Below are 230686 nucleotides of genomic sequence, written 5' to 3' on the forward strand. Positions count from 1 at the left end.
AATTGTTTTACATATTGTGATTCCAACAATTGATACGATTATTGGGAAAGATGCCAATAATCCAACCGATGAAGATATTAAGCTGTTAGAAAAAGACCCATATTATTCTCGATTGGTAAAAAGCTTTATCCCACTACAATATGCAGCCAATGTTTATGCATGTTATTTATCAAGCCGTAAAGAAACCTCTTTCATTGATAAGATTTTTCTTGGTATTTCAATGGGCGCAATTAATGGGATTGCCATTAATACTGCACATGAGCTAAGTCATAAATCTGATCGTATTGACCATATTCTTTCACATTTGGCGTTGGTACCAACAGGGTATAACCATTTCCGTGTTGAACATCCTTATGGTCACCATAAACGTGCTGCGACACCTGAAGATCCAGCATCTTCACAAATGGGTGAAACGTTCTATGAGTTTTGGCCACGTACGGTCATTGGCTCTTTCAAATCAGCAATTGAAATCGAAACGACACGTTTAAAACGTAAAGGCAAAGAGTTCTGGTCAAGGGACAATGAATTGCTACAAGGTTGGGGCATGAGTGCCGCGTTTCATGGTTCAATGGTTGGTCTGTTTGGTAAGGGCGTAATTCCTTATTTAGCAACTCAAGCGTTCTACGGCATTAGTTTATTTGAAATTATTAACTATATTGAACACTACGGCCTAAAACGTCAAAAGGACAAAAATGGCAAATATGAGCGCACAATGCCTGAGCATAGCTGGAACAATAATAATATTGTGACCAACTTGTTCTTATATCAATTACAGCGTCATTCAGACCATCACGCTTATCCAACCCGTCCATTCCAGGCGTTGCGTCATTTTGATGAAGCACCAGAGCTACCGAGTGGTTATGCAAGTATGTTATTACCTGCTTTGATTCCGCCACTATGGTCAAAAATGATGGATAAGCGCGTCTTTGATCACTATAAAGGTGACTTGAATAGAGCCAATATTTATCCAAAACGTCGTGCCAAACTATTTAAGAAATTTGGTGTAGTTGACCAATCATTAAATGAAGTTTCTACAGAACAGGTAGCAACTGCATAATCCAAAAAACACTCTAAAAGCAGGGCACTGGTGAATCATCATCAGTGCCTTTTTATTTTCTTGTATTAAAACTTTAACCAAGTACAGATTTTGCATCTTCTTGCTGTATATCTATGTATAACTTAAGAATAATTTTATAAGCGATTTATGAGGCAAAGATGACAAAACATTATGATTATATTGCGATTGGTGCTGGCAGTGGCGGCATTGCATCAGTGAATCGTGCTGCCATGTACGGGAAAAAATGTGCCTTAATTGAAAAAGCCGAGCTAGGTGGAACCTGTGTCAACGTAGGTTGCGTGCCTAAAAAGGTGATGTGGTATGCGGCTCATGTGGCTGAGGCTATCCATAAATATGGCCCAGATTATGGCTTTAACAGTAAAGTTGAGTCTTTCGATTGGCAGACTTTAATTAAGAATAGACAGGCTTATATCGATCGTATTCATCAGTCCTATCAAAATAGCCTAAGCAAGAATCAGGTTGATCTTATTCATGGCGCGGCTCATTTCATTGATAAAAATACTATCGAAGTCAACGGTGAGAAATTCACAGCTGATCATATCCTGATTGCAACCGGGACACAGCCGTCATTACCAGATATTGAAGGGGTTGAATATGGTATTGATTCGAACGGTTTTTTTGAGTTAACAGCTTTACCTAAAAAAACAGCAGTGATTGGTTCAGGCTATATTGCGGTTGAGTTAGCGGGTGTACTCAATGCTTTGAGTTCGCAAGTCGGATTGTTTATTCGTAAAGATTTACCCGTAAGACGCTTTGATTCATTTGTTAGTGAAACCTTGGTGGAGATCATGCAAATTGATGGTATCAGCGTCCATACCCAAGCTGTACCAAAGAAAATCACAAAAAATGACGATGATTCCGTTACTTTACATTTAGAAAATGGCGAAACCTATACGGTTGATTGCTTAATCTGGGCAACGGGGCGAGGGCCAAATACTGCGAGTTTGAATCTGGATAAAGCCAATGTCCAATTGGATGAGCGAGGCTATATTCAAGTTGATAAATTCCAGAATACTTCACAGCAAGGCGTGTATGCGGTGGGTGATATTACTGGGAAAATGGAACTGACGCCGGTTGCTGTGGCTGCTGGACGGAGACTCTCTGAGCGATTATTTAATCATAAACCAGATGAACATCTGGACTATGACAATATTCCAACCGTGGTATTTAGTCATCCGCCCATTGGCACAGTGGGGATTACTGAAAAAGAAGCCATTCAGCAATACGGGCAACAAGCGGTTAAAGTATATAACTCATCCTTTACTGCGATGTACAGCGCCATTACGCAACATCGTCAGCCGACCAAAATGAAATTGGTTTGTGTGGGTGAAAATGAAAAAATTGTCGGTATCCACGGTATCGGTTTTGGCATGGATGAGATTCTGCAAGGTTTTGCGGTGGCTTTGAAAATGGGTGCAACCAAGAAAGATTTTGATAATACCGTTGCCATTCATCCAACCTCAGCTGAAGAGTTTGTGACGATGAGATAACACATAATTTATTAAAATAGAAAGGACGTGCTGAACACGTCCTTTTTCTTTGCATTGAATAAGTAAAGCAACAATTATTTCAATTCACTGGATGATTTACCTAATTCACGACGGGCAATGATTAATTGCTGGATCTGTTGTGTACCTTCAAAAATATCCAGAATTTTTGAGTCACGTGCCCATTTTTCCAGTAATTCATCTTCGCCATAACCGACACTGGCAGCCAACTCGACGCATTTTAGTGTAATTTCATTGCCAACCCGTCCAGCTTTCGCTTTGGCAATCGATGCTTCTTTTGAATTCGGCTTTTTATTGTCGGCCATCCACGTTGCTTTAATCATTAACAAACGGGCGGCTTCCCATTCGGCTTCCATTCGATAGATTTGCGCAGCTAAATTTGAAGTTTGTAAGTAGGGTGTTTTGTAGTCTGGATCAAGCTGATCTTTAAAGATTTCTTTAATTCGCTCTAACGAGGCTTTGGCACAACCAATTGCCATTGCTGCAACCAGTGGACGGGTATTGTCAAAGGTTTCCATGACGCCAGCAAAGCCTTTTGCCACGTCAATCTCAGGATTACCTAACAGATTGGCAGCAGGCACACGACAGTCAATAAAGCTAATCACCGCGGTATCTGAAGCTTTAATTCCGAGTTTATGTTCTAGACGCTCAACCTTCATTCCAGGTGTGCCTTTGGGTACCACGAATGATTTAATCGCAGCGCGACCTAGCTTTTTATCCAGTGTTGCCCACACCACCACCGAGTCAGCACGTTCACCTGATGTGACAAAGATTTTTTCACCATTCAGGATATAGTCATCACCATCTTTGGTTGCTGTAGTGCGAATTGCTGCCGAGTCAGAACCACAACCGGGTTCTGTGATCGCCATCGCTGCCCAAGTGCCTTTGAAGCGTTCTAACTGTTCATCATTGGCAACTGCTGCAATGGCAGAGTTACCTAAACCTTGACGGGGCATACTCAGTAATAGGCCTGTATCACCGTAACACATTTCAATAATGCCCAGCGCTGCTGACATATTGCCGCCATTTACAACTGTATCTGGGTTTACCGTGCCGCGTTTACTGGCATTGGCTGCACCGACACCTTCGCCACTTTCATTCATGCCATCCAGTAAGGCAGCAAGCATGTCTAGTTCTTTCGGGTAAGCATGTTCGGCTTTGTCATATTTACGGGAAATAGGTCGTAAAACATTCAGCGCAGTTTCGTGTGCCTGATCCACCAGCATTTTGAATTTTTTCGGATTTTGTAAGTTCATTATTGTTCTCCAAAATTAAGCGTGTAAGCCAGAATGTAGGATTGCAGTTGCACGAAGGTCGCGATACCAGCGTTCAACAGGATGCTCCTTAGTAAAGCCATGACCACCCAGAATTTGTACGCCATCAGTACCTATTTTCATTGATTTTTCAGCACAGAGCAGTCGAGCAAGATAAGCTTCACGATGGAACGGTTGTCCAGCTTCTGCCAAGCTTGCAGCATTGAGTACCAGCATACGCATGGCATCGATTTCAATCGCCATGTCCGCAATCATGAAGGCTACACTTTGACGATGTGAAATAGGTTCACCAAAAGCTGTACGCTCATTGGCATATTTAATACAGTAGGCTTTGATGGCTTCACAGGTTCCAACAGCCATGGCACACCACATCAGGTTGCCTAGATCGACAAAAGCGGTGTAATCAAAATCGCTGTCGCCTAAACGTAAAGCTGGGGTCTGGTTGAATTGCAGTGTTGCGGTTTCAGCAGCTTTTAAACCCATCGCTGGATTGGCTTTGATGGCAATACTTTCATTGGATTGTACCACGAAAATATCAGGCTGACCGTTAAATTCTGCACTAACCAGAAAGACATCCGCGGTATCGCCTAAAATTACTAAGGTTTTTTCACCAGTAATATAGAATTGTCCATTGGCTTCTGTGGCTTTGGTCTTTAACTGAAATGGGTTAAATGCGGGTGTTGCTTCTTGGAAGGCAAAACTTGCGGTGACATCGGTATCTTCAGCAAATACAGGTAAATACATGGACTGAACTTGAGTAGATCCCCAACGGGTTATGGCATTGATCACGCTGAAAGTACTCAATAGACCCGCAGTCAGGCTGAAATCACCTTTTGCCAGATTTTCTGCAATCAGGATATTGCTAACAATATTTTTTTCTGCTGCAACGCCACCCAAGGCTTCTGGAAGCGCGTAGTAGTTTAAACCCAGATCGACCAGATGTTGCCAGAGTTGTTCTGGAAACTGCGCGTGGTGATCTGCATCGTGTGCCAGCGCATATAAAACTTCTTCTGCAAATTGTGACATCGCGTCAACGGTCATTTGCTGTTCTTCGGTCAGGCTGAGATCAAACAGATTTTTGTTGGTCTGATTCGGAAGACGTTGTTTATCGATGGGTTGAGGCTTAAATGCTTTTTGAGTTTTATTAAGTACCTTAAAGCCTGTTTTTGAACCTTGATATAATGATTTTTCTACAAATTTTCTTAATTTGAGTTGATCAAGCACTTCGCTTCCTGCGATTTTGGTGATCAAAGATAGCCCAAACCCTTGAGCCTTATTCATCATATTCGACATGGTTATATCCTGAAGGATGGTTGTAAAATTATGCTGACATGCTCCTGATCAAAAGACTATGTCTTGTTTGACATGCGGACTGGAGAAAGATAAAGGGTAAAATGCCTATTTAAAGTTTTATAGGCTTTTGTTTTTTATGTATTTTAAAAAATATCAGAAAAATAATTTTTAAAAAAATTGACCAAAATGACAAAGTTTAAGTTTAGCTGATTGAAGGTTGGCAAAAGTTTTGGTCTAGAATAATTTAGTTAGATGGATTCGCCAGTCAAATTTTTTATTCAGATTTAGAAATACGTTATTTCAGATAGCGTTTTTATTTGAGCACTTAGATTCAAGCCTTCCTTAAACTACAAATAAGAAAGGCCTGAACTAGACTGTTTTAATTTAGTTTTTCAAGCAGGATGCTTTCCCGATAATATTTGCATCCTTTAAACAGCAAGAAAACACCAATTATTCCTGCAATCGCATTCACAATCGAAATGGAGTTTCCAACCATCAGTGTATTTTCAAAATATTTATCAGTTAATAACGCGACTGCTGTTGTGCCCACACCTAATGCAATTAGATTAGAGATAAGCAAAAATTTGGCTGAAACCTGAGCGCGTAATTGATTTGGAGTGAGCATTTGGGTGGCCGCTGCCGAGGCGGGAATTGGAAAAGTTGAGAAGAACATGGCGATAAAAATTAGGCCAAAGGATAGATACATATTGTCAACTTGAGTGAATAAAACACTTGGTAGTACAAGCGCAGCACAGCCGATCATACCTGCCCGAATGGCAGCATCGCTATACCCTTTTTTAGAAAAATAATCGATTAGCCATCCACAAAATAATGCACCTGCGGTATTGGCAATTAAAATGATACTCCCGAGGATATAACCTGTTTGGCTGGCATCTAAACCAAAGTGACGCATATAGAATGCAGGTGCCCAGCCGAGTAGTGAATAAAGCATCATGGTATAGAAAGAAAAACCAATAAAATGACAAAAGAAGGTTTTTTTGTGGGTTTTGATAAATGCAATGGAGTTTTTAAACGATGCCTGTATGACCTGTCCATTCTGATCCAGCTTTAAACCTTTACGTTTAGGTTCTTTCACCGTCAGAATCATGACTAGAGCCAGCAAAACACCTGGTAATCCTACGATAAAGAAGGTGAGTTGCCATGTTTTTAATTGTCCGATCACAGGTAAAATGACCATATCTACATTTTTTAACAGGCTAATCACATAACCGCCAATCAGAAAGGCCAGACCTGAGCCAATGAATGCCCCAATCGCATATAAACCTAAAGCACGTCCCAGTTTTTCCTTGGGGAATAGGTCTGTAACGATCGAATAAAATGCTGGTGATAAAGCGGCTTCGCCCGCACCGACACTTAATCGGGCAATAAACATCTGGATAAAGTTTTTACTCAAGCCACATGCTGCTGTAGCAAGACTCCAGAAGGCGATGCCAATAGAAATAATTTTGATTCGTGATTTTTTGTCTGCAAGCGCAGCAATTGGGATACCCATAAATGCATAGAACAACGAAAAAGCTAATCCTTGTAATAAGCTGAACTGTGTGTCAGTTAACATGAGATCTTGTTTAATCGGTTCGATCATCAAGGACAGAATCTGGCGATCTACAAAAGAAAGAATATACGCCACCATACAGATCACAACGACATACCATTGATAGCCGAAGCTTTCTTGGGTATGAGGTTCTTGCTCTTTCTGTACCGTATGCTCGGGTGAGTGATTGGTTTCGTGCTCATTCCTGCCGAGCACATGTTCTAGGTTGTTATCATTCATTGTGCATCTTCCTGTGATGACTGGGATTTTAAATTGATACTTTTTTATTAAATTATTTATTTTTTGGTATCGTGTGTTTATTTATATAAAGTTTTAATTGATCAAGCAATACACAATTAAAATAAAAGTGAAAATTACTCGAGAGAATAAAGAAAATGGATAAATATTTTATAAATAGGAAGGTTGAGGAAATAGTTTTATACAAAATAGAGATTATTTATTAAAGGTTTATTGTGAGATTGATTGGTTTGATACTTTGTTATTATTATGAGTTTTATAATAAAAGTATTATGAATTGCGCTATATTTTTATTATGATGCATACAATCTAACTCCTCCCGTCTATAATAAAAGAAGGATAATTGAAAATATGATTCAACTTCTAAGTTTTAGATAATTTTTAGTTTGATAATTAAATCAGCTTAAACCTTCTGTCAAAATCACAATATATTCACCAGCCAAATCACGATGTTTTTTGGCCTGTTGATAGGCATCACTGTGATACCAGTTTTGTGCTTCCTGCATCGTGCTAAATTTGATAATTGCAACGCCATCAGTTTCAATATTTTCCAAAGCAATAGATTGCCCATAAAAAACGATAGGTTCAGCATTGAAGCCTTGGCTGGCTTGGCGTGCCAACGTGGTATAGGTCTTCATTTCATCTTGGTTTTTTAATTTTTTACGAATAAGAATAATGTATGCACTCATGGATTTTCCTGAATTGAACTTATTTTTAAGATTCTGAATTTTTAAATGATTGATGGACACCTGATTGTATCCATCAATCTGTATAATTTAAGCTGCGCGGGCAACCAAAGTTAAAATATCATAAGTCGCCACCAGTTCGTCACGCTGATTTTTCACCTTGATATCCCAAACCACTACACCATGTTCGGGTTGAGATGGATCTTTTTGCGGTTTTGGTGTTTTCTGTTTGCAGGTCAGTTCTACCCGAATCGAATCGCCAATTTTGACTGGTTCGACAAAACGTAAATTATCCATACCATAATTGGCAATCACCGGACCTTGAGCGGCATCGACAAATAAGCCTGCTGCTGCTGAAACAATGAAGTAGCCATGCGCAACACGCTCACCAAAGAAAGAATCTGCCGCAGCGATTTTGTCGGTATGCGCATAGAAATAGTCACCACTGAGGCAAGCAAAATTGACAATATCTGCTTCAGTCACGGTACGGCGTGCAGTCAGTAAACGTTCACCAATCACCAGTTCATCAAATGATTTTTTAAATGGATGAACTCGGTCTTCATTAATATTTGAACCCGCCGTCCATGAATGGGTGACTTGCGTCAGGCTATTCGGTGAACCTTGAATCGCTGTGCGTTGCATATAGTGTTTAACTGCACGAATGCCGCCAAGTTCTTCACCGCCACCAGCACGGCCTGGGCCGCCGTGAACGAGGTGAGGTAGTGGAGAACCATGTCCCGTACTTTCTTTGGCTGACTCTTCATCCAGAATATGAACACGACCGTGCCACGGTGCAATTTTCTGGATGATCTGCTCAATATTTTCATCCGTATTTTTTACTACTGAGGCCACCAGACTGCCTTCACCACGAGCCACCAGATCGGCAAGTTCGTCGATTGATTGATAAGGCATCAAGGTACATACCGGGCCGAATGCTTCAGTGGTATGCACTGAGATGGCTTCTAATGGTTTTTCGCAGCGCAAGAGGGTCGGTGGAAAGAAGGCGCCTTTGTCTGGATGATCTGCATTAAATTTAAATGCGCTATCGCCACCAAACACAATTTGGGCTTCTTTTGCCAGTTCAGCAACTTTGGCTGCTACATCCAGTTTTTGTTTAGGGCTGGCTAGGGCGCCCATCGTTGTGTCAGGTTTTTGTGGATCTCCAACCACGACTTTTGCCAGTTTGGCGCTCAGCTTTTGCTGGACTTGTTCAAGCAGAGTATGAGGAACAAAAGCACGGCGAATGGCAGTACATTTTTGTCCAGCTTTGGTGGTCATTTCACGAAACACTTCGCGTACAAACAGATCTAGCGTTGCTTCATTCGCTTCTGGACTGAGAATCGCGCTATTGACTGAATCTGCTTCCATACTGAATGGAATGGAGTATTTATTTAAGTGCGGATGATTGCGAAGCTTTTGTCCTGTATAGGCTGAACCTGTAAAGGTGACGCAGTCTTGAGGGGCTAAATAATCAAAAAGATCATAAATTTGACCACAGATCAGTTGTAGTGAACCTTTGGGTAAAATTCCCGTTGCAACAATCGCCTCGACCACTGCTTGAGTCAATTGAGCGCCTTCAGTTGCAGGTTTAACAATACAAGGCACACCTGCCAAGAGTGTCGGCGCAATTTTTTCCAGCATGCCCCAGATCGGGAAGTTAAAGGCATCGATATGCACGGCAACGCCGGCTTTAGGACTTAAAATGTGTTTCGCGCCAAAGGTGCCGTTTTTAGAGAGCTGAATCCAGCTATCTTCAGTGATAATTTTTTCATCATTCAGTTCACGGCGTACCAGACTTGAATAGGCGAATAAGGTCTGAATCCCGCCTTCGATATCAATCCAGGCATCTTTACGTGTCGCACCAGTGGCATGAGCCAAGCTATAGAACTGTTCTTTTTGTTCAAGTAAATGTTGGGCAATTTGCTTTAAGGCATTGGCACGTTGATGAAAAGTCCAGTTTGCGAGTTCAGAACCATTTTGCTTGGCATATTGCACGACCTGTTGCATATCGATGCCATGACTACTGACGCTATAGATTGGTGCACCCGTAATTGCATGTACAACGGTACGTGTCTCTTCATGACTTGAATGCCAGATTCCATAGACATAAGACGCCAGTTTGGTTAACTGCTGGCTTAAGCTTTGTTCTGTAATATCCGTGGTCGCTTCTTCTAGATGTGCTTGTTCAAGCATGATCAAACTCCATTTTTATGTGATACATCAATTATAGAAATACTTAAAATATGATTCATAATTTCATATTGATTGCGCTAAAAGTCAACCTTATTTTGTTTTCAAGCTTGAATAAGATTTTTATTAATTTAATTAATATTATATAAATCAATTATTTGAATTTGATTTTGTGGTTGAATTTAATTTGATACGAAAATATCGGTTGACTTTGTTTTGTGTGTATCGAAAAATAGATTCATGGATGAAATCCTCAAGGAATTGACACATGGAAAATAATTATCAGAAATTTGAGCACAACATTGCCAATGACATCACCATTGAAGCCAAAGATGAAATGCCTGAGGCCTATCGTAAAACCTTGATTCGTCAGATTGGACAGCATGGTCATTCGGAAATTGTCGGGATGCTGCCAGAAGGCAACTGGATTACCCGTGCACCGACATTGAAACGTAAAGCTGTATTACTGGCAAAAGTTCAGGATGAGGCAGGGCATGGTCTTTACCTTTACAGTGCGGCTGAAACCTTGGGTGCAGACCGTGATGAGATGATGGAAAAATTGATTGATGGAAAAATGAAATATTCATCGATCTTTAATTATCCAACGGTGAGCTGGGCCGATGTGGCGGCGATTGGCTGGCTAGTGGATGGTGCTGCGATTGTCAATCAGGTGGCTTTATGCCGGACCTCTTATGGCCCTTATGCGCGTGCCATGGTGCGAATCTGTAAAGAAGAAAGTTTCCATCAGCGTCAGGGTTTTGAAGCCATGATGGCATTGGCTGCTGGATCTCCTGAACAAAAACAGATGGCGCAAGATGCGGTGAACCGTTTCTGGTGGCCTGCATTGATGATGTTTGGCCCAAGTGATGAGCATTCTCCAAATAGCGCACAAAGTATGGCATGGGGAATCAAGCGTTTTAGTAATGATGAATTGCGCCAGAAGTTTGTCGATAACACCGTACCGCAAATCTTACAGCTTGGCTTGACCGTGCCTGATGCGGATTTGAAATGGGATGAAGAAACTGGTCATTACAGCTATGGCGAAATTGACTGGCAAGAATTTAATGAGGTGATCGCAGGTCGTGGGCCTTGCAATCATGAACGGATCGACGCACGCCGCAAGGCTTGGGAAAATGGCAAGTGGGTGCGTGATGCAGCCGTTGTCTACGCCAAAAAACAGCAAAACCAAGTCGGTAAAGTCGCTTAAAACAGAATTGATGGAAAAATTTAAGGATATCGTAATGGAAAATAAGAACAATTGGTCGCTTTATGAAGTGTTCGTGCGGAGTAAGCAGGGTTTAAGTCACCGTCATGTTGGTAGTTTACGCGCACCTGATGATGAGATCGCCCTACAAAATGCACGTGATGTGTATACCCGCCGCAATGAAGGTATCAGTATCTGGGTGGTACGTTCGGAACTGATTAAATCTTCGCAGCCAGATGAAAAAGCCGAGTTTTTTGAACCTGCATTGGACAAAGTCTATCGTCATCCGACTTTCTATCATATCCCTGATGGCATTGAGCACATGTAAGGGAGTATGAAAATGAATAACACTGTTTTATCGAAGTTTTTATTACATATCGGCGACAGTCAACTGGTGTTGGCACAACGTCTAGCCGAGTGGTGTGGTCATGCGCCTGAACTGGAAATTGATATTGCGTTAGCCAATATCGGTCTGGATTTACTGGGTCAATCCCGAAATTTTCTGACTTTGGCAGGACAATACGAAGCTGAAAAACGTGATGAAGACCAATTGGCTTATTTCCGTAATGAACGTGAGTTTTTCAACCTATTGTTGTGTGAACAACCGAATGGTGATTTTGCGCAAACCATTGTACGTCAATGGCTGATGGATCATTACCATGTGTTGTTATTAACGGCGTTAACCCAATCCGCAACGCCAGAAGTCGCGGCATTGGCGGTGAAATCTTTAAAAGAAGCCAAGTATCACATTCGTTTCTCAACCAGCTGGATGGAACGTTTAAGCCTCAGCACAGCAGAAGCACATCAACGTGTACAACAGGCATTAGACAATTTGTGGCGTTTTAGTGCTGAACTGTTCGAGTTGACTGCGGAAGAAAAAACACTGGTTGAGCAAGGCATTATTCCTGATTTCTCCAGCGAAAAAGCACAATGGGATCAGGTCGTAGCTGCCGAACTGAAGCGTTTTGAATTGAGTATTCCTGTAAATGGTGCCTACCGTCGTGGTGCCAAACAAGGTTTGCATACCGAGCATCTGGGTTATCTGCTGGCTGAAATGCAATCCATTCAACGCAGTTATCCTGAGATGACTTGGTAAGGCAAGGAGTGTCGCCATGCAAATGATTCGTCATTGTATTGATCAATGTTGGGATGTTTTACAAAAGGTCAGCGATCCAGAGATTCCAGTGCTGTCGGTGGTAGATTTGGGCATGATCCGTGGTGTGGAGTTGAATGAACAGCAAGAAATTATTGTTCGATTGACGCCCACTTATAGCGGTTGTCCAGCCACGGACTTGTTAAAAGCACAGATTGTCGAAGCACTGGCAGCAGAGGATTTGATTCCCGCAAAAGTCATCATTGATCTATCAGAAGCATGGACCACGGACTGGATGTCGGACGCAGGTAAACAGAAACTGCAAGCCTATGGCATTGCGCCACCAGAAGGTACGGCACAGCAATGCGGAACGCATGTGCATTTGAGAGATGGTGTGGTATGTCCCCATTGCAAAAGTCGTAAAACCCGACTGTTAACCGAGTTCAGCTCCACCGCTTGCAAAGCCTTGTACAAATGTCAGGACTGCCTTGAACCCTTTGATTATTTTAAATGTATTTAAAGTCTTGGATAAGGAAATCAGCCATGAGCCAATTTATTCCATTAAAAGTAAAAACAATTACCCCCCAGACTGATCAGGCGATTTGCATTGCCTTTGATCTGGGCGCAGAACAACAGCAACAGTTTCAATTTCAGCCAGGGCAGCATCTCACTATTCGCCATTTAACCGAAGCTGGGGAAATTCGCCGTTGCTATTCAATCTGTAGTTATGCGCCAAAAGAAGACATCAGTATTGCAGTCAAAAAGATTGAGCAGGGCCAATTTTCCAATTGGGCCAATGAGCATTTAAAAGTGGGGGATGTACTGGAAGTCATGCCGCCCCAAGGTGTGTTTTTTCAGAAAGCGGCACGTACTGGCGGTCAAGCCTATTTAGGCATTGCTGCGGGCAGTGGAATTACCCCAATTCTTTCCATCATTAAACAAGTGTTATTTGAGCAAGAGTCAGCAAATTTTACTTTGTTATATGGCAATCGTTCGTGGAAACAGACCATGTTTTCCGAGCAGATTATGGATTTGAAAGACCAGTTTAAAGAGCGTTTTCAGCTCATCAATATCTTTTCGCGGGAGTTTAACGACAGTGAGCTGCTGAACGGTCGTATTGATGAAAAGAAGCTCAAGCAGTTATTTGAACATGACGTATTAGAGTCAGACTTTGACCATGTGTTTGCCTGTGGCCCTGATGAAATGATGGATACCGTCGAAAGCCTGTTACCTGATTTGGGGATTACGAAAGAGCGCATTCATACCGAACGTTTTAACACAGGTCATATCCGTAAACGTCCAGCGGAAGCCGATGCCTATCGTCAGGAAGAAAAAGTCAACATCGTGCTCGACGGACGAGAGTTAATTGTTGCCGTTGGACAAGAGGACGAAAGTATTCTCGATGCTGCATTACGTGCAGGTGCAGATTTGCCTTATGCCTGTAAAGGTGGCGTATGTGCCACCTGTCGCTGCAAGGTACTTTCAGGTGAAGTGGATATGTTCCTGAATTATAGCCTTGAAGATGATGAGGTGGAAAAAGGCTATGTACTGAGCTGTCAGACTTTACCGAAAGGCGCGAATGTGCGTTTGAGCTTTGATGAGTAGAGAAACAGCGATGCAAACATTGATTCAGGTAGAAACACCACTTGAGGGTGTCATGCTGCTGAGCCTAAACCGTCCAGAAAAACGCAATGCCTTGAACAACGCCACCTTACAGTGTTTATGTGATTTGCTGGAACAGGCTGAACACGATCCTCAAGTAAAAGTGGTTGTGTTAACGGGCAATAGCAATTGCTTTGCTGCGGGTGCAGATCTGAGCGAATTGGCGGCAATGGATGCGGTGTCCTTACAACTCGATATTCGTCCAAAGTTATGGCAGAAGATCGATGCGTTTACTAAACCAATCATTGCAGCGGTCAATGGTTATGCCTTGGGTGCTGGATTTGAACTGGTTCTGCATTCGGATATCGTGATTTGTGGTGACAATACCAAATTTGCTCTGCCTGAGATTGGTTTAGGGATGTTACCGGGTGCAGGTGGCACACAACGTTTAGCACGTTTGGTCGGCCAGCAGCTGACTATGCGCTGGGCAATGACGGGTGAAATGATCTCCGCCAAGCAAGCACAGCAGCATGGCATCTGTAGCGAGGTGGTGCCCGTCGCACTCACGGTGGAATATGCCATTCAATTGGCAAGTAAGATTGCCAAACAAGCGCCTTTAGCGATTCGGGCGATCAAGCAATCGATCAAAAGTATTCATGAGACAACATTAAGTCAGGGACTGAAATCCGAACGACAAAACTTTGTCTGGTTGGCAGCAACCAAGGATCGGAATGAAGGCATTAGCGCATTTTTTGAAAAAAGAAAACCAATCTTTAGAGGTGAGTGATGGACTATAAAAATATTATTGTTGAAGAAAAAAATGGTGTGGGTTATTTAACCTTCAATCGTCCACAAGCATTGAATAGCTTTAACGTGGACATGCACCGTGAGGTGGCTGAGGTTTTGAATCTTTGGGCAAAAAAACAGGACGTTCGCTGTATCGTAATCAGTGGTGAAGGTCGTGGTTTTTGTGCAGGACAAGATTTAGGTGACCGTGTGGTTGATCCGAATGCCGCTGCACCAGATTTAGGGTATTCGATTGAAACTTACTATAACCCGTTGATTAGAACCATTGTGAATATGCCAAAACCCGTGATCTGTGCGGTGAATGGCGTGGCGGCAGGTGCAGGTGCAAATATCGCTTTGGCGTGTGATCTGGTGATTGCAGCTAAATCTGCCAATTTTGTACAGGCGTTCTGTCGTTTAGGTCTGGTACCTGATTCAGGTGGAACATGGTTCCTGCCACGCGCAGTCGGTCACGCACGTGCCATGGGCCTGACTTTACTCGGTGATAAATTACCAGCTGAAACTGCCAAAGAATGGGGCATGATCTGGGATGTTGCTGAAGATGCAGAATTAAAAACAAAAGTCACTGAGCTTGCTGAACGTCTCGCGAAACAGCCGACTTTTGGTCTTTCATTGATTAAAAAAGCCATTCATCAATCCCCTAATCATAGCTTTGATGAGCAAATGCACTTGGAACGAGACCTACAGCGTATTGCAGGTCGTTCAGAAGATTATCGTGAAGGCGTACAAGCTTTTATGAATAAGCGTGAGCCAAACTTTCAGGGGCTTTAAGCATGACTCATCTGGATTTATCTGATGCCCGCATTGCCGTTATTGGCTCTGGAACTATGGGCATCGGTATCGCCCAATTAGCGATTATGAATGGTCATTTAACTGTTCTCTACGATCTTGATCGTGAAAAGACCCAGCAGGCGGTTGAGGGATTGCATCAGACTTTTGCCAAACTGGTTGAAAAAGGCAAGATAACGGACGAACAGGCTCAACAGGCATGTTCACGTTTAAGCATTGCTGATGGTATAGAAGATTTAGCTGATGTGAATTTGGTGATCGAGGCGGTGGTTGAAAAACTGCAAGTAAAGCAATCTTTGTTTCAACAGCTTGCGGCTATTTGTAACGAACACACTATTTTTGCCACCAATACCTCATCTATTTCAGTGACTGAGATTGCGGCTGGGATTCCACAACCTGAACGTGTAGTGGGCCTGCATTTTTTCAATCCTGCGCCAGTGATGAAACTGGTCGAGATTGTGCAAGGTTTAAAAACACCAGCAGGATTATGTCACGCGTTAAAAACTTTGATGCTGAACTGGAAGAAAATTCCAGTGCTGACCAAGTCAACACCGGGTTTTATCGTGAATCGTATCGCCCGTCCATTCTACGCAGAAGCATTTCGTGCCTTACAAGAACAGGTCACAACGTATGAGCAGCTGGATTATGCCTTAAAGCAGTGTGGTGGTTTTGCGATGGGGCCGTGTGAACTCACCGATTTGATTGGGCAGGATGTGAATTTTTCTGTGACTCAAAGTGTGTATGAAGCCTTCTTTTATGAGCCGCGTTATCGTCCGAGTCTAGTACAAAAGGAACTCGTCGATGCTGGTGCATGGGGAAGGAAGTCAAAGCAAGGTTTCTATCACTATGATGAAAAAAATCAGTATTCGACTTTTCAACCTGAAGTCATTACAGCGACAGCCTTTCAGGCACGTCTTCAGGTCAAAGGCGCATGGTCTCAACTACCCGAACTATTAACACGTCTAGCGCTGAATGGTGGGACTGAAAATGAAGAAAATATCATTCAGATGGATGATATTGATCTACGGTTAAGTCAGGGGGAATCTGCCAATCTGAACTATCTAAGCCGTAAAACGGTATTGATGGATTGGCATCATGATTTTTCTAAGGCGCAAGCCGTAGTGCTGAGCCACAATCAATTGTGTCAAGCCGATGATCTGGCAAAAGTTGAGGCATTTTTTGCTCAATATCAGATTCATGTGATCTGGATTACAGACCATCCTGCATTATTAACTTTACGTACCCTTGTCTTGCTGATCAATGAAGCCTGTGAAGCCAGTCTTCACGGTATTGCCAGTATGGAAGATATTGATAATGCCATGAGATATGGTGTCAATTATCCTAAGGGGCCGTATCAATGGATGATGCAATTGGGCGCGCAGTATGTGCTGCAAACGCTCAATAATTTATATGCCATTTATGGCGAAGAAAAATATCGTGCAAGTCTTTATCTCAAACAATACGTGGCACAGCAGCAAAGCGTAACGGCCAACGATTCAAAAGATTTAACCGCATTTGCATAAGCAGGAGTGATCATGGAAGACGTTTTTATTTGTGATTTTATTCGTACCCCGATTGGACGCTATGCGGGTTCATTGAGTTCAGTACGTACCGATGATCTTGCTGCATTGCCTATCAAGCATTTAAAAGAAAAACACGCACATTTACCGTGGCAGGATTTAGATGAAGTATTTTTAGGTTGTGCCAATCAGGCGGGCGAAGACAATCGCAATGTTGCACGTATGGCAACCTTATTGGCTGGATTACCAGAAGCAGTTCCTGCTATGACAGTGAATCGACTCTGTGCTTCAGGACTGGATGCAGTGGGTTTGGCAGCACGTTCGATTAAATCGGGTGAATCACAGTTTGTATTGGCAGGTGGTGTCGAGTCCATGAGCCGTGCACCTTTTGTACAAGCCAAGCAAACTGAAGCTTTTGGGCGTAGTCCTGAAATATTTGATACGACCATTGGCTGGCGTTTCATCAATAAAAAGATGAAAACACAATATGGTACAGATAGCATGCCGGAAACGGCTGAACATGTGGCTGAAAAATATCAAATCAGCCGACAGGATCAAGATGCTTTTGCAATTCGTAGTCAACAAAAAGTGGCTACGGCACAGCAAGCAGGTTTCTTTGATGAGGAAATTTTGCCAGTTGAATTGGTGGATCGTAAAAAGAACATCACAATGTTTGCCCAAGATGAGCATCCTCGTGCAGATACCAGTCTGGACAGTTTGGCGAAATTGAAAGCACCATTCCGTAAAGAGGGTGGTTCAGTTACAGCAGGCAATGCATCAGGTGTAAACGATGGCTCGGCGTGTGTTTTACTCACTAACCGCCAATTTGCAGATACGCATGGTTTAAAACCTTTAGCTCGTGTGGTGGCGATTGCCAGTGCAGGGGTTGAACCGAAATATATGGGTATTGGCCCAGTCCCAGCGGTACAAAAATTATTGAAACAAACGGGTCTGAGTCTGGATCAAATGGATGTGATTGAGCTAAACGAAGCTTTTGCTGCCCAGTCGCTAGCTTGTATGCGTGAGTTAGGCCTGAAGGATGATGATATACGTGTTAACCCCAATGGTGGCGCAATTGCACTGGGTCATCCTCTCGGCATGAGTGGCACGCGTTTGGTAATTACTGCCACCAGAGAATTGAAAAGACGCAAAGGGAAGTACGCACTTTGCACCATGTGTGTCGGTGTAGGCCAAGGTGTCGCCCTGATTTTAGAAAATGTAGCTTAATTTAATTGAAACGAAACGGTTCGAATAATATAACGAAATAGGAGAGACGGCAGTGGATAGCCTCATTACAGAAGACGTAGAAAAAATGACGCTTGTGGAGTTACGAGCGCTTCAAACCAAACGGTTAAAAGAAACATTGAGTAATGTTTACGCCAATAGTCCTGTGTATAAGAAAAAGTTTGATGATGCTGGTGTGCATCCAGATGATTTCGTCACACTGGATGATTTGGCCAAATTTCCATTTACCACCAAACAGGATTTACGCGACAACTATCCATTTGGCATGTTTGCCGTTCCGCAAGAGCAGATTGTACGTTTACATGCCTCGTCAGGCACAACAGGTAAACCAACCGTCGTTGGCTATACCCAAAAAGACATCAATACTTGGTCTGATATTGTTGCGCGTTGCTTGCGTATGGCGGGTTTGAGTGCCAAAGATATGATTCAGGTGGCGTATGGTTATGGCCTGTTTACTGGCGGTTTAGGTGCGCATTATGGTGCTGAACGCCTAGGTGCCACCGTGATTCCGATGTCAGGCGGTCAGACTGAGAAACAGGTGCAACTGATTCAGGACTTTAAACCCACGGCAATTATGGTAACGCCATCGTATTGCATCAGCATTATTGAAAAGCTCGAGCAACAGTTGGGCAGTGCGCGTAATACCTCATTAAAAGTTGGTATTTTTGGCGCAGAGCCGTGGTCGAAAGAATTACGCCGTGAGATCGAAGAGCGCCTGAATATCAAGGCACTGGATATTTATGGTTTATCTGAAATTATGGGCCCTGGTGTTGCCATGCAATGCCTCAATGAAGGTGATGGGCTGACCATTTGGGAAGATCATTTCTATCCTGAAATTATTAATCCTGAAACTGGTGAAGTGTGCAAGGACGGTGAGCTGGGCGAACTGGTATTCACCACCATCACCAAAGAAGGTTTGCCAATCATCCGTTATCGTACCCGTGATTTAACCCGTTTATTGGCGGGCCAGAATCTCGTTATGCGCCGTATGGACAAGATCGTGGGGCGTAGTGATGATATGCTGATTATTCGTGGTGTGAATGTTTTCCCAACCCAGATCGAAGAACAGATTTTACAGGTTCCAAGTCTGGTACCAAATTATGAAATTCTGGTGGCGAAAAAAGGGCACATGGACACTTTGCATATCCGTACCGAAATGTGCCATAACTGTGACATGCAAGCGCAGCAACTGGCTCAGCAGTTAATGCAACGGATTAAAACCATGATCGGGATTTCAGTAACGGTAGAAGTGGTGAATGAACTGACTTTGCCGCGCTCTGAGGGGAAAGCAAAACGCGTTATCGATATGCGCCAGATTGCTTAACATTATGATCATTCAGGGTATAGAATCTATATCCTGAATCTTAAACGCCAAGATAAAAGTATGAGTGCAAAGCTACAGCAAATTATTGATTCGATTATTCAGAATGAAACCTTAAGCGGTACATCGCTCATTTCAACCATTTTTGGTGATTCGGTGCTGCATCGTGGCGGTAATATTAGTCTTGCCAGCTTGATTCAGTTGCTGGAGCTGTTTGATTTTAATGATCGTGCTGTACGGACTTCAGTGTTTCGCTTGGTGAAAAATAACTGGCTAGATTCAGACAAGATTGGCAGAACCAGTTTTTATCGTATTACCGATGCCAGCAGATCAAAATATTTGCAAGCAGAGCAACGGATTTATAATGATCAGATGAAGGAATGGGATCATTCTTGGGATCTGATCCTGATGTCGAGTCTGGATACAGACAATAAAGCATTTTTGAAGAAAGAACTGGAATGGCTAGGTTTTGCCAATATTTCGACCAATCTGATGGCTTATCCGGGATCTAACCGCTTGCAATTGCAAAAGTTGCTGGTTGATCTCAATATGAGTGAGCAGGTGGTGGTGTTTAAGGCGGAGACTTTACAGCTGTTTAATAACTCCACCGATACCATTAGCCGTATGTTAGAGACCAACTGGCCGATTGATGAGTTGCGTCAACGTTACCTGCAATTTCTGGATATGTTTCGGGAAATCGGAGCAATCTTGATGCAGGACGATGAGCGCATTGAACCTGTTCAAGCCTTTCAGATTCGGACTTTACTGATTCATTATTACCGACGGATTTTGCTTAAAGATCCTGCCTTGCCTTTAGAGCTGCTATCGGCAGACTGGCCCGCAGTCAAGGCGCGTACTTTATCCATGAATATCTATAAAAAAGTCTTTGAAGCCGCGGATGACTATTTCTTGTCGGTTGCTGCTACATCGGAAGGGCCTATGCCCAATGCAACTGCACATTTCTGGCGTCGCTTTGGCGGTTTGAGCCAAAATAATGAGAGAGTGAGTGATGCCTTGTTACAGTATTGATGGTGTGATTCCCGTTGTCCATCCCAGCGCATTTGTGCATCCCACAGCTGTATTAATTGGCGATGTGATTATTGAGGCAGGGGTTTATATTGGCCCTTTTGCTTCATTACGGGCTGATTTTGGCCGTATTCATATCAAGGAAAATGCCAATGTACAGGACAACTGTATCATTCATGGTTTTCTGCAAAGTGTTACGCTGGTTGAGGAAATGGGACATATCGGTCATGCTGCGACGTTGCATGGTTGTCGTATTGGTAAAAATGTCTTGATTGGCATGAACAGTGTCATTCTGGATTATGCGGAAATTGGTGAAAATAGCATTATTGGTGCAAATAGTTTAGTCAAAACTAAAGATCAAATCCCTGCCAATGTTCTGGCTTTAGGCAGTCCAGCAAAAGTGGCCAGAGAACTTTCTGAAAAAGAACGACACTGGAAAATTCAAGGTACGCAGGAATATATTCAGTTGGCGCAGCGTTGTTTAAGCACAATGAGGGAAGTTGTACCTTTGACAGAAGGATCTGCTGAACGTAAGACCTATCAGGATTTTCAGTCAGAGCACCAAATTAAACCTAGCACATAAATAATCTGCCTCTTTTTCTATAATGGGGTATTTTATTTTAGATTTAATAAAACTAAAAATTAAAATCTATCCCACTGTATGTAAAATGTTGAATAATAAAAGATCAAATATCGAAGATATGCCCTAAATACAAAAAACACTGTCCTATTTTAATGGTTTATAAAGAGTTTTTTTGAATTAGAATCATAGACTGAAAGTTCTGTTTATATAGTGCTTAATTTACATGTATTAAGTCTAGAAGATATTGAACTTATTTTTAACGGTATGATTCATGATTTTATAGGAGCGTGTTTATAGATAAATTTTGTGCATATATTAATGGGATCTAAGCAAAAAAGTTACTGGGGTTACTCAGTAACTTTTTTAAGTCATCAATATAATTTAAAGAGTTGGAACGAAATAGAAATAGATGTATTTGAAATTCCTGCTCAATATGCATTGGTTAAGTGAATCTTTTGTTTTCTGAGAACCTTGTAAATAAACAGAAGTACGCCAATTGCTAACCAGAAACTGCCAAATTTTAAAGCAGATGAATCAAGATTAATCCAGAGACAAGCAATACTAATGACCGAAAGTAGCGGTAAGAAAAGGTTAAAAAATTTATTTCTAAATCCTGAACGCTGTTTTTCCTTGATATAAAACCTGACAAATACTGAAAAATTAACAGCGGTAAATGCAACCAGAGCACCAAAGCTAATCAGGCTAATCACTTGAGCCAGATTCAAAAACATGGCACTTAAAGAAATAAATCCAACAAATAACACCGAAAAAAATGGAGTGCCAAGTGAGGCATGTAGCGTGCCAAAATACTTTTTAGGGAAAATATTATCTTTGCCCATGATGTAGAGTAAACGAGAGGCGCTGGCATGTGAGGCAAGACCAGAAGCCACTGTATTCATAATCTGTCCGCACAGGAAAATTGACTGAAATAAAGCACCACCAACATATAGAACGATTTCTGGCAATGCTTCTGACGGATGTTGGAAACGCGCATTGGTAGGATAATACAGTTGTATGAACCACGATGCGGTAAAAAAGATCAAGCCACCAAAAAGTGTGGTCAGGAGAACCGCATAAGGAATCGTTTTGGTCGGATTCTTGGTTTCATTTGATAGCGTGGTAACCGCATCAAAACCGAGAAAAGAAAAACACAGTACTGATGCGCCTGCAACCAGCGGCAATAACTCCTGTGGGCCTGTCCATAAAGGATTTAAAGTGAGCACATATTCATAACCTTGTGTGCTTCCAATGCCTTGAATCACCAGATACACAAAAATGATCATCAGGATAATGGGTGCAAACACAAAAATCAGACTTAGGTTCGCGAGTAGACGAATCCTGAAGCAATTGACTAACGTGACCAGTCCAGCCGAGACAATGACCCAACACCAGTACGGAACACTGGGAATGAGGGCTGTTAAATAAATAGCTGCCAGCAAAACATTAATTAAAGGCAATAATAAATAGTCGAGTAAGGTACACCAGCCCACAAATAAACCACTTTTAGGCCCAATGCTTTCTGCGGTGTAGGTATAGGCAGAACCTGCTTTTTCAGAATGTTTGCTAAATCGTGCATAACTAAAAGCCGTCAGCAGCATTGTGGTGAGAGCTAATAAATAAGCCAAGGGCACATGCCCATGAGTAATGCCTGACACAATGCCAAAGGTATCAAATACTGTCATCGGGGTCATATAAGCAATACCGATCACAGTCACTTGCCATAATGAGAGTTTTTTAAATGAAGCAGATTGTTGTTCCATAATGTTGCAACCTGATCTATTGTTGTTTTCTATCCAGAAAAGCACATGTAATTTTTAGGCAAAAAAATCCCTTGGCTCGTTTTTGCAAGCCAAAAAATTAGAGATTTAGAGGAGCGTAGGCGTTAAACGTTGAATTGAGGTCTGATTAACGCTAAATCATGACTAACTGGAGCGACTGACTCGGTAAGCTATTCAAAGACTTATGAGTCAGGTTTTTGAGAAGTGTTCCAGTTCGGATGCTAATGTCATTTGAGGTGATGACGCGGGCAATATTATTGGTAATGACGGCTTTTTGTTTGATATTTTTGAGTTTTGGAAGCAGCACTTTCTCCAGTGCAGAGACCAGTACATCAATAGCAATAACACCAACGAATTGATCCTGTATCATCACAGGATGGGCCATAGTAATGGTATAAGCGCCATTGCAGATATAGTCGACATAAGGCCCATAAGTACAGGGTTGTTTATTTTTCGCAGGTTGCTGGAACCATTCAAAAGTACGGAAATCCAGAAAACGTTGAGCATTCTGGTAGTTTTCAAGCTGTGCTTGCTGTAATTGATTTTCTTTTTTATACCACCATTCCAGTGTCCAGTATTCCTGCTCGGTGCTTGTTGCGGGACTATAGCTGGCAAAACCCATACCTTGACTATACTGGCTTTGATGCAAAGCAAGCTTGATTTCCTGCTGCAGTTGTTTACGTTCACTGGTAGACAGTTTGATGTCTTTAAGCTTTCCTGTTTTATCTTTGGCTAGAATCTGACTCGCTTTGTTGGCAAGAAGTTCTGCCAGAGTAGAAGTCTCTTGAGTGACTTGCTCAAGCAGCTTTTGAAGCTCTTCTATTGGTGTCTGTTGGGTCATTCCGATAACTCCTAAAATTCCATATTTTTGAGATCTATGCTTTTTAGATATCTCTTTTTTTATTGTTTTTAATTGATTGATAACTTGTATTGGAGCATTTGATCCGTTTGCATAGTGATGATTTTTCTCGCCTGGAGAACTGCTTCATCCTCATTTCCCTGAGTAAATGATGACAAAATTTTATGGTATTGATCTACAACTGCTTGGTGAAAGACATCATCTTGGTACAAAACAGCAATAAGTGGGGCCCATTCTGCCTGTATCGAGAGTTCCTGATTGGCCAGTCGCGCTGATTGGGCAAATGAGGTCAAGGTGAGCAGACAGCGTAAATCCAGTTGCGCTCGTATGTCGGCTTCGCTGGCCTGATGAAATTGTTCAACCATTTCCTTGATTTTACCTAGCTCATCATCGGTGGTTCTTTGTGAGGCCAAATAAGCACTATGACTTAAAATTGCACTATGAAGCTCACCAAGATCAGCCAGATATTCACTGGATGCCTGACGTAAAGGATGCAGGCTTAGGCGTAAATCTGCAGGTAATTCACACACAAAACTTCCGCCATTTCGGCCACGTCGTGTATCAATTAAGCCTTTCACCCGCAAGGTTGTGAGCGCTTCACGCACCGTGATAGGTGAAACACCCATTAAACGAGCTAGGTCAGCTTCATTCGGAAGCTGTTCCTGACTTTTGAGCAGTCCTGAGATAATCGCATTCTCCAAACGTTCAACCACCTGTTCAGAACGGGTCGATTGTGTGATCGGTGCAAAGATTATCGTATATGCTGACATAGCTAGTTCTCTAAAAGCGAAGCTGAATGACTTCACTTAATGATACGGATCATGGATTAAAACACGCCAAAGCTGTGTATTGCCTTTTCATCTTCTGGAACAGCAGGGATTGCATCCCAAAGTTCCGCAATTTTGCCATTTTCGAGACGCCACAATTCAAAATAGGCATGTCTGTTTCCAGCAATACTTCCTTCTGAATGGGTCAGCACAAACTGACCATCGGCAATGCTTCGGTGCGTTTTGGAGTATACCAAACCTTCACCTTGATTACGGATTTTGTTCAGGAAATCAATGACGGAATTTACCCCGTCACCAATATCAGGACTATGTTGCAGGAAATGATCGCCGTCCGTATAGGTTCTGAACGCTTCATAGTCCCCATCAATTAAGGCCTTTTGAAAAAAATCTCGGATGATTTTACAGTTTGCTTCTCGATCGGCATAGTTATCAATCTGGGTCGGGCCATCCAGTTGGGTACGTCCACTGATATTCGGTTGTGCTTCAGGCACCAAACCATCCCAATGCTCAACGATCTTGCCATCTTTAATGCGGTAAATATCAAAACCGACCAAAGGCGTTTCATCTAAACCATGAAAACGACCGTGAATTGCCACTAAATCACCATCACCCAGTACACGAATCGGTTCATGGCGAATGTCTGGACAATCCTGAATCAGCTGACGAAGACCGGAAAGACCATCTGCAACCAGTGGTGAATGCTCGATAAAGTCTTTAGAAAAATAACGGTCTAAAGCACGAGGATCATGTAAATTAAACAAGACATGATGAGCCTGACTAACAAAGCGTTTGGCTTCCTGAATATCCATTCTATGCTCCTATCTGTATCTTGTGCCTTAGTCATTTGAACTCATAACATGTTTGATACGCGTGTATTCTTCAAACCCATAACCTGATAAGTCTTTGCCATAGCCAGATTTCTTGAAACCACCGTGTGGCATTTCAGCCGTTAATGGAATATGAGTATTGATCCAGACTGTACCAAAATCTAACTCGCGTGATAGACGGGTTGCGCGGGCATGGTTGGTGGTCCAGACACTTGAAGCAAGGCCATAGTCAATATCATTGGCTTTTTCAATGGCATCCGCTTCATCTTTAAATTTTTGAACCGTGATGACAGGGCCAAAGATTTCATTTTGAATGGCTTCATCGTGTTGTTGTAAACCGCTAATCACGGTGGCTTCGAAATAGAAACCTGGACGATTGGCATGTTTACCGCCAGTTTCGACTTTTGCGTGTGCTGGTAGGTTTTCAATAAACGACTGCACATTTTTAAGTTGATTGGCGTTATTTAATGGGCCATAAAGTGCATCTTGGTCATCAGGCTCACCAAAACGTGTATTTTTTGCTGCTTCCACCAGTTTTGCTAAAAACTCATCATGCACAGACTCTTCCACGATCACACGCGTCGCTGCGGTGCAGTCTTGACCCGCATTAAAGAAACCTGTCATGGCAATCATTTCTACTGCTTTATCAATATCTGCATCGGCAAATACAACGACTGGCGCTTTCCCGCCCAGTTCAAGATGTGCTTTGGCTAAGTTGGCAGCGGCAGAAGCGGCGACTTGTAAACCAGCGCGTACCGAACCTGTAATTGAAACGAGTGCAGGGGTTTTGTGTGAAACCACTTTAGAGCCAACATTGGCTTGACCTAAGAGTACATTGAATGCGCCTTTAGGGAAAAATGGTGCTGCAATTTCTGCCAGAAGCAGGGTACTTTCAGGTGTAGTATCGCTTGGTTTCAAAACCACAGTATTACCAGCTGCCAAAGCAGGCGCGATTTTCCAGACCGCCATCATTAATGGATAATTCCAAGGTGTTACCTGACCAACCACACCGACAGGTTCACGACGGATACTTGAGGTCAAACCTTCTAAATATTCACCTGTTGCTGAACCATTGAGTAGGCGAGCCGCACCCGCAAAGAAACGAATTTGATTTGCACAAATTGCCACTTCTTCAGAGGCAATCAAATGCTTCAATTGTCCCGTATTACGACTTTGTGCTTCGATTAAACGTTCTGCATTTGCTTCCACTGTATCTGCTAAATCAAGTAAAGCCTTTTGACGAACAGCGGGAGTACTGCGACCCCAGATTTTAAAAGCCTGTTTTGCTGCTGCATAAGCGGCATCTACTTCTGCGTCAGTTGCATTGGGTGATGCAGCATAAACTTGACCTGTTACTGGACTGACCAGATCGAAATAATCCGTTCCTTGTGCTACTACATATTCGCCGTTAATAAAATGTTTTAGTTGAATTTTAGACATCTGTCGTTCCTTGTCTCTAGGTTTTAAAATATAACATATAAAACTATATGTATTATGTTTTAAAATTTCTGTCAATTTTTTTTATGCATGGAATTTGAGCAAAGATTTAGATTTTAAAAAATGAGAATGCTAAGCAGCTGATATTTATTTAAATCTAGCTTGGGGATTTTTTTTACTAAAAATGGACGCTTTCCCATTTTGCTTAAAAAGGCTTTATTTGATGTATGAGTAATATTTAGACAAGATTGATGATTCCCAAAAAACTTGATTGGGATTTTTATGAGTAAAGAAAGAAGGGGCCTAAGGATTTGATTTTTATATTACATTGCGTAGCTCATTAGCAGTATTACGCAGCAAAGGCAAAATTTGCTGGACTAAATAATCTTCTTGTACACGATTGGTTTGCGACATACAGTTAAGCGCCGCAATGGCTTTACCTTGTGCATTCAGCACAGGAACTGCAATCGCAATCACGCCCAGCTCATGTTCTTCTTTTGATAGACAATAGTCCGAAAATGAGATGCTTTTTAGCACGTCTATAAACGTAGCTTCATCGATAATTGTAAAAGGGGTTAAGCGCTTTAAGCCATAACTTTTGACCCAATCGTGTTGAGCCTGTTCAGGTAGCGCTGCCAATAAAACCTTTCCTGTCGAGGTGGCATGTGCAGGTAGGCGATTACCTAAATGCATGCCATAAGGACTGACCCGCAAATTGTCGTGTTGAGGAAGATAGCTACGGGCAATCGGGACTACTTCATTGTCATCCAAGACCACCAGAGAAAAGGTTAAAGAGGTTTGGGCACACAAAAGATTCAGAAAAGATTGGGCGATTTTAGGTAGATGGGCAGAACTTAGATAAGAGCTAGAAAGACGTAACACTCGATGGGTTAGCCAGAAATAATGCTCATCTGTTTCCAAATAGCCTAAGTATTTTAAAGTTTTTAAATGTCTACGTGCTGCTGTTCGGCTAATGCCAGTACGTTCAGCGACTTGAGTAACGTTCAAACGTTGGCGATCAATTCCAAAAGCTTCAAGTAGAGCCAGACCTTTGGCTAAACCTGCAATATAGTCTTCCTGACGAATACGTTCGTGTGAACTTGGGTGCTCTAAAAAAGCATCGGTAGAGGACATCCTTCCTTCCTTGTTATTTTGCATGTTTTGTCCGATATTCGGACACATGGAATGATAAACGGTTATTTTCGATTTGAATACATCGTATACAAAACTTAAAAGCAGTAGTTTAAAAGTCAGGACATATAACAAGGATGACGTGATGGATATTTTAAAGACACAAGTTGCAATTATCGGTTCTGGCCCAGCGGGTTTATTACTAGGTCAATTGCTATATAAAGCTGGCATTGAACACATCATTATTGAGCAACGCAGTGCTGATTATGTGGCTTCACGTATCCGTGCAGGAATACTAGAGCAGGTATCGGTTGATTTACTCAAACAGGCTGGTGTAGATCAACATTTAAAAGAGAAAGGATTACCGCATTCAGGGATTGAAATATTAACCAATGGGCGGAAACATCGTGTTGATTTGTCTGCACTCACAGGCGGTAAACAAGTCACTGTATATGGACAGACCGAAGTCACCAAAGATTTAATGGCTGCTCGTGAAGCTGCACAATTGACATCGTTCTATGAAGCGGAAAATGTACAGGTCAAAGATTTTTATGACGCACCGCAAGTACATTTTGACTATCAGGGCAAAGCCTTTCAAATTCAGTGTGATTTTATTGCAGGTTGCGATGGCTATCACGGTATCTGTCGAGCCAGTGTGCCTGAGGACAAAATTAAAACCTTTGAGAAAATCTATCCATTTGGCTGGTTAGGCGTATTGGCTGATGTACCACCCGTTGCGGATGAGTTGATCTATGTACAGTCAGAACGTGGTTTTGCATTGTGTAGTATGCGTTCAGAAACCCGTAGCCGTTATTATTTACAGGTGCCATTGACGGATCATGTTGAAGATTGGTCAGATGATAGATTCTGGGAAGAATTGAAATGTCGTCTAGATCCAGAAAGCCGTGAACATTTAGTCACTGGTGCATCCATCGAAAAGAGTATTGCACCGTTACGTAGTTTTGTGACTGAACCAATGCGTTTTGGAAATATGTTTTTAGCTGGAGATGCGGCGCATATTGTTCCACCAACAGGTGCGAAAGGTCTTAATCTGGCGGCTTCGGATATTGCTTATCTATCGAGTGCATTGATCGAGTATTACACTGAGGGTTCGCGTCAGGGTATTGAGGAATATTCTGAAAAATGTTTACAACGTGTCTGGAAAGCTGAACGTTTTTCATGGTGGATGACCCACTTGCTTCATCGTTTCGAAACGGAAAGCGAGTTTGACCATAAAATTAAGCAGGCAGAATTAAGTTATATTTTAGGCTCAACAGCCGGTAGAACGACTTTGGCAGAAAACTATGTTGGACTGCCATATGAAATTAAAAAAATGCCAGAAACCTGTGCTTAACAGCATAACTTTTTGATCAATAGAGATTAAAAAAGCCTGTGCATATGAATGGACAGGCTTTTTCTCATTTCACAGGAAATGATTGATTAAGCAAATTGACGAATCATTTTGCGGACATTAGTTTTTGCATCAATTACGGTCATAAAGGTGTAGGCACCAATAAATTTACGGCTAATAAACATAAATTCTTTTGGTGGGACCGAGAAATAACGGGAAGCCATCGATTGTCCAGCCTGTTGCATCACACGGCTATGGAGCTGGCTTTTTTTCCAGTCATAACGGTCTTGATCATCCATAATTCCCGCAGGCATATCTGGATTGTTTTCTGGACAGCTAAAGGCTTCCGTTGCAATCAGGAACACATCTGCCATACCCGGTTTGACGCTTTCTGGCATACCATCAAAGAATTCATAACCTTTCATGGCTTTGACCATCGCGGTTTTGTCATGATCATAGCCAGCTTGAATCAGGTTACGTGCGACTGTCAGCAAGTTGTTATCGAACTGTCGAATTGCACCGAAGTCGAGTAAAACGATTTTATCGTTGACTTCACTGCCATCACCCAAACGAACCAGATAATTACCAAAGTTTGGATCGGTCTGCATTTCGCCCCATTCAAACAACTCACGCACTGCAATTTCTAAAGAAGCTTCGCCCAACTGGTTGCGGCGTTCTTGCGGCAGAGAAAGCATCACTGGGCTATTCACAGGGACGCCACGTTCAAACGTCATACACAGTACTTTTTCAGCGCAGAACTCATCCACAATCTGAGGGACGATATAACGCGGATCATCTTTCAAACGTTCAGCGAAACGACGTGTAGTCGCTGCTTCAATTGCATAATCCACTTCGCGATGCATCATGTCACGAACTTCGTCAAACCATTGATCAAATTCACGGGTTTGCGGCACCATCCGAGTCAGTTTCAGCATATTCTTGAACAGATTCATGTCTGAGTCGATCGCTTCGGCCACACCCGGGTACTGGATTTTAAGTACCAGTTCCTGACCATCAGATTTACGGGTCGCGCGATGAACCTGAGCAAGTGAAGCTGTGCCAATCGGCTCATGATCGATGGTTAAATCATCAAGTTTTGAACCTAACTGATCTTGTAAATGTGCTTTTATTGCAGGCCAGGCGAGGGCCACGGTTTGATTGTTCAGGGTATTTAATGCTTGTGTAATTTCTTCAGGCAAAAAATGTTCGCCGTATAGAGCCATCATCTGACCAATTTTGACGATTGAACCTTTAAGTTTGCCAATTTCAGAAACTAAATAATGCGCCTGTTCAGCCATGGCTTTTTTACGTTTCTTCTCTTTTTCTTCTTCACTTGAGAAAAGAGAAGTTGCACTTGCAGTTGCCCAACGTGTTCCAGCAAGTAAAGACGCTTTTGCGATAGATAAGCGACGATCCACCGAGGAGGTTTTTAGATTCTTAAGCTTATCGTTCTGATCTGACATGAAAGAAAAATCCTATGCTGAAATCGGAGGGTTGAAAGCCGAGAGATGAATTGTAGCGGATATTACCGCTTTTGAACGTATTAAAATAGTTCAATCTCTTGAATTATCAGTCTAAATTTGTGCAATAGGGGAATTGTCCACAAATAGCCTAAGTAGAATTTAGATCTATCTTTTGGCTTTTGTATACATATGTCCTAAATTTTAAACTGAATTTTTAATGCTGCCCGTTTCATGAGTGCGGCTCGATGGGTATGAATATGTTTAATCAACATGCGCTTGACCTGACTATGATGAAAGCCGAGCGCATAAGCTTTCACGATAATAATACTGGGCAGTGTAAAGAAAAAATACTTGGTGTCGTCTAAAGTCGCATCTTTAAAAACATCTTCTTCAACGAGGAGGTCTTTTAAAAACTGTTTTTCCGCTTGGACAGTAGAAGAGCTTTCATCGTCCCAATAATTCTGGCGCATTGCCATCAAATTATTATGTTTATAACTCATGAATTGTTTGAGCCTGTGCATTTCATCTTTAGCAAATATATGAGGTTGTTTGATGATTTATCAAGAATAGATTTATGATCAAAATAGCCTAAGCAAATTTAATCTTTCATTTTTAAAGTGCTACACTTATCTCACTTTATCCTTAAAGCAAAAATACTGAATAGATATGACACCCGCTTGTAAGTTGTTAGAAAAAAATAAAATACCTTTTTCAATTCATGAATATGAACATGATGCCAATGCAAAAAATTTTGGGCTGGAAGCCGCAGAAAAGTTAAATCTAAAGGTTGAAGAAGTATTTAAAACCTTAATGGTCACAGATGAAAAAAATTACTTTATTGCAATTTTACCCGTGAATCATCAACTCAATCTGAAAAAGGTTGCCGCAGCAGTGGCCTGCAAGAAATTACAAATGGCCAATCCAAAAGATGCTGAACGCTTAACTGGCTATCTGGTTGGGGGGATTAGCCCTCTCGGACAAAAGAAACGACTGAAAACCGTGATTGATGCTACGGCGCAAAATTTTGCCAAAATTTATGTCAGTGGGGGCAAAAGAGGACTAGATATTGGATTGAACCCTCAGGATCTGGCTAAGTTATTGGGTGCTCAATTTGTTGATGTACTTGATTTATAAAAATATTGATATTGAGTGTTAAAGTTCTTCTTAATTCAACTGTGATAATTAAAAGCTAAAGATTGGAACAACGATAGATATCAGAAGATATCTATCGTATTTGAGCTTCTGAATTACCATTTATGTGTATAAGACACTTTAGCGGTTACGCCACTCGCGAGTAAGTGACTGGTATTATTACTATTTCGCATCAGCTGGCTATAAAGCGGATAGTATTCACGATTGAACATATTTTCGATTCCAATCGTCACCGTATCCTGTTTATTGATGGCAAAACTGCTGATTAAATCCGCTGTGGTATAGGATTTGACATCATAGCGACCGAAGCCATTGTTACCATTGAGACGGTAATCTTCTGCACCGAAATATGTCGCCTGAATACGGTTGGTCCACGTATCGGTCGGGCTATAGGAAATGTAGGCGGTAATTTTTAACGGCGGGATACGGAAACCGGTCATATCCTGTTCGGTATGACTATTTTGTGGGGTTTCACGACCTTTCATCCAGCTAACGCTACCGCCAGCGCCCCAGACTTTGGCATCTTCAAGATAATCTAGAGTAGCTTCTACACCGGTCACTTTTTCCTTGGTTCGGGTCAAAATTAATCCATTGCCAAAGGATTGCACGCCACCCAGATCGGACGTGGAATGGAATACGGCTAAACTTGAGCTAAAGTTATTGAAATGGCCATTCCAGCCGAGTTCATAATTATCTACTTTGACAGGTTCTAAGAATGAAGAACCTAAGTCAAAATCTTTTCCTGCATTACGAATAACAACACCGACATCGGGTAACTGGAAACCTTGATTAAATGAGGCATAAATCGAATGTTCGTCATTTGGTGAGAAAGTAAGATTGGCATTGTACAACCATGCATCAGCCTTTACTTTACCGCCCTGAACGGTATAGGGATTAGGTTCTTTGAGCTGCGACAAAGGCACAAAACTATCAATTTTTGCATAGCTGTCTTCATAGCGCGTGCCGACTTCAGCTGACCATTGATCGTTAAATCGGTGTTTTAATTGAGCGAATGCGCCCATGCTTTGAGTGGTGAGCTCAGGTAAATAAATCAGCTTTCCATTTTTCACGAATTCGAGGCCACCAGATTGGTCATAGATATTCTGATCGAAAGTATCCAGCGGCATTTCGCTCTTTTCACGGCTAAAGTCGCCACCCCACACGAGAGAGCTATCTCCAAGAAACTCAAGCGGAGTACTTACAGTCAAGCGGCTGCCCAATACATTATTTTCTTGATAAACCTGATCGACTTGTCCACCTCGGGTAGGGACTTTACGGGCATCAAATGGCGAAAAGCGGGTGAAAAAGTCTCGATAATAAATTTGAGCATCTACCTTATTGCCGAACAAATCTTTATGACTATAAGTCAGATTATAAATCTGGTTTTCATTTTTATTTTGTTCTTTTAATTTCAATCCTTTGATTGCCTTCGCAGGGACACTTCCTGGCGGTAATTGGGCAACGCTTGGATCAGAAGCATAGTCAGAATCTTGTTCCGCATTATAATAATTCGCGGCAAGTTGCAGGTACTGGTTGTCATCAATGTGATATCCAAGTTTAGTGCCAATGCTATAGGCATCCGCATCAAAAAGATCACCCTGACTTGGTTCCGGTGCAACCCGTTTGCCTCGCGCATCGTAAGGGCTGCCAATGCGTTGATAGCCAAAATCCAGTGCATAGTCGAAATCGTTCAAACTACCCGAAAAATATTGATGAATGTCTCCACTTAAGGCATCCGAACGAGGATTGGTCAGTGAACTTTGTAATCCAACTACGGTCTTGGCGCTTGGTTCACCGCCTGCCGCTTTTGTCGTAATAGAAATGGTTCCGCCCGCAGCTCCACTACCATAGATCGCATTACTTCCACGTATCACTTCAATATTGCTGATACTCTCAGGATCTATTGCAGAAAGCCCTCTTGAAGTATCACGGGTGAGATTCATCGGGACGCCATCGACCAGAATCAGTGCATTACGGCCGCGTAAGGTTTGCCCATAATCGGTAATGGTGCGACTGGAATCGGATAAGCCAGGCACGACTTTGGCGAGTACAGTGGCAATGTTGCCCGATGAGGCATTTTTCAAAATTTCAATTTGCTGTTCATCGAGTCGAGTAACCTGCTTGGCAGAAGAGGAGAGTTCATCTGAGCGTGATGCGGAAATGGTAATTGTTGGTAGTTGCTCAGTCTTATTGTCTGAAAGTGTTGCTTCGGTTGAAGCTGCGGCAAAAGAAGCGTTTGAAAATAAAATAAATCCACTCATGGATAAAAGTGGAATAATATTTTTTGTATCTGATGTGTGATGCCGTCTTTTATTGCTTTTCATCATTGTTCCTGTGATCTCACCCTGAGAATGATTTTTAAATTTTCGGCATTATAGTGGAGAAAATAGGGAACAGTGCAACGGCGAAAAGTGATCATTTTTATAAAGTGATGCAAGAGAAGGGCAATAAGTCAGATGAAGCATTCTAGAAAGGCATAACTGAGCTATTTTTTGATGTTTTGTGCAATTAAAGTCATCATTTTGGGCTGTTTTTGTTTTAGTGCACTGTTATTTATAGGATTTTAAAATCACAAAAAACTATTGCCGATGAGTAAATTATCATTTTATCAAATAAGAACTATTATTATCTTTTTGTATCTCATTTTGCTTAAAGCATCTCTAAAGTAAGTTAATTCAATCGATTAGATTGTAATTTTTGCGGGCAGTGCTGAATTGAAAATATAAATGATAATAATTATCATTAGCTTCGTCTTAAACGTAACGTAGTTCCGCTTAGGATATGTTTATGGCCTAAAACATTTCGAAAAATAAATCAGATCTCTGAATAGAGGATATAATCGGATGCAATCACTTGCCAATCGGTTGGCGATACAACACTTCGTCAACGCCTATACGCAAGAAACAGGCAAAGGTCACTTGCTTAATAAAAATCAGCAAAGTCCACAACAACACGCGTTTAGCCAAGGTTTGACGCTGTTAACCATTCCGATCCATTCCATTCAAGCACAGTGCTATTTCCCGTTAGTGTACGTCAGCCGAGTCGGGCGACATCGCTTAGCCGACCTGCCGCAAATTATTATTCAAGGACAAGTAAGAACATTCAGTCCCGTTGCAATCGTTGGTCTTTTGCTGGAAGAACTGGTTTTTGAATCTGATATTCCTTTAGATGCTGCTTCTTTGGTCGAAAAATGGATTCAAAGCCGTGATGCTTTACAGCAGTTTTTAGTACAACGTGAACATGATTTTGATGATCTGGTCAAAGCAGGTCAGAATTTTATTGAATCTGAACAGGCTTTGGTGCTCGGGCACAGTATGCACCCTGCACCAAAGAGTAGAACAGGTTTTGTGCATGAGGACTGGCTCAAGTTTTCTCCTGAACATAAAGGCCAGACTCAACTACATTACTGGTTTGTGCATCAGGATTATATTGCTGAGGGCAGTGCGACCGATGAAGCGATTTCAGCCCAGCTTAAAAGCGCATTGCAATGGTATTTATCTGAAAATGATCTCAAGCTGCTCAACACGCATAGCGAGTATAAATTGCTGCCTTTACATCCTTGGCAGGCACGTTATTTACAAAGCAAGCCGTGGTTTGAGCGTTTAAAACAAACTGGACAACTGATTGATCTGGGCTTACGTGGCTGGCAATTTTCACCGACGACTTCGATTCGTACGCTGGCAAGTTTTAATGCGCCGTGGATGGTAAAACCCTCACTTTCTGTGATGATTACCAATTCAATTCGTGTCAATCTGGCGAAAGAGTGTCATCGTGGTGAACTGACCCATCGTTTGTGGCACAGTGAATTTGGTCAGAATATTTTAAAACATTGTCCAAGTTTAAAAGCCGTTAATGATCCTGCATGGATGGCTTTGCAAATTGATGGTGAAGTGGTCAATGAAAGTATCTGTATTTTCCGTGATCAACCCTTTAGTCCACAACAGCAAGTCACTTGTATTGCCTCATTATGTCAGGATCATCCAAGCAAGGATTTAAATCGTTTTAATGCGCTTTTCGCAAAAATTGCCAAAGCACATCCTGAAATGGATCATTCCGAGATTGCACTGGACTGGTTTAACCGCTTCCTTGAAGTGAGTCTGCAACCATTAATGTATCTCTATCATCGTTATGGGATGGCATTCGAATCTCATCAGCAAAATGTGTTGCTGGAAATGGATAATCATTTTCCAAAGACCTTGTGGCTACGTGACAATCAAGGCTTCTACTATATTGAAGAATTTGCCACTGAGATTTTAAAGGCTTTACCTGAGCTGAAAGAAAAGGCATTTGCAGTCGGGCCGAAAGACTTCGTTGATGAACGTTTCAGTTATTATTTCTTTGGAAATACCTTGTTCGGCATTATCAATGCGATTGGTGCAACGGGCTACATGAGTGAAGATGTTCTGCTTGAGCATTTAAAAGTCTTCTTGCAGGATTTATTGCAGCAGTATCCTGACAGTACCTTGTTACAGGGTTTATTGTTTAACGAAACCTTGCCATATAAAGGTAACTTGCTGACACGCTTGCATGAGCTGGATGAATTGATTGCTCCAGTTGAGCATCAGTCGGTCTATGTGCAATTGCAAAATCCTCTGTTTATTGAACAGAAGGATGTGAGCTATGCTTGATTTTATTGGCATTGGGTTAGGGCCTTTTAATTTAAGTCTAGCCAGTTTGCTGCAAAATAAAAGTGATCTTAACTATCAGTTCTTTGAACAAAAAGATGGTTTTGACTGGCATGCGGGCATGCAATTGCCCAATGCCTTGCTGCAAGTTCCGTTTATGGCGGATCTGGTCAGTCTGGTTGAGCCGACTAGTCCTTATAGCTTTCTCAATTATTTAAAGCATCAGCAGCGTTTATATAAGTTTTACTTCCGTGAAAATTTATATATTCCACGTCAGGAATATAACCACTATTGTCAGTGGGTGGTGCAGCAGTTAGAGCATATTCAATTCAATAGCCGAGTTCTGGATGTTCAGCCGATTAAAGGCGGTTTTGAGGTTGAAGTTCTAGAAAATGGTGCGAAGCAGCACTATCAAACGCGTCAGCTGGTCTTGGGGATTGGTACAGTTCCGCATTTACCTGAAAGTTTGCAGCAGGCATATCCGAAAACAAAGCAATGCTTACATTCGGCTGAATATTTAAAGCAATGTCCTGCGCAGTTAACAGGGAATGTAGTGTTGATTGGTTCAGGCCAATCAGCCGCGGAAATTTTTATCGATTTATTTGACCGTCAATATACGCAAGGAAAAACAACGCCTGATTTTCATTTGCATTGGCTGACACGCTCTGCGGGTTTTTTCCCGATGGAGAATACACCGTTGGGACTAGAACATTTCAGTCCTGACTATATGCAGTATTTCTATCATTTGCCAGCTGGATTAAAGGCTGAATTACCAGCCCAACAGGCCAATCTCTATAAGGGAATCAGTAGCAAGACCATTCGTGATATTTACGAGCGACTGTATCACCGTAGTATCGCTGGACATAACACCGAGGTCACACTCGCAGGCCATCATCAATTACAGCATGCCGAAGTGCTGGAAAATCAGAAAATTCGTTTGCGTTTCGAGCACCAGCAGCAAGGTGAACGTTATGTGCTGGATGCAGATAGTGTAATTGCGGCTACTGGCTATCGTTATCCAAAACCCGCTTTCTTGGAAAATCTGCAAACTTTGATTCCGCTTGATCAGACACAACGCTGGCAAGTGAGTGCAGATTTTGAAGTGAACTATCAAGGCGATGGGCGAATTTTCCTGCAAAATATGGAAGTTTTCCATCATGGTGTTGGCACGCCAGATCTGGGGTTAGGCGCTCATCGGGCAGCCACCATTGCCAATCAGTTATTAGGCAAAGAACTGTTTAAGCTGGATCAGGCCCAGTCCTATCAACAATTTGGCGTGGCACCCTCTGTATCGTCAAAACAACCTGCGCGAAACCATGTGCAACTGGCTGATTCAGGATTATCCCGTGTGACGCATAAATCTGGACAGGTTCGGCATACTTCTCCCGCTTTTTATGCACAAGTAAAGTTGTCAGAGCACATTGACTAAGGTCAACAGAGGAATCGCACGTATGGAACGGTCTTCTGTACCCATCAATCAAGCGGCACAAGTCGGTTTGCAGCGTTATGTTTTACTCACGGTCATGTTAGGTACAGGAACCGTAAGTTTAAACAACAGTAGTTTTAATCCTGCCATCCCCCAGCTGATGCAATATTTCCAGATTGGTGAAATATGGGCAAGTTGGGTGGTGGTCGCGTTTTTACTGGCAATGAGTATCAGCTTGCCATTGGCAGGTTATTTCAGCCAGCGTTTTGGCAAACGACAAACTTATTTAACCGCATTATTGTGTTTTGCTTTGGCTTCGACAGTGGGTGGTTTATTCAATCAGTTTGAATCCGTCCTGATTGCAAGAGCCTTGCAAGGTTTTTGTAGTGGCTTGATGATTCCATTATCACTCGGTCTGATTTTTTCAGTCACGCCGAGCGAACAACGGGGCAGTACCACAGGTTTGTGGGGCGCGATGATTATGCTGACTTTGGCTGTTGGGCCGATGTTAGGTGCGCTGGTCTTGGTGTGGCTTGATTGGCAGGCTTTATTCTTCATTAACTTGCCAATTGCCTGTATCGCTCTGGTGTTGGGATATCTCTATCTGCCTAAAGAACAAGGCGATAGTAATCAATCCTTTGACTGGATCGGTTTTAGTTGCCTAAGCCTGAGCATTATTTTGCTATTAGGCACCTTGAGTCAGATTCATCAACTTGAAGATATCGCACAGCCTGTCTATTGGCTATTGCTTACATTAAGTGCTTTCACATTCTGGCAGTTTGCCAGAAGACAAAAAAATCAGACCAGCCCATTGATTGAGCCAGCCTTGTTTGCTGCAAAAGGTTTTCGATTCAGTTTGATGATCTGTGTGGCACAAACGGTAGGCTTATTTATTGGCATGTTGCTGGTGCCGTTGTGGATTCAACATAGTTTGCATCTCAGCCCACTCTGGACGGGTTTTGCTTTGATGAGCAGTGCCTTAGTCACTGGTTTATGCAGTCAACCTGCCGGCAGATATCTTGATCGTTACGGCGCCGCAAAAATTATGAGTCTAGGGTTACTGATTACTGCATTGTCTTTTGCTTTGCTGGCATGGGCGCCTGTGAAAAATGTCTGGTTCATCATCTTCTGCATGATGTTGCATGGTCTGGGCATGGGATTGTCCTATATGCCATCGACCACAGCAGGGCTTAACAGCTTACGTCAGCAACAACAACATTTGGTCACTCAGGCGGCTGCATTGAACAATCTGTTTCGTCGGCTGTTTGCCGCAGTTGCCGTGGTGCTTGCTGCGCTATATCTGCAATTACGTCAGGATCTTTTTCAGACCAATCCTCATACAACACTGGATTCATTTAAAGGCATTCAGGAAATCTTTATTTTTTGTACAGCTCTTATCTTGTGCGCTTTGCCTTATGCGTGGCGCTTTCCAGATCAACACAAAACGAATGAATTAAATAATTAGGAAGAGCAACATGGGACAATTACATCCAGTTTTAGCAAATACACATGTGATTCAAAATACTTTTCAAGCCTGGCAACAACCACAGTCTGAGCAGGCCAAACACGTTGAACAACGTGTCATCAAGCAATTATTACAAGCCCTGATTTTTGAAGAAATTATTGCGGCTGATCATGATGGTGAAAATTTTATTGTTCAGGTGCAGGATCGCCAACAGCAAGCGGTTCAGTATATTGCCAAAGGGCAACGCCAATACAGTTATAAGTTGGTGCGTCTGGCACGTAATCAGGATGTGCTACGTCAGGATGCTGAAGGTAATCTGCAACCGGCTCGTCTGAATCAGGTTATTGATGAAATCCTGCGCTCGATTGCCGACGCGGCCAAAGTGGAAGATTTTATTTTTGAATTAAAGCGGACTTATATTCACGACCTGCAATCACAAGTTTGTTTTGAAAACTACGCCTTGCCTGCAATTCAATATCCATACGATATTCTGGAATCTTATTTGATGGATGGGCATCCATATCATCCTTGTTATAAATCGCGTGTTGGCTTTAGTCTGCAAGACAATGTCCGTTATGGGGTGGAGTTTGCCCAGCCGATGGCTTTGGTCTGGTTGGCTGTACATCAGAAGCTTGTTGCAGAAAACCATTCGAGTCACATTGAAACAGAAGCATTTTTTAAAGAACAACTCAATGCACAGGATTTAATCCAGTTTCAGCAACAACTGGACAAGCAAACTCAAAACGCCGCTGAATATGTCTGGATTCCCGTCCATCCTTGGCAATGGGAAAACCACTTGATTTCGATTTTTGCAGAAGAAATTGCAGATCAGGACATTATTTATTTAGGTCATAGCCAAGACCGTTATCTGGCACAGCAGTCTTTGCGTACAGTCACCAATTTACAGCATCCAGAAAAACCTTATATCAAGCTTTCAATGAGTTTGACCAATACTTCTAGTTCTCGAGTACTGGCAAAACATACGGTCATGAACGGGCCGATTATTACCGACTGGTTGCAACGCCTGATTGATCAAAGTGAAACTGCCCAACAGCTCGATTTTGCGGTGTTGCGTGAAGTCTATGGTTTGAGCGTTGATTTTACCCGTTTACCTGCTTCGCATGCGCAACAGGCCTATGGCACGATCGGATGCTTATGGCGTGAAAGTGTCCATCAATATTTACGTGAAGGTGAAGATGCGATTCCACTGAATGGGGTGAGTCATATTCAAAAAGATGGTCAAGCCCTGATTGCACCGTGGTTACAACACTATGGAGTTGAGCAATGGACACGTCAATTGTTGAAAGTGGTCATTACACCATTGATTCATTTGCTGTTTGCCGAAGGGATCGCGACTGAATCGCATGGGCAGAATATTATTCTGGTGCATCAACAAGGTTGGCCAACCCGTGTATTGCTTAAAGATTTCCATGACGGCGTACGTTACAGTCCAGCACATCTGGCTCATCCAGAGCTGGCGCCTGAACTGGATCAGTTGCCGCCTGAACATGCTAAAACCAATAGCATGTCCTTTATCTTGACTGATGATCTGGATGGGATTCGAGACTTTAGCTGTGCCTGCCTGTTCTTTGTGGCTTTGACTGATATTGCCATTTTCCTTAATCAGACTTATTCAGTTGCAGAACAAGATTTCTGGCAATGGGCCGCAGAAGTCATTCAGGAATATCAACAACAACATCCTGAACATCATCAGCGCTATCAAATTTTTGATGTCTTTGCGGAAAAGTTGCGTATTGAGTCATTAACCAAACGTCGTTTGTTTGGTGATGGTCGTATTCAGATCAAGTTTGTTGATAACCCATTGGCGCCGTTTAAAGCGCAGGGGAAGTGAGATTATTTATGAATGCACTTCAACCTGTCTATCAACTGACGGACAGAACCATTTTACAAGACTTTGTCAATGCCTTACTGGTTGAGGCACTGATTCCTGAGCACTCTGTTGTGAATTCTTCAACAGCACAGGCCAAGCTGGATGGATTCGGTTTTGACTTGAAACAGCAATTTAACAACACGCTTGAGCAGCAGTACTTTGTACTGTTGCCTGAGCAACATTCACAATATGTTGTTATTTTTCCAGTACAGCAAGGCATTACACAACCGTGGTCTTTTGCGGCCGAGTCGGAAATTTTGCGAGTTGAAACAGGCAATCAGCAAACTCAAGTCCACTCGATTGAATTATTTGAACTGTTTGAATGTCTGCAACAGATCGGGTTGTTTCAACACTGTCAGACCGACAAACTTCAAATTTTTTCAGCGCAAATCCAGAAATGTTTGCAGCAATATCGTCTGCTACAACAGCATCAAGTCAATGCTCATGATCTGATTCATCAAAGCTCAGTACAGGTATTCCGTATTTTAGAGCAATATGCGGGTTATCGAGATCGTCCTTATCATCCGTTATCCAAGTTAAAGGAAGGATTGAGTCAGCAGGAATATTTGCAATATTGTCCTGAATTTGCCCAAGAACTGAATATTCACTGGGTTGCGGTGCATAAAGATAAAATGATGTTTGGTGCAGGTGTTGAGGATATTTTTACCCAACAACCTAGCCAGATTTTTATTAATCGTGCTGAACGCTATCAACTGAAACAGGAAATGTTCCAGCGCGGATTGAGTGAAACGCATATCGCCATGCCTATACATCCGTGGCAATTTCAGCATTTATTTCAGCAATTCTTTGCGGAAGATATCGCGGCGGGAATTTGTCAGCCCTTGAACTTTGTTTCAAAAGGCATGTATGCCAGTGCCTCGATGCGCAGTCTTTTGTCTAAGGAAATTCCACAAGAAAGCCTGAAATTGCCGATAGGCATTAAAGCGCTGGGTTCATTGCGTTTTCTTCCGATCGTGAAAATGATCAATGGAGAAAAAAACCAGAAGTTGCTACGCCAAGCTCAGCAAAAAGATCCGATTTTGCAGCAAAAATTATGGTTATGTGAGGAAACGCAATGGTGGTCTTATTTACCTGAAAAACAACAGGATCGAAGTGCGGACAATGAATGGCTCTTTGTAGAGAAGCCAACCCATCTGGCAGCCCAACGCCGCCATATTCCAGTTGAATTATTGCAGCAGCCTTATCAACTGATTCCGATGGCCAGTCTGGGACATACCATTTCAGGTCAACCTGCGGTTTTTGACTATATTTTACAGCTTCAACAGCTACAGAATGATGCTGCACAGGTTTTGGAGCAGTTTGCCAAATTATGTGCATGCTTCTTTGAGGTGAATTTACGTCTGTTCCGCTTGGGGCTGATGGGAGAAATTCATGGACAAAATCTATGTCTGGTACTTAAGAATGGTCAATTTGATGGCCTGATGTTTAGAGATCATGATTCACTGCGTATTTATCTGCCGTGGGTGCTGCAAAATGGTCTGGATGATCCAGATTATTTAAGCCCGCATGATTTCAGAAATACGCTTTATCATGATTCAGCCGAGGCCTTGCTGTTTTATATCCAGACGCTAGGAATTCAGGTCAATTTAGGTTGTATTGTCGAGACGCTGGCAAAGTATTATCAGATACCAGCAGATCAACTGTGGCAAGTACTGGCTGAACAATTGCAACAAGTTCTGGAAAAACTGGACTTCCAGCCTGAGATTCATAGTCAGTTGCAGGCCTTACTGTTTGAGTCACCCAACTGGCCTTATAAACAGTTGATTCGGCCTTTGCTTGAACAGGATACCCGTATTGGTAGCATGCCATCAGGAATCGGGGAAACCCGAAATCCACTTTGGCATGTTTTAGCTCAATCCGCGTAAATTGCAATGAATATGTGTCGCCATTTTCAAGCAGAGTTGGAAAGCTCTTTTTCAGTGCTGCAACAGCATCTGAAACTGGAAATACATTGTTCCAACCAGCAGGCAATCATGCTGGCAGACCTATTCGATGACTCGATTTGTCGGCAGGTGCTACAGGGTTTTGCGACACGTATTCATGCGAAGAATCAGAGATGTGCCACTTCACTTTTTATTAAATATTGGGCCACGCTGTGGATACTGCCTTTTTTGTACTGTCAGGCGGCATCGCTTCCTTTTGTAAAATGGCAGCCTTCGATCTTTATCGTAGAGCTACCTGAAACATGGAACTGGGAAAGACGACTGCAACTAGCTGATTCGGCAATGTATTCGTTTCAGGTGATGTCTCTACAAGAAATTGACGTCATATTGCTACAGTTCAATGATTTATTGCAGCAGATTGCCCGCGTTGGGCGCGTTTCTTATGCATTACTTTGGGAAAATGTCGCTGTGCGTGTGGTGCAGTTTTATCATGCTTTGGCTCAGCAGAATCTAAGCAAAGACATGCATACCCAGCTCCAACAGCAACGACAGTTGCTAAAAGCAAAATCGGCAAAAAGTTTTAACTTGCAGGAAAACCCTTTTTTAAAGCTGTGGAATAACTGGCATCCCGAATTCAATACCTATATGCGACAAAAGTGCTGCTTCTATTTTCAACTAGAGGAAGCAGGACAGGAGCTGTGTCGAAATTGCCCATTACAGCTAAAAAAATCAACCGAGATAAAATCATGAGTCAAGTTATCCAGCCAGAATTGCTGGTCGAAGCCTATAAAAAAATTGCAACCTCGACCATTGGTCATTTATTGGATTTAGGGCATGTCCCACAGATTTTCCCCATGTCACCTGAGCAACAATTGGTCGGTCTGGTTAGAACTGTTCGGCTGCAATCAAAGAATGCCAGTCAGTTACGACAGGTGTTGCTCAGTTGCCAACCCAATGAAGTATTGCTCATCGACGCTAGATATGATTTGCAACGTGCATGTTGGGGAGAGCAGAGAAGTGTGGCCGCGATTCATTGCGGATTAGCGGGAGTAGTAGTGCTAGGAGCTATCACCGACCGACAGGCTTTACTTAGACTCAAATTGCCTATTTTTGCTCAGTCAGTCAGTTGTTTAACCACACGAAATGAAGGCGATAGTCTCGTCGAAATGGATATTGGTATTGAATTGAACCAGTTTACGGTGCAATCAGGTGATCTGCTGATTGGTGATGCAGATGGTGTTTTTATCTTAAAACCAGAGACTGCCCATGACTATTTGGAACAGTTCCAGCAGCTCGAACAAGCAGAAAAATTGAAAAAAGACCATTTTTTTAAACAGCAGTGTCGAGATGAATACTATTTTTAATAAAAATCATTCTCATTAAAATTTAAATTTAGTATGATGGCCTGCCTTTTGGATATTTTTTGAGTGATATAAGGGCTCTGGAGAAAGAGAAAATGAAAGTCAATAATGAGTTTAGGGCAAAACAAGTACTGTTTAAAATGACGCCATGCTGCCTTGCGGTACTGGCAATGTTCGCTCAACATGTTTATGCAGAAGAAACTGTTTCAGCAAATGCGGCTGTAACGGCAGAGCCTACGCAGAAACCTGTTGCACAATTAGAGAAAATTGTGGTGACAGCGACGCGTACACCAAAAAATATTGCAGAAATTGCAGGGACTGTGCAGACCATTGACCGTAATCAAATTGCACAGCAAGCAACTGCGGGGCGTAAGGTTGCGGATGTTTTGGCGCAACTGGTTCCGTCGTTGGCACCAAGTAGTGGAACCACCAGTAACTATGGTCAGACCATGCGTGGCAGAAATGTGCTAGTTATGATTGATGGAGTATCTCAAACGGGTTCGCGTGATGTGTCACGTCAGCTCAATAGCATTAGCCCAAGCATGATTGAGCGTATTGAGATTATTTCTGGCGCAACCAGTATTTATGGTTCTGGTGCGACAGGCGGCATTATCAATATCATTACCAAACGTGCTGATACCTCAAAACCACTCAGCTTTGAAAGTAAAGTCGGTATCACATCTTCAGACACCTTCCGTGGGGATGGATTGGCTTATGAAGTTGGACAATCGGTTTCATTTAGTCAGGGAAATGTCGATGGTTTCCTTGGGGCGAACTTTACCAGTCGTGGTTCGCAGTTTGATGGTGACGGCGATCGTATTTCTCTAAGTCCTTGGCAAGGTAGTACCATGGACAGCGATACGATTGATGTCAATGGTCGTTTGAACTTCAATCTCACAGATCAACAAAGTCTGAGCTTTGGTGCGCAATACTATAAAGATAAACAAGATACAGATTACGGCCCAGATTATTCATATTTGCCGACTACAGCAACGAGTAATGATATGGGGACGCCAAGCTATAAAGCCATTAAAGGTTTGAAGCTGAGCAATCCATTATTTACTGAACGCTATGCAGTGAATTCGCAATACCAAAATCAAGATTTCTTAGGCCAGATATTGAATGTAGAAGCCTATTATCGTAATGAAAAATCAAGATTTTTCCCTTATGGTTTAACTACTAAAACAGTCAAAACTGTAAACCAGTCGCAATCTGAAATCGAAGTTGCAGGTTTACGTTCAACCATGCAATCTGACTTTAATATTGCAGACCGAGATCTGAAATTAACCTATGGTCTTGATTATGATTGGGAAAAAGACAAGCAATATATTGATATTCTCGCAACTGAATACCCTTATTTAGTCTACACCCCAACAGGTCAGCGTAAGGGCTATGGTCCAAATACTGAAATCCAAAATATTGGTGCTTTTGCTCAGGGTGATTATGCCATTAATGATCAGTTGAATATTCAGGCGGGTGTTCGCTACCAATATATCCAAGCGGATACTGATGCCTATATTCCGAGTCGTGAATCAACCATGGTTCCAGCGGGTTCAACCCATGATGATAAACCCCTGTTTAATTTAGGGGCTGTATATAAGCTAAATGATGCACAGCAAGTCTATGCGAACTTTTCACAAGGTTTCAGTTTCCCAGATGTGCAGCGCATGCTGCGTGATGTATCGACCTTTACCGTTTCAACCTCGAACTTGCAACCGATTACTGTAAATAGTTATGAATTGGGCTGGCGTTTAAATCAGGATGATGGTTTGAACCTTGGTTTAACAGGTTTCTATAATACTTCTGATAAAACTGTTCAGTTTAATAACCGAGCAGCTCAGATTGTAGATACCGACCAACGTGTCTATGGTGCGGAAGCAACGGCCAGTTATCCATTTATGGATCATTACAAGGTTGGTGGTACTTTAGGCTATACCCGTGGTCAATATAAAGACGCTGCAAACCAATGGCATGAGCTCAATTCACTTGCTGTCGCACCAGTAAAAGGTACCTTATTTGCTGAGTGGGAAAATGATGAAGGCTATGGTATTCGCGTACAGATGCAGGCAATTAAAGGGACCAATAAAGCCTATAATGATGATCGTGACTTAGCTGCGCGTGCCAACGCTAGTCAGGATGCTGAATTTAAAGCGGCTGTGAAAGCAGATGCCAATACCGCTGCAAAAATTAAAGGCTATGCAACTATGGATGTGTTAGGGCATGTTCCAGCTTGGAAAGGTCGTGTAGACTTTGGTGTATATAATGTTTGGGGACTTCAATACGAGACAGTATTTGCCCAGCAAGCAGCTGTTTCAAACGGGAATCCATTATTGGCGATCCCTGCTGAAGGTCGTACCTATGGCTTAAGTTATACCATCAGCTATTAATTAAAACAGAGGAAGAAATATCTGTGAAGATGCAGATATTTCTTCCTTTTTATTCTGTATTTTACAGGCTAAGGCAATACGGATGAGCCCCTCAGAAAAACAAGAGATCTTTCAGTTAAGCTATCGCAGAGTATTTTTTATCTGCTTGGCGGCTTATTGTTATAGTTCGTGGCTCAGTCTGGTTTTGGCGGATTGGTTGCCTTTTGCTAAAGCTGAAAATGTCTATTTCGCCGTCTTTCTCAGTTTTATCTTTTTTATCTTTTACGTGATATTGACCAGTGCAATTATGTCTAAATGCTGGTTCTGGATCATCCATGGCTTAGGTGTGTTATTACTGGCTGGCTACGGACTCATGCATAAGTGGGGATGAGTTAAGATGAACTTTCGTCAAATTCAGGCCATTCTGCATAGCTGGTTTGGCATTATTGTCTTATGGATCATCTTCTTTATTTTCTTAACCGGATCGATTGCGTATTTCCGTACTGAAATTAATGTCTGGGCGCAACCTGAGGCGATGAGTCAGATTCAAACGCTACCGACTACCCAAACCTCAGCTCAAACTGCGTTTAATTATTTAAACCAGCATGCCGCAGATGCAAAAAGATGGCGTGTGACCGTTGCAAATGAACACATGCCAGTCAATTTGCTACAATGGCAGGATCAGATAGGGAAACACCAACAATTACAGAATCCCATGACAGGGGAATTGCTTAATCCTGCACGACAGACTCTGGCAGGTGATTTCTTTTTTAAATTGCATTACACCCTCTATCCACTCCCTGGCAAGATTGGTAGTTTCATCGTTGCCATTGTTGCCCTGATCTTATTAATCAGTTTGATTACAGGCGTGATCACGCATAAAAAGATCATTAAAGAATTTTTTGTATTTCGTTCCTTTAAAGGCCAGCGTTCCTTGCTCGATCTGCATCATATAACGGGAGTGATTACATTTCCTTTTTATCTGGTGATGGCATTTACAGGGCTACTGATTTTATTTTATCTGGTGTTGCCGTGGGGACTATCCAAGCATTATGCCCAAGACGGTATACCCCAATTTTATAATGAGATGCAGTTTCTAAAGATGGCAAAACCGCAACCATCCTCATCTCAGAGCAATATGCAGCCATTGGAACGCTTTATTCAACAATTACCAGCGCAGGCACAAACAGGCGCAATACTCGATAAATTTGAAGTACAAAAACCGAATACACCAGATGCGATGATCACCTTTGACTATAATTATAAAAATATTATTACCTTAAATACCCCACAATATATTTTTGCTGCCAATACCGCCGAGCAGCTGGATCAACCTCGAAATTTAAGCGCAATAGCCCAGTTGGCTTCATCTTCTTATGGTATTCATCTGGGCTATTTTGCCTCTTACTGGATGCGTTTGATCTTGTCTGTTATGGGCATTATTGGATGTGTGATGTTGGCTGCAGGGGCATTGCTCTGGCAGAAAAAACGTATTAAAGCGCAGCATCGTTTCAGCTATAAACTGGTACAGCATCTCAACTTTTTTACTTTTCTCGGGTTGCCTTTTGCTTGTACGAGTTATTTATTGGCAGGACGACTGTTACCTGCAGTGTCCGAGCCAAGAAGTAGTTATGAAGTTTCGGCCTTTTACTTCACTTGGCTATTAAGTTTACTGATCAGTTTGATCCTGAATATCCGAGCGGCCATATTGTTATTACTGATAAGTACAGCTTTGATTCTTTTTCTCATTCCATTGAGTAGTTTCGTTGTGGTACCTGAGGCATCTTTGTGGCAGAGCATCATCCATTCGCGTTGGTCGCTGGCGGGGGTAGATTTGGCATTACTAACGATTGGAATACTTTATCTCGGCGCAATTTATTTTTATCTGAATAAGTTCAAGCTTGCAGGAGCTTTAAAATGAGTCTTGCAGCATTATTCTGGGCCTTGGCCGCATTTATACAAGCTTGCATCCTCAGCCAATACGGGCAGAAACAACTGCAATATACTTGGCTAAATGCCTCTCGGAAAAAGCTTTTATCTTTTTCTGGCCTAATATTTTTAGCATTCTCTTTTGTGTTGAATTATCTGTATGAAGGCAGCTCAGTTGGTCCACTGAGTTGGTTGTTTGTCATCTTGCCAGCAGCATTCTTTTTACAAGTGCTTGGTTTTTATCTGTTTAGAAAATATTTTATACAGATCTGGTGGGGCGCAATGTTAGCCGCACTTATCTTTACTTTGGTTGGTGGATTAAATTCATAAGGCATTTTACGGCTATTTGCTGTTTAGTGATCTTCGCCAGATGCAGTTCATTAACAAAAAACAAGAAAAAGAACGCTTTTTGTGTTAATAAAATTGATTATCATTATCATCTAATATTAAAGGCAAGGAATATCTTAATGCTTACACTGTCACAAAAACTTCCTGATTATTTTGAGTATTATGAAGATGGGACACAATATTATGTCCGCCAAGTCCAATATCCTCAGGATATTCCTTTATTACATCAATGGATGCATGAGCCACACGTAATTCCTCAATGGCAACTGAACAAGTCTGAACTTGAACTACAAGTTTATTTCGACAAAATGCTGGCCGATGACCATCAACGTTTAATGATTGTGGGTGTAGATGGCAAGGATGTGGGATATACCGAAATTTATGAAGGGAAACGTGATCGCTTAGGGCGTTATTACGACGGTGATGAGCACGATCTTGGCTGGCATTTGCTTTTTGGAGATAAATCCGTTTTTGGTAAAGGCTTTTTAAGACCGACCATCCGTTTATTGAGTTTTTATATTTTTGAGAATTCTGAAGCGAAAAAAATTGTAGGCGAACCAGACCATACCGTAAAACCTTATGCAGCCGTGGTGGCGGATCTGTGCTATGAGAGCCAGCGTTTAATTCCAATGCCCGAAAAAACGGCGATGTTGTATTACTGTTTTAGAGAAACATTTTACGACAAATTTGGCGAATATTATGCTGCTTCACAACAGCAATCTACCCAGCAGCAGTCTCAAGATTTAAGCCTGACTTAAACTGAATTTAAGATTTAGATTGAAGATAAGCCTCAACTTGTGTTGAGGTTTTTTTATATAGAAAACATCATTTTAAAAATAAATAATATATTGATATGTAAAATTAAAAAAAGGTTTTTGATTAACAAAATAACATATTGTTATTTACTGAATTTACGAATATCATAAATCGATTACGAATAAAGTAATTATAGATTGCAAAATTATATGTAAAGCAACATGGAGAAGGAATCACCATGAAAGAAGTTGCATTAAATGATTTAATCGACCAGCAGCGCGTTGGGCGTTATCAAAAATTTATTCTATTTACCTGCTTATTGCTGATGATCATGGATGGCTATGATATTCAGGCAATGGCTTATGCCGCGCCGATGATTATAGAAGCGTGGGGTGTCGAAAAAACCATGTTAGGCGTGGTGTTTAGCGCCAGTTTATTTGGATTGTTTGTTGGTTCATTTGTTTTAAGTTCACTGTCAGATCGGTTTGGTCGTCGTCCAATCTTATTGATCTCAACGTTAATATTTTCTGTACTGATGTTGTGGACACCGCATGTCGCTAATATTGAACAGCTCGCTGTTATACGTTTTATCACGGGCATTTTCTTAGGCGGTATCATGCCGAATGCCATGGCCTATAGCTCTGAAATTGTACCTAACAAATATCGTATTTTGACCATGATGGTGATTTCTTGTGGTTATACAGTCGGTGCCATGCTGGGGGGAGGAATTTCTGCATTACTTACGCCCATAGGCGGATGGCAGGCAATATTTTATTTTGGTGGCATTATTCCTCTGATCATTTTCTTTATTATGCTGTTTAAGCTACCAGAGTCATTGTATTTCTTAGGCGAAAACAAAAAGAATGAGAAAACGATTCTATTCTGGCTGAAGAAATTTTATCCAGCATTGGAACTCAACACATCAACTCAAATCATTGGCAATGTCGGCCCTAAAATCAAAAAGTCACCATTGGAGTTATTTAAAAATAAGCGGGCTTTTTTTACCTACTCGATCTGGGTGATCAGTATCTTAAATATGATCAGTCTGTATTTTCTCGCCAACTGGTTACCAACCTTATCGAAAGAGTCTGGCCTTTCTTTGAATCAGGCGCTGATGATTGGTTCAACGCTACAGTTGGGCGGTACCATTGGTAGTATCGTGATGGGGTTAAAAATTGACAAGATTGGTTTTTATAAGGTTTTAGTTCCAGTGTTTATAGTGGCTGCTGTTAGTGTTGCCTTGATTGGATATTCGGTCAGTCATATTGCCTTACTGTTTGTGGTTATCTTTATTGCGGGCTTTGCGATTGTTGGTGGGCAACCTGCCATTAATGCATTATCTGCAAGTTATTATCCAGTTTCATTGCGTACAACGGGCGTGGGCTGGAGTATTGGGATTGCCCGTTTAGGTTCAGTGATCGGGCCATTATTCGGTGGATATCTGGCTAAATCTTTGGTCATTACCCATTTATTTGTGATTGCAGCCATTCCATCTCTATGTGTGATTTTCATGTTGCTGGTGCAGGCCAAATATAGAGTAGATCTTTGAATTTCAAGGCCGCGTTCTGCGGCTTTTTTTTGCTATTTCATTCTATTACCGAAATGGGTACTCGATTTGATATCCATAAATAGTTAAAAATATTCTATTTTTCCACTTTATTTGTCTATTTCCTATTTAATTATAAGTCGGGTTTATTCTATATCATCAAAGTTGCTGATTAAAAATCAATCATTGTTTTGTTGGGGATGCAAGTAATCTTTACAAATTTAGTCAACTATAAGCTGAAAAAAACAACTTAAGGTTGTTTTTTAATCAAATTTATTTCATTTATTTACAGTCTAAATTTTGTCATGTTTTTTTAGTTAATCTAATAAGCGCAATAACAAAACAAAGGAGTAAAGATGCTGATTTTTCATGATTATCCTGTTCAGGGAGCGCTTTTTGATATGGATGGCACAATGTTTGATACTGAGCGGTTACGCTTTCAAACATTAAAACAGGCGTCCCAAGAACTCATTGGACAGGAATTTTCAGATGAATATTTAATGCAGTGTCTTGGACTCAGTGCAAAAACTGCTGAACAGCTTGCCCAAACTTTTTATGGTGAAGATGTTCCTTATCAAGCAATCCGAAAACGTGCTGATGAACTTGAACTGGAATCAGTTCGTCATAATGGTGTTCCGATCAAAAAGGGCCTGATTCAGGTGCTGGAACGTTTACGCAAGTCTGGTTTAAGAATGGCTGTCGCGACATCAAGCCGTCGGGCAATTGCCGAAGAATACCTGATCAATGCCAATGTCTATAAATTTTTTGATCTTCTGGTATGTGGTGACGAAGTCGAAAAAGGTAAACCACATCCTGAAATTTTTATTAAAGCGGCACAAAAATTAAATTTGCAGCCTCAACAATGTTTAATGTTTGAAGATTCTGAAAACGGGATCTGCTCAGCCTGTGATGCGGGCGGGATCACCATTTTATTTAAAGATATAAAAGAACCCAATGACAGTATGCTTACCAAAGCAAATTTCTATTATCAGGATATGTATGAGTGCTTGAATGCACTGGATCAATATATTCCTGAAATGGGAATGCCGCAGTTACAAGAACCATTTCCGCAAAGTATCAATCAACTGACCGTCGGGATTCATGGTTTTGGTGCCATAGGTGGTGGCTATATCGCACAGGTATTGTCACATTGGGATGGTTTTACCAGACCGAAGCGCATTCTCGCTTCAACCCGGAATCGCCTGTACTTGGAATCAGTCAATAGTTTTGGCAGCTACAGTATCCGTTATGGACAATCCTCGTATGATGAGCGGATTGAGAATCTGACCGTAATCGATGCAGACAATGAACAGCAGATGCTCGAGATGTATATGCATTCAAGTCTGATCGCGCTGTGTTTGCCTGAACAGGCCATTGCATCGGAAGCAAAAACAATTGCAAGAGGACTATTGGCGCGTTTTATGTCTCAAGATACGGAACAGCATGAGCCGATTACCTTTTTAATTATTCTCAATAAAGTCTGTGCAAAATATCTGGTACTGAAAAATATCCGTGAAGCCTTGCTTGAGATCACCGATGAGGATATTGCAGAGCATATTCTAAGTGAACACTATTTTTGCGATACCGTCGTTAACCGAATGGTGGCAAAGCTGACCGATCAAGCCTTATATCGCCAGTTAAATATCAAGCACCGCTTATTCAAACAATATCAATCCGATCTGAATGATGAAGCAATTGAGCTGTCAGATGAAACAGCGTTGACCGAGAAACAAGAACAGCAGATCACCAACTGTTTGGCGGATATGCGTGGTCAATTTCAGGCGGGTCAGTTTTTGCAGAATATGGATTTGATCTTGTTCCATAGTGAAACTGATATGCCGATTTATGTGGAAAATCGGAGCCCAATCCTCAATAAAATGCGCCAAATGATTCTGGTTGAGCAGATTTCTGATATTCAGATCATTAAAAACCGTTTGTGGAATGGCTGCCATGCCATGACCGCCTGGTATGCCAGTATGCATGGCCATGACATGATCGGGATTGCGTTAGCGGATGCCAAGATCAAGAAATATGTGGAGCAGGTGGTTGAGGAAGTAAAACTAGGTTTAGCGAATATTGTACCGAATCAGGCCAAAGAGCTAGATCGAATGGCGGAGAGTTTTCTACATTCTTGCCGCTCGGCCTATAAAGACACTTGTGAACGGGTGGCTCGCGATCCGCTGAGAAAACTAGGCTTCAATGAGCGCGTATTTGGCAGTCTGGAAAATCATATTCAGCAGCAATTGCCTTATCAAAAGATCCTGCAAGGCGCGATTTATGGCTATGTCTATGCATTAAGACAGCTTGAAATTGAGGAGCTGGAGATTGTTCAGCATATCCGTAAGAACGTGGAAATGATGGATCTCACCTCAACTCAAAAGAAAGCTTTATTAGATATGCTTTATCTGGGGATCCAGTCGGAAATGCAGGGAGAAACCTTCACTTACCATTTCGATGGATTTAAAGCCCCATCTGAGATGGTGTAGATCTTATCAGCATTGAATAACACAGCTTTAAATCGATAAAGTTGTGTTATCTCTGATATAGATTTTAGGCTTGAATGATGTGCTGGATACGCTGAGTTCGCGGCATAGTTATGATCTGAGATTACTATCGAATCAGCTTGTGTCTAGAAGATTTTAGTGTTGATCAAGCCACAATTTAATAAAGCTATTTGCTCATATCATTTGATATTTCCTAATTTTATATTCGAAAGATTGACAAGGCTCAGAGGTAAACAATTATTTTAATTCAGTCTATGCTTATGTTTTAATGGCATATTCCATATTTTATTGAATCTATATTTTGTGTTATTGAAATCATCAACCCAACTGTGTCCGACCGTCGTTCGGGACTATTCTGAGTGGCATCGTGGCCGTTCAGACTATGGGTTATGGTATCTTGAAATTGATCAGCCTGAACTAATTGAATACTTAGACCAGATTCAGGCAGATTTTTCGGATTTGCTGATTCCTGCCAATCAACGTCAATATCATATTACCTTGTTTGTATGTGGGTTCCTGACATCCGCAGAGAAGCAATACAATGATGATTTTCAGATTCAACAATTACAACAACAGATGAAGCAACTGCAAAATCTGGAGCTATCTTCGTTCGAGTTAGAGATTGCCCAACTGGATAGCTTTAGCAGTGCCTTATTTTTGCAAGTGAAAGATACGGATCAAATTCTGGAAAAAATTCGTCGGCAACTGGCTTCAGTGTCAGATGAAATTGCTGCGCTTGAGTATTGTCCGCATATTACTTTAGGTCTGTATCGCGAAGCATGGCAGAGTGATCAGGTGCTAGAGCGAATTCAGCAATTGCCCGTTAAAAAGTGGAAAGTTCAAGTGAAGCAACTCACTTTCGGCTATTATAAGGCACAGATTTTACAAGGATTACTGTATCCTTATCAGCAAATTGAATTGGGTTAGATATGTTGCAACTGATTTTAGGCGGCGCACGTTCTGGGAAAAGTCGTTTGGCAGAACAAATCGCCAAGGATTCTGGCTTGTCGGTTGTATATATTGCCACAGCGCAGGCGCTGGATGACGAAATGCAGCAGCGTATTGAGCATCATCGGCAGCAACGTCCTGAACATTGGCAAGTGTGTGAAGAACCAATTTATCTGGCTGATCGACTGTTGCAATGTGACCAACCCAATCAACTGATTCTGGTGGATTGCCTGACTTTATGGTTGACCAATTTATTATTGGCTGAAGATACGACATTACAACAGCAACAAACCGAAAAATTCTTGGCAGTCTTAGCTCAACTGCAAGCTCAGATCATTCTGGTCAGTAACGAAACTGGGCTTGGTGTGGTTCCAATGGGAGAAATCAGCCGCCGTTTTGTGGATGAAGCGGGGCGTTTGCATCAGGCACTGGGTCAACTCGCCCATAAGGTCACGTTTTGTGTCGCAGGCCTTCCAATGATTTTAAAAGATGAGAAATAATATGACTGAACATGAGCAATGGTTTTTAGCGGCGATTCAACAACCTGATCTGGATGCAAAACAGCAAGCTGAACAACGTCAGCTTCAACTGACCAAGCCTACAGGAGCGTTAGGTGATCTGGAACGAATCGCAATTGATCTGGCTGCTTTGCAAGGAACAGTTCACCCTCAGATTCAGCAACCCTGGATCACGATTTTTGCGGGTGATCACGGCGTAGTTGCTGAAAATATCTCGGCTTACCCGCAAGCCGTGACCCGCCAAATGCTACAAAACTTTGCGACTGGTGGTGCAGCGATTAGCGTCATTGCCAAACATCATCAAGCACATTTACTAGTCATTGATTGTGGTACGGTCGGTGATGCTTATGAATATGCAGGTGTGGAGCGTCATTATATTCGTGCAGGCACCGCCAATTTTGCTGAACAAGCTGCAATGACAGAGCAGGAATGTTTAGCGGCTTTACAGTTGGGTAAGGCCAGCGTGGAGCGCGCCAAAGCACAAGCTGCTGATATTTTTATTGCAGGTGAGATGGGAATTGGCAATACCTGTTCTGCTTCAGCCTTGGCCGGTTTATTGTTAAATGAAGATGCTGCACAACTCACAGGTGTTGGAACTGGCATTACCAATCAGCAACTACAACATAAAATCAATGTGATTGATCAAGCGATAAAGCTTCACCAAACAGAAGTTAAAAATGATGCCTTAAACACTCTGTCAGCGGTCGGCGGTCTGGAAATTGCCGCGATGACAGGTGCCTATATCCGTTGTGCGCAAATTGGCTTACCAGTCGTGGTGGATGGTTTTATCAGTTCGGTTGCTGCTTTATGCGCAGTCCGTATTCAACCCCAGAGTCGGGCATGGATGCTATTCGGACACCAGTCAGCTGAGTACGGGCATCAACGTGTTTTACAAGAACTGAATGCGCAGCCTATTTTGAAAATGAACTTGCGTTTGGGGGAAGGCAGTGGTGCTGGTGCTGCATTATCCATGATCCAGCTAGCTTGTGTTTTACATAGTCAAATGGCGACTTTTGCTGAAGCAGCTGTGACAGGTGACAAAGTTGCGCCTTGATTTACTGCGCCATGGTGAAACGACATTTAGTCATACATTGCGTGGTCATCTGGATGATGAGCTGACAGAACAGGGTTGGTTGCAGATGCAATCGACCATTCAGCAAGCTCTGAATGCGCAGATGCAGTGGGATGTGATTATCAGTTCACCTTTACAGCGTTGCCAAAAGTTTGCGGTTGCATTGGCCCAGCAATTAGAAAAACCACTTTTGCTTCATACCGAAATGAAGGAAATGTTCTTTGGTGATTGGGAAGGTGTTTCAACCCAAACCATTTATGAAACAGAGCCTGAGTTATTGGCAAATTTCTGGCAATTTCCCACGCAATATCATGCACCGAATGGGGAAAGCTTTGCTCAGTTCCAGCAGCGAGTCATGCATGGGGTGAATCGTATTTATACCAAAATGCAGCAGAATCATTGGCATAGGGCCTTGGTTGTAACACATGGCGGGGTAATTAAATTATTGACCTGCTTAGTACGTCAACAGGCGCTAGATGATTTATTAAAAATGCCAGCCGAGCTTGGAAAGCTATACTCACTCGAATTGAGCCATCACGACAATGAGATTCATTTTGTAGAAAATAAATAAATGGGAAAATGACCTTGTCGCTTATTCTATAACTGAGTAGAAAGCTGTAATCGAACTGTCATTGCCACTGCCTATGATACAGGTCAATTTCTTGACCTATAATCAAATCTTTCATGAATATATTATTTAAAAGCAGTATGTTATGCGTAAGCATTTTATTGGTAGCTTGTAATAACGATGATCATCAACAAAGTCAGCCATCACCTGAAACCACGCCACAATCAAAATATTATCAAACCAAAACACCGTATCAACCGCAGCAAGATCTGAAAAAATACGAAGCTATTCCACAAGGTTTTCAGCCCGTTTTTACAGAGCTGGTTGCACGTCATGGCTCTAGAGGTTTGTCGAGTATCAAATATGATTTGGCACTTTATAACTTGTGGAAACAGGCCAAAGCAGAAAACGCCTTAACGCCGTTAGGGGAGCAATTGGGGGCTGATCTGGAAAGTATGATGAAGGCCAATATCCTGCTGGGCTATGGCGTGGAAGGGATTCGTCAGTTCGGATATGGCAATGAAAGCATGCAAGGTATTCAGGAACACCGAGGTATTGCAGATCGTCTATTACAGCGCTTACCAGATCTGTTTAAAACCGCTTCGACACAGCCTGCCTCAATTTTAGTGCAAAGTTCAGGTGTTGATCGTGCTGTGGATAGTGCGAAATTCTTTACCGCTGAACTGATTCAGCAGCAACCTCAACTGAAAAACCAGATTACGCCAATGACCTATACCAGTCTGGACAGCAGCAGTGTGCCATCAGTTGAAGATGGAGGCGTAGATCGTTTTAAACTGTATTTTCACAGCTTGAATAAGGACAGTGATTTAACTGAACCCTTATCTACACAGCAACAGGCAATCTATGATGCAAGTCAGGCTTATCAGCAGTTTGAGGAAGATGATGCTGATTTGGCAAATAAATTAAGTGAACTTGCTAAAAATAGCAAAGCTGAACAGATTGCCATGAGTGTGCTTACTCCTATTTTCAAGCCAGAATTTATTCAAAAATTAGGCTCGGCAGGATATCTTTTTAGCAATACGGGTTCCTATACGGTGACAGCGCCAAATGGTGAAAGCATTACCGAAAAAGGTAAAGGCAAGAATACCATTGCCAGTGCTGTGGATGCGGCTGCGTATATGTATGAGTTGTATTCAATTGCAGGCGGCATGCAAACAGAGCTAAAAAATATTGATTTTGATAAATATATGCCGCTAGAAGCCGCAAAATTTTATGCTGAATTTAACGATGCCAATGATTTTTATAGCAAAGGGCCAAGCTTTACTGAATCGAAGAATGTCACCAGTGCAATTGCCCAAGGCTTAAAACAGGATTTATTTAAACAGGTCGATGCGATAGTTGATCAGCAGCAAACGCATCGTGCGGTATTACGTTTTGCGCATGCAGAAATCATCATTCCTTTGGCAACCAGTCTGGAATTGCATGACATGATGCAGCCGCTACCTTTACGTCAAACTTATAATTATACCAATAGTAAATGGCGTGGTGAGTTTGTGTCGCCGATGGCTGCAAACTTACAATGGGATATCTACCAAAATACACAAGGAACAACTTTGGTGAAGATGTTCTATAACGAAAAAGAGACCTTGTTTAAACCAGATTGTAACTATGCGCGTTATAACAATAACAGCTTCTATTATGACTATTTAAAGTTGAAACAATGTTATCAAATTCAATAAGCTGACTTATTTTATATTTCATTTGGGAATCACTTGCTATTCCCAATTTTATTTCTTCATAATCATTTTATGATAAATCTTTTGAATTGAGCTGTTTCGCATGACACCTTTCTGGATTGCCTTGCAATTTTTGACGGTTTTGCCGATCGAACTAAAAAATATGCCAAGTGCAAAGCAAAATAGTCAGGCCTTGCTGTTTTATCCTGTAGTTGGCTTATTGATTGGACTGATGTTATTTGCGTTCGCGCTTATATTAGCAAAACTTCCTATTTTGTTCAGTGCAGCGCTCATTCTGGTGTTATGGATCTGGTTGACTGGTGGCCTACATCTTGATGGACTCGCGGATACCGCAGATGCATGGGTGGGTGGTTATGGTGATCCAGAACGAACCCTGAAAATTATGAAGGATCCAGCATGCGGCCCGATCGGAGTATTGAGCCTGATTGCGGTATGTTTGCTTAAATTTGTCGCACTCTATGTGTTGCTTGAGCAAAAGCTTGAAGCATTTCTTATTGTATTGCCCATGCTTGGACGTAGTGTGCCACTATTTTTATTTCTCACGACACGCTATGTACGTGCGCAAGGACTGGCAAGTTCAATGCTTGAGAATATGCCACGACTAGCAATATGGATGGTTTTTGTCATTACAATAGCATTGCTTTGTATGTTTAAGTGGAAAGGTTTAGTCGCCTTATTCAGTTTTTTGATCATTATCTTTTATTTGCGTGGGCTTTTTATCAAGCGTATTGGCGGGATTACGGGTGATACGGTGGGTGCTGCAATTGAATTGAGTGAGACGGGTTTGATGCTGAGCTTTGTTATTGCCTCATTTTATATTTAAGCCTAAAGATATGGCCTCAGTTGAAGCCATATCTTTTATTCAGTCGTTTTATTTTCCAAAATGATAGCGCAAACCTAATAAATAGGTCCGCGGCGCAGCCGGTGTGTAGCTTGCCTGATTATTGCTAAAAGATGTACTTTCAGCGTAATGCACATCGGTGACATTGATGACTTGACCAAACACTTCATAAGCATTTTTACGATAGTTAGCGCGTAAGTTCAGCAAGGTATGGCCATCATATTTTTCTGTATTGGCATCATTGATCCAGTAAGATCCAACATAGACACCTTCTACAGCAAGTAATAATTCAGGAACCGGTTTGATCTGATATTCAACTGTGCCAAAGCTTTTGGGTGCGCTTGGCATGGTATTGCCGCTGTAATCGAGTGAACTTGAGGGTTGAAACGCTTTATATTCATGTTTTGCAAAGCTACCCGAAACTTTTAAACGCTGATCATAAAGCGCATTGATCTTCCATGTGCCGCCAATTTCTATCCCTTGATGCAGGGTTTTACCAGCATTGCGTGGTTCGCGAGTATTATCTGGCTTGGTGTAATTGATGACTTCATCTTTGCCTTGTAAACGGTATAAGGTAATCTCCCCATCGACACGGTCATCCAGCAGTTTAAAGCGTAAACCGGCATCAATATTATCAAACGTCGCTTCTCTCAGATTTGGCGTGACCAGATTTGCGCCGTACAGGCTGCTTACTTCTGGCGGAACAAAACCTTGCGACCAGTTACTGTAAATGTCCATGGCAGGCGTGATATTCCAGACAAAACCGACTTGTGGGCTGGCTTTATGGAAATTACGTTTTTCATCAGGCGCACCTGTTACTTTTGATGGGGTTAATTTATTGCTGTAGTCATAACTGATCCAGTCATAACGAGCACCACCGACCAGATTTAAGGTCGGAATAACCTGCCAGTTTGCTTGTGCATAAAGGGCCTGATTATTAACGTCAACATTAAAATCGCGTAGCAACTGGCGTTGTTTATAACCCGTATAAATCAGGCTGTCTGGATCACGAAAAACCTCGATATCATTGGTTTTGGCCTGATTCGGTGAGTAATCTGTCATTGCCCCAACGATCAGTTTGACCTGATCCAATGTGGCAGAATGCTGCATATTCAAGCCATAAGACTGAAATGCGTTATATGTGGTCTGTCCACTATATGTGCCAGTCGGTTTACCATTTTTAACATCGGTACGGATACTATAACTTGGATTTTGTTCCGTGGTATTGTCACGATAATACAAGGTGAACTGGCTTTGTTGCTGATCATTCCATTGGTGATTCAGCTGTGAAGAAATACGAGTGGCCTCAACCTCACGATCAGTAAAGGTCTGATAGCTATATCCAGGACGATTACGGTAATCTTCCAGACTTAAATTGCCCGTCATGTCTGCTTTTAGGTGATTGTAGCTCACAATATTCTTGATTTGTGTCGCATCAGAAATACGCCAGTCATGTCGTAAGGTAACACTTTGCTTGTTACTTTCGGCATGGTCTTGCCAGCTGTCACCACGATCACTGGCATAGGCAGATAATCGCAAACCCTGTTCACCATACTCAGTTGCGAAGGTATTAGAAGCATCAATATCCAGACGGCGATAACCTTCTGAACTTGCACTGATTCCTATATTTGCTGTTGGTGTTGCACTCGGTGCTTTGGTCAGGAAGTTGATGGTTCCGCCAATGGCATTGCTTCCGTACAAGCTGCTGGCTGGACCACGCAAGATCTCGATACTGTCAATTCCGGCAAGGTTCACTTCATACAAGGCATTGTGGTTAAACACGCCCACAGGTCGAATTGAAATACCATCTTCAAGATACTGATAAACTGCTGCTGTGGTAATTGGCTGACGAATCGACATCATATGCTGTTCATTGCCCAGATCATTCATCAAAACACCTGGGGTTTGATTGACCAGTTGGCCGATGAATGTTGCATGTTTATCTTCGATATCCTTAATGCCGATTTTACTGATCGCGGCAGGGGTATTATTAATTGATTCGCCTTCACGACTGGCGGTCACAACGATGGTGGCTAAGGTTTTGGTCGTATCAGACGGCACAGTTTCAGCAAAAGCAACGGAGTTATAGCTGACAGAAAGGCAAGCAGCCGCTAATACAGACAAACGGAATTGAGTATTCATTTTGAACTCTATAAAAAGCAATACATAAGGACGTGCCGTAGTTGTAAGTGGGCACGAAGTAAAATTTGCGATTTATAAAGTGAGTGGCGGGGCTTGTTTAGTTGGGAAAATATAAAAGATGCGGGGTATATGCAGATCTTCTGTCCACGAATAACAGAGGTAGCGTACACGACTAAACCAAGCCAGTAGAAAGATAAAAATAAATGCAATCAATGGGATGAGAACAGCAGCATCAAGGCCATGTGTACACAAAGGGCAATGTTTCATGATCTGGCTGGCAAGCGCAAAAACTTCCTGTGCATGATCACTAAGATGTGCATGTTTAGAGCTTTGCAGTTGCTGGGTATGGTGCATGTCATGCATTGCAAGTGGGTGATGGCCTGCGTGAGTCTGAGTCATCAATGATGCATTTTGAATCACTGTCACCTGACAATGACTTGGCATTGCATAAAGTGCAGGTACGATACCTGTATGGACCATCGTTGGTAAGAAGATATGCCAGAGTAAACACAGCAAAGTCACCGCGCCAAGAGAGGCACGCCACTTAAGCAAATGTTGACGAAAACTGGACTTCATATCAGCGATACGTCGTAGGGGGAAATGTGGCAGCAGTATAATGAAAAAAAGAGGCTTATTCAAAAGATATCAGTGTAATTCAAAACAAAAAACAGGCCCATAAGAGCCTGTTTTACATCTATTTAAAGATTAACGATTTGGTAAAACGTCTTTTAACGCTTCATGCATTTCTAGCAATGCTTTTTCAGTTGTTTCCCAGTCGATACAGCCATCAGTCACTGACTTGCCGTATTCAAGATCACACAGATTTTCTGGAATATCTTGACGACCACCTTTTAAGTGACTTTCCACCATGATCCCAACGATTGATTTATTACCATCCAGAATTTGTTCTGTAATATTTTTCAAAACCAAAGGCTGTAAGTACGGGTCTTTGTTTGAGTTGGCATGACTGGTATCAATCATGATCTTGTTGCTCACTTTCGCTTTTGCTAGAGCTGCTTCTGCTTCTGCAACAGATGTTGCATCATAGTTTGGCTTGCCATTACCACCACGTAATACTACGTGTGCATATGGGTTACCTTTGGTATTGATAATCGCAACCTGACCATTTTCATTTAGGCCCAAGAAGCTGTGACCATGTTTAACCGATTGCATCGCATTGGTTGCAACGGTTAAGCCGCCATCCGTACCATTTTTAAAGCCAACAGGTGATGAAAGACCAGAAGACATTTCACGGTGAGTCTGACTTTCAGTAGTACGTGCGCCAATTGCAGACCATGAAATTAAATCTTGATAATATTGCGGTGAGTTCGGATCAAGTGCTTCAGTCGCACAAGGTAATCCTTTTTCATTCAAATCAATCAATAAGCCACGACCAATGTGCAAGCCTTTTTCAATATTAAATGAGTCGTTCATGTCTGGATCGTTGATTAAACCTTTCCAGCCCACAGTGGTACGCGGTTTTTCAAAATAAACACGCATCACCAGATATAAAGTATCTTTTACTTTTTCACTCAGGACTTTCAGGCGATCAGCATATTCATGTGCAGCTTTAGGATCATGGATTGAGCACGGACCAATCACGACAAACAAACGTTTGTCATTGCCATCTAAAATATTACGTACAGTAGCACGTCCTTGTAACACAGTTTGAGACGCAGCCTCAGATAATGGAAGATCAGCTTTCAATTCTGCTGGTGTAATCAGCGTTTGAATGCTTTTAATGTTTACATCATCGATATCGGGCTGAGAAACTGGATTTGACTGTAGAGTATTCATTGCTGTCACAAATTCAATCGAAAAAAGAGGTTATTTTGTCTGCGAATATAGCATGAAATGCCGACTGATTAACTAGCAATAACGATAATTTATGCAGAAAGCAGCGGCATTTGTTGGCTTAAACAATTGTTGTTGAATGACTTGTCTGTTGTACAACGACAGCCTGATGAGTCTCAACTGGCTTCGGTTTGGCTTTCACAGGGTTCACAATAAAGTTCACGCCCAAAGCAAATAAGGTAATCCCTAAAATTTTACGAATCAGTCTTTCTGGCATACGTGAACTAATTAAAGTCCCGACAATAATCGCAGGGATAGAACCGACCAATAACCACATCAACAGACTAAAGTCGACGTTACCTGAAGACATATGACTAAGGCCTGCAACTGCTGTAAGTAAAACGGCATGCACCACGTCTGAACCAATAATACGGATCATCGGCAAGTTAGGAAACATTAGAACTAAAGCCATGATACCAAAGGCACCCGCACCGACAGATGAAAGGGTAACAAAGATACCTAATACGATTCCCATGATGACAATGTAATGACGTTTGTGTTGCAAAGCATGTTGTTCGCTTTCCATATTCGCTTGTTCACGGTTACGGAAACGGTCAAAGAATTTTTCAATCTGTGCACGAAAGACAATTGAAATACCCGTCAAGGTCAACATAAAGCCTAAAACCATAGTCAGCACAGCTTTATAATGCGTGGATTGACTGAGGTAATGTTCGAGTGCCCAAGAGGTCGCAAATGATGCTGGAATACTGCCTAATGCTAGCCAGAGTACGATCGGCCAGACAATATTGAGTTTTTTAGCATGGACAATAGAGCCGCAAAATTTAGAGATTGAGGCATATAACAAGTCTGTACCAATCGCGATATGAGGTTCGATTTTAAATAGACTGATCAGGATTGGGGTCATTAAAGAACCACCGCCGACACCTGTGATACCAACACAGAAGCCAACCAATACCCCAGCCATAATAAATTCAATAGGACCAAACATCGACAATATGCCTAAATATGCAAAAATCAGCATATCTTATGCTTTTTTTAGATAACTCGTTGTGATGAATAATGATTTACTTATGCAAAAAAACGCTAAAGAAAAAGATAGGTTTTCTTAGAATTTATTTTTGGATTAAGAGATAAGGGTGCAATGATAGCATGAAAACACCAAAAGCTTTATTCAGATAAAGCAGGCTGGAATGTCTTTGGACGTCGCCAGCAAAGGAATAATGATATTTATAAATAAAATATATCAATGAGTTATGTTTTTTAGGCAACTTTTTATAAGTGGAGTTAAAAAGTTGCCTGACAGATTCATTTTATTTTTTTACGGGTTTAAGCTCATTAACCCAGAGTACCAATAAGAAAGTCACGGGCGTTGCGAAAATCCACCAGCTTACGAACCCAATCGAACTGCCATATTCTAAACAAAGCAGGCTACCTGCAAGCAAAAAGCATAGATAAGCCAGTACCTTGAGCTGTATTTGATAGCGAATGACAAACTGTTGTTTTGATTTACTAATCTGCTTAGAACTACATTTATAGAGCAGCATCATTCCAACAAGTATCAATATGAGGCTCAAAAGAATCATGCTTTCACCTCATTTTTGGCTAACTTCGCTTTGATTTTTTGAGCGGATTTTTCTTGAATCGGTTGGATATTTCTAAAAATAAATACAGCAAACAGGGCACAGGCCAGTAGGAATAAATCAATCCGTAAAAATAGCCAATAACTTTGCAGATCTATGATGAACTGATGATTGATGAGATAGAGCAAGTTATAAAGAGGGAGAATCAAAGCCACTAATCCAAAAATTAGTACCTGTGTTTTCCATAAATATTGCTTTTTCGTCACTAAGGCGACAATGAAACTTAAACCCCAGACGCTGAAAAATGTATAGATTTCATAATTGGGCATGGTTTCAGTCACATGTACAAATCGATTGGCAAATAAATAGCTGAGCATTGCAGTGGGCAGACCAATAAATGCAGCGACATTCAAACGATCAACCAGATAGTAACCGAAATGAAATTGATCAGATTTGTTTTGGATCTGACGTTTTAAGCTCCACAGCAATAGGCCTGAAGCAATCATTAAACAACCCAAAATACCTGAACAAAAGAATGCGAAGCGCAGTAAAGGTTGGGCGAAGGTCGCCATATGTAAGCCATAAACACCCGAATGTAAGGTTGCGACAGCACTATTATTACGGGTATTGCCGATAATTTTGCCTGTGCCGTCAAAGGTGATTTGTGCCTGATTTAAGGTGATTGATCGATCTTCTAACTGCTTAAAGGTAATCACTGCTTGGTCAGTATTGGGATTTTTAACTTCAATTGATGCCAGCGCTTGTTCGCCCCATTGTTGCTTTACTTTTTCCAGCAGTGTGCTGATCGGTAGCATCTCAGCTTTATGAGGCTCGGTTTGATCTGTGGCGCTCTTTTCAGTCGTTCTAATTTCAGTGAAAAACTGATAAGGATTCTCTGGATAAAGTTTTTGCATTCCCCATGGCAAATAGAGATAGAAGAAAATCGCCAAGCCTGTAAAGGTAATGGTCAGGAAAAAGGGAAGTGCGAGTACCGAAGAAACATTATGAAAATCCAGCCAGGAACGCTGCGATTTAAAGGTTCTCAGAGTAAAGAAATCGGTAAAAATCTTTTTATGGGTAATGATGCCTGAGACTAAGGCCACCAACATAATGAAAGCGGCAAGGCAGGCAATCAAACGCCCGATCATGATCGGGAATCCATACAACTGAAAATGGAAGTTATAAAAGAATTCTCCACCTTGAGTTGCCGACAATTTTAATTCCTGACCAGTATTGGCATCCAGACTACGGCTTTCATAACTGCCGCTGGCTTGTTGCCAATACATTTTATTGACAGGTTCTTCGTGATTTGCCACTTTGAGATACCATGACTTGGCATCGCCAGCATGCTTTTGTAGATAATCAGCAGCAGTTGTGATGGCTGTATCCTGATTCACTTGAACCTGAGCCAGTTGCGGCTGCATCCACAAATTAATCTGATGTCGATAATATGAACTTGTGCCCATTAAGAAAATAGCAAACAAAAGCCAGCCAAAAATCAGACCCGTCCACGCATGTAACCATGCCATTGATTGGCGAACACCTTTATTTTGCATTTTTAATTTAAACCTACAGATATGCCAAACAATACGCCTGTTAAGCCCAGACTGATCAACGTGAGTTTCAATAATGAATGTGAGCAGAAACTAATAATGATGAAAATGAGATAAAAGAGAAGCGCGATAAAAGCTGCCAGATAAATCGCCTCTGCTTTATCAAGTACACGGACAAATAATGAGGTCAGGCTAAGGCTTAAATACATCATACAGAGGTAGCCCAGTACAAAGGTCAACGCAAAGCGATAGAAAATACTCAGTCGATAGACAAGGGTAAGCGAGGTTGATTTAGCCATAACAGGTCTTGAAACGGAGGAAGGGAGAAATAAATCACATATGGGAATGATTCTTGTTCATATTAGCTATTCCTGCCATCTCAATCAATTGCCATTTCATCGTAAATCTAGATAGGTTTTCTAGAAAACAATGACATCTTAGATGAGAAATGATGTTCACCAATCGTGAACAAATTGCCAGATCATGTTTGATTCAGTGTAAAATCATTTTGTTAGAATCATTTAAATCTTTCTGTGGGGCGTGGGTCTTGTCAAAGCAAAAACTAAGAATTGGCATCGTGGTGGGAGAAGTTTCTGGAGATACGCTAGGGGTGAAACTCATGCGCAGTTTTCGTGAACAAGGCATCGATGTCGAATTTGAAGGTATTGGTGGGCCACAAATGATTGCGGAAGGTTTCCATAGTTATTATCCAATGGAAATCTTATCCGTCATGGGAATCGTGGAAGTTTTAAAAGACCTGAAAAAGTTATTTGCCGTCCGTGATGGCTTAGTTGAGCGCTGGACCGAGCATCCAGTGGATATATTTATTGGTATTGATGCGCCAGATTTTAATTTGCGTTTGTCCAAAATCATTAAAGAAAAGAATTTACCAATAAAAACCGTGCAATATGTCAGTCCATCGGTATGGGCATGGCGTCAAGGCCGTGTGCATGGCATTAAACGCAGTATCGATCTAGTCCTATGTTTATTTCCATTTGAAAAAACGTTCTATGAAAATTATGACGTTGCTGCGGCATTCGTCGGGCATCCTTTGGCAAAGCAGTTACCATTAAAAAATCCAATTGCCGAAGCAAAGCATCAACTGGGTCTATCCGCATACAAGACTCACATCGCTTTATTACCTGGCAGTCGCCGTGGTGAAATCGAACGTTTACTGCCGTTGTTGACTGGTGCTGCTGACATCCTGCATCGCAAGCATCCTGAAGTCGAGTTTTTAATTCCTGCGATCAATGATGCACGTAAACATCAGATTGAACAGGGCATTCAACACTTGGATGCTGGTTTAAAGTCGAAAATTCATGTGTTGGAAAATACCGATGCGGAATCGAAGATTGGCCGTATGGTCATGAATGCCAGTGATATTGTGGCTTTGGCTTCTGGTACCGCGACACTTGAGGCAATGTTATTGCATCGTCCAATGGTAACGTTCTATAAGTTGAATTGGCTGACCTACATCATTGCCAAATTCTTGGTCAAGATTCCGTATTATTCTTTACCTAATATTATTGCAGGTAAAAAAGTCATTGAGGAACTGATTCAGGCCGATGCAACACCACAGCATTTAGCCACTGAAATTGAGCGTTTGATGGATCATGAAACGGCGCATATTCAAATGATGCAACATCTAAGCATGCATAAACAACTGATCTCAGGCAATACCGAGGATCCAGTACAGGCAATTTTGAACTGTTTAAAAACGGGATAAATAAAAAAGGTGGCATTGAAAGCCACCTTTTTTATGATGCGGATTAGGCGCGAAGGATCAGTTCATAACCCGTATACTTACGGATATTGATCACACCAATATCCATTAATAAATACTGGCCTTTAATGCCTTGCAACACACCACGAATTTTAGGTGTTTTATCCAGATTCAGTGATTTAATTTTTTCAGGATAATGTTCAACAGGGTAGATAAACTCTCTTGGTTTTTCGTCCTCTAGAAATTCCAGATTCTCATTAAATTCAAGGTTTTGATTAAATTCTTCGCGAATACTTTGAATCTTAGGCGCAAATTCTTCCAGAATCTGATCACGTTTTTCAATCAGATCTAATGGCTCAGCTTCGCCTTTAAGAAGTTTACGCCAATCAGTTTTATCTGCGATTTGTGTCCCAATTAAAGTTTCCAAATGGCCTGACAAACGACGTGAGCCTACTTTCATAATTGGTAAAGCCTGAGTTGCACCTTGATCCAGCCAACGGGTTGGCATATTCACGATACGGGTAATCCCGATTTTCAAGGCACTTGAATTGGCTAAATAAACAATATGCGGCTGAAAGCAGACATCATGAGCGAACTGGTCTTCACGGCAAGTGCCCAAGTGATAATGGCAGGTTTCAGGCTTCATAATACACAGATCACATTCTGCTTTTGTTTTAAAGCATTTGAAACAATGACCTTGTGAATAAGACTTCGGTGTTTTTGAGCCGCAAGAGGTACAAAAAATATTACCAGTCCATTCGATCTCGATTTCCTGCCCTAAAACAAAAGGTAGGTCAGTTTCTGTACGATCTAATATAAATTTATATTCAACATTTGCCTTGCTTGTTGATTGATCAGTTACACTATGCGTTTTGAGCGCTGCATGCATTTTATGACAAATGCCTTGTAGTTCCATTAATAAACTCTCATCTTTCTCAATCAAGGGTTGCAGTTATGGCTGAACAAAATGTCATCACTTCTATGCTAGACGATTTATCTCAAGAACAGCCCATTCATACTGCACTTTGTATAGGTCAGCAGATTGACCAAAATGCTTCAATTCAATGGCATTATTTTAACGTAACTGACTTTTTAAGTCTGCCATTTACGCAGCGTTATGATTTAGGTTTTGTATTATTTGATACCGAAGAAATGCAAAATATTACCGAAACACAAAAAGCACAGCTTTTGGTGAAGTTGCGTGACCTGATGGCGAAGCGAATTGTGGTGGTGAGTAAGCGTGAAGATGAAAAGCTATTGCGTTCACTGGGTTTCACTCAACTGATTGATAAAACCACACATGACAGCAATTTTGCATTATGGCAATTTAATATTTTAACCTATAAACATGTGCCAGACTGGTTTAACTCCAAGTTCTGGGCCAATCCAGAAAACTGGGATAAATTCCGCTGGTAAGCAGTTGATGCTGCGATTTAAATTTGATTGAGATTTCGGTCGGAGATTCTCAGCAAAGCCTTGCAAAATTTAACAATTTATCTTTGTGCTGTATTTTCAAAGCAGCGTATGCTTTTGGAATAAATAATTCCAAAAGGAAAGTTTAGGTTATGACAGATTTAACCAATATTGTTGAAATTTTAGCGAAGCAAGCTTTAGGCGGCGGTCAACAACAGTCAGGTCAAGCTGGCGGTTTAGGTGGGATTTTAGGTTCGGTTCTTGGTCAGTTGGGTGGACAACAGCAAAATACTCAAAACCAGCAAGGTGGTCTAGGCGGAATCTTAGGTTCTGTATTGGGTCAATTAGGCGGTGGTGCAGGTTCAACTCAAAGTAATGCAACAGGTGGAAACACAGCACAAACGTTGTTGATCGCAGTTTTACCTTTAGTTTTGGCATGGATTCAAAAACAAGGCGGCTTACAAGGTGCTTTGGATAAATTGAAAAATGCTGGTCTAAGCAATCAGGTACAAAGCTGGGTTGATCCACAACAGCAAAATGCTGAAGATGTACCTGCACAAAATATTCAAAGCTTATTTGATGATCAGGACGTAGAACAGGTTGCTCAGCAAACCCAAGCGCCTAAACAGGCAATTTACGGTGCCATTGCTTCGGTTTTACCACAAGTGATTGATTCATTGACGCCTCAAGGCAGCAGTACCAATCCTCAAGAAGCCAATCAGGATATTCAGCAAGTGTTGAATCTTGTGAGTGGTTTTTTAAAGAAATAAATTAATCTCAATAAAAAGCCTGTTCACATGAGCAGGCTTTTTTATTTAAGCGATTTGCATGGTTAGATTTTCTGAATTAAAAATTTCAGGGTGAGTCTAAACATATCTAAAAGCATGATTCTAAAGATGCTAAAAACATGTTGTAAAATAAATTATTTCTAGGTATTTATCATTAATATTAGGCGATTGCGCACCATTTTCTCTTATTTTAGGCGTGGCAGAACAAGGGAACTAGTAATTCGAAATTTTCGTAAAGAGGTAAAAAGTTTTTTTACTGAAAAATAATAAATGCAAAAAATAAAAGGGCAGATTGCCCTTTTATTTTTTGTTTAAGAAGCTAACTTCAAATTAGAAGTTATATTCCATACCCAAACCGATAACAGTTTTCTTGTTATCATCTTTTTGCCAGTCAATTTTTTGTTGAGCAACAACACCGTAGAAGCGAGCTTGTTTGTTGATGTTGTAGTCTGCACCGATACCATACAAGTCATTTTTACGATCTTCACGACCATCAACTTCTGTTTTTGCAGAGATGTATTCTGCTTTTAATTTCACAGGTGTAGAAGGGATCGCATATGCAGCTGTTACGCCAAATGCATCTTCTTTTAAGCCTTTGTATGAAACAGCTGGTGTACCAGCAACAACAACTGTATCGTCAGTTGGTTGAGCAGTTTGCCATAAAGCACCCAATACTAAACCGTTAACACCAGCTGGAGCCAAGTCTAAAGAACCTGTTACACGGATTGCATCAGAATAGATTTTGCCACCAAGTTCTTTGTTATAAGCATTATAAGTTGATGCTACACCAAAGTTACCTGCAACAGCTGCTGCTAGGCCATAGTCTTTATTTTCATAGGTAAGAGATGTTGAAACACCGTCACCAAAACCATCACGGCTGCCTTTTTGGCCTTTCGCATCATTTTTAACAGCTGAAGATTCTTCACCTTGCTGGAACATGATGTTGAATGCTAGACCACCTAGTAATTTCTTGTCTGTTTCAAAACCAACTACGTTGCTTAAACGATCTTCACCAGCAAGAACTTTGGTCATATCTAGTTCAGTGTGATCGTTAAAAATATCTTGGTTATTACCTGCAGCAGTTTTAAGGTAAGAGTCGAATTGACCTACTTTTAAAGTACCAATACCGTCAGACTTAAGACCAACAAAACGGTTACGCATACCCCAGTCAGTATCTGAACCAGAACCGTCAGCTGAAACACCCCATTCTGCTAAATAAACTGCTGATAATTTCTCAGTCAGTTTTTCTTCACCTTTTACACCGATACGAGAAGCGTTTGAGTTTACTTTAGTTACGCTTTCGTCTTTAAAGCCATTTTTATCAATTTGATCCAAAGTCACATTGAGCTTACCATACAATGTTGGTGCTGCTTGCGCTGCATTCATGGCTAAAGTTGCTACAGTAGCAGCAAGAAGCAATTTTTTCATTGAGATTTCTCCAAAACACTTTTTTGTAAATGGCCGATGCCTTAGTTACTGTTATAAGCTTGCTTGTGTACATAAAGTTACACAGCTCACTGACTTGTATGCAGTATCGGTAAACTTTGTGACAGAGAAGTGAAAGAAAAATGACAGTTTGATGACGATTCATATTTGGTAATAATTATATTTCTTATTTATTTTTAATGGTTTATAAAATAAAAAAACGGAGTAACAACTCCGTTTTTGACAAAGCTGACGTTTAAAGAGCAGCTTTGATCTTTTCAGCAAATGCTTTAATTTTTTCCTGATCACCCATTTGTGCAGCATGGCGACCAAGCTCATGTATTGAACTTGGAATCAGGTGAAAGTGGACGTGTGGTACGGTTTGGCCCGCCGCAGCACCAGAAAGTTGCATCAGGACAATGCCTTTAACATCCAGCGCTTTTTCCATCGCTTGAGCAACTTTTTGTACGATTTGAATCGTGTAAGCGGCTGCATCTGCAGGCAAATCAAGTAAAGTTACCGCTGGTGTTTTTGGGATAACTAAAGCATGACCATCAGCTTGAGGCATGATATCCATGAAAGCGAGTACCTGATCATCTTCATAGATTTTGATTGCAGGTAATTCACCACGCAAGATACGTGCGAAAATATTTTGGTCATCGTATGCCATGATTCATCCTTAAAATAGGGAGTATGTGCTTTAACATTGAAAACTTGGGCATTAAATAAAATAGCCTAAAGCGGAGCGCTGAACACTCCGCAAAGATTTGCTTATTTGCAGTTTAGCTCTTTTTGGCGAGCTTTAATGTCATCAAGGCGTTGTTGCTCTTTGTCAGAGAACTTCGGCTTAGTGGTGTGGCAGTTTTCATTACCAAATTTTGCTTTAGCATCAGCATCTTTAAAACAGAATCCTTTAGATGCATAGATGAGGTTATAGTCATCCTGTAACTTTTTACATTCTTGTTCTGGGGTTGCCGCTTGTACGCTAAAACCAGTTAGGGTCATTAAGCCTGCAAAAACTGCAACTGTTAATTTATTCATGAGGTGTTCCTCTAATCAAAAAGGTATAAACCGACGCTTTATGAAGATAGATCCATATGGCTGTTGGTCGCTACGTATATACCAATATAAGGTTTCTTAATAAAATTTCAATAAAACTCTATTATTTGAGTGTAATTTTACTCCACAATTTATCCTTATAGTTATAAAAATCCTTTTATATCAATATGTTTTAATAAATTTTAAATAAAACATATAATTATAAGGCAGTTCATTGTACACCATTTTACTTGATTAACTTCTAAGTCACTCTTTTTATAAAACTTTTTAGAGATTAGTCTAATCATTATTGTATTAACAAATTTCATTGTAAATATTCGATGACTGATTTATTTCGATCAATGTAAAAGGCCAAAAACAGAGCATAATAGATTTATCTTGAATGAAAATTTAAATTATAAAGCGTCAAAAAGAATAATAAATTTTAGAAAAAAGCCTGAGATGTCAATCAGATATTGAGAGAGTGATATTGATTAATATTGAATAGCGCAGGGAAATATCTACTGTGATTTTTTGATCGCTATTTATCTTCCGTTTATTTCTATTCATCAAAAGGCTGTAGCTTTACAGCCTTCTGATGTGCTTGATAAATGTGGTATTTCTTCTGCTTAAGCACCATTGTATTGCGCATTACGAAAGTCGATACATTGTTCTTTGCTATAGCGCATCGTTTGGCTATTGGCATTTCGCTTTATGGCACGTTGATAATTAATAATTTTCTTCAAATTACCTTTAAGCCATTTGATTGCTAGTTCATCGGGAGTAATCGGACGAGGTTGACTGACAGATGTATCCTTGACCAGAACGGAATGCCAATCAAAAGGAGCAGCCTGAACGCCACCAAAAAATTCAGTATCAAATTCAGGTGTGTAATTTAATGAAACTTTAAGTAGATAGATTTTCGGGCCTAAACGCACATGGTAGAAGCCATCGATATCTTTGCCCATGTACTGTGTGAATGGGGTTGTATAGTGTTGCTTTTGCATCACATGCTCCATAAATGAATTTTCAGAGATGTGAGTTGGCGAAGTTGTACCTTGTCGAAGATTAAATCATGGGAGAGAGAAATGTATTTTCGGAACTCACCTTATTGATATGGTATCGAAGTGTTCATATTTACAGCATTTAAAAGCAATGATGCGTCATAACTTGTCGGTGAATTTTTGTCCTATTTTGAAAGGATTTTCAGAACGAGGCGATAAGTTAAAAGTTCTAAAAATGACTAGGTTTATTTATTCGCTAAAGAAGGATTTGTTGTGACTGTTTATCCGTTACAATTATCGGGCGATCATTAAAATTAACGCTTAACAACACATTTACTTTTATCAAGAATTTAAAAAATGCTGAAATATATTAGAAATAACTTTCCTATTTTTATACTCATTAGTATTGTAATTATTGGATTTGCTTATCCTTTTTACACAGGTCAATGGATTATGGCACCAAGATTGGGTGAGGTGGATCTTCAATGTTATGGTGTAGATGTTCCTGAAGCTATACCTCACGCGAGGGTACTTCATTTTTGTTCATGTATTCATACGGTTGGGATTGAAAACAAAGCAGAAAAGTATCAATACTGCACCAAACAAATAAGCAAGTAATTTAATCGCTCTGTTAAGAGATGAACTTTTTTTCTTGATGCTTTATCATAAGCTAAGTATTTATTTTAATTAGACTTCTTATATGTATATTGTATTTATTATTTTATTGATATTTTTGGTACTTGCATGGATGGCTAAGATAGGACGAAAGAAATAAAACGGCTTAACATCTGACTCATTGGTCAAATGTTATATTGTGTAGTTGAACTTTAAAGTCACTCTGTAAATTACATATTTTTGTTGATGTATGTCACACTTTGCTCTATATTTGCTTTGTTGTTTCATTATAACTAAACAACAATAACCCTCATTCAGCGCAAAAGAATATAAGGGTAAGCCCACTCTATGGAGTGGGCTTTTTTATTGATCAAAATAGATTAGAATATAGGCATGAAAAGATCCCGCCTTAAGCCTGAATTTTCTGCTCCAGACTGGAGTACAGAACAAGATTGTTTTTTGATTGAGAACAGCGCTTTGCCTATTGAACAATTAATTTTAAATTTGCCTTTTTCGGAAGAAGAAATTCGGGCACGTAAAACTGTGCTTGGACTGGTTCGGAGACAAAGGCAGATAAATCGAATGTGAAATAAATATTTAATTTATCAGTAATTTTTAGGCTAATGTGATATAAAAGGTCTTTATCAGGGGATTGATATGGCAATTATCACATTAAGAGATATCGAAGCGAATAAAAACATCAGGGTTAAGGCTATTGTTGATCCAAGTGTAAAGTTTGATGCTGATGGTAAATTTGAAATTATTAAAAATATCAAATGGATATTTGAAGAAACAGAGCGTGAAGTGCCAATAGAGTTTCATGATACTTTGAACCATGCCAAACTTGATCAATATGTCGGTTTGCAATATGTGATAATCAGGATTGAATAATTGCAAGTTTCTTAACTCAAAGGGAACTTGTGCTATTTATGATATTCTTATGCGGCGAGCAAAGTTTAATCTTGTGAAAGTGAATATCTATGAAATTTTTTTGGATTATTACTCCATTACTCCTCCTACAAGGCTGCGCACAGATGTTTCCAGCGCAAGCGACGAAACTTGATTCTGGTGCTTATAGGATTCAGACCACAGCCAATATCTTTGCATCAGATGAGTCGATGAAGAAAAAGGTAGATAAAAAAGCCGAAGGTATTTGTCAGGGCAAAGGTTTTACTGAACTTGAAAGCAAAGCTCAGGCTCATAGTGAGCAGATTTATATGCCTGGTATGGTCACAACAGGGTCATATAAAACTTTCAATAAAACGATTCAATGTAACCAGTCACAATAGCTTTCGATTAATCAAATTAGGCGCTCAGGCGCCTTTTTTATTACTCATCCATACATTTTGAAGCATTGGTTACACAAAAGGTGTTTGTTCACTGTTGAATATCTCTATCAATTATTTAAGCATGAAATGGTATGTTTAAATAAAGGATGTAGATCATGATCGATGAAAATAAGCCTTTAAATTTTGATGATGATAATGAAGCGCTAGATTTCGAAGATGAGGAATTCATTGATGATAAAAAAGAGGATGAGTTATACAACAGTATTACCAAAGATGGTTCGAGTGTAGATCCTGCTGATGATGGGGGAAGACATATTCGACCTGAAGATGGTGATCCGATCGAAATTGAAGAATAAACAAGCCCGCTTCGGCGGGTTTTTCATTGAGCAAATAACATAAATAAAGCAGGTTTTTTATTGAATGAATGATAGGGTGAGTTTTTAGTAGATCATTGAAATGGGTTGAAGGATCAGTAAAGAGAGCGAAAATGCATCATGAAGACGTTTTTTGATTATTTACACAGGATTATTGGTTCTAAGTCATTTTCATATCAGGATCGTAGCGCAAATAAAGATTCAAATATCGCAACTGCTGTTGATGTAGATGACGCCATTGGTGTAGCAGTTGATTCAGATGATTATGAAAGGTCTATAAGTAAGGCTGGGATTAATCTGATTACGAGCTTCGAAGATTTGAAGTTAGATGCCTATGATGATGGTACCGGTACATGGACGATTGGTTTTGGTACGACGATTTATCCTGATGGTATTCGGGTGCAACAAGGTGATCACTGCACCATAGAGCAGGCAAAATTCTTTTTTCAGCATGACTTAAGGCATTTTCAGAAGGCTGTCAATAAAGCAGTGTTAGTAACACTATCTCAAAATCAATTTGATGCATTGGTTTCCCTGAGCTATAACATTGGCCAGAATGCGTTTAAGAATTCAACACTGCTCAAGTATTTAAATGCTGGAGACTATCAAGCCGCGGCAGATCAGTTTCTGGTATGGAATAAAGGTGGTGGGCAAATTCTAAAGGGATTGGTGCGCCGTCGTGAAGTAGAAAGAACACTTTTCTTAAAACGATAAAATCAATGTTTATAGCAACGAAACGTTGATGTAGATTCTACGATTTCTCCCAAAGCATGACATATTCTTTTGCATTGTTGGCTGTATCGAGGCCTTCATTTATAATTCTAAAGCCACTAGCCAGATAAAATTTTACACTGTTTTTATTTTCTTGATAGACATTTAACTCTAGACGGCTTCTCATATCCTGTGCGTATGAGATCAGTTGTTTGCCTATGCCTTTTGCTTGGTGTTCAGGAGATACGAAGAGAGCTGCAACAGTGTCTTCTACCAAGGCAATAAACCCATAAATATTGATTGCATCTTCCGCAATATAAACTTCAGACATGGGTAAATAGATCTCTTGCATCTTGGTTGTATTGCTTTCCCAATAGCTTGCAGGAATAAAATGATGTGCTTTGATTGAGGCTTGCAGCCATATTTTTGTTAATTCATTAAAATCATTTGATGTTGCTTTTCGTATTTCGTACAACGTATTGCTCCTTATCAAAGGCTTAAAGACTTCTTAGCCTAGCATAGCTTGAAAAGATGCAATTTAATAACATTAAAAAAAGCCCTGAAAAGGGCTTTATGAAATAAACGTTACTCGGTGGTCAGTTTCATCAATACAACACCAAAAACGATTGAGGCTGCTGCCAAAAGACGCAATAAACCCATCGGTTCATTTAAAAAGAATATTCCAATCAGAAATGCACCTACTGCACCAATTCCAACCCATACTGTATAGGCTGTGCCTAAAGGCAGTGTTTTCATTGCCACAGCGAGTAAGCCAAAACTCAGGATCATAAAAATAATGGTAATGATGCTAGGGGTTAATTTAGTAAAACCTTCGGACATTTTCATGGAATATGCCCAGATAATTTCAAAAATACCAGCTAAAATTAGATAAGCCCAAGCCATTGCGGACACCTCTTTAATAATATTTTTAGGTCGTCCTAAAGCTTGAAAAAATAAAAAAGAGGTCGTCCTCTCTGCTGTATATATAAGCACTTCTCACCGAATGCTTCAATCTATTTTGAATAAAAAATTGTTTTTATAAGTTAAATGGCATTCTTGAGGAAGAATGCCATAGAGGGGAAATTAAGTTTTTTTAAGACACATAAGCCTGAACATCATACTCAGGTTCACCTGCTAGAACAGCAACAAACTTCTCGACAGTTTCTGCTGTTAACAAGTACGGGTTAAACTCTTCTAAATGATATTTCATGAAAAAATCAGTAATATTTTGATTGATTGGTGAAAATTTCATAGACCATTGCGAGAAGAATTTATCTTTACATTCAATGTAATAGAGGATTTCGCAATTGATATGGCGCTCATCTTTCACAATTTTATTGTAAAATAGATCATCAATGAGACTCTTTGGGCCTTCTAGACATTGTACAAAATAGCCATGACCATAATATAAAACACCAGTAATATCATGACGATAATTAAAATCTACAGCCTCATCAAGGATTTCAATCAAATTTGTTTTTAAGTTCGAGTCAATGTTCTTAATTTTACTCACGTATAAAAGTCTGACAGACTCCATGATTGATATGCTCATTTTTTAAGGGATGAATATCTCTTATATAGAAAAAACAAGGGTTTGTATACTTCGATATGTAAGAGTGAGTAGTCTTTTTTAGGAATAGAATGATAATAAAAAATCACAAGAAAACTGCTTTTAAAAATTGCTTGGTTTGCAATATTTCGGTCTTTTAGGTAAAGCGCTTCATAAATATTAGTCATGAGACATGATTTAAACGATTTGCTAAATTATGTGATTTTTATAGTAATTGGTGGGATTCATGACAAAATTATTGCTTGCAGGAATATTGGGACTAGGATTAGCTGGTTGTTCCTCAATAAATTATGACGCCAATACCAAACCACCGATTGTGCCTAAAAATGAGGCACACAACACTTTCAAAGTGCCTGAGCATGGAATAATGACAGATCAGGACATACACAATGTACCAGAGCATGCGGAATATAAGAGCAAGTACAGCATTAGTTTCTAAATCAAGGTAACTCAAGATCGAAATCTACCATCTCCTTAAATCATAGAGTTTGAGGAGAGGCTGAGGTGGCCTTTGGATTAACGGATTATGAGTCCGCTGCTCTAAGCAACCGTTAAATAGTTTGCTAATGACTTTATTTTAACCATTTGATAAATTATATCGATTAATAAGAAAGGCTTATAACAATGAAATATATCATACTTGCAGTGCTTTCAATTCTAATATCAACATCGGTTTCTGCTAGAGAAACGAACTCAATGCGCTCCTCTGGTGAGCTGGTTAATGTGGGGGATCGAGAAAGCGACTTGCTGAGAAAAATGGGAAAATCTTACCCGAGATATTTTATTCACAGAGAAGGACGTCGCTCATGTGAGGCAACAGAGTATGTATATGAAATTGATATGCAAATTTATACAGTTCTGGTCTGTAACGGGAAGATTTTTAGAATTGATGTGAATAATAAATAAGATAAACTCAAAGCCTAAACCGAGTTCCATTCACAGGTGATTGCTATTTCAAATCCACAGAGCTCTATAGACGCTTTAATTATCGTTGATATGCAAAAAGCTTTTGTATCAGGTGCAGATGCCGTACCTGCATCCGAGCAATTGATTGTTTCAATTGGTACTTTAATTACTAAGGCGAGGGCTGTGCACGCACCAATAATTTTTCTGCAAAATGACGGAGAAGTTGGGACGGCAGATGAGCCTTATCAAGTGGGTTGGGAGTTATTCTTTGCTCCTGAGCCTCATGAGTTCGTGGTACGAAAAAGTGAGGACAATGGTTTTGAGGGAACATCACTCCAGCACATTTTAGATGATCTTAGAGTTCAGTCTTTAGTCATCTGTGGTGTTTTATCAGAAATGTGTGTGGCTGCAACAGCACGTGCTGCCTTAACACGAGGTTATGCAGTGTTGTTACCACATGATGCCCATGCCACATATGATGTTCCCGCAGGACCAGGATCGGAAGCTGTACCAGCTGCTATGGCGGCTAGAGCAGCCGAGTGGTCGCTGGGTGATGAGATTATGATTTGTGCATCAGTGGATGAGGTGGGTTTTATCAAAAGCAACGATTATTAAACATAAGCAGATGAAAAAATTAAAATTAACAGATTATCATTCGTCCATTTATTGACTCTTTAAAGTTAATATCACTCAATAGCTTACAAATTCTTATTTTGCATATGCTTTTTTTATGACTACTGTACCTGCCATAAAGTCATGAATAGCCCGTTTTCTTTTATTAAAAAGTAAAACAATAAATTCACTCCACCACCAAATTTGGCTTAGGGTACTCACCAAGCTATACCAAGCTGGATATAAAAGAAGAATGTATTTAGCTCGATCAGTAAAACCTGCATTTAAGTATATTTCTGGATCAGCATATTTCAATGCAATAAGTTGAGCTGTAACTGCGATCAAAGAAAGACAGATCTCGACGGAAGATCTTAATAAAGCTTGTTTAAGGTTAATCTGAGTTCCATCAGGACATGTGATTTTTATACCAACCGCCATTTTTCCGAGAGTAGCTCCAAATCGGTAATGGAAGTAAATGACATAAGCAGAAAATAATAAGCTTGAAACAACTAATGTGATCATTGAGCTGGTTATCGATATACTTTGAGTAATATGGACGATAAACATTAGAGGAATCATTAATAGTGAGTCCATAATAGCAGCGGCTAGACGTTTCCAAAATCCTGCATAGACTTTGTGATTATCTATTTCAATTGGTAAGAAATCCATTTTCCCCTCAAAATAATATTATAAGTTAATATGGAAAATTATAATTAAATCAATATTTTTTAATAGACTTGCTTTGATATTAAGCAATACGTTTATCTAAAAAAACCGCTCTTTCGAGCGGTTCTAAATATTCTCTTATTTCAGCGTAATTTTACTCCATGATTAATATCTATAATACGTAAAATCTTTATATATCAATGGTTTTTATAAATTAGCATAAAAAACATATAATTATGATAATTTTTATTTAGCTTTATTGCACTTGGTTTTGCTCTTTATTGCTTTTTTTATAAGTTTTTTTACGCCTTGATTTACGCCACAATTGTTTTGACAGTTTAAGGTGTAAAAAATGGGTACAGTTACATTAAGAGAAAGCGCCAATGGTACGGTTAAATACCGAGCCGAAATTCGCATCAATCGTAAGGGCTTGCCATCATATAAGGAAAGCAAAACCTTTACATCTAAAAAGATAGCAAAAAACTGGCTCATCAAAAGAGAAGCTGAGATTGAGCAAAATCCAGAAATATTATTGAATAAAGGTATTGCTACAGCTGACTATACGTTAAAGCAAGCAATAGATAAATATCTTGAAGAGGTTGAAAATGTCTATTGCAGATCAAAAATAATTTCCTTGAAACGGCTTAAAAAATTTCCACTTGCGAAGTGCAAAATTCAAAATCTTACCTCAGAGCAAATATCCAATCATGTTAAATTGCGTAGGAGAGGATGTGAAGAATTGGGTTATCTACCAAACAAGCCTATTTCAGTTCAAACAGAAATGCTTGTGATTAGAAGTGTGTTGGTACACGCATCGGTTATGTGGAATATACCAGTTGACCTTAATACATTCGACCGTGTCACTGCTCAGATGAGAAAAACAAGACAGTTGGTTATAAGTTCATCGCGAGATAGACTTCCTACAGCTAAGGAACTACTAAAATTAACTAAGTATTTTTATGAGAAATGGAAAAAGAAAACTATAGCTAATACTTACCCAATGCACTTGCTAATGTGGTTTGCTATTTTTTCTTGCAGACGTATTTCCGAAATTTGTAGATTGGATTTGGATGACGATGATAGCTATAACCAATCATGGCTTGTTAAGGACTTAAAAAACCCGAGAGGTTCAAGAGGTAATAATAAAGAGTTTAATGTCCTTGATCCATGCAGGACTATTATAGAAATCGCAAAACGTCCTGAGTATAGAAATCGCATGTTAGAATTAGGGTATAGCGACAAGCTACTTTTCCCAGTGAATGTAAATACTTTGGCAGCAGAATTTAGAAAGGCATGTAAATTTCTAGGGATCGATGATTTAAAATTTCACGACCTGCGTCATGAGGGATGCACACGACTTGCTGAACAGGGTTTCACAATACCTCAGTTGCAGCAAGTCAGTTTACATGAATCATGGAAATGTCTACAAATATATGTATCTGTAAAAAAACGGAAAGATACGCCTCAGATTGAAGATGTGCTACATCTTATCGGTGAAACGTAGCGTAGTCTTTTAATGCCATTTCATGGCGTTTATTAATCATCACAGCCAATTCACTAATATGTACAAAGTAGGGAGATTTTTGGCTTCCATCTAATCTAAAACAAGGGAAAGGGAATTCCTGTTTATTAGCACGCTCATAAACTACTTTTTTAGTGAGGTGAGGATAGTAGTCTTGACAAACATCATCAAGCTGAACAACTAGGGCTCTATACTTCATAAATAAGTAATCTTCAGTTGATAGCTGCATACCCATATCTATCCTCCAAAACACACATCTTCAGCAAGATCACAATAGTGCTCATACTGACGCTCTACATCACCTATAAAGTCAATCATAATTTCCACCCCTTGCTGCTTCTACATCATCATTCTCCAAAAACGTTGTGTCATTCCACCAATTTTTATTGTCTTGAAGATACTTAGTGTGATCTTCTTGAGATCCGTTCCATTCTTCCAAAGTGATCGCATCTGCAATTGATTGCCCTACAGTATGGAATACCTGCAAAGCTTCTTTCTTAAGTCGATGGACCAACTGCTTACCAATCTTTTTGGTAGGAACTGGGTGCAAAAGCTCTGAATCTGGTTCTTCTGGAATATTTACTGCCCATAGGTTTTCAATTTTCATGTATTCAGCTCCAACAATGGCCGCAATTACGACATTCTGCTTGGAGGCCAGGGCCTGCATGGTTTGCTCCAAATGAAATCAGACTACTTCCACATTTAGGACATTGAATATTTGAATTAAATTCAATACTGGTGATTTTCACTTTATTTTTCTCCAGGTGGCTTCTTTTAACTTTGCATTGGCTACGTGGGCCAGAATTTCAGATTCATTCACATTATCGAAAATGTGCGCCATGTTGCCCCCGAACACTGTTAGTGTTCGGGTGATGGTGGAATAGTTGAATTTCAAGATGCCTGGCCCTCATCGTTGGCTGCACTTTCAAGCTGTAGGCGGCGGGTATTAACGATGCGCATCATGTCTGGCTGTGCAATCGGATCTAGTCCGCCAACATCTATTTCAAGTGCATCCAAAGTTGTAAGATCTGGGGCAGTCTGGATCTTCACCATTAATGATGGTTCAGCTTTAGATTGAGTATTTTGGAACTCTTGCAAGCGGCGGCTGATAGCGCGTAACAATGGTTGACGTTGGTCTTCTGTCCATGACTTTGTATAGCGGACGAGGGCATTAGCTTCCTCAGGTGTTTTAGTCTCAGGAAGTCTTGCGAGCAATTCTTGCAATTGGCCATTCCATGCTGCAGTCTCTGCTTTTACCTTGTCAAAGTAATGTCCACCTTCATTCGGGATGATGATTTCTGGTGATTCTGGCTCTAATTCTGTTAGAGCGGGAATGCATGCAGCTAATAATTCCAATTTTGCAGACTTGGCAGTATTGATAGCTTGAATTTGATCATCATTAAAACCGAACTGTTCGATACCAGAACAAACTGTTTCAACCTCATCGGCATCAACACAAGTAGCGATGGCATCAAGAATTACATCTTTATGCGCTTCGATTTCCTTTGCAGTAGGGCGTTTACTTGTCTGTTTTTTCTTGGTGTCAGGTACTTCATTAACTGGCAATGCTAGATCCAAACCTAAAAAGGTGTGATAGGCCTGCATCTGAAGTTTTGCATTTTCCTCGTCACGCTGGACTACACCACAACGAATGAAATTCATCACATCAGAGCTATTATTAAATTTAGTCTTGTGGATTTCAGCACATGGGAAAATACAGACATAGATCTCTTGACCTTTTTCTAGTTCATCGATTGTGCATGGCTTGGTGAATTTAATCCCAGCCAATTCCAACATTTCTAATTGAATGCAAAATTCATAATTAGGCAGACCAAAAACGGTCGCTGGCATTTGGTCCAGAGTACTGAAATCTTTATCTGCATGAAGAACACCATCACCAGCGTAACGACATAATACTGTTTTACCTTTTTGTAGAGCTGCAAAAGCCTCTTGGGCATTTAAAATATTATTCATAGCCGTGTCCTAGTGATGCATCTGGTTGTTTTGTTGATTTTGAACTTGCGAAGGCATTGGTAATTCCCAGCCTTGTTGGTCGGCACGTGCTTGGCATGCCTTTCTGATACCGGCATAAAAATTAGTGCCGTTAAACGTACTCAATGCCTTTTCTAAAGTAGCGGGCTTATTCGCTTTGCTGATAGATACCAAGGCATCTTGAAAACGCTGGCCCATAGACTTTTGAACAAGCTGATTCTGTTGCTGAGATGTGTTTTGGTTTTGTTGGTAATTCCCGCGCTGGTTATTCTGGCCATTCGCATTTTGTTGATTTTGGCCTCTGCTTTGCTGGTTATTTTGACCTTGTGCACCAGTTTGTTGCTGGTAGGCATCAGTATCAGCATCTTGGGTATCATCAATTAGGAATAAGCCATTTAATGCATATTTACGAGCATAAGAACTTGATGCACCAAAAGTTTGAGCAACATCCATTCCTTTTTTATTGATGTCTACACCAGCATGGGCAGTTACAACTATTTGTTTACCAGTAGCATCTGTAAATACAGCTTTGGCAGTAAGGACCACAACAGATCCGATCTCTTGAACTTCATCTGTAAGGACCAGACTTGCACCGTGTTGTGCTAAGTATGGTTTAACGCCCTCAAGAATGTCCTCAAGGCTGCGGTAATGAAAGTTACCAAATTTGTTGAATTTGCTCTTTGGTGCTTTTAATTCTTGCTGAATGGTGCTTAACACATCCAATTCAGCAGACTGATTTTGTTGTTGTGACATGACAATCCCCTTAATTAGATCGTGCGTTGTGGTAAGCGGTGCGCTGGTTTGCGCTATAACGTGATGTTTGGCTGTTACGTGCATTACGTTCCTTAGAACGTTGTTCATTAATGGCACGTTTTAATTCACGCTTAACCCAAGGAATAGACAGTTCATCCGTGGTAATTTGACGAGGTTCAGAATCTTTATCGTCCTTCACTCGAACTGTGTACCAGTCGAATGCCAATTCCTGTGCACCGCCAAAAAAGTCATTATCGAAATCAGGCGTATAGTTCAAAGAAACTTTGGCCATGAAGATTTTTTTCATACCAAGGCGAACGTGGTAAAAGCCTTGCGCATCTTTAAATAAGAACTCGCGGAATGGGGTGGTATATTTAGTAATGTTCATGATCACCCCCGAACCATACGGTTTTTTTCGATATGGGCCGTGATCACTGAGATCATGTTGCGGATGTCGTCAGCATTGGTGAAATCGTTATAACTGCCGCCACTTGGAGTTAAGACACGGTCAACAGCCAAGTTATAGATAAATACAGCTTCGTCATTGCTACCAAGTTGACCGTTATCATCTGGTACCAACTTAAAATCAAAGCTTGTGTACACACGGAAGCCATCAAGATTTACTACGGCTTGGCCAGTGCTATCAGAAGTAATTTGAACTGCTAATACGCCATATGTAGATTGCGTATTTGCATAGTTGTAAGCAGGGGCTAGATCAACTGGCTTGGTTACAAGAGCATAAGCGCCCGATAAAGTACCAGCTGTAATTGCCGCCAAAGCACATCCTTTAAGCAAAGACTTGCCAGAGACGTAGCTACGGTTGTGATTTAAAACATTTTGTTCCATAATGAACCTCATGTAAGTGAAGAGCCCCGTCCAGTCCGCCAAGATTTTTCGGGGCTTTTTGCCGTCTACGAGAAGAATTATGCATATTTGCATTATTTAATGCAATATTTAATTATGCATATTTGCATTATTTTTTTTAAAATGCATAAAAAAACCCACTATAAAAGTGGGCTAGTACTATTTTTTTCTTAACTATGTCGTGTTTTCGATCTGCGTCTTGATTTATACATATAGCGTATTGAATCCACCACCTCCCCAATAAAGACACAATGTTCATCCAATGGAATAATGTTAGGTTTAAAGTCTGGGTTTAATGCTTGTAAGTAACGAGAATTATCAGATTCAATGACTAACTTTTTAAAGGTAGCATCATCAAATCTTCTAACAACGATGATATCTCCTGACTGCATATCTCCATAATACACATCAGGATCCACCAAAATATAATCTCCCTCAATGAATGTCGGACTATTACTAACCCCTTGAACTTTAAGATAGAAGCAATTTGTGCATTCATCTGGAAGTGGTAACCATTCTTCTATTTGGGATAAATCAACTGCAGCAACATTCGTAAACTCACCAGCTTGCACCCACGATAATACAGGCGCTAATTTTGCGTAACCTGGTTGTAAGTTACTGGAAAAATTAATTTCTTTGGTTTTTCTACTTGTATCTTCTTTACTTAAGTCTTTTTCAAACAAGTCACCAACATCAACACCTGCCCATTTAGCAAAGGGTGCCAGAGTTGAATATCTTGGATTTTTAGTTATTCCATTCTGAATCCGAAAAAGTGTTGATTGTTCAATTTCAGGATGGCTTTTCTCAAGTTTAGTCGGGTTGGTGTCAAATTTAGTTAACAAGTATTCGATGTTCGATTTTAAAAGACTCATAAATAAGTACCAATCGGAATGCATTACTATTTTATGCAAATAATCATAATTTTTTTAAAATAACTCACATTTGCATTGACAGTTATGCAAGTTTGCATAAAATGTAAATGTGCATATAACTGGAGATTCTTAATGGTGCAATTGACCTTGCAAGAAAAAATTAACTATTTGCTTTCTAGAAACTACACCCAGCAGTTCATTAGTGAAAAAAGTGGAATTGAACAGAGTTCAGTTTCCAGAATTAGTAAAGGGATACAGCGAAGTGTGAAATATGAAAAAGGTTGTGCCCTTGATGCTCTAGTCCAGCAAGAGCAACACAAAGAGGTACATCTATGCAGAACTTAAATGCACAAATTAAACCTAGTGAAAAATTACTTGAGCCGATGACAACACGTGTTCCTGTTGAAGTGAAATTGATAGTTGACGATTTGGCAGAAGGTAATCGGGCGAAATGGATTAGAGAGGCCATTGAATTAAAGATTGAAGTTGATTTGGGTCAATCTTTAAGCGAAGCGAAGAAAAAATCAAAGAATACAATGAATTCAAGCGAATACATGAATGTATTCAAAAATCTATTTTCTGTATTCCAAATAAGCAAAAAGCCCGATGTGCGAGATCGAGCTTTGAGCAGTGTTCATTAATTTTTGGAACCAAAGAACATGACCAATATATCAAACAGCACATTATCAAACAAGCAGCAGCTTGCAGAACAGAAACAAATCCAAGCTACACAGTCTTGGTATGCGCCATCTCTCGAAGTACTTGAAAAGATGCTGGATAAGCGCCGTGCAAATTTACGTAAGCGCAATGGTGACGAAAAACAGGCAGCAGTAACCCGTGATGAGTTTATTGAACATCTGCATGACTTGAAAGGTATGAATTTATGGCAGGCATCGGAAGTGGTGGCAAGCCTTAAACGTGCTGGGAAGATTAAATGCTTTGGGCGATTTATCCAGATGGGTGATCAGGACGGTGAACAATGACAGTAATCCCATTACCCAAAAAAATAGAAACTGAGCTCGGAACAGAAAAGCTCTGTATCGAATGCCAAGATTATTACCCATTGGACGATGAATTCTTTTGGTTTCAATGGTCCAACCGCAACGGAAAAAAAGTGAAGCAATATTCTGCAACTTGCAAAGCTTGTTATGACGTTCGCTATAGACGTAGAAAGTATAAACAAGGTGGTGCAGCATGAGTTTAGATGCATCAATTTGGGCGTGGAAAACACGTCAGAAACAGAAAAGGGGTGGAGCACTAAAGCCTCTTAAAAAGCTAGTTTTACTCTCACTGGCAGATCGCGCTGGTGAAGATCATGTTTGCTATCCAAGTATTGCCCGTCTTGTTGAAGATACTGAGATGGATCGTAAAACTGTACTCAAAATTATAGATGAGTTAATTGAGGACGGTTTGATTGTTGATACAGGTGAGCGAAAAGGCCGTACAAAACAGGTAAAAGTTTATAATTTGATCGGTGTTAAAGGCCGAGAAACAGTACCAACAACGGTACTCTTTGATGATGAAAATGAGGATTTAAAGAGTACCAACAATGGAACAGTTCCATCAGTGGAACAGTTCCAACAATTCCATGAAAGAGTCCCAACAATTCCGTTAAAGAGTCCCAACGTTGGGACACGGAATCTACCAAAGAACCTCCCATTAGAATCTAAAAATAAAAACCAATGGCTTTGTTCAAAAAAATTGAGTTTGGAAATTGCTCAAGCAAATCCTGAGATCGATACAAACGAGATCATCTCATCGACTTGGTTCAACCGTGAGCTAAGAGCGTTTGAATTATTCAATGCTGAAAAGAGCATGTGTGATGAACTCATGATTTACCACTTTGCAAACTGGTTACTTGAAGCGAAAGCAAAACAGGATCGTTTGAAAAACTCATCTCAACCAACCCAGAAGCAACCAGCTAAATCCAAGAATACTTTGACTGACAAACAAAGATATTTCTTTGCAAGTAAGTTATCCCGTTTACCTGAGTTCGGTAAATATTCGGAAGGCAACGAAAGCTATGAGCAACTGGCTAAGCGTTTGGAGTCAATGCTTAAAGAACCTGAAAACCTCAAAAAGTGGGCTGAGTACCTGATCAACATCAGCAACGAACACAAGGGGAATGCAGCGTGAAGAAAGTTATCAGCTTTAGCGGTGGACGTACTTCAGCTTACTTAGTTCATCTTTTTAAATCAGATCCAGATGCTCACTTTGTATTTATGGATACTGGAGCTGAACATCCTGCTACATATCAATTTATCAAAGACATCGTAAAGCATTGGGGAATTAATCTTGTTTGCCTTCGTGTTGTTGTAAATCCGCAGATGAAGAAGGGTGTTAGCTACAAAATCATTTCTCTTGATGACTTAAAACAGGACTTAGAACCTTGGAAAGACATGCTTAAGAAGTATGGTAGTCCGTATTACAACACTCCTTTCTGCACCGCAAGAATGAAAACTGAACCATTTGAAAAATATTGCGCAGAAACCTTCGGGAAAAACTTTGAGCGTTGGATTGGGATGCGAATTGATGAACCAACACGATTACCAATTGAGGTATTAGAAAAATTAAATTTGCCAATACATAAAGATGCGAAACACCAGAAAGAAGGGTTTCGTTATTTAGCAGAAATTTGTGAATTTGAGAAAGATGATGTTCTGGATTGGTGGGAGCAACAACCTTTTGATTTAGCAATCACTGAGCATCTTGGTAACTGCGTTTTCTGTATTAAAAAAACATTAAACAAAGTAGCGCTTGCTGCAAAAGATGAACCCGAAATGGCGATGAAATGGATCGGTGTAACCGAAGGTCCAGACGTTAGATCCGAAGGTCGTAAATACAATCACCATCGCATGTATCGAAAACGCTTACATATGAGCGATGTGGTTGAAGCATTTAAAGACCGTGATCGTGATGAAATGTACAAAGCATTACGAAGCAGCAAACGATATGAATCGGGATCTTGTTCTGAATCATGTGAAGCATTGGTGTAATTAGTTTATGACCTCAATGACCATCGCCCAGTACCGTGAAGAAATCCTTAAGCTGTCTCGTCAGCCTAAGTCTGCTAAACGCAACAAGTTCAATGCCAGTAAGGTCGAATGCGATGGTATGACCTTTGACAGCAAAAAAGAGTACAAGAGGTACATCGAGCTCAAGGCTATGCAGCAACGCGGAGAGATTCACGGCCTAGATCATCACACTAAGTTTGAACTGGCACCAAAAACAAAACTAGAGAGGGAGAAGCGGGCAAAGCCAGCAGTTAGATATTTTGCTGATTTCACATACTACATAGCGGATAAATACATAGTTGAAGATGTGAAGTCAGCAGCAACTAGAAAGTTACCAAGTTATCGCACTAAAAAGCACTTTATGAAAACGGTTCACGGCATTGATATTAAAGAGGTATGAACAGATGAATGCAATCACAACAAACAAAACTATGGACTGGTCTAAGTACACAATTGATGGATGGTTAGAACAGTTCGGTGCTTGGTGTGAAACTGTGCGCATGAAAAGTGGGGATTTACCCGATGGTTTGCATATCAATCAAATTTACTGGTTGATGCGTGAGGCAGGAAAGAAAATTCCAAAAGGCAAGTCTTACATTCGTTGTGAGATCAATGATTATGAAGCTGATCAGATACAGTCTTTGCTACGTAGTTTATTAAATTCAGAAAATACAGACTTCACTACAAAGTTTGCTCTTATGTGTTTGATCAAGAACAAGGTAGAGAATAAAGGTTTAGGGAAAGTTGCTCAAGAAACAAACCAATCTAAAGCTCAGGCTGCAATTATGGTAAGTTGTGCTAGATTCTATATTGCAGGACATGATAAAAGGTTGAAAAACTGAGTTGGAATTATGAAATCAATAGAGTTACCATTCAAAGGTCTTGATAAAGAGCATAAAAAAGACATTAAAAACTGGTTAGAAACTCTAGGAAATGCATCATATTTTAATAGTGATGGAGATGTGACAGTATTTCTTTTATATCCAAGCAAATTAAATCAAGAGGACTGTTTACATCTTGAGGAAACACTGAAAAATCATTATAAAATAACCATTTATTCAGAGTTTGCTATGTGGGATTGACTGTCTAGACGGATTGTGGCATATTTCTGTTATAGTGGACGAAGTTATGGTAATCCACTAAGTACTTAAAAGCTCATCGAAAGGTGGGCTTTTTTGATTAATAGAGATATGATAATACAAATATAATTAATCCTGAATTTGCATATGAGTTTTTTTAAAAAAATTTATCTGGCTATTTTTAATAAAATTGTCTTAAAAAATATATTTTTGATTTTTACATTTTCATTATTATGCATGTTGTCATATTTTGTTCTAGATAAGGGAAAAATAAACGGTACTGAATTTGTTGCATTAGTAATTGCATCAATGTTTGTTTGTCTAATTATCAATTTCTTAAGTGAGATTCAAGAACTATCTATTGGTGGGAACCTAATTAAGTTAAAACAAGCAAAAGATGAAGTTAATGAAGCAATAGAGACATTGCGTGAATCTAGGATTCAAACTTTTGGGCTAATGTTAGGAAAGTCTTTAGATTTTTCGGGTGGATGGGGAACCATTTGCTTAAAGGATGAAAGAGCAAAGAATTTTATTGATCTGTATGCTCAAATTGAAAAATCAAACGCAATAGATATTTTAAAAGATAGGATTAGGCATGTTGTTCATATATTGATTGAGAATCACTACCAACAAATCATGGGGTTAGATTCTAAATTACGGACATGTCTAACTAATGAGCTCTCACAAGGATACCCAACTCCAAGTAAGGTACTTCTCTTAATAGATGACCAAATGATTCAGAATTACATGGCTTATGTTAATCGTAGTCGCGAAGACGTCGAAAAAGAAATAGACGAGGCGATTAAACTTTATGGGGACCTACTGAAAATTAAAAGTAAGATTGAATCATAATTAGTAAACGCTAACCTCCTTCGAGAGGTTTTCTTTTATGCCCTGCACGTGGTTGGGCTTTTAAAACTCTACCCTCACTCGTATTAGCGCAGTGCGAGTCAACTGGCCGAGCGTATTTCGGCACAAGAAGCCCCGCTGACACACATGTTATTAGCGGGGCTTTTTACTTTATGTGTTAAGCTGTGAATCATAATTTAACGGATAATTATGATAAATATTTGTATTGGTGGTGATCTGGACGGTGTGGTTGTGACTAACCGAGAAGGGACCTATTTTGAAGCAAGCGAAATTGATGCTACCAAGAAATCATCATATAACTGCCAGACATACATTGTTGAAGGTAAGCCATACAGGTTTTGGCTATGTGCTGAAATGCCATATGCCGAAACAACAGTAATCGCCAATAAACATTTGGCTCAAAATATCCATATCTTTCATAAATTTTAATAATGAAGCTCACAGAAATGTGAGTTTTTTTTCTCAAATGCTATAATAACCCTATATATTGGGGGGTTAAATGAATATTCTAGATTACGTGGTTATAACGCTTGCACCTTCCCTGACTTTGGGAGGAATTCTATATTTAGCTAAAAATTGGTTTCTTGAGCGTTTAAAAAATAGCATAAAGCACGAATATGACATTTCGCTGGAAAAGTTAAAGGGTGTAATAAAATCAACCCATGATAAAGAATTAGAAGATCTGAAAGCATTCTTAAAAAAACAGACAGATATTAATTTAGAAGATTATAGATTTCAGATAGAGATTAGAAAAAAATGGCTTGATGACTTTAAAAACCTGTGTTCCATCTATTTAGGCGCAGTAAAAGAGAACGTTGATCGAACGAATAAATATATAGTAGATCACGACTTTGCGCTTGGTAATGTTGATGAGGAATTCAATATTTTAAAAGAGGCAATGAAAGATGTTGGTCAGTTATATGCACAGTTAAAACTGATACAGTTTAAAATTGAATTATTAATAAATGATTGTGGAAAGTATGGTGAGGAAATAAATAGAAATATGTGTTTTATAGAAAATTGGATAAGAACTGAATTAGATGACAATTTTGCAAAGAGAATTCCTCTAGATTTTGGGTCTGAAAAGGTTCTGTTACTTTCAGCTCAAACCGATTCATTTAAAGCTAACGTAAAAAAATTATTAGAAGAAAAATCAACAAAACTTTAATCTAAATTTAGGAGAGGCCACCTATGGGTGGTTTTTTTATGAGTGAAATTGATGGATATTTCAAAATATTTTGCTCTCACCAGAAAACAACCACCCAAAACTAAACCTAAAAGCAAGCCGCTACCGAAAGCCAAACAAGCTTATTTAGATACCTTTGGAGATTTGGAACGTGCTTTACAGATATTAGAGATAAAGTTTGAAAAATTATTCCAATTCAAATCAACAAAACACTGGCGTTACGACTTTCACCTTATTGAGGATAGGATCTTAATTGAGATTTCTGGTGGTCCTTGGTCTGGTGGCCGTAAAGGTAAATTGGCAAATAAAGCTTGGAGTCTTGATAAATATGATCAAGCTTGGGAGAAGGGTTATACGGTTGTAAGGATTGAATCATCTACTCGATACAAGATTGATGAATCAGGACTAACGCAGATTGAAGCAAGCTACGCTGACCAGTGGCTTAAAAGTATAAAAAGGCAGAGATTTAATGAGCCAGATTCGACCATTTCCACCAATGGAATTGATGGATAAAGCAGACGAGGAAGAAGCAATACGCCTTGCACCTGCACCAGATCTTATGGATTGGGTGGTAAAGAACTTTTTAACCATTGGTGGACCACTACATAATCCAGACCATGACCATATTGCTGAGCTTATCCATGACAGTGAAGAATTTTTGGCATTTGCATGGGCATCATCCGCTTGTGTAGCCAAAAAGCGTATGGTCCTTGGCCAGTGCGAAAAGGTGATGTTTAACCAGGGTGGTTGGCGTAAAGCCCGACAAGAGCAACAGATGCGAGACTGGTTCGGTTATGTGCCTGTTTACCTCATCACTATTGACGCCAGTTTTTGTGAACAGGCCAGTGATAGTGAATTTTGCGCATTGATAGAGCATGAGCTTTACCACATAGGCGTAGAACAGGATGAGTACGGCGAGCCTCTCTACAGTGATATGACAGGCTTACCAAAGCATTATCTTGCTGGCCACGATGTAGAGGAGTTTATAGGCGTGGTCAAACGTTGGGGAGCGAGCGATAACGTTAAGCGACTTGTAGAAGTGGCGAAGCAAACGCCGTTTGTATCAGAAGTAAATATTTCCAAGTGCTGTGGGACATGCATTATTGGTTGAGCTGGTTGGCTCATTTTTTTGCCTGTCTTGTTGTACGTAGCTGTACGGAGGTGCGTTTATGGCGGCACTAAAAGAGCCTGTAAAAATCTTTATAGTTCAGTCTCTTGCTTGCCGTGATACCCCTCAAGAGGTAGTGGAGAGCGTCAAACAAGAATTTGGAGTTGATGTTACCCGTAGTCAATGTCAATCCTACGATCCGACCAAATATTCTGGTCGTAATCTAAGTGTGAAATATGTCGACCTGTTCAATGAGACCAGGAAGAAATTTGATGACGGCTTAATAGATATCCCTATCGCTAACAAACATTACCGCTTGCGCCAGTATCAAAAATACTTGGATATATCACGTAACGTTAAAACCAAAATGAAGTTACTTGAACAGGCGGCAAAAGATAGCGGTGGTCAGTACACCAATAAGATTGAAAGCTCAGTCAAAAATGAAACTTCATATCCATCTGGTTTAGGGCATTTTTATGGCAGAAAATCTACCGACACTGAATCCAGCTCTTGAGGATTTTTGGTTAGAACCAGCACGTAATAAAGTTTTATACGGCGGACGGTTTTCATCAAAGTCTTGGGATGCAGCAGGATTCTCTATTTTTCTTTCAGACAACTATAAATTGCGGGTTCTTTGCGCACGACAGTTCCAAAATAAGATTGAAGAATCAGTTTATTCTTTGCTGAAGGTGCAAATTGAACGTTTCGGCTTAAAGGACCGCTTCCGAATTCTAAATAATAAGATTGAAAATATTTATACCGGTTCTGAATATTTATTCTATGGTTTATGGCGAAATATTGATGAGATTAAGTCATTAGAAGGTGTGGATATTTGTTGGCTTGAAGAGGCGCACAATATTACTAAGGAGCAGTGGGAAATATTAGAGCCAACAATTCGAAAAGAGCATTCACAATTTTGGATTGTTTTTAATCCTAAGCTCACTACCGATTTTGTATATCGTCGTTTCGTGACTAATCCACCACCTAATACAGTGGTCCGTAAAATTAACTACCCAGATAATCCTTTCCTTTCTCAAACAGCTCTTGCTATTGCTGCAGCGGCAAAAGAAGAGGATGAGGATAACTATAACCATGTTTATATGGGATATGCCAAGGAAGATGATGATTCAGTCATTATTAAGCGAAGTTGGATCCTTGCGGCCATTGATGCTCATCTTATTTTAGGATTTGAAGGGCTGGGGACCAAAAGGGTAGGTTTTGACGTTGCTGATGATGGTGATGATAAATGTGCAAACGCTTTAAGTCATGGATCAATTCTGCATGATGTAGATGAGTGGAAAGGTCAAGAGGATGAACTCTTGGAGAGCTGTACACGGACTTATACATTGGCAGAAAGATATCAAGCTCGAATCATTTATGACTCTATTGGAGTGGGTGCTTCAGCTGGTTCAAAATTCAAAGAGTTAAATAAATTGCGCCGTCTGCACATTAAGTATTTAAAGTTTAATGCAGCCGACGCAGTGCATAATCCTGAGGGTATCTATGACGGCACACAGGTGAAGAACAAAGATATGTTCTACAACTTAAAAGCTCAAGCATGGTGGTTGTTGGCAGATCGGTTCAGAAATACCTATAACGCTGTTAAGAAAGGGCATAAATATCCAATTGATAAGTTGATCAGCATTTCCAGTGAATGCTCACACTTGGAACAATTAATGGATGAGCTATCTGCCCCAAGACGTCAAACTGCGGCCGATGGTCGTGTAGTGGTAGAGAGTAAAAAGGATTTAAAAAAACGTGGTGTTGAAAGCCCCAACGTTGCAGATGCTGTTGTTATGACGTTTGCACCTATTGCACATGCATCCACTGTATTTGATTAGGAAAAATTATGGCTGAGAATAAAAAGCCCGATGCTATTGGCGATGCAGGGGCTTATACAAATTTTGTCTCCAACATTGGTACTGAGCGTGACAAGGCATCACATGGACATTTCGTAAAGAAGACTATTCCAGATGATCAACTTGAAGCGGTCTATCAACATTGGTTAGCTAAACGGATTGTGAATCGCCCTGCCAGTGACATGTTACGGGCAGGCTGGTTCTATGAAGGCATTCAGGATAATGACCTGGCTAAGCTTGAGGAGGCATGTAAGCGCTTTAATCTGGATGGTGTCTTATTGTCTAGTTTGGTGCTATCTCGCTTGTACGGCGTTACTTATGTGCTGCTAGGCACGGTTGATGGTGGTAATTTGGACCAGCCATTTGAGTTGAATAAATTAGGCATTGGCCGTTTGGAGTTTTTCACTGTACTGAAGAAAAAGTACATTGAGGCAGATACCACCAAGTATTTGCCACCAAGTCAATGTGGTGGCCTTATCAAACAGCCAGAGTTCTACAAGCTCAACATCGATGGTAAATCCAATCAGCGCATTCATCACAGTCGTCTTATTAAATTTAGTCATGCCGATGTAGTGAATGAAGATCCGCAAAGCGTGTTGCAGGAAGTTTATGAGGAACTGCTAGACCACGCATCAGTTAAAAAGGCATCGGCAAGTTTGGTCCATGAATCTAAAATCGATGTGATTAGTACGCCAGGACTGGTGGATAAGATCAAAGAGGATATGAAGGCAGTAGCTGAACGTTTCTTGAGTGTCGGTCTGTTAAAGAGCCTGAACGGCATGATCGTTTTAGATAAGGAAGAGGAATATAACTCTAAGACTTATAACTTTGCCGGCCTGCCCGACATGATGCGCGAGTTCTCAATTCAAGCATCTGGTGCTGCAGAAATGCCATACACGATTCTGTTTGGTCAATCACCTGCAGGCATGAATGCCACGGGTGAGCATGATACACGCAACTATTATGATAGTATCGCGACAAAGCAGACTTGGACGCTTAAACCCTTCATGTTGCGACTATTGGCAGTGATCTGTCAGACATCATTTGGCCGTCAGATACCTGGTCTTGGCATTGTGTTTAATCCATTGTGGCAGCTTGATGCCAAAGTTCGCGCTGAGGTAGAAAAGGCCAATGCGGAACGAGATGCTAAATATCTGGAAATGGGCATTATCACGGAACCACAGATTGCACGGCAGCTAGTTATTGATGAGGTCTACTCTGTGATCGATGAGAAGCATATCAAACAGCTTGAATTAATGGTGAATGTTGATGACGACGATAATCCAGATATTGAAACCCCACCTGCAGGAAGCCAAAAAGCGTAAGAAGGGACGAAAGGCAACCAAGCCAAGACCAGTAAAGGTGAATCGCCGTATTGAGTTTTACTACATGCGGCAATTACTGGCCATTTCCCAATATTGCCAGGAACAGACCAAGGATCTAGTTATCCCTACTGTTGGTCAGAATATTGGTGATGCTTGGTTTTCAGACATGATTACGGCGTTCCGGGAAAAACTGACAAAATACGTTGTAGAGGTCTCAAGGCCCGTAGCTACGAAAGTTGTCAACGATACCCGGAAGGAAGTTGATAAGCAGATAGCAGAGCACACCAAGTCAATTATTGGGGTGGATCTTACGCCGTTCTATCGTGCCTCAGATATTCAGGATGTTGTTGATACCAATATCGAGGCGAACGTTTCTTTAATTAGATCGATACCAAGCCAATACGCCGACAAGGTAGAAGCTCTGGTTTTAAATGCGCTACAGACGGGACAGACTAATGAGGAACTGGCAAAGGCAATTGCCAAGCTCGGTCAAACTACCGATTACCGTGCACGTTTAATTGCTGCAGATCAGATGGGCAAGATTAATGGTCAAATTAATAAAGCGAGGCAGTTGTCGATGGGTGTTGAGACTTATACCTGGCAAACGGCCAAAGATGAGCGTGTTCGGTTAGACCATCGACATAAGCAGGGTGAGACGTTTAGATGGGATGACCCGCCAGCTGGTGGCCATCCTGGTGAGCCTATCCGATGCCGTTGTACGGCGTTGCCTAATTATGAGGATATACTTATTGATTAAAGGCCTCATTTTTTTGTTTGAGCTCTTCAATTTGTCTTAAGTATCCATTATGAGCATTATATATACTTCCTTTTGATGTAATTAGGTGTTTTAAATATCTTTCTAGTTCTTGTAATGATGGATTTTGTTTTTCATTACTTAACTCTTTTATTAGAGTATTGACTACATCTTCTGGTGCATTTAATTGATTTAATTGCATATCAAAATATTCATGATAGTCGTAATCAAAACCAATAACATTACTTTCAAGGGATAAGTTACGTGCCTGAAGTAATTTTGAAAATTCAGATTTAAGAGCGTTATGTTTGTGTTTGATTTCATAAATTAAATCTTTGCATTCATAGGCGGCACTAAGTATTGCTAATTTTAATTCAAATAGTCTTTGATCTTGAGATAGTTTTATTTGTTTTTTTGCATACAATGCTGCAATCACAGCAAGTACCAATCCTATTATTGCAAGAATCGTTTGTATTTGATCCGAATTATTACCGATCACTAACCAAGTATTTATTAGAGGATTCATTTATCTACCTTTATGTTTTTTTAATAGTTTAATTTTTATCAGATTAAAGAGCCACCTTTTAAGGTGGTTTTTTATTGGGCGCAATTCATGAAAATAATTTATCAACTCAAAGTTGGTGACTTTGCGCCAAGCGAATCCTCTCGTTCATTTACCAAAGAAGGGTATCTGAAATGCGTGAATGTGCGCTTGGCCAAAGCACCTCAGGTAAGGCAGTACTACGCATACGAGTTTCCTAATCTGGAAGGATTTACCCCCGATCAGAACATTAATGTCTACACACCAGCTGAAGAACTCTTTAAGCCCGAGACTATTAAGAGTTTCAATGGCGTAGATGTTACTGACTACCATCCTCCCAAAAATGAGATTAATGCCTCTAACTGGAAGGATTACCACATTGGCTACTGTGAGAACGTGCGCCAAGAGGGTGATTATCTGGTTGGGGATTTGCTCATCAAGGACAAGATCAGTATCGATCTTATCCAAAGCAATGAGCGTATCGAGATGTCACTCGGTTATGCAGCAATTTTAGTTCTTGAGCAAGGTACGGCGCCAGATGGTACGCCGTATCAAGCCAAGTTTATCAATTTTAACGGCGATCACATGGCGCTGGTGAAATACGGCCGTTGCGGGGGCGATTGCCGCATCGGTGACCAAAACCAAACTCTAAAAGGGGCAACAACAATGGAAGTAAATGTAAACGGTATGCGTTTTGAAATTGGCGATAACAAAGCCTTGGCAGATGCATTGAAGATTCAAGAAGAGCAACTGAAGAACCTGAAGGCTGCAAAATTGAAAGTAGGTGATCAACAGTTTTCGATCGGAGATGAGTTAACAGCCGTTCAAGCTGTTGTAGATAAACTCCATACCGATAAAGCCACCCTTGAACAGAAAGTGGGGGATCTGGAACGCAATCAGATTACGCCTGAGAAACTGGAGCAGGCGGCAACTGAACGAGCAACTGTTATTGCGGATGCTAAAGCGTTGGTACCAACGATTAAAACGGAAGGTTGCAGTTGTGAGCAGATCAAGCGTGATGTGATTGCAGCTAAAGCTGGTGATGCTTTGGTCGGTGCACTGTTGGGATCTGTTTCAGTAGGTGATGCCAAGCCTGAGCAGATCGATACCGCATTCCGCGCATTATCTGCAGTTAAAGGTACGGTACCAACCAATTCAGTAGGTGATGCATTAAATGACCAACAACACAATAAAGTTGGTGATGGCAAGCCTGCAGGCGGTGGGGATGAAAAGACCTACAGTAAAGAAGATGCATACAAAACAATCTAAGGGGATGTAAATCATGGTTAAGCAATACGATGCCGTACCAGGCATGAAATTTCACCTCATTGGGCCTGAGGATATTTTATCCCTACCAGTATCTGGTTCAGTTTTGGTAAATGACGGTGATGTTGTGGTACGTACTGCAGACGGTAAAACGGTTACTGCAGTAACGGGGGCAACCAATACCAAGTTTGGGATTATTCTGCGCCACGGCGTAGGTAAGTCAGGCAAAACAGCTGATGGCAAAGAAGCCTATAAGGCAACCGATGTTGCGCCAGTCATGACGATTGGTTCAATTTGGGTGAAAACCACAGCTCCTGTTACTGACATTAACACAAAGGTTTATGTCAAAACGGCTAATGGCACTACAGCAGCGCCGTTGGGTTCTTTATCTCCAACTGCAACAGATGGTACCGAGTTACCGAACGCATCTTGGGAAACAATTTCAAATGAGCAGGGCTTAGCTGCTGTTCGATTACGTGGGGCATAATAATTATGAGTAAATTGGCGGCAATGAAGCTACGTTTAACGCCTGTAGCTCAAATGGTTCAAGCAAATATTGGTGATGCATTTAACATTGATGCATTGGCCCAACTATTCGTTAAACTGGAAGAATTTAACGAAATGGACCCACAGCTACAGCAGGTCATGGATTACGCCAAGTACATCCCTGTTAAACCTGTAAGCGGTGTGTTCGGTGGTGGTGAAGTCTTAACCCGTAAAAAGGGTGTTGGTATTGGTAAAGAATATTCTGGTACCGGGAATGATATTCCTGTGGCAGAAGTCGATTACGACACTGTATCGCTACCAATTAAGGTAGGTACCATCAGTTACTGGTATTCTGTACTTGAGCTAGAAACTGCTCAGAAAATGAATATTGCACTTGAACCGGACAAGGTTCAGTCAGCGCGTTTAGCCGCTGAACGTCACCTAAGTAACATTGCCTGGTATGGCAATGCAAATATTGGTGTCATGGGCTTCTTAAATCAAACTGGTGTGACGGTTGTAACCGCTCAGCATGACTGGGCTATGGCAACCATTGAAGAGATCTTAGGTGACTTTAACTCAAGCCTTGCGGATGCTGAAGATCAGATCGATGGTGATGTTTCTGTACAGCCCGATACTTACTTAATGGCATCCAATCAATATAAGCACCTTTCAACCCGAATCGTTCCTGATTCTGGTGGTAAAACTTTCTTGAAGTTCATTGAAGAAAATAACATTTTTGCCACCCAGAATAAGCCATTAACCATCCGTGGATTAGGCCGTTCCAATGGCAAGGGTACAGCAGGCGCCGACCGTTCTATCATTTACCGCCGTGATCCTTCATGTATTCAAATGAAATGCAATGACGTCACGTTTTTGGCGGCTCAGCCGGTTGGACTGGATATTAAGGTACCAGGTCACTACAAATACCAAGGCGTATGGTTGAAGCGCGTTGATTCACTTCGTTATCTGGACCACGCATAAGGATTAAAACCACATGAAATATTCATATACCTATAGCGGCTCTCAAGCCGCTTTTGTTTTTTCTGGTGTTGCTGTTTTACCTGTAGGTGTTCCAACGCTTATTGATGAAGAATCGCATAAGAAACTCTCCAAAAATAAGTTTGCAAAACACTTGATTGAGGTGGGTGAGATTGATGTTCAGGAAATTGATGAGCCAAGCGAGCCTAAATCATCTGGTAAAACTAGTGGCCGTGGCGCTGGTGGTGGCAAAGGCAAGCAAAATGACGCCGCTGCCGATGCTGCCAAGGCTGCAGATGATGCGCAGAAAGCCGCCTTAGATGCGGTCAAAGCTGAATTAAAAGAGCTTGGAGTTGCATTCAGTGATGATGAATCACTTGAGCAGCTGGAAGCCAAGTTGGCTCAAGCTAAGGAATAAGGTGTGCTATGGACATACAAACGTTTCGCCAGAAGTTTGCCAATGATACGGCTTTAATTAATCTTCCAGATCCAGTCATTCAGGATGCACTTGAAGAGGCTGAGTTGGTCGTGTCACAGCTTGAGTTTGGTGCATTAAAGGAGCGTGCTGTAGGTCTGTATGCAGCACATATCCTTAAAGTTGAAACAAATAGCAAGGCTGGTAGTGCGTTCTCCAACGCATCCAGCATGACCATTGCTGGTCAGAGTGTGAGTTATTCACGATCGCAAAAAGAGAATTTCTTTGATCAGAGCATTTATGGCCAGCGTTACCTTGCCTTAAAAAATTCCATTCCAATTGATGATAAAGGCACTAACCCGAACCGTTTGGGCGTTGGTGCTTTTGTTGTGTAGGAGAAAATACATGCGTTTTAAATATCAAGCGCCATCAGGTTATAAACCAACTACTTTGATTGTTGCCGACCAGATGCTGGAAGTAAAAAACGGCGTTGTTCAGTCGGATGATGACATCATCAATCTTTTAAAGCCTTTAGGTTTTGAGCGCTATGTTGATGTGGTTGAAACTAAAAAGTCCACAGCAGCTGCAAAAGAGTAAATAAGTCATGAGCGATACCCGTGTTGATGTCCAAGTCAATTTTGACGATATGAACGATCGCATCAGATTTGAAATAAGACGCACGATTAACGCTCTTACTTTAAGACTGCAGCGAACAATTCAGGAAGATATGCTGAGTGGCCAAAGGTTGAAAGTTCAATCTGGCCGCTTACGTGGATCTGTTTCATCTAAGGTTGAAGAGGATAAGGACTGGATCGAGGGAACGGTTGGGGCTGGTGGTGCATTGGTCCCTTATGCTTTTACCCATGAGTTTGGTTTAAATGGTTCTATGGGGGTGAAAGCTCATTTAAGGACCATTAAGCAAGCTTTTGGCCGTCCCATTTCACCGACTCAGGTCAATGTTAGGGCGCATTCACGAAATGTTCGGTTCAGAGAGTTGCGTTTTATGCGTGATTCGCTGGATATGATTGCACGTATCGTGCCCAAAAATATTGATGCAGCAATTCAAAGAGGTGTGGCGGGTGGATAGTGAAGCAATATATCAAGCGCTGTTTGATCGATTGAGTACTAAAGTCGAGGGATTAATAACGGTCAGCCGCCGTTTACGTCATTTTAATCATGTGTTGCCAGTTGAACGGCCAGCAATGTTCATTACCCAAGGCAATCAGCAAGAAGGACCAGTAAAGGGCTTAAACGCGAAGATAGAGCTTGCTGCAGAGGTTTATCTTTATATCCATGAAGCGGATAAGGATAAGCCGCCATCAGCGCAATTAAATATCTTTGTTGATCGTATTCGTGCAGCGATTAAACCAGACTTTCCAGAAATGTGTGAATACCAGACCTTAGGTGGAACGGTTGAGCATTGTTGGATTGATGGAACAATTGAGGTCTACGAAGCGGTCGAGAATATGCTTGATGACCAGGCTATTGCGATTGTCCCTATCCGGATCCTTACAACCAATTAAACATAAATCATTCAATGACCGCCATTTGGCGGTTTCGTCATTTTTGAGAGGTCAAAATAATGGCTCAGTATTTATTTGGTGCGGGCAAGATCTTTGCCACACCTATTCAGGATGTCTATGGTCAGCCAATCAGTAATCCTACGCCTGTTGAGGTAGGTGTTCTGCAATCGGTGTCCGTAGACATCAGTTATGACTTAAAAGAACTGTTTGGCCGTGGCCAGTTTGCTGTTGATGCTGCACGTGGTAAAGGCTCTATTAAGTGCAAGGCCAGCTTTGGTCGTATTAATGGTGCATTGCTCAACTCGATTTTCTTTGGTGGCATTATTGCTGAAGGTGGGATTGAGACCATTGCGCAAACAATTAACGGCGAAATTATTCCTGCAGGTGGATTGGTTACACCAGTCGTTCCGAATGCGGGTACCTATGTAAAGGATCTGGGGGTTACGGATTCTAAAGCTGTACCAATGAAGCGGGTGGCAACTGCACCAACCACTGGCCAATACAGTGTAGATGCTGCAACTGGTGCTTATACTTTTGCTACTGCAGACGTAGGTAAGACGGTATTTATTAGCTTTAAATACTCGGCAACAGTGGCAGGTGCAAAGCAAATCACCGTATCCAATCTGGACATGGGATATACGCCAGAGTTCGCCGTCAACCTGCAACGAGACTACAAAGGTAAGTTTATGGGCATGGAGTTTTTCCGTAATGTCAGCAACAAACTGGCCTTTAGTTCAAAACAGGATGATTACGATATTCCTGAATTTGAATTTCAACCAATGGCTGATGATTTAGGCCGTGTCTTCAAAACAACTATGTCGGAGTAATAGCAGATGCAATTCAAACAAGTTGATAACCCGCGTGGAAAAGAGATTGTCATTGATGGCAAGGCATTAATGTTTGCACCGCTATCCTTGGGTGCCATTGAAAAGCTTTTACCTGCCTTGCAAAGCTTTCAGCCTTCTGATGTTGGTCTGGTGATCGATGTGGCGCATAAATCACTTAAACGAAACTATCCCAACATTACCCGTGATGATGTAGCAGATCTCATCTATATGGACCAATTAGAAGAGGTGATGGGTGCAGTAATGTCAGTATCTGGCTTGCAAGATAAGCAAAACCATGAGGGTCAGTCGGGGGAATAGATTGGGAGGAGTTGTATACCCATTTAGTGCTTACATTAGGGCGTGATTATAATTATGTCCGAGATGAGATCGATTTAATTAGGCTCAAAGCACTAAATGCGTATCAACGAGAATACCCTCCCACAAATATTGGTGTTCAAAGACTTTGTCGTATTTTAGAAGCATTTGCAGGAATTGAAGATAATCCAAAAAAATATCTTACTTCAGAGGATGATGAAGAGGATTTATTAGATGTATTAGCGAATTTCCCACAGGGCGGTTAAATGACTGTCCTTTTTATTTCTTTATATGTAATCTATTAAGTTTTTAAGACTAGTTAATAAAAGGTTTTTAAAATGGCTTTAATTAATTGTAAGGAATGTGGGGTACAGGTTAGTACACAAGCAAAGGCTTGTCCAAATTGTGGAGCAAAAGTTAAAAAACCAACTTCTATTTTTACATGGATTATTTTAGTAATTGTAGTGTTTGGTATTTTTGCTGCTATTGGAGGGGGTGATAAAAGCGGTGGAACTTCATCTGGATCAAGTGAGGTTCAATTATCACCTAAAGAACAAGCGCTTAATGATGTTCAGTTTGATTTTAGTTGGAGTAAAGACGGGTTCGGAAACATTATGATGATTGATATGACAGTCAAAAATAATGGAATTCATGACATAAAAGATTTTACTGTTGAATGCGAACATACTTCAAATAGTGGAACAAAGATTGATAGCAATAAAAGAGAAGTTTTCGAAATTATTAAAGCAGGTGAAACTAAAAAGTTTAAGCAATTTAATATGGGCTTTATCCATAGCCAAGCTGCTTCATCTAGCTGTGGTATTACCGATTTAGTAGTAATTTAATTTATTTAATAGTTTTAAAAGAACCCGCGAAAGCGGGTTTTTTATTATCTAAGGAAAAGTAAAATGGCTGACAATCGTGTTGAGGTTCATGTTGGTGCCCGAACTTCAGAGCTTGAACGTGGGATGAATGACGCCGAGAAAACTGTTGAAAAAACAGCGGAGCAAATTGAAGATTTGGGAAAAAAAATAGATTTTAAACCAGATTTTTCAAATTTTCGGAGCAGTATTGAATCTGTTTCACAAATGGTAAAAAGTCGATTTTCAGATTTAGGAGCATCTATTTCTGGAGGGATAGCAAAAAATGTAGCTTTAGTTGGTATTGGTGTATCCGCTGCAATTGGAACTGCATTAATTGGGCTTGGAAATCTGACAAATAAAATCGGCGAAACATCAAAGCAACTGGAAATTCAAGCAAGGCTAGCCAATTCAACAACAACTGAATTTCAGGAATGGTCTTTTGCGGCAAATAAAGTAAGTGTAGAGCAAGACAAACTATCAGACATCATGAAAGATGTGAACGATAAGTTTGGCGATTTTATGCAAACTGGTGGCGGCGAAATGGCCGATTTCTTTGAAAAGATTGCGCCTAAAGTTGGAGTGACTGCTAAAGAGTTTCAAGGTTTAACTGGACCACAGATCTTAGAAAAGTATTACCAGACTTTAAAAAAAGCCAACGTTTCTCAAGCAGAAATGACTTTTTATATGGAATCAATTGCCAATGATGCAACTTTATTGGCCCCACTATTAGAAAATAATTCTGCCAAATTAAAGGAATATTCAAAACAAGCTCACGACCTTGGTTTGATTATGGACGAGCAGGCAATTCGTGCTACTAAAGAGTTTAGTTCGGCTTTAAGTACAATTGAAACTACTATGCAGGGTGTTCTAACAAGAATGGCTGCACAAGCTGCTCCAGCACTAACGCAGATAGCAAATAATTTTATTGATTTTGCTGTTCAAGCTAGAAATGCAGTTGATGATTCAATGAGAACAATTATCACCATAGTTGAAGAGTTGCTAGGTGTTGTTCAGTCTGTATTTAGCCTTATCTCAAACATTTGGAGTGATCTAACAGCAGATATTGGAGACGGTAGTCAGCAGCAGATTGGGTTCTTAGATTTGATCTCGGGTGCATTAAAAGGCTTTGGGGCCGTAGCAATCGGTTTGAGAACAGGGATAGAAATTGCGTTTGCGGGTATAAGAGCTATTGTTGTAACTGTTTGTCAGGCAATCAATATTGCTATAAACACTGTTATTAACGTATTTGCAGGGTTTAGAGAAACAATACAATATGGACTAGATGTACTCTCTGTAAAGTTTCAATCATTTGGAAATGTTGTTAGAGATGTGCTCAGTTTTAATTTTTCTGCAGCTAAGGCATCTTGGGAGAGCGGTCTATCGCAAATTGGATCTATCACAGACCGATATAGCAGCCAGATGAAAAATCGTATAACAAATATAAAAGATGCATGGAACACTGGTGTAATGACCACAGGAAATTCTTGGGGAGCATTTAAGGATAATGCAATCCAGTCAGCTACAAGTGGTGGGCAAAAACTTTTTAGTATGTTTATGGGTCCACCTAAAACAGTAAATTCTGTTCAATCAAAACCGCCTATTAGTTCCACTTTTAATCCCACCCATTCTCTAGGAACTGGGACAAAAGATTCCAGTGGAGCTGCAGCTAAAGCCAAGGCGGATGCTGAAGCCAAAGCCAGACAACGGGCAGCAGAGCAGGCGGCTAAAGCACTTGGTGAGATTCGATACAAGTACGCTACCGCAGAGGAAAAAATTTCTTTGGATTTGCAAAAGGCACTTAGTGAAATTGAAAAATCAAAAGTCACTGATGCTGAAAAAGCAAAGTTCCGGATTGTAGCCGAAAAAGATGCCAGTGATAAAACCAAAGCATTACGGGTTAAGGAATTTGAAGAGTACAAAAATCTTCAAGAGGAACGAATTGAAAATGAACTATTAGCTGCACAGCGGATTTTTGAAATCAATAAGGCTGAGATACAGGCTGCATTTGATGCCAAGAAAATTTCCAATGTACAAAAGTATCAACTGGAAAAGGATCTGGAAGATAAGTTGCGTGAATTAAAACGCCGTGGCTTAGAAGAGCGATTAGAGTTGGAAAACCAGATGAGTGAAAAATCTGGGAAGCAGGGCAATCAGGGGCAGATCCTCAATAATATTTCTAGTCTGGATACTGAGCAAACAGTTTCTACACTGCAGACACCGAATTTACTTAACGATGCCCAGATCAAGGATTTCGAGGATAAGTTTGGCGGTCTTACATCCCGCATGTCTAACCTATGGGATCAAGGCATTCAAGCCATGATGAACGGGACTTTAACCTGGCGTAACGCTACCAATGCTGTTTTAACTGATATGGCAGGCTTCTTTATTCAGAAAATGGTTACTGAGCCAATCAAACTGTATGCCGCTGGTCTTGCACGGAGGTTAATGGTTCGTCTGGGTTTTATTAAAACTGAGACTGCAGCAGAGGTAGCTGGTCAAGCATCACAGACAACCGCCGTTGTTGCTGGTGAGATGAGTAAGACATCAGCAACGGGAATGGGTGTGGTTGCACGATTAGGCCTAAAAGCTGGTGAGGCAATCAAGTCAATCATGATGTATGCATGGGAAGCGATGGCAGGGGCATTTAAGGCCATGGTGTCGATTCCGTATGTTGGACCTGTACTGGCTGTTGCTGCAGGTGCATCGGCTTTGGCTTTGGTAGGTGGACTGGCTGGCAAGATTAAATCTGCTCGAGGAGGTTATGACATTCCATCAGGGGTGAATCCAGTAACTCAGCTTCATGAAGAGGAAATGGTCTTACCCAAACAGCATGCCAATACGATTCGAGCCTTAGGTAAATCAATGGTAGGTGGTGGTCAGGATCCATCAATGGTTGCCGCAGATGTTGGTGCGCCGTCATCAATCAATATTCAAGCATGGGATTCAAGAGACTTAAAACGTTTCATGAAAAAACATGGGCGTGAATTGGCTGGTGGCTTGAAAGGTTATAACCGTAATTTTGGTAAATAAGGAGTATGTATGTCGAATGAATTATTTCCTGAATTACCCGGTTTAGAGTGGGACTTGACCAAGACTCCCACTTTTAATACAAAAATCATGACATCGGTCAATGGACGGGAGTTGCGGGCCAGCTATCAGGCGGTGCCAAAGTACGAAATAACGATGTCATATGCTTTCCTCAGGGAAAATAAAAACAGAAAGGAATTCCAGATCCTTGAAAGTTTTTTTCTGGCTCGCCGTGGGGCTTTCGATTCCTTCCTATTCAAGATGCCTGATGATTTTGAGTTCACATGTACATTTGAAGGGGATGGGACTAATACTACGTTCCAGCTTTATAAGCAAATGCATAACTTGCAACTCCCCGTTGGCAATACATTAGGGTCTTCTCAATCTGCTAATCCTTATATGTGGAATAAGTTGCAGACCAAAGATATGTGGGATGCCAATGACCAAAAGCTGATGTGGAATACAGCCACAGCCATGATAACGCAAGATGGCAAATTAGTGCTTTCAGAACCACTGGCAAATGGTACGAGTATTACCGTAACTGGAACATATTATTATCGTTGCCGATTTAAGGAGCACGAGCAGCAATATGTAAACTTTATGAGAAAACTTTGGAAAGCCAGCAAGGTTGAATTTGTTGGATCCCTGGGGAATAAGATATGAGACAGGCCTCACCGAAACTGATTGCATTACTTGATGCAGATCAGTTCCTCATGGCTGATTTATACACCATTACTACCATTCAAGGTGATGTGTATCGATACACCAATTATGATTTTGATTTAACGATCGCTGGACATTTGTTTCGTTCAGATGGACCAATTATAGAGCGTGAAGGTATTTCCCAAAACCTAGGTATTGAAGTAGACAGTTTATCGATCACCATCTTTGTGAGTGACGATACGCTATTTAGTGATGTTTCTATAGTTCAGGCATTTCATAACGGTATTCTGGATGGCGCTCGGTTTAAGTTAGAGCGTGTATTTATGGATATGAATACACCTACAGATACCAGTGCTGGAGCAATCATATTATTTGAAGGTAGCTTGATTGAACCAGAAATGGATCGCAATCAGATCCGTGTCAATGCAGCATCAGATACCGATATCCTGAATGTCAAAATGCCACGTAACCTATATCAGCCGAGTTGTTTAAATACACTATTTGATAGTGGCTGTGGTTTATTGAGCTCTGCCTATGTGGTTAATACTGTAATAGAAGCTAACAGTACACCCAGCCGTATTATTTGTACTCTAAATCAGCCTCAGGGCTGGTTTACACAGGGTGTTGTCGAGTTTACACAAGGTGTTAATCGGGGGATTAAAAGAACAGTACGGTTGCATGAATCTGGGGCACTGCTACTCACCTTGCCACTTTTAGAAATGCCAGCCATAGGTGAAGCAATTAAGGTTTATCCAGGATGTGATAAGCGTCTGGAGACTTGCCAAAATCGATTTAATAACCGTGCTCGCTTTCGAGGTGCACCTTTCGTACCTATTCCAGAGACCTCAATTTAAGTTTGATTTTCTATTCATTAATACCCAGCAGCACCTGGGTTTTTTTATGGAATTAAGTAAATGGCATTACCAAATATTAATGATTTAATCGGTTCAGATGTTACTGAAGCTGGTTTTAAGGCTGCATTACAGCAGTTTTTAGAGAATACAGCAGATATCGATCTTTTGAATTCAAGTGCAACTTTCAAAGTACATAGAATTTTAAGTGGTGAATTTGACTCAATCGACAAAATTACTGCACCAGGTCTGTATGTGTGTAATTCAGATGCAATTGCAGCAACGATTTCAGGTATTCCTGTCAATAAATCATTTCATCTTGCAGTTAGTACAGAAAGTAATTCGGTTTCCCAAGAGTTTAAACCATTTTTCTCAAGTGACGTTTATGTGAGGACTTCAAACGCTTCACTTAATTTTCCAGCATTTAAAAAACTCGCTTTAAGTGAGGAGGTCGCAGCTTCTACGAATGCTGCAATGTCTGCTATTTCTTATAAAGTATCCAAGAATATGTTTAACACAGGGACTGTTGTAAATAATTCTCGCTTGTCTGCTACAGGCGCTATAGCCGCGGTGACTAATGCAAAACGTTCAGCGCATATTCCAGTTGGTGCGGGTCGTAAATATACGATTTCATGGACAAACGCTGCAACGATTGCGCCGGCAATTGCTTTTTTTAAAAATACTACCGATGTGCAGGGGCAGAATTATCAGGCTCTTGGGCTTGTTTCACCAGTAACAATTACTGTGCCAGCAAATGTGGGCTATATGGTGATTAACACTAAACATGAAAGTAGTGTTGAGTTGACCAATCTTCAAGTTGAGCTCGGTGAAGAGGCAACCAGTTATACGCCTTATTCTGAAACAGGGACGGTTATTAAAGATAGTTCTTTGTTGCCTGCTTTGGCTAAAGATTATGAAAAAGTATTTGAATCAGTAAACTTGTTCGATGAAAGCAAAATTTTACGCAACTATTTTTTATCGACTGGCACTGGTGGATTGAGTCCAGCAACTGGATGGACTGTATCGGGATTTATGCCAGTCATCGCAGGTAAGCAATATACACTTGATGGCCAGCGTGGAAGACAAGGAATTTCATTCTTTCCTACAAATTCAATAACAACAAATCCAGCTCTACTTTATATCAATGATAACAGCTTGCCGATAACGGTTACAGCGCCACCAGGTGCAAACTATGCCGTAATTGCACTTGAATCAGCAAGCATTAAAGGCTGGTCAAAGATCCAGTTTGAGGATGGAAGCGTTGCTACTCAATATATTCCATTCGGGCAAACACTTACCTTGGTGGATTCTGAATACCTGACAACGGATGTTGCTACGGTTAGAAATAAGCTTTCATTAATTGAAGGCGTTGGTTATATCCAAAACTATGTTTCTGATCTAAAAGCGAAATTGAATATCAGTGTTTATACGCCAATTAGTAGCTTAGTTTCTTCTGTATTTAATTTTGTCTCTGATGATTTTGATGGACAGAATATGCGGGTATGCGGTGATGATTCAGCGCCAGTACGAATGATGGGTGCAACGATTGGTGCAAATCATGGCTATGGAAAAGCTATTTTAACTGCAAATGGCCACGGCAAAACAGATTCAGACATTGGGTCTGTGTGGAGTGATGGGACATATCAATGGGTCATTATTCAGGTTATTAGTGTGAACAGTCTTGCTGTGACGTGTCGGTCTGAGAATCGTTCTTACAGCAGCGCATTACCAGCTCTAACGCATGTAAGTGGTGCAACTAGTACAGCGAACATTACCCCGACTGCGGTTACAGATAATCAATGGCGGCCAATGCTCAAGAATCACTCTATACAGCATATGGTTGATGGGGAATTAATCATAGATAAAACTGGAGATTGGTCTTACGAGAAATCAGTTTCGATCCTAGAAAGCTATGATTTGATGGAAAAGAATGCAATTACCGAATGGGTAATTGCTAATAAGGGATCATATAAAGTTCCTTACGACGCTGAATCAGCACTGAATGTTTCAATGAACTATATATTTGATGCTAATGGAGGATGTCTAATCCCTTCTAATTTCTTCACATATAAGTCGATAGCAGCACAAGATTTAATGTTTACACAAGCGGCCAGATTGAATCCAGGTGTGAATGGGCAGATTAAGTATTACGTTCCGAGGTCCATTGCATTTAAGCATAATGATCAAAACTTTGACTTTAGCGTGCCTACTGTTGTTGATGGTCTAACCATAGCTGATCGAATCGATTTTGATATTGCAAAAACAGAGGTTGGTGCTGTTGTCCCTGATCGCTTAATTATGCTTAATGACACGATAGGTTTTGCAGTAGGCTATCTGCCTATTCTCGATGCTCATCCATCAGTACGCAACGCGAGAACATCGAAGGGCATTCAGATTAGTAAGACTGACGCTAAAGTATATCCATACTTGGTGGATGGGCTTACATCTCTAAATGCTGGTGATCATTATTCATGTGTAGCATATCGAGTTTATTTTAAGCTTGAACCAAAAATCACAGCTAAGTTCCTGATTGAATCCGACTACGGAGTTTTTTTGTATTTGCACTGGCATGACATGAGTCAAATCTACACTCTCGATTTACCAAAGCAATTAATAGGCAAGCCGTTTGAGGTGATTGAGAAATCATCAAATACTGAAATTTTATCAGGTCTTACCACATCTAAGCTTTCCTTCATGGTTGGCGAGGGATCCAATGCAACAGTGGTTTTGAGATTCTTATGAGGTGCTTAATGAAAAATTTAGAAGCTGTGGAAGAGGCCATGACGTGGCTTGGCACGCCATACCATCACCAAGGCCGTGTTAAAGGCGTTGGTGTAGATTGTGGCACATTAATCTGTGAAGTTTTTGAAAAGGTAGGGCTGATGGATCATTTAGATCCTCGGCCATATCCGCCAGACTGGCACATGCATCAGATGGGACAGCGTTATTTAGAGCATGTTTTAAGTGTGTGCTATGAAGTGGAAGAACCTCAACCAGGTGATCTAGTTTTATATCATTTTGGCAAGTGTATCAGTCATGGTGCAATTGTTGTGGAATGGCCCACCATCATCCATTCCTATATTCATTTAGGTGTCATCCTGCAAGATGGCACAAAAGGAAGTTTAGCCCGCCGTTGTGCGGGTTTTTTTCGTATGAAGAGGCTGAAAGAATGAGTGGAGTATTTGGTAGTACTACAATCAGCATGTCAGATACCCGTATTAACTCGATGCGGATTCAACAATCGGCCTACGGGCTTTGCCAGCCATTGGTCTATGGAAAAACCCGTGTGGCCGCCAATATGTTCTGGTACGGTGACTTTAAAGCAACGGCGCATACAACCACCACAAAATCAGGGGGTAAAGGCGGTAAAACCAAAACCAAGAATACAACCTATACCTATAGTGCCTCGTTAATGCTGGGGTTGTGTGAAAACCAGATCAAAGACATTGGCATAATTTGGGTAGATAAGGACCAGATTGTCACCAAGCAAGAGAAAGGCATTACGTTAGAGCCAATTGATCAGCTCGGTTTTGAATTGTTTGATGGCAATAATAATCCGATGTGGGGGTATATTGCAGGTAAGCATCCTGACCAGGCATTAAATTATCCTTATCTGGGATATGTTGCTGCAGCAAACTATGATCTAGGTGGCAGCGCCAGCCTTTCTAATCATAATTTTGAAGTAATCAGCACAATCACACTCTCCCCAACGATTGATGATGCAAATCCAGCGGATGTGATCGAAGATTTTATTAAGAATCCGCGATATGGTGCAGCGCCAAGCTTGAGCATTGCAAATCTGGATGAGTTCAGAATTTACTGCCAAGCAGCGAATCTCTTAATTTCACCAGCTTTTACAGAGCAGCGAGAAGCGCATGAAATTATCAATGAGATTGTGGAGTCTGTAAATTGTGCCGTGGTACCAAGCCCAGATGGACTGAAAATAAAATCATTTGGTGATGCTGCACTGACTGGCCATGGCGTGACTTATACACCAGATTTAACACCGATTTATCATTTAACAGATGATGATTTCTTAGGTGAAGATGAGCCTGTCAAAGTTCGCCGCAGCCGTGATACAGATGCCTTCAATCATGTCCAAATTGAGTACATCAATCGATACAATCAGTACAACACCGAAACTGTGGAAGCCAAGGATCAGGCCAACATAGAAATGTACGGATTACGATCTGAAGAACCCAAAAAACTAAACTTTTTTTGTGAGCCAAAGATTGCCAGACACGTGGCTCAACTTCGTTTACAGCGTTTACTTTATGTGCGAAACGAATATGAATTTCAATTGGGATGGAAGTATTGCCTACTCGAACCAATGGATATTGTGACAATTACAGATATCTCATTAGGGTTGGATCGTTTTCCTGTTCGTATTACCCGTGTTGAGGAAGATGACGACGGGGTATTAACAATTACTGCAGAGGAAGTCGCTGAGGGTTCCAGATCCGCAATTGAATATGATCTGCAAGCATCAAACGGTTATCAGGGTGGTAATGAAGAGCCAGGTAATGTTAATGCACCGGCAATTTTTGAACCTCCTCTAGATTTTACAGATGGGAAAAATGAAGTCTGGATGGCGGTCTCTGGTGGTTCTAACTGGGGCGGCTGTAATGTATGGGCCAGTCTTGATAATGCCACTTATGAAATGATTGGTACCATTTATGGATCAGCCCGATATGGTCAGCTGGTCACCCCAATTAATTCGAATGCCACAACAATGCAGATCCAGTTAAATACGGCAAGCCAGTTATTTAGTGGAACCTTACTTGATGCACAGACTGACCAGACGATCTGTAAAGTGGGTGATGAGTATTTTAACTATCAAGAAGCAACTTTAAATGGATCTGGTCTATATACATTAAGCGATGTGCTACGGGGACGTTTCAACGATGCCCAAAGCCATAATGCTGGTGAAAGCTTTATCCGGTTAGATCGCGCCATTTTTGAGTACAGCTATGCAACTAATCTGATAGGAAAATTAATCTATTTGAAGTTCACAAGTTTCAATGGACTTGAACAAAAAGAGCAGACATTGGATGAGGTCACAGCGTATAGCTATACGCTGAACGGTGGCCGTCCATCTGGCGTAGTTGGGCTATCTCTTCAATCTCCATTTGTGGGAACCACATTTAAGATTCAGTGGCAGCGTACAGCGGGTGCAAATAGCTATGTAGTGCAAGTATGGTCCAATGGTCTGAAGTTGCGTGAAGTAGATACAACCAATACCGATTATAGTTATTCGATCGAGGAGGCTAAGGTTGATGGTATTCAGCGTGCTTATACCTTAAGAGTTGCGAGTAAAAGTGGATCTAACTTAAGTACCTTTGCTGAGCTCAGCATTAGCAATCCTGTGCCACCTGTTATGACCAATATCTACACATCAGCTAATGCTGACAGTATCACGATAAATTGGGTACCAAGTGATGTACCGGATCTTAAAGATTATGCCGTTTGGTTAAGTGCCACAGCAGATTTTGATCCGGCCACAACAGCACCACGGTGGACGGGAACTGCATTAACAACAACTATAGGAGGGCTTCAAGCTACTACTCCATATTACATTCGTGTCGCAGCACGTGACGTATGGAAAGAAACAACATGGAACTATTCAAATCAGATTACACAAAGTACTTCTGAAGCTTAAAACATAGATGTAAATCTAAATTTATCTGCCTCCAATTTTGGAGGCTTTTTCATTTCTGGAGACTAGAAATGCAAGAACAAGCAGCAAGCGCGGTTGAAGCTGCTACAAACACAATCGCAGCAGCGGCACCAAAAGTATCATATGCATCAGCGGGGGCATCAGTGGCAGCGTATGCAGCAAGTGTAGATTGGGCAGTATGGTTTTCAGTTTTGATTGGTGTGATTTCATTTTTCACCACGCTTTACTTTAAACGGCGTGATGACAAGCGAGCCCAAGAGATCCACGAATTGCGTAAGAAACAATATGAGCAGACGAAAGAACGCTTGAAAGGAGATATTGATGACAAGTGAACAGACCAGGGCGTATCTGGCCTTTGCATTATTGGGGTTAATGTTTGTCATGGTAATCGCACTATTCTTTGTCGATATGCCACGTGAAAACAGCAACCTTATCAATACAGCCTTAGGTTTCATTGCTGGAGCAATGACAACGGCCTGTGGTTTCTACTTCGGTAGTTCAGAGCAGGAAAAGAAACGGGACAAGGACGGCCCAAGTCAGTAATTAACTTTTAGCAACATGACCGCCTTCGGGCGGTTTTTTCATATCTAGAGGCAAACAGGATGGATAGAGAAGCATTTTTTAAAGAGGCCCGTGCTCTGCTTGGCGGGAAATTGACACAGCCACAGGTTGATAAATTCAACAGCCTTATTGATGAGTTTCAAGGGAAGGGCATGAAAACAAGTAGTGTAGGTATTAATTTAATCAGCAGTTTTGAAGATCTAAAATTAGATGCTTATCTTTGCCCAGCAGGCGTGTGGACAATCGGATTTGGTACCACAGTTTATCCAGATGGCGCAAAAGTTAAGAAAGGTGATAAATGTACCGCAGAACAGGCTAAGGCTTATTTTGCTTATGACCTTAAGCGCTTTGAGAAAGCCGTTAATAGCGGCTTAAGTGTTGTGGTAAATCAGAATCAGTTTGATGCACTTGTGTCGTTGACGTATAACATCGGTGAAACTGCATTTAAAAAATCAACTTTGTTGGCCAGACTCAATAAAGGTGATTTAAAGGGTGCAGCAGATCAGTTTGCAGTTTGGAATAAAGGTGGTGGCCAAGTGCTAAAAGGTCTTGTGCGACGCCGTGCTGAAGAGCGAGATCTGTTCTTAAAAAAGTAATACATCATTGCAGGCGCTCAGTGAAATCGATCATATTTTGCGCCTGCATTTTTATTCTTTTACCAGGTTGCACAGCTCACACAATCAACAATAATATTCATGTTGGGATATGTGTAAAAGCCCTCTGAGGAGGGCTATATTACTTTTATGATTGTTTTTTCTTAACGGGAAGATCTAGTTTATTAGCAATTATACTTTTTAAACATTTGTAATGATCTTGTAAGGTTTCAGAGGCCTTTTCATATAAGACAGGTTCTGCTTGTTGGGTATCAATTCGAGTTTCTAGTTTATTGATTATTGTTTCTATAGCATTTTTGGCATTCTTTTCTAGTTTTATAAAATTGATATAATATGTTATAAATACTGATTGATCAGAATCTTCGCTCTTTGAAAAGTTATTGTATAGTGTTTCAACTTCTTCATTAATAAAGCAAAGTTGGGAAAATATATATATATATTTATTGTACATATCTATTAAATTTTCATATTGATAATATAGTTCAAAAAATTCATTACAATTCTCAAGATTATTGATAATTTTTTGAACCTCTCTATAATCATGGACAATTATTTTACGAAGACTTACAGATTTTTTCAGGTTTCCATCTTCGTCAGTTTCATTGTATTTTTGATAAAAATGAATGAACCACCAGTTTGATTCACTAATGATACTATTAATCTTTGAGAGGTTCTGTGAGAAATCCTGAAGATATTCTTTATGAAGATCATAACTTTTCTCTGTTCTCCAATCGTTAAATAAATATGCAGCGACGAAAGCAGCAAAAAAAGTACCAACGCCTCCAATAATTGATCCGAAATCTGAAATAAAATCTTTACTGTCAGCACTGTAATTTCTCAATGTACAGTATATAAGTAATGCAATAGCATAAATAACAATACCCCACAACAATATTGCGTAAAAAGTACTTTTATCACTCTTCATTATTCACCTACAGTTCCAAGTACTGGTATTAACTTTGCTCCAGCTAAACGAGAATTTAAAATTATTTCATAATGAAAGGGAGTTAACTACTTGTAAAAAAACCAAATCCACCAGGAGGGGTTATTTTAGGGTATTTTTTTCTATTTAAAATACCCCATGCACCATTTTGATTGTAATAGCAGGAACTGCCCATACTCATGCCACGCATATTTTTATCACATATGGTATATAACATCCCTTGTTGAATGATGAAGCCATCACAACCTTCATGTAAAAATAATGCTTGATGAATCTCTACTTTGTTATCAGCTATTCTTATATCAAGAATTATTCGTTTATCAGAGTAATCACGAATCTTAATGTTATTACCTTCATAGGTATAGTCAAAAATGTTCGTGCTTACAACCAATTCACCCTGGATTACATTTAATAAAATAACTCCATTTTGATCAGTTATTCTTAATGAAGTTGATAACCATCCATCATCTGAATGTAGTGTAAAAAATGACTGGCCATTAATCCAAATAACATGATGCTCATTGTATTTCGCGTGATCCCAGCCTAAACATGAATTAGTACCTAGATTGACATCAATCTTTTTTGATGGTTCTATTTTATATGGAGTTGTATTTGGTTTCTGGGAGTTATAAGGTTTTTTTTGCCCATGTATCAAGCGTTCCTTTGATAACTTATGTGTTGTTTTTGAGGAGTGATGATTAGGGCAAAGTAAAATAATATTATCAACGGTATGTTCTTGAACAACTGAATACTCCTCTATGTGTTCATACTCATAAAAAGGCATTCCGCAAATAACACATCCAAAAAATGAATTTTGTCTAACTTGCCTTTTGATGCTTTCAGGAATTGGTGGTCTAGATTTGCTCATATTAATTTCCATATTTGATTAGTAATATAAAATTTATGTGATAACTATTTCTTTTGTTCGTTAAGGAATTTAATCGTATTTGATACTATATTAGATATATCTGTATTACTTATACTTTGTTCCTGTTCATTCGTTGGTAGAAATTTATTAGAGCCTCTGAAAAAACTTGAAGATAAGTTGATGATTAAATTTTTACGTTGTGCTGAATCTAGCTCTCTCATATATTGAGGTAATGTTTTTAGTTCTAACACTGTTAAATTAAAGTAATCATGTAGTTTAATTAATCTATTTCTTTCCTTAATAAAATATGTAATGAGGGCAGATAAAGTTACCAATAAGGATAAATATGTTAAGAAGTTGTAGATATCCTTAAATAACTCTTGCATATATATAATTAGTAAGATTTTTGTTGTTATTATTGCTGCTATTCCAAAAAATAATATAATAATAATTCTATTTAATTTTTTGATTTCTTTTGCAGAATTAGCTACTTCATCTTGATAGCCATTTTGTAGTTCATAAGTATTTTCTATGGCTTTGTTTTCTTTGATTTTTGTCAACATTTCATGACTATCATTTATTTCTTTAACTTGAGCTTTAAGTTTATTGAGTTCAGTGTATGATTCAAATATTTTTAAATATGTATCGTAATTAGCATTTCTGAGGTTAATACCATTGCTGGAATTATTATATAAACTATTTCTTAAATTTAATATCGTTTTTGATAAGTTTTCTCTTTCACTTTGGTTAGCATTAATATAGATTTTTTTATTTAAATGATCTTCAAGATTTATTCTGTTTGTTGATATCTCGTCCCACAAGTATTCAAATTCATGGTTGCTAAGATTGCCTCTAACTTCATAATTTATATTCTCTAATTGCTCATGGATGTGAAAGTCAAAATAATGAGATTCTTGTATTGGACTGGTTGCTCCATAATCTAGGTTTTTATTCTGGATGTTTTTTAATTTATTAAATATTTCTTCATAAATAGGTATTATTGATTTTAAGTTTTCACCATAAAAACTTTTATGAGATTCAATGCGTTTTTTTAACCCCAAAAATCCTCTGTTTATTATTTTAAATGTTTCATCTGAGTTTAGGTTTATATCACTTTTAATGTCTTCGATTAGAGTTATTATATTAGCTTCGATTAGTAGGAATTTTTCCTCTGTGGAATTTTCTTGAGACATGATAAATTTGAACTCATTGTTTAAATTGTATTTAGATATTAATTGTTTAGTCTTTAATGGTCAATAATTCATCCCATCTAAATGGGTTTCTGCTTAATTTATCACGGCTCATTGACCAATTTCTATTTGGCACAAAGCAGGGGCCAATACCAATTTTTTTCTTTCCAAACTTCTGGTGAACACATTCAAGCGCCTTCATCAACCTTTCTTTCTTCTCTATCTCATCAAAATCGGTTAACAGATCATAGGTGTGGCCACTCTTCGACTCTAGACATGTTAACAACACGCCGCACTTTTTATATTTAATCCCTGCTTTGTAAATATGGTTCAGCATCAATGTAGCTGCTTTCGCTAAATCTGGCGCAAAGTCAGTAGGTTCTGGAAACGTATAGCTGACATACTTGTTGTAGAAAGGAACATTAGGATCAAATGGATTTGATTGCACAAAAGCAATGATGGTGCCGCAAAGCATATCTTCGCTTCTTAACCTTGTGCATGCATCTTGAGCATACATTGAGATAGCTTCTTTTAAATCCGTCAACTCAGTTACACGAGATCCGAATGATCGGCTGGCTACAATTTGTTTCTTGCTCGGTGGTGTATGTTCTACTTCAATGCATGAGATTCCCTGTAGTTCAGCAACGGTTCGGGCCATCACAATTGAAAAGCGTTTTTGCATCTCTCGTGGATCTGAGCTTGCTAAATCAAGTACAGTGTTAACTCCCATCAACTGTAATTTCTTCGATATTTTACGTCCTACCCCCCAGACTTCTGAAACATCGATCTTCGCAAGATAATCCTCTTTATTACACAGATCCATATTCACCAGATCGCACACGCCATCAAAGCTAGGGTTCTTCTTAGCAATATGGTTCGCTATTTTTGCTTCAGTTTTTGATCGACCTATGCCAACGCAGACAGGCAATCCGATCCATTTCAGGATCCGTTGACGCATATCTTGGCCATAGTCGGTTAAATCATAATTTTTATAATAAGCTGTCAGGTCTAAAAAGCATTCATCAATAGAATAAATCTCTTGTTCAGCTTCAGTGACAAACTGACCAAGTATCTTGTGAAACCGTCGAGACATTTCAGCGTAAAGAGCGTAATTACTCGAGAGAACTTGGACATTGTTTTTCTGGACGATATCCTTGATTTGAAAGAGGGGAACGCCCATTTTTATGCCCAGTGCTTTAGCTTCATTTGATCGGGCAACAGCACAACCGTCATTATTGCTCAGTACAATGACTGGCTTATCACGTAAGCTTGGATTAAACATGCGTTCGCAGCTAACGTAGCAATTGTTCACGTCTACGAGTGCAAATACTTTATTTTCCGATTTCATGACTTTCTTGTATTCTTCAATACAAAAGTAACGACACCCCAGATTTCTAGTTGTTGGCCATCGTTTAAATATATATTGCTGTATTCTGGATTTTCAGCTTTTAGCCAAATACCTGTTTCATCCATCATCAAGCGTTTAACAGTAAAATCATTATCGACTAAAGCGACAATGATATCTCTATGCTTAGCTTCAAGACTTCTGTCTACAATGAGCTCATCATCAATATCTATACCAGCATTTATCATTGATAGTGAGGCTACCCTTACAATGAAAGTTGCACATTCGTTCTGTATCAAGTGCTCATTCATATCTATTTTCTTATCAATGTAATCTTGTGCTGGAGATGGAAAGCCTGCTGATACTTTCTCGATCGCAACAGAAATTTGCATTCGAATAGAGGGCTCAATAAGCGAAATAGACCCTATATCAGAGAAGTACTCACGCCTTAAATGGTTCTTGATTTCGATGATTTGGGATGATGAGCTCATAGACACCTCTTGAATATGTTACATAATCAAGATGATAGACTATGGCCTATAAAGTTAACAAATTTTAAATTTCTAGCTGAAACAAAGGGAAGTCATAACTTGTCGCTTAAAATTGTGCATTTGGTCGGAAAAGAAGCAAATAATAAATTAGTTGATCTTTGGAGGATATACAGCCTTTAATGCTTCTGTCGTGGCCTTAACCATTTCAGTCGTACTTTTCATTTGATCAGCAAGCAAATTACTCATATCAGTTGAAGTGCTTCCATCTGTTTGCTTCCCAAAATACTTTAAGGCAAGTTCTTTCCTAATTTCTAGTTCATCTTGGGATGAAAGACCTGAAATGAAACTTGGTAATGATTTTAGCTCTAGATCAGTTTGATTAGCTTGATCCCCCAATTTTTGATAATGATTTGATTGTTTTAAGAAGTATGTTATGACACTTAAGAATGCAATTAACAGAGTAATTTTAGAAAACCAAAATGTAAACGAGACAGCAGGAGTATACTTTTTCTCAAAAACGTCTAAAGCTACTCGACTACTGGATAAGGTGCTTTCTAAGTCCGTTAATGCAGAAGTGATGCCTTCAACCATCCACCAAGAGATATAAGCAGCTAAGCCAATAAAAATCAAAAATAAAACACGATAAATTAATGCATATCTAAAATACTTTTTGGCCTCTAGTTCATAAAATGATTGCACTTTAGAGTTCTTAACTTGACTCTTTAATTTTCTAAAATCTACTAATTCATTTTTCGCCTCAACGATTAATTGGCTAATTTCATTTTTAATAGATTCATGAAATAACTCTGTTTTATCCTTAATGGTTGAAAGGCAAGTACTGGCTGAGTAGAGATTTGCATAGGCAGAAGTAATATCACCTACGAAACTAAAGTAATTCTTAAGATGATATTTTTGTAAATATCTAACAAATGGAAGTGAGATTATTTCTAAATATTCAGAGGCATTTTCATTTTCATTGTCGATAGCGGAGATTTGGTCAATAAGATTGCTTAATATATTAATGTTCCTCGTTAGAGTTTCTTTATGATGATCAATTTCAGGAGATAATGCAGTTATTAAAACATTTTTTTCATTTTTATCGAAAAAAAGTAAAAATTTATCCCAATCCTTATCAATTATTGAACCATACATATCAGATAAATTAGTGATATCGATACTTAATTGTGATTTCAATTTTGATGTTTTATTTAGATCCGAAGAAGTGTTAGCTATAATTTGGATTGTTCCAGTAAGTACAGGGTTTGTTGGTTCTTTAATTTTATTTGCGTCAGTCACGGAGATAACTTTTTAATATAAACGTTTGATTTATATCGTAGCTTAAGAAGATTTTATTTTCTATAGTAATAAAAATTTATTAAAATTCATTTTTTACACTTTGTTTAGGTGCAGCTGTGTACTCATCAGCTGGTAATGCAACTAAAAAATCTTTAGCATGATCATGACTGCAGGTAAGCCAGTCTTTTCGTCGGCCTTTCGGAATCACGACAATCGAGCGCTTCTCATCATTAGGCGCATGGAATTGCTTCATGAATGGATGCATGTCTGCGTTGATCGTTAACATGCTCATCGATACGACTGGTTCGCCGTTTACAACTGCATATTCATAAATGCCTGCAACAGTGAAGGGCATGTCATCTTGACGATAGATCCCATACCAATTCGACTTACCATCGATATACTTTGGCTCAAAAATCGTGTCTACAGGAATCAAGCAAAATTGATTTTTAGACCATGCATGTCGGAAGCTGGGCTTAGATGCAACTGTTTCAGATCGAGCATTATATGTGTTACGTACTTTCTTAATATCATCGGCCCAGTTTGGTACTAAACCAAATCTAGCCGATCTCCACTCAATACCCTGTTCAGTTGAAATAAGGATAGGGCCCTCATACCCAGGATATAGATCCGCTTTGTAATCGAAAGTTGGTTCGAGCAGATTCAGTAACTGTGCCCGACTTCGAGCTATTGGTTCGTAGTTTGCGCACATACTAAACTCATCCTGATAAAATTTATCAATAAACTTAAACTATGCAATCGCTCAACAGTCTGGATTTTTAAAAGGTAATTACTCCATATTTACGCCATAAAAATCTAGCATTAATATAATTCATTGTTTTTAAATGGGAATTTTATTTCAGCGTAATTTTACTCCATGATTCATACAGTTTTGCTGCTGCGGAGAAGTCGCTATTTGGCTCGGCAGTTAAATTTGCTGTTTGAATCAGGCTCTGTGTTAGAGCAAGTAGAGGTGCTGGTAATTTGGCATCTTTGACGAGATCCAGTGCAATGCCTGTATCCTTTGCAAGTAATGGCAGACCAAACGTCACTGGAAATTCACGGCTCAGCACACGTTGCGGGAAAATATTTTCCGTAACAAAGCTTTTGCCACTAGAGGCATTCACACAGTTCAGGGCCGCATCCAAGTTCACGCCATGTGCTTTTAAGGTACTAAAACCCTCGGTCACTGACCATAAGTTTACTGCAAGCAGCATATTATTAATGGCTTTTACCGCAAACCCAGCGCCAGGTTCACCCACATGCTGAATCAATTTACCTAATGCAGCCATAGCGGGATAAGCGCGTTCAAATGCATCCACATCGCCACCCACCATAAAGGTCAAGGTTGCATTTTCAGCACCTACTGTTTGACCACTTACAGGGGCATCCAGAAAATCGACATTTTGTACTTTCAGCTTTTCGACGAGGCGGCGGGCAGCATCTGGTACGCCACTGGTACAGTCAATCCAGATTGAACCTGATTTAATTTCTACACCTTCAATCAGTTTTTCCACATCATCGCTGGTGGGTAAACATGAGAAAATAATATCGGCTTGTACTGCCTGAGAGAGTTCAACCGCCGTGGTGCCATATTCTGCTGCATGTTGTTCTGCTTTGCTAAAATTTCGGTTCCAGACCAGAACTTTCTCAAAATATTTAGGAAGATGTGCCGCCATGCGATAGCCCATAGCGCCTAAACCGATGAATGCAACAGATTGAGTCATACTTTACCTTTTTATTTGCGTCGATCGTTCGGCTAACCATGTGGTTAAAGTTGGCCAGAACTCAATTGAACTGTTTTGACTGGACATTAAACCTAAGTGCCCACCAGGGATAAGAGTAAACGTGACATCCTGACTGCTTGTCAACTGGGTCAGCGGAAATGCAGACTCGGAAGTTACCAGTTGATCGCCTTTACCCGCACCGACAAGAAGTGAACAATTAATATTTTTAAGTTCAATGGTTTTGTTCTTGAGGCGAATCGCACCGTGTTTTAAAGGATTTTGCAGCCAGACGTTAAATAACATGTCTTGGTTTACGCCGCCTGGGTAATCAATCATATTATTTAAGAAGTGGCTTAAGGTGGCATCTTCTTGTACCAGTTTCAAATTATCCAAATTTTTTAATAATTGAATATTGCCATCAATCCAGCCTTTAGGATCAAGCAGCTTAAAACCCAACGAATTGAGGAAGCCCGGTGAATGGATCATCAGCTTGGGCAAACGGTTATAGATATAATCTTTAATGGTTGGGTTACGGTTGGTGAGATAAGCCAAGGTTTTATAAAGCTTGCCGATGTAACCCGAAGCGTAACTGTCGATTGGACTGCCTAAGACCACAAGGTTTTTGACAACGCTTGGCTGATGGCGTGCGGTATATAACGTGACAAAAATGCCTGCCATACTCCAGCCATGCAGTGAAATTTTTTCAGATTGTGCATGTTGTTGAATAGCTTCAATACATTTTGGAATAAACTTATCAATAAAAGATAGAAAGTTAATCTGATAGTTTTTATAAGTAAGCTTGCCCCAGTCAATCAGATAGACATCAAAACCGCTTTCCTGAAAATGTTTGACCAATGAACGGTAAGGATAGAGGTCATAGATATCCATATTAATCGCTAGGGGTGCAACAAAAACCAGTGGCTCTTTATAGCGCTTATTCTCTGAAGCATAGAAACGGACACGGGTTTGTTTGAATTGCGCAATCACTTGATACGGCGTTGATTGAGACAAAACCAGTTTGTCTGCATCGAATACACGCATAGCCAGATGTTTAAAATTTATTTTTTGCTGTTCCACAAGCGATTTCATCTTAGAAAGTCTCATCATGAGTCAAGATTGCACGAAGTCTAAGCGATAATTTCATCTTACGCCTTGACCTTAAATACCTTAGGCGCTCAAAATATTGGCATATTTCCTCATTATGATCATAAGGCATACAAAACGATGAATCCAAGCGATGATTTAGAATACCAACTAGAAACACTGGCAATTCGCACAGGGCATGATCGTACCTCGGAAGGTGAACATAGTGAGCCGATCTTTTTAACCTCATCATTTGTATGTGAAAGTGCCGCGGATGCCGCTGCAAAATTTTCAGGGCAGATCGCAGGTAATACCTATTCACGTTATACCAATCCAACAGTGCAGGCATTTGAAAAGCGTTTAGCGGTTTTGGATGGCGCAGAGCGAGCAGTGGCGACCAGTTCAGGCATGGCTGCGGTACATGCGATGTGTATGGCATATCTAAAAGCTGGCGACCATGTCATTTGTTCGCGCGCAGTATTTGGTTCAATCATTGCCTTATTTGAAAAATATGTAGCGAAATTTGCAGTTGAAGTGACCTTTGTTGATCTTGGTGATCTTGAGGGGTGGAAACAGGCGATTCGTCCAAATACCCGTATCTTATTCATCGAAACGCCGTCGAATCCATTGGCGCAAGTCGGTGATATGCAGGCAATTGCCGATATTGCACATGCCAATGGGGCTTTATTTGCCGTTGATAACTGTTTCTGTACGCCAGTATTACAGCAGCCAATTAAGTTTGGTGCTGATTTAGTCCTTTACTCTGCAACCAAATATATCGATGGTCAGGGCCGTGCGCTTGGTGGTGCGGTGGTTGGTAAGCATGACTTGCTTGAAGAGGTAAACGGTGTAATTCGTACCCTAGGTAATTCAATGAGTCCGTTTAATGCATGGATTTTCTTGAAAGGCCTTGAAACGCTTAGCATTCGTATGAAAGCCCATTGTGAGAGTGCGCAGAAACTTGCTGAATGGTTACATCAGCACGAAAAAGTGGAAAAAGTATATTACGCAGGTTTACCTGATCATCCTGGACATGAACTCGCGAAAAAACAACAAAAAGGTTTTGGCGGTGTCGTATCCTTTGTGGTGAAAGGCGAACGTGAAGGCGCATGGACAGTAATCGATAATACGCGCTTCTTATCGATTACCAGTAATCTGGGTGACGTTAAGTCAACAATTACCCATCCAGCAACCACCTCACATGGTAGAATGTCGGCAGAAGCTAAACAAGCTGCAGGAATTGAAGAAGGTTTAATTCGTGTGTCTGTTGGTTTAGAAGACATTGATGATATTATTCGCGACTTATCACGCGGTTTAGATTTAATTTAACGAGAGAAACTTATGAACATTAATATGCTCATGCAGCAAGCTCAGCGCATGCAAAAAGATATGGAAACTAATCTTAAAAAAGCCAAAGAAGAGCTTGCAAATACTGAAGTTCATGCGGAAGCAGGTGGTGGTTTAGTTAAAGTAACGATGACTTGCCGTAATGTCGTTAAGCGTATCGAAATTAGCCCTGACTTGTTACAAGACGAAGCAGACATGATTGAAGATTTGATTGCTGCGGCAATGAATGATGCTGCACGTCAGGCGGAAGCAATTTCAGAAGAAAAACTTCAAGGTGCAAACTCAGGTATGGGCTTACCACCAGGTTTATCTGGCTTATTCTAATTGAGTATTCCTCAAGTACTCAATCTGGGTGCTTGGGGAATCTTTTTTTCTACAAATAATCGAGTTAATTTGTGTTTAGTGAACGATTTGAACAACTGGTTCAAGCATTACGTATTCTGCCGAGTGTTGGCCCAAAATCAGCACAGCGTATGGCATTACATTTATTAATGAAAAATCGCGAAGGTGCCTTTGCACTGTCTTATGCTTTACATGAAGCATCCAGCCATATTCATGAATGTCGTATTTGTCACTCTTTAACAGAACATGATATCTGTGATATTTGTGCCTCTGTAGAGCGGGATGAGCAATTGTTATGTGTAGTTGAATCACCAGCAGATGTTATGGCGATTGAGCAAAGTGGCAGCTTCCGTGGTAAATATCACGTTTTGGGTGGACATTTGTCACCTTTAGATGGAATTGGCCCAGAGGAAATCGGGATTCCTTACCTGATTCAGCGTTTGAGCGAAGGACAGATTCAGGAAGTGATTCTGGCGACGAATGCGACGGTAGAAGGGCAAGCAACCGCACATTATCTGGTTGAAGCGACCAAACATTTACCGATTAATATGACCCGAATTGCACAAGGTGTACCACAAGGTGGTGAGCTGGAATATGTCGATAGTCATACTTTAAGTCAGGCTGTCCATAACCGTATGCGCATGAAATAACAGCCTCCTTAGGCATTTTCTTATATTTATTTTAAATTCATGCTGTTAATTTAAACAAATAATTAAATTTTACATTTTGTCTAACATTATCGTAGATCTATTTGCGATGATTTGTGGCACTATGAGCTGGCGAAAAGGATTTTCGTTTTTTGATGAAATGGAGAGAGGAGTAATTTCATGTTTTATATGTGGAATACCAATTAGATTTATTTTTGTATTTTGTTTTTAGTTAAGCAATAGCTGATCTTAGACAGTTCTATTGCGTATGGTTCTATATTATTTTACTTGAGCACACATGTTTCAGTTTATCCAGCAGCAACAAGATTTAGCTGTTCTCCTAAGCCAGATGGAACAGTGTTCTATCTATGCACTTGATACCGAATTTATCAAGGTCGATACCTTATATCCGAAACTTGGTGTTTGCCAAATCAATTTAAATGGCCAGATTCTGTTACTCGACGGCGCTGCTTTGGACCTGACAAGTTTTTGGCCAAAGATTTTTGCGGCACAACAGAATATTTTTCATGCCTGCGGTGAAGATATTGATCTGATCTACCATTATGCAGATCAAAAACCGTTAAATAATGTGTTTGATACCCAGATTGCCATGGCATTTCTTGGACATGGCTTACAAGTCAGTTATCAAAATGCATTAAAAACCTGTCTCAATATTGATATTGAAAAAGATCAGACCCGTTCTGACTGGTTGGCAAGACCATTGTCGCAAGAGCAAATGAGTTATGCGGCAAATGATGTTTTGTATCTCACCAAGCTGGCGGATACATTAAAAAATGATCTGAAAGTGAAGGGGCTTTATCAATACGTACTGGAAGATTGCCAGAATCTCACCAAAGAGATTGCAATGGAAACACCATTGGCAGAACTCTATACGGATATTGGTAATTACCGTCATTCGCGCCGTGAGTTGATGCAGCTCCAGCAGTTGAGTATCTGGCGAGAACAGATTACCAAGGCATTGAATCAGCCGCGTAGCTTTATTCTCCGAAATGGCACCATGATTGACCTGGTCGAAAAGAATCCGCGTAATACATTCCAGCTCGCCAAGATTAAAGATATACGTCCGAATGTAGTTCGTGAGCATGGTAAAACCATTCTGGACTTGCTGAAATTTTTGCCGCCTGAAAATGAATGGCCTTTACGTATGGCACGGCCAATCAAGAATAATTCAAAAGAAGTTGCACCGAAGATAGATGCTTTAATTGCTAATGTAGTGCTTCAGACTGGAATTCCGAAAGAAGTGTTGCTGCGCAAGAAATGGATGAATGCCATCTATGAGCATGTGGTTTTCCATCTGGATGAGCAGAGCTTGCCGAATTATTTAATGGGCTGGCGTTATGATATTCTGACTCAACCATTGATTGCATTATTGCGGGAAGATATTGATTATCTGGCAACACAAATGAAAATTGCCCGTTAGTATTTTAAGAAAGAGCTAAGTGATTAGCTCTTTTTTTTGGCCTTGATGATCAGCATCATGGGGCGTCTTAATTCATCCTGCCAGCCCATCTTTTCAATCATTTCAGCGGTTGGTGATGGTTCGATCAGGGCAGTGATTTCGAAACCTGCTTTGAGTAAGGCCATGACATGAGTTTCAAGGGTGCGGTGATATTTCACCACATGAGCACCTAGAAACTGTGTTTCTCTTTGACCTTCTTCAAAATAATGGTCAACAGGCCAGTAGAGGGGCTGTTGTTCATGATCATAAATCCAGTCTTGTTGGGCACGGGCAGTAAATACAGGATGCTCGACGGAATAATACAGCTCACCTTGTGGTGCCAGTAAGTGTGCCGCTTTCGCAAATACAGCATCAAGATCTTGTATATAGTGCAAAGCCAACGAACTTATGATCAGGTCAAATGAAGCGGCTTCGGCATCAAATGTTTCAATAGCACTTTGTTGATAGCGAATATTTTCTGCTGCACACAAATGTTGTGCCTGTTCGAGCATTTTGGCGGAGAGATCAATTCCGACTACTGTGGATGCACCTTGCTCCGAGGTATATTGACAATGCCAGCCGTAACCACAGCCTAAATCCAGAATCCTCTTGTTCTTGAGTTCTGGAAGGTGCGCTTTAAATGCAGACCATTCTCCAGCCGCACTGAGTCCATCGCGCGAGCGGGGCATTTTTGAATATTCGTTGAAGAAGTGCGGGTCATCATATTTGTTTTGTTGCATATTACATTTCACACCAGCTTTAGGCTGTAATTATGGCACGTTGATTTTATGACTAGAAGTTGCTTGGCGTACAAGGGATTGAAAAGACGACTCTGGCGTTAACAATCCTTAATGTATCCATTTTTATTTTCATGTATGCTGTCTTTGATTGTTAATAGATGTGAGTAAACATGCACTGCGATATTTATAGATCGAGCAAGAAAGATGAAATGTATATGTATATTGCTCGTCCAAATTATCCTGATGACAAGGAACAAGAGAACCCATTTGAAGGTGTTCCAGAAAGCGTTTTACATGCGTTTGGCAAAGCCACGTTTGTGATGCATTTAGAACTTCATAATGAGCGAAAACTTGCACGTGCAAACGTTTTACATGTTATAGACTCATTAAATACCAAAGGCTTCTTCATTCAAATGCCGCCAGAAGGGTTGATCAATCCAAATGCGGTAGAACCAGAGGGCTTACGCGGTGCTTGAAACTTTAACAGCAATTTGGTCAAACATTCTTTCGGTACTGGATCAGTTTCCTGAAGAAAATGTAGCGATCATTGTTTATGTTACGGGGACGCTAATTGCATTGTGGTGCTGGTATCGTTTGATGTCACGCCTGCCAAATCCAATTGGTGGAATCCTGTGGATCGTGGCTTTTGCAGTTCTTGCAACGCCAACCATTTCAGAAGGTCCAAATTCAGCCCTTGCACCTGCAATCTTTGGCTTGCTTTTTGGTGTCCTCACCAAAGAACATGTCTTGATCTGGTCAAATCTATCATTGATTTTATTTGTCATTGGTACAGGGCTACTGATTGGCTTCTGTTGGTCAAAATACACTGCAAATAAAACTGCACGTTCAGTTTAGATACTAAGTTAAATATAGAAAAATAAGGTTTTTAAATGTCTGCTGATACACAACACTTCGCTGGTACAGATCAATATATCGCGACCGATAGCTTAAAACTTGCAGTGAAAGCTGCACGTGCTCTACAAAAACCATTGCTGGTCAAAGGTGAGCCGGGTACAGGTAAAACTTTGCTTGCAGAACAAGTGGCTGCAAGTCTGGGTTTAAAGCTGATTACATGGCATATCAAATCGACCACCAAAGCCCAGCAAGGTTTGTATGAATATGATGCGGTTTCACGTTTGCGTGATAGCCAGTTAGGTGATGATCGTGTCTACGACATTAAAAACTATATTAAGCCCGGTAAATTGTGGGAAGCATTTACCAGTGAGGAGCGTTGTGTCCTGTTGATTGATGAAATTGACAAAGCAGACATTGAGTTCCCAAATGACTTGTTGCATGAGCTCGACAAAATGTCGTTCTATGTTTATGAAACAGGCGAGACCATTACTGCGACACAACGCCCAATCGTGATTATTACCTCGAATAATGAAAAAGAACTACCAGATGCCTTTTTGCGCCGTTGCTTCTTTCATTATATCGAGTTCCCTGATGAAGCAACCATGCGCGACATCATCGCAGTTCATTTTCCAAGTATCTCCAATACTTTGGTCAGTGAAGCGTTGCAGGTGTTCTTTAAATTACGTGAAATCCCGAATTTGAAGAAGCCACCATCAACCTCTGAACTGATTGACTGGTTAAGCTTGTTGATGGCAGATGATATGCCTGAAGATGTATTGCGTAACCACGATAAATCTAAAGCGATTCCACCGTTATACGGTGCCTTGATTAAAAATGAACAAGATGTGCAATTGCTTGAACGTTTAGCCTTTATGTCACGCCGTTAAGAGTACTTAGCAATGTTTGTGCGACTGTTTTACACCTTACGCAAATATGGCGTACCTGTAACAACACGTGAGCTCATTGATCTTAATCAGGCAGTAGCTTCAGGTCTTGTGTTTGCAGATCAGGAAGAGTTCTATCAATTGGCTAAAACAGTTTTAGTTAAAGATGAACGCTTCTTTGATAAGTTTGATCGTGCCATGAAAGATTACTTTGATGGCATTGAAACCTTTGATTTAGACGAGTTGCTGAAACAGGTTCACAAATTACCCAAAGACTGGTTTGATCTTGAACTGTTGGAAAAGCATTTAACACCTGAACAACGTGCGGAATTGCAAAAAGCGGGTTCGCTCGAAGAACTGATGAAAATGCTGGAAGAACGTTTACGTGAACAGCATAAGAAACATCAGGGTGGCAATCGTATGGTTGGCACAGGGGGTACTTCGCCTTTTGGTGCGTTTGGTGATCATCCTGAAGGTGTTCGTATTGGTGGCCCAGGGCGTAAACGTTCTGCGGTGAAAGTCTGGGAACAGCGTAAATACCAGAATCTGGATGATGATCAGGTTCTGGGAACCCGCCAAATGCAAATCGCTTTACGCCGTTTACGTAAGTTTGCCCGTCAAGGAGCTGCTGAAGAGCTGGATGTGGATGGCACCATCCGTGAAACAGCCAAACAGGGTATTTTGGATGTACAACTGGTACCTGAGCGTCGTAACCGCATTAAAGTGTTGATGCTGTTTGATGTTGGCGGTTCGATGGATGCCTATATTGCCGAATGCGAAAAGCTATTCAGTGCGGCCAAATCAGAGTTTAAAACCCTCGAATACTTCTATTTCCATAATTGCCTGTATGATTATGTCTGGAAAGACAACCATCGCCGTAGCGCAACTCGTATGAATACGTGGGATCTGTTCCATACCTATGGACGTGATTATCGCGTCATCGTGGTGGGTGATGCCAGTATGGCACCGTATGAGTTAAAGTCAGTCGGTGGATCGGTGGAGTATATGAATGATGAGGCGGGTGAAGTGTGGCTGAGACGTTTACGTCAGCATTTTGATAAAACCGCTTGGCTGAATCCTGAAATGGAAGGTTATTGGCATTACACCCAGACCATTAACTGGATTAAAGATATTTTTGAAAATCATATGTTTCCGATGACGCTAAAAGGTATCGAAGACATGACGCGCTATTTATCGCGTTAATATTTATATGAAGACAACAACTTTATAAAAACAGGAATAATGATGGAACATCAAATCAATGGGGTAGCTTTACCCAATGAAGCAGGTTTCTTTGGAAATTTTGGCGGTCAGTTCATTCCTCCTCACTTAAAAGAGGCGATGGATGAGATTAATGCGGCTTATGAAGAGATTCGCCATACCGCCGAGTTTCAAGATGAGCTGAACGATTTATTTAAAAATTATGTGGGTCGTCCAAGTCCATTATTTCATGCCAAGCGTTTATCTGAACAACTGGGTGGCGCACAGATTTATTTAAAACGTGAAGACCTGAACCATACTGGTGCGCATAAGATTAATCACTGCTTAGGCGAAGCGTTACTTGCTAAATACATGGGTAAAACAAAGGTTATTGCCGAGACAGGTGCAGGGCAGCACGGAGTAGCTTTAGCAACTGCTTGTGCATTAGTGGGTATTCCGTGTGAAATTCATATGGGACAAGTGGATATCGAAAAAGAGCATCCCAATGTCGTTAAAATGAAAATTCTGGGTGCAAAACTGGTTTCAGTGACTCAAGGCACAGCAACCTTAAAAGATGCAGTCGATAGTGCCTTTGAAGAATATTTAAAAGATCCGAAAAACTATATCTATGCGATTGGCTCAGTGGTCGGGCCGCATCCATTTCCAAAAATGGTACGTGATTTCCAGTCAATTATTGGCAAGGAAATTAAAACCCAATCTAATGAGCATTTTGGTCAGAATCCTGATTTTGTGGTTGCATGCGTCGGTGGTGGATCAAATGCGATTGGTGCATTTACCGCATTTTTAAACGAAACTGATGTCAAACTGGTGGGCGTAGAGCCAGCAGGTCATGGACTGGATACCGATAAGCATTCTGCAACGCTGACCTTGGGTAAACCAGGACAGATTCATGGCATGGCGTGTTATGTGCTAGAGGATGAGCAAGGTGAACCATTACCTGTGCATTCGATTGCATCAGGACTGGATTATCCCGGTGTGGGACCACAACATAGTTTCCTGAAAGAACTTGGACGTGTGCAATATGAAACGGCGACCGATCAAGAATGTTTAGATGCATTTATGACCCTTTCACGGGTGGAAGGTATTGTACCAGCGTTGGAAAGTTCACATGCGGTGGCTTGGGCGTTACGTGAAGCACCCAAAATGGATAAGAACATCAAGATCGTGGTCAACCTTTCGGGTCGTGGTGATAAAGACTCAGACTATGTCGCTGAAAAATTAGGCCTATAAGCTTTTTACCCAAGTTAAGGCTTTAAAAAACCGCTTCTTGTAGAGAGGCGGTTTTTTTATTGTTAAATCTTGCTTAATCCCGTTAGAATAAAGCGTTTTGCAATTAGCACTTTTGGAGACGCCTAAGTGGAGCGACCTACAATCAGCCCTGAACATTTACAAGAAGCGGCTGAAAATTTAGTAACCATTCGAGATTTTGTTCGTTTTGGGGTAACCGCACTTCGTCAATATGACGCACACTTAGGTCAAGGGACTCAAGATTATTTTGCAGAAAGCTCTGCATTGGTACTTCAAACACTTTCACTTGAGTGGAAAGCCGACGCGGAGATTCTGGATGCGAAGTTACTGCCAAGTGAAAAAGCGGAATTCTTGAGTTTATTAGAACGTCGCATCAATGACCGTATTCCAACCTCGTATTTATTGAACTTGGCTTATTTCTTCAATAAACCATTCTATGTCGATGAGCGTGTACTGATTCCTCGTTCACCCATTGCCGAGTTGATTGAACAGCGTTTTGCACCATACTGCCTAGATGAGAATGGTCGTATGCTGGAAGCGTTAAACAACTTACCAGAAAATAATAATCCAAAAACACCGCAACGCATTCTCGATATGTGTACAGGTTCAGGCTGTATTGCAATTGCGTTGGCTTATGCTTATCCAGATGCGGAAGTAGATGCAACTGATATCTCAAAAGAAGCGTTAGAAGTCGCTTCAATTAATACCGAGCATCATGACAAGCAATATCAGGTGGCTTTACTTGAATCTGATTTATTCTCAAAAATTCCTGCCGAAAATCAATATGACCTGATCGTGAGCAATCCGCCGTATGTGGATGCTGAAGATATGGCTGATTTACCAGAAGAATTCTTGCATGAGCCTGAGCTTGCTTTGGCTGCGGGTCAGGATGGTCTGGATCTGGTTCGTAAAATGTTAGCTCAAGCGGCTGATTATTTGACTGAAGATGGTCTAATCGTGATTGAGGTGGGTAATTCTGAGTGGGCAATGCGTCAGAACTTCAATACGGTTGATTTCCATTGGTTGACTTTCCAGAGAGGTGGTTCTGGTATTTTTGCCTTAACTGCTGAACAATGCCGTCGTTATAAAGAATTATTTCAGCAATCCGTTCAAAATTAAGAGGCGATGAAACATGGCAGGGAATAGTATTGGGCAACTGTTTCGAGTGACAACATGTGGTGAGTCACATGGGGTTGGCTTGATGGCAATTGTCGATGGGGTGCCACCTGGTCTTGAGCTTTGTGAAGCTGATTTGCAAAAAGATCTTGATCGCCGTAAACCGGGAACATCAAAGTTTGCAACTCAACGCAAAGAGCCAGATCAAGTCGAAATCATTTCAGGTGTTTTTGAAGGTAAAACGACAGGAACATCGATTGGTTTGTTGATTCGTAATACAGATCAGAAATCAAAAGATTACGGCAATATTGCTCAAACATTCCGTCCTGGCCATGCTGATTATACCTATACGCAAAAATACGGCTTCCGTGACTATCGTGGTGGTGGCCGTTCAAGTGCGCGTGAAACTGCAATGCGTGTTGCTGCGGGGGCGATTGCTAAGAAATATCTCGCTGAAAAATTTGGCATTGATATTCGTGGACATGTCACCCAAATTGGTAATGAAGTTGCAGAAAAACTGGATTGGGCGGAAGTTCCGAATAATCCATTTTTCTGTGGCGATGTTGATGCCGTTCCGCGTTTTGAACAGCTGGTCACTGCTTTACGTGAGCAAGGCACCAGTTGTGGCGCAAAACTTGAAATCGTGGCTGAAAAAGTACCAGTTGGCTGGGGTGAACCTGTATTTGATCGTTTAGATGCAGATATTGCCCATGCGATGATGAGCATCAATGCGGTTAAAGGCGTTGAGATTGGTGATGGTTTCGCTGTTGCTGGACAGTTTGGTCATGAAACTCGTGATGAGCTGACAACAGACGGTTTCCTTGCCAATCATGCCGGCGGTATCTTGGGTGGGATTTCGAGTGGTCAAACAATTCGTGTTGCGATTGCATTGAAACCGACTGCAAGTATTACCACACCAGGTAAAACCATTACGATTGAACGTGAAAATACTGATGTATTAACCAAAGGTCGTCATGATCCATGTGTGGGTGTACGTGCAACGCCAATTGCTGAAGCGATGTTGGCAATTGTATTAATGGATCACTTCTTAAGACATCGTGCTCAAAATGCCGATGTGGTTGCACCATTTAAGCCAATCGAACCCTAATATAAAAAAGATTAAGCCACACGGATAATTTATTATATGTGTGGCTTAGATCACATTTTAAATAGAATAAAATTAAATTAATTTAACATTCATTCAATAATAGTTAATCAATTATAAAGTTTCAGAAATCATATTATCTGATGTCGCAATATGATACTGATTTCGGCCATTACTTTTCGCAATATATAACGCATGATCGGCCTGCGCAATAAACTCGGATAGACTGTCATTTAGACTTGGCGTCATGGTGGCAACACCCACACTAATAGTGACTTGCTTGGATACATGGCTTCTTGGGTGAGCAATCCCGATATTACTGATGAGCTCCATGAGTCTGCGTACTTGCACCAGAGCTTGTTCACGATCCGTCATGGCAAACAGTAACAGAAACTCTTCGCCACCATAGCGTGCAGCAAGATCGCCACTGCGTGAGGCGATAGAGCCGAGCATAATCGCGATGCGCCGTAAGCATTGATCCCCTTGAATATGCCCCAAGGTATCGTTATAGAGCTTAAAGAAATCGATATCGATCATCATGATCGTGATTGGCAGTCCATGCCGTGTCGCACGTTTCCATTCATTCTCGAGCACCTCATCCAGATAACGGCGATTTGCCAGACCTGTTAAGGCATCCTGTTGAGAGAGAATCGACAGTTGTTGGGCTTGTCGCATCAGTTCTAAACGGTTGAGTTCGATCATGCAGTTTTGCAGATAGTTTTCACGGTGTTGCCGATCGGTTGCATAGGCAAGCGCCATACCCAGAAAACTGCTGAAGGTATAGGTACGGTTCAGGAAGGTCCAGTCGATGGCACCACTGAGCCATGTACTGGCAATAATCCCGATTAAACCGCCAACCCAGCCCGCGATAATGGCCGTATAGAAGCGCATACCGACGAAACCGTAGATGATCACCACGGCATACATCATAGCGGCATGGAACAGAACGTTATTTTGTCCTTGTTCCAGTACGTTAATGATCGTAAACGAAATAGCGACAGCGCCCATGGAGCCGATACAGACATAGTGGTCAAACCATTTATTCATCATCGGCAGGAAAGACAGCATCCATGCCAAGGTAATAATGATCCCAACCCATCCGTAGGTTGCCATCCAGGTGATACGCAGATCTGTAGGTAGAACCTGATAGATACCGAAGCTTAGAAATAGATATAAACCTAAAATAATAGGGGCGCGATAACGAAACTCATGCGCAGCCTCATTTCTGTACTGATCACGATAGATCACTTCTAATTCTTTAGGAAACCAAACTAAATTTAGCCCGCGAGAAATTAACAAGTCGATTTGTTCTTGTCCCAATATATTGGAAGCTTTCAACTTCATCTTATCTCTCACCACTCCCAAAAATGTTCTTATAAATGTCAAAATAGGGATTATTTTTTTACTACGTTACACTGATTTAAATAGAATGTGTATTAGATTATAAAAAAATATTAATTTTTAAATAATAAGCATTGCCTAATATAATGATTCAAGCTTAAATTAGATTCAAGAAATAAAAAGCTGTTACAAATTAAACGGCAATCGATTGTATCTTGATGGCATTGAGATACAATTTATAAAAAAGCATCAATCATGGTCAATGATTGAATTAAGTCATACGAAATAGGATGCATCGCAATGACTGCTATGAATCAATATGGAACAAAACTAGAAATCACACCTCACTCCGAATGGGCGCAACAGTTCTGGGACGACCTGTTACCTTCAAAAGAAAGAGTGAGTAAACATCCGTTATTTATGGATATGGCAAATGGTTCATTAAGTCTGGAATGTTTTCGTTCAGCCTTATTGAATTTCTATCCCTTGGTAGCTCATTTTCCGTCTTATATGGCCGGATCATTGGCGAAAGCAACCTCATTTGAACTGGATGGCGTGACTGAAACCCGAGACTGGCTGATCCAGAATATCAAGGTGGAAGAACGGCATTTGAATTGGTATCAGGACTGGGCAGGGGGATTTGGTCTGACGGTTGAGATGCTCAACAATGTCAAACCACCTGTGGCCATGAATGCCGTGAATCACTTTTTATGGGATGTCAACTTCCGAGGCACGCTGGCTGAAAGTATTGCTGCGACCAATCTCGCAATTGAATGGGCAACAGGCGACTGGACTATTCAGGTGTATAAAGGAATTCAGGTCTATACCCAGCATCCTGAGGTCAATATCAATAAACGTTCTTTAGCGTGGTTAAGAGCGCATGCACATTATGATGATTTGCATCCTTATGAAGCGATGGAGCTGATTAAGCGTTTATGTGATAAAGATCCTGTACTACAACAAAAGGCTTTTCTGGCTGCTCAGGAAGGTCTGGCCTATTACGAATTGGCTTTAGATGAGTGTTATAAATTACAGCATAAAAATTAAAGGCTTTTGAGTATTCAGTTTTGATAAAAAATGATGGATATCCAGAAGTGGAATCTCCTCGGTTTTGACTGCAACCGAGGAGATAAAAGTCATTCTTCGCGGTTAAGGCTTAAATCATTGCAGGGTCACTCACCGAATCTTCACCTGTTTCGACTCGTCCTGCAAAGCGACGATAAAACTTGGTTTCCTGTGTGCAGCTTACAGCGAAGTCGTACCAGTGTCCGATATCAGCCAAGTCCCAGTGCTGAGTGGAGCTTTGTCCTGCTTTTACTGTGATTTTGATTGCAGGGTCAGTACGATATGCCACAGGGCTAATCACCAGTTCAACATCCTTCGTTCCTGAGTTGTTCAGGTCGACATAAACATTGCCATTGGCAATATCATAGCAAACCCGAATCTCGGGATTGATGTATAAATCCTGATTAAGATTCAAGTCACCTTTGAAATGCCGATGAAAGCCATTTGGTCCCATTACCCAGAGATCATATAGGCCTTGATTGTCTTTTTGCGCGCTCCAAACATCATCCAGACTTTTTCCAGCTTCTACAATGTAACGGCGCGGAACCCGATTTAAATTTAATTTGTCGTAGACATGAAAGACTGCACCTTGGCTGCCTGTATTTGAAAATAGCAGCTTGACCGTTCCATCATTCTGGCAACGTGCACTGGTATGTAGTTCATAAGGCAGTCCTTTAGAGCGGCGAATACCGCTGGCTTGAATGGGCTGTTGTAAATAGGTTGGGATAGGCATATTAGGTAGTTTCTGTTGTGCCTCACGGAGCTGATCGGCTTGCTCTCTCGTTTGTTTACCATTGAGTTGAGGTAAAACATCTTCATTCGGCGTTTTAAAGTTAAATGCAGAACTGAGATCACCACAGATGGCACGGCGATAAGGGCTTATATTTGTCTCTTTAACACCAAAACGTTTTTCCAGAAACATCAATACCGATGTATGGTCAAATACTTGAGAGTTAACAATCCCTCCACGACTCCAAGGTGAAATCACAAACAGTGGAACTCGAGGACCAGGGCCATAAACACCATTGTCTTTTTTAGGTTGGCTGCTACTGCCTAGAGGTGCGTCATGCACATAATATTCATGACGCATATCTGCTTGGCTCAGTGTTGATTTACCTGCATAACTATTATCTGCCTGTAGTGTCGGTGCTGATGGAGATGGAACATGGTCAAAATATCCATCATTTTCATCAAAATTGATCAGGAATACGGTTTTGCTCCACACCTCGGGTACGGCTGTTAAAGCATCTAGTATTTCCTGAATAAACCAAGAGCCTTGTACTGGGCTAGATGGGCCAGGATGTTCACAATAAATTGAAGGGGCATTGATCCAAGACACCTGAGGTAATTTTCCAGTTTTGATATCGTTTTTAAATGTATCTAGGAATTCTTCTGGAGAGTTACCAGGTAACGTATTGGCGATGCCTTTATAGAGCGGATTGTTGGCATTATCCGTAGTTGCATCATAGGCTTTGTAAGGCAACTTTTGTGCGGTCACATTATAAGGACGATTGGGTGCGCCGCCACTCGACACAGGATAGCCAGAATCGATATTGGCTTTTCTGAACGTGCGGAATGCACCGAGCATGTTATCGCCCCATTCATCAGGCATATTTTGATAACAAATCCAGTTGATTCCAGCTTCTTCGAGTCGTTCCGCATAGGTTTTCCATGTATAACCGACATCAATTGTTTTGGGATCTCCATCAATCCAGTCCCATTCATTATTCACAAATGCAGTACTGGTTGGGACTGCACCATTGGTTCCTGTTAAATGGAAGGAACGATTGGCATCTGTACCTGTATGCATGGAACAGTGATAAGCATCACAAATCGTAAATGCATTGGCTAAGGCAAATTGATAGGGGATCTCCTGTTCCTTGAAATAACCCATGGCATAGTCCGTTTTATAAGTTGGCCAGTCGGACATACGACCATTGTCCCATGCTTTTTGGCTATCCACCCAAGTATGGTTGGTACCGGGTGCACGTTGGGCATTATTGCTTGAGCCATCTAAATGGAATGGGGTTAACAGGGTGCCATTACTGCGTTGCTGCTGCCAAACTGTACGACCATTGAGTAAAGGAATGGTGTGGCGATCAGCAAAGCCCCGTACACCTTTCAATGTGCCAAAATAATGGTCAAATGAGCGATTTTCCTGCATGAGGATTACCACATGCTCAACATCCTGGATAGTTCCAGTCTTATTATTGGCCGGGATTGCTAAAGCTTTTTGAATACTTGCTGGAAAAGTTGTTAAAGCGGCAGCACCAAAACCTGTTTTAAGTGTGTTTGCTAAAAATTGACGACGATTAATCACGTGATTTCCTCTTATTGTTCTTTATGCTCATGGTGCACAGCGCATCACTGGTTTTTTGGCATCATCAGGTTTCGCTGTGACCTGATCATCATTGGAATCATTACAAGCGGTGAGTGCCAATAGAATTGGAACAACGTAGAGACATAAGATCCATCGTTTCATTTTTTTCAACATCTGCTTCATCCAGAATAAAGATGTCAACACACTAGACAGCACTGATGACAGCATGGTGTCATCTAGATGAAGATTCCTTGACGTTTCATAAAGTATGAATAGGAAAAATAAAACATGGGGCGTGTGGATTTAGAGGGGAGAGAATACTCGACCAATATAAAGCAATAGAGATTAAATCAATACCAGCCATATTTATGGACAGTCAATCAGGTTGGACCGTCCAAATAGAATTTAATTCTTCTGTTATCACTGATGAATTAAAGCGGATGCATCTTGTCATCAAAATTTTCGAGTAATGGAAATTCGAGTGCTTTTAGCTGGTCAAGCTGAGTGATGTGGCTTTCAAAATCAGTTAACAGTTTTTGTCGGGCTTCGTGACTGATATAAGGTACGTGATAGGCAATGAAGGGCGGTAGAACTTCAAATCCCGCATAGGCCAATGTGCCACGCTGGATGGATGAAAGATAATGCTCAATTGGCCCATGAATAGTGTTTTCACCAAACATGTGATCACGGCCACCCAACGTTAAACAAAGCATGGCTTTTTTGCCACGCATGCCGCCGTGGTTGTAAAAGCGTTTGCCACCATAAAACAGTCCAGAGACGAATACACGATCAATCCAGCCCTTTAAAATGGCAGGTACCGAAGTCCAGTATAATGGAAAGCTCAAAATGAGTAGATCTGCACGTTGTACTTTTTCAATTTCAGTCTGAATATCCTGTGAAAATTGATGCTGTTTAAATGCATGGCGTTGTTCCAAAGCATAATTCAGGTAATCAGGCTGGTTTAAGCTTTGAAAATCGTCTTGAGATGCAACGGGATTAAAATTCATTGCATACAGATCGGAGATTTCAACGTTGTGGCCGAGTTTTTCAAAAGTTTGTTGTGCCTTGTCCTTGAGTGCACTGGTAAATGACAAATTTTCTGGATGAGCATGCACAATCAGTATATTCATTGGGATATCACATTAATCAATATATTTTAGATAAATGAACTATGCCGAAATGCTTAAAACTGGCATAGTTCATTAGCTGCCAATATTTACCATTTCACGCCAAATTCATGTGATGAGAACATAAAAATGAGCCCAGAATTACCAGGAAGCTATGTCAACTTATTGATCGATGTGGTGAAAAAATGGAATATTTCTCCTGAGCAAATGCTGGCAGGTACAGGTATTCAGGTGCAAAAACTTGAAGCTCCGTTCTGGTATGTCGATATGAATATTTTCAATTATTTACTCGAAAAAGCGGCGACCTTAACCAAGGAACCTGCAATGAGTTTATATCTTGCTCAGGACATGCGGGCATCTTGCTATGGCAATGTGGGAATCGCTGCAACCGCAGCACAGACATTATCGGAAGCGATAGAGATTTTAGAGCAATTTATTGGCCTACATTGCGCCGTTTTTAAGCCTAGACTTAAGATTGACGGCGAAATAGCGTATTTATATTTTTCTCAGCCATTACGGCCAGAGCGATTGAATCAACACGCGATTTGCTTTTTGATATTTGGATTTGCACAGATTTTGGAGAGTCTGGCTCAAGTTAATCTGGAGATTCGCTATAAGTTTCAGCAAGATAAACCTGATTTTTATAGGAATATCCATCCGAACAAGTATTTAAGCGTGGATTTTGCTGCAGAAGCAGATTGTCTGATTTTTAAGAAAGAATGTTTGGATATACCATTAAAAACCTCAGATCCGTTGCTTGCACGTTTAAGCAGACAACAATGCCAGCAAGATGCTCAGAAACTGGCACAAAAAAGAATGGGAAGGGATCGTCTGGATGCTGTGATTAAAGCCATGATTTATGACGAACAGGATGGTTTTTTATCAATAAAACAAATTGCAGGAAAGCTGCATATTTCGGAGAGATCATTACAAAGGCAGCTAGGACAGCAACAAACAACGTTTCAGACATTATTGGCAGAGGTGCGTAGACAACATGCTGAGCATTTATTAAAACAGCCAAAGTTATCTATTCAAGAGGTGGCGGATCGTTTGGGCTATGCTGATATTTCTCATTTCTCACGTGCATTTAAACGTTGGACGAATGTGACGCCCAAATTTTATCGGGAAGTAAGCAAAGCACTAATCGTAAATTAAGTTCATGAACCAAAGCTTTTAATTTAGCAGAATTAGAAAGTCATACCTAATGACTCAAAAATAGACCCTAGAAGCAAAACCAGCGACGGCTTTGCTTTTAGGGTGTTTAAATCAAGTAGTTTGTTCTAGAAAACCTAATATTAAGGAACAATCACAAAATCAGGGTTTGCTATTGCAAAAATTGCTTCGCGATCTGCAACTGGAGGATAAATCCATACAGTATTAATTTCTTGTTTAATTTTTTTCGCCTCGTGACGCACAAATTGAACTTTTCGATCCCATCCTTCAGTATAAAGTGCTCCCCATGGACCTAAGTCAACACAAGTCACATACTTAGGCTGACTATAAGCGTGTAATGGTAAATCAACCAGTTCTGCGGCCGCATTGTAACCCGCTACACGGCCTAGGCTCATCGCATGCTGACACGACATTACGTTAAAATTACCTAAATCGTCAGTTGGAACTTTGACTGTATCTCCAGTCACAAAAATATTTTTTGCTTCAGGTGCATGTAAATAAGCATCACCTAAAATACGACCTAAATTATCTTTTTCACCTGCAATTTGAGAGGTAAGTGAGTTTGCTCGCATGCCCGCAGTCCAAATAACAGTTTCTGCTTCAATTCTTTCGCCGTTAGAAAGTGTTACGCCAGAAGCATCAAGTGCAGTAACGCGCAGCCCAGCTTTACCTTCCACACCGAGTTCGTCGAGAGCTTCACGAATGACAGCCGCAGCTTCATCACCCAATGCAGCACCAATTTCTGCTGATGAATCGACTAAAACCACACGAATATCAGTTTCACCTAAAATGCTATGCAGACGTTCAGGCATTTCGGTCACGGTTTCTAATCCAGTTAGTCCACCACCAGCGACAACTACAGTATTACGTGCTGCATTTGCAGGTTTATGGGCTAAGTTTTTAAGATGTTGATCTAATTTTTCCGCATCTTCTAATGTGCTTACGCTAAATCCATACTCGGTAAGACCTGGTATTGGTGGCATAAACGTGGTGCTTCCAGTTGCCAGAATAAAACGGTCATAGCTTAAAGTCTGTTTATCGCCTTGAGTTGTGGTAATTACAAGATTTTGGGCAGCAGCATCAATTTCATTTACCCAGCCAGCCACATATTTAACGTCAACTACGCTTAATACTTCTGAAATATCAGGGTACATATTTTCAAGTACAGCTTCATAAAGACGCGGACGAATATCCACATTTGGACTAGGGGAAACCATTACTACTTCAATGTTTTGTTGTTGGGAAGCCAAGTGAATTGCCCGTTGTGCGGCAAGTGCAGCCCATAAACCAGCAAAACCAGAACCTGCAATAATAATACGCTTACTCATTTGATTATCCTTTTGATCGATTTTTTCGGACATACAAGTTCTAGCTCACTCCCAAATTTTGGGTGAGCGAATCCTTTCTCTGACTGTCCGAAAAATCTGAGAAAGCGTTTAAAACGATTACGGGGTGTTATTGCTCTAGGATTTGAGACCCTTTCAGCTCATTAGTCTGGCGGTATATCCCGTGATATCTTACTTTTCCGCATTTTTGCTGTTCTTCCTTCAATGCGTTCATTGATCCAGCCATTTACATCACTAAAAAATACATCGGGTGCATAACGGCCAAAACGATCTGCAATATCACCAAGTGTATGTGCACCTAAAGCATCTCGCATGGCTTTTTCAGCCTGTAGCATAACTGCATGAACTGCACACACACCACTGGTTGCCCAATCGGGTGGGGTATTGTTAAAGACTGCACATTTACCACGAACTTCTTGACACTCAAAAAGTGGTTTTTCACCTTCAATTGCATTCACAATATCTAAAAAACTGATTTCGTGAGCAGATTGGGCCAGTAAATATCCGCCGCGAACACCTTCTTGTGCTACAACAAGTCCAGCCTTTTCAAGTTTAGGAAAAATCTTGGCCATAAAACTTGGAGAGACTCCTTGTAATTCGGCAAGATCCTTACTACTCAAAGGTTTGTCTTCATTATTCACAAGAAAAAGAAGACAGTGAATCGCATACTCGACGCTACTAGTGATATAAGCCATTTAATTTCATAATTGATCAATTACAAACACAGACTAATGCAGTCTGTGTTTTAAGTCAACAATAAAACTAAGACAAAGTTGGTCTTAGTTTTGTGTGGAGGTGATTTAGGTGGGAGAAATAGATTCTATGCAATTGAATTTAAATAATTTTAAAGAAAAATTAGGGGGTGTAGATAATTTAAAAATTATTGAATAAACTTACGAATGCCACCAATAGTTTTTTCATATAAAGCTATGAAAATTAGTCAATAAATTGATTTTAAGACATCAATTGAGAGTTTTGAGCGTAATTAAAAACCTAACTATAAATGCAAATTTTGCTAATAAAGGTCTTAAGAATTGACTAAATTTTTTCTAGGAGAGTGGCGGCAGTCCGCCACTAATTAAAATGCTGAGATTGAGGTTTTGATAGTTACGATTTCTGTTTAGCTTTTTGGCGTAAGACATACAAATATAAGTTTTCTACTTTTTCACGTGCCCATGGTGTGGTACGTAAGAATCGCAATGATGATTTAACACTTGGATCTATACAAAAACATCTAATTTCAATTTTATGACTTAAGCCCCCAAAGCCATCGTAGTAATCCAATAACTCATCCAAAATGTCAGCAAGTTTTTTGCCGTGTAGAGGGTCATTGGAGGCGTTCATAATAGATTAACCATATTTTAGGAGAACATCATTATAACCTGAGCTAGTTGAAAAATGAGAGGGTTGGAATTTAAACGTAATTAACATAGAAAATTACAGCTTATCTTTCTATTGATGTGTGCTGAAATAGCAGGAGAACTTCACTTAAGAGGTTCTAGGCAGCCAGCTTGAAAAATCTTCTGCCATTTGATTTAGTGTCTTAAATAAAATCTAGACCTTTCTTTTTATGGAATGAGAACTCTAAGTCAGCAACGTCAATCTCTACGATCATAATTCACGTTGCTTAGCTGTGGCAACAAACAGTAGTGTGTAGCGTACCGTTCTTTGAATCTTTTATTTAACATAATATACATTATGCGAAATAATTATAATTTATTAAGATCATGACTTGTTCCTCACCAAACTCTAGTTTGAAGTCTTCTAATGCTCTATACGAATCTAAATAAAAAACGGCGTAAACTTAATTGATGATTTAAAGTTTGCGCCGTGATGCTTTCTCTGTTTTTTAAATTCTATAGCAAATTAAAAATTCACAGTCCACGACAACTGTGCTGTACGTGGTGCACCCAAGAATAAATAATCATCCCCAGCAAAATTGCCTGCATCGCGCCAGTATTTTTTATTCAATAAATTATCGAGATTCAATCTCAATGTATTGTCATAACCGTATGCATGAAAGTTATACGCAGCGCCAGCATCAAATACACTATAGCCTGACACCTTTACTGTGCCTGTTTTATTGGCATACTTACTACTGCTGTACTGCATACCTGCCAATAAACGTAATCCATCAATTTGTGGGACTTGATAAGATAAATGACTGGCAAAACGTACATTTGGCACATTTTGAGTCTGATGTTCTTTATATTCGGTCACTTGTACATCTTTAAGTCGTGAACGTGTCAATGCCAGACTTGATGTAATATCTAGATTTTCACCTAAACGGCCTTGTAAACCGAATTCCAATCCAAGGTTATGTTGTTCGCCTTCAGCAATATAGTTATTGGCTGCATTGGTATACTGATTATCTTGTTTTAAATCAAATAATGCTGCCGTAAAGAGAAAATCTTGCCATTGCTGTTTCATACCCAATTCATATTGAGTTGAATGTATTGGGGCTAGCGTTATAGGCGCATTATTGGTAAACCAAGGTGCCTGACCACCATCGCTTAAACCTTTGGCATAAGATGCATATAAGTGCGTGCGTTCCCAAGGTTGATACATCACGGCAAATTGCGGCAAGAAACGATTAAAATCGGTCTTTCGAATGCGCTGACCATCTGCTTGATAAGCATTTTCATCTAAATGTAGGAGTTTTCCACCCGCTAAAACTGACCAAGCCGCATTGAAATCAATCTGGTCAATCAATATTAATGCGGTTTGCTGGCTTTCTAAAGACTTGTAGTGATTCGCCAAACGCTTATCAGTTGGTTGATACGCGATGCTATCCTGATAAATATTGCCTGAACCAATCATTTCATTTATTGCATCATATTGTGAATGGCGTTTAGCTGTGTGTGACAATTCTGCACTGAGATTATGTTGCCATGTACTGGTATTAAATTTACCGTTTATGCCAGCCTTAAATTGATTGGTCAGATAGCTGTCATCTGGATTGCGGAAGTCATAAATATCGTAATTACCATTCGGGTCAAAAGTATTACTTTGCGCCTGACAACAACCCCAAGCAAATGATGAATAATCATCTACCACAACACGGCTTTGTGAAGCACTTAAATGCGACGTCCAATTGTCATTGATCTGATAAGTATATTTTAATCCTGTATTTAAGCTATCACTGCTTACAGGTTTACTCCAGCTTTGATAACCCAGTAAACGATCCCATTTCACACCATTTGGTACGGCGTTTCCCCCCAATAATTGATAACCTGGTACAGAACGCTGACGTTGATGTTGTGATTCAAGATCAAATTCGAGCTGGGAACGATCTGAAATTTTCCAGTCTAAAGCGACTGAGCCAAATAAACGACGTCCATTGGCATGTTCAACATAAGGATGAATTTCTTCATTGGCCAGATTAATCCGGTAACCAAATTGTTGCTGCTCGCCCAACAACCCACCTAGATCTGTTGCAACGCGGTAGCCACCTTCACTATCAGTACCTACGGTAACCGACTGTATGTCTTTAGGACGCTTAGTCACGTAATTGACCACACCACCGGGTGTTGACATGCCACTTTGAATCGCACTGATTCCTTTTAGTATTTCAACCTGTTCTTTATTTTCAAGCGCTACATTTTGCTCACCGCGAATCACATTGCCATTCAGCAAATAACTTGAACCCAGATTCAGGGCAAAGCCACGCATGACAAAGTTCGGATAATAGCCAATTGGTGCATAGCCATCCCCTACTGCTGCATCATTCTTTACCACATCTGTGAGTGTTTTTGCATGTTGATCTGCAATACGTTCAGCTGTGATAGTACTGATTGATGCAGGTATTTCGGCCAGACTGTGTTGATTAAAACCAGATAAATTGACTTTAGGTTGATAATACGCACTTTCCGCAGTCTGAGCATTGACTGTAATGGTGGCAAGCCGAGTGCTTTCGCCTTCAGTTTCGGCCTGTGCCACTGTGGAGAGCAGCCCTAAACATGAAAATGAGCCAACTGCCAGTAATGCTGTTTGTAAACGAGAAAGTGGAAAGGTTTTCACAGTATTTGCCAAGTCCTAAAAAATAATTTTACAGTCCGAATTTGCGGCACGAGTATTCACAATTTCTTTAGATTGGACAAGCATATTTTCCATCTATCTACGACTTTTTCACATTTAGCCGATAAATTGAATTTAACTTGTGATCCAAAAGCTTTATTTATACAAAATCAGTTCTGCTGTTGAAAACTCATCTCCAAGTTTGTCCATGATTTCTTCGAGTAATGTATTGATTTCAGGATTGTTATAAGCATGCATGTTTCCGTTGATGGTTTCTCTCACATTACAATTGATTCTTTGCTTAAGTAGTTTATATACACTTTTGTTCCGACCAAACAGGATTCTTTGAATAAGATGATGTTTTTCCAGATCGGACAGGACTCTGTAAATAGTGCCTATTTTGAGGCCGCTTTGTTTATTGGCAATCATATAGATATCATCTGCGGTAAGACCGTTATGTTGAGCAAGTACTTCTAAAACGGAAACTCTGGCAACAGTTGGCGTTAAGCCTTTATTTATTAATAACTTTGAGTACATAAAAAACCTGTAAATTAAAATAATAACAACTCTATTTTTTATAAAAATAAATAACTTGGTATAAATAAAAGTCGAAAAATCGAAGTAAACAATGCCTTGAAAACGATTTCTCAAGGCATCTTGTTGGGTACAATATTCAAAATTAGAAGGTATAGGTCAAACCGACGTAATAATTACGGCCCAGCTCTTTTTCATTAAATGTAATTCCCGCATCTTTGCCCTTTTTTTCAAGATCAACATCGGTCAGGTTGCGGATACCTGCACGTACAGTCACTGCTGGATCTACTTTGGCAGAGAGACCAATATTGACCAAGGTATAATCAGGTAGTTTTTTCTGATTAATGACCTGATCACCGATATAACTTGCACCCGCCGTTAGAGTTAACCATTCAAGCGGTTTTAAATTAAGATTGGTATTGGCTTGCAGACGTGGACGTTCATCCAGGCGTTTATGTGTTTCACTGTTTTTAGCATCAAGATAAGTCGCATTGGCATCGACAGAAAGCATAGGTAATAAATCAGCCTGTGCTGCAAGCTCTACCCCTTTGATTTTAACTCGCCCTAAATTTACCCAAGCAGCGCCAGTCGGCTTGGATTCACCGTTTGGATCTATGGTATAGGTAATATCACGGCTAATCATATCCTTAATTTCATTCTGGAATAAGGTCACACTCCCGTTCCACGTCGATTTACGGATTGAAGCACTAATTTCATAGTTATCACTGGTTTCAGGCTCAAGGTTTGGATTCCCCCATAAGGTACACCCTCCTCCACAACTGACTATGCCATAATCTTTAGTCATTTGTGCGAGAGACGGCGCTTTAAAGGCTTGTCCATAACCGCCCTTCAACACAATATCATGCGGTAATTGATAAACCAGATAAGCTTTTGGACTGAAATGGTGACCAAACACTTCATGATCATCATAACGACCAGACAAGGATAAAGTCAGCGGATCTGTGATATGAATGTCATCCTGTACAAAGACCGAAGTTGTGCTAACTGAAGCCTTACCTGAATTTTGATAAGTTACACCGTCTTTGACTTCCTGATTATTGTATTCAACACCAGCAACAACGCCGTGAATACTGACATCGAAATTGCTATAAGCACGTAAATTGGTATTATTTTCTTTTAAAGTACGATGTTTAGGTTCATCAAAATCTGAATCATAGTCTTTAATTTCACTATTTTCCTGTTGCGCTGAAACGGTAGTTTTCCCCCAACTCCAGTCACCGCGATGTGTTAGGCCAACTGAATAACGTTCAATCTCCTGACTGGCAAAACCTTCACTTAAATAGTCCCAAGCTGGATAATATTGATAATCCGTCTGGCCATAAGGGCGTTCATCCTTGTTATATCCTAAGTCAAGATCAATATTTTGCTGATCATTGAGTTCATAACTAAGGGTTGAACGTAAATTCTGGGTTTTCTTGCCTTCGATATAATACGCTGGCGTGGCTTGTTTACCTTGTGAGAACCACGCATCACGGTCATATTGTTCAGCTGAAATCGAAAGACCTAATTTATCGGTCAATGCACCAGATGCAGAGGCACCCAGACGATATTGCTGTTTTCCTGTACCGCGATCAACTATATGATATTCCGCATTAATTGCGCCCTGCCATTCATCTGTTGGCTTTTTGGTAATAATGTTAATTACACCGCCAATCGCATCTGAACCATATAGCGCCGACATCGGGCCTCGAATGACTTCTACCCGCTCAATACTGGACAATGGAATCGAGCTAATATCCAGATCGGCATCACGCCATAAGGCACCTGTAGAAGAAATACGTTTGCCATTCACTAGAATCAAGGTATATACCCCGTTTGATTCACGCACCCCACGAATGGTCAACTTTTCACGACCACCGCCATTATAATTTTGCACCCCGACGGTTTTACCCAAGACTTCAGCCAGACTATTTGCTGCTGATTGTTCGATCTGCTCTTTGCTGACAACAGTGATAGAAGCAGGTGCTGTATCTGGGCTTTCTTCTGCCAGGCTGGCAGTGACGACGATCGTAGGTAAGGTCGTCCCCGCTTTCTGGGTTTGTTGATCTTCATTTGCGAATACTGCAAACGGCGTAAATGCTGCAATTGCAATCACTAATTTCTTCTTAGCCAAGACCATTTTTATTGCATCCTCGGTGTTAATAACAATTTTCATTTGTTAATTGTTATCATTTGTAAAGTTTGCGAATCATAGCTATTTATTGATAATCATTCAATAGTTGAAATTATTTTTATTTGAAATTGATAATCATTCTTATTTATGTAAAATTTAGTTATAATCGGCAATTTGAATATTGTTGTATTCCCCTATTCCTTAAACTTTATGCATAAGTAGATAAAATAATGCTATCCCGTTTCTTTATTTTTCATCCGATTTTTGCATCAGTCATTGCTATTATCATTTTGATTTTAGGCTTCTTTTCTATTCTGGCATTACCTGTTGAGCGTTATCCCAATCTTGCCCCGCCCAGTGTGACCGTTGCGACGGTTTATCGGGGGGCATCGGCTGAAACGGTCGAGGACAGTGTCACACAGATTCTGGAACAGCAGATTAAAGGCATTGATCACCTGCTCTATTACACCTCTAATAGCGAATCTTCAGGCCGCAGTACGATTGATATCCATTTTAAAATTGGTACGGATATTGATAAGGCCCAACTTCAAGTACAAAACCAGATGAATAGTGCCCTCAGTCGTCTCCCCGAACAGGTACAGCGTCAAGGTGTAAATATCTGGAAAACCACCGGTGATATGTTACTTATCGTCGGGGTTTATGATGAAACGGGTAAAGCCAACAATATTGACCTGTCCGATTATCTAGTGAATCACTTTGAACAGCCGCTGGCCCAGATTCAGGGCGTGGGAGAAGTTGATATCTTTGGATCGGCCTATGCCATGCGGATCTGGCTCAATCCGAATCAGCTTAAAAACTATAAGTTAATGCCAAGTGATATCGAGAAGGCTTTAGAGGATTACAATACTCAAATTGCCGCGGGTTCAATTGGTTCTATGCCTGCCGCGGCGGATCAGAATATCTATGCCAAAGTGACCGCTGGCTCGCGTTTGAAAACCATTGATGATTTTAAGTCGGTTGTGGTCAAGGCCAATATTGATGGCAGTCTGGTCTATCTTAAAGATGTTGCCCGTGTTGAACTGGGCGCAGAAAATTATGAAAGTATTAATACCTTAAATGGCTTCCCTTCCGCGGGTTTAGGGATTTTTTTAAGTCCTGATGCCAATGCCATTCAGACTTCAAAATTGATCAAGGATAAAATTGCGCAGTTGAGCCACCATTTACCTGCGGGTTATAAGATCGTTTATCCTCGTGACAATACGCCTTTTATTCAGGAATCGATCAAGCAGGTCATCTTTACTTTACTGGAAGCCGTGATTCTGGTGGTGCTGGTGATGTATCTATTTCTACAGAACTGGCGTGCGACCCTGATTCCGACGATTACTGTGCCAATTGTCATTTGTGGCACATTTATCATTCTGTATCTGGCAGGGATGAGTATTAATACCCTCACCCTATTTGCTTTGGTACTTGCGATCGGCTTGTTGGTGGACGATACCATTGTCGTGGTCGAGAATGTTGAGCGACTCATCCATGAAAAACAGCTCGATGTAAGAGAAGCCTGTCTGGCATCCATGCAGGAAATTAGTGGTGCCTTAATCGGGATTACCCTTGTTCTTACGGCGGTGTTTATTCCAATGGCCTTCTTTAGCGGCTCAACGGGCATGATTTACCGTCAGTTTTCAATCACGCTGGTGGCAGCAATGCTCCTGTCGTTAATTGCCGCGATGATGATTACGCCAGCGCTCTGTTCTGTATTACTCAAAAAGCAACAACCTAAACCTGTCTGGGGACAATATTTAGAACGCGGTGTTCACCGAATCAAAAATCTCTTTATTCAGTCAACCCAATACTTACTTCAATTCAGGTACTTTGCTTATCTGGGTGTTGCTACGCTGATTGTGCTACTGGCTTTAATTTATCGGGCTTTACCGACCAGTTTTATTCCGAATGAAGATCAGGGCCTACTGGCAGTACAATTTGCCTTGCAAGATAGTGCTTCTTTAGGCCAAACCCAAGCCGTGGGTAAACAGGTTAATGATTATCTGCTCAAACAAGAAGGCAAAAATATTAAAACCGTTCTAGTGGTCAATGGACAGAATTTCTCTGGACAAGGGCCAAATCTGGGGATGGCCTTTGTTTCATTGAAACACTGGGATGAACGTCAAGGTGATGAAAATACCGCACCTGCCATTCGTGCACGCATGCAAAAGGATCTGTCAGATCTACTCCCAGCACGCGTGATGGTGGGTATGCCAGCCAGTGTCGCAGGTTTAGGACAATCGGATGCCATTGAATTATGGTTGCGTGACTTAACTGGCAAAGGGCGTGAATATTTACAACAACAATTTGCAGAGATTGAAGGTCAGTCAGCCCATTATCCTGCTTTTAGTCAGCTCAGTCCTTTGGTCAGCGACAATAAAGCCGCCGTATATGTTCAACTGGATCAAAACAAGGCAAAAATGCTAGGTCTGGAACAAAGTGAAATCCGCTCTACCCTTTCTACGGCTTGGGGTGGCAGTTATGTTAATGATTTTGTTGAACGTGGTCGGATTAAACGCATCATTATGCAAGGCGATACCGAATACCGTTCTAAACCTGAAGATTTACGCTACTGGCATGTGCGTAATCAATCTGGAGAAATGCTTCCCTTATCCCACTTTGCCCAGACACACTGGACAGGTGGGCCTGAGGTATTAAACCGCTTTATGGGACTGGCGGCGATCCAGCTGGAGGCCAATGTTAGTGATGGATTTAGTTCAGGTCAGGCCATGCATCAACTCTCTGACTTAATTAACCAGCAATCAGGTGTAGATCTGGCTTGGAGTGGATTATCTTTACAGGAACAACAATCCAGTCATCAGGCAATTTATCTGTATGTGATTTCGATTCTGTTTATTTTCCTGTGTCTGGCTGCCTTATATGAAAGCTGGAAAATTCCTTTCATTATCTTATTGGGTTTACCGCTCGGAATTACGGGGACGGTGGTTTTTGCATGGTTATTTGGATTGCCCAATGATGTTTATTTCCAGATTGCATTGCTCACGGCGATTGGATTGTCCTGTAAAAATGCCATTCTGATTGTTGAGTTTGCATCGACAGCACTTGCACAAGGACGAGATAAATATACCGCAGCGTATGAAGCCTTAGCTTTGCGCTTACGTCCCATTATCATGACATCACTGGCATTTGGTGCGGGGATTATTCCCTTAGTCTTTGCTACAGGCGCTGGTGCAGCCAGTCGTTATGAGATTGGCATTAGTGTATTGGGCAGTGTAATTTTTGGGACGATCCTGATACCTTTATTTACCGCCTTCCTATTTGTCATGGTAAATAGCTGGGTCGGTTTGCCTAAACTGGAATGGCGAAATCTGGATATTTTATCCCGTATCCGAAATATGCGTATCAAGCAGGATGAATCTTGATATATAAAAATGCTGGATTGAAAAGGAAGTATTCTTTTCTATTTCAATCCAGCAAAATGATCAATTCACTAAAAAATTCTAAACAATAAAAAATGGCAGTTTTAATCTGCCATTTTTTATTGACTTATTTAAGCTTAAGCAACGAGTTTTTCAATCCATACATCTAATGTTGGTTGTTCGGCAAGATCCTCAAAACTCACTTTTGCGCCGTGTGCCTGCCATTTTCCAACCAGCGTCATTAAACGGACAGAGTCTAAACCGAGCATAAGTAAGTCGTCATGTAATTCGATTTCATGCACAGGGATTTGTAGCTGCTCGCTGACCGCAGCAATAATGCCTTCCTTCGATAAAGCAGTAGCCATGTGCTTGAGATCCCACAAGCGCAGTACCTGACTGGTGGTCATGACCTGACCGCAGCGGGTACTGATATATTTCAATGCCATATCATGCTCAGCACGACTAAAATCCGCCATTGCATCGCCACAGACAAAGGGTTTGATATTGAGCATAAAGGCTTCTGCTGCACTCATGAGACAGCCAATATGCGCATAAACCCCGCAAATCACCAATTGATCTCGGCCCCATTGTTGCATCAACTGCTCAAATTCAGAAAATTTAAAGGCGCTATATCGCCATTTGGTTAAAACCGTATCTGCATCCGTAGCGGCGACATCAGGATGAATACGGGTAATTTGCGGATCTGCCTTTAAGCCTGTTCCCCAAAAGTCAGTCAATAACTGACGATGCTCTGGAGTCTGGTCTCCAGGTTGTGCGGTATACACCACAGGAATGTTGAGTTGACGAGCCTGTTCAATAAGAGCCTGTGTATTTTTTAATAATTCAGGAATGGGGGCTTGTTGCTGATCATAGAAATCTAAGAAATATTGCTGCATATCATGAACCAGTAGAACTGACTGTTTGGCATCTAACTGCCAATGGGTTTTATTTTCAGTGAACTCATGGGCTTGAGGCATGGCATAACTGGCAATTTTAGGAATACTCATTACTTATTTCTCATCTTTTATAAATGACTTGTGGTGAAAGAATTAAACGGTTTCGGTTTGGAGAAGCTGACGAAGCACTTTTTTATCGATTTTGCCAAAGGCGGTATAAGGAAACTGCTCGATAAATTCGATTCGGTCAGGGATCTTATAGGTCGCTAAACCGTAGTCTTTTAAATATTGACGTAGCTGCATACCACGGCGGATCGCACTTGGATCGTTGTCCTGTGTTTGCCATGCAATAAAAGCACAACTTTTTTCGCCCAACATCTCGTCAGGCATCGCCACCAGCGCAGCTAGACGAACTTGAGGATGGGTGACCAACGCTTGTTCCACTTCTTCAGTTGCGATTTTTTCGCCGCCACGATTAATTTGTTCTTTTGAACGGCCTTCCACAACGATACAGCCGTCAGCCCGAATACGAACCAGATCACCTGTGCGGTAGAAACCATCTGGCGTAAATGAACGTGCATTATGTTCGGGCGCCTTGTAATAACCACGAATGGTATATGGGCCGCGTGTGAGCAAATGCCCAATTTCGCCTGTTGCAACAGGTTGATCATGCTCATCAAGCACTAAGATTTCATCGTCGGCTGAGATCTTTAGGCCTTGGGTATGAATAATCTGTTCGGCCGACATATCAAAATGGGTGTAATTCACCAACCCTTCTGCCATACCAAACACTTGTTGCAATCTCACCTGAAAATCATCAATCAACCTACTGGCAACCGTATCGGGTAAGCGCGCACCACCAACTTGTAAACAGCGTAAGGTGGACAAGATGTTATCCTGATCTTTGTCAGCTTTATCCATCCACGGACGAACTAAAGCAGGTACCAGACAGGCATCCGTTACGCTATGTTTACGTATCAAGGCAAAAGCGGTTTCAGGGCTTGGATCACTACCAAGAACGACTGCTCCTCCTGCATAGAAAATACCTAATGCACCTGCTGAGCTCATAGAAAAGTTATGAGCTGCGGGTAACACCATTAACAGACGGGAGCTTTGCTCAAGCTGGCAGATTTTGGCACTTTCTCGCACACTATATAAATAGTCATCATGTGTGCGGGGAATCAATTTAGGAATGCCTGTACTGCCGCCTGAGAGTTGCAAAAAGGCCACTTGATCTGCACTGCTTGGGTGTATTGCCTGTTCCAAAATATCAGTTTTATGCAACAGCGCCGCAAGATCTGAAAACTCGGCTGCATCTCCTAAAACAAAGATATGCTGTAACGCTGGATTGGCTTGCTGGCATTTACGTGCCAATTCACGGTAATCAAACTTTTGTGCCCCGAAGTCAGCACAGAAATAAGCGCTTGCCTGAGTTTGCTGGAAAAAGCTATTCAGCTCAGCATGTCTATGTGCAGGTAATGACATAATAGGCAATGCACCTAAACGGATCAGGGCAAAAAACACCACATAGAACTGGTAACAGTTAGGCATTTGTACCACAGCTTTATCACCTGCACGTAAACCCTGTTGATAGAGGTTATTGGCACAAAAACTGACAAGCTGGTTAAATTGTTGATAATTAAGCGCTATGTCTGCATCGAAGATGGCAATATTCTCAGGGAACTGTTGTGCAGATTGCTGTAAAAAATCACTGAGATTCTGTCCGATCCAGTAGCCCTTTTCGCGATAGCGTGTCGCAAATGCCTCAGGATAAGGCACTGCGCCTTCTAGATAATTTTGCATATTATTTTACCTTCCCCATGATGTGTTCAGATGAAAACCCAAAACCATCTAATACAGTCCTAAATTTGGCCGCAGTTTCTGCATGCTCTGCACTTGGATCAGATGCAGCAACAATGCCTGCTCCTGCAAATAGGCGGGCGATATTGTGCTGGATACGTGCGCAACGAACGGTGACAGACCATTCGCCATTGCCTTGGGCATCTGCCCAACCCATTGTTCCGGCAAAAAGCTCCCGATTAAAGGGTTCCAGTTGCTCAATCAAACCTTTCGCTACTGTTGTTGGCTGCCCACAGATCGCCGGTGTTGGATGCAGTTTTTCAACCAAATCGAAAACGTGAATGTCTTTGTTTTTCAATTCACCTTCAATACGGCTGGCTAGATGCCATAAACGTTGGGTTCTAATGAGTGAAGGTTGTTTTGGAATATGTAGTTTTTTACAGAAAGGACTTAATTGATCCGCGATCATTTCGATCACAACCGCATGTTCATGCTGATCTTTTGCGGAAGCCAATAATTGTTGTGCATTGTGCTGATCCTGAATCGGATCTGTATCTCGTGCCAAAGTACCAGCGACGGGTTTACTCCAGACCTGAGTCCCCTGTTTAGCGACCAAAAGTTCAGGACTTGCGCCAACAAACCAGCCTTCATGTGCCGAATCGCGGGCAACTGCATAATTATAGCCTTCGGGATTATCTTGACTTAAATGATAAAAGAGCTGGGAGATATCAATATCATCAGACAGTTCTAATTCTAAAATTCTGGCAAGTACGGCTTTATTCAATTCACCTTGCTGCATTTTATGCACCAGTTCAGCGACTTGAGCTTGATATTGCTCACCAGAAGGAATAAAGCGGGCCTGTTCTATCGTACTTGCTGTTATTTCTTTATGAGATGAGGTGTAAAGTAGCTTTTGATAAAATTTCACCTCATCCATCAGCATAAGATTGACATCTTGCGCGTTGGAAAATGGAATCCCGCCGAGAATCTTTGCCTGTGGATGGCCTTGTTGAATCACCTGATTCAGTTGAGATCGTGCCTGTTTTAACCAGTCAGATAAATGACTGTCTGGCGCAATATCGATATCCTGCAATTTATGCTGGCTTTTCAGGACATAGTCTGGCGTTGTAAAGTAGAAACCCGCATCGCGATCACATTGCAAGATTTCTTGGGCGAATGCCACCCGACTTTCGGTATAGTTTTCTTTTTGAATAAAATAGGGATGTTGTATAGACATTGACTATACTCCTTTTACGACATCTTATTTTTAAGTTTTAAAGTGTTAAGAATTTATGTTTTTACACGCCTAGCGTGGCGCCGCCGTCAACGACAATTTCCTGCATGGTAATTTGCGCAGCTTGATCTGAAAGTAGAAAGACCACCACATTGGCAATATCTTCAGGTTCTGCAAGTTTCTGAAGTGGAATCCCCGTCCTGTATTGGGAAAGATCACCATTGACCACCGCCGCGGGAGGCTGATCCGTTGTCCATAATTGTTTTTGCATGTGGGTCAAGGTTGAACCAGGTGACACGATATTCACGCGGACATGATGTTGTGCTGTTTCTAATGCCAGATTGCGACAATAATGACTTAAAGCAGCCTTGCTCGTGGCATACATCCCCAGTTGTATACGTGGCATACGGGCACTATTGGAACTGACCGTAACAATACTCCCCTGTTTTTTGGCACATAAATATTGGGCCACTTGCTGACTGATCGCAATCGGTGCGAGCAGATTCACGGCGAATGTGCGTTGCCAATCCTCATTTTTTGCATCGAGCAACGAGGTCATGATTAAAATTCCTGCGGCATTTACCAGTCCAACAACGTTGTACTGCGCCAGAATTTCTTCAATCACTTTTTTTGTCTCGGCTTCGTCGGTGATATCCAATTGAATACCTTTCCATCGTGAAGCGAGTTCGGTTGTTAGGTTTTGGGTTATTTCCCAGTGTTCGGGCTGTGCTTGCTGATCAAGGCCAATGACGGTAAAACCTTGCTGCAGTAATCGAGATGAAATTGCTGCACCAATGCCTCTGGCTGCTCCCGTTACAATGACGGTAGAGCTCATATGAATACTCCAAATTTGCGACCAATTTTTTGATCGCCGAACATAATTGCAAATAATTATCATTACAATCAAGCTGGCAATTTTCACTTTTTTATCAAATAAGAAAAAAATGGTTGTTTTTAAAGCTAATTTCTTTCTTAAATTATTGTTTTTTATCATTAAGCGAAATTGGTGTGTTTTTTTATTGAATATAATGATAATTATTTTCATTTACAAATGAGAATCATTCTATTATTGTTGGGCCGCTTTCTAGTCGATATATGGACTTAAGATGAAGCCAAATTACTTTCCAATTCATCCAATATTCCAACAAAAAAACTTAGGTTCTGACATCTGGTGGAATTCAGTCGAACACATCGGTACCCCTCTTGTTATTGAAGATAACCAGCAGTTGCACTGTACTTTTTTATGGCGTCGTCAGTCAGAAACTGAATCGACCTATATTGATGTGTATTCGCAAAGCCCTTCCATTTATCAACAATGGAATGCATTCCAGCAGATTGAAAATACGGATATTTCCTTTTTTGAAATAACGCTGCCTCTAAATTGGTCTGGTAGTTATGTATTGGTGACGACCCCTGATAGTGCGCCTGAAACGCCAGAGGCACAGCTTCGTCGCAAATGGTGGATCAACCAGCTCCAGCATTATGTACAGGTGGATCGCCTCAATCCTTACCCACCCTATCCTGCGCAAGTTTCGCGTTGGGTCAATCAATTGCATTTGGGGCAGCCACAAGATTCTCGGCAAGCAAACGTGTCTCCCGTTTATGAGTCGATTGAATGGCACAGCCAGCATCTGGCAACAAACTATCAAGTTGACTTCTACCAGACCGCGCCGCTGACACAGAACAGCCCATTGGTGATTCTTCTGGATGGACAAGTCTGGAGTCGGCATCTACCGATTTTACAAGATATCCAGTCTCGTACCGATCAGGGCCAGATGGGTCCGGCAAGTTATGTATTCCTACACAGTATCAATAGTGAACAACGTTGTCTCGACTATGGTTGTCGTGACCTGTTTTCACAAGCCATTGTTGAAGAGCTGATTCCGTATATTCAGCAAAACTTCTCTTTATCCCCATCCACTCCCGTATTTTTATGCGGTCAAAGTCTAGGTGGTTTATGCGCTCTGCATTCACTTTTACTTTATCCCACCGCTTTTCAGGGTCTGATTTTGCAATCAGGCTCGTACTGGTGGTCCGATTATTCAAACAGTGATTTCTTAAATGGTCATACACAACGCTTTTTAGAGGTGATCGAACACTATCTGCAACCGATTCCCAACGAGACTCAAATCTTCATCCGTACTGGCGCTTATGAAACAGATATGCGTGAAGACAGCCAATTACTTTACGCGACCTTAAGTTCAGTACGACCTACCCAGATTCACACCTTTGCAGGTGGCCATGACGCAATCAATTGGAAATATGATCTGGTTGACACGCTGCAAACCCTAATTTCTTAAAAAAACCTTGAATTTTCAAAGGAAAAACATGATGAGTACTTTACAAGAAAATTATATCAATCCATTTGATAACGAAAACCTATCCTTCTTCGTGCTTAAAAATATAAAAGGTGAATTCAGCTTATGGCCTGAGTTTCATACCTTACCTGCTGGTTGGGAGGTGCAATTAGGACCAACCACGCGTTCTGAGTGTATTGGCTATGTCGAGCAGCATTGGAAAGCAATTAATCCATTCCAAGTGACTTAATGGAGTTATCGATATGAACCAAGCATTACATAATGAATTTATTCAGGAACCGACACAGCCTGTACGCTTAAATCTGCTTTCAACTCAACAAGGGATTTTCCTTGCAGATCATTTAAGTGCGATTGAAGACTTATATACCATTGCACATTGTCTGGAATTACCAAAAACACTGGATCTGGCAACATTCAAGCGAGCCATTCAGCTGGGGTTGAGTGAAGCAGATACGGTCACGGCGCAGTATTCCTGCAATCCTGCGGAACCATTCTTACAGCTCAAAAATCAGGTTGAAATTCCAATTGAAGAATTTGATTTTTGTCATCTTTCACCAGAGCAGGCACAAAAACGCTTGTGGGACTGGATGCCGACCGACCGTCAATATGCCAAGTCATTAAAAAACAACGACAGCAATCTTTATCGTCAGGTGCTGTTTGTTTGCCACGATAAAGTGTATTGGTATCAACGCTATCATCACATCATGCTAGATGGTTTTAGTATCATTAATCTGACCAAGCGCATTGTTGAGATTTACCAGCAGCTTCAAAAGGATGAACTGAAAGCCTCACCTTTTATTACCGTAAAAGATGTGATTGCAGAAAGACAAGCCTATGAGGCCAGTCCAAAGTATCAGGAAGATCAGGCTTTCTGGAAAAATTATTGCCAAGACCTTGCTTCACCAGTCACCTTAAGTACTCATCATCTTGCGGCAAAAACAACCGCCCGATTTATTAAACATCAGTTGCATTTCTCTCAAGGAATTCTTGCACAAATTCAGGCTTTGGCTTCGGCTGCCAAACTGGCTTTGCCTGACATGATGATGGCGTTGTCGCTACATTATCTTTATAAAATGACAGACAAGTCTGAACTGGTCATGGGCGTTCCATTCATGCGCCGTCTGGGTTCCAAAGCCATTCGTGCCTTATTACCTACAGTCAATGTTCTGCCTGTTCAATTTCAGGTAAATCCGCAGCATAGCTGGATCAGTCTGGCGCAGCATGTTCAGGCGCAGTTGGCACAAATTCGCCCGCACCAAAAATATGATGCAGAACAGATTTTACGTGACTTAAATTCGATTGATGCCCATGAGCGTATTTATGGCCCTATCCTGAATTATAAGGCGTTCGATCAGGATCTGGTGATTGATGATCAGGCTGTGAAAACCCATCATATTTCCACGGGGCCAATCGATGATTTTGAATTTTCGTTTATCGTTCAAAATCAGGAATTGATGATTGAGCTACGAGCCGATGCAGCCCGCTATACGCAAGATGAATTGTTAATGCATAGTCAGCGTTTGACTTTATTGCTTGAACAATGTCTTGCCCGACCTGAGCAAAGCTGTGCGCCATTTAGAATCACGACTACCCCAGAACAGCATCTTCTTGCTCAAGCGGGTACGGGGCCACGAGTTACGCATCCTGAAAGTTATAACAATGTGCTGGATATTTTTTATGAACAGGCCAGCAAATATCCAGACCGAATTGCGATTCTGAGCGGTGAACGCGAATCATTGTATCAGCTCACTTTTGCTGAATTAAAAGCACAGATCAACCAGTTTACCCGTTTCTTACAAGCTCACGGCGCCACGAGAAATACCGTGATTGCGGGTGCGATTCCGCGCTCAGCAGAATCTGTGGTGATGATGTTATCCGTACTGAATTCGGGTGCAAGTTTCTTACCGCTGGATCTCGACTATCCCGTTGATCGTATGCAAATGATGTGTGAGGATGCGACCCCCCTCTTCGTTTTAACCACACAGGCACTCTCAAATCAGTTGCCACAAGCTTTGCAGCAAATTCATTTGGATGATGAGGCTGTTCGAGCGAAAATTCGTGCGCAGGATGCAGCAGATATTCCGGCAGAGCAGCGACGTTTTGATTTTCAGGATGTGGCCTATGTCATTTTTACGTCAGGAAGTACAGGACGACCTAAAGGTGTAATGAACACTCACGGTTCTTTGCTCAATCTGATTCTTGTACATCAACATACGATCTATTTCCCTGTGCTGGAAGCGGTACAACAACGTTTCCCTGATCGACCACTCAGAGCGGCTCATACGCATTCGTTCTCATTCGATTCTTCATGGTTACAGGTCTTCTGGTTAATTTGGGGCCAAGAGCTACATATTTTTGATGAGAATATGCGCCGTGATGCGTATGGGCTGGTACAGGAAATCCAACAACGTCAAATTGATACGCTTGATTTACCGCCATCTTTCTGTGCCCAGATGATCAGCAATGGATTATTTGAGCAAGGCCAGCATCATCCAAGCCTGATTTTGATTGGTGGTGAAGCTGCGCCATTGGCCTTATGGCAACAATTGAATGCACAGCCTGATTTATTTGCGCATAACTTATATGGGCCAACCGAATATACGGTTGATACTTTCCGTGCAGAGTTAAAATTGACGGAACGCCCTGTGATTGCCAATCCGATTGGCAATACCCAAGCTTATGTGCTGGATCAGAATCTGCAACGCTGCCCAATTGGTGTCATTGGTGAGTTATATATTTCAGGTTTTGGTATTGCCAATGGTTATCTGGGACGAGCGGATTTAAGTTCAACCCGTTTTATTGCCAATCCATTTGAACACGGACAGCGTATGTACCGTACGGGTGATCTGGTGCGGTGGAATATGGCAGGTAAACTTGAATTTATGGGACGTTGCGACGATCAGATCAAGATTCGTGGTTATCGTGTCGAAATTGGTGAAGTCGAAAATGCCCTTTCAGTACTGCCAAATATTGAAAGTGTGGTGGTGATTGCGGAACCGATCAATAATAGCCACCGTCTTTTGGGCTATTGTGTGGTGAAAGAGATTCAACTCGATGAAGCAAAAAGCGAGAAACTCAGCCAGCATTACCTTAGTTTATTACGTCAAAACCTGCCTGATTATATGGTGCCCTCAGCCTTGACTGTAATGCAGGAGTTCCCGCGTAATGTCAGTGGTAAAGTCGATAAAAAGGCGCTGCCAAGACCGCAAATCCGTACTCAAAGTCGTGCCGCCCAAACACCAGAACAACATTTGCTGTGTCAGATTGCGGCTACTGTTTTAAAGCTTGAGCAGATCGGCATTGACGATGATTTCTTTATGACGGGTGGCGACAGTATTTCTGCCATCATGTTATGTACCCAATTGCGTCAACATGGCTATGGTTTAAAACCGAGTGATGTCTTCCAGCTCAAAACCATTGCAACTATGGCCACTCAACTGGAAGTACTGGATCCTAGAGATATTGATTACACCATGCAGTCGGTTTTTGATGATCAAATCATTCAGAAGGTGCAAGCAGAATATGGACAGGATTCGATTGTTTTACCGCTATTGCCGCTACATAAAGGCATGTTGTTCCATGCGCAGCTTGAACAGCAACAGGCTAGCTATAATGCCTTTACTCGCCTGAGTCTCACAGGTGAGATTGATCTGATCCAGTTACAACAGGCATTGACTAATGTATTAAGAAAACACCCGCAACTGGCAGGCTGTTTTGATAGTACATTGCATGATGAACCAATCTTTGTCTATACGCCGAATCCAACTCGAATCTGGCCTGTAGATGTATATAGCAGTACCCCTGAGACCCTAGAAAAATGCATTGCAGATGTGCTTAAGCAACCGATGCAGTTGCATCAGGCGTATGGACTGATTCGTGCTGTGTTGATCCAGACTTCATCTCAACAATCTGAATTGATTTTGATGGTGCATCATTTGTTGACAGACGGTTGGTCTACCCCGCTGTTTATGCAAGATTTCATTCAAGCTTATCAGAACCCCGAGCAAAGCCTCACAGTTGCCAAACATGCCTATGCCGATGTCATTCTGCAACTGGTACAGCAAGACCATACTCGTTCTAAACAGATCTGGCAGCAGGATTTGGCCGATGCTCAAGCTTTAGTTTTATTTGAACATGCCAAGAAACAAAACGTACAGGAAACCCAACATCGCTTAAATGCAAAATTGAGTGCAGCGCTTCAACATAAGCTGCGTCAAACGGGCATTACCTTAAATGTATTTATGCAAATGATCTGGGCAATGTGCTTACAGAGCTATGCGCATCGTGAAGATATCCTGTTTGGTACACCTGTTGCGGGGCGTTCTGCTCCCGTGAACGGTATCGAGCAGCAAATTGGTCTATTCCTGAATACCATTCCTGTACGTGTCCAACTACAGATGCAGCAGAATTTATGGCAGCAATTGCATCATCTGCAACAATTGCATATTCGTCATTTGGAACATGATGGTTTAGGACTGAATGAAATACAGCAGCAATTGGGTCAAGGCAGCTTATTTGACAGTCTATTAGTGGTTGAGAATTATCCTGACCATCAATATCTGCAACAACACTTAGGTTCAGCAAAAATTGAAAAGCTGACCAATCGTGGCTATAGCCATTATCCTCTGGCCTTGCTGGTGATTCCTGATCAGGAAATTGAGTTATTACTGGAACAACGTGGTGTGATTGCACAGCCAGCGCAATTCTTGCAACGTATTGAACAATTGATTCAGACCGCATTGGAACAACCTGAAACTGCATTGCAGCATTATCCATTGCAATTACCTGTTGAACAGCAATTGATTGAGCAGATCAATCAAACTACACATGATGTTCCGTATACAACCTTGCAGCAATTGTTGCGTACACAGGCATTGCGCCATCTAGAAGCCATTGCGCTGGTGGATGAAGAACATCAGCTCAGCTTTGCGCAAGTACGTCTGCAAGTTTGTACACTGGCGAAACGATTACAGCAATCCGGTGTTCAGGCTGGTGATATTGTCGCAATCGCTTTACCTCGTTCAGTCAAACTGAGTATTGCGATTCTGGCTGTGATTGAAGCGGGTGCAGCCTATTTGCCGATCGATATTCAGCATCCGACAGAACGTATCAAGTATATGTTGCAAGATGCCAAGCCGCGACTAACCCTTACCGCAGCAGACTTATTAACAGATATCGATACACCGAAACTGAATTTTGAAAGCTTATTTGATGTAGCCGATACCGCACTGACCAATTATAGAATTACATTGGTGAGTCCACAGCAGCCTGCCTATATTATTTATACCTCGGGTACCACAGGTCAGCCCAAAGGTGTGATAGTGTCTCATCAGGCAATTGTGAATCGTATTTTATGGATGCAGCACCAGTACCCACTGGATATCAATGACAGCATCTTGCAAAAAACACCATGCAGTTTTGATGTTTCCGTGTGGGAGTTTTTCTGGTCTTATCTGGTGGGTGCACGTCTAGTGATGGCACCTGTAGATGCGCATCGTGATCCAATGGCTTTGCTGGATATTATTCAGCAGAAGAATATCACGACTTTGCATTTTGTCCCTTCCATGCTGTCTGTATTTGATGAAGCGGTCACTGCATTTTTAACGGATGAGCAACGTAAGGCACTGCCATTAAAACGTGTGTTCTGTAGTGGTGAAGCATTGCCGACTGCAATGGCGCAGGCCTTTAATCAACATTTCAGTGCTGAATTACATAATCTATATGGCCCAACAGAAGCAGCCGTGGATGTGAGTTATATGGATGCGCAACAGGCCCAGTTCACATCTGAAAATAGTATTGCGATTGGCTATCCAGTCTGGAATACCCAACTCTATATTCTGGATCAATATTTACGCCCGCTCCCGATCGGTGCTGAAGGTGAACTGTATTTGGCTGGTGATCAGCTGGCGCTGGGATACTTGCAACGTGCGGATCTAACGGCGACACGTTTTGTGGCGAATCCATTTCAGGCTGGACAACGGATGTACCGTACAGGTGATATTGCCCGCTGGAATATAGATGGCAGTATTCAATATGTGGGCCGTGCAGATGATCAGCTTAAAATCCGTGGACAACGTATTGAATTAGGTGAAATCGAACAGCAATTACGTCTGGTCAGTCAAATTGATGAAGTTGTGGTTCAACCAATGTCTGTTTCAGAAGATCAAAATGCGACTGATCTACAACTGGTTGCTTATCTAAAAACCACACAAAGTGTTGATGCTGGCAGTTTGAAGAAACGTTTAGCGAAACACTTGCCGACTTATATGATTCCAAGCCATTTCATTGCGCTTGAGACTTTGCCTTTAAGCCATAACGGTAAATTAGACCGTAAAGCATTGCCACGCCCGCAATTGAATCACTCTTCACAGCAGCGATTTGCTTCAAGTGAAACCGAATTAAAACTGGAACAGATTTTCCAGAATATCTTGGGATTAACGCGTCGTATCCATGTCGAGGAAGATTTCTTTGCGCTTGGAGGTCATTCGATTCTTGCCATGAAACTGGCGATTGAAATTAAAAAGACTTTTGAGCGAAGTCTGGCGGTGAATCAAATCATGACGGGTGCCAATATTGAAAAACTGGCGGAGCAAGTGCAACTACAAAATCTAATGAATCAGGCCAAAGATGAAGCTGGTTTTGACACAACTTTCATGATCCGTGAGGCAAAAACCAAACCTGTGTTCTGTATTTATCCAGGTTCTGGTCTGGCTTGGCAATATAGCGTGCTCAACCGTTATTTACATCCCGATATTAGCCTGATTGGTTTGCAATCCCCTCGTCCAAATGGCGCGCTGGTTTATAGCCAGAGCATGGATGAGCTGATTGATCATCAATTAAAACAGATACTGGACATACAGCCGGAAGGCCCATTTACCTTCTTGGGATATTCTCTGGGTGGAACGATTGCCTATGGCCTTGCAGATCGTTTGCAACGTTTAGGTCATGAGGTTGCTTTTGTGGGCTTGTTAGACACCTATCCTGCGGAAATTCATGAATGGAACATGCAAAATGCCGCGGTTGTAACCGAAGAAGCAGAACAGGAACAAATTCAGTTCTTTAATCAGGTTTTAGATGGTGCTGATGAAGCGCTGAATGAAGAAAAAGACAGTTTGCAGGAATACATTTTTGCGAATTATCGAGATGCCGTGCGTCTGTTGAGCCAACATACAACCACTGCTTACGCGGGCAAGATCCATGTTTTTGTGGCTGAGCAATCACTCCCTGCCTATATCCAGCCCCAACAAAACTGGCAACCTCTTGTGAATGAGCTGGAAATTATCCATTTGCCAGAAGCCAGTCACGAAACCTTATTATCGCCTGAACAATTGACCACATTAGGGCCATTGTTAAATGACTATCTCAGTCAAGTCTATCAATTAAAGGATTCAAAGCATGAAGCTTAAAAATATCTTGACTGACTTTAGTCTGCTTAAAGTGAATACACATTTCCGAAATGTTTTTATTGCCCGAACCGTTTCGCTGCTGACGATTGGGATGTTAATTGTTGCGATTCCACAACAAGTCTATCAAATGACGCAGGATGTCTTTCAGGTTGCAATTGTGACTGCTTTTGAAGGCATTGCCATGTTTATCGGTTTGCTGTTGGGTGGTGTACTTTCGGATCGCTATGATCGTAAAAAACTGATTCTATTTGCCCGTTTGGTTTGTGGTTTTGGGTTTATGGGCTTGGCGGTGAATGCCATGCTCGATACACCTTCGCTTTATGCACTTTATTTTTTAAGTGCGTGGGATGGCTTTTTCGGCGCTTTAGGTGTCACGGCAATGATGGCGATTATGCCGATCATTGTTGGGCGTGAAAACATTGTGCAAGCGCGTGCCATCAGTATGGTTTCGGTACGTCTGGCGACAGTAATTTCACCTGCGATTGGTGGAATTGTGATTGCCGCGAGCAGTGTTGCTTGGGCTTACTGGATTGCGACGATTGGTACCTTGTTTACGGTGTTGTTATTACTTGGCCTACCTGTATTAAAACCACAAACCGAAAGTGAAGATGAGCATCCGGTCCAGCAATTATTACAAGGTTTCAAATTCGTTTTCCAGAATAAAGTGGTGGGTAGCACCATTCTGATTGGTACGATTCTAGGCTTCACTAGCGCCATTCGTATTCTTTTCCCACAGATCGTTGACCAACAATTTGCAGGAGGTGCATTTGAATTGGGCTTGATGTACTCCGCAGTGCCATTAGGTGCAACTTTGGGTGCACTATTAAGTGGCTGGACTGCCAGTTTAACCCGACCGGGTACAGTGATGATCTATGCCAGTCTTGCCGTTTTTGCCTGTATGTTTTTGATTGGCTTGTCGCCGTGGTTGCTGTTGACCTTGGTGATCTTAAGTGTGTTCGGCTATCTTTCAGCAATCGCCAACCTGTTGCAATACAGCATCGTACAAGGTCATACGCCTGATGAATATTTAGGTCGTATCAATGCCATCTGGTTGGCTCAGGATGCATCTTCTGACTCGATTGCCACCACAATTCTGGGTGCACTGACACGCTTCCTGCCTATCTCAAGCAGTATTTTTATCTTCAGTGGCTTGAGCTTTGCACTTGGGCTGGGTTTTTTGATGAGTGCTGAAAAGATCAGAGACGCAAGTTTTAATGATCCTGATCTGCAACAAAGTTAGAATTTTCTCATGCAGATAGATGGCGACTTTGCCATCTATCTGTTTTATCCATATCTAAGAAATTAATTGCTTTGTACTATGTATGTAATGACATCATTATTATTAAATTGCCAATAACCCTGATATTCAGGCTTTAATCCATAACAATTTTCGGTTTTTTGATCAAATTTTAAAATAGCTGATTGATTTTTCATGTTCATTTCAACCGTTGTGGCTTCCAAGAAATCAATATAATTTTGAGCAACTGGATAAACAGCTTTATAGAGACTTTCCTTTAAAGAAAAAATAAGCGTCAGGTATGCACGAAAACTTAAATATTGCGAGATTTCGGCTTGCCATAATCTTTGTTCGCATGGAGTCAAAATCAGTGCTGCACTTTCCTCGGCAAAACTAGTCTCAACGATTCGTTCTATATCTATACCTAAATATTCAGATTGCGATGAAATCGCCACAATCACCTGCTCATTTGAATGACTGATACTGCCAATAAAGCCTTTAGGCCATTGCGGTAATTTTAGCTGCGTCGAATTAATACACATTAAGCAATTAAAATGTTGTTGCAAGATGGCTTGTGCCAGAATACGTCCTGCAAAAAACTCATTGAGGCGTTTTGCGCTGGCATTTTCCAAGTAACTCGGTCGTTCAAGTGTATAAGACTGTCGAATCTGGTTGATTATTGGAATGTCTGCACGATAACAAATCGTGTTTGCTGTAAGTGGGATCAGTGTTGCATGTTGCAGGCAAGCTGATGCTAGCGTTGGTGGAATTTCTAAAAAATAATTCATCAAGTGTTACAGGTATTATTGCCTGAACATTATACATAATTAAGATAATGATTATTATTATCTAAAACCTTCATTCTTTTTATCGCTTAAATTTCATTTTCTTGTTTTAATCTTGATTTGACTGAAATCATGCTCCAAAAATAAAATTATCTTAGCCCGTTGACTATACTTATAATCCAAATTTTATGAGAAACCGAATGGATTCGAATCAACTTCAAGACCTTGTTGCACGCTATCCGATTGTGAAAGATCTGATTGAACTTAAAGAGACGATCTGGTTTAACTCCACATTTACTACACTTGAGCAGGGTTTACCGTATGTTGGCCTGACTCAAGATGATATTGATGATGCTCGTGATCGTTTACAACGTTTTGCACCCTACCTCATGGCGGTTTTTCCAGAAACCAGTGTAAGTCATGGCATTATTGAATCAGAGCTTAGCGCAATCCCTTATATGCAAAAGTCTCTTGAAACGCACTTCCATCAGATCATTACAGGCAAACTATGGCTGAAAAAAGACAGCCATTTGCCTATTTCTGGATCAATTAAAGCACGTGGAGGGATCTATGAAGTGTTATTTCGAGCCGAGCAACTGGCCTTACAAGCGAATTTGCTCACTATTCAAGATGATTATGCCAAACTGAATAGTCCAGAATTTAGAAAATTTTTTGGTCAATACAGCATCGCTGTCGGCTCAACAGGTAATTTAGGACTTTCCATTGGCATCATGAGTGCCAAACTGGGCTTTGATGTGACGGTTCATATGTCTGCCGATGCACGGCAATGGAAAAAAGACAAATTACGCGCTCATGGGGTTACCGTAATTGAGTATGAGCAAGATTACGGCATTGCGGTACAGGAAGGCCGTAAAGCAGCGTTAAAGAATCCCAATTGCTTTTTTATTGATGATGAAAACTCTAAGACCCTGTTCTTGGGCTATGCCGTTGCGGGTGAACGTTTAAAGAAACAGCTGGATCAACATCATATTATTGTGGATCAAGCACATCCTTTATTTGTTTATCTACCTTGCGGTGTCGGTGGTGGCCCTGGAGGTGTTGCATTTGGTCTAAAAATGGCGTTTGGCGATCACGTGCATTGCATCTTTGCCGAACCTACCCACTCCCCATGTATGTTACTCGGTGTCGCGACGGGGCTACATGATGAAATCTCAGTTCAGGATATTGGTATTGACAATATTACGGCGGCAGATGGTCTCGCCGTGGGACGTGCTTCGGGCTTTGTCGGCCGTGCCATGCAACGATTGTTAGATGGTTTTTATACACTAGACGATCAAACCATGTATAGCTTACTCGGAATGCTCAACCAGTCCGAAAATCTGAAACTTGAGCCTTCTGCACTCGCAGGTATGTTAGGGCCAATTCTAGTGAGTAAACATCAAAGTTATGCGGACTTACATCAATTTACTGAGCAGCAGTTACAGCATGCCAATCATATTGTATGGGGGACTGGCGGTGGGATGGTTCCCATAGAGGAAATGCAAAATTATCTGACTAAAGCTTAAAGCCCCTCTTTAAACATTCCAACAGCACGGCAGAAGTCACGCTGTTGGAATATTTATATGATTTACTTAAATGAATTAAAAACTATATTTAAAAGCAAGTGATATAAAGTCTCTGTCATCAATCGTACTAAAGTCATTTGATCCAAAAAAGTTTTGATAAATGACTTCTGCTGAATATTTTTGTCGAAAATTTGCCGATACTGCTGCTGCCAGACTCATTTGCCCTTCCTGAAAGTTCTGGCTATATCCAGATACATCATGGCGGAAAGTTAAACTTGGTGTAATTACAGTTGCAGGTAAAAGATCTTTATAAGTTAAGGCCGCGCGTAGCCGATAACCATAGGACCATTCACTAAAAAAACCGTCTTTATTGCAATAACGTTCATTCAAATGATCAACAGTATCATTCGGAAGATTTGCTGTTCCATACGGCGTACACTTAAAGTCACCTGTTTCTGAATCATAAGCACCTGTTGATAATTCACTGCGACCAAAAACGCCAACTCGACCAAACCGATGATTGCCAATATTGGCGATATGATTGACAGCAAATTCAGCTCCCAAAGACAAGCTATTTGCTTTAAAAATGCCTGCAATCGAATCACTGGCGCCGATGGAGAATTGTGTGACAGGCAGACGCACATAACCTTGCAGATACTCTCCAAAATCAGCAGCAACACCCGCAGGTTTGAGTGGTGTTTCTTTTGAGAGTACCTGAGCGTAAACAATATCTGTTCCATTCAACTGTAAGGGTTGATTAGGTTTATAGCTCAATTCACTGAACAGATTGGTTGTGCCTATTTTTCCAGATAGGCTTAGACCGTACATTTTAATATTTTCAGGATAAATAGAGAAAAAGCGTGCTGTTTTAAAATTTTCAACCCCAGCACCAATCACGGCGATCCCATCAAAGTTTGCATTGCGATGATGATAATTCGCGAAATAAACACCTAATTCAGCTTGATTCAGGCTCGATAAATTCCGTTTCAGTGCAACACCATATTGTCCACTGTCCTTTGCATAATGACTGGCTGAACGAGGGATGTAGGTTTGTGCCTTAGCGGCAGTTTCCGTTAACTTATCACCCGGTGTCACCGTTAACATAATCGGCCCACAATTTTCTGGGACAAAATCCGAAATTGCAAAAAATGTCCCACAACCATCTACCACAGAGGGTCTAAACTTAAATTGATAGAATCCTTCTAGTTTTAAGTTTGGCTGAATCTGAGCTTCAAAAGAGAACATCTCAACAGGAATCATCCGCTCCTTGGCTTCACTGGCAGGTCGATTGATGGCAGCAAAATCAAAGGCGCTGACCGAGTTCAAGCCATTTTGAAAAAATTGGGATTTCCCCCAATTCAGGCTATGTTTACCAACTTTCAGGTTAAGATGTTGGTTTGAATTCAATTCAATATTTTTCCAAAGATAGGCATCCCATAGCTCAATCCCCTTAAACTTAACCAAACTAGGCCACTCAGAATCATCGAAAGGTTTTAAATCACCTTCCCCCGTTTCATAAGCATGGTCATACCAATATTTAGCGCTCAATACCGCACCTTGCTGCTTGCCCACTAAACGGAATTCGCTAAAACCTTTAACGATTTGTGAGATGGCATCACCCCGATCAAAGTTGGCACGGCCATCATCACCGTTAATATCAACACTCATGCCATTTTTGCCAATATGATTGGCATCGGGTTTATACAATAAGGCGGCTGATGGTGCTTGAGTACTCCAACTGGCACCCAAGGCGATAGTGGTGTTACTTTCTAAGCTCCAGTCTTCATTGATCTTATAACTGGCTGCTGAAGTATCTGAAAGTGAACAAAGCAGTCCCAATAGCACAGTTGTTTGAGCGAGGACGCGAGCAGTTATTTGTTCATTTGAATCTTTAACATGACAAACCATATCATCTCCATATCGATATGATGTATGAATAATCGACACCTGATCCATTGAGCAAAATGCAATCATTTCAGGACGTTCTATTTTTGTTTTAAGCAAACGGGCTAAAACCCAGTTTTCCGATGAGTTTGTTTATGCTTTAAGGTGTGTGGTGCTTAGATGCAAAATCAAAGAAATGTAGCCAAATCTGGTTTCGACATAGGGAAATCTTATGGATTGATCTATAGCAACCTCAGTTATGCAATTAGGCTTGGTTGATCAGCTTTACAATCCAATTGCTGAATCAATTGTTCTGCCTGAGGCCACGGACCAAAACCAGATGCAGGATTAAGATGTCCAACAGCACCTAAATTAATCAATGTACTGCCCCATGTTTTCGCCATTGCTGCCACTGCATTAAAATGCGCTAGTGGATCATTGACACTCGCTGCCACAATACTTGGAAATGGCAGCACTTGATTAGGCAATGGCGACCATCCTGCTTGTCTGAGCATTTTGGGTGAAGGATAATGTTCTGGCCAAACGTCATTCAAGTCAGGTGGTGTCACCAGCAATGCTCCTTGAATAGGATGTTGATATCGTGCAGCCCAATGGATCGTCATCAGAACCCCTGCACTATGCGCTACCAGAATCACTGGACCCTGTATTTTTTCCAGTTCAGCCTGTATCGCAGTAACACGTTTTGCATAGTTAAGCTTATCTTCTTGCAAAGGTGGCACTGAACGGACCTTGGCTAAGCGTGCTTCTAGAATGGTTTGCCAATGCGAAGCCACATGGTCACGCAAACCTGGGATAATTAAAACTGTCGCCTCTGTTTGTATTTTTTCCATCTTTACACCAATCAACCCTTGTTTTGATAAAAATAACGGGGACGCATCACGTCACATTCAACATAGAGGGTCAATAGAATGTCCGATATACCTAGCACGACAGGCACTTTTCATTTGATGACATCGCAATTCAAACGATCTCATATATATCAATATGCTTTGCAGAAAAAGTCGCTTCAAAAACAACAATCATCGTGCCAACATGGATTTATGTAAGCCTTGGTACTTTTCGAAACACGGTATTTTAGTTATAAATAAAGCATAACTAGGAAGGTTATTTTTAAAAATCGGGAGATCAGCATGGTGCCACTTGCCCACACTGCTGTGCTTAAAAATTATTTAGATGTCAGCCAGCAATTAGACCTGAATCCATACCAGCTTTTGTCCGATGCAGGCATTTATCCTGCACAGCTACAAGATAGTACACAGCGTATTCCAGTCGATAAAGCCGTGATGCTACTGGAACAATCAGCACAATTGAGTGGTTGTGAATCCTTCGGTTTACATATGGCAGAACAACGTCAGCTCGCAGATTTTGGTGAGTTGAGTTTATTATTAAGCTATCAGCACACCTTGCGTGATGCCTTATACACAATTGTTCAGTATCGGAACCTGATCAATAATGCACTGGAAATGTATATCGAGGAGGTCGATCATACAGTCATTATTCGAGTCGAAGTGATCACTGCGTCAATAGCATACAGCCGCCAAGCCATCGATCTTGCTTTAGGCATTACCCATCGTTTCTGTGCTGCATTGTTGCAGAAATGGCAGCCTTTGAGTGTTCATTTTACCCACAATGCACCTTATGATATGGCAATGCACCAACGCATTTTTGGTTGCTCGCTTGAGTTTGGCAGTGAATTTAACGGTATTGTTTGTAATGCAACAGAGTTGGATAAAATCAATCCACATGCCAACACTACGATGCTGGCACATGCCAAGCGGTTTCTTGAAACAGATCTATTGCATCGGGAAAGTGAGTCTTCGATTATTTTTGATATTCGTAAAAGTATTCATCTGCTGTTGCCTATGGGGCGTGCCACGATTGATCAAGTCGCTCATACTCATGGAATCAACGTTCGTACTCTACAGCGCCGCCTAGAAGCTGCGCAGACCAGCTTCAGTTTGCTGATCAATGATGCACGTCGCAATCTCGTCTTTCGTTATCTTAAAAACCTGAATTATTCTTTAAGCCAAGTCTCTGACATTTTAGGTTATTCAATGCCAAGCTCATTTACTCGCTGGTTTAGCAGTGAGTTTGGCATGTCTCCAACCACTTGGCGTAATAACAACAAGACAGTTATGAAGTCCTAATAAGAGATTTTTAGATCAGAGTTGAATTTGGTATTCACTCCACATCGTAGACTTAAGTTTAGCTCGTAATATGATACTCGAAATCGCCATCTGCAACCTGCGTAGTCTTTGTAAGATACTTTTTTGCAATTTAATTAGATAAATGCAAGAAATGAACAGGTTTTGCAGATGAGCAATGCTAAAGCTGCGCAAGATGGTTGCCCTTGCGGAGCTACGCTCTTTATACCGAAATGAGAAACAACGTTTCGTAAGGTAGGTCGAACCGAAGGTTAATCCTGCAATGGGATAAAAATTCAGTATGACTACGTTATGGTTACTTATTATCAAGATTTTCAAAATAAATTTAGATCAACTTAAGGTCACCCCTTAGATATCCAGCTCATCATCCTTTAGAACATCCAATGCATCAATAGCAAAACCAATACCACCAAGAAAATGGTTTCGCCTAACATCAGCAAAATCGGTTTGATTCCGACAGAAGCCAGTTCCTTCAGCTGTGTTTTCATCCCTAAGGCACTAATTGCAATCACCAAACACCATTTCGATAATTCATTAATCCCTTGCTGCGCCATGTTTGGAACCCAACCAGTACTATTTATACAGGCAAGAATCAAGAAACCGACTGCAAACCAAGGTAATAAAGGTGAATGCTTACCTGTGGCATCTCCGCCTTGCATACGTGTAATCAATGCTGCACAGATAATGACAGGCAATAACATGGCAACACGCATTAATTTGACCACAGTTGCGGTATCGCCCGTTTCTGGTGACATGCTATATCCTGCTCCCACAACTTGAGCAACATCATGGATGGTTGCCCCTAGAAATACCCCTGCCTGCTGTGGTGATAATTCTAGCCATCGTGCAATCATTGGATAAACAATCATAGCCAAAGTCGACAATGCAGAAACCCCAATGACGGTAAATAAAGTGGCTTTTTCTTTTTGAGGATGTTGAGGAAATGCTGCCGACAAGGCCAAAGCTACGGATGCACCACAAATTGCAGTTGCCCCACCCGTTAGCATCCCGAACAGTTTTTTGAACCCCAGAATTTTCGCCGTTATTACCGAAACTGAAATCGTCACGATCACCAATGTCACCACCAATACAATCGGTTGCCAGCCCAAAGCAGTAATTTGTCCTAGCGTAATCCGCATACCCAACAAGGCGATCCCGATGCGTAACACTGTTCGTGCCGTAAATTCGATGCCTGCTTTACATTGACTTTCACTAGAAAGAAAGTTCAAGCCCATTCCCAATAGCAAAGCAAATAACATCACGGGTGCACCATAATGCTCTGATAGAAAACAGGCGGCTGCTGCGACAACCGTACTGACTATAAAACCAGGCATTAACTCACGGGTGCGTAGACGAAAATCCATGAATTTATTCATTATTTCCTCCTGAACCTATCAGGATAAATAGCTGCTCTGCATCAATCTCAACAGAATAAGCCGCTACTTTTAAATGCTTTGAATTCAACATATATCCCGTTGCCAGATCGAAGACCAAACCATGCGCACAACAACGAATCGCTTGCCCTTCTAATTTGCCACCAAATAAAGAAGCACCTTGATGTGGACAGCGATCCTCAATCGCATAAAACTGTGTACCGATATGAAAGAGTGCGATATTTTTCCCCTCAATTTGAAGAAAGGCTCTCGCGCCTGAGGCAGGGATTTTTTCCTGTGGAACCTGAAAACGAGTAGTCATTACGCTTACCCTTGCACCACCAATGCTTCTAACATTGCTTGATAGAGCACATCGACTGAATGTGCACCAGCCAAGGTTAGATAACCATCAAAAATAAAATAAGGTACGCCATTTGCCCCTGTATAGGTTGACTGAATAGCTGGATTGACTGCCATCCATCCACTCCCTTGTTCATTCACTGAATAACCACATTGCTTAAGAATCCTTTTTAGTACAGCGCTATCCCCCAAGTTTTCACCAGCTTGGAAATAGGCTGTAAAAAGCTGCTCCAGTAAATGATTCGCTTGTTGGGATGTTCCCATCTTAAAAACGCTTTGAAACATGTGGTGGGCTTGGGCCGTGTTCGGCATCCATTGAATTTTTTCAAAATGCAGCTCAACGCCAACGGTCTTGGCGGCTTGACGAACTTGCACTTGACGTTGCTTTACAGCATCCAGACTGCCTAGGCGTTTTTGATAAAACTGTTTGAAATCGACACCCTCTATCGGTATCTCGGGCAGTAGCTGCATACTGTGCCAATTCACAATTACCTCAACCTCTGGATCACGGTGTTGTAATTGGGCAATCGCAGCCTGTAGCTGATGTTTGCCGATCAAGCACCAAGGGCAAATAAAATCAAAAAACACATCGATATTTAATTCACGCATCATCATTTTTCTTCCGCACTACATCAACTGGACTTTCTAGATTGGGTAAAACTGCTTGATCAGTCAGCCGTGCAATATCTTGGTGGTAGTGGTTTTTGGCATAAAGAAATACGGCTGCCGCAACAATGCTGACCAAAGGCATCAATTGAAAAGCATGATGTAAACCGATTACATCGGAGAGTTTGCCAATAATTAGAGGACCGAGTGCCAATCCCAATAAATTATTGGCTAAAGTTAAGGTGGCAAAAGCTGTACTATGGACGCTGTTATGCGTTAGATTCGCCACCATCGCACTGGATGGGCCATTGGTTCCCAACGCAATAAACATCCCCATGCATATCAGCAACAATTGGGATTTTCCCGCAGGCATTGCAAACGCAGTCGAAAGTAGTAAACAACTCCCGATACAGTAACTGATTGCCAAACTGGCCTTACGATCTGGGCAGTTTTGACCAAAGCGGTCACTGAGCATCCCGCATAGAATGCTCCCGACAGCACTACACAGCACAATTACAGCTGCCAGTACACCTGCTGTATCGGTATTCATGCCGTAATAACGATTTAAATAACTCGGCATCCAGACAATGACGGTACCGCCAACAAATAGCTGGAAGCCACTACCAATATAGGTGGCAATCACTGAGCGACTTGAATAAATGCTTTTTAAGCATTGTCTGGTTTGTTGCTGTTTTTGGCGGTTATGAGGTACTTTGCTGGTTAGATTGACTCTTTTTTCTTTAACCACCACGGGATAAAGTAAGGCTAGAATAAGGCCAAACACTGCCATGCCACCAAATGCCCAGCGCCAGCCAAAATGCTCAGCCATCACCCCGCCTAGTGCCATCCCGAGAAATGAACCGAATACACCGCCTGCCATGAATGCACTGGCTAAAGTCGCCCGCATTTCACGTGGAAAAATCGCGACCACCACTGCAATACCAACACTGCCATAAGCAGCCTCGCCTACACCGACCATAAAGCGGGCCACAAACATTTGCTGATAGTTTTCAGCAATAGCACAGCCCAAAGTCGCTAGGCTCCAGAGTACTGCCATAATGACCAAGCTTTTGACCCGCCCAAAACGGTCCGCCAGTAAGGATAAGGGTAAAGTTAAAATACCGACCATCAAGGCGACAATGCCACTTAATAAGCCAAGCTGACTATCGGTCAAGGCCCATTCAGTTTTAATCAATGGAAATACTGCATTCAGTACTTGTCGAGACATATAGTCTGAAATCAACAAGCCAAATGTCAGCGCAAAGACTAACCATGCATAACGACGTGGTACATTCTTTGATGTATCGACGTGATCCGTATGTACGGTATATGGATGAGCACCCATAGGAACCTCCTTGTCATTGTTATCATTTCTATTTTTAATTGCAGTACGTGGCTTGCCGTTTGAATACACTTGCTGCGCACTGCATTTTATTTTGACGTTTAATCCATTGTTGCTCAGGCTTAATGGCGCTGAGGCACACCTTTTTGTTTTGGTTGGCGGTTTGGTGACATACCATTGGCCTGCAAAGTTTCTTCAATACTTTGATATTGCACACCAATCCGATAGATTTCTCGTGCCTCTGGGCCTGTTGCCACTTCACGACCTAACTCATGCGCAATACGTACAGTTTGCTGAATTTACTGTACCGATGAGAAGCGCTGTCCACGATGATCGATAATGGTATCTTCATTACCGACCCGTGCATGAAATCCCATCGCCATAGACATGGTATTGAATGGCAATACATTTTTTAGCAATGATTCTGATGTCAGTGTGCAACCATCAGGTACACGATGGATAAAATTAAAGAAGTTAAATGGATTTGGCCCGTCAAATCCGCCGCCAATCCCAATCCATGTCAAATTCAAAGGTCCCATGTATAAACCCTTACGTACCATACGTTCTAGGGTTTCTAAACCGTGCATTCCAGTCAGTTGGAAATGAGGTTGGATATTATTTTGACAAAGACGTTTCAAGTGTTCTGCGACCCATGCAGGCCCTGCTGGAACCGTCATTTCAGCATAAGCTTCCTGAATTGCTGGATGAGCCAAAGATGTACCTTCTAAATATTCTGGGTAGAGCAACTCCATAATATTCATTTGTGTGGTGTTAATTGCGACAGTCACCTGATCAGGTTTCGGTGTTAACTCAGCCAGCATATGACGGGTATCATCACTGAGCCACAAAGCCGCTTCACCTTCGCTTTCAGGTGCAAAGGAGATCGAGCCACCCACTTGAATAATCATGTCTGGAACAGCTTCACGTACCCCTGCGATCAGTTCATTAAATTTGGACAAACGTTTAGAACCTTTACCGTCCAGTTCACGCACATGCAAATGCAGCACTGTCGCGCCTGCCTCATAGCATTCCACCGCTTTCTGAATCTGCTCATCCATGGTCACTGGAATATCTTCTGGAAAGTCCTCAGGCATCCACTCTGGTCCATACGGCGCAACGGTAATGACCACTTTTTCCATATTTTCTGGGTGCAAAGAATCGTCAAAGAATTGCATGTGCATCTCCTGTTTATAGTTTATAAAACGGTATTGAATTAAAAAGTCTGAATTTGGAATTTAATACGTTGCATCACCGACGATACCTGCGCGTTCCATCTTTCGATGGCATGGCGGGTAATCCATCACGGCATAATGTTGGGTACTTCGATTATCCCAAATAGCGATGCTATTCGGCTCCCAACTCCAGCGCACCTGATATTCAGGGATCGCTGCTTGGGTGATTAAGTAACGCAGTAAATCCCCTGCACCGGGATTGGCATCTTGCCCAAACCGTACTCGGTCTTTGGTGTGATAATTACTAAAATGGGTGGTGAACGCATTGACGTAGAGAATCTTCTCGCCTGTCTCTGGATGTGTTCGTACCACGGGATGTTCGGCATCAGGAAACTGTGCCTTCAATGCCAAACGTTTTTCGATAGACATGGCAGCACCAAAGCTGGCTTCGATACTGTGATAGGCACGTAAAGGTGCAATTTTTTCCTTGATATCTTCAGGCAAGTTTTCATAGGCCATAACCATATTGGTCCACATGGTATCGCCGCCAACGGGTGGACATTCTACACAACGCAATACACATCCCATCGGTGGAATTTTGCGCCAGCTGGCATCGCTATGCCACGCATTTTCATATCGATCAATCGGGCTGTCAGGATGCTTATAAATTTGCACCAAACCCGGATGATCAGGATGACTACCAACTGCTGGATGATCTTCCAACTGTCCGAAGCGTTCAGCAAAAGCCACATGTTCAGCCCGCGTCATCTGTTGATTACGCAAGAACACCACGCGATGCTTAAGTAACTGCGTCCGAATTTCAGCGAATAGCTCGTCATCATGAATCGCATCGGCTAAATGGATTCCATGTAGTTCTGCACCAATATTGCAAGTTAACTGTTCAATTTTCATTAGAAATCCCTTCAAATCACAAAAATTGATGAACCTATTGTTTTGCGTGCTTCCAGATCGCGATGTGCTTGTACGGCATCCTCAAGAGCATAACGATGATTGATCTCGATCTTGATTCTTCCACTGCTGACATGATCAAACAGTTCCTTGGCTAAGGCCCTTTTTTCTTCTGGATCGGCAATATAGTCGGCTAAAGCGGGACGAGTGATAAACAATGAACCTTTGATTGCCAATAACACGGGATTAAAGTCAGGAATTGGTCCTGATGCCGTACCCACGCAAACCAATAAGCCACGGCGTTTTAAGGAATCTAATGAGGCCATAAAAGTATTTTTGCCCACACTATCAAAGACCACATCGACCCCGATGCCATCGGTCAATTCACGAACACGTTCAGCTATATTTTCATGGCTGTAATTAATCACATGATCACAACCATAGGCACGTGCGACGGCTGCTTTTTCATCCGTAGAGGTGGTTCCAATGACTGTTAAGCCCAACAATTTGGCCCACTGCGATACAATTAGTCCCACACCTCCAGCGGCGGCGTGTAATAAAATATGATCGCCTGCTTTAAAGTCATAGATCCGACGCATCAGATAGGCCGCCGTTAAACCACGCATGGTCATTGCAGCAGCCGTTTCACAGGAAATATCTTCGGGTAATTTGATTAATGCATCAGCCGCAATAAGGCGTTCGGTACTATAAGCGCCAAGCGTATTTAGAAATCCCGTGTAGGTTACGCGATCACCCACTACAAAATCTGTTACGCCGTCACCAACAGCTTCAATAATGCCAGAGGCTTCTACTCCAATACCATTTGGTAACGGAATCGGATAAGTACCATCGCGAAAATAGGTATCCGCATAATTGAGACCCACTGCTACGTGGCGTAGACGAACTTCACCAATTGCAGGTGCACCCACTTCAATGTCCTCATAACGCATTACTTCTGGTGTGCCAGTTCCATAGAATCGTATCGCTTTATTCAACGTCATTTTCCTTTCCATCTTGTATTTTTATTCAGAGCCGAAGCAATATGACTAAAAAATACAAAACTCAGGAGAACCTCAACTTTACTTAACACGACACGCACATCACCTTTGGTGACAAATTGAATTTTTTACTTCGTATAAAATATTTATTTAGATAATAAGAGTTGTCCTAAGAAGAAGCTGATCTTTTCTGAATAGGGCTTTAAAAATATACTGAAGCCAAGCATTTCCTATTACATGTGACACAGCTTTAATTAAACAGACAAAAATTATGTTAATGATTAAAAAATTGATTTATTGCCCCATTTTCTTTAAAACACAATCGGCAATCATCAAATCAAGATGTGCCCCACCACCATTTTTAAATACAGTAATGTCGTGATTCGGTTTGCTATATGGTCGATCGATTTTGACTAAATCATAGAGATCACCCATTACATGATCAGATGGAATAGCACCTGCCTTCATAGGAATAGTGATTTCTCCAACATGTTGAGTGGTTTCCAGATTATCGACATAGAGATTTGCTCTCGCTATCAATTCATCATCCGCTTCCCGCATATCTGGCGTGAATGCGCCAATCAGGTCAACATGAGTACCAGAACGAATCCATTCACCTAGAATAATCGGCTGTGTTGCCATAGTCGCACTTGAAACGATATCTGCAGTGGCTAAAGTTGCTGGGAGATCCGAAGCAACGTGAATAGGTAAACCGAGTCGTTTTAATTCATCAACTAATTTTGTAGCCTGTTCAATTTGACGGGCCCATATCGATATTTTTTCTAACTGAGGAAAAAGTGCACTGTAAGCCTGAGATAGATTTTTTGCGACCCGCCCAGCCCCAATAATGACCAGATGTTTACTTTCTGGTCTTGCCAGTAAGCTTGCACCTAGTACCGAGTCGGTAGCAGTTTTGAAATCTGTAATAACATGGCTATCGATTACACCACGTAATATCCCATTGTCTGGTGAATAAGCCAAAACAGCGCCGTGTGTATTGGGCAAACCTTTACTTGCATTTTCATTAAATACAGATTCAACCTTGACCCCATAACCTAGCCCTTCAATGCGTGCTGTACGATTGAGCAGCATGGCTTGTGGAGGGCCAATTAACACATCATGTAACTGTGCGCGTGGCAATAAATGCCCATTTCTTAGTGCTGCAACGGCTTCCTGCCAATTGATGGTATTTCTGACTTGTGCATCATCGAGAAAATTCATATTTTTCCTTTATCCTGTTTATGGATTAAATTTATATTCCTTCAACAATTGTAAAATTACGTTGCATTGCCTGTAGTGCCAATATTTTAGCTTGAGTATATTTTTCTGAGTGGTAACAATCTTGTGCAATTTGAAAAGAGGGAAATTCCAATATCAGTACTCGTGATACTTCAGGCCCTTCAACAACTTCCGTTTTTGTTCCTGCAATAAATTTTGCGTCAAACTCCTTTGCAATCTCTTTCCATGCCTCGGCATATTTTTGCATGGCTAATTGATCTGTAATTTCCTGACACTGGATGACCCAGTAGCCTTTTTTTTGTTGCATTGTCTATCCTTTTTTAGTTAAAACATAGCGCTACGAATCTTTTTAGCAGTAGATGTGCAGCGTTTGTTGATGTGATCATGTTGTGTAATATTTCTGGGTCTTTACCTTCTTGAATGAGTTGATCCTGATAATGCTGAATATAGAAACTCATCGCAGTTTCAGAAAATTCAGGATGAAATTGTACTCCCCAGATTGTATTGCCAATTCGATAAGCATGATGTCGGTCAAGCTTAGAAGAGCCCAGTAAAACTGCTTGCGGTGGCAGTTGAGTCACAGACTGCCAATGCACGGTATGTGCTGAAAAAGCGATTGGTAAGTCTTTAAATAAATCATCTGATTGAGACTTTAAACTTCTTGTAATGGTGACCGTTCCTATTTCAACGCCTTCTTTTCTGGCTTCAACCTTTCCTCCAAATGTATCGGCCAGCAGTTGATGTCCATAACAAATTCCCAGAACAGGGATTGATGTATTTGCACACAAGATGAGCCAAGGTTTTAGGCATTCACTCCATTCTTCTTTATCCGTTACCATTGCGCTCGATCCGGTCAGGATAATACCCGCAAATAATCTGGGTTCAGGAAGTACAGGATACGCTTTTGCATCGAGTATGGTTACTGAACAAGACAGGCTTGCGATTGCTATTTTGATCCAGTCCTCGAAATCCCCTATTTTCAGACTTAATTCAGGAAAGGTGGCACCTAATTTCACAATTAAAATGGGTTTGTTATCAGTTTCCATTCACTCAATTCCTTCAATTATTCGGCTTTCACCAGTAAAAAAATGCATAAAAATCAAGAAAAGCCCTAAAAAGCCAATAGTTGATAGTTGTTCACCTACTACATAAATCGCAAGTAAAGTCGCAACGAAGGGTTCAAATAGACTTAGTGTAATCACTTTGCTTGTGGCAATTTTTTTGAGCCCGACACTAAAGAAAAAATAACCCAGAAACATCGGAATAAATGCCAGATAAACAGCTACGGCCCAGTTAATAGAATAATTGAGAAGGTTCTTGCCTGTTACAAATAAGCTGGGCAGTAAAATGATCGCACTTATGCCAAAAACGACTCCCATGGTTGCCCGAGCATCAATGCCTTGGCCAATCAGTTTTTTAGCAATCCATGAATAAATCGCATAGGTTATTCCAGCAACTATGCCAAATAAGATACCTAGCAACTGATTCACTTGATTTTCTATATGGTTTGAATTCCCATTTCCTAAGCTAATACAAATGATGCCTGTAACACCGAGAATAAAACTTATTAACCATTTGATAGACAAATTTTTCTTATCGAGCAGATATTCTAATAATGTCGCAAATAAAGGTGCACTCCCGACGGTTACCACTGTTCCGATTGCAATGCCTGCAAAAGATAAGGAAGAATAAAATGCTAAAGGATAGATTGTGGTTGCAATAATTCCCAATAAAAGAACTTTTTTATGAGTGATTAACAGATGAAGGTTTTTTTTGATTAAAGGGATAGCAATTAGGGCATGCACCAAACCACCAAAACCCAATGAAATTGTCCCGATCGCAATTGGACTCAGCCCTTTGGAAAACGAAGCAACTGTTCCCGAAGTTCCCCATAGAAATGCCGCTAAAAGTATAGACAGAAAACATATTCCATAAGATAAATCATACTTTATCCGCACGATCGCAATCCTTTTATACTTTTGAGCTATAGCGAAGGATTCGGAAGGTTCCAGAACCCTTCTCCGTAATCACTAATAATTTAGAAGTTGTAAACCAGCATGAGATTCAGCAACTTGTTCCATTTACCATCATCACCTTCGGCCAGTGAGCTGCCTGCGCCACCGACAAAGGGATCATTCTTACTCATCACATATTCGGTATAGAGCGAAACGTTTTTGTAGTCCCATGCCACCCCGACAATGTTGCGCTGGGAGTCATTAAAGCCCTTTTCTTTTTTATCGAAACCACTAAATACCAGATAAGGTGTTACATTGAGTGAATCACGCACATTCTTAAAGCTATAGCTGGTATCGATCGTGTAGAAATAGCCCTTGTTGGCAATATCATATTCGCCATCGAATGAACCAAATGTGGAAGCATGCGGGTTGAGTTTGTCTTGGTTACTGATCGATTGCTTGCCACCTGTCAGCACTACATTCAAGTTTTTATAATTAATGCGATTGAACAATGCCCAACTATTGCGGTTGCCATCCTTAGCAGTTTTCTTGTTTTCAATTTCAGAATACCAGTAGCTGCCTCCCACTGAGACTTTTAGATCATCTGTACTTAAAAATTTAAGCTCTTGATCGACCCGTGCCATCCACATATTCTTTTCATTTAAATCTGTTTTTAATGGATCATCGGAATGTACAACATTGGCGGTATAACGTGCTGAATCTCGGCTATTGCCGTGGTAATTGCCACCATCTGTTGCAAAGTAAGCGAGATCTACTTTGGTTGCGCTAGGGAGTTCAAAATGATAATTCACACCTAGATCCAGCGCATCCTGTAATCCCATGGTGTTGTTGATTCCAGCATAGAAGCTGCTGTCCCAGAAACGACTTGGACCAAAAGGAATAGGTTGTAAACCTAAGGTAATATTATCGGTCGAGTTGAGGCGATAACCGACATAGCCATACACCAGCGTAGAGAAATCACATAATGTATCGTATTGGTAGCAACGGTATTCAAGTTTGCCGAACCAGTCTGGTGATTCATAACCCAAGCGTAGAATGGCAGCATCAAATTTAATTTTCTGGTCAGAGGCAGCTTCGCCATAATCTTTATTCTGATAATTGGCCCGTAAGGTACCAGAAACGGTTAAAGCACCTGTATCTGTTTTTGGGTCACCAAATGTTATGCCTGCATAGGTAGGTAACCCCATTCCGAAGCTAAAAAAACCTATACCGATTTTTATTGCTATTTTATTCATCAACCTTTCCTTGTTTTACAATCATTTATTGCTTTTACTGGTCAGCTTTAAAAAGTGAACCAGATTAAAATTGTTTTTTTAACGATAGCCCCCGAAGGGGCTACCGTTACCTAAAAAGTCAAAATGCAGCATGCTGGAGCGCTACATGGTTGGGTATAAGAAGCGATAAAAGCTCCGCAAAAACTATCCAAATTACATATTTGGATAGTTTGGTCCACCACCACCTTCCGGTGTTACCCATGTGATGTTCTGAGATGGATCCTTAATGTCGCAGGTCTTACAGTGAACACAGTTCGCTGCATTAATCTGAAAACGTTTATCTCCATTCTGATCTTCTGTGATTTCATAAACACCCGCAGGACAATAACGCTGGGCTGGCTCATCCCAAACAGGCAAATTCACTTTTACTGGAATCAAAATATCTTGCAGCTTTAGGTGTGCGGGTTGATTTTCTTCATGAACTGTATTGGAAATAAACACAGATGAAAGACGATCAAAACTTAACTTGCCATCGGGTTTTGGATATTTCGGTTTAAACTGGACAGCATCAAGTTTTTTTAAGGCGGCAAAGTCTTGCTTTAAATCACGCAAAGTAAACGGCACTTTAAAGATATTCTGGTCAATAAAATTAAATGCACCGCCGATCCACATGCCAAACTTATGCATAGCAGGACCAAAGTTGCGAGCGTTATAAAGCTCTTCTTTTAACCAGCTGTTGTTAAATTTGTCAGTGTAGGTGGTTAATTCTTTAGCAAATAAATCTTCGCCTTCGGTTATACGGGCAATGGCAAGATCACCGCCTTTTTCTACTCCAGTAGCAATGGCTTCAAATACAGCTTCACCACATAACATGCCTGATTTCATGGCAGTGTGTGAGCCTTTGATCTTTGCAAAGTTTAAGAAACCTGCATCATCACCAATCAAGCAACCACCTGGAAAAGTCAATTTAGGTAATGCGTTGAAACCACCCTTTACAACAGCTCGAGCCCCATAAGAAATACGTTTAGCACCTTCTAGATACTGTTTAATCAGTGGATGAGTTTTCCAACGTTGCATTTCCATAAATGGATACATGTGCGGATTTTCATAAGCCAGATCGACAATCATTCCCAAGCTGATCTGATTATTTTCAGCATGGTATAGCCACCAGCCGCCTGCCGAATCTGTTTCAGACAACGGCCAACCTGCACCATGCATGACTAAACCTGCTTTATGTTTTGCAGGGTCAATTTCCCAAAGTTCTTTAATCCCGATCCCGTAGTGCTGTGGATCCGCATCTTTATCGAGGTTGTATTTTGCAATCAGGCGTTTACCAAGGTGACCACGACAACCTTCAGCAAAGAGCGTATATTTCGCGTGAAGCTCATAGCCTGCGGTAAAGTTATGCGTGGGTTCGCCATCTTTACCAATACCCATGTCACCTGTTTGAATACCTTTTACCGTACCATCTTCATGGTAAAGCACTTCAGATGCAGCAAAGCCGGGGAAAATAGAAACTTCTAACTCTTCAGCTTTTTGACCTAACCAACGAACTACATTCCCTAAAGAGACAATATAGTTGCCGTCGTTGTGCATGGTCTTAGGAACCATCCAGTGAGGTACTTCTTTTGAAGTGGTGTCTGAAAGCAAGAAGAACGTTTTATCTTCGGCAACGGGTACATTCAGCGGTGCTCCTTCCTCTTTCCAGTTCGGGAAAAGTTCATTGAGGGCACGTGGTTCAAGCACAGCACCAGACAAGATATGCGCACCGACTTCAGAGCCTTTTTCAACTACACAAACTGAAAGATCGGGTAAGTTATTCTCAATCGCTAATTGACGGATCTTAATCGCAGCAGATAGACCGGCAGGTCCTGCACCTACGATGACAACGTCAAACTCCATCGATTCACGTTCGATGTGTTCCATATAATCTCCGATCAATCGGTTTGAATAGAACATTCCTTTTCATAGTCAAACCGATGATATTTAATAAAATTCATCTAGCCCCTCACCAAATTAAAGGTGCAAAAAACCTTTGGCTTTTATAAAAGCCAACTTTTAACTAGATAAAAATTAAGTCACTAAAAAACGTTGAATATATTTCAACTCAATTCGAATACCCCTATTAGAAATCTAATAGTTTTCCAGGGTTCATAATCAAGTTGGGATCAAACACTTTTTTAAGCGCTTTCATATATTCAATTTCTTGCTCACTCCGACTAAATTCAAGATAAGGTTTCTTTGTCATACCGACTCCATGTTCAGCAGATATAGAACCATCGAATTTATTTACCACCTCAAAAACATAGGAGTTGACGATTTCGCATTTTGCAAAGAAGTCTTCATTACTTAAATTTGCAGGCTTTAAGATATTTAAATGAAGATTTCCATCGCCAATATGACCAAACCAGCATGTTTCAAAATCTGGATAATTGTTTGCGACGATAGAATCAATTTCAGCAATAAAATCGGGTACATGGGTAATTAAAACGGAAATGTCATTTTTATAAGGTGTAAATGCTGAGATAGATTCAGAAATATCTTCTCTTAAACGCCATAGATTTTGCGCTTGTTCCAGAGATTGGCTCATAACACCATCCAGAACCCATCCTTGCTCTATACAATGCTCAAAAATTTGCATCGCTTTATCAATGACAGGCTCATAAGGCGCCTCAAATTCTAGCAATACATAGAAAGGACAAGACGTTTCAAATGGACGCTGTACTAGTCCATGATCTAGTACTTTCTGCATCGCCAAATCATTAAAAAACTCAAAGGCTGTTAAATCTATTTCCTTCCTAAAAGCATGCATAATTGGCATAACCGACTCAAAATCAGGTACACCAAGTACCAACACTTGTAAATCTTGTGGTTGACGATCCAGCCGTATTTCCACTTCTGTTACGATACCCAGTGTTCCTTCACCGCCAATAAATAAATGGTGTAAAGCATAGCCAGTAGCATTCTTGATCATGCCCTTATTTAAGCGAAGAATATCGCCTTTTCCCGTAACAACTGTAAGACCTAATATCCAATTACGCGTCATGCCATATTTAATAACTTTGATTCCACCAGCATTTGTTGCGATGTTTCCACCTAACTGGCTTGAACCTGCTGAAGCAAAATCTACTGGGTAATACATTCCCTGCTCTTGAGCATAATCTTGCAATTGTTCTGTCACGACACCAGCTTGAATCCGAACCATACGATCAGCTGGGAAAAACTCCAAAATCTGATTCATTTTATCCAGACTTATGACGATCTCACCATTATGAGCAACCGCGCCAGCCGATAATCCCGTTCGACCACCAGATGGAGTTAAAGCAACTGCATGATGATTCGCAAGCTTAACAATTGCTTGTACCTGTTCTGTTGATGAAGGAAATACAATCGCCGAGGCATGTGGCGCAAAATATTTCGTGTGATCTTTACCCCAGTTTTCGAGGCTATCCGCATCTGTTTTTACACGATTTTCACCCACAATATTTTTTAATGCATCAAGTACATCTAGAGATAATAAAAAGCTATTCATCCTAAATCGCCTCAGAGATAGTCATATTTCGGTATTCATTCGAATCCAAAGCTAAGCTGAAACACTTAGTTTTGGTGACTTCTTATTCAGAGCCTAATAAGAGTTGAATAAGAAGTCTCGTTCACTGCTCTATGCAAGCTGATATGTTGTTTTAACTTTGGTAAAAAACTGTCTTGCATAAGTCCCTTGTTCACGAGGTCCTAGACTTGAGCCTTTATTTCCACCAAAAGCGACATGGTAATCTACACCTGCTGTCGCCAAGTTCACCATCACCATACCTGCGGATGAACGGCGTTTAAAATCTTCAGCATATTTCAATGAAGTGGTCACGATACCTGCCGACAAACCAAATGGTGTGTCTTCTGCGGCTGCAAAAGCTTCTTCATAATTCTCAACTTTCAACACGCACAATACTGGACCGAAAATTTCTTCACGATAAATTCGCATTTCCGATGTCACATTGGTAAATATTGCTGGCGTGAAATAGAAGCCGCCTTCTTCACTTGGAAGATGTTCACCACCACAAAGTAGCGTTGCGCCTTCATCCAAACCTGCTTGTACATAAGACAGGTTTTGCTTGAGCTGTTTAGAATCAACCACTGGACCAATATCAGTTTCTGCTTTTGCAGCATCGCCAATCTTTAAAGAACGCGTCTTTTCTTCTAAACGTTTAATGAATGAATCATAGATTCCCGCTGTAACAATGACACGAGAACTTGCTGTACAACGTTGACCAGTTGAGAAAAATGAACCTTGTAATGCAACATCTACAGCGGTTTCTAAATCTGCATCATCCAATACAACTAAAGGATTTTTACCACCCATTTCAAGTTGAACACGGACCAAACGCGAAGCTGCAATTTCAGCGACTTGTCGTCCTGTACCTTCAGAACCCGTAAAAGTAATCGCATTGACATCTGGCGAACGAATAATGGTATCGCCTACTTTACGGCCTGGACCAATCAGCATGTTAAACACACCAGCAGGTAAACCAGAACGAGAAATGATTTCTGCTAAAGCCCAAGCCGAAGAAGGCACTAACTCAGCTGGTTTAAACACAACGGTATTACCAAAACATAATGCAGGCGCGATTTTCCATGCTGGAATTGCAATAGGGAAATTCCAAGGACTGATAATTCCCACCACTCCAACCGCTTGGTTATAAACATCAATGCCCACCTGATCACGCACTGAGTTATATTTTTCACCCACAGCACGTAATGCTTCTTGTGCGTAGAACTTAAAAGAACGTCCTGCTCGGTCAACCTCACCTAATGCTTCTTTAAAGATTTTTCCTTCTTCTAAAGACAGCAATTTAGCGAGTTCTTCTCGACGTTCTAAAATTTCAGTACCAATACGATCAAGTACATCTGCACGTAATTGAGGATTGCTATTGGCCCATTCTTTACTCGCCGCTTTTGCTGCAGCAATGGCCTGCTGAGTTAAAGCTTCATCTGCACGAGCAAAACGATCAACAATTTCACTCGGATTTGATGGATTAATATTTTCCAGAATATCTTCTGTACCTTGGCAAACAACGAATTCACCATTTACATAACTGGTCTTCATTACGCTTGACATAATTCTTCCTTTTTCACGACAGAAGCAGGTGTTTTTCCTTGAGCAAAATCAATAATATTTTGCACGGTACGATTAATGAGTGTCTGCATGGCATCTTCACTGCTCCATGCAACATGCGGATTTAAAATAAAATTTGGATAATCGATAATCTGGAATAACGGATCATGCGGTTGAATCGGTTCCTCAACAGAACCATCAAGTGCAGCACCACCAATACGATTATTTTGAATCGCTTCAATCAATGCGGGTTCATTGACAATCCCACCACGTGCCGCATTAATCAGAATTGCATCAGATTTCATCAAGGCAATTTCAGCCGCCCCAATTAAGTCTTTGGTTTCTTTGGTCAGTGGACAACATAAAGACACCACATCACTCTCAGATAAAATCTCTTCAAAACTAAAGAATTCATTTCCTTGGTATTTGCCATTTCGGTCAAAGAAACGCACTTTCATTCCAACGGCGGTGGCTAACTCAGCAAGGCGCTTAGCGATGGTGCCATGCCCAATAATGCCTAGAACCTGACCACGAACATCCCGAATTCGATAATCAAAATAAATGTTACGTGGCTCTGTCTCACCTTTTGAAACTTTACTCAACAACTGGTGATAACTTGATGTTTGGCGATTGAGTGAAAAAATCATCGCTATAATATGTTCAGCAACCGTATTTTGGGCATAGCCAGGCACATTGGTGACCATAATGCCGTGCTCATGACAATAATCCAGATCGACTCCATCAGTGCCTGTCAAAGCAATCGAAATCATTTTTAACTTTGGTAATTGTGCTAAATGTTCTTTACGTAATGGCACACTACATGTCATCACAATCGTTGCATCTTTTAAGCGTTCTACCACTTGTTCAGGTTGGGTATAAGGGTAACTTGCCCAAGTATGTGGAAATGGAAACTCTGGTAATTTTACCGTCGGCCCAATGCCTTCATTATCTAAAAAAACAATATGATGCTTCATCTTTCTCATCCATTCCTGATGTATTTATAAGTTACCAATGCTTACTTTTTCTTAGGTGCATAACCTGCTGGTGCCAAACTCACTAAAAAGTTAGTGATGGGGCCAGCATCCCGATCCTGATCTTCCAGTGATTCTTTTCTGACTAAGGCATCACGAACCCAATGTGCGCCGATATAACAGAATGGCTCAGGTGGTAATAACTTCATTTTTTGCTCAACTAGACCACAGTTTGCCCATTCATCATTGGCATCTTCTACTAATGATTTGATGATGCGGCTGGCAAATACTGTTGTACCCACACCATTTCCTGAGAAGCCGATACCAAAAATAATATTTTTATGCCCACCTAAATGACCAAAGTTAGGCAAGCCTTTCATTGCTCTATCTAGCGGGCCTGTCCAGCTGCTAATGACAGGTACATCTTCTAATTCCGGATAGAAAGAACGCATTTCAGCTTCTACACCTGCCGCAGCTGGTGATGGCTTTTCATACAGATCACCAATTTTTCCACCAAAAGCAAATTCACCTAATGGCTTGCCAAAAATAATGCGGCCTTGTGGGGTATTGCGCCAATAGTTCAAAATGGTGCGCGAGTCCATGACACATTCTCCACCACTAAAACCAAGTTGATCCAGACGCTGTTTGGCTGGTGCAGTCGCGACCATATCACTCGACATCACCATGATCATGCGACGCAGTTCAGGAAATTGAGCGCCCCATGCATTCATTGCAATCACAACTTTTTTTGCCTGCACTTGCCCTTTTTCAGTGTGAACAACTGGAGCTTCACTACGTTCTAGACGTGTCATTGGTGTTTTTTCGTAGATAATGACACCGAGCTCGATTGCGACACGACGCAAACCACGTGCCAAAAATGCGGGTTGGATTGTGGCTGCATTGGAGTCAAACACTCCTCCTAACATGCGCTTAGAACCTGAACGGCGCTGGGCTTCCTCTTTAGAGACCACTTTAAAGGGATTTACATTATATTTTTCAAGTTCACGGGTTAAACCGAGCCATGAATCCATTTGTCGTTTGTTACTGGCAGTCCATAGCAAACCATCTTTACGAAACTGTGCATCAATCTGATGTTCACGGCAAAACTCACCCATTTCATCAATTGCAGAATCTGCCGCCTCACAAATACGACGCGCTTCTTTTTCACCGCAAATTTCAACTAAAGATAAATATTTAGGCCACCAGTTATTTACGAAACCACCATTACGACCACTTGCGCCAGAGCCACAGCGGTCTTGTTCAACGACGACAATTTTCATGGCTGGGTTGGCTTTTTTGAGTCGAATTGCCGACCATAGTCCTAAATAACCGCCACCAATAATACAAACATCGGCTTTAACAGTTCCTTGTAAGGCCGGAGAAAGTGCACTTTCACGATCTAACGCCTCTGCATACCAAAATCCGCGGTACATAATTTGCCTCTTTGAAATTCGTTTTCCTGTATAAGATTCTGGACATGAACTGCATTCAGCGATATGAAGAAAATGACAATAATTAGAACGTTGTGGCAGACTTATTTTTTTTATTTTTTTCGGAATACTTATAAAAACATCATATAGATGAAACAATTATATCAATTGAATATTTATAAGTTGGTTTATTTGATGAATTTTATTTTTCATCATTCATAAAAAGATTTTAAAGGATTACAGACTAAAGAATCAGCATAATGTCCTAAATCTTCTAGTAAAAGACCGAATACCACTATTCCTTAAAACCAGCAAAAGCATATCTTATGAAGAGTAATGGAGTTATGACTTTCAGAGCTTGTGAAAAATAGATGCATGTTCATTCAACACATCTCGAATAAATTCAAAGGAAGACGAAAATGGCATTTAAAAGAACGTTTCACGCGGTAGATACCCATGCTGGCGAGCCAATGCGGGTGGTCACAGGCGGTGTTCCCCATATTCCAGGCAATACAGTTTACGAAAAGATGTGTTGGTTACGTGATAACGATGACCAGTTCCGCAAATTGATGCTACGTGAACCACGTGGTTACCCTCCTCTCTGCTGTAATGTTATCGTCCCGCCGTGTCATCCCGATGCCGATGCTGGCTATATCATTATGGAACAGGTGGAATATCCGGTAATGTCTGGTGGAAATACCATCTCAGTCGCCACAGTATTACTTGAAATGGGGATGTTACCCATGAAAGAACCTGTAACAGAATTAATCCTTGAAGCACCTGCAGGTCTCATCAAGATCACTGCTGAATGTAGAGATGGCAAAGTCAAGAATGTCACGTTTAAAAATGTTCCTGCTTTCGCAGCTTATCTGGATGCAGAAATTGATGTACCGCATTTAGGTAAAGTGACAGTAGATGTTGGCTGGGGTGGCATGTTTTATGTGATTGCCGATGTTAGACAGTTCCCGCATATTCAGCTAAAACCTGAACATGGCGCTGAAATTGCCCGTATTTCTGCGATGATTCGTCAGGCGGCTATTGAACAGTTGCCTGTCGCCCATCCAGATTACCCAGGGGTCGGAATTACCATTTCACAACTTTCAGGCCCAACAGATAGCCCCGATGCAGACTGGAAAAATGCAGTAACTGTGGCTTCTGGTGATTTAAGTTGGGACGATCCGCAAACTTGGACAGGCGCTATCGATCGTTGTCCATGTGGTACAGGTACTTGTGCAAAAATGGCAATTTTACATGCAAAAGGCCAATTAAAACTCAATGAGGATTTCCGTCATCAAGGTATTCTTGGCAATGTATTTACAGGCCGACTAGTTGAAGAAACCATGATTGGCGATAAAAAAGCAGTTGTTCCAACAATTACAGGCACCAGTTGGATTTATGGATTAAATACTTATGTATTAGATCCTGATGATCCATTTACAGAAGGTTTTACTGTAGGTGACATCTGGGCCGAATAAGACCTGATTTTGACCTAGAAAAATGCCTTAACTAGAGATTAAGAAATCACGCTTAATCTCTATTTTTATTTATAAAAAACAATATATTATGTCTTTATTTTAAAATAATTTTACTTCGTTTTTATAAAAAAGGAATATATAATAAAACGGACAGTCTCTAACTGTTAAACACTGCTCTTATGGAACTTGACGGTGACAATATGAAAAATGCAACTGCCCATGCCTATGAAGAAATTATCGATCCTGAAGAAAGCTTAACCCCAATTAGTCCAGATATGCGGGTTGCTTTTATTCTGATGAATAAATTTACGCTAGCGCCAGTTACAGGTCTGGTTGAATCATTAAGATTTGCGGCGGATAAATCTTTCCGTAGTTTGCAAATTTACTGTAAATGGGATTGGATGACCTACAATAATATTTCTGTCAGCGCCAGTTGTGGGTTAACTATCCAGCCGACGACAGACTTCAATTTAGAAAACCTGAAAAAGAATTATGACTACGTTGTGCTTGCGGGTGGTTTATTGAGTGAAACACGAGAGCCGCAGCAAGGTTTACTGGATGCTCTTAAAGAAATCCATGAGCAAAAAATTCCAATTATTGCGCTCTGCTCTGCATGTTTTGTATTAGGAAAAGCAGGTATTCTCAATCATCATAAGTGTGCAGTACACTTCACGATTCGGGATGAATTTGTTCAGCGTTTTCCTGATGCGATTGCATTGGTAGACAAAACCTATGTTGAAGATCGGGGGATTTTTACCTGTCCAGGTGGTACTGCGATTGATTTGGCGGCCAATCTTATTCGTCAACACTGTGGCGATGTTCGGGCACAAAAAGGACTAGAATATCTGTTGATTAATGGAGAAAAACCACCAAAAACCAAAGTAGTTCCTGAAATTGAAAAACCAGATACCTATGAGAATATTACCGTCTCTCGAGCCATTGCTTTTATGAGTGAAAACCTGAGTGCACATGTAACGCTAAAAGAAGTTGCTGATCACGCCAAAACCAATCCACGTCAATTGCATCGGGTTTTTATTGCCAACACCAATGAACCTCCAGCTAACTATTGGCGTCGACTGCGTTTAGAACATGCACGAAAACTCTTGGCAAATACCAGTGCTTATGTCACCACTATTGCCTTAGAGTGTGGTTTTTCAGATGCTTCACATTTTATCTTATGGTTTAAAAAGCAGTATGGAGAAACACCTTTTGCATATAGAAAAAGAAGACATGTGGTTGAAAAAATAAATTAACGAGGGGAACAGCTCGAATGTTCCCTACCGTTTTTTAAATGTTTGTTTCATTAGGCTTTCGATAAACTTTTTGAGTATCTTCTTTAAAATGAGAAAGTTCTGCCAGACGGCGTTGTTCTGACCAACCTAGCGCTTTTGCAGCAATCATGGATAACGCTTCGGCACGAGCAAATCCTAGATCTGGATCGAGACCGTCAGAAAGTCGTCTACGAACTAGATCGGAGAGACGGACAACATGCTCCTCCATAATCATTTGTGTAATATCTTGGTCATTCTTGGGATTATGAGATTTGAACATCATCCCTTTTGCAGGTGCATTTCGTTTGCCAAGATATTTTTCTACAGATTGTGCAGCCAAACGTCCAGCATGACGATGCATCATAATGTATGAGCCTGTCATCGTGACCAAGCCAGCCAGAGCTGGATCCTGAATCGCACGTACAGGTAAGCTCACTGTCTGACCATCTAATGTCGACATCGGTCGCACACCGCACCAGCAATGCTTTACATCTTTGCGTGTCAAATTCAGATCGGGAAACAAGAAATTCGCTTCAGCTAAAATATAGTCAATTTCAGCATCTAACACCTGAATATTATCTGGGTCATCTGTCACAAGCGATTCAGTTGGGCCAATAAAATGATATTCACGCCATGGGAATACATAGAATGTTTCACCTTTGCTGGAAAATGCTTCTAAGCCTTGCCCACGCCATTGATCTGGCAAGCGTACCATCACATTGACACCCTTACGTCCCAGCACTCGATTTATATCTTTTTTACCTCCACCGATAATCCGGTCCACCCATGGCCCACCTGCATTAACGATCGCTTTTGTTGTTATCTTGACTTGTCCATCCATTTCAGGCGCTTGTTCATTTAGGGTCACTTCCCATATTTCATTACATTTTTCAATTTGAGTAACTTTGGTATAAGTACGGATCTGAGCGCCACGTCGTTCAGCATCTAAGGCCGTATCTACACAAATACGTTCAGGCCAGTCATACATATATTCTTCGAATATCGCGACTTCAGGTGATGGCTTGCTCAGCGCTGCCACCATAGCACTCTCCTTTTTTGCGATATCGGGTGATACTTTACGATATGCCAGAGGTACGCCACGGCTGGTGAGCGTCTCCATCATTCGAAAACCAAAATCGATTAACCAATGTGGATAACGGTCGCCTTTTCTGAAAGGATAATGAAAGCGGTGTTTAGTCAATCGATGTGGTATGTCCGCAACTAACTCGGCCCGACAGTGCATAATATTGCGAGCATACAGAAAGCGTTTCCATAAAGAAATTAATCGAAATGGAATTTGCCATAAAGGAAAATCTGGTGCCAGATATCCCACACCAGAATACAACATACGGCTTGAACGCGACGAGGTGCCTTCACCAATGTCAGCCCGGTCGACCAGTAAAGTACGATAACCTCGCGCGGCTAACTCTCGTGCTGATGCACAGCCAACAGCACCTGCACCAATCACCACAACATCATAAATATCTTGATCTAAACTGTTTAAAGCCAAACGTCCCATATATCCCCCAACATTTTATTCAACTTCAATGCCGATCTGAAGTACACCCAGATCGGCACAGCAAGACCATAAAATCTAATTCACTACCGCTGTGGCTTGGATTTCAATCAAATAATCTGGCGTTGCCAATTGAGCGCCGACGCAGGCACGAGCAGGCTTATCAATTTCTTTCACCCAAGCATCATAAACCTGATTCATGGCCTCAAAATCTTGCATATTTGCTAACCAGATTTGAACACGTATAATCCGGTTTTTATCTGCACCTGCCTCTTCTAATAACTGTTCTAGCTGCTCTAACACGCAACTGGTTTGTTCAGTTATTCCCTTGTCTGTACATTTTGCTACTAGTCCAGCTGTTTCAATACGTTGCCCACTTATAACCACTTGACTGGCACGGGCACCGCTGCGAAGTCTTTGAATATCGCTCATTCATTTCACCCTAGAAAATACAGTAAGTTTTGCGGAAGTCTTCTTTAATATCCCAAACCCCTTCACAATGGGCTGGGAATAACACAGCATCTCCTGCACGAAGTTCGACAGGTTCTCCCCCTTCTGGCGTGAAAATGCACCAGCCTTTGACAATATGGCTAAACTCACGATTGGCAATATGACGTTTAAACTTGCCTGGTGAGCTTTCCCATACACCAATGCTTGCGGCAATCGTTTCAGAGCTTTGATCCTGAGCCGTACTTTGTTGGGCAATTAATTCACCGACTGGCAACTTTGCAGGTGCAGGTGCACCGAGTACTGCAGATTCTGCCTGACGTACAACAACGAGCTGATTTGACATAATGTTCTCCTGTTATGGTGTTTAGACCGAGATTTGATAAATGTTATTTTTCCACTGGCTTTAGACTTGCTGCCTGATTTAAATCCATGGCATCTACATCTGGCGCGAGTGCCCATGCTGACCATGCACCGATTAGGCAAACAGCAGCGGCCACAATCATGGTGATACCCACACCCCAACTGGCTAGAGCAAATGGCAATAAATATGTGCCGATTGCTGCACCGATACGTGAAATAGAAGTCCCTAGACCAACGGCGGAGGCACGAATTTCTGTAGGGAATAATTCATTTGGATAAACATATTCCATGACTTGAGCTCCCCCGATGAATACCGCATAGGCACCAAAGAGTAACAACACAACTGTAGGTGAGGCTTCGGGATATAAACCGAGAATAAACAAGGCAATACCTGACCATAAGAAGCTATGGAACAGCATCTTTTTACGGCCCATGGTATTGATCAGGGCCGTTGCTAGAAAACAACCCACAAAAAATAAGAAGGTAATGGCAACCGCACCCACTCCTGCCAAATCGCCTGTGAGCCCTAAAGCGGTTAATACCTGCGGTGCAAAGGCATAAATTGCAAACAGAGGTAAAATCGCACACGTCCAGAAAATAGAAACAAATAGCATGCGCTTACCGTAGCCTGAGTGAAAAAGTGCCCAAACTGAGGTATTGGTAGAGCTATTTCCGACTGTTTCAGATAAGTCCTGATGAGAATAATCTGGGCCATATACCTTTTTAATCACAGCATCTGCTTCTGCAATTCGCCCTTTATTCAGTAACCAGCGTGGTGATTCTGAGGCCCCCATACGGACCATTAAAAATAAAGCACCAGGGACGATTGCGCTGGCGAGTGCCCAGCGCCAAGCTTGTTCGCCACCAATTCTTAAGATGAGTTCTCCTACTGCATAAGCGACTGCAGCGCCAAGAAACCAGACCATGACCATGGCCGCCAGACGAGGACCACGATTTTTACGAGGCAAGAATTCTGCGAGGTAGGCTGTTGCAATTGGGTAGTCAGCACCAACAGCAATACCAATTAACAGGCGCCAGATAAAAAGCATGAGCGCGGATTCAACCCAGAACTGAGCCAGAGAAAAGCCAATAATGGCGATCAGGTCAATCAGATATAAAACTTTTCTTCCGTATTTATCAGTAATCCAACCACCGAGAAATCCGCCAATAAATACACCGATTAATGCTGAAGCAGCGATCATGCCTTGCCAGAATGTGGTAAGTGCTAAGGCATCTGTCATTTGCAACATGACCACACCGACGATACTCAGCACGTAACCATCTAAAAAAGGACCTCCAGATGAATAAAAGGTCAGTTTTTTATGATATGAGTTCAGAGGAATATCCTCTAAAGGAATCTTGGTTTTCATTGGTACTACCTGCCTTTTCTAAAGCAAATTGCACTCTATCCATTTTTTTAAGACAAAAAATCTCTATAGCTCCTCCAGAAAAGGAGCTAACTATTTGTTTTATATCATCTAGATAAAGTGGTTTATATAATGGAGTTAATTGTTATTTAATGAAGCAGCTTGATGTAAATCTACAACATCAATATGGGGTGCCCATGCCCGTGTGACCCATAACCCGACTAAACTGATGGCAGCGGCTATTAGCATGGTCGTTCCAATGCCCCAGTTTGCCAATGATAGAGGCACAAAGTAAGTTCCTGCCGCTGCGCCGATACGTGATAATGACGTGCCTAAACCTACTGCTGTAGCTCGGACTTCGGTTGGAAATAACTCATTTGGATAGACATATTGCATGACCTGAGCGCCGCCAATGAATACGGCATAAGCACCAAATAGAATCAGAATAATTAAAGGAGATGCGCTTGGGAAAAGGCCCAGTAATAGCAACATTAAACCTGACCAAAAGAAGCTGTGCGATAACATTCTTTTACGACCGACTGTATTGATTGTCATGGTTGCAGCAACACATCCGACACAGAACAGTACCGTAATCGCCACGGCGCCCCACTTTGCCATATCACCAGTTAAATTTAAGGCTAGCATGACTTTCGGTGCGAAAGCATAAATGGCAAATAAAGGAATGATTGAGCAGGTCCAGAATAAACCGACGAATAAAGTACGCTTACCATAGCCTGAGTGGAATAAAGACATCACAGATACTTTATTCTTTGCATCAGTTTGTTGTTCAGACAGATCTTCTACAGAATATTCAGCACCATAAATCTTTTTGATCACTTTATCCGCTTCATCAATTCGTCCTTGACTGACGAGCCAGCGTGCAGATTCGGGTGTACCTAAACGCCCTATCAAGAACAATGCACCTGGCAAAATGGCACTTGCAAGTACCCAACGCCATGCATCTGGCCCAGCAATTTGTAAAATTAACTCACCAATAATATATGCCGCTGCAGCACCTAAAAACCATGCGGTAACTAATGCTGAAAGTCGTGGTCCACGATTTTTACGCGGTAAGAACTCTGCCAGTAATGACGTTGCAATTGGACAATCTGCTCCAACAGCAGCGCCAATAAAGAAACGCAAAATTACCAGCATTAACGCCGTTTCAACCCAGAACTGAGCAACGGACAGACCGACGATCACGACCAGATTTAAAATATAGAGTAATTTACGACCAATTTTATCGGTTAGCCAACCACCTAGAAAACCGCCAAAGAAAATTCCAACTAGTGCTGATGCAGCAACCAACCCTTCCCACAACAAAGACAGATGTAATGCAGAAGAGATCTGGAGCATTACAACACCGATGATACTTAACACATAGCCATCCAGAAATGGACCACCTGCTGAATATATGGTCAGTTTTTTGTGAAATTTATTTAAAGGAACTTCCTCTAAAGGTATTTTATTACGCATATAAACTCCTTTACCTACACGGTATAAAACTGTTATCTATCCCTTAACAGCTTTCTTTAGAAAACAATTGTTATGACTCACGTAATACATGAGCTAACAATGTTTTATTTACTTTTTAGCATCTAACTTTCTTGACCTGCTCGGCATTGGCCCATCATTAAATTGACATTTACGCCAAGTGATAAAAACGGTTGTGGTGGGTTGGCATTTGGGCCAGGTGATGAAATAAGAAAGTCGATCAGTTCATTTCTTTCCCCTGCTAACCAGTCCGCCAACAATGTTCCTGCGATGGTGCCTTTGGTGGTTCCAAGGCCTTGCCAACATAATGCACCATAAACATTTGGTGCCAGTTGACCAAAGAAAGATTCATGATTTCTTGACAGGCACATCGACCCGCCCCAGGTATATTCGAACTCGACATTGGGTAACATTGGAAATCTATTTTCAAAAGACTTTCTTTGGCGTTGAGCGACCCGAGGCAAAAGATGAGGTTTGCTACGGCCATCGGTATTGAAACTAAAACTATTTCGCACCAATAAACGCTGATCTGGTGTTCTACGTAAGGTACTTCCAAATGGATCAGCAGGAATAATTCCCCAGGTTTTTTTGCCACCTAAAGCAGATTGCTCTTCTTCAGTGAGTACCCGAGTCATGCTGGCATAAGTAAAAATTGGCAGTAATCGTCCTTTCAAGAAACCGAATTGGGAGGCAAAAGCATTGTTGGTAAGAATAAGCTTGTTTGCAATCAAGGTGCCATTTGCCGATTGCAAGGTAATTTTTTTTGCATAATCGACCTGAGTAATTGCCGTATTTTCATATAGCGTGACATTCTGAGGCAAATTATCTGCTAATCCTTTCACAACAGCCGCGGGTTGAACCAATAAAGTGCCTGGTGTGTAGAGTGCTTTTTTATAAAAGTGTGTACCAAAATGTTCTGGAATATCCTGCTCTTCAATAATTTCGCAATGCTGACCTAATTTTTCCAGTCCATTTTTATAGGCTTCTAAAACTGCCAAACCACGTTTTTCTACAGCAGCCTGATATTTACCAGCAGCTTCGATCTGGCAATCAATTTTGTATTCTGCAACCAGTTTTTTTATAATGCCTTGTGCTGCCAAGTTTAACTTGAGATGTTTTTCTGCAATTTTAATATCACCGATATAGTCCGCAGCGCCAATATCATGCGGTAAATCAATCATAAAACCTGAATTACGTCCTGAAGCGCCATAACCGACTTCCTGTGCTTCAACCAGAACGATATGATCATTTGGAAAATTTAGGGCAAGTTGTCGGGCTGCTGATAATCCTGTGAAACCAGCGCCAACGATGACCCAGTCTGCTTCAACTTTTCCTTTGAGTTGTGGTTTGACCAGTCTGGATGGGCTTAAATGAAACCAAGCGCATCCATTATCATCAGCAGGTGTCGAGCCGATATTTCTCATAAGAAATTCCTAAAATCCTTTTCTTATTATTTTTGTCCTCATTTCGATGTCTTGCATATAACAAAATGGGCGAATACTATGAAGAAATGGACATTTAAATAAAAAAACCAAAAAATATAAAACAATCCTTTGTGTAAAATAAATATATTAATCAGTAGGTTGCTTTGCAAATTGTTTTCTTTGAAATTGGGCTTAGTTCTTTTTTTACTTTCAATGCTGTTTGCGTTTTATGGGATAAATTGACCTTTTTTTTATATTTATAATTTTTTAACAATGTTTAGATAGCTTACCCCGAATCGTGATTTTAAACCGAACCATAGGGTCATCTTCCAATTGTCGATCAATCAAGGGTGAGCATTTTTTAGCGATTTTCAGGCTCTAGCATGAGATTTATATCGTTATTTTCATTACACGGAGTTGAATATGGACCGTTTTAATTATTCAAATGCGAGAGCACAGTTATCCATGCTGATGGATATAGCAGCCGGAGGACAAGCTGTAGAAATTACGCGTCGGGGAAGAGAGCCCGCAGTAATTATCAGTAAGGCCGCTTATGAGGCTTATAAAAAGGCCCAGTTTGAAGCAAACTGTGCCAAAGAATATAAATAGAAAAGTGTTTACGAGTCATCATAATATTTTAGTTTTTATGATGACTTTTATTTATATTTCATCAGTAAAAAAGAATATTATATATTTGGTCCTAAGTGATATATCGCTTTATTTCTAGCTGTTTTATCTTGCTTTATATTTCAATCAATTCTTCTCTTCATTGATTTTTTACAATGAGTTCATGATGCATACTTATGCCTAAAAATATAGCGACCTTAATTGGTCTGAGTGCCATAGTGATGTGGGCTTCCATGGTCGGTCTGATCAAGCAAGTGAGTACAGGTATCACGCCTGCTTTAGGCATAACCATGATTTTTAGCTGTAGTGCTGTGCTTGTTTTTACAATTTTCAGATTTCCTGATTTTAAAAAGATTTCTAAAAAATATTTGGTACTTTCTAGCTTGCTGTTTGTGGCTTGTGAACTTTGTTTTTCTTTTGCTATTGCTTTAACCAAGACCAGCCAGCAAGCCATCGAAGTCAGTATTATTAATTATTTATGGCCGAGTCTGACCATTTTTGCTTTTGTTATTTTTAAAGAATTAAAGTTTAATCTATTTATAATTGTGGGTTTAGTTTTCTCTGTCAGTGGAATTATTTTCATTCAAGCTGGGAATGATGGTTTTAGCTTTCAAAGTATTGCTGCAAATTTTGATTCAAATCCAGTCAGTTATATTCTGGCATTTTTTTCAGCCATCACTTGGACGACATATTGTGTAGTGACCAAGAAAATGAGTAATGGACATAATCCGATTTCTGTCTTTTTTATTATTCTTGCGATCACTTTATGGTTAAAACTGCTATTCAGCCATGAACCACTGGTTTTCCCTACCGAACCGATGATTTTTCTGTATATTCTGCTAGCAGGAAGTGCTGTCGGCCTCGGTTATGCGGCGTGGAACGTGGGCATCATTCATGGCAATATACCCATACTGGTGATTGCTTCATATTTTACGCCTGTCATTTCTTCTGTAATTGCAATGTTTGTGCTTCAAACCCATCTTTCCACGATATTCTGGCAAGGCACTGCGATGGTTACTTTAGGCTCCTTTATTTGCTGGCTATCAACCAACTGGCAAAGTATCCGATCACGTTTCAACAAATTAAGTTTTTAATCCATCCTTATAAAATTCTGCAGGGCAATATTGACCCAATTTTACAGAAAAATAGTCTCTACACCTGTTAAAATGAGGCTGATACAGGAATGTTAATTCAATAAAATAAGTAATCATTTTGATTTAACACTGCTCTTCGGGATAGTGACGGTGAAGAATATGAAGCATTTATCATCTAATGCTTATGATGAGGTTTCCCCTACGCAAGAAAGCCTTGCAAAAATAAAACCAGATCTACGGGTGGGTTTTATTCTCATGGATAAATTCACCTTGGCACCTGTCTCTGGTTTTGTTGAGGCGCTTAGATTTGCAGCAGATCAATCTTTTAGAAGTTTACAGATTTATTGTAAATGGGACTGGATGACCTATAACAATCAACCTGTGAATGCCAGTTGTGGGTTATCTGTGAATCCCACCAAAGACATGGACTTAAAACAACTCAAGCACAATTATGACTATATCGTTATTGCAGGTGGTCTATTAAGCGAAACCCGTGAACCGCCCGAATATCTATTAGATACTTTGCAGCAACTTCATAGCGCCAAGATCCCGATTATTGCATTATGTTCTGGCTGTTTCGTATTGGGTAACGCTGGATTACTTGATGGACGTAAATGCGCGATCCACTTCACTACGCGAGATGAGTTTGTCACACGTTTTCCAAAAGCCATCACGCTGATAGAACAGAATTATATTGAAGACCAAGGGATTTTTACCTGTCCAGGTGGTACCGCTATCGATTTGGCGGCTGACCTAATTCGGTTGCATTGTGGCGAGATTCGCGCACAAAAAACGCTTGATTATTTGCTGATCAATGGCAAAAAACCGTCCACTACTGAAAAACAAACGACGACCTTAGATAATCCTGCAACCTATGAAAATCATATGGTTGCGAAAGCGATTGCCTTTATGAGCGAAAACCTCAGCGCCCATGTCACGCTAAAAGAAGTCGCTGAACATGTGAATACCAGCCCACGACAATTACATCGGGCTTTTATCGCCAATACCAATGAACCACCAGCAAATTACTGGCGTCGTTTAAGACTGGAACATGCGCGTAAATTACTGGCCAACACCAGTGCCTACATCACCAATATTGCGATTGAATGTGGCTTTTCTGACGGTTCGCATTTCATTCTCTGGTTTAAAAAACAATATGGTGAAACGCCATTTGCTTATCGAAAACGGCGTCATGGGGTAGAAAAACTGAAATAAGCGTTACGATCGATTAAAATTGTTTCAGGTATTTTGCTTTGTGCAAGAAAAGCTGCATTTCAATATTTTCTATATATCGTCCTAATTGTCCTATTCGAGTTTTCAGGATTCTTTTATTCTGTACGGCTGATTACGTTTTCTCTCTCCTTCTCCCGCAATTTTTCTTATATTGAATGTTTTTATGTCTAAAAATCTCGCAACACTCATCGGCTTAAGCGCGATTATCATGTGGGCATCCATGGTCGGTCTGGTTAAGTATATGAGTGCCGCTATTGGGCCTGCCATGGGCATCACATTAATCTATACCTTTAGTACGCTGATTGTATTGGCAATTTTCAGATTTCCAAATTTAAAACTGATTTCTAAAAAATATTTGGTTCTCGCGACCACGCTTTTCATCGTATATGAACTTTGTTTTTCCTTTGCAATTGCCTATTCCAAAACTTCACAGCAAGCCATTGAAGTCAGTATTGTGAATTATTTATGGCCGAGTCTAACAATTGTGGCTTTTGTGATCTTCAAAGAGTTAAAGTTTAATTTGCTGATTTTACTTGGCTTATTGATCTCCATTAGTGGGATTATTTATATTCAGGCGGGTAATGATTCGTTCAGTGTTCAAAGTGTAATGAACAATTTAAAAGATAATCCGCTGAGTTATCTTTTAGCACTTTCAGGTGCGATTATCTGGGCTTTTTATTGTGTTGTTACCAGAAAAATGAGTAAGGGACAGAATCCGATCTCGATTTTCTTTATTGGTGTAGCACTCACACTATGGTTAAAACTAGGACTGACGGATCAATTGGTCATGCCTGCTTTAAACCTGAGTTTGTCACTCTATTTATTGTTGGCCGCTGCTGCTGTTGGATTGGGCTATGCAGCCTGGAATATCGGGATTATTCACGGCAATATCACAATTCTTGTGGTTGCATCATATTTTACCCCAATTATTTCCTCTGTTTTAGCCATGTTTGTACTCGATACTGAATTGCCTGTGGCGTTCTGGCAAGGGACCATGCTGGTCACACTTGGTTCGTTTATTTGCTGGCTCTCCAGTAACTGGGTCGCCATTAAACCCTTCTTTAAAAAAGCATTTCCAATACTGAAATAAGTATATTGATGAGGGAAACAGGATATAACTCATCACTTATATCCTGTTTCGTTTGGAATGTTCTAATGTGTTTAATTCAACGCAGCCGCTTCAGAGAGATCTTTCGATTTGGTCTCAGGTGCCCAAGCGATTGATACAATAAGTCCTACCAGTGTGACGCCTGCTGCAACATACATGGTATTGCCAATCCCAATGGTTTCAAGCGACATTGGGACCAGAAATGTGCCAATCGCCGCACCGATACGTGTTGCCGAGACTGCCCAACCCATAGCATAAGGACGTAACTCTGTCGGGAAAATTTCGTTGGGATAAACCAGCTCCAGTACCTGCGCGCCGCCAATAAATAACGCATAAGCACCAAAGAAAACCAATACCACCATTTCCGAAGAATCAGAAAATGCACCGAGAAAAAGTAAGGCCAGCCCTGACCAAAGAAAGCTATGGATCAGCATTTTACGACGACCCAAGACGTCAATCAGTTTGGTGCCAATAATACAGCCAATCACAAATAATAAAGTAATTGCCACTGAACCATAAGCTGCCCAATCCCCTTGCAGTTTTAATGCCGCCAGTACTTTTGGTGCGAAAGCATATACGGCAAACACAGGAATGATTGCACATGTCCAGAAGATAATCACAAACATCAAGCGTTTCCCATAGCCCATACGCAGCATATCTCCCAGTGAAAGTTTTGCTGTTGTTGGCTCTTTCGGTAAATTGGCTAGAGAAAAATTTTGACCATAGACTTTTTTAATCACGCTCTCAGCATCATGGGAACGATTTTTGGTAATTAACCAGCGTGCTGACTCAACTGTGCCCATTCGCGAAATTAGCAACAATCCACCAATAATCACGGAACTCGACAATGCCCAGCGCCAACCTTCTTCACCCATAACATGCACAATGATGTCACCGAAAATATACGCCATCGCTGCACCCGCAAACCATAAAATGGTAAAGCCAGCCAGACGCGAACCACGGTATTTTTTAGGTACAAACTCAACAAACAAACTGGTTGCAGCTGAATAGTCGATTGCGATGGCAATCCCGATCAAAAATCGCAACACAAAAATCATGACGGGTGAATCTGTCCAGAATTGCAGCACGGAACAGATGAGAAAAATGACGGGCGCTACAAAGATAATTTTGCGGCGACCAAATTTATCGGTAAGCCAGCCACTAAATAAACCGCCAGCAAAGATTCCGATCAGGGCGGAGGTTGCAATCATTCCCTGCCAAAAATTCGTTAATTGCAGGTTGGCTGTCATCTGTACCAGCGCAATACCAATGATACTAAGTATATAGCCGTCCATTAATGAAGCGCCGCCAACCGAAACCGTTAGACGCTGATGAAATGCGTTTAGAGGCACATCCTCGACTGAAATATTAGAATTATTCATATGTTACTTCCTTAGTTACAAGCAAGCCGAACCCACTAAACAGTTGAAATAGAAGTTATTTCAAAGTTTATATTTCTGCCATTGAGTGGGTTGAGGCCCTTTCCTTTTAAGTATTAAGTTGTTATATGTCCTTGATTTGTGACCTCATTAAAATCAAGCGTGATTATTTCTGGCGCGTGGCAATCCAGCATAAAATTGAACCAATGCATACCATAGCGGCACCTTGCCAGAAAGAAATTGAAAGTGGTGTATGGAGAACGATTGCTGCGAGTGCAGCCGAAAATACGGGAATAAAGTAAGATGCGCCCGCCAGTACGGTGACATTGCCATGCAAGATGCCGACATTCCATGCCGCATAGCCAAAGCCCATTGCGGCTGCCGCAAGCGCAAGGTAAATCAGCGCATGCATATCAAAATGCATTGGTTCGGCACCCATAGACAGGTACTTGATCCATAACACCACCGCCGTGAGCATAAAAAACAGGGTGACACCGTTCTTACCATTGGCAATTCTGGCTGTCACGGTGCAATAAGCAGCCCAGATCAGTGCACCGATAAAGGCCAGCCCATAGCTCAAAGGATTATCTTGAATATTTGCCCCCATGCTGGCGAGATCAAGCCCTTGATCACCCCCAAGCACCCAGCAAATTCCAACAATGGCAAGAACAAAACCAGGGATAATCAGTAAATTTGATTTTTGATGATTAAACAGAATGGCGCAGACCATTGTCAGTGCTGGCCATAAATAGTTGACCATACCGACTTCAATGGCTTGTCGGTTGGTATTGGCATAACCAATCGACAAGGCCAGACAAAGCTCATAGGAAACGAAAAGCAAGCTGCCCCAAATCAGATACTTGCGCGGAAATTCACGCAGCTTGGGAAATCCAATGCTAAATAATAGGAACATCGAAGCAACGCTGTATATCATGGCAGCTCCGCCAGTTGCTCCCAGACTTTCACTGACACTACGAATCAGCCCGACAATCGAACTCCATAGCAGGACAGCGATGAGTCCTATTAAAGTTGCATTTCTTTTGCTTATCATCATCTTGATCACTTATCAAATTTACGATTACTGAATTATTGAAGAACCAGAACCAGATCTTTATTCTTCACTTGCATACCGGGACTAACTAAAATTTCCTGTATCACACAATCTGAATCTGCCTTGATCGCCAGCTCCATTTTCATGGCTTCAATGGTAAATAAGGTTTCACCTTTTAACACGGACTGCCCTGTTTTTACAGGTATTGTACTGATCATACCCGGCATGGAAGCACCCAAATGTGCAGGATTCATCGGATCAGCTTGTGGACGTTGTTGCGCTGCCTGAGTACCTTGCTGCTGAATCTGGATCAGACGTAATTGCCCATTCAGTTCAATAAATAAATCGACCCAGCCATCACGTGCTTCCGAACGTGCCAATAGTTTAATTTCGAGCGTCTTGCCTGCTTCAAGCTCAACCGAAATCGTTTCCTGCTCTTTTAGGCCATAGAAAAAAGCGGAGGATGGAAGAGTAGAAACTGTGCCAAACTTAAGCTTATGCTGCATAAACTCATTAAAAACTTTTGGATACATCAGATAAGATGCCAAGGCCTGATCATCAATTAAATCGCCAAAAATATTGCGTAAGTCCTGTTTTTGCTGGGCCAAATCAACAGCAGGCATGATTGCACCAGGACGATCGTGCAGTGGCGCCGTTCCTTTCAGTACCTTCTGCTGCAAGGCGACTGGAAAACCATGTGCAGGTGTTCCCAGTTCCCCTTTAAACAAGGACACCACCGATTCTGGGAAATCAATGTCTAAGGCGGGATTGCTAATATCCTCTGCTGTGAGGTGATTGGATACCATAAACAAAGCCATATCGCCTACCACTTTGGAGGTTGGGGTAACTTTGACGATATCTCCAAACAGTAAATTCACTTGCGCATAAGCATCCGACACCTCAGACCAGCGATGCTCAAGCCCTAAAGAACGTGCCTGTTCGCGTAGATTGGTATATTGTCCACCTGGCATTTCATGGTGATAAACATCTGCGGTACCTGCTCGCATATCTGCTTCAAAGGGCGCATAAATTCGGCGTACATCTTCCCAGTAGGTCGAGATTTGCTGTAGATTTTGCGGGTTAAGACCTGAATCGCGTTCGGTATGTTTTAAAGCAGCGACAATGGAGCCCATGCTTGGCTGTGAGGTTAAACCACTCATTGCATCCATAGCGGTATCCACCACATCTACTCCTGCATCAATTGCAGCCAAGATACTGGCTGCCGCAATGCCACTGGTATCATGGGTGTGGAAATGAACAGGTAATCCCGTTTCCTCTTTCAATGCCCGAATCAGTTCACGCGCCGCATTGGGTTTACAGATTCCTACCATATCTTTGATTGCAAGAATATTGGCACCTGCTTTTTCAAGCTGTTTTGCCATCTCTACATAATATTTCAGGTTATAGCGACGACTGTTATCATGAATATCGCTGGTATAACAAATTGCAGTTTCACATAACATGCCCGATTCGCGTACGGCATCAATCGCCACCCGCATATTATCCACGGCATTCAACGAGTCAAAAACACGGAACAGGTCGATGCCACCTTTGGCAGCCTGAGCAATAAAATGCTGAACTACATTGTCTGCATAGTTGGTATAGCCCACCGCATTGGAAGAACGGAGTAACATTTGAAAGAGAATATTTGGAATGGCTTCGCGCAACCTGGCTAAACGTTCCCACGGGTCTTCTTTTAGAAAACGCATTGCAACATCAAAGGTCGCACCACCCCAGCATTCCAGTGAAAATAGCTCATTTGCCATCTGTGAATAATAAGGCGCAACTGCCAACATATCCGCACTTCGCATGCGGGTTGCAAATAAAGACTGGTGCGCATCGCGCATGGTGGTATCAGTGATCAATGCCTGTTTCTGATCAAGCATCCATTGAGAAAAACCTTCTGCCCCCAATAGTTTGAACTGATCTCGCGTTCCCGTTGGTGCTGGTGATGCCAGTTTAAAATCTGGAGTATTAACCATCAGTGGAAAAGCTGTTGGTAATTGACGCCCTTGCATCTCGGGATTGCCATTCACCGTAATATTGCCTAAAAATTCAAGCAGTCGGGTTGCCCGATCCTGTTTTGGTACTAACTCAAAAAGCTCAGGTGTTGTGTCAATAAAACGCGTCGTACATTGTCCTGAGGTAAAGAGTGGATGGGTAATCACATTCTCAAGAAAGGCCAGATTGTTGGACACGCCACGAATACGGAATTCTTTTAAGGCACGTACCATGCGGTTATTGGCTTCATCGGAACTCATGCCTCTGACTGTAACTTTGGCAAGTAAGGAGTCGTAATAAGGTGTCACAACCGCGCCAGTATACGCCGTCCCGCTATCCACCCGAACCCCAAAACCTGTCGCACTACGGAATGCTGTTAAGCGTCCATAATCTGGCATAAAGCCATTTTTAGGGTCTTCGGTGGTCAATCGGCACTGTAACGCATGTCCCAATAGCTTAATTTGCTCTTGTTGCGGGACATAGCTTTGTTCACTGCCAATGCAAATCCCTTCGGTAATCTGGATTTGTGCTTTAACAATATCAATGCCTGTCACTTCTTCCGTAACCGTATGTTCAACCTGAATGCGAGGATTGACCTCAATAAAATAGAACGCTTCTGTATCGGCATCCATCAGGAACTCGACTGTGCCTGCATGGGTATAACCAACTGCACGCGCCAGTCTCAGCGCAGCTTCGCATAATTTATGTCGTTGTAGGTCATTTAAGTACGGTGCCGGAGCACGTTCGACCACTTTCTGATTGCGGCGCTGAACGGTACAATCACGCTCAAATAAATGTACGATATTGCCCTGTCGATCTCCCATAATCTGAACTTCAACGTGGCGAGCGCGTCTCACCAGTTTTTCCAGATAGACTTCATCATTTCCAAAAGCAGCCTTGGCTTCACGGCGAGCTACTTCAATGGCATCCTGAAGTTCATTTTCATGTTCGACCACACGCATACCACGGCCACCACCACCCCAGCTGGCTTTTAGCATCAGTGGGTATCCAACTTCGGCAGCGACAAGCTGGCATTGTTGTAAATCTGCTGGTAAAGCCCCCGTAGCAGGGACTACAGGAACACCTGCGACCACAGCTACATTACGTGCCATGACTTTATTGCCTAACTGGCGCATGACCTCTGCCTTAGGGCCAATAAACTGGATACCTGCTTCGGCACAGGCTTCAGCAAATTCAGGATTTTCTGACAAAAAGCCATAACCAGGATGAATGGCATCTACATTTGCCTGCTTGGCAATACGGATAATGTCCGCAATATCCAGATAGGCAGCAATCGGTTTTTTTCCTTGTCCGACGCAGTAAGACTCATCCGCTTTAAAGCGATGTAATGCGTGTTTATCTTCTTCGGCATAAATTGCTACTGTACGAATGCCCATTTCTGAGGCGGCACGCATGACACGAATGGCAATTTCGCCACGGTTTGCAATCAAGATGGTACGTATTGAGTTCATAATTTTAAGCACTTATCTGTTGCTTTACAGGAAAGCAGAATCAATGGAAGCTGTAACAGGACTCATCGCTAGAAGTTGTAAACCAGCATGAGATTTAGCAACTTGTTCCATTTACCATCATCACCTTCGGCCAGTGAGCTGCCTGTGCCACCGACAAAGGGATCATTCTTACTCATCACGTATTCGGTATAGAGCGAAATAGTTTTGTAGTCCCATGCCACCCCGACAATGTTGCGCTGGGAGTCATTAAAGCCCTTTTCTTTTTTATCGAAACCACTCAATACCAGATAAGGTGTCACATTGAGTGAATCACGCACATTCTTAAAGCTATAGCTGGTATCGACTGTGTAGAAATAGCCCTTGTTGGCAATATCATATTCACCATCGAATGAACCAAAGGTGGAAGCATGTGGGTTGAGTGCATCTTGGTTACTGATCGATTGTTTACCGCCTGTTAGCACCACATTCAAGTTTTTATAATTGATGCGATTGAATAGTGCCCAGCTATTGCGGTTGCCATCCTCAGCAGTTTTCTTATTTTCAATTTCGGAATACCAATAACTGCCTCCCACTGAGACTTTTAGATCATCTGTGCTTAAAAACTTAAGCTCCTGATCGACCCGTGCCATCCACATGTTTTTTTCATTTAAATCTGTTTTTAATGGATCATCGGAATGTACAACATTGGCGGTATAACGTGCTGAATCTCGGCTATTGCCGTGGTAATTGCCACCATCTGTTGCAAAGTAAGCGAGATCTACTTTGGTTGCGCTAGGGAGTTCAAAATGATAATTCACGCCTAGATCCAACGCATCTTGCAACCCCATGGTGTTGTTGATTCCAGCATAGAAGCTGCTGTCCCAGAAACGACTTGGGCCAAAAGGAATGGGTTGTAAACCGAAGGTAATATTATCGGTCGAGTTGAGACGATAACCGACATAGCCATACACCAGCGTAGAGAAATCACATAATGTATCGTATTGGTAGCAACGGTATTCAAGTTTGCCGAACCAGTCTGGTGATTCATAACCCAAGCGTAGAATGGCAGCATCAAATTTAATTTTCTGGTCAGAGGCAGCTTCGCCATAATCTTTATTCTGATAATTGGCCCGTAAGGTACCAGACAGCGTCAGTGCCCCTGTTTCACTCTCTGGGTTACCTAAGGTCATTCCCGCCATTACGGGCAGCGATGTAGTCAAGGCCAATAAGCCAAATCCTATTTTAATTGTGGTTTTATTCATTTACATTCCCTGCTTTCAACGAATTTTTGGCAAAACAAGCACATTCGAAAAATATTTTCGATTTAAAATAAAGTCATTGATGATTTCTCTGGCTAATCCTATAACCCGAGATCAGGAACGATTGATCGGCAATCTAGCCGCAATCGTTCCTGTAGTGGATTAAGGCTCTGAAACATCAATCCAGATGGTTTTAATCTCGGTATATTGGTCATGCGCCCAGATCGACTTATCTCGGCCACCAAAACCAGACTCTTTATAACCACCGAATGGTGTTGTGACATCACCTTCACCAAAACAGTTGACGGTTACCACACCCGCTTGAATAGCACGTGCGAGTTTGATGGCATTTCTTAAGTTGCTGGTGTACACAGAACCAGCCAGACCATAGACCGTGTCATTGGCCAGCGTAATTGCTTCTTCGATAGTATTGAATGTCGTGACAGACAAGATCGGTCCAAACACCTCTTCCTGAAATAAGGTGTCAGTCGCTTTCACACCATCCACAACTGTTGGCTCTACAAAGATGCCTTTGTCTGTTTGACCGCCATGCACAATATTGAGTTTTTCAGCTTTGGCCTGCTCAATATAGGATTTCACTTTTTCAAAGTGAGACTTACTGACCAGAGAACCTAATTTGTGTTCTGGATCGAGTGGATTACCCATTTTCCAGTCCGCTAAATGGACGCCAATTAATCCTAATAATTCATCTTTGATATCGTTGTGAACAATCAGGCGTGAAGAGGCTGAGCAGTTCTCACCCATATTCCAGAACGCACCATTGACGATATGCTGTGCAACACGATCCAGATCATCAACATCATTCATGACCACAGCGGGGTTTTTACCACCACATTCGAGTACCACACGTTTCAGGTTGGATTCAGAAGCATATTTCAGGAATAAACGACCTGTTTCAGTGGAGCCTGTGAAGCTCACCATGGTGACATCCATGTGTCTGCCTAAAGGTTCACCTACTTCGCGCCCTCCGCCTGGCACGATATTGAATACGCCAGCAGGAATACCTGCTTCTGCTGCAAGTTCAGCAACCCGTAATGCCGTTAATGTGGTTTCTTTAGCTGGCTTGACCACCACCGAGCAACCAGCAGCCAAAGCTGGGCCAATTTTCCATGCCAGCATTAACAGCGGAAAATTCCACGGTAGAACCAGACCTACCACACCAATTGCTTCACGGACCACGATAGACAAGGTATCTGAACCAACGGGTGCAGTACTGTCATAAATTTTATCGATCAGTTCAGCATGCCAGCGAATGGTATGAATCATTTCAGGTACGTCGGTTAACTGACATTCACTGATTGGCTTGCCGCTGTCCAGACTTTCCATGACGGCCAGTTCAACCGTATTTTTCTCCAGCAAATCGGCAAAATTCAGCAAGATATGCTTGCGCTGGTTGGGTGAAAGTTTGCTCCAGCGTCCATCTTCAAACGCAGTTTTAGCATTAGCGACTGCAATATTCACGTCTTGTTCATTGCACGCGGTAATTTCCGCCAATACTTCACCTGTCGCAGGATTGGTCGTGGTAAAGGTATTGCCTGATACAGAAGACTGAAATTTCCAGTCAATAAAAGCTTGTGTTGGAAATTTTAAATTTTTGGCAATCTGGGCATATTCAGCTGCACTTAACAATTCAGCCATTACACACCTCCCGTGATTGCAGCAACTTCACGTTTAAGCTCTGCCACAATGCTTTGGAATGCCTGTTTCTTTTCTGCATCCATTTCTTGTAATGGTGCACGCAAGCCACCAGTACGTAACCCATTAAGCTCGCAACCATACTTGATACACTGGATGAAGTGACCTGTTTCAAGGAAATCCATAAGCGGTAACATGGCAGACATGATACGGCGGCCTTTATCAAAATCTTTTTCGATCACGCAAGCTTCATATAACGCAATATGTTCACGCGGAATAAAGTTTGAGCCTGCACAGGTCCAGCTACGTGCGCCCCATGCAAAAAACTCAAGTGCTTGATCGTCCCAACCACATGAAATTTCCAGATCAGGATAATTACGAGCCAGCATATGCAATTGATTCATATCACCAGAGCTCTCTTTAAGACCGACAAAGTTTTTTGATGCTGCAAATACCGTATCGAAAAATTCTTTGCCCATGCTCACGCCCATACGCGCTGGATAGTTATAGAACATGACAGGCAAATCAGCTGCTTTATCAATGGTCAATGCATGCGCTGCCACTTCTTGTTCAGTCGGTAAAGCATAAGGTGGAATCGTTACCAGAATACTGTCTGCTTTAATTTCTTTCGCTACCTTTGCATATTCTACCGAATCTTCAGTACGGATCGCGCCTGTTCCAACCATCAAAGGAATACGTGATCCCACCACCTCTTTTGCATATTTCGCCAGATCATAGCGCTCTTGTGCGGTATGTGCGTAATATTCACCTGTAGTCGCCGCTACGATCACACCATGTACTTTTGCATCAATCAGATATTCCAGAACATCCGCAAAAGCAGCCTTGTCAATTGATCCATCAGCAGCTAAAGGGGTAATTGCTGGGGTGTAAATACCGTCAAAGTTCATGTTATTTTCTCCATCAAGAGTGTTGTTTATTGATGCCATTCCTTAGCTTGAAATCATGGCAAGATCATCAGGGTTAATTTAAAGTTGTGGATTGTTCTAGACTCATGCCTCGTGTTTCAGGTGCAAAAGCCAGAGAGACAACCAGACCAAGTAGCGTGACAGCTGCTGCCACATACATCGTATTTCCGATACCGATTGAATCGAGAGACATCGGCACTAACCACGTACCAATTGCTGCCCCAATCCGAGAGAAAGCAGCCCCAATCCCGACACCAATCGGGCGAATTTGTGTTGGAAACAGTTCATTTGGATAAACAAACTGCAAGACCTGAGCACCACCGATAAATAGTGCATAGAGACCGAATAAGATAAGAATGAGTAATGGCGACGCTTCCGAGAAAAAGCCGAGACCGAGTAAAGCCAGACCAGACCATAAAAAGCTTTGAATAATCATGCTACGGCGTCCCATACGGTTAATCAGACGCGTCGCAACCACACAGCCAACGACAAACAGCAAGGTAATGACCACTGAACCATAAGCTGCCCAGTCACCTTTTAAATGCAATGCATCAAGTACTTTTGGTGCAAAGGCATAAACCGCAAATACGGGAATGACCGAGCATGCCCAGAACATGGAGACAAAAAATACACGTGTGCCGTAGCCTGATTTTAAAAAGCTGCTTAAAGAGATTTTCTTTTCCAGAATTTGCGATTGCAGATTATTCAGTGAAAACGATGGGCCATAGACATTTTTAATCACAGCTTCTGCTTCTACAGTACGCCCTTTGCTTAATAACCAGCGTGGTGATTCAGGTGTGCCGATCCGGATAATGATCAGTACAATACCAATCACTGCTGGGCTGGCGAGTACCAAGCGCCAAGCTTCTGCATAGCCACTATTTAAAATCAGGTTACCAATGATGTAAGCCAGTGCTGCTCCGACAAACCATAAAATAGTTAGCATGGCTAAACGTGGGCCACGTGATTTTTGTGGTAAGAATTCAGCCAGCAACGAACCTGCAATCGTGTATTCAAAACCCACACCAATGCCGATCACAAAACGGCATAGGAATAGCATCATGCCTGATTCGACCCAATACTGGCTGAGCGAACATAAGGTAAATAAGATCGGCGCTACAAAATACAGTTTCTTTCGACCAAGCAAGCCACCTAACCAGCCGCCTAGAAAGCTTCCGAAGAAGATCCCAATCAAGGCCGAAGCAGCAATCATGCCCTGCCAGAAACTGGTTAACTGTAACGCTGAGGAAAGTTGCACCATGGCAACACCAATGATGCTGAGTACATATCCGTCTAAAAGCCATCCACCGCCAGTACGGATCGTCAATAATTGATGAAACCTGTTTAAAGGTACATCTTCAATAGAAACATTATTTGTTGTCATTTCTGTCTCCAATATCCGCCCACTTTGAGTGGGTGTGCTTCCTACACATTTACGAAAACCAAGGTGAACAAAGCCTGTAAAATTGAAAAATCAATTTCACTGTTCAGCATTTAAAGGTTTTGACTCAGTTAAATTAAGCGTTTAAAAACTTAATCAATTCAATGAATGTTTTATTGAATGAGCCGATTAGCTCTCCAATCCTGATTTCATTTGTCCCCACCAAAGCGTGGCATTGACACCGATAGATAAAAACGGCTCTGGTGGTACCTTATTAGGGCCAGAAGTTTCCAGTAAAAAATCAATTAACTCATTACGCTGGCCTGCAAGCCAATCTGCCAGTAAGGTACCTGTGACCGTACCGCGGGTAATTCCCAAGCCATTGCAACACAACGCACCAAATACGTTTGGAGCGAGTTGTCCGAAGAAGCCTTTATGATTTTGTGAAAGTGCCAATGAACCACTCCATGTATATTCAAAATCGACTTCAGGTAACATCGGAAATCTGTTTTCAAAAGACTTTTTATGACGGTGCACAAAACGATCCAGACAATGCTGTTTAGGACGTCCGTTTGGATTAAAACTGAAACTGTTACGGATCAGGATGCGGTTGTCATGGGTACGGCGAACAGTACTGCCAAAAGGATCTGAAGGAATTACACCCCAGAAGTCTTTACCTCCTAGCTGAGACTGTTCCTGTTCAGTTAACGGTCGGGTCATGCTGGCATAAAGGAACACGGGTAACATGGTGCGTTGAATTTGTGAAAAGCCAAAACGTTGACCAAAAGCGTTATTGGCAAGAATGAGTTTATCCGCCGTAATTTGCCCATTGGCATGCTTTAACACCACTTTATCGCCATATTCAACTTCAGTGATTGGGGTATTTTCATAAAGCGTCACATTCGATGGCAGACTGTCCGCCAACCCTTTCACCAATGCTGAAGGTTGAAGTAAGACTGTTCCAGGCGTGTAGAGACCTTTTTTATAAAATGAGGTGCCAATATGCTGAGGCAAATCTTGTTCACCAATGACTTCGTATTCCTGCCCGAGTTTATCCAGTCCACGCTGATACGCTTCCAGCACCGCAATACCACGTTTTTCGACTGCACCTTGATATTTACCGCTGGCTCGCATGTGACAATCGATACCATGTTGGCGAACCAAGGTTTGCAAAATAGATTGACCTAATAAATTCAGCTTTAAGGTTGTTTTCGCAATCTCGATATCACCGATATAATCTTCGGCACCAATATCATGCGGAAGATCAATGGCAAAACCCGCATTGCGGCCTGCTGTGCCATAACCCACTTCCTGTGCTTCAATCAGAATGACTTCATCATCTGGAAAATTCACGGCCAAACGTCTTGCCGCAGCCAAACCGGTATAACCTGCACCAATCACTGCCCAACGTGCTGAGCTTTTACCGCTATGGCTGGGTTTAACTTGTCTTTGATTGCTTAGATGATACCAAGCACATCTTTTATCGTCGGCTGGTAACGCTGTAACCTTTGTCATGTTGATAAACTCCATTTATATTTTCACTTCTTTTCCAAGATGAAGTGAGCACATATATTTTTAAAACCTTTGATTTATGGATAAGAAACAGGAACTTCGATACCAGCGGGTACAACATACTCAGTCATACGACGGCGAGATAAATCCATGTGTACCCGTACAATTTCCCCTGCTTCTCCAGCGTTATGACGTTCAATTGCTTCAATAATTTGATCGTGCTGTAATACAGCCAGTGACAGGTCTTCCTGCATATCATCAGTAGTTGGATTGCGATAAAAAATCTTGCCTAAACGAGCATGGTCGATGAGCAAACGTTCCAGACTCGGCAATAGGTATGGGTTATGCGCAATTTTTCCTATTTCCAGATGAAACTGGTTGTTATAATAAACACGCCCTTCGATATCTCCCTGATCAATCGCTTCCCGAAATAATTTCTGGATTTGCTTGAGTTGATCGATTTCAATCTGTGTCGCATTAATCGCGGCTAATTGTGTGGTTGAGATATAAATTAAAGGCGCTGCCAGAAAAAAATTTCGTAGTGATTGGTGGTTCATTGAGGAAACACGAGTGGCTCTGTTTGCTTCAAGCTCCAGATATCCTTCTGCCGCCATTTGACGAAGCAGCTCCCGAACGGGTGAACGGGAAAGACCAAATTCCTCACTCAGGGAAACTTCATCTACGACAGCACCAGGCGCCAATTCCATACTAATAATTCGGCGTTTTAAGGTTTCGGCTAACAGCATTTTCTTATCCATGAATACCTCTCTCCCTTTCATCCTGATCTTGTCTACACAATGTATAATTTTCCCTTTTTCAAATAATACAATGTGTCTACAATCGAAAAAGATAAGAGAAATGACAGAAAATAGTATAAATTTGCCAAAACTATAATTTTGAGAATGAACGTGACTAAAAGTTTGTTAAATGCGAAACATGCCTGTCGCTTATTCTTTGGATCGCTTTAACTTAAAACTGGAATAGTCTCTTATTTTTATACCCAAGAAGCTTTTATTGTTGATTTTTAAAGTAAAAAAAATGCCAGTTGATAAAAACTGGCATTTTCAAAGTGGTAAAGCATTTCAGAGCTTTAATGGATAAAAGCTCTGCACGCTAAAAGAAATTAATAATGGTCTGGATCACAAGCGCATTAATAATATCGACAAAAAATGCCCCCGTCAGTGGAATAATCAAGAAGGCTTTATGCGAAGGTCCATAAGTATTGGTAACTGCCTGAATATTGGCAATTGCTGTTGGTGTTGCACCTAAGTTGACACCACATTGTCCTGCACAAAGTACCGCTGCATCATAGTTTTTGCCCATAATTTTAAAGGTGACGAAAAACAGGTAAAGCGCCAGAAACAGGGTTTGTGCAATAAGAATAATGACAAGTGGTCCTGCCAGACCAGCAAGCTGCCAGAGCTGTAAAGACATCAATGCCATCGAAAGGAACAAAGCCAAAGATGCGTTACCAAATACGTCAATACAGCGGTCGAATAGCTTGATATTAAAGACATATTCCAGCGTATTACGTAAGAACACACCACAGCCTAATGCCCACACAAAGGTCGGTAACTCAAACCAGTGGCCTTTGGCAAAGTCAGTCATAAAATTGGCAAAGAAAATACACAGGGCAAACATCCCCAGTGTCTTTACCGCATCGTCCGCCGTAATCAGTCGGGTTTTTTCTGGATATTCAAATGGTGCTGTTTCATTTGCAGGTGGTGCTTCAGTACGTTGCTGTGTAGGTGCAATTTCTTCGGCCAATTGATAACGACGAATCAAAAACTTCGCTACTGGGCCACCCATCATGCCCCCGACAACCAAGCCGAAGGTTGCACTTGCCATACCTAAAACGACAGCGCCTTGAATACCATATTCATTTTCAAAAATGCTACCCCAAGCACTTGCAGTACCGTGACCACCAGTTAAGGTCACTGATCCTGTGATCAGACCAATCAATGGATCTAGTCCTAAAGCAGTTGCCAAACTTATGCCTAAAGCGTTTTGTAATAAAACATAAGTCACTACACAGAACATGAAAACAATCAGTGTTTTTCCGCCTTCTTTCAACTTTGACAGGCTTGCGCTCAAGCCGACTGAAGTAAAAAAGACCAGCATGAAACTGCGTTGAATGTCCGCATTAAAATTCACCGTAACATCAAACTTGGTGAATAGAAAATAAGTGACAATTGCAGCGACAAGTCCACCAATTACAGGTTCAGGCATATTGTAGCGTTTTAATAAACTAACTTTATTAACCAGAAAATAACCAATAAAAAGTACAAAGACTGCAACTACAATCGTACCAAAAATGTCGATATCAAAATTCATTGTTTACCAAATCAAAAAACACTGACGAAAGTCGTTGGTTAAGGGAGACCTTCTTTTGAAGATAAAGCGAGCGATAGTAAAGCAATTAGAAGGATTTGTTTGTTAAGCTTAGTAATTTTTTGCAGGTCTAAACATGTAAAAATCGATATAAATACAATCGGTTAATGTCGGCTCAATTTCCTTTGATCAGAATCTTTTAAATTGAAGTATAAAATTTATGAGTTTGGGATAATTTCTTCTAATTGATTATCATGATGAGATAATTTTTTATCTCATCTATTTTTTTAGATATCTTAAATCATCTGCCCTTTCAGATCGTGTCATAAGATTTCATTCTCTCTAAGAATCACCAGATCAGCAGCTATTGATGCAATCCAAGTACAAAAATATGCTCCTCAATAACGTGGTTCTGATCAACACTAAGTGAGTGTTTATTGAACGATACGAGGCTGAGGTATGTGTGCAAACTATCGACCTATTCAGAAAAGTCGGGCTCATTTATTAGATTTGTTTGAACCGACATTTGACTACAAACCGGATATTTATCCTGAAGATCTTAGCCCGATCCTGATCTCACCTGATCAAAAAGTAGAATGGCGTGCCGCCCGTTTTGGTCTGGTACCTTTTTGGGCCAAGGAGTTAAAGGCAGTTCAGAATGCTTATAACGCACGTACTGAAACGGTGGCTGAAAAAAACAGTTTCAAACATGCTTGGAACAAAAATCAATTTGCTTTGGTACCTGTCGAAGTAATTTTTGAACCTAAGTATATTGATGGTCAAGCACAGTGGTATGGCATCTATCGTCAGGACAAAAAGCCATTTACAGTCGCCGCTATATATGAATATGCAAGTGTTGCAGGTCAAGAAATTCTCTCCATGAGTATGCTGACCATCAATGTAGATTCCCACCCTTTAATGAACCAGTTTCATGCGTCTGAACATGAAAAAAGATCAGTCGTTATCATCTCTGAAGGACACCGTCTGGACTGGCTGAATGCAGAGCATGCACAGGCAGCCGAAATGATCCTTGAATTTTCTCCAGATGAGTTTACTGCTGCACCGAAATCCAAAATTGATCATTTCTATCCATGAATGAATTTCTTATCGTAAAACTTAATTCTTTACTCATTTTCTTTTTATAGAAAATCGCATCGATAACAGTGCATACCAATTCTAGATAATCAAAATTCTTACTTCATTTAAATATTGCTCATCATTATTTTTTTCTCTAATGAAATATCATGTTGCGTTTTGTTAAAAATGTAAATTTAGAGAAATTATATTTTGCAAATAAGATATTGTTTTTAAATTAATTTATTTTAAATTGGAATGTAATTTTTGATCAAAAAACACTCATTTGTAGGCAATCTCTTACAACCGTGTAAGCCAAAAACCTATTCTTCAACTGTTTGATTTCTTTAATAATTAATTCGGTGCATTTAAGCGCTCTTTACTATTCAATAGAAAGCTGAATATTAATGAAGAGATCCCGTAAAATAAAAAAGGCATCTTTATTAATATAACAAATCTGAATAATGGAAAAGAATCTCAAATAATGTCTGAATATGTACCATCTTTCCTCTGGTTCCAGAGGAAAGATTTTTAAATTAACTTCAGGATAGGAAATAGAATATGTTTATTGCAAAAAATATCTTTGTCTTTTTACTATCAATGTTAGCGTTGTGCCTACTCATCATCTTCTTCAATTATTTAGGCTTTAACGAAACAGTTAATCTGATACTCTCCGCTACTCTCTTTGGTGTGTTTATTACTTGGTATTTCAAAGGCACAGAATTATGTCTGGCCTTATTTAGTTTCTTCTACTGTGCCATGCTGATTATTAGCCAGAGTATGGAAGTGATCTTGATGTTTATGACTTCTATTGCTGTCTATTTACTCATGGCTAAAGTGTTACCGAAACTTAAAACCGTGAATCTCAAGTTGCGAACCAAACAGCTTAGAATGGATTAACGCCACGATTGACCATGCCAACTTTTTTGCCAATGGGAAGCGTTGTCTGTTCTGCAAGTAGCAATTCACTGAGAAAAGCATCCAGACTTGTGTGGTCGAGACAGCTCGGATTAAAGCTATTTTCTCCCAAAGTCAGAAAGAAGGATTCAATATTGGTATTTCGTTGTACATATTTCATTGACCAGCGGTTAAAGCTCGATTGGTCAATGGAGTGTGTATTGAGATGCTTGACATCGAGATGCCGTGAATCGGTTTTTATTTTTTCAAATAAACTTTCAACAATCTGCTGTTCTCCCTCCAAGCATTGAAAAAAGGCATTATCTGCATAGTAGAGGACGCCATAGATACAATGTTGAGTATTGAAATCTCGAGCTTCGGTGAGGATATCGCGTAAATCTTGTAGCAAATCATCGCTATTTTCATTGCGTTTGCTGGCATAACATAATCGTATATTCATAAAGATTTCCGCAAACTCTGAAAGTTATTTTGTTAATTATAATTTTTAAAACTATCATATATTTACAGAATCACGAAAACTTTAATTTTTTATTTTCTCATTTGCTTTTATACCGTTTAATCAACTTTCATCCTGAAAGTCCCTTAGAGCTGTTTTAAAAAATGTGATAACCCTTGTGGTGCACGTCCATTCAGTCGACTGCTGGTGGTGACCCGAACCAGATTACTCCAGGTGATTTTGCTGCATTGAGTCATAAATTTTTGAATTAATGACACATCCTCATGACAAGGAATCGGCTCAAAACCTCCCGCCTGAAGATAAGCATCTACGCTAAAACTTAAATTTGCGCCATGAATATGCTGATGCCCCATACTGTCCTGATAATGTGCCAGATATTTTTGCTGTTGCGGCGTTGATAAGTGATTTAGATTATCCAGCACTACGATTCCACAGATGGCATCTGTGGGCTGATGATGCATCTGACACAGTAACCAGTCTGGATCGACAATGGTATCGGCATCAGTACAAGCGACCCATGTCACACCCTGTTGAATCAGATGTCGAATACCTAAATCTCTGGCCTTGCCTACACAAGCATAATTGCATTCAATCCAGTTCACTTGATGTGATTCTACAATCGCACGCGACTGATCCGTACAACTGTCTAAAACCACTAAAATCTCGACCTGCTCATGACTCATATGTTGTACAGCCTGTTGAATCGACTGCAAACAGGCAGATAAATGCTGCTCTTCATTATGGGCTGGGATAACAATACCGATGTTCATATTAAGCCCTGCTGTTTAGCCAAAGATGAAGGATTTACCGTCCAGATATCAATGATGAAATCTGGATCATTCAGACTTAAATAATGAGTGAAAGGCAAAGATTGTTTTAAATGATCATGTACTTGAAAGGCATTCAGTTCAAAATCCTGAATCGCGTGCCGCCAGTGACAACACAGGATTTCACCTTGTGGCGTTAAACTATCTTTGAGTTGATTGATCAGCTCATGCAATTCATTGCGTGATAGGTAATAGGCCACTTCACTGATGACAATCAGATCGAATTTCTGTTCAGGAAAATTTTCAGGTATTTTTTGCTGTTGAACATTCACATGGCCCAGATTCTGTAAACGTTGTGAAGCCCAATGGACAGCATGAGCAGAAAGATCTAGACATAAAAGCTGATCAGCGCGTTGGGCCAAATGTACACTTAAATGCCCATTGGAACAGCCGATTTCCAACACTGATGAATAGTGCTGTTGAGTAAGCAATGCCAAACAAATCTGCCTTTTACGAGCCTCATACCAATGATGATCGTAGCCCCAAGGGTCATTGTTGTGATGATATAAGGCTTCAAAATATTGACTAGAATCATTCACAAAGATAAACCTCCCAAGGCATCAACAAACGTTCGATGATTGCTGGAGATAAAACCGCAGTATTGCCTGTACTTTCATCAGCTTCGATCTGGCTTTTGAACTGCATAATGGCCTGACGTTTTTTGATTAACTGGCTCTGAGTTAAGCTATAAGCTCTGGCCTGTTGCCAGTTGATACGTGGATCTAACGGTCGTGCCCAATGCCATGCCCAGATCAGCACATGTAAATATGATAGGTCATGCGCTAAAGCAAAGGCCTGTACCGTTTTTCCTACAGCTTCATGGTCAGGATGTCCATCCTGCGCATAGCTACAAATCAGAATGTCTTCCGCTTGAACCTGCTTGTCTAATGCTTGCCACAGTTGCTCAGTATGTAAATGAATCTGTCCATCTGGTAAATTTAAGGCAATACGTTGAGCAAAATCCGAGACCTCTAAACAATGTAATGCCGCCAGACTTTCTTGCGGACGGATTCGATCTAATTGCTCTGGACTATATTTGCTTGAATGCGGATGGCTTTGGGTGCCATTGCTAACAGCAACAATCACTAGGCGACAATTCAAGCTAATCAGCTGTTGCATCAAGCCGCCACAACCGAGTATTTCATCATCTGGATGCGGCGCCACAATCACAATCCGTTTCGATTGAAATTTTTCAAGGTTGAGCAGCGATAGCGGTTGTTGCTCAAATGCATGTAGCCATTGTTCTCTAGAAGTACCTTGCCCTTCAATAATGCGATCCTCAACCAAAGGATGTTTCAGAGCTGCCATGCTATTTGCTCCTCTAAACATCGTTCAGCAATTTGCTCATCATCAAACGCCGCATGGCTTTGCCGAATAAATACAGGTAAATCTGCCATTAAACTGGCAAAGGTCGCTTGTTCACAAAAAGGCCGTGCGCCCAGCGCTTTTCCAACCCCTTCTATAACTGCCAAACAGCTTTGTTCTGCCTGCGCACGCAAGATCCGTACATCTCGTTCATGACTGAGCTTGGGTTGGCTATCAATCAGTTGCGCGACGTATTGGAAATATTGTCGGGTGACAGCAAGTTGAGTTGCCAACTGACCTAAATACATTTTCTTAAAAGGATTGGGTGTTTTAAGACAGCTTTGTTGCAGCTCATCCATTAACCGTACTGCCGCACCATACCAGCAAGCTGCAACACCCGCAGCACCATGCCAGAAACCAGCCCGATTAAGGTAATCGTTGGGACGGCCAATGAGTTTGACTGCTGTCTCCTGAAAATTGACTCTGGCAGTCTGTGTGCCTTGCATGCCTACAGCTTGCCAGTGAGCCAGATCAATGGTGACCGAGGGTTGGTTGAGATCGAGAATGCAAAGCTGAGATTGCCCCTGTGGATCTTTGAAACTGATTAATGCTTTTTGGATAAATTCAGCGCCTGAACACCACGGTTTAATTCCACAACAAAACTCATTTTCGACCTGTAATGGCGCTGGCCCACCATCGGCAGCCCAAATGGCCCATATTTTCTCATCAATTTCATTTTCATATCCGAGTTCATGCAAAATGCTTAATGCATCACAATGTGACTCAAAAAGCTTGGCTAAACTTAGGTCAAAGCCAGCAATCTGAGCAAAAACTTGCCAGCGCTGATAAGTCTGGCCCGAGGCGGGTTCAGGTAATCGCCCAACAGAATGGATCAACTGTTTAAGCACCAATGGCCGTTGATTTAACTTCTCTTCGGCTGAGTACTGCTCAAAGCGATTTAATATGTCAAAAGTTGATCTTTTAATAGATATTCTACTATTCATTTTTAAAATATTAATTTAAGTCAGTTTATTTAAAAGTAATTTAAAAATTCCGTTGAGTTAAATAGATAAATTGTAATGAAAAGATAATTGTTCGTAGTTATTTAACTATTTATTTCGTTTTGTTTCATTGTTAACTAAACAGTATGTTTAGGTGAATCTATAAAATCATCCTGTAAGGATTATTTAAAACCCAACAATTATGAGGAAATATGCAGTAGCTTAAACGCTTCCGTGTTGTGATGTTTATAAAGAGGTTTAAGAAATGAGTACTTTAAATATTCAAGATATTAAAAAACATTCAGATGTCATTGCTTCTTGTGGTACCAAAGTCGGAACAGTTGATCATCTCGAAGATGATAGCCAACTCAAACTGACGCGTGATGAAAATGATCAACATCATCTGATCCCAACGGCATGGATTGGTGAAGTCAAAGATGACAAAGTAATTCTGATTAAAAACTCAGAAGAAGTTAAGCAACAATGGCAAGCGATATAACGAAGTCGATGCTCTGAAGTATTTTTGTTTGCTTATAAAAAACCTACTGCCTTGATTGGCAGTAGGTTTTTTATATTGATGATTTAACTAATAATCTTATAATTCACCGATTATGAATAAAGTGCAGCTTCTCCTAGCGCTCGGGTCTTAAATCTTCGGTGAAACCACATATATTGAGTTGGATACATGCTAATCTGATTTTCAAGAATCAGATTGACTTTGGTTGCATCCGCAACTTCATCCTGACTTGGAAAATTCTGTAACGGTGGTTCAAGTAAAATATGATATTGAGGATTGCGGATATTACCCGTTCGATAGAAAAATAAAGGAATGGCGGGAACTTTTGAGATATTCATCAATCGTCGATGCGCCGTTACCGTCGCTGCTTGAATATTAAAGAATGGTGCCATAACGCCTTGTTTTAGGCCAAAATCCTGATCTGGGCTATACCAAATGGCTCGTCCCTGTTTGAGATTGCCAATTAAACCTTTCATATCATTTTTGGAGATCTGATTTTTATAAATGGTGGCGCGCGATCGGCTGATTAACATATCCAGTAAGGGATTGTTTTGTGGACGATAAACCACATCCAGATCAAAGAAACAACTACTGATATAGCCGCCCGCATCTAAAAGTGTGGTGTGGCTACCTAATAAAAGAACTCCTGTCTCTCGTGCTTGTGAAATATGCTCTAATCCCTGAATATGTATACGGTTTCGATACCATTTCGGGCTATACCAAGCATTTAAAGCTTCGAACAAACCAATGATCATATTGAAAAAAACTTGCTTTGCTTCAGCTTCTCTTTCTAAAGCATCTTTATGCGGAAAGCATAATTCAAAATTTCTTAACGTGGTTTTACGTCGAGATTTTAAAACTTTCCACGCCAACTTTGATAAAGCATCTGCTAATCGCCATTGAATCGCCCACGGCAATATTGCAAATAACATTAAAATCGTAAGGGAGATCCATATTCCCCAATATCTGGGCAATAAAAATGACCAATAAAACTTTCCTGTTTCATGCTTCTGCTTTAAATCCATTTGAGAGTATTTTCTTAAGAAAAACTAAACAGCCTAGCATATATAAATATTTTATGTTGTATCATGCTTACAATCACAACAATTTAATCAGTTAAAAGCCGATATTATTTTTAAAAAATTAAAAAACTTAGTTTAACTGCATGATTAATAACTGTAAAAACTATTAAATGAATTGTTATGCATATTATTTATATTGTGTGATATATATCAAGTTTGGTCTTTAAAGTCCTGAATTATCGCTTACCCA

At 41.1% G+C, this 230686-nt stretch carries 218 protein-coding genes and 4 pseudogenes (1 of these 222 only partly in view); 117 read left to right on the forward strand and 105 right to left on the reverse strand.

Annotated elements, in window-relative coordinates:
* Together IEV36_RS01115 and gorA are read left to right on the forward strand one after the other, a co-directional pair.
* Nucleotides 1-1057: the 3' portion of an alkane 1-monooxygenase gene (locus IEV36_RS01115; protein WP_005257333.1), read on the forward strand. Its footprint begins 188 nt before the window's first position; only the last 1057 of its 1245 coding nucleotides appear in the window; its start codon lies beyond the left edge, outside the window; its stop codon occupies nucleotides 1055-1057.
* A gap of 158 nt (nucleotides 1058-1215) precedes the next feature.
* Entirely contained in the window at nucleotides 1216-2568 is a 1353-nt protein-coding gene (gene gorA / locus IEV36_RS01120) for a glutathione-disulfide reductase (RefSeq protein WP_005257334.1), read from the forward strand.
* 74 nt (nucleotides 2569-2642) lie between these two features.
* Here the strand turns inward: gorA and IEV36_RS01125 are convergent, their stop codons facing one another.
* The 5 genes from IEV36_RS01125 to paaZ form a co-directional block, all read right to left on the reverse strand.
* Complete coding sequence (locus tag IEV36_RS01125) at nucleotides 2643-3842, reverse strand: acyl-CoA dehydrogenase family protein (RefSeq protein ID WP_005257335.1); 1200 nt, start codon at nucleotides 3840-3842, stop codon at nucleotides 2643-2645.
* Between the two features lie 15 nt (nucleotides 3843-3857).
* A complete protein-coding gene (locus tag IEV36_RS01130) occupies nucleotides 3858-5144 on the reverse strand; it encodes an acyl-CoA dehydrogenase family protein (RefSeq protein WP_171068026.1) in 1287 nt (428 codons plus the stop codon).
* A 388-nt stretch (nucleotides 5145-5532) separates the two neighbouring features.
* Complete coding sequence (locus tag IEV36_RS01135; protein ID WP_005257337.1) at nucleotides 5533-6945, reverse strand: spinster family MFS transporter; 1413 nt, start codon at nucleotides 6943-6945, stop codon at nucleotides 5533-5535.
* Between the two features lie 416 nt (nucleotides 6946-7361).
* Nucleotides 7362-7652 (reverse strand): DUF1330 domain-containing protein, encoded by a 291-nt coding sequence (locus IEV36_RS01140; RefSeq protein ID WP_005257339.1) that lies wholly within the window; start codon nucleotides 7650-7652, stop codon nucleotides 7362-7364.
* A gap of 87 nt (nucleotides 7653-7739) precedes the next feature.
* On the reverse strand, nucleotides 7740-9842 hold the full coding sequence (gene paaZ, locus IEV36_RS01145) for a phenylacetic acid degradation bifunctional protein PaaZ (protein WP_005257341.1): 2103 nt from the start codon (nucleotides 9840-9842) through the stop codon (nucleotides 7740-7742).
* Between the two features lie 265 nt (nucleotides 9843-10107).
* Between paaZ and paaA the strand changes: the two genes are divergently transcribed.
* From paaA to IEV36_RS01205, 12 genes are read left to right on the forward strand one after another with little or no spacing between them, the layout of a single operon-like run.
* Nucleotides 10108-11046, forward strand: a complete 939-nt coding sequence (gene paaA, locus IEV36_RS01150; RefSeq protein ID WP_005257343.1) for a 1,2-phenylacetyl-CoA epoxidase subunit PaaA — start codon at nucleotides 10108-10110, stop codon at nucleotides 11044-11046.
* A gap of 34 nt (nucleotides 11047-11080) precedes the next feature.
* Nucleotides 11081-11371 (forward strand): 1,2-phenylacetyl-CoA epoxidase subunit PaaB, encoded by a 291-nt coding sequence (paaB, locus tag IEV36_RS01155; protein WP_004772025.1) that lies wholly within the window; start codon nucleotides 11081-11083, stop codon nucleotides 11369-11371.
* Between the two features lie 12 nt (nucleotides 11372-11383).
* Entirely contained in the window at nucleotides 11384-12139 is a 756-nt protein-coding gene (gene paaC / locus IEV36_RS01160) for a 1,2-phenylacetyl-CoA epoxidase subunit PaaC (protein WP_005257345.1), read from the forward strand.
* A gap of 16 nt (nucleotides 12140-12155) precedes the next feature.
* On the forward strand, nucleotides 12156-12656 hold the full coding sequence (paaD, locus tag IEV36_RS01165) for a 1,2-phenylacetyl-CoA epoxidase subunit PaaD (protein WP_005257348.1): 501 nt from the start codon (nucleotides 12156-12158) through the stop codon (nucleotides 12654-12656).
* Between the two features lie 23 nt (nucleotides 12657-12679).
* Entirely contained in the window at nucleotides 12680-13741 is a 1062-nt protein-coding gene (gene paaE / locus IEV36_RS01170; RefSeq protein WP_005257350.1) for a 1,2-phenylacetyl-CoA epoxidase subunit PaaE, read from the forward strand.
* A gap of 10 nt (nucleotides 13742-13751) precedes the next feature.
* Complete coding sequence (locus IEV36_RS01175) at nucleotides 13752-14525, forward strand: enoyl-CoA hydratase-related protein (protein ID WP_032864031.1); 774 nt, start codon at nucleotides 13752-13754, stop codon at nucleotides 14523-14525.
* Nucleotides 14525-15316 (forward strand): 2-(1,2-epoxy-1,2-dihydrophenyl)acetyl-CoA isomerase PaaG, encoded by a 792-nt coding sequence (gene paaG, locus IEV36_RS01180; RefSeq protein WP_005257354.1) that lies wholly within the window; start codon nucleotides 14525-14527, stop codon nucleotides 15314-15316. Before IEV36_RS01175 ends, paaG begins: the two co-directional genes overlap by 1 nt.
* A gap of 2 nt (nucleotides 15317-15318) precedes the next feature.
* Nucleotides 15319-16857, forward strand: a complete 1539-nt coding sequence (locus tag IEV36_RS01185; RefSeq protein ID WP_005257356.1) for a 3-hydroxyacyl-CoA dehydrogenase — start codon at nucleotides 15319-15321, stop codon at nucleotides 16855-16857.
* A gap of 12 nt (nucleotides 16858-16869) precedes the next feature.
* Nucleotides 16870-18081 carry a 3-oxoadipyl-CoA thiolase gene (gene pcaF, locus IEV36_RS01190; protein WP_005257358.1) on the forward strand — a complete coding sequence of 404 codons (1212 nt, stop codon included), beginning with the start codon at nucleotides 16870-16872 and terminating at the stop codon, nucleotides 18079-18081.
* Between the two features lie 52 nt (nucleotides 18082-18133).
* Nucleotides 18134-19423 (forward strand): phenylacetate--CoA ligase PaaK, encoded by a 1290-nt coding sequence (paaK, locus tag IEV36_RS01195; RefSeq protein ID WP_005257360.1) that lies wholly within the window; start codon nucleotides 18134-18136, stop codon nucleotides 19421-19423.
* Between the two features lie 60 nt (nucleotides 19424-19483).
* Nucleotides 19484-20449 (forward strand): phenylacetic acid degradation operon negative regulatory protein PaaX, encoded by a 966-nt coding sequence (paaX, locus tag IEV36_RS01200; protein WP_005257362.1) that lies wholly within the window; start codon nucleotides 19484-19486, stop codon nucleotides 20447-20449.
* Complete coding sequence (locus IEV36_RS01205; protein ID WP_005257363.1) at nucleotides 20430-21029, forward strand: hypothetical protein; 600 nt, start codon at nucleotides 20430-20432, stop codon at nucleotides 21027-21029. Before paaX ends, IEV36_RS01205 begins: the two co-directional genes overlap by 20 nt.
* A 428-nt stretch (nucleotides 21030-21457) precedes the next feature.
* Here the strand turns inward: IEV36_RS01205 and IEV36_RS01210 are convergent, their stop codons facing one another.
* From IEV36_RS01210 to pobR, 6 genes are all read right to left on the reverse strand, one after another.
* On the reverse strand, nucleotides 21458-22789 hold the full coding sequence (locus IEV36_RS01210) for an APC family permease (protein WP_005257364.1): 1332 nt from the start codon (nucleotides 22787-22789) through the stop codon (nucleotides 21458-21460).
* A 151-nt stretch (nucleotides 22790-22940) separates the two neighbouring features.
* Nucleotides 22941-23648, reverse strand: coding sequence for a PDC sensor domain-containing protein (locus tag IEV36_RS01215; RefSeq protein WP_005257365.1), 708 nt, complete (start codon nucleotides 23646-23648; stop codon nucleotides 22941-22943).
* A gap of 68 nt (nucleotides 23649-23716) precedes the next feature.
* Nucleotides 23717-24436: a FadR/GntR family transcriptional regulator gene (locus tag IEV36_RS01220; protein WP_005257366.1), complete on the reverse strand. Its 720-nt coding sequence runs from the start codon at nucleotides 24434-24436 to the stop codon at nucleotides 23717-23719.
* 56 nt (nucleotides 24437-24492) lie between these two features.
* Nucleotides 24493-25263, reverse strand: a complete 771-nt coding sequence (locus IEV36_RS01225) for a nuclear transport factor 2 family protein (protein ID WP_005257367.1) — start codon at nucleotides 25261-25263, stop codon at nucleotides 24493-24495.
* Between the two features lie 27 nt (nucleotides 25264-25290).
* Nucleotides 25291-26721: a gamma-aminobutyraldehyde dehydrogenase gene (locus IEV36_RS01230; RefSeq protein ID WP_005257369.1), complete on the reverse strand. Its 1431-nt coding sequence runs from the start codon at nucleotides 26719-26721 to the stop codon at nucleotides 25291-25293.
* A gap of 315 nt (nucleotides 26722-27036) precedes the next feature.
* Nucleotides 27037-27852 (reverse strand): IclR family transcriptional regulator PobR, encoded by an 816-nt coding sequence (gene pobR, locus IEV36_RS01235; protein ID WP_004772043.1) that lies wholly within the window; start codon nucleotides 27850-27852, stop codon nucleotides 27037-27039.
* 142 nt (nucleotides 27853-27994) lie between these two features.
* Between pobR and pobA the strand changes: the two genes are divergently transcribed.
* Entirely contained in the window at nucleotides 27995-29203 is a 1209-nt protein-coding gene (gene pobA, locus IEV36_RS01240) for a 4-hydroxybenzoate 3-monooxygenase (protein WP_005257371.1), read from the forward strand.
* Nucleotides 29204-29289: 86 nt separating this feature from the next.
* Here the strand turns inward: pobA and IEV36_RS01245 are convergent, their stop codons facing one another.
* Nucleotides 29290-30663: an ABC1 kinase family protein gene (locus tag IEV36_RS01245; protein WP_005257374.1), complete on the reverse strand. Its 1374-nt coding sequence runs from the start codon at nucleotides 30661-30663 to the stop codon at nucleotides 29290-29292.
* A 194-nt stretch (nucleotides 30664-30857) separates the two neighbouring features.
* Nucleotides 30858-31163, reverse strand: coding sequence for a hypothetical protein (locus tag IEV36_RS01250; protein WP_004772047.1), 306 nt, complete (start codon nucleotides 31161-31163; stop codon nucleotides 30858-30860).
* Between the two features lie 166 nt (nucleotides 31164-31329).
* Between IEV36_RS01250 and ybaK the strand changes: the two genes are divergently transcribed.
* A complete protein-coding gene (ybaK, locus tag IEV36_RS01255; protein ID WP_005257375.1) occupies nucleotides 31330-31797 on the forward strand; it encodes a Cys-tRNA(Pro) deacylase in 468 nt (155 codons plus the stop codon).
* 113 nt (nucleotides 31798-31910) lie between these two features.
* Here ybaK and IEV36_RS01260 read toward each other — a convergent pair whose 3' ends face one another.
* Nucleotides 31911-34139, reverse strand: coding sequence for a TonB-dependent receptor (locus IEV36_RS01260; RefSeq protein WP_005257377.1), 2229 nt, complete (start codon nucleotides 34137-34139; stop codon nucleotides 31911-31913).
* 519 nt (nucleotides 34140-34658) lie between these two features.
* On the opposite strand from IEV36_RS01260, the gene IEV36_RS01265 reads away from it, so the two are divergent.
* The 20 genes from IEV36_RS01265 (at nucleotide 34659) to IEV36_RS01360 (ending at nucleotide 59583) form a co-directional block, all read left to right on the forward strand.
* Complete coding sequence (locus IEV36_RS01265; RefSeq protein WP_005257379.1) at nucleotides 34659-36443, forward strand: IucA/IucC family protein; 1785 nt, start codon at nucleotides 34659-34661, stop codon at nucleotides 36441-36443.
* Nucleotides 36436-37869: a lysine N(6)-hydroxylase/L-ornithine N(5)-oxygenase family protein gene (locus IEV36_RS01270; RefSeq protein ID WP_005257388.1), complete on the forward strand. Its 1434-nt coding sequence runs from the start codon at nucleotides 36436-36438 to the stop codon at nucleotides 37867-37869. Before IEV36_RS01265 ends, IEV36_RS01270 begins: the two co-directional genes overlap by 8 nt.
* 22 nt (nucleotides 37870-37891) lie before the next feature.
* Entirely contained in the window at nucleotides 37892-39331 is a 1440-nt protein-coding gene (locus tag IEV36_RS01275; RefSeq protein ID WP_005257392.1) for a DHA2 family efflux MFS transporter permease subunit, read from the forward strand.
* Nucleotides 39332-39341: 10 nt separating this feature from the next.
* Nucleotides 39342-41183: an IucA/IucC family protein gene (locus tag IEV36_RS01280; RefSeq protein WP_005257393.1), complete on the forward strand. Its 1842-nt coding sequence runs from the start codon at nucleotides 39342-39344 to the stop codon at nucleotides 41181-41183.
* 8 nt (nucleotides 41184-41191) lie between these two features.
* A complete protein-coding gene (locus IEV36_RS01285; protein ID WP_005257394.1) occupies nucleotides 41192-43108 on the forward strand; it encodes an IucA/IucC family protein in 1917 nt (638 codons plus the stop codon).
* A gap of 6 nt (nucleotides 43109-43114) precedes the next feature.
* Nucleotides 43115-43876 (forward strand): (2Fe-2S)-binding protein, encoded by a 762-nt coding sequence (locus tag IEV36_RS01290; protein ID WP_032863882.1) that lies wholly within the window; start codon nucleotides 43115-43117, stop codon nucleotides 43874-43876.
* Nucleotides 43873-44490, forward strand: a complete 618-nt coding sequence (locus IEV36_RS01295; protein ID WP_005257396.1) for an RraA family protein — start codon at nucleotides 43873-43875, stop codon at nucleotides 44488-44490. Before IEV36_RS01290 ends, IEV36_RS01295 begins: the two co-directional genes overlap by 4 nt.
* Before the next feature lie 92 nt (nucleotides 44491-44582).
* On the forward strand, nucleotides 44583-46874 hold the full coding sequence (locus tag IEV36_RS01300; RefSeq protein WP_005257397.1) for a TonB-dependent receptor: 2292 nt from the start codon (nucleotides 44583-44585) through the stop codon (nucleotides 46872-46874).
* A gap of 82 nt (nucleotides 46875-46956) precedes the next feature.
* Entirely contained in the window at nucleotides 46957-47244 is a 288-nt protein-coding gene (locus tag IEV36_RS01305; protein WP_005257398.1) for a hypothetical protein, read from the forward strand.
* Between the two features lie 6 nt (nucleotides 47245-47250).
* Nucleotides 47251-48774, forward strand: coding sequence for a PepSY-associated TM helix domain-containing protein (locus tag IEV36_RS01310; RefSeq protein WP_005257399.1), 1524 nt, complete (start codon nucleotides 47251-47253; stop codon nucleotides 48772-48774).
* Nucleotides 48771-49112 (forward strand): hypothetical protein, encoded by a 342-nt coding sequence (locus IEV36_RS01315; RefSeq protein ID WP_005257400.1) that lies wholly within the window; start codon nucleotides 48771-48773, stop codon nucleotides 49110-49112. The genes IEV36_RS01310 and IEV36_RS01315 overlap by 4 nt, the downstream gene beginning before the upstream one ends.
* Before the next feature lie 137 nt (nucleotides 49113-49249).
* The gene (locus IEV36_RS01320; protein ID WP_005257401.1) at nucleotides 49250-49888 is read left to right on the forward strand and encodes a GNAT family N-acetyltransferase; all 639 of its coding nucleotides are present in this window, start codon (nucleotides 49250-49252) and stop codon (nucleotides 49886-49888) included.
* Between the two features lie 236 nt (nucleotides 49889-50124).
* On the forward strand, nucleotides 50125-51435 hold the full coding sequence (locus IEV36_RS01325; RefSeq protein ID WP_005257403.1) for an MFS transporter: 1311 nt from the start codon (nucleotides 50125-50127) through the stop codon (nucleotides 51433-51435).
* Between the two features lie 353 nt (nucleotides 51436-51788).
* On the forward strand, nucleotides 51789-53918 hold the full coding sequence (gene mtlD / locus IEV36_RS01330; RefSeq protein ID WP_005257405.1) for a bifunctional mannitol-1-phosphate dehydrogenase/phosphatase: 2130 nt from the start codon (nucleotides 51789-51791) through the stop codon (nucleotides 53916-53918).
* A gap of 321 nt (nucleotides 53919-54239) precedes the next feature.
* Nucleotides 54240-54863 carry a 2'-5' RNA ligase family protein gene (locus IEV36_RS01335; protein WP_005257407.1) on the forward strand — a complete coding sequence of 208 codons (624 nt, stop codon included), beginning with the start codon at nucleotides 54240-54242 and terminating at the stop codon, nucleotides 54861-54863.
* Between the two features lie 2 nt (nucleotides 54864-54865).
* Nucleotides 54866-55384, forward strand: a complete 519-nt coding sequence (gene cobU, locus IEV36_RS01340) for a bifunctional adenosylcobinamide kinase/adenosylcobinamide-phosphate guanylyltransferase (RefSeq protein ID WP_005257409.1) — start codon at nucleotides 54866-54868, stop codon at nucleotides 55382-55384.
* 1 nt (nucleotide 55385) lies between these two features.
* Nucleotides 55386-56456, forward strand: a complete 1071-nt coding sequence (gene cobT / locus IEV36_RS01345; RefSeq protein WP_005257411.1) for a nicotinate-nucleotide--dimethylbenzimidazole phosphoribosyltransferase — start codon at nucleotides 55386-55388, stop codon at nucleotides 56454-56456.
* Nucleotides 56446-57045, forward strand: a complete 600-nt coding sequence (locus IEV36_RS01350) for a histidine phosphatase family protein (protein ID WP_005257414.1) — start codon at nucleotides 56446-56448, stop codon at nucleotides 57043-57045. The genes cobT and IEV36_RS01350 overlap by 11 nt, the downstream gene beginning before the upstream one ends.
* 113 nt (nucleotides 57046-57158) lie before the next feature.
* On the forward strand, nucleotides 57159-58742 hold the full coding sequence (locus IEV36_RS01355; RefSeq protein ID WP_032863885.1) for a histidine-type phosphatase: 1584 nt from the start codon (nucleotides 57159-57161) through the stop codon (nucleotides 58740-58742).
* Nucleotides 58743-58842: 100 nt separating this feature from the next.
* On the forward strand, nucleotides 58843-59583 hold the full coding sequence (locus tag IEV36_RS01360; protein WP_005257417.1) for an adenosylcobinamide-GDP ribazoletransferase: 741 nt from the start codon (nucleotides 58843-58845) through the stop codon (nucleotides 59581-59583).
* A gap of 48 nt (nucleotides 59584-59631) precedes the next feature.
* On the opposite strand, the gene IEV36_RS01365 is transcribed toward IEV36_RS01360, so the two are convergent.
* The 7 genes from IEV36_RS01365 to IEV36_RS01395 form a co-directional block, all read right to left on the reverse strand.
* Nucleotides 59632-61743 carry a TonB-dependent receptor gene (locus tag IEV36_RS01365; RefSeq protein WP_005257418.1) on the reverse strand — a complete coding sequence of 704 codons (2112 nt, stop codon included), beginning with the start codon at nucleotides 61741-61743 and terminating at the stop codon, nucleotides 59632-59634.
* Nucleotides 61744-61815: 72 nt separating this feature from the next.
* Nucleotides 61816-62319 carry a hypothetical protein gene (locus IEV36_RS01370; RefSeq protein WP_005257419.1) on the reverse strand — a complete coding sequence of 168 codons (504 nt, stop codon included), beginning with the start codon at nucleotides 62317-62319 and terminating at the stop codon, nucleotides 61816-61818.
* Nucleotides 62320-62448: 129 nt separating this feature from the next.
* Nucleotides 62449-63540: a 3-deoxy-7-phosphoheptulonate synthase gene (locus IEV36_RS01375; protein ID WP_004772077.1), complete on the reverse strand. Its 1092-nt coding sequence runs from the start codon at nucleotides 63538-63540 to the stop codon at nucleotides 62449-62451.
* Nucleotides 63541-63658: 118 nt separating this feature from the next.
* Nucleotides 63659-64546: a sulfite exporter TauE/SafE family protein gene (locus IEV36_RS01380; protein ID WP_004772078.1), complete on the reverse strand. Its 888-nt coding sequence runs from the start codon at nucleotides 64544-64546 to the stop codon at nucleotides 63659-63661.
* A gap of 322 nt (nucleotides 64547-64868) precedes the next feature.
* Complete coding sequence (locus tag IEV36_RS01385; protein WP_005257420.1) at nucleotides 64869-65141, reverse strand: hypothetical protein; 273 nt, start codon at nucleotides 65139-65141, stop codon at nucleotides 64869-64871.
* Nucleotides 65138-66694, reverse strand: coding sequence for a PepSY-associated TM helix domain-containing protein (locus tag IEV36_RS01390; protein WP_005257421.1), 1557 nt, complete (start codon nucleotides 66692-66694; stop codon nucleotides 65138-65140). Before IEV36_RS01390 ends, IEV36_RS01385 begins: the two co-directional genes overlap by 4 nt.
* A 2-nt stretch (nucleotides 66695-66696) precedes the next feature.
* A complete protein-coding gene (locus IEV36_RS01395) occupies nucleotides 66697-66990 on the reverse strand; it encodes a hypothetical protein (RefSeq protein ID WP_005257423.1) in 294 nt (97 codons plus the stop codon).
* A 152-nt stretch (nucleotides 66991-67142) separates the two neighbouring features.
* Between IEV36_RS01395 and lpxB the strand changes: the two genes are divergently transcribed.
* Nucleotides 67143-68417 (forward strand): lipid-A-disaccharide synthase, encoded by a 1275-nt coding sequence (gene lpxB / locus IEV36_RS01400; RefSeq protein ID WP_005257425.1) that lies wholly within the window; start codon nucleotides 67143-67145, stop codon nucleotides 68415-68417.
* Nucleotides 68418-68460: 43 nt separating this feature from the next.
* Here the strand turns inward: lpxB and IEV36_RS01405 are convergent, their stop codons facing one another.
* A complete protein-coding gene (locus IEV36_RS01405; protein WP_005257426.1) occupies nucleotides 68461-69330 on the reverse strand; it encodes a DUF2797 domain-containing protein in 870 nt (289 codons plus the stop codon).
* 38 nt (nucleotides 69331-69368) lie between these two features.
* Between IEV36_RS01405 and IEV36_RS01410 the strand changes: the two genes are divergently transcribed.
* Together IEV36_RS01410 and IEV36_RS01415 are read left to right on the forward strand one after the other, a co-directional pair.
* Nucleotides 69369-69830, forward strand: a complete 462-nt coding sequence (locus IEV36_RS01410; RefSeq protein WP_005257428.1) for a DUF6231 family protein — start codon at nucleotides 69369-69371, stop codon at nucleotides 69828-69830.
* 149 nt (nucleotides 69831-69979) lie between these two features.
* Nucleotides 69980-70597 (forward strand): YidB family protein, encoded by a 618-nt coding sequence (locus tag IEV36_RS01415; protein ID WP_005257430.1) that lies wholly within the window; start codon nucleotides 69980-69982, stop codon nucleotides 70595-70597.
* Nucleotides 70598-70945: 348 nt separating this feature from the next.
* Here IEV36_RS01415 and IEV36_RS01420 read toward each other — a convergent pair whose 3' ends face one another.
* The 4 genes from IEV36_RS01420 to IEV36_RS01435 form a co-directional block, all read right to left on the reverse strand.
* Entirely contained in the window at nucleotides 70946-72043 is a 1098-nt protein-coding gene (locus tag IEV36_RS01420) for a porin (protein ID WP_004772087.1), read from the reverse strand.
* Between the two features lie 253 nt (nucleotides 72044-72296).
* Nucleotides 72297-72710, reverse strand: coding sequence for an HIT family protein (locus IEV36_RS01425; protein ID WP_004772089.1), 414 nt, complete (start codon nucleotides 72708-72710; stop codon nucleotides 72297-72299).
* Nucleotides 72711-72811: 101 nt separating this feature from the next.
* Nucleotides 72812-73081, reverse strand: coding sequence for a YARHG domain-containing protein (locus IEV36_RS01430; RefSeq protein ID WP_004772091.1), 270 nt, complete (start codon nucleotides 73079-73081; stop codon nucleotides 72812-72814).
* Between the two features lie 626 nt (nucleotides 73082-73707).
* On the reverse strand, nucleotides 73708-74085 hold the full coding sequence (locus IEV36_RS01435; protein ID WP_005257432.1) for a hypothetical protein: 378 nt from the start codon (nucleotides 74083-74085) through the stop codon (nucleotides 73708-73710).
* A gap of 354 nt (nucleotides 74086-74439) precedes the next feature.
* On the opposite strand from IEV36_RS01435, the gene IEV36_RS01440 reads away from it, so the two are divergent.
* From IEV36_RS01440 to IEV36_RS01460, 6 genes are all read left to right on the forward strand, one after another.
* Nucleotides 74440-74700 (forward strand): hypothetical protein, encoded by a 261-nt coding sequence (locus IEV36_RS01440; RefSeq protein WP_032863890.1) that lies wholly within the window; start codon nucleotides 74440-74442, stop codon nucleotides 74698-74700.
* A gap of 390 nt (nucleotides 74701-75090) precedes the next feature.
* On the forward strand, nucleotides 75091-75285 hold the full coding sequence (locus tag IEV36_RS18745) for a hypothetical protein (protein ID WP_062847376.1): 195 nt from the start codon (nucleotides 75091-75093) through the stop codon (nucleotides 75283-75285).
* 69 nt (nucleotides 75286-75354) lie between these two features.
* On the forward strand, nucleotides 75355-75588 hold the full coding sequence (locus tag IEV36_RS01445; protein ID WP_005257433.1) for a hypothetical protein: 234 nt from the start codon (nucleotides 75355-75357) through the stop codon (nucleotides 75586-75588).
* 143 nt (nucleotides 75589-75731) lie between these two features.
* Nucleotides 75732-75986 (forward strand): hypothetical protein, encoded by a 255-nt coding sequence (locus IEV36_RS01450; RefSeq protein WP_005257445.1) that lies wholly within the window; start codon nucleotides 75732-75734, stop codon nucleotides 75984-75986.
* Between the two features lie 155 nt (nucleotides 75987-76141).
* Complete coding sequence (locus tag IEV36_RS01455; protein ID WP_005257447.1) at nucleotides 76142-76342, forward strand: hypothetical protein; 201 nt, start codon at nucleotides 76142-76144, stop codon at nucleotides 76340-76342.
* A gap of 138 nt (nucleotides 76343-76480) precedes the next feature.
* Complete coding sequence (locus IEV36_RS01460; protein WP_005257449.1) at nucleotides 76481-77074, forward strand: lysozyme; 594 nt, start codon at nucleotides 76481-76483, stop codon at nucleotides 77072-77074.
* 37 nt (nucleotides 77075-77111) lie between these two features.
* On the opposite strand, the gene IEV36_RS01465 is transcribed toward IEV36_RS01460, so the two are convergent.
* The 3 genes from IEV36_RS01465 to IEV36_RS01475 all read right to left on the reverse strand — a co-directional run bounded on the left by IEV36_RS01465 (nucleotide 77112) and on the right by IEV36_RS01475 (nucleotide 78608).
* Nucleotides 77112-77546, reverse strand: coding sequence for an N-acetyltransferase (locus IEV36_RS01465; RefSeq protein ID WP_005257452.1), 435 nt, complete (start codon nucleotides 77544-77546; stop codon nucleotides 77112-77114).
* Nucleotides 77547-77656: 110 nt separating this feature from the next.
* Nucleotides 77657-77974 carry a DMT family transporter gene (locus IEV36_RS01470; protein ID WP_004772104.1) on the reverse strand — a complete coding sequence of 106 codons (318 nt, stop codon included), beginning with the start codon at nucleotides 77972-77974 and terminating at the stop codon, nucleotides 77657-77659.
* A 190-nt stretch (nucleotides 77975-78164) separates the two neighbouring features.
* Nucleotides 78165-78608 (reverse strand): BLUF domain-containing protein, encoded by a 444-nt coding sequence (locus IEV36_RS01475; RefSeq protein WP_005257454.1) that lies wholly within the window; start codon nucleotides 78606-78608, stop codon nucleotides 78165-78167.
* Between the two features lie 259 nt (nucleotides 78609-78867).
* On the opposite strand from IEV36_RS01475, the gene IEV36_RS01480 reads away from it, so the two are divergent.
* The 3 genes from IEV36_RS01480 to IEV36_RS01490 all read left to right on the forward strand — a co-directional run bounded on the left by IEV36_RS01480 (nucleotide 78868) and on the right by IEV36_RS01490 (nucleotide 80162).
* A complete protein-coding gene (locus tag IEV36_RS01480; protein WP_032863893.1) occupies nucleotides 78868-79080 on the forward strand; it encodes a hypothetical protein in 213 nt (70 codons plus the stop codon).
* Between the two features lie 185 nt (nucleotides 79081-79265).
* A complete protein-coding gene (locus IEV36_RS01485) occupies nucleotides 79266-79547 on the forward strand; it encodes a hypothetical protein (RefSeq protein ID WP_005257456.1) in 282 nt (93 codons plus the stop codon).
* A gap of 36 nt (nucleotides 79548-79583) precedes the next feature.
* Nucleotides 79584-80162, forward strand: a complete 579-nt coding sequence (locus IEV36_RS01490) for an isochorismatase family protein (RefSeq protein ID WP_005257458.1) — start codon at nucleotides 79584-79586, stop codon at nucleotides 80160-80162.
* Nucleotides 80163-80255: 93 nt separating this feature from the next.
* Here the strand turns inward: IEV36_RS01490 and IEV36_RS01495 are convergent, their stop codons facing one another.
* Nucleotides 80256-80828, reverse strand: a complete 573-nt coding sequence (locus IEV36_RS01495) for an RDD family protein (protein WP_005257461.1) — start codon at nucleotides 80826-80828, stop codon at nucleotides 80256-80258.
* A gap of 349 nt (nucleotides 80829-81177) precedes the next feature.
* Between IEV36_RS01495 and IEV36_RS01500 the strand changes: the two genes are divergently transcribed.
* Nucleotides 81178-82329 (forward strand): site-specific integrase, encoded by a 1152-nt coding sequence (locus IEV36_RS01500; RefSeq protein WP_005257462.1) that lies wholly within the window; start codon nucleotides 81178-81180, stop codon nucleotides 82327-82329.
* Here IEV36_RS01500 and IEV36_RS01505 read toward each other — a convergent pair.
* From IEV36_RS01505 to IEV36_RS01535, 7 genes are all read right to left on the reverse strand, one after another.
* Nucleotides 82313-82582, reverse strand: coding sequence for a pyocin activator PrtN family protein (locus IEV36_RS01505; RefSeq protein ID WP_005257464.1), 270 nt, complete (start codon nucleotides 82580-82582; stop codon nucleotides 82313-82315). The genes IEV36_RS01500 and IEV36_RS01505 overlap by 17 nt on opposite strands.
* 75 nt (nucleotides 82583-82657) lie before the next feature.
* Entirely contained in the window at nucleotides 82658-83014 is a 357-nt protein-coding gene (locus tag IEV36_RS01510; protein ID WP_005257465.1) for a hypothetical protein, read from the reverse strand.
* A gap of 224 nt (nucleotides 83015-83238) precedes the next feature.
* Nucleotides 83239-84321, reverse strand: coding sequence for a hypothetical protein (locus IEV36_RS01515; protein ID WP_005257466.1), 1083 nt, complete (start codon nucleotides 84319-84321; stop codon nucleotides 83239-83241).
* Nucleotides 84322-84330: 9 nt separating this feature from the next.
* Nucleotides 84331-85092, reverse strand: coding sequence for an ERF family protein (locus IEV36_RS01520; protein ID WP_005257468.1), 762 nt, complete (start codon nucleotides 85090-85092; stop codon nucleotides 84331-84333).
* 10 nt (nucleotides 85093-85102) lie between these two features.
* Nucleotides 85103-85480, reverse strand: coding sequence for a hypothetical protein (locus tag IEV36_RS01525; RefSeq protein WP_005257469.1), 378 nt, complete (start codon nucleotides 85478-85480; stop codon nucleotides 85103-85105).
* A 2-nt stretch (nucleotides 85481-85482) separates the two neighbouring features.
* A complete protein-coding gene (locus tag IEV36_RS01530) occupies nucleotides 85483-85938 on the reverse strand; it encodes a hypothetical protein (protein ID WP_005257471.1) in 456 nt (151 codons plus the stop codon).
* 188 nt (nucleotides 85939-86126) lie between these two features.
* Entirely contained in the window at nucleotides 86127-86828 is a 702-nt protein-coding gene (locus IEV36_RS01535; RefSeq protein WP_155757682.1) for a LexA family protein, read from the reverse strand.
* A 132-nt stretch (nucleotides 86829-86960) separates the two neighbouring features.
* Between IEV36_RS01535 and IEV36_RS01540 the strand changes: the two genes are divergently transcribed.
* From IEV36_RS01540 to IEV36_RS01625, 18 genes and pseudogenes are all read left to right on the forward strand, one after another.
* A complete protein-coding gene (locus IEV36_RS01540; RefSeq protein ID WP_005257474.1) occupies nucleotides 86961-87173 on the forward strand; it encodes a hypothetical protein in 213 nt (70 codons plus the stop codon).
* Nucleotides 87161-87469, forward strand: a complete 309-nt coding sequence (locus tag IEV36_RS01545) for a hypothetical protein (RefSeq protein WP_005257477.1) — start codon at nucleotides 87161-87163, stop codon at nucleotides 87467-87469. Before IEV36_RS01540 ends, IEV36_RS01545 begins: the two co-directional genes overlap by 13 nt.
* An 18-nt stretch (nucleotides 87470-87487) precedes the next feature.
* Entirely contained in the window at nucleotides 87488-87811 is a 324-nt protein-coding gene (locus tag IEV36_RS01550) for an HAD family hydrolase (protein ID WP_005257480.1), read from the forward strand.
* Nucleotides 87808-88026: a hypothetical protein gene (locus IEV36_RS01555; RefSeq protein ID WP_005257482.1), complete on the forward strand. Its 219-nt coding sequence runs from the start codon at nucleotides 87808-87810 to the stop codon at nucleotides 88024-88026. Before IEV36_RS01550 ends, IEV36_RS01555 begins: the two co-directional genes overlap by 4 nt.
* Nucleotides 88023-88964, forward strand: a complete 942-nt coding sequence (locus tag IEV36_RS01560; protein WP_005257483.1) for a helix-turn-helix domain-containing protein — start codon at nucleotides 88023-88025, stop codon at nucleotides 88962-88964. The genes IEV36_RS01555 and IEV36_RS01560 overlap by 4 nt, the downstream gene beginning before the upstream one ends.
* On the forward strand, nucleotides 88961-89824 hold the full coding sequence (locus tag IEV36_RS01565) for a phosphoadenosine phosphosulfate reductase domain-containing protein (RefSeq protein WP_005257484.1): 864 nt from the start codon (nucleotides 88961-88963) through the stop codon (nucleotides 89822-89824). Before IEV36_RS01560 ends, IEV36_RS01565 begins: the two co-directional genes overlap by 4 nt.
* A gap of 7 nt (nucleotides 89825-89831) precedes the next feature.
* Nucleotides 89832-90242, forward strand: a complete 411-nt coding sequence (locus tag IEV36_RS01570; protein ID WP_032863894.1) for a DUF1064 domain-containing protein — start codon at nucleotides 89832-89834, stop codon at nucleotides 90240-90242.
* A 4-nt stretch (nucleotides 90243-90246) separates the two neighbouring features.
* Nucleotides 90247-90684 carry a hypothetical protein gene (locus tag IEV36_RS01575; RefSeq protein ID WP_005257486.1) on the forward strand — a complete coding sequence of 146 codons (438 nt, stop codon included), beginning with the start codon at nucleotides 90247-90249 and terminating at the stop codon, nucleotides 90682-90684.
* A gap of 9 nt (nucleotides 90685-90693) precedes the next feature.
* Nucleotides 90694-90924 (forward strand): hypothetical protein, encoded by a 231-nt coding sequence (locus tag IEV36_RS01580; RefSeq protein ID WP_005257487.1) that lies wholly within the window; start codon nucleotides 90694-90696, stop codon nucleotides 90922-90924.
* A 144-nt stretch (nucleotides 90925-91068) separates the two neighbouring features.
* Entirely contained in the window at nucleotides 91069-91773 is a 705-nt protein-coding gene (locus IEV36_RS01585) for a hypothetical protein (RefSeq protein WP_005257488.1), read from the forward strand.
* A gap of 210 nt (nucleotides 91774-91983) precedes the next feature.
* Nucleotides 91984-92213: pseudogene (locus IEV36_RS01590) on the forward strand (hypothetical protein).
* Between the two features lie 77 nt (nucleotides 92214-92290).
* Nucleotides 92291-92959, forward strand: coding sequence for a hypothetical protein (locus IEV36_RS01595; protein WP_005257490.1), 669 nt, complete (start codon nucleotides 92291-92293; stop codon nucleotides 92957-92959).
* 51 nt (nucleotides 92960-93010) lie between these two features.
* Nucleotides 93011-93490, forward strand: a complete 480-nt coding sequence (locus IEV36_RS01600; RefSeq protein ID WP_005257491.1) for a hypothetical protein — start codon at nucleotides 93011-93013, stop codon at nucleotides 93488-93490.
* A complete protein-coding gene (locus IEV36_RS01605; protein ID WP_005257492.1) occupies nucleotides 93447-94088 on the forward strand; it encodes a putative metallopeptidase in 642 nt (213 codons plus the stop codon). The genes IEV36_RS01600 and IEV36_RS01605 overlap by 44 nt, the downstream gene beginning before the upstream one ends.
* Before the next feature lie 58 nt (nucleotides 94089-94146).
* Nucleotides 94147-94599: a DUF2280 domain-containing protein gene (locus IEV36_RS01610; protein WP_005257493.1), complete on the forward strand. Its 453-nt coding sequence runs from the start codon at nucleotides 94147-94149 to the stop codon at nucleotides 94597-94599.
* Nucleotides 94562-95926, forward strand: a complete 1365-nt coding sequence (locus IEV36_RS01615; protein ID WP_005257495.1) for a PBSX family phage terminase large subunit — start codon at nucleotides 94562-94564, stop codon at nucleotides 95924-95926. Before IEV36_RS01610 ends, IEV36_RS01615 begins: the two co-directional genes overlap by 38 nt.
* Nucleotides 95927-95934: 8 nt before the next feature.
* Complete coding sequence (locus IEV36_RS01620) at nucleotides 95935-97269, forward strand: DUF1073 domain-containing protein (RefSeq protein WP_005257496.1); 1335 nt, start codon at nucleotides 95935-95937, stop codon at nucleotides 97267-97269.
* Nucleotides 97214-98026: a phage head morphogenesis protein gene (locus tag IEV36_RS01625; RefSeq protein WP_032863896.1), complete on the forward strand. Its 813-nt coding sequence runs from the start codon at nucleotides 97214-97216 to the stop codon at nucleotides 98024-98026. The genes IEV36_RS01620 and IEV36_RS01625 overlap by 56 nt, the downstream gene beginning before the upstream one ends.
* Here the strand turns inward: IEV36_RS01625 and IEV36_RS01630 are convergent.
* The gene (locus IEV36_RS01630) at nucleotides 98016-98549 is read right to left on the reverse strand and encodes a hypothetical protein (protein WP_005257501.1); all 534 of its coding nucleotides are present in this window, start codon (nucleotides 98547-98549) and stop codon (nucleotides 98016-98018) included. The genes IEV36_RS01625 and IEV36_RS01630 overlap by 11 nt on opposite strands.
* An 87-nt stretch (nucleotides 98550-98636) precedes the next feature.
* Between IEV36_RS01630 and IEV36_RS01635 the strand changes: the two genes are divergently transcribed.
* The 21 genes from IEV36_RS01635 (at nucleotide 98637) to IEV36_RS01735 (ending at nucleotide 116612) form a co-directional block, all read left to right on the forward strand.
* The gene (locus IEV36_RS01635) at nucleotides 98637-99833 is read left to right on the forward strand and encodes a DUF2213 domain-containing protein (protein ID WP_032863898.1); all 1197 of its coding nucleotides are present in this window, start codon (nucleotides 98637-98639) and stop codon (nucleotides 99831-99833) included.
* A gap of 13 nt (nucleotides 99834-99846) precedes the next feature.
* Nucleotides 99847-100317, forward strand: coding sequence for a structural cement protein Gp24 (locus tag IEV36_RS01640; RefSeq protein WP_005257505.1), 471 nt, complete (start codon nucleotides 99847-99849; stop codon nucleotides 100315-100317).
* A 5-nt stretch (nucleotides 100318-100322) separates the two neighbouring features.
* Nucleotides 100323-101297 carry a DUF2184 domain-containing protein gene (locus IEV36_RS01645; protein WP_005257507.1) on the forward strand — a complete coding sequence of 325 codons (975 nt, stop codon included), beginning with the start codon at nucleotides 100323-100325 and terminating at the stop codon, nucleotides 101295-101297.
* A gap of 13 nt (nucleotides 101298-101310) precedes the next feature.
* Nucleotides 101311-101712 carry a hypothetical protein gene (locus IEV36_RS01650; RefSeq protein ID WP_005257509.1) on the forward strand — a complete coding sequence of 134 codons (402 nt, stop codon included), beginning with the start codon at nucleotides 101311-101313 and terminating at the stop codon, nucleotides 101710-101712.
* An 8-nt stretch (nucleotides 101713-101720) separates the two neighbouring features.
* Nucleotides 101721-102104, forward strand: coding sequence for a DUF4054 domain-containing protein (locus IEV36_RS01655; RefSeq protein ID WP_005257510.1), 384 nt, complete (start codon nucleotides 101721-101723; stop codon nucleotides 102102-102104).
* Between the two features lie 10 nt (nucleotides 102105-102114).
* Entirely contained in the window at nucleotides 102115-102306 is a 192-nt protein-coding gene (locus IEV36_RS01660) for a hypothetical protein (protein WP_005257512.1), read from the forward strand.
* 7 nt (nucleotides 102307-102313) lie between these two features.
* Nucleotides 102314-102796 carry a hypothetical protein gene (locus tag IEV36_RS01665; protein ID WP_005257513.1) on the forward strand — a complete coding sequence of 161 codons (483 nt, stop codon included), beginning with the start codon at nucleotides 102314-102316 and terminating at the stop codon, nucleotides 102794-102796.
* Entirely contained in the window at nucleotides 102789-103232 is a 444-nt protein-coding gene (locus IEV36_RS01670; protein WP_005257515.1) for a hypothetical protein, read from the forward strand. The genes IEV36_RS01665 and IEV36_RS01670 overlap by 8 nt, the downstream gene beginning before the upstream one ends.
* Nucleotides 103233-103291: 59 nt before the next feature.
* Nucleotides 103292-104059 carry a hypothetical protein gene (locus IEV36_RS01675; protein WP_005257517.1) on the forward strand — a complete coding sequence of 256 codons (768 nt, stop codon included), beginning with the start codon at nucleotides 103292-103294 and terminating at the stop codon, nucleotides 104057-104059.
* Nucleotides 104060-104065: 6 nt separating this feature from the next.
* Nucleotides 104066-104377: a hypothetical protein gene (locus IEV36_RS01680; protein ID WP_005257519.1), complete on the forward strand. Its 312-nt coding sequence runs from the start codon at nucleotides 104066-104068 to the stop codon at nucleotides 104375-104377.
* A gap of 26 nt (nucleotides 104378-104403) precedes the next feature.
* Nucleotides 104404-104640: a hypothetical protein gene (locus IEV36_RS01685; RefSeq protein ID WP_005257522.1), complete on the forward strand. Its 237-nt coding sequence runs from the start codon at nucleotides 104404-104406 to the stop codon at nucleotides 104638-104640.
* A 72-nt stretch (nucleotides 104641-104712) separates the two neighbouring features.
* Nucleotides 104713-105219, forward strand: a complete 507-nt coding sequence (locus IEV36_RS01690; protein WP_005257524.1) for a zinc ribbon domain-containing protein — start codon at nucleotides 104713-104715, stop codon at nucleotides 105217-105219.
* Nucleotides 105220-105282: 63 nt separating this feature from the next.
* Complete coding sequence (locus IEV36_RS01695) at nucleotides 105283-108267, forward strand: hypothetical protein (RefSeq protein ID WP_005257526.1); 2985 nt, start codon at nucleotides 105283-105285, stop codon at nucleotides 108265-108267.
* Between the two features lie 9 nt (nucleotides 108268-108276).
* The gene (locus IEV36_RS01700; protein ID WP_005257528.1) at nucleotides 108277-108927 is read left to right on the forward strand and encodes a DUF2460 domain-containing protein; all 651 of its coding nucleotides are present in this window, start codon (nucleotides 108277-108279) and stop codon (nucleotides 108925-108927) included.
* Entirely contained in the window at nucleotides 108924-109781 is an 858-nt protein-coding gene (locus tag IEV36_RS01705) for a phage/gene transfer agent baseplate hub protein (RefSeq protein ID WP_005257530.1), read from the forward strand. The genes IEV36_RS01700 and IEV36_RS01705 overlap by 4 nt, the downstream gene beginning before the upstream one ends.
* Nucleotides 109782-109841: 60 nt before the next feature.
* Nucleotides 109842-112520: a pyocin knob domain-containing protein gene (locus IEV36_RS01710; RefSeq protein WP_005257531.1), complete on the forward strand. Its 2679-nt coding sequence runs from the start codon at nucleotides 109842-109844 to the stop codon at nucleotides 112518-112520.
* Nucleotides 112521-112528: 8 nt separating this feature from the next.
* Complete coding sequence (locus tag IEV36_RS01715) at nucleotides 112529-112951, forward strand: NlpC/P60 family protein (protein ID WP_005257534.1); 423 nt, start codon at nucleotides 112529-112531, stop codon at nucleotides 112949-112951.
* On the forward strand, nucleotides 112948-115437 hold the full coding sequence (locus tag IEV36_RS01720) for a phage tail protein (protein WP_005257535.1): 2490 nt from the start codon (nucleotides 112948-112950) through the stop codon (nucleotides 115435-115437). Before IEV36_RS01715 ends, IEV36_RS01720 begins: the two co-directional genes overlap by 4 nt.
* Before the next feature lie 68 nt (nucleotides 115438-115505).
* Complete coding sequence (locus IEV36_RS01725) at nucleotides 115506-115787, forward strand: holin (protein WP_005257537.1); 282 nt, start codon at nucleotides 115506-115508, stop codon at nucleotides 115785-115787.
* On the forward strand, nucleotides 115777-115998 hold the full coding sequence (locus IEV36_RS01730; protein ID WP_005257538.1) for a hypothetical protein: 222 nt from the start codon (nucleotides 115777-115779) through the stop codon (nucleotides 115996-115998). The genes IEV36_RS01725 and IEV36_RS01730 overlap by 11 nt, the downstream gene beginning before the upstream one ends.
* Nucleotides 115999-116057: 59 nt before the next feature.
* Nucleotides 116058-116612 carry a lysozyme gene (locus IEV36_RS01735; protein WP_005257539.1) on the forward strand — a complete coding sequence of 185 codons (555 nt, stop codon included), beginning with the start codon at nucleotides 116058-116060 and terminating at the stop codon, nucleotides 116610-116612.
* A 145-nt stretch (nucleotides 116613-116757) separates the two neighbouring features.
* Here the strand turns inward: IEV36_RS01735 and IEV36_RS01740 are convergent, their stop codons facing one another.
* The 9 genes from IEV36_RS01740 to IEV36_RS01780 form a co-directional block, all read right to left on the reverse strand.
* Nucleotides 116758-117555, reverse strand: a complete 798-nt coding sequence (locus tag IEV36_RS01740; protein WP_005257541.1) for a hypothetical protein — start codon at nucleotides 117553-117555, stop codon at nucleotides 116758-116760.
* 82 nt (nucleotides 117556-117637) lie between these two features.
* On the reverse strand, nucleotides 117638-118441 hold the full coding sequence (locus IEV36_RS01745) for an HNH endonuclease (RefSeq protein ID WP_005257550.1): 804 nt from the start codon (nucleotides 118439-118441) through the stop codon (nucleotides 117638-117640).
* 44 nt (nucleotides 118442-118485) lie between these two features.
* Complete coding sequence (locus tag IEV36_RS01750) at nucleotides 118486-119634, reverse strand: hypothetical protein (RefSeq protein ID WP_005257551.1); 1149 nt, start codon at nucleotides 119632-119634, stop codon at nucleotides 118486-118488.
* Between the two features lie 46 nt (nucleotides 119635-119680).
* On the reverse strand, nucleotides 119681-120979 hold the full coding sequence (locus IEV36_RS01755) for a Y-family DNA polymerase (RefSeq protein WP_005257552.1): 1299 nt from the start codon (nucleotides 120977-120979) through the stop codon (nucleotides 119681-119683).
* Complete coding sequence (locus IEV36_RS01760; RefSeq protein WP_005257553.1) at nucleotides 120976-121467, reverse strand: LexA family protein; 492 nt, start codon at nucleotides 121465-121467, stop codon at nucleotides 120976-120978. The genes IEV36_RS01755 and IEV36_RS01760 overlap by 4 nt, the downstream gene beginning before the upstream one ends.
* A gap of 147 nt (nucleotides 121468-121614) precedes the next feature.
* Nucleotides 121615-122763, reverse strand: a complete 1149-nt coding sequence (locus IEV36_RS01765) for a hypothetical protein (RefSeq protein WP_005257554.1) — start codon at nucleotides 122761-122763, stop codon at nucleotides 121615-121617.
* A gap of 79 nt (nucleotides 122764-122842) precedes the next feature.
* Nucleotides 122843-123475 carry an SOS response-associated peptidase gene (locus tag IEV36_RS01770; protein ID WP_005257556.1) on the reverse strand — a complete coding sequence of 211 codons (633 nt, stop codon included), beginning with the start codon at nucleotides 123473-123475 and terminating at the stop codon, nucleotides 122843-122845.
* A gap of 142 nt (nucleotides 123476-123617) precedes the next feature.
* Entirely contained in the window at nucleotides 123618-124490 is an 873-nt protein-coding gene (locus tag IEV36_RS01775; protein WP_005257557.1) for an NAD(P)-dependent oxidoreductase, read from the reverse strand.
* 3 nt (nucleotides 124491-124493) lie between these two features.
* Complete coding sequence (locus tag IEV36_RS01780) at nucleotides 124494-125579, reverse strand: alpha/beta fold hydrolase (protein ID WP_005257560.1); 1086 nt, start codon at nucleotides 125577-125579, stop codon at nucleotides 124494-124496.
* A 135-nt stretch (nucleotides 125580-125714) separates the two neighbouring features.
* Here IEV36_RS01780 and IEV36_RS01785 point away from each other — a divergent pair, with 135 nt between their 5' ends.
* From IEV36_RS01785 to IEV36_RS01800, 4 genes are all read left to right on the forward strand, one after another.
* Nucleotides 125715-126902: an O-succinylhomoserine sulfhydrylase gene (locus tag IEV36_RS01785; RefSeq protein ID WP_004772116.1), complete on the forward strand. Its 1188-nt coding sequence runs from the start codon at nucleotides 125715-125717 to the stop codon at nucleotides 126900-126902.
* Nucleotides 126903-126914: 12 nt separating this feature from the next.
* Nucleotides 126915-127244: a YbaB/EbfC family nucleoid-associated protein gene (locus tag IEV36_RS01790; RefSeq protein WP_004772118.1), complete on the forward strand. Its 330-nt coding sequence runs from the start codon at nucleotides 126915-126917 to the stop codon at nucleotides 127242-127244.
* Between the two features lie 71 nt (nucleotides 127245-127315).
* Nucleotides 127316-127912 carry a recombination mediator RecR gene (recR, locus tag IEV36_RS01795; RefSeq protein ID WP_005257562.1) on the forward strand — a complete coding sequence of 199 codons (597 nt, stop codon included), beginning with the start codon at nucleotides 127316-127318 and terminating at the stop codon, nucleotides 127910-127912.
* A 295-nt stretch (nucleotides 127913-128207) separates the two neighbouring features.
* Nucleotides 128208-129350 carry a ribonuclease D gene (locus IEV36_RS01800; protein WP_005257564.1) on the forward strand — a complete coding sequence of 381 codons (1143 nt, stop codon included), beginning with the start codon at nucleotides 128208-128210 and terminating at the stop codon, nucleotides 129348-129350.
* 23 nt (nucleotides 129351-129373) lie between these two features.
* Here the strand turns inward: IEV36_RS01800 and IEV36_RS01805 are convergent, their stop codons facing one another.
* Nucleotides 129374-130108 (reverse strand): class I SAM-dependent methyltransferase, encoded by a 735-nt coding sequence (locus IEV36_RS01805; RefSeq protein WP_005257566.1) that lies wholly within the window; start codon nucleotides 130106-130108, stop codon nucleotides 129374-129376.
* A 170-nt stretch (nucleotides 130109-130278) separates the two neighbouring features.
* Between IEV36_RS01805 and IEV36_RS01810 the strand changes: the two genes are divergently transcribed.
* The 7 genes from IEV36_RS01810 to aroC all read left to right on the forward strand — a co-directional run bounded on the left by IEV36_RS01810 (nucleotide 130279) and on the right by aroC (nucleotide 136540).
* The gene (locus tag IEV36_RS01810; protein WP_005257572.1) at nucleotides 130279-130584 is read left to right on the forward strand and encodes a YcgL domain-containing protein; all 306 of its coding nucleotides are present in this window, start codon (nucleotides 130279-130281) and stop codon (nucleotides 130582-130584) included.
* Nucleotides 130577-130963 (forward strand): hypothetical protein, encoded by a 387-nt coding sequence (locus IEV36_RS01815; RefSeq protein ID WP_004772126.1) that lies wholly within the window; start codon nucleotides 130577-130579, stop codon nucleotides 130961-130963. Before IEV36_RS01810 ends, IEV36_RS01815 begins: the two co-directional genes overlap by 8 nt.
* Nucleotides 130964-130998: 35 nt before the next feature.
* Nucleotides 130999-131850 (forward strand): AAA family ATPase, encoded by an 852-nt coding sequence (locus tag IEV36_RS01820; protein ID WP_004772128.1) that lies wholly within the window; start codon nucleotides 130999-131001, stop codon nucleotides 131848-131850.
* Nucleotides 131851-131862: 12 nt separating this feature from the next.
* Entirely contained in the window at nucleotides 131863-133050 is a 1188-nt protein-coding gene (locus IEV36_RS01825; protein ID WP_004772130.1) for a vWA domain-containing protein, read from the forward strand.
* Nucleotides 133051-133092: 42 nt separating this feature from the next.
* Nucleotides 133093-134298, forward strand: a complete 1206-nt coding sequence (gene trpB / locus IEV36_RS01830; RefSeq protein ID WP_005257574.1) for a tryptophan synthase subunit beta — start codon at nucleotides 133093-133095, stop codon at nucleotides 134296-134298.
* Nucleotides 134299-134424: 126 nt separating this feature from the next.
* Nucleotides 134425-135435 (forward strand): 50S ribosomal protein L3 N(5)-glutamine methyltransferase, encoded by a 1011-nt coding sequence (prmB, locus tag IEV36_RS01835; RefSeq protein ID WP_004772132.1) that lies wholly within the window; start codon nucleotides 134425-134427, stop codon nucleotides 135433-135435.
* Between the two features lie 13 nt (nucleotides 135436-135448).
* Nucleotides 135449-136540 carry a chorismate synthase gene (aroC, locus tag IEV36_RS01840; RefSeq protein WP_005257576.1) on the forward strand — a complete coding sequence of 364 codons (1092 nt, stop codon included), beginning with the start codon at nucleotides 135449-135451 and terminating at the stop codon, nucleotides 136538-136540.
* Between the two features lie 111 nt (nucleotides 136541-136651).
* On the opposite strand, the gene IEV36_RS01845 is transcribed toward aroC, so the two are convergent.
* Entirely contained in the window at nucleotides 136652-137881 is a 1230-nt protein-coding gene (locus tag IEV36_RS01845) for a GGDEF domain-containing protein (RefSeq protein ID WP_004772135.1), read from the reverse strand.
* A gap of 297 nt (nucleotides 137882-138178) precedes the next feature.
* On the opposite strand from IEV36_RS01845, the gene IEV36_RS01850 reads away from it, so the two are divergent.
* Nucleotides 138179-138925, forward strand: a complete 747-nt coding sequence (locus IEV36_RS01850; protein WP_004772138.1) for an iron-containing redox enzyme family protein — start codon at nucleotides 138179-138181, stop codon at nucleotides 138923-138925.
* 109 nt (nucleotides 138926-139034) lie between these two features.
* Here IEV36_RS01850 and IEV36_RS01855 read toward each other — a convergent pair whose 3' ends face one another.
* The 3 genes from IEV36_RS01855 to IEV36_RS01860 form a co-directional block, all read right to left on the reverse strand.
* Nucleotides 139035-141263, reverse strand: coding sequence for a phosphocholine-specific phospholipase C (locus IEV36_RS01855; RefSeq protein WP_005257578.1), 2229 nt, complete (start codon nucleotides 141261-141263; stop codon nucleotides 139035-139037).
* A 27-nt stretch (nucleotides 141264-141290) separates the two neighbouring features.
* Complete coding sequence (locus tag IEV36_RS18885; protein WP_264822107.1) at nucleotides 141291-141425, reverse strand: hypothetical protein; 135 nt, start codon at nucleotides 141423-141425, stop codon at nucleotides 141291-141293.
* A 269-nt stretch (nucleotides 141426-141694) separates the two neighbouring features.
* Entirely contained in the window at nucleotides 141695-142393 is a 699-nt protein-coding gene (locus IEV36_RS01860; RefSeq protein WP_005257581.1) for an NAD(P)H-dependent oxidoreductase, read from the reverse strand.
* A gap of 126 nt (nucleotides 142394-142519) precedes the next feature.
* Here IEV36_RS01860 and IEV36_RS01865 point away from each other — a divergent pair, with 126 nt between their 5' ends.
* On the forward strand, nucleotides 142520-143545 hold the full coding sequence (locus IEV36_RS01865; RefSeq protein ID WP_005257583.1) for an AraC family transcriptional regulator: 1026 nt from the start codon (nucleotides 142520-142522) through the stop codon (nucleotides 143543-143545).
* A gap of 140 nt (nucleotides 143546-143685) precedes the next feature.
* Here IEV36_RS01865 and IEV36_RS01870 read toward each other — a convergent pair whose 3' ends face one another.
* From IEV36_RS01870 to IEV36_RS01895, 6 genes are all read right to left on the reverse strand, one after another.
* Nucleotides 143686-144891 carry an NAD(P)/FAD-dependent oxidoreductase gene (locus tag IEV36_RS01870; protein ID WP_005257585.1) on the reverse strand — a complete coding sequence of 402 codons (1206 nt, stop codon included), beginning with the start codon at nucleotides 144889-144891 and terminating at the stop codon, nucleotides 143686-143688.
* Nucleotides 144892-145052: 161 nt separating this feature from the next.
* Nucleotides 145053-145604 (reverse strand): RrF2 family transcriptional regulator, encoded by a 552-nt coding sequence (locus IEV36_RS01875; protein WP_005257588.1) that lies wholly within the window; start codon nucleotides 145602-145604, stop codon nucleotides 145053-145055.
* 412 nt (nucleotides 145605-146016) lie between these two features.
* Nucleotides 146017-146253 (reverse strand): VF530 family protein, encoded by a 237-nt coding sequence (locus IEV36_RS01880; protein ID WP_005257590.1) that lies wholly within the window; start codon nucleotides 146251-146253, stop codon nucleotides 146017-146019.
* A gap of 522 nt (nucleotides 146254-146775) precedes the next feature.
* Complete coding sequence (locus IEV36_RS01885; protein ID WP_005257591.1) at nucleotides 146776-148929, reverse strand: TonB-dependent siderophore receptor; 2154 nt, start codon at nucleotides 148927-148929, stop codon at nucleotides 146776-146778.
* Nucleotides 148930-149082: 153 nt separating this feature from the next.
* The gene (locus tag IEV36_RS01890) at nucleotides 149083-149463 is read right to left on the reverse strand and encodes a Fur family transcriptional regulator (protein WP_004772178.1); all 381 of its coding nucleotides are present in this window, start codon (nucleotides 149461-149463) and stop codon (nucleotides 149083-149085) included.
* 142 nt (nucleotides 149464-149605) lie between these two features.
* Nucleotides 149606-151600 (reverse strand): TonB-dependent receptor plug domain-containing protein, encoded by a 1995-nt coding sequence (locus tag IEV36_RS01895; RefSeq protein WP_005257592.1) that lies wholly within the window; start codon nucleotides 151598-151600, stop codon nucleotides 149606-149608.
* Nucleotides 151601-151824: 224 nt separating this feature from the next.
* Between IEV36_RS01895 and IEV36_RS01900 the strand changes: the two genes are divergently transcribed.
* The gene (locus IEV36_RS01900) at nucleotides 151825-154980 is read left to right on the forward strand and encodes a multidrug efflux RND transporter permease subunit (RefSeq protein ID WP_005257593.1); all 3156 of its coding nucleotides are present in this window, start codon (nucleotides 151825-151827) and stop codon (nucleotides 154978-154980) included.
* Between the two features lie 134 nt (nucleotides 154981-155114).
* Here IEV36_RS01900 and IEV36_RS18750 read toward each other — a convergent pair whose 3' ends face one another.
* The 5 genes and pseudogenes from IEV36_RS18750 to IEV36_RS01920 all read right to left on the reverse strand — a co-directional run bounded on the left by IEV36_RS18750 (nucleotide 155115) and on the right by IEV36_RS01920 (nucleotide 159742).
* A complete protein-coding gene (locus IEV36_RS18750; RefSeq protein WP_227504686.1) occupies nucleotides 155115-155342 on the reverse strand; it encodes a phosphopantetheine-binding protein in 228 nt (75 codons plus the stop codon).
* 12 nt (nucleotides 155343-155354) lie between these two features.
* Nucleotides 155355-155984, reverse strand: a pseudogene (locus tag IEV36_RS01905) (isochorismatase family protein); the annotation flags it as partial.
* Nucleotides 155985-156026: 42 nt separating this feature from the next.
* A complete protein-coding gene (locus tag IEV36_RS01910) occupies nucleotides 156027-157676 on the reverse strand; it encodes a (2,3-dihydroxybenzoyl)adenylate synthase (RefSeq protein WP_005257594.1) in 1650 nt (549 codons plus the stop codon).
* A gap of 1 nt (nucleotide 157677) precedes the next feature.
* Nucleotides 157678-158910, reverse strand: coding sequence for an isochorismate synthase (locus tag IEV36_RS01915; protein ID WP_005257595.1), 1233 nt, complete (start codon nucleotides 158908-158910; stop codon nucleotides 157678-157680).
* Between the two features lie 61 nt (nucleotides 158911-158971).
* The gene (locus IEV36_RS01920; RefSeq protein ID WP_005257598.1) at nucleotides 158972-159742 is read right to left on the reverse strand and encodes an SDR family oxidoreductase; all 771 of its coding nucleotides are present in this window, start codon (nucleotides 159740-159742) and stop codon (nucleotides 158972-158974) included.
* A gap of 271 nt (nucleotides 159743-160013) precedes the next feature.
* Here IEV36_RS01920 and fes point away from each other — a divergent pair, with 271 nt between their 5' ends.
* Genes fes through entS form a run of 4 tightly spaced genes read left to right on the forward strand, consistent with a single transcriptional unit; the run spans nucleotide 160014 to nucleotide 169871 of the window.
* Entirely contained in the window at nucleotides 160014-161207 is a 1194-nt protein-coding gene (fes, locus tag IEV36_RS01925) for an enterochelin esterase (RefSeq protein ID WP_005257599.1), read from the forward strand.
* 31 nt (nucleotides 161208-161238) lie between these two features.
* Nucleotides 161239-161454 (forward strand): MbtH family protein, encoded by a 216-nt coding sequence (locus tag IEV36_RS01930; protein ID WP_032863903.1) that lies wholly within the window; start codon nucleotides 161239-161241, stop codon nucleotides 161452-161454.
* Between the two features lie 13 nt (nucleotides 161455-161467).
* Entirely contained in the window at nucleotides 161468-168631 is a 7164-nt protein-coding gene (locus IEV36_RS01935) for a non-ribosomal peptide synthetase (RefSeq protein ID WP_005257601.1), read from the forward strand.
* The gene (gene entS, locus IEV36_RS01940; protein ID WP_005257602.1) at nucleotides 168621-169871 is read left to right on the forward strand and encodes an enterobactin transporter EntS; all 1251 of its coding nucleotides are present in this window, start codon (nucleotides 168621-168623) and stop codon (nucleotides 169869-169871) included. The genes IEV36_RS01935 and entS overlap by 11 nt, the downstream gene beginning before the upstream one ends.
* A 62-nt stretch (nucleotides 169872-169933) precedes the next feature.
* Here the strand turns inward: entS and IEV36_RS01945 are convergent, their stop codons facing one another.
* A complete protein-coding gene (locus IEV36_RS01945; RefSeq protein ID WP_005257603.1) occupies nucleotides 169934-170656 on the reverse strand; it encodes a 4'-phosphopantetheinyl transferase family protein in 723 nt (240 codons plus the stop codon).
* Between the two features lie 197 nt (nucleotides 170657-170853).
* Here IEV36_RS01945 and dsdA point away from each other — a divergent pair, with 197 nt between their 5' ends.
* Entirely contained in the window at nucleotides 170854-172179 is a 1326-nt protein-coding gene (gene dsdA, locus IEV36_RS01950) for a D-serine ammonia-lyase (protein WP_005257604.1), read from the forward strand.
* A 75-nt stretch (nucleotides 172180-172254) separates the two neighbouring features.
* On the opposite strand, the gene IEV36_RS01955 is transcribed toward dsdA, so the two are convergent.
* Nucleotides 172255-174087 carry a DUF1302 domain-containing protein gene (locus tag IEV36_RS01955; RefSeq protein ID WP_005257605.1) on the reverse strand — a complete coding sequence of 611 codons (1833 nt, stop codon included), beginning with the start codon at nucleotides 174085-174087 and terminating at the stop codon, nucleotides 172255-172257.
* 233 nt (nucleotides 174088-174320) lie between these two features.
* A complete protein-coding gene (locus IEV36_RS01960; protein ID WP_005257606.1) occupies nucleotides 174321-174914 on the reverse strand; it encodes an RBBP9/YdeN family alpha/beta hydrolase in 594 nt (197 codons plus the stop codon).
* 300 nt (nucleotides 174915-175214) lie between these two features.
* On the opposite strand from IEV36_RS01960, the gene IEV36_RS01965 reads away from it, so the two are divergent.
* Nucleotides 175215-176231, forward strand: coding sequence for an AraC family transcriptional regulator (locus tag IEV36_RS01965; RefSeq protein WP_005257607.1), 1017 nt, complete (start codon nucleotides 175215-175217; stop codon nucleotides 176229-176231).
* Nucleotides 176232-176620: 389 nt separating this feature from the next.
* Here IEV36_RS01965 and IEV36_RS01970 read toward each other — a convergent pair whose 3' ends face one another.
* The 17 genes and pseudogenes from IEV36_RS01970 to IEV36_RS02050 all read right to left on the reverse strand — a co-directional run bounded on the left by IEV36_RS01970 (nucleotide 176621) and on the right by IEV36_RS02050 (nucleotide 194952).
* Nucleotides 176621-177625 carry a YeiH family protein gene (locus IEV36_RS01970; RefSeq protein WP_005257608.1) on the reverse strand — a complete coding sequence of 335 codons (1005 nt, stop codon included), beginning with the start codon at nucleotides 177623-177625 and terminating at the stop codon, nucleotides 176621-176623.
* The gene (locus IEV36_RS01975; protein ID WP_005257609.1) at nucleotides 177618-177944 is read right to left on the reverse strand and encodes a Rieske (2Fe-2S) protein; all 327 of its coding nucleotides are present in this window, start codon (nucleotides 177942-177944) and stop codon (nucleotides 177618-177620) included. The genes IEV36_RS01970 and IEV36_RS01975 overlap by 8 nt, the downstream gene beginning before the upstream one ends.
* 5 nt (nucleotides 177945-177949) lie before the next feature.
* Nucleotides 177950-178597, reverse strand: a complete 648-nt coding sequence (locus IEV36_RS01980) for a DsbA family oxidoreductase (protein ID WP_005257610.1) — start codon at nucleotides 178595-178597, stop codon at nucleotides 177950-177952.
* Nucleotides 178584-179933: an MFS transporter gene (locus tag IEV36_RS01985; protein WP_005257611.1), complete on the reverse strand. Its 1350-nt coding sequence runs from the start codon at nucleotides 179931-179933 to the stop codon at nucleotides 178584-178586. The genes IEV36_RS01980 and IEV36_RS01985 overlap by 14 nt, the downstream gene beginning before the upstream one ends.
* A 119-nt stretch (nucleotides 179934-180052) precedes the next feature.
* Nucleotides 180053-181105, reverse strand: a pseudogene (locus IEV36_RS01990) (beta-keto acid cleavage family enzyme).
* Between the two features lie 60 nt (nucleotides 181106-181165).
* Nucleotides 181166-182014 carry a TauD/TfdA dioxygenase family protein gene (locus IEV36_RS01995; RefSeq protein ID WP_005257613.1) on the reverse strand — a complete coding sequence of 283 codons (849 nt, stop codon included), beginning with the start codon at nucleotides 182012-182014 and terminating at the stop codon, nucleotides 181166-181168.
* 11 nt (nucleotides 182015-182025) lie between these two features.
* The gene (locus IEV36_RS02000) at nucleotides 182026-183012 is read right to left on the reverse strand and encodes a quinone oxidoreductase family protein (protein WP_005257614.1); all 987 of its coding nucleotides are present in this window, start codon (nucleotides 183010-183012) and stop codon (nucleotides 182026-182028) included.
* Nucleotides 183013-183303: 291 nt separating this feature from the next.
* Nucleotides 183304-184230, reverse strand: a complete 927-nt coding sequence (locus IEV36_RS02005) for an ornithine cyclodeaminase family protein (protein WP_005257615.1) — start codon at nucleotides 184228-184230, stop codon at nucleotides 183304-183306.
* A 31-nt stretch (nucleotides 184231-184261) separates the two neighbouring features.
* Nucleotides 184262-184555 (reverse strand): DUF1330 domain-containing protein, encoded by a 294-nt coding sequence (locus IEV36_RS02010; protein ID WP_005257616.1) that lies wholly within the window; start codon nucleotides 184553-184555, stop codon nucleotides 184262-184264.
* Between the two features lie 13 nt (nucleotides 184556-184568).
* On the reverse strand, nucleotides 184569-185294 hold the full coding sequence (locus tag IEV36_RS02015; protein WP_005257617.1) for a glutamine amidotransferase: 726 nt from the start codon (nucleotides 185292-185294) through the stop codon (nucleotides 184569-184571).
* Nucleotides 185295-185311: 17 nt separating this feature from the next.
* Nucleotides 185312-186215 (reverse strand): annotated as a pseudogene (locus IEV36_RS02020) (DMT family transporter).
* A gap of 71 nt (nucleotides 186216-186286) precedes the next feature.
* Complete coding sequence (locus tag IEV36_RS02025) at nucleotides 186287-187459, reverse strand: hypothetical protein (protein WP_005257619.1); 1173 nt, start codon at nucleotides 187457-187459, stop codon at nucleotides 186287-186289.
* 192 nt (nucleotides 187460-187651) lie between these two features.
* Nucleotides 187652-189364, reverse strand: a complete 1713-nt coding sequence (locus IEV36_RS02030) for an electron transfer flavoprotein-ubiquinone oxidoreductase (protein WP_005257620.1) — start codon at nucleotides 189362-189364, stop codon at nucleotides 187652-187654.
* 199 nt (nucleotides 189365-189563) lie between these two features.
* On the reverse strand, nucleotides 189564-190970 hold the full coding sequence (locus tag IEV36_RS02035) for a D-2-hydroxyglutarate dehydrogenase (protein WP_005257623.1): 1407 nt from the start codon (nucleotides 190968-190970) through the stop codon (nucleotides 189564-189566).
* A 129-nt stretch (nucleotides 190971-191099) separates the two neighbouring features.
* Nucleotides 191100-192551, reverse strand: a complete 1452-nt coding sequence (locus IEV36_RS02040) for an aldehyde dehydrogenase family protein (RefSeq protein ID WP_005257624.1) — start codon at nucleotides 192549-192551, stop codon at nucleotides 191100-191102.
* Complete coding sequence (locus tag IEV36_RS02045; RefSeq protein ID WP_005257625.1) at nucleotides 192539-193522, reverse strand: NAD(P)-dependent oxidoreductase; 984 nt, start codon at nucleotides 193520-193522, stop codon at nucleotides 192539-192541. Before IEV36_RS02045 ends, IEV36_RS02040 begins: the two co-directional genes overlap by 13 nt.
* 41 nt (nucleotides 193523-193563) lie before the next feature.
* Nucleotides 193564-194952 (reverse strand): NAD(P)/FAD-dependent oxidoreductase, encoded by a 1389-nt coding sequence (locus tag IEV36_RS02050; RefSeq protein ID WP_005257626.1) that lies wholly within the window; start codon nucleotides 194950-194952, stop codon nucleotides 193564-193566.
* Between the two features lie 416 nt (nucleotides 194953-195368).
* Between IEV36_RS02050 and IEV36_RS02055 the strand changes: the two genes are divergently transcribed.
* Together IEV36_RS02055 and IEV36_RS02060 are read left to right on the forward strand one after the other, a co-directional pair.
* Nucleotides 195369-196424, forward strand: a complete 1056-nt coding sequence (locus tag IEV36_RS02055) for a proline racemase family protein (protein WP_005257627.1) — start codon at nucleotides 195369-195371, stop codon at nucleotides 196422-196424.
* 200 nt (nucleotides 196425-196624) lie between these two features.
* Nucleotides 196625-197677, forward strand: a complete 1053-nt coding sequence (locus IEV36_RS02060; protein ID WP_227591677.1) for a GlxA family transcriptional regulator — start codon at nucleotides 196625-196627, stop codon at nucleotides 197675-197677.
* Nucleotides 197678-197711: 34 nt separating this feature from the next.
* Here the strand turns inward: IEV36_RS02060 and IEV36_RS02065 are convergent, their stop codons facing one another.
* From IEV36_RS02065 to IEV36_RS02090, 6 genes are all read right to left on the reverse strand, one after another.
* Complete coding sequence (locus IEV36_RS02065) at nucleotides 197712-199214, reverse strand: FAD-dependent oxidoreductase (RefSeq protein ID WP_005257630.1); 1503 nt, start codon at nucleotides 199212-199214, stop codon at nucleotides 197712-197714.
* 75 nt (nucleotides 199215-199289) lie between these two features.
* Entirely contained in the window at nucleotides 199290-199643 is a 354-nt protein-coding gene (locus IEV36_RS02070; protein WP_005257631.1) for a RidA family protein, read from the reverse strand.
* Nucleotides 199644-199653: 10 nt separating this feature from the next.
* Nucleotides 199654-200004 carry a cupin domain-containing protein gene (locus IEV36_RS02075; RefSeq protein ID WP_005257632.1) on the reverse strand — a complete coding sequence of 117 codons (351 nt, stop codon included), beginning with the start codon at nucleotides 200002-200004 and terminating at the stop codon, nucleotides 199654-199656.
* Nucleotides 200005-200047: 43 nt separating this feature from the next.
* Nucleotides 200048-201391, reverse strand: a complete 1344-nt coding sequence (locus IEV36_RS02080) for an MFS transporter (RefSeq protein WP_005257633.1) — start codon at nucleotides 201389-201391, stop codon at nucleotides 200048-200050.
* A gap of 135 nt (nucleotides 201392-201526) precedes the next feature.
* Nucleotides 201527-202864 (reverse strand): MFS transporter, encoded by a 1338-nt coding sequence (locus tag IEV36_RS02085; RefSeq protein WP_005257634.1) that lies wholly within the window; start codon nucleotides 202862-202864, stop codon nucleotides 201527-201529.
* Between the two features lie 122 nt (nucleotides 202865-202986).
* Nucleotides 202987-204306 (reverse strand): NAD(P)/FAD-dependent oxidoreductase, encoded by a 1320-nt coding sequence (locus IEV36_RS02090; RefSeq protein ID WP_005257635.1) that lies wholly within the window; start codon nucleotides 204304-204306, stop codon nucleotides 202987-202989.
* Nucleotides 204307-204729: 423 nt separating this feature from the next.
* Here IEV36_RS02090 and IEV36_RS02095 point away from each other — a divergent pair, with 423 nt between their 5' ends.
* From IEV36_RS02095 to yddG (IEV36_RS02110), 4 genes are all read left to right on the forward strand, one after another.
* Nucleotides 204730-204915, forward strand: coding sequence for a type II toxin-antitoxin system Phd/YefM family antitoxin (locus IEV36_RS02095; protein WP_005257636.1), 186 nt, complete (start codon nucleotides 204730-204732; stop codon nucleotides 204913-204915).
* Between the two features lie 194 nt (nucleotides 204916-205109).
* Nucleotides 205110-206027, forward strand: coding sequence for an aromatic amino acid DMT transporter YddG (gene yddG, locus IEV36_RS02100; RefSeq protein ID WP_032863906.1), 918 nt, complete (start codon nucleotides 205110-205112; stop codon nucleotides 206025-206027).
* A gap of 159 nt (nucleotides 206028-206186) precedes the next feature.
* Nucleotides 206187-207242 carry a GlxA family transcriptional regulator gene (locus IEV36_RS02105; RefSeq protein ID WP_005257639.1) on the forward strand — a complete coding sequence of 352 codons (1056 nt, stop codon included), beginning with the start codon at nucleotides 206187-206189 and terminating at the stop codon, nucleotides 207240-207242.
* 181 nt (nucleotides 207243-207423) lie between these two features.
* Complete coding sequence (gene yddG, locus IEV36_RS02110; protein ID WP_005257641.1) at nucleotides 207424-208350, forward strand: aromatic amino acid DMT transporter YddG; 927 nt, start codon at nucleotides 207424-207426, stop codon at nucleotides 208348-208350.
* A gap of 71 nt (nucleotides 208351-208421) precedes the next feature.
* Here yddG (IEV36_RS02110) and IEV36_RS02115 read toward each other — a convergent pair whose 3' ends face one another.
* The 10 genes from IEV36_RS02115 to gltS all read right to left on the reverse strand — a co-directional run bounded on the left by IEV36_RS02115 (nucleotide 208422) and on the right by gltS (nucleotide 223318).
* On the reverse strand, nucleotides 208422-209750 hold the full coding sequence (locus IEV36_RS02115; RefSeq protein ID WP_005257643.1) for an MFS transporter: 1329 nt from the start codon (nucleotides 209748-209750) through the stop codon (nucleotides 208422-208424).
* A 163-nt stretch (nucleotides 209751-209913) separates the two neighbouring features.
* Nucleotides 209914-210798 carry an aromatic amino acid DMT transporter YddG gene (gene yddG, locus IEV36_RS02120; protein WP_032864047.1) on the reverse strand — a complete coding sequence of 295 codons (885 nt, stop codon included), beginning with the start codon at nucleotides 210796-210798 and terminating at the stop codon, nucleotides 209914-209916.
* 35 nt (nucleotides 210799-210833) lie between these two features.
* Complete coding sequence (locus tag IEV36_RS02125; RefSeq protein WP_005257647.1) at nucleotides 210834-214271, reverse strand: pyruvate carboxylase; 3438 nt, start codon at nucleotides 214269-214271, stop codon at nucleotides 210834-210836.
* Nucleotides 214272-214339: 68 nt separating this feature from the next.
* Entirely contained in the window at nucleotides 214340-215512 is a 1173-nt protein-coding gene (locus tag IEV36_RS02130) for a hypothetical protein (RefSeq protein WP_005257649.1), read from the reverse strand.
* Nucleotides 215513-215671: 159 nt separating this feature from the next.
* Entirely contained in the window at nucleotides 215672-217168 is a 1497-nt protein-coding gene (locus IEV36_RS02135) for an aldehyde dehydrogenase (protein ID WP_005257650.1), read from the reverse strand.
* The gene (locus IEV36_RS02140; RefSeq protein WP_005257652.1) at nucleotides 217168-218073 is read right to left on the reverse strand and encodes a dihydrodipicolinate synthase family protein; all 906 of its coding nucleotides are present in this window, start codon (nucleotides 218071-218073) and stop codon (nucleotides 217168-217170) included. The genes IEV36_RS02135 and IEV36_RS02140 overlap by 1 nt, the downstream gene beginning before the upstream one ends.
* Nucleotides 218074-218146: 73 nt before the next feature.
* The gene (locus IEV36_RS02145) at nucleotides 218147-219475 is read right to left on the reverse strand and encodes an MFS transporter (RefSeq protein ID WP_005257655.1); all 1329 of its coding nucleotides are present in this window, start codon (nucleotides 219473-219475) and stop codon (nucleotides 218147-218149) included.
* Nucleotides 219476-219661: 186 nt separating this feature from the next.
* Complete coding sequence (locus IEV36_RS02150) at nucleotides 219662-220987, reverse strand: NAD(P)/FAD-dependent oxidoreductase (RefSeq protein WP_005257662.1); 1326 nt, start codon at nucleotides 220985-220987, stop codon at nucleotides 219662-219664.
* A gap of 74 nt (nucleotides 220988-221061) precedes the next feature.
* On the reverse strand, nucleotides 221062-221742 hold the full coding sequence (locus tag IEV36_RS02155; protein WP_005257664.1) for a GntR family transcriptional regulator: 681 nt from the start codon (nucleotides 221740-221742) through the stop codon (nucleotides 221062-221064).
* A 355-nt stretch (nucleotides 221743-222097) separates the two neighbouring features.
* Complete coding sequence (gene gltS, locus IEV36_RS02160; protein WP_005257666.1) at nucleotides 222098-223318, reverse strand: sodium/glutamate symporter; 1221 nt, start codon at nucleotides 223316-223318, stop codon at nucleotides 222098-222100.
* 456 nt (nucleotides 223319-223774) lie between these two features.
* On the opposite strand from gltS, the gene IEV36_RS02165 reads away from it, so the two are divergent.
* Together IEV36_RS02165 and IEV36_RS02170 are read left to right on the forward strand one after the other, a co-directional pair.
* Complete coding sequence (locus IEV36_RS02165) at nucleotides 223775-224410, forward strand: SOS response-associated peptidase (protein ID WP_005257668.1); 636 nt, start codon at nucleotides 223775-223777, stop codon at nucleotides 224408-224410.
* Nucleotides 224411-224950: 540 nt separating this feature from the next.
* Nucleotides 224951-225289: a hypothetical protein gene (locus IEV36_RS02170; protein ID WP_005257673.1), complete on the forward strand. Its 339-nt coding sequence runs from the start codon at nucleotides 224951-224953 to the stop codon at nucleotides 225287-225289.
* Here IEV36_RS02170 and IEV36_RS02175 read toward each other — a convergent pair.
* From IEV36_RS02175 to IEV36_RS02195, 5 genes are all read right to left on the reverse strand, one after another.
* A complete protein-coding gene (locus tag IEV36_RS02175) occupies nucleotides 225276-225746 on the reverse strand; it encodes a BLUF domain-containing protein (RefSeq protein WP_005257675.1) in 471 nt (156 codons plus the stop codon). The genes IEV36_RS02170 and IEV36_RS02175 overlap by 14 nt on opposite strands.
* 143 nt (nucleotides 225747-225889) lie before the next feature.
* Nucleotides 225890-226534 carry a glycosyltransferase family 2 protein gene (locus IEV36_RS02180; RefSeq protein WP_005257676.1) on the reverse strand — a complete coding sequence of 215 codons (645 nt, stop codon included), beginning with the start codon at nucleotides 226532-226534 and terminating at the stop codon, nucleotides 225890-225892.
* Complete coding sequence (locus IEV36_RS02185; protein ID WP_005257677.1) at nucleotides 226531-227130, reverse strand: class I SAM-dependent methyltransferase; 600 nt, start codon at nucleotides 227128-227130, stop codon at nucleotides 226531-226533. Before IEV36_RS02185 ends, IEV36_RS02180 begins: the two co-directional genes overlap by 4 nt.
* Nucleotides 227123-227899, reverse strand: coding sequence for a PIG-L deacetylase family protein (locus IEV36_RS02190; RefSeq protein WP_005257678.1), 777 nt, complete (start codon nucleotides 227897-227899; stop codon nucleotides 227123-227125). Before IEV36_RS02190 ends, IEV36_RS02185 begins: the two co-directional genes overlap by 8 nt.
* Nucleotides 227887-228900: an acyl-CoA dehydrogenase family protein gene (locus IEV36_RS02195; protein WP_005257679.1), complete on the reverse strand. Its 1014-nt coding sequence runs from the start codon at nucleotides 228898-228900 to the stop codon at nucleotides 227887-227889. Before IEV36_RS02195 ends, IEV36_RS02190 begins: the two co-directional genes overlap by 13 nt.
* A gap of 262 nt (nucleotides 228901-229162) precedes the next feature.
* Between IEV36_RS02195 and IEV36_RS02200 the strand changes: the two genes are divergently transcribed.
* Complete coding sequence (locus IEV36_RS02200) at nucleotides 229163-229396, forward strand: DUF2171 domain-containing protein (protein WP_005257680.1); 234 nt, start codon at nucleotides 229163-229165, stop codon at nucleotides 229394-229396.
* Nucleotides 229397-229506: 110 nt separating this feature from the next.
* On the opposite strand, the gene IEV36_RS02205 is transcribed toward IEV36_RS02200, so the two are convergent.
* Nucleotides 229507-230439, reverse strand: a complete 933-nt coding sequence (locus tag IEV36_RS02205; RefSeq protein ID WP_005257681.1) for an LpxL/LpxP family acyltransferase — start codon at nucleotides 230437-230439, stop codon at nucleotides 229507-229509.
* Nucleotides 230440-230686: the final 247 nt, after the last annotated feature.

Source organism: Acinetobacter vivianii, from assembly GCF_014635885.1.
GTDB lineage: Bacteria > Pseudomonadota > Gammaproteobacteria > Pseudomonadales > Moraxellaceae > Acinetobacter > Acinetobacter vivianii.

What these genes read in the sequence shown, in the direction of transcription:
- IEV36_RS01310 (WP_005257399.1), top strand. Translation starts at nt 47,251, where the DNA reads ATGAACTTTCGTCAAATTCAGGCCATTCTGCATAGCTGGTTTGGCATT.
- IEV36_RS01970 (WP_005257608.1), bottom strand. Translation starts at nt 177,625, where the DNA reads ATGAATAAATTCATGGATTTTCGTCTACGCACCCGTGAGTTAATGCCT.
- IEV36_RS01780 (WP_005257560.1), bottom strand. Translation starts at nt 125,579, where the DNA reads ATGAAATCGCTTGTGGAACAGCAAAAAATAAATTTTAAACATCTGGCT.
- IEV36_RS01630 (WP_005257501.1), bottom strand. Translation starts at nt 98,549, where the DNA reads ATGAATCCTCTAATAAATACTTGGTTAGTGATCGGTAATAATTCGGAT.
- IEV36_RS01880 (WP_005257590.1), bottom strand. Translation starts at nt 146,253, where the DNA reads ATGAACGCCTCCAATGACCCTCTACACGGCAAAAAACTTGCTGACATT.
- IEV36_RS01485 (WP_005257456.1), top strand. Translation starts at nt 79,266, where the DNA reads ATGAAATATATCATACTTGCAGTGCTTTCAATTCTAATATCAACATCG.
- IEV36_RS01455 (WP_005257447.1), top strand. Translation starts at nt 76,142, where the DNA reads ATGATCGATGAAAATAAGCCTTTAAATTTTGATGATGATAATGAAGCG.
- paaX (WP_005257362.1), top strand. Translation starts at nt 19,484, where the DNA reads ATGAGTGCAAAGCTACAGCAAATTATTGATTCGATTATTCAGAATGAA.
- IEV36_RS02165 (WP_005257668.1), top strand. Translation starts at nt 223,775, where the DNA reads ATGTGTGCAAACTATCGACCTATTCAGAAAAGTCGGGCTCATTTATTA.
- IEV36_RS01260 (WP_005257377.1), bottom strand. Translation starts at nt 34,139, where the DNA reads ATGAAAAGCAATAAAAGACGGCATCACACATCAGATACAAAAAATATT.
- IEV36_RS01725 (WP_005257537.1), top strand. Translation starts at nt 115,506, where the DNA reads ATGCAAGAACAAGCAGCAAGCGCGGTTGAAGCTGCTACAAACACAATC.
- IEV36_RS01505 (WP_005257464.1), bottom strand. Translation starts at nt 82,582, where the DNA reads ATGGGTATGCAGCTATCAACTGAAGATTACTTATTTATGAAGTATAGA.
- IEV36_RS01450 (WP_005257445.1), top strand. Translation starts at nt 75,732, where the DNA reads ATGTTTCCAGCGCAAGCGACGAAACTTGATTCTGGTGCTTATAGGATT.
- IEV36_RS01850 (WP_004772138.1), top strand. Translation starts at nt 138,179, where the DNA reads ATGACTGCTATGAATCAATATGGAACAAAACTAGAAATCACACCTCAC.
- IEV36_RS01470 (WP_004772104.1), bottom strand. Translation starts at nt 77,974, where the DNA reads ATGGCTTGGGCTTATCTAATTTTAGCTGGTATTTTTGAAATTATCTGG.
- IEV36_RS01655 (WP_005257510.1), top strand. Translation starts at nt 101,721, where the DNA reads ATGGACATACAAACGTTTCGCCAGAAGTTTGCCAATGATACGGCTTTA.
- IEV36_RS01690 (WP_005257524.1), top strand. Translation starts at nt 104,713, where the DNA reads ATGGCTTTAATTAATTGTAAGGAATGTGGGGTACAGGTTAGTACACAA.
- IEV36_RS01395 (WP_005257423.1), bottom strand. Translation starts at nt 66,990, where the DNA reads ATGGCTAAATCAACCTCGCTTACCCTTGTCTATCGACTGAGTATTTTC.
- IEV36_RS01575 (WP_005257486.1), top strand. Translation starts at nt 90,247, where the DNA reads ATGAATGCAATCACAACAAACAAAACTATGGACTGGTCTAAGTACACA.
- IEV36_RS01715 (WP_005257534.1), top strand. Translation starts at nt 112,529, where the DNA reads ATGAAAAATTTAGAAGCTGTGGAAGAGGCCATGACGTGGCTTGGCACG.
- IEV36_RS02075 (WP_005257632.1), bottom strand. Translation starts at nt 200,004, where the DNA reads ATGTCAAATCAGCTCGTTGTTGTACGTCAGGCAGAATCTGCAGTACTC.
- paaA (WP_005257343.1), top strand. Translation starts at nt 10,108, where the DNA reads ATGGAAAATAATTATCAGAAATTTGAGCACAACATTGCCAATGACATC.
- gorA (WP_005257334.1), top strand. Translation starts at nt 1,216, where the DNA reads ATGACAAAACATTATGATTATATTGCGATTGGTGCTGGCAGTGGCGGC.
- IEV36_RS01315 (WP_005257400.1), top strand. Translation starts at nt 48,771, where the DNA reads ATGAGTCTTGCAGCATTATTCTGGGCCTTGGCCGCATTTATACAAGCT.
- IEV36_RS01285 (WP_005257394.1), top strand. Translation starts at nt 41,192, where the DNA reads ATGAATGCACTTCAACCTGTCTATCAACTGACGGACAGAACCATTTTA.
- IEV36_RS02115 (WP_005257643.1), bottom strand. Translation starts at nt 209,750, where the DNA reads ATGAATAATTCTAATATTTCAGTCGAGGATGTGCCTCTAAACGCATTT.
- paaC (WP_005257345.1), top strand. Translation starts at nt 11,384, where the DNA reads ATGAATAACACTGTTTTATCGAAGTTTTTATTACATATCGGCGACAGT.
- IEV36_RS02130 (WP_005257649.1), bottom strand. Translation starts at nt 215,512, where the DNA reads ATGAATAAAACCACAATTAAAATAGGATTTGGCTTATTGGCCTTGACT.
- IEV36_RS01305 (WP_005257398.1), top strand. Translation starts at nt 46,957, where the DNA reads ATGAGCCCCTCAGAAAAACAAGAGATCTTTCAGTTAAGCTATCGCAGA.
- IEV36_RS01965 (WP_005257607.1), top strand. Translation starts at nt 175,215, where the DNA reads ATGGTGCCACTTGCCCACACTGCTGTGCTTAAAAATTATTTAGATGTC.
- IEV36_RS01495 (WP_005257461.1), bottom strand. Translation starts at nt 80,828, where the DNA reads ATGGATTTCTTACCAATTGAAATAGATAATCACAAAGTCTATGCAGGA.
- IEV36_RS01280 (WP_005257393.1), top strand. Translation starts at nt 39,342, where the DNA reads ATGGGACAATTACATCCAGTTTTAGCAAATACACATGTGATTCAAAAT.
- IEV36_RS02135 (WP_005257650.1), bottom strand. Translation starts at nt 217,168, where the DNA reads ATGGCTGAATTGTTAAGTGCAGCTGAATATGCCCAGATTGCCAAAAAT.
- IEV36_RS01295 (WP_005257396.1), top strand. Translation starts at nt 43,873, where the DNA reads ATGAGTCAAGTTATCCAGCCAGAATTGCTGGTCGAAGCCTATAAAAAA.
- IEV36_RS02030 (WP_005257620.1), bottom strand. Translation starts at nt 189,364, where the DNA reads ATGGAACACATCGAACGTGAATCGATGGAGTTTGACGTTGTCATCGTA.
- IEV36_RS01205 (WP_005257363.1), top strand. Translation starts at nt 20,430, where the DNA reads ATGCCTTGTTACAGTATTGATGGTGTGATTCCCGTTGTCCATCCCAGC.
- IEV36_RS01415 (WP_005257430.1), top strand. Translation starts at nt 69,980, where the DNA reads ATGACAGATTTAACCAATATTGTTGAAATTTTAGCGAAGCAAGCTTTA.
- IEV36_RS01945 (WP_005257603.1), bottom strand. Translation starts at nt 170,656, where the DNA reads ATGAATTATTTTTTAGAAATTCCACCAACGCTAGCATCAGCTTGCCTG.
- IEV36_RS02095 (WP_005257636.1), top strand. Translation starts at nt 204,730, where the DNA reads ATGGACCGTTTTAATTATTCAAATGCGAGAGCACAGTTATCCATGCTG.
- yddG (WP_005257641.1), top strand. Translation starts at nt 207,424, where the DNA reads ATGTCTAAAAATCTCGCAACACTCATCGGCTTAAGCGCGATTATCATG.
- IEV36_RS01265 (WP_005257379.1), top strand. Translation starts at nt 34,659, where the DNA reads ATGCAATCACTTGCCAATCGGTTGGCGATACAACACTTCGTCAACGCC.
- paaB (WP_004772025.1), top strand. Translation starts at nt 11,081, where the DNA reads ATGGAAAATAAGAACAATTGGTCGCTTTATGAAGTGTTCGTGCGGAGT.
- IEV36_RS01225 (WP_005257367.1), bottom strand. Translation starts at nt 25,263, where the DNA reads ATGGATATTCAGGAAGCCAAACGCTTTGTTAGTCAGGCTCATCATGTC.
- paaD (WP_005257348.1), top strand. Translation starts at nt 12,156, where the DNA reads ATGCAAATGATTCGTCATTGTATTGATCAATGTTGGGATGTTTTACAA.
- IEV36_RS01960 (WP_005257606.1), bottom strand. Translation starts at nt 174,914, where the DNA reads ATGGAAAAAATACAAACAGAGGCGACAGTTTTAATTATCCCAGGTTTG.
- IEV36_RS02045 (WP_005257625.1), bottom strand. Translation starts at nt 193,522, where the DNA reads ATGAAGCATCATATTGTTTTTTTAGATAATGAAGGCATTGGGCCGACG.
- fes (WP_005257599.1), top strand. Translation starts at nt 160,014, where the DNA reads ATGAAGCCAAATTACTTTCCAATTCATCCAATATTCCAACAAAAAAAC.
- IEV36_RS01790 (WP_004772118.1), top strand. Translation starts at nt 126,915, where the DNA reads ATGAACATTAATATGCTCATGCAGCAAGCTCAGCGCATGCAAAAAGAT.
- IEV36_RS02105 (WP_005257639.1), top strand. Translation starts at nt 206,187, where the DNA reads ATGAAGCATTTATCATCTAATGCTTATGATGAGGTTTCCCCTACGCAA.
- pobA (WP_005257371.1), top strand. Translation starts at nt 27,995, where the DNA reads ATGGATATTTTAAAGACACAAGTTGCAATTATCGGTTCTGGCCCAGCG.
- ybaK (WP_005257375.1), top strand. Translation starts at nt 31,330, where the DNA reads ATGACACCCGCTTGTAAGTTGTTAGAAAAAAATAAAATACCTTTTTCA.
- IEV36_RS01805 (WP_005257566.1), bottom strand. Translation starts at nt 130,108, where the DNA reads ATGCAACAAAACAAATATGATGACCCGCACTTCTTCAACGAATATTCA.
- IEV36_RS01375 (WP_004772077.1), bottom strand. Translation starts at nt 63,540, where the DNA reads ATGAATACTCTACAGTCAAATCCAGTTTCTCAGCCCGATATCGATGAT.
- cobT (WP_005257411.1), top strand. Translation starts at nt 55,386, where the DNA reads ATGACTGAACATGAGCAATGGTTTTTAGCGGCGATTCAACAACCTGAT.
- IEV36_RS01900 (WP_005257593.1), top strand. Translation starts at nt 151,825, where the DNA reads ATGCTATCCCGTTTCTTTATTTTTCATCCGATTTTTGCATCAGTCATT.
- IEV36_RS01545 (WP_005257477.1), top strand. Translation starts at nt 87,161, where the DNA reads ATGCAGAACTTAAATGCACAAATTAAACCTAGTGAAAAATTACTTGAG.
- IEV36_RS02035 (WP_005257623.1), bottom strand. Translation starts at nt 190,970, where the DNA reads ATGAATAGCTTTTTATTATCTCTAGATGTACTTGATGCATTAAAAAAT.
- yddG (WP_032863906.1), top strand. Translation starts at nt 205,110, where the DNA reads ATGCCTAAAAATATAGCGACCTTAATTGGTCTGAGTGCCATAGTGATG.
- IEV36_RS01140 (WP_005257339.1), bottom strand. Translation starts at nt 7,652, where the DNA reads ATGAGTGCATACATTATTCTTATTCGTAAAAAATTAAAAAACCAAGAT.
- IEV36_RS01930 (WP_032863903.1), top strand. Translation starts at nt 161,239, where the DNA reads ATGAGTACTTTACAAGAAAATTATATCAATCCATTTGATAACGAAAAC.
- IEV36_RS01380 (WP_004772078.1), bottom strand. Translation starts at nt 64,546, where the DNA reads ATGTTTGGTCCTATTGAATTTATTATGGCTGGGGTATTGGTTGGCTTC.
- aroC (WP_005257576.1), top strand. Translation starts at nt 135,449, where the DNA reads ATGGCAGGGAATAGTATTGGGCAACTGTTTCGAGTGACAACATGTGGT.
- IEV36_RS01980 (WP_005257610.1), bottom strand. Translation starts at nt 178,597, where the DNA reads ATGATGATGCGTGAATTAAATATCGATGTGTTTTTTGATTTTATTTGC.
- IEV36_RS01125 (WP_005257335.1), bottom strand. Translation starts at nt 3,842, where the DNA reads ATGAACTTACAAAATCCGAAAAAATTCAAAATGCTGGTGGATCAGGCA.
- IEV36_RS01935 (WP_005257601.1), top strand. Translation starts at nt 161,468, where the DNA reads ATGAACCAAGCATTACATAATGAATTTATTCAGGAACCGACACAGCCT.
- IEV36_RS01250 (WP_004772047.1), bottom strand. Translation starts at nt 31,163, where the DNA reads ATGAGTTATAAACATAATAATTTGATGGCAATGCGCCAGAATTATTGG.
- IEV36_RS02155 (WP_005257664.1), bottom strand. Translation starts at nt 221,742, where the DNA reads ATGGATAAGAAAATGCTGTTAGCCGAAACCTTAAAACGCCGAATTATT.
- IEV36_RS02040 (WP_005257624.1), bottom strand. Translation starts at nt 192,551, where the DNA reads ATGTCAAGCGTAATGAAGACCAGTTATGTAAATGGTGAATTCGTTGTT.
- IEV36_RS01430 (WP_004772091.1), bottom strand. Translation starts at nt 73,081, where the DNA reads ATGAATAAATTAACAGTTGCAGTTTTTGCAGGCTTAATGACCCTAACT.
- IEV36_RS02025 (WP_005257619.1), bottom strand. Translation starts at nt 187,459, where the DNA reads ATGAATAAAATAGCAATAAAAATCGGTATAGGTTTTTTTAGCTTCGGA.
- IEV36_RS01210 (WP_005257364.1), bottom strand. Translation starts at nt 22,789, where the DNA reads ATGGAACAACAATCTGCTTCATTTAAAAAACTCTCATTATGGCAAGTG.
- IEV36_RS01810 (WP_005257572.1), top strand. Translation starts at nt 130,279, where the DNA reads ATGCACTGCGATATTTATAGATCGAGCAAGAAAGATGAAATGTATATG.
- IEV36_RS01370 (WP_005257419.1), bottom strand. Translation starts at nt 62,319, where the DNA reads ATGAAGTCCAGTTTTCGTCAACATTTGCTTAAGTGGCGTGCCTCTCTT.
- IEV36_RS02195 (WP_005257679.1), bottom strand. Translation starts at nt 228,900, where the DNA reads ATGAATAGTAGAATATCTATTAAAAGATCAACTTTTGACATATTAAAT.
- IEV36_RS01750 (WP_005257551.1), bottom strand. Translation starts at nt 119,634, where the DNA reads ATGTCTCAAGAAAATTCCACAGAGGAAAAATTCCTACTAATCGAAGCT.
- IEV36_RS02125 (WP_005257647.1), bottom strand. Translation starts at nt 214,271, where the DNA reads ATGAACTCAATACGTACCATCTTGATTGCAAACCGTGGCGAAATTGCC.
- IEV36_RS01730 (WP_005257538.1), top strand. Translation starts at nt 115,777, where the DNA reads ATGACAAGTGAACAGACCAGGGCGTATCTGGCCTTTGCATTATTGGGG.
- IEV36_RS01600 (WP_005257491.1), top strand. Translation starts at nt 93,011, where the DNA reads ATGGATATTTCAAAATATTTTGCTCTCACCAGAAAACAACCACCCAAA.
- IEV36_RS01680 (WP_005257519.1), top strand. Translation starts at nt 104,066, where the DNA reads ATGCAATTCAAACAAGTTGATAACCCGCGTGGAAAAGAGATTGTCATT.
- IEV36_RS01595 (WP_005257490.1), top strand. Translation starts at nt 92,291, where the DNA reads ATGAATATTCTAGATTACGTGGTTATAACGCTTGCACCTTCCCTGACT.
- IEV36_RS01695 (WP_005257526.1), top strand. Translation starts at nt 105,283, where the DNA reads ATGGCTGACAATCGTGTTGAGGTTCATGTTGGTGCCCGAACTTCAGAG.
- lpxB (WP_005257425.1), top strand. Translation starts at nt 67,143, where the DNA reads ATGTTCACCAATCGTGAACAAATTGCCAGATCATGTTTGATTCAGTGT.
- IEV36_RS01720 (WP_005257535.1), top strand. Translation starts at nt 112,948, where the DNA reads ATGAGTGGAGTATTTGGTAGTACTACAATCAGCATGTCAGATACCCGT.
- IEV36_RS01510 (WP_005257465.1), bottom strand. Translation starts at nt 83,014, where the DNA reads ATGCAGGCCCTGGCCTCCAAGCAGAATGTCGTAATTGCGGCCATTGTT.
- IEV36_RS01390 (WP_005257421.1), bottom strand. Translation starts at nt 66,694, where the DNA reads ATGCAAAATAAAGGTGTTCGCCAATCAATGGCATGGTTACATGCGTGG.
- IEV36_RS01800 (WP_005257564.1), top strand. Translation starts at nt 128,208, where the DNA reads ATGTTTCAGTTTATCCAGCAGCAACAAGATTTAGCTGTTCTCCTAAGC.
- IEV36_RS01475 (WP_005257454.1), bottom strand. Translation starts at nt 78,608, where the DNA reads ATGGAGTCTGTCAGACTTTTATACGTGAGTAAAATTAAGAACATTGAC.
- IEV36_RS01365 (WP_005257418.1), bottom strand. Translation starts at nt 61,743, where the DNA reads ATGAATACTCAATTCCGTTTGTCTGTATTAGCGGCTGCTTGCCTTTCT.
- IEV36_RS02080 (WP_005257633.1), bottom strand. Translation starts at nt 201,391, where the DNA reads ATGAAAACCAAGATTCCTTTAGAGGATATTCCTCTGAACTCATATCAT.
- IEV36_RS02205 (WP_005257681.1), bottom strand. Translation starts at nt 230,439, where the DNA reads ATGGATTTAAAGCAGAAGCATGAAACAGGAAAGTTTTATTGGTCATTT.
- IEV36_RS01290 (WP_032863882.1), top strand. Translation starts at nt 43,115, where the DNA reads ATGAATATGTGTCGCCATTTTCAAGCAGAGTTGGAAAGCTCTTTTTCA.
- IEV36_RS01135 (WP_005257337.1), bottom strand. Translation starts at nt 6,945, where the DNA reads ATGAATGATAACAACCTAGAACATGTGCTCGGCAGGAATGAGCACGAA.
- IEV36_RS01580 (WP_005257487.1), top strand. Translation starts at nt 90,694, where the DNA reads ATGAAATCAATAGAGTTACCATTCAAAGGTCTTGATAAAGAGCATAAA.
- IEV36_RS01895 (WP_005257592.1), bottom strand. Translation starts at nt 151,600, where the DNA reads ATGGTCTTGGCTAAGAAGAAATTAGTGATTGCAATTGCAGCATTTACG.
- IEV36_RS02200 (WP_005257680.1), top strand. Translation starts at nt 229,163, where the DNA reads ATGAGTACTTTAAATATTCAAGATATTAAAAAACATTCAGATGTCATT.
- IEV36_RS01650 (WP_005257509.1), top strand. Translation starts at nt 101,311, where the DNA reads ATGAAATATTCATATACCTATAGCGGCTCTCAAGCCGCTTTTGTTTTT.
- IEV36_RS01570 (WP_032863894.1), top strand. Translation starts at nt 89,832, where the DNA reads ATGACCTCAATGACCATCGCCCAGTACCGTGAAGAAATCCTTAAGCTG.
- IEV36_RS02055 (WP_005257627.1), top strand. Translation starts at nt 195,369, where the DNA reads ATGGCATTTAAAAGAACGTTTCACGCGGTAGATACCCATGCTGGCGAG.
- IEV36_RS01405 (WP_005257426.1), bottom strand. Translation starts at nt 69,330, where the DNA reads ATGGAACTACAAGGCATTTGTCATAAAATGCATGCAGCGCTCAAAACG.
- IEV36_RS01775 (WP_005257557.1), bottom strand. Translation starts at nt 124,490, where the DNA reads ATGACTCAATCTGTTGCATTCATCGGTTTAGGCGCTATGGGCTATCGC.
- IEV36_RS02000 (WP_005257614.1), bottom strand. Translation starts at nt 183,012, where the DNA reads ATGACGTTGAATAAAGCGATACGATTCTATGGAACTGGCACACCAGAA.
- IEV36_RS01845 (WP_004772135.1), bottom strand. Translation starts at nt 137,881, where the DNA reads ATGAAGTTGAAAGCTTCCAATATATTGGGACAAGAACAAATCGACTTG.
- IEV36_RS01410 (WP_005257428.1), top strand. Translation starts at nt 69,369, where the DNA reads ATGGCTGAACAAAATGTCATCACTTCTATGCTAGACGATTTATCTCAA.
- IEV36_RS02180 (WP_005257676.1), bottom strand. Translation starts at nt 226,534, where the DNA reads ATGAACATCGGTATTGTTATCCCAGCCCATAATGAAGAGCAGCATTTA.
- IEV36_RS01920 (WP_005257598.1), bottom strand. Translation starts at nt 159,742, where the DNA reads ATGAGCTCTACCGTCATTGTAACGGGAGCAGCCAGAGGCATTGGTGCA.
- IEV36_RS01325 (WP_005257403.1), top strand. Translation starts at nt 50,125, where the DNA reads ATGAAAGAAGTTGCATTAAATGATTTAATCGACCAGCAGCGCGTTGGG.
- IEV36_RS02050 (WP_005257626.1), bottom strand. Translation starts at nt 194,952, where the DNA reads ATGTACCGCGGATTTTGGTATGCAGAGGCGTTAGATCGTGAAAGTGCA.
- yddG (WP_032864047.1), bottom strand. Translation starts at nt 210,798, where the DNA reads ATGATAAGCAAAAGAAATGCAACTTTAATAGGACTCATCGCTGTCCTG.
- paaG (WP_005257354.1), top strand. Translation starts at nt 14,525, where the DNA reads ATGGACTATAAAAATATTATTGTTGAAGAAAAAAATGGTGTGGGTTAT.
- IEV36_RS18745 (WP_062847376.1), top strand. Translation starts at nt 75,091, where the DNA reads ATGAAAAGATCCCGCCTTAAGCCTGAATTTTCTGCTCCAGACTGGAGT.
- pobR (WP_004772043.1), bottom strand. Translation starts at nt 27,852, where the DNA reads ATGTCCTCTACCGATGCTTTTTTAGAGCACCCAAGTTCACACGAACGT.
- IEV36_RS01635 (WP_032863898.1), top strand. Translation starts at nt 98,637, where the DNA reads ATGAAAATAATTTATCAACTCAAAGTTGGTGACTTTGCGCCAAGCGAA.
- IEV36_RS02170 (WP_005257673.1), top strand. Translation starts at nt 224,951, where the DNA reads ATGTTTATTGCAAAAAATATCTTTGTCTTTTTACTATCAATGTTAGCG.
- IEV36_RS02065 (WP_005257630.1), bottom strand. Translation starts at nt 199,214, where the DNA reads ATGGGACGTTTGGCTTTAAACAGTTTAGATCAAGATATTTATGATGTT.
- IEV36_RS01740 (WP_005257541.1), bottom strand. Translation starts at nt 117,555, where the DNA reads ATGAAGAGTGATAAAAGTACTTTTTACGCAATATTGTTGTGGGGTATT.
- IEV36_RS01955 (WP_005257605.1), bottom strand. Translation starts at nt 174,087, where the DNA reads ATGGTTTGTCATGTTAAAGATTCAAATGAACAAATAACTGCTCGCGTC.
- IEV36_RS01610 (WP_005257493.1), top strand. Translation starts at nt 94,147, where the DNA reads ATGGCGGCACTAAAAGAGCCTGTAAAAATCTTTATAGTTCAGTCTCTT.
- IEV36_RS01300 (WP_005257397.1), top strand. Translation starts at nt 44,583, where the DNA reads ATGAAAGTCAATAATGAGTTTAGGGCAAAACAAGTACTGTTTAAAATG.
- IEV36_RS01660 (WP_005257512.1), top strand. Translation starts at nt 102,115, where the DNA reads ATGCGTTTTAAATATCAAGCGCCATCAGGTTATAAACCAACTACTTTG.
- IEV36_RS01560 (WP_005257483.1), top strand. Translation starts at nt 88,023, where the DNA reads ATGAGTTTAGATGCATCAATTTGGGCGTGGAAAACACGTCAGAAACAG.
- IEV36_RS01640 (WP_005257505.1), top strand. Translation starts at nt 99,847, where the DNA reads ATGGTTAAGCAATACGATGCCGTACCAGGCATGAAATTTCACCTCATT.
- IEV36_RS01870 (WP_005257585.1), bottom strand. Translation starts at nt 144,891, where the DNA reads ATGAGTAAGCGTATTATTATTGCAGGTTCTGGTTTTGCTGGTTTATGG.
- IEV36_RS02090 (WP_005257635.1), bottom strand. Translation starts at nt 204,306, where the DNA reads ATGAGAAATATCGGCTCGACACCTGCTGATGATAATGGATGCGCTTGG.
- IEV36_RS01175 (WP_032864031.1), top strand. Translation starts at nt 13,752, where the DNA reads ATGCAAACATTGATTCAGGTAGAAACACCACTTGAGGGTGTCATGCTG.
- IEV36_RS01435 (WP_005257432.1), bottom strand. Translation starts at nt 74,085, where the DNA reads ATGCAAAAGCAACACTATACAACCCCATTCACACAGTACATGGGCAAA.
- IEV36_RS01500 (WP_005257462.1), top strand. Translation starts at nt 81,178, where the DNA reads ATGGGTACAGTTACATTAAGAGAAAGCGCCAATGGTACGGTTAAATAC.
- IEV36_RS01700 (WP_005257528.1), top strand. Translation starts at nt 108,277, where the DNA reads ATGTCGAATGAATTATTTCCTGAATTACCCGGTTTAGAGTGGGACTTG.
- IEV36_RS02190 (WP_005257678.1), bottom strand. Translation starts at nt 227,899, where the DNA reads ATGGCAGCTCTGAAACATCCTTTGGTTGAGGATCGCATTATTGAAGGG.
- dsdA (WP_005257604.1), top strand. Translation starts at nt 170,854, where the DNA reads ATGGATTCGAATCAACTTCAAGACCTTGTTGCACGCTATCCGATTGTG.
- IEV36_RS01745 (WP_005257550.1), bottom strand. Translation starts at nt 118,441, where the DNA reads ATGAGCAAATCTAGACCACCAATTCCTGAAAGCATCAAAAGGCAAGTT.
- IEV36_RS02015 (WP_005257617.1), bottom strand. Translation starts at nt 185,294, where the DNA reads ATGGAAACTGATAACAAACCCATTTTAATTGTGAAATTAGGTGCCACC.
- IEV36_RS01215 (WP_005257365.1), bottom strand. Translation starts at nt 23,648, where the DNA reads ATGACCCAACAGACACCAATAGAAGAGCTTCAAAAGCTGCTTGAGCAA.
- IEV36_RS01355 (WP_032863885.1), top strand. Translation starts at nt 57,159, where the DNA reads ATGAATATATTATTTAAAAGCAGTATGTTATGCGTAAGCATTTTATTG.
- IEV36_RS01605 (WP_005257492.1), top strand. Translation starts at nt 93,447, where the DNA reads ATGAGCCAGATTCGACCATTTCCACCAATGGAATTGATGGATAAAGCA.
- IEV36_RS01705 (WP_005257530.1), top strand. Translation starts at nt 108,924, where the DNA reads ATGAGACAGGCCTCACCGAAACTGATTGCATTACTTGATGCAGATCAG.
- IEV36_RS01550 (WP_005257480.1), top strand. Translation starts at nt 87,488, where the DNA reads ATGACCAATATATCAAACAGCACATTATCAAACAAGCAGCAGCTTGCA.
- IEV36_RS01385 (WP_005257420.1), bottom strand. Translation starts at nt 65,141, where the DNA reads ATGATTCTTTTGAGCCTCATATTGATACTTGTTGGAATGATGCTGCTC.
- IEV36_RS01245 (WP_005257374.1), bottom strand. Translation starts at nt 30,663, where the DNA reads ATGTCAGATCAGAACGATAAGCTTAAGAATCTAAAAACCTCCTCGGTG.
- IEV36_RS01480 (WP_032863893.1), top strand. Translation starts at nt 78,868, where the DNA reads ATGACAAAATTATTGCTTGCAGGAATATTGGGACTAGGATTAGCTGGT.
- IEV36_RS01665 (WP_005257513.1), top strand. Translation starts at nt 102,314, where the DNA reads ATGAGCGATACCCGTGTTGATGTCCAAGTCAATTTTGACGATATGAAC.
- IEV36_RS01620 (WP_005257496.1), top strand. Translation starts at nt 95,935, where the DNA reads ATGGCTGAGAATAAAAAGCCCGATGCTATTGGCGATGCAGGGGCTTAT.
- IEV36_RS01820 (WP_004772128.1), top strand. Translation starts at nt 130,999, where the DNA reads ATGTCTGCTGATACACAACACTTCGCTGGTACAGATCAATATATCGCG.
- IEV36_RS18885 (WP_264822107.1), bottom strand. Translation starts at nt 141,425, where the DNA reads ATGAAACGATGGATCTTATGTCTCTACGTTGTTCCAATTCTATTGGCA.
- IEV36_RS02070 (WP_005257631.1), bottom strand. Translation starts at nt 199,643, where the DNA reads ATGAGCGATATTCAAAGACTTCGCAGCGGTGCCCGTGCCAGTCAAGTG.
- IEV36_RS01675 (WP_005257517.1), top strand. Translation starts at nt 103,292, where the DNA reads ATGGCTCAGTATTTATTTGGTGCGGGCAAGATCTTTGCCACACCTATT.
- IEV36_RS01515 (WP_005257466.1), bottom strand. Translation starts at nt 84,321, where the DNA reads ATGAATAATATTTTAAATGCCCAAGAGGCTTTTGCAGCTCTACAAAAA.
- IEV36_RS01425 (WP_004772089.1), bottom strand. Translation starts at nt 72,710, where the DNA reads ATGGCATACGATGACCAAAATATTTTCGCACGTATCTTGCGTGGTGAA.
- IEV36_RS01320 (WP_005257401.1), top strand. Translation starts at nt 49,250, where the DNA reads ATGCTTACACTGTCACAAAAACTTCCTGATTATTTTGAGTATTATGAA.
- IEV36_RS02060 (WP_227591677.1), top strand. Translation starts at nt 196,625, where the DNA reads ATGAAAAATGCAACTGCCCATGCCTATGAAGAAATTATCGATCCTGAA.
- IEV36_RS01525 (WP_005257469.1), bottom strand. Translation starts at nt 85,480, where the DNA reads ATGAACATTACTAAATATACCACCCCATTCCGCGAGTTCTTATTTAAA.
- IEV36_RS01825 (WP_004772130.1), top strand. Translation starts at nt 131,863, where the DNA reads ATGTTTGTGCGACTGTTTTACACCTTACGCAAATATGGCGTACCTGTA.
- IEV36_RS01535 (WP_155757682.1), bottom strand. Translation starts at nt 86,828, where the DNA reads ATGAGTCTTTTAAAATCGAACATCGAATACTTGTTAACTAAATTTGAC.
- IEV36_RS01890 (WP_004772178.1), bottom strand. Translation starts at nt 149,463, where the DNA reads ATGTACTCAAAGTTATTAATAAATAAAGGCTTAACGCCAACTGTTGCC.
- IEV36_RS01915 (WP_005257595.1), bottom strand. Translation starts at nt 158,910, where the DNA reads ATGTCTATACAACATCCCTATTTTATTCAAAAAGAAAACTATACCGAA.
- IEV36_RS02085 (WP_005257634.1), bottom strand. Translation starts at nt 202,864, where the DNA reads ATGCGTAATAAAATACCTTTAGAGGAAGTTCCTTTAAATAAATTTCAC.
- IEV36_RS01220 (WP_005257366.1), bottom strand. Translation starts at nt 24,436, where the DNA reads ATGTCAGCATATACGATAATCTTTGCACCGATCACACAATCGACCCGT.
- IEV36_RS01270 (WP_005257388.1), top strand. Translation starts at nt 36,436, where the DNA reads ATGCTTGATTTTATTGGCATTGGGTTAGGGCCTTTTAATTTAAGTCTA.
- IEV36_RS02175 (WP_005257675.1), bottom strand. Translation starts at nt 225,746, where the DNA reads ATGAATATACGATTATGTTATGCCAGCAAACGCAATGAAAATAGCGAT.
- IEV36_RS01625 (WP_032863896.1), top strand. Translation starts at nt 97,214, where the DNA reads ATGACGACGATAATCCAGATATTGAAACCCCACCTGCAGGAAGCCAAA.
- IEV36_RS01735 (WP_005257539.1), top strand. Translation starts at nt 116,058, where the DNA reads ATGGATAGAGAAGCATTTTTTAAAGAGGCCCGTGCTCTGCTTGGCGGG.
- IEV36_RS01615 (WP_005257495.1), top strand. Translation starts at nt 94,562, where the DNA reads ATGGCAGAAAATCTACCGACACTGAATCCAGCTCTTGAGGATTTTTGG.
- IEV36_RS01975 (WP_005257609.1), bottom strand. Translation starts at nt 177,944, where the DNA reads ATGACTACTCGTTTTCAGGTTCCACAGGAAAAAATCCCTGCCTCAGGC.
- IEV36_RS01985 (WP_005257611.1), bottom strand. Translation starts at nt 179,933, where the DNA reads ATGGGTGCTCATCCATATACCGTACATACGGATCACGTCGATACATCA.
- gltS (WP_005257666.1), bottom strand. Translation starts at nt 223,318, where the DNA reads ATGAATTTTGATATCGACATTTTTGGTACGATTGTAGTTGCAGTCTTT.
- IEV36_RS01440 (WP_032863890.1), top strand. Translation starts at nt 74,440, where the DNA reads ATGCTGAAATATATTAGAAATAACTTTCCTATTTTTATACTCATTAGT.
- IEV36_RS01520 (WP_005257468.1), bottom strand. Translation starts at nt 85,092, where the DNA reads ATGTCACAACAACAAAATCAGTCTGCTGAATTGGATGTGTTAAGCACC.
- IEV36_RS01585 (WP_005257488.1), top strand. Translation starts at nt 91,069, where the DNA reads ATGAGTTTTTTTAAAAAAATTTATCTGGCTATTTTTAATAAAATTGTC.
- IEV36_RS01645 (WP_005257507.1), top strand. Translation starts at nt 100,323, where the DNA reads ATGAGTAAATTGGCGGCAATGAAGCTACGTTTAACGCCTGTAGCTCAA.
- IEV36_RS01875 (WP_005257588.1), bottom strand. Translation starts at nt 145,604, where the DNA reads ATGGCTTATATCACTAGTAGCGTCGAGTATGCGATTCACTGTCTTCTT.
- paaE (WP_005257350.1), top strand. Translation starts at nt 12,680, where the DNA reads ATGAGCCAATTTATTCCATTAAAAGTAAAAACAATTACCCCCCAGACT.
- IEV36_RS01130 (WP_171068026.1), bottom strand. Translation starts at nt 5,144, where the DNA reads ATGATGAATAAGGCTCAAGGGTTTGGGCTATCTTTGATCACCAAAATC.
- IEV36_RS01755 (WP_005257552.1), bottom strand. Translation starts at nt 120,979, where the DNA reads ATGAAATCGGAAAATAAAGTATTTGCACTCGTAGACGTGAACAATTGC.
- IEV36_RS01770 (WP_005257556.1), bottom strand. Translation starts at nt 123,475, where the DNA reads ATGTGCGCAAACTACGAACCAATAGCTCGAAGTCGGGCACAGTTACTG.
- IEV36_RS02005 (WP_005257615.1), bottom strand. Translation starts at nt 184,230, where the DNA reads ATGAATTTTCTCGATGATGCACAAGTCAGAAATACCATCAATTGGCAG.
- cobU (WP_005257409.1), top strand. Translation starts at nt 54,866, where the DNA reads ATGTTGCAACTGATTTTAGGCGGCGCACGTTCTGGGAAAAGTCGTTTG.
- IEV36_RS01710 (WP_005257531.1), top strand. Translation starts at nt 109,842, where the DNA reads ATGGCATTACCAAATATTAATGATTTAATCGGTTCAGATGTTACTGAA.
- IEV36_RS01185 (WP_005257356.1), top strand. Translation starts at nt 15,319, where the DNA reads ATGACTCATCTGGATTTATCTGATGCCCGCATTGCCGTTATTGGCTCT.
- IEV36_RS01230 (WP_005257369.1), bottom strand. Translation starts at nt 26,721, where the DNA reads ATGTCTAAAATTCAACTAAAACATTTTATTAACGGCGAATATGTAGTA.
- paaZ (WP_005257341.1), bottom strand. Translation starts at nt 9,842, where the DNA reads ATGCTTGAACAAGCACATCTAGAAGAAGCGACCACGGATATTACAGAA.
- IEV36_RS01995 (WP_005257613.1), bottom strand. Translation starts at nt 182,014, where the DNA reads ATGAAAATTGAACAGTTAACTTGCAATATTGGTGCAGAACTACATGGA.
- IEV36_RS01275 (WP_005257392.1), top strand. Translation starts at nt 37,892, where the DNA reads ATGGAACGGTCTTCTGTACCCATCAATCAAGCGGCACAAGTCGGTTTG.
- trpB (WP_005257574.1), top strand. Translation starts at nt 133,093, where the DNA reads ATGGAACATCAAATCAATGGGGTAGCTTTACCCAATGAAGCAGGTTTC.
- IEV36_RS02140 (WP_005257652.1), bottom strand. Translation starts at nt 218,073, where the DNA reads ATGAACTTTGACGGTATTTACACCCCAGCAATTACCCCTTTAGCTGCT.
- IEV36_RS01530 (WP_005257471.1), bottom strand. Translation starts at nt 85,938, where the DNA reads ATGGAACAAAATGTTTTAAATCACAACCGTAGCTACGTCTCTGGCAAG.
- IEV36_RS01555 (WP_005257482.1), top strand. Translation starts at nt 87,808, where the DNA reads ATGACAGTAATCCCATTACCCAAAAAAATAGAAACTGAGCTCGGAACA.
- IEV36_RS02150 (WP_005257662.1), bottom strand. Translation starts at nt 220,987, where the DNA reads ATGACAAAGGTTACAGCGTTACCAGCCGACGATAAAAGATGTGCTTGG.
- pcaF (WP_005257358.1), top strand. Translation starts at nt 16,870, where the DNA reads ATGGAAGACGTTTTTATTTGTGATTTTATTCGTACCCCGATTGGACGC.
- IEV36_RS01445 (WP_005257433.1), top strand. Translation starts at nt 75,355, where the DNA reads ATGGCAATTATCACATTAAGAGATATCGAAGCGAATAAAAACATCAGG.
- IEV36_RS02010 (WP_005257616.1), bottom strand. Translation starts at nt 184,555, where the DNA reads ATGCAACAAAAAAAAGGCTACTGGGTCATCCAGTGTCAGGAAATTACA.
- IEV36_RS01360 (WP_005257417.1), top strand. Translation starts at nt 58,843, where the DNA reads ATGACACCTTTCTGGATTGCCTTGCAATTTTTGACGGTTTTGCCGATC.
- IEV36_RS18750 (WP_227504686.1), bottom strand. Translation starts at nt 155,342, where the DNA reads ATGGCTACTGCTTTATCGAAGGAAGGCATTATTGCTGCGGTCAGCGAG.
- IEV36_RS01460 (WP_005257449.1), top strand. Translation starts at nt 76,481, where the DNA reads ATGAAGACGTTTTTTGATTATTTACACAGGATTATTGGTTCTAAGTCA.
- IEV36_RS01860 (WP_005257581.1), bottom strand. Translation starts at nt 142,393, where the DNA reads ATGAATATACTGATTGTGCATGCTCATCCAGAAAATTTGTCATTTACC.
- IEV36_RS01760 (WP_005257553.1), bottom strand. Translation starts at nt 121,467, where the DNA reads ATGAGCTCATCATCCCAAATCATCGAAATCAAGAACCATTTAAGGCGT.
- entS (WP_005257602.1), top strand. Translation starts at nt 168,621, where the DNA reads ATGAAGCTTAAAAATATCTTGACTGACTTTAGTCTGCTTAAAGTGAAT.
- IEV36_RS01785 (WP_004772116.1), top strand. Translation starts at nt 125,715, where the DNA reads ATGAATCCAAGCGATGATTTAGAATACCAACTAGAAACACTGGCAATT.
- IEV36_RS01865 (WP_005257583.1), top strand. Translation starts at nt 142,520, where the DNA reads ATGAGCCCAGAATTACCAGGAAGCTATGTCAACTTATTGATCGATGTG.
- IEV36_RS01910 (WP_005257594.1), bottom strand. Translation starts at nt 157,676, where the DNA reads ATGCAAAATTATCTAGAAGGCGCAGTGCCTTATCCTGAGGCATTTGCG.
- IEV36_RS01420 (WP_004772087.1), bottom strand. Translation starts at nt 72,043, where the DNA reads ATGAAAAAATTGCTTCTTGCTGCTACTGTAGCAACTTTAGCCATGAAT.
- IEV36_RS02145 (WP_005257655.1), bottom strand. Translation starts at nt 219,475, where the DNA reads ATGACAACAAATAATGTTTCTATTGAAGATGTACCTTTAAACAGGTTT.
- IEV36_RS01540 (WP_005257474.1), top strand. Translation starts at nt 86,961, where the DNA reads ATGGTGCAATTGACCTTGCAAGAAAAAATTAACTATTTGCTTTCTAGA.
- mtlD (WP_005257405.1), top strand. Translation starts at nt 51,789, where the DNA reads ATGCTGATTTTTCATGATTATCCTGTTCAGGGAGCGCTTTTTGATATG.